Consider the following 230686-nt stretch of genomic DNA (forward strand, 5'->3'; position numbering starts at 1 on the left):
AATTCTTTTATATCTGAAATTCCAGCATAATTATCATTTCCTATAACTTCAGCTTCTACATACCATATTCCAGCTTCTGTTGGAGTTGTACTAGAAAACTCACCATCTTTAGAATTACTATAAGTAAACTCTACATCACCAAACTTTGCTAAAGCTGTTGGGTTATTTGAAGCTTCTCCATAAGTCCAACCTTCTATTGAAAGCTCTTGTGTCCATTTATTTATAGCTTTTTCTATTTTAAACTCTACTATTTCATTTAAACCAGTATATTCGTCTGTTGCTAAAACAGTTGCCTTCATATACCAAGTTCCAGCATTGCTTGGAACAGCACTTTCAAACTTACCAGTCGGAGAATTACTATAAGTGAATATTACTTCTCCATGATTAGCACTACCTACTGGAGCATTTTCACTTTCTCCATAAGTCCATCCCTTTATTGAAGGTATTACAGACCATTCATTTTTCCCTTGAGAAACAGAAACAGTAAGAGTTCTTTCTACATAATGTCCTTTTGAATTATAGCCATCAACTTTTGAATAATCATAATTCTTATCATCAACTGTTAATCTTGCCTTATATCCCTCATTATTTACAGTAACTTTTTCATTACTATTAACCCATATCCAACCTTTTGGTAGTTCTATAGTTGAAAGTAAATCATCTTGTACTGCTGATAAATTAGTAGGTAAAATTAGTTCTGGTGCAACAGCCTTTTTAATTTCAAATTCTTTTATTTCTGAAATTCCAGTATAATTATCATTTCCTATAACTTCTGCTTTTACATACCATGTTCCAGCTTCTGTTGGAACTTCTTCTGTATAGTTTCTAGTCTTTTTATTACTATAACTAAACTTTACTTCTCCAAACTGTGCAGAAGCTGTTGGCTTCTTTGGAGCTTCTCCATAAGTCCAACCTTCTATTGAAAGCTCTTGTGTCCAGTTATTTATAGCTTGTGTAACATCAACAGTAACTTCAATATCATTTACAACTTCATAATTATTTGTATCACTTGGCGTATAAGTTGCCATAAACTTATTTGCTCCAACATTCCCTACGGATTGAGTATCATCAACCCATGAAAAACCTTCTGGAAGCTTAATATCCTTTAAAGTTTGTCCATACGTTGCTTTTATATCTTGTGGAATAGAATAAGTTGGCTTAGCCTTTGCAATTTCAAATTCCTTTATATCTGAAATTCCAGTATAATTATCATTTCCTATAACTTCTGCTTTTACATACCATCTTCCAGCTTCTGTTGGAAGAACACTTTCAAAATTACCATTTTCAGAATTACTATAACTAAACTCTACATCTCCAAACTGTGCAGAAGCTCTTGGCTTCTTTGGAGTTTCTCCATAAGTCCAACCTTCTATTGAAGGCTTATCTGTCCATACATTAGTAGCCTGAGAAATTTTAAATTCCTTTTCTCCTACTGCTTCCTTCCAATAGTCAATTTCTTTTAAATTTGCTACTACTTTATATTCTCCTGCTTCCCTTGCTTCTTGAATTTTTTCCCATGCTCCAGCTGAATTCTTTTTATAATAGGTAAATTCAACATCTCCATCACTTAATGTAACTTTATCAATATAATCCTTTGATACCGTAATTGTACAATTATCTTTTGTTACTTTAATAGGATTTCCATCATAATCTTTATCTAAACTATTAATTTCAATTTGTCTATCTCCCTTTTCAAGGTTTAGTGTTACCTCTAAAACCATTGCTCCATTCTTAGAACTACCACAATCATATTCGTAAGTTATTGGAGTATTTATTGACGTAATAGTCATAATATCTCCATTTAATTCTGCTCCACTTAAATTTTTTATTTTGCTTTCCTCTAAACCAAGTTCATTTATATTAAAAGACTCACTTGTTACAGTTAAATTTGTTGTAGTACTTAAATTATTTATTGGATTGTAATCATTATTAAACATCATCAAATTATCATTTTTTCCAATATCAAGTCCTATAAGTGGTGTTTCAACACACACCAAATATTCCAAAGCTATATTTTTACTTAAATCTAAACTTGTTATCCCTGTCCTACTACACTCCAATTCAATCAAAGATGTATTATTACTTACATCTAAACTTGTTAAATTTTCATTATTACTACAACTCAAATATCTCAAAGCTACATTTTGACTTACATCTAAACTTGTTATTTCTGTATCACTACAATCCAAATATTCTAAAGCTGTATTATTGCTTACATCTAAACTTGTTATTCCTGTATCATAACAAACCAAATATTCTAAAACTGTATTATTGCTTACATCTAAACTTGTTATTCCTGTATCATAACAAAGCAAATATTTTAAAGTTGTATTATTGCTTACATCTAAACTTGTTATTCCTGTACCACTACAATACAAATCTGTTAAAGCTGTATTATTGCTTACATCTAAACTTGTTATCCCTGTACTAATACAATACAATTCAATCAAAGATGTATTTTGACTTAAATCTAAACTTGTTATTCCTGTATTATTACAATCCAAATATTCTAAAGCTGTATTATTGCTTAAATCCAAACTTGTTATTTTTATATTTCTACAATCCAAATATTCTAAAGCTGTATTATTGCTTACATCTAAACTTGTTATTCCTGTATTATTACAATCCAAATCAGTTAAAGCTGTATTATTGCTTAAATCTAAACTTGTTATTTTTGTATTTCTACAATCCAAATATTCTAAATTCTCAAAATATTCAATTCCTGTTAGGTCTGAAATTTTATACTTATTCCAAACATTAATACTTGTTACTTCATTTATCTCATCTTCTGAAAGAACTCCATCATTATTATTATCAAAGTTATCTGACACATACTTTTTAAACACTGCATCTGGAAAGTTTGTTTCATCAATTGCAACTTCTCCAGCTCTTTCTTTTTCTCCACTTTCTTTATTTTCCTCTACCCTAGATAAATCCTTATCTTCAACTTCTTCAACCTTTTCTAAGGTTTCTTTTTCTATCTTTTCACTTTCGCTTTTATTTTCAGCATTATCTAAAGCTTCATTTTTTTCATTACTATCTTTAATTTCAGTTTCTTCTTTCTTTTCTTGGTCTTCCACTTTTGTATTTTCATCTGTATTTTCTTTGTTATCTTGATTTTCTACCTTGTTAGTTTCTTCTGCATTATCTTTTTCTTCTTCCTGCACCTTGTCCTGATTGTTTTCTTTATTGCTTGTGCTTTCTTCTGTCTTTTCATTTTCTACATTACTTGTTTCTTTATTGTTTTCAACTGCTCCCTTATTTTCATCTTTTGGAGCTTCCACCTTTGTAATGTCCTTTTCTTTGTTTTCTTCATTAATCCTTGCTTCTATTTGTGCTTTGTCCAATTCTTGTGCATAAACTGTAGCTGTTGGTAATGGTGCCATTGTTGTTACTGCTATTGTGGTTGCCATAGCCATAGCTGTGACTTTATTTTTCTTATCCTTCATTTATGTATGTTCACCCCTTTTTAATCCCTTCGTGCCTTTTTACATATTTTTCATCATACAGAAAATTATATAAGAAAAATACTTTTTTATCTATATTTTACATTTATTATTTGTTATAATTTTATTTATTATTCCAAAGAAATAACTATTATAAATAAACTTTAGATAAAAAATTCCTAATTATATAATAAAAAAAGAGGATTCTATTTTATTTTGAATCCTCTTTTTTCTATATTTTATATGTGTTTAATGGCTTGTACTGTTTATTGTATTATCTATAAAACTCCTGTGTGGCATATACCTTATCTCCTATTTTATATACTCCAATTCCTATACTTGAAAAATTAGTAGATAAAATATTTGCCCTATGACCTGATGAGTTCATCCAGTTATTCATAAATTGCTCTGCAAGAGAATCTACACTTGCATTACCACCAATATAAGCTATATTTTCTCCCCATGCTTTGTATGATACTCCATCATTTTTCATTTGAGTTGTTATAAGATTTCCCTTTAAATCTTCATGACTAAAATAATTATTATCTCCCATATCCTTAGATTTAATTCTAGCATACTTTTGCATTGTATCATTATATGTTAATTCTTTAGCTCCTACCTTTGCTCTTTCTTCATTTACTTTATTATATATAGCCTTTTCTACAGAAGCCATAAAGTTTGTATCTACATTATTTATATCATTATTTATTGAGTTATCTGGAGTTTCATCAACTATAGGTTTATCTTCTGGAATATTTGGCTTATTATCATCTATAATAGGTTTATCCTCTGGAATACTTGGTTTATTATCTGGTGTTTCTTCTGGAACACTTGGAGCTATTGGCTTTTCTATATCTCCTTCTGGTGGAATAATAGTATTATTGTTATCATCATTAGGTTTATTTACTGTTTCTCCAATGATTATTATTCCTCCATTACAATTATTAAACCATATTTTTTTAAAGCTTAAATTTTGAAGTAAACTTCCTGAAACACTACATTTTCCTGCATTATCTAATAAATTATCTTTAGTATCTGCAAATGCAGGTGTAACAGCTCCCCCTCCTATTAAAGATAATGTAAGTATACTGGCAATTAGTTTATTTTTCATTTGTACCACTCCTTTTTATTTTTTCGAACAAATTAACTTTGTTCAATATCTTATTAGTTATAAGTACTTTTTACTTTTACTAGCTCTGCCAATTACAGTTATAACATAACTTTTAAGAATTTATTCTAGTGTATTAAACCCTTAAATAACTTATTTTCTATTGTAAAGGTTTCATTTCCTATTTCACCATCAATACTCTAATTAAATTTTCGCATATTTTCTTACTTTATAGCATCTTAGAAATATAAACCATGTAATATATTACTAATCATTTTTATTATTTTTTTATAAAGTTTTTATTTTTAGTTTTTGCAATTTCTAAACTTTCATATTCCTTAATGCTTTTAATATAAAAATTTCCTTCCTTTTTTGTTAAAACAACTTCTACTGGAACATCATTTCCCTCAGCAGTATCGTATCCCTCTTCTCCACCATCACTTTCTAATGTAGTTGATTTTGCTTCCATATCTATAAGCATACATAAATTATATTTATCCTCTTCTTTTGAAACTCCAATTACTTCACTTTCATATTTATTTAAAACTACATTCCCAATATAATAACTATAAAATATTACATAATTAGATTCATTAAAAGTCGTACTATCTATATAATCACTAACTTCATCATCATAATCTCCATTATAAGATAATACTTTATCAACAACTTTTTTCATTTCCTTTATATCTTTTTTTGATATATCATCATTACTACTACACATAACCAGTGTTAAGTTAAACATAATCATAAACATTACCATTATACTTGAAACAAATCTTTTCATTTTACTTCCACTCCCTAATTTATTAATGTATATTTAATTCTTATGTTAACCTATATCCTTATATGAATTTTATATCTATAAATTTAATTAAGAGCTTTAATCTTATAACAAAAAAAGAAAGAATCATCTTCTTTCTTTTTCTATATTTTAAATAATAATTTTAAATTTATAAAGAAAAAAGGAAGTAACATATCAATTACGATACATTACTACCTTTTTATATATTAAACATTTGGATACTTAATTCCGCTCCAATATACATTGTTCATCATTATAGCTTTGTCTGATAATTTTACTCCATCTAAAGCCCATTTTTTGAATTCTTCAAATCCAGTTCTATCAACAATATATCCAATATGCTCCTTACCGCCCGGTGCATTTCTGTCTATATATTGCTCAACATACTTATAAGTATTAACTATTATTTTAATTATGCTTTCTTCATCTGCCCAAATTAAGAAATCTTCTGCAAGTCTTGGATTCTTTTTACCTGTTCTACCCATTATAGCTAATCTATAATATTTTTCCTTGCTTCTAGTCCATGCTCCTGTAGGACAGTTGATTACACATTCTCCACATCCTATACATTTGCTGTGGTCTCTTACTGGAGTGTAATTTTCTCCATGTAAAGCTGCTGTAGATTTTTTAGTACAAGCTCTAACACAAGCTCCACAAGAGATACATTTGCTTTCATCTAATTGAGGTTCAGTCATTCCTATGATACCAAAGTCGTGCATTCTAACTTTCATACAGTCATTTGGGCATCCAGTTAAAGCTACTTTAAAGTGTAAGTCATTTGGGAAAATTGCCTTTTCTATTTTCTTTGCAAAATTAGTAGTATTATAATTTGCAAATGGACATACATTATTTCCTATACATGCACTTATATTTCTTGTACCAGCAGAAGTATATCCCTTTCCCGGAACAACTTGATTTATTTCTAAGCCTTCAATAATTGGTTGAAGTAATTCATTAACCTTATCCATGTTTTTCATGTCTATTCCTGGAACTTCAAAACCTTGTCTTGTAGTCAAATGAACTGTTCCATTACCATACTTTTCTGCAATTTCTTGAATAAGTCCTAAATATTTGGCATTTAAATGACCACCCGGTACTCTTATTCTTGAAGCTGTTATTCCTCTATGCTTTGTAACTCTAAAAGCATTCTTTTTAAGCTTTTTAGTATTGATATCCATTAATTACTTCCTCCTAATCAATTAAAGATTTTCCTACTGTGTAGTTAAATACTGGACCATCTAAACAAATGTAAGTGTCATCTATTTTACAATGTCCACATTTACCTATTCCACAGCACATTTTTCTTTCTTGAGAAATCCAAATATTTTCTTCTTTGATTCCAAGTTTTAAGAATTCTAAAACTGTAAATTTCATCATCATTGGAGGTCCAACAACAACAACTTGTACATTTTCCATATCTTTAATTTCAAGTTCAGGAATATATTTAGTGACTAAACCTACTTTACCTTCATAACCTTCTTTTGCAGTATCAACTGTTAAGATAAGGTTCATTGTTTTTTCCCATTCTTTCATGTCTTCTTTAAATAAAACATCTTCTGGTGACTTAAACCCTGATATTAAAGTCATACTTTTGCAATCTTGGCTATTTTTTGAGAAATATTCTACTATTCCTCTTACTGGTGAAAGTCCTGTTCCTCCAGCAACTACTATAACTTCTTTGTTTTTGTAGTTTTCTATATCAAAGCCATTTCCATAAGGCCCTCTTAAGAATAATTTATCACCTACATAGTTTTTGAATATTTCATTAGTAACTTTACCAACTCTTCTTATTGTTAAGTCTACATATCCTGCACCAATTCCACTTACTGATATTGGAGCTTCACCATACTTAGGAAGAGATACTTCAAAGAATTGCCCCGGTTTAACCTCTCCGTTAAAAGCCATTCTAAAAGTATATTCTACTGCTGTATGTTCTATTACCTCTAAAATTTCTGATCTAAATGGTATATATTCATTCTTAGTCATTATTCTTCACCTCGTTCATAGCATCTTCTAACTTGTTTATTATATTAGAGAAACTGATGTATTCTGGACAAATATCATCACATCTACCACATCCAACGCACATGTGATATCCCCATTTTTTCTTATAGTCATAAACTTTATGAAGAGTTTTAAATCTCATCTTTTGTCCTTTTTCTTTTCTAAAGCTATGTCCACCAGCCATATCTGTATATCCATCTACATGACAAGAAGCCCAAACTCTTCTTCTTTCACCAGCATTTTTGTTATCTTTATATGTTATATCTTGCATAGTGAAGCATGTACATGTTGGACAAACAAAGTTACATCTACCACAAGTTATACATCTTTCGTTATATTCGTTCCACATTGTAGACTTCATAACTTCTAAGCTTAGATTATCTGGAATGTTAACTTTAACTGGATTTTCTGTAACAAAATCTGGAGTAACTTCCTTTTCTTCTTTTTCTATAGAAGATATTATATTTTCGATTTCTTCATCTTTAATATCTAAGTATACATTTTGTCCATCTACTTTAATGTATGCATTGTAATCTTCTGTTTTGTTTGATTCCATACTTACACAGAAACAATTTTCGAAGCTTTTTTCACAACCAATTAAAATGAACTTTGCATTTTCTCTCATTTTTTTGTAATATACATCTTCAAATCCGTTTCTTAAATAAATATCATCTATTCTTTTTATTGAATGAATTTCACAGCTTCTTAAGAAAATTAAAGCTGGTTTTTCTCTTGTTTCAGCTTCTGTACATTCATTTTCTGTAAAGAAGAATAAAGTTTGTCTTGTAGGTAAAATAGTTTCTTTATATGAAAATTGTGATTTTTTATCAAATTCTATTTCTTCAATTCTTTCTATTTCTCCATATCTAACTCTGTCTGTATCTGAAAAAGTTCCTGCACCTTCAAAAACCTTTGGAGCATAGATTTTATATGTTTTCTTTAACTCGTTTAAAGCTAAATTCATATTTTCTAAGTTAAGTTTATATCCCATGTAAAACACCTCTTAGCTTATTTTTTCACATTCTTGTTAATAACTTCACAAGATCACTATAAAGTATTATATTTTTTTTCATAAAAAAAAGATGTGACATTTATCACATCCTAATAATTTTATTGTTTCATAGCTTTTAGTTTTTCTATATGAGCCATTGTATTTGCTGCAAAAACATTATTAATAAATACAACATCATTAATTTCATTTTCATTTACAAAATTAATTAAATTATTGTTAAAATATCTTAAATCAACCACATATACTTCACTATAATGAGGAATTAAAAATGGTGCAAAAGCATTTCCATAAGATTCTTTTACCACAACAGCTTTTTTACCACTAGTATTTTCTGAATTTTCTATTTTCATAAGCGGATTATCCCCATGTAAAAATACACCATAAGAATTAACGCCTTTTGCATATTCTGCATATACAGTTGTAAATGCTGGTTCTTCTTCTATTGAATTTTTATATAACCACGCTTTACTATCTGCACCCACACTATAATATTCAACATAATCTGGATTTTCTGCTAAAGCTGGGTCTTTTGCACTAGCATAAAATGTTCCTAAAAAGTTTTCTTTTCTTTTTGCTTCATAATCCTTAATATCTATTGCTTCAAATCCTGCCTCTTTTGCAAATTCGCAGTAAGCATAATAGGCACCTAACGCTGTCCAATGGTGATCTGTGTTAAAATATATATATTCATCTTTATGTTTTTTTAAGGCATTATATATATTAACAAACTTAACCTTTTCACTTTCATTATCTTTTATAATTTCAATATTATCTTTTTGAGACTTTGATAAATCCGAATATTTTTTTGGCAAAGCAAATTCAATATGACTTGGAACTATAATATTATATACATCTTTTCCTTCTAATTTTTCTGCATAATCTGATATAGTTTCTGCATAAGTTTTTGCAGCATTTTCATCACCACCAAAAACTTCAACTGCACAGTTTCCAATACTAAGAAGTGAACCCACCTTTTCTTGTGTTACAGTTACTTCTGCCCCCTCATCATTATCCTCTTCTTGAATATCTTCTTCACTCTCTTCATCTATAGTCTTATCTTTTTCTTCTTTATTATTTATCTTTTCACTTGCATTATCTTCTTTATTATCTACTTGTTCACTTACATTGCTTTCTTCTTTGTTTATTGCTTCATTATTTGCACTATCAGCTTTTCCACAAGATACTAATGAACAAATAACAAGCCCTCCTATCATCAAAATTGCCCACCTTTTCATTTTAATTTCCTCCTAAAATTATTTTAATAAATTTTAATTTCATCTTTTCTATTTCCCTTTAATTCATCTATCTTATTAGCTATATTTAAAAATGTATCTCTAAAGGGAAAGTTATCATTATAAAAACTATCAATTTCTTTAAAATATTCTCCACTAAAAAATTTTTCTATTGTTGTATTTGCGATTTTAGGAAATTCTTTTAAATTTCTTTTTTCATATTCTGAATATCCTCCATTGTTCATAAAAAATGAAAATCCAAGAAATATTGCTAATATCAAAAAAAACGCCCCAACATTTATATAACTGCTAAAATTTTTATATTTACTCCTATTATCACTTTTTACCTTATAACCTACTTCTAACTTCAATTATTAATCCTCCTAAAATCTAAAATATAAAAATGGATTATAACTTTCACCAACTAATAAAGCTATTACAGCTATTAATATAATGGCATTTACAAAAGTTTTACCTAAACCTAAATATTCTTTTCCTTCAAAAGCTCTCATATTTTTTACCTTTTCAGAAATTAATTTTAATACAGGTGTGCATGATACTAAGGCTATAATTATCCAAGTAATATTATTACTTAAAACTAACTCTAGCTTTGAAGTATAAAAGCCATTTGCTCCTATACCAAATAAAATACCTATATAAGCTAAGCCTTCTTTTAAATTAGTAAAGTAGAAAAGTACCCATCCTATCATAACTATAAAAAGAGAATAAATAATTGAGATAAATGATGGAATATTTTTAATAACTTTTAACAATACCTTTTTTTCAAAGTAAATTATAAATCCAAAATATAATCCCCATATAATAAAGTTCCAACTAGCTCCATGCCATAATCCAGTTAAAAACCAAACTATAAATATATTTAATAATTGTCTTTTTCTATTTCCACCTAGTGGGATATATACATAATCTCTGAAAAATGAACCTAAAGATATATGCCATCTTCTCCAAAACTCTGTTGCAGACTTAGATATATATGGATAATTGAAATTTTCACTATAATTAAATCCAAACATTTTTCCAAGACCTATAGCCATATCTGAATAACCTGAAAAATCAAAATATATTTGAATAGTAAACATTGCTATTCCAAACCAAGCCTCTAGCACACTTAAATTTTGAATTTGACCACCCATATAACTTACAACAAACTCTCCAGCTACATTAGCTATTAATACCTTTTTTGCAAGTCCAATAATAAACCTATTTATACCTTGGGAAATTTGATTAATATCAAATTTTCTATTTTCAATTTCCTTTTCTATATCTACATATCTTACAATAGGTCCAGCAACTAGCTGTGGATATAAGGATACATACATTAAAAAGTTTAAAAAGCTACGTTGTGCTTTAACATCTTTTCTATAAACATCTACTGTATAAGAAAGTGTTTGGAAAGTATAAAAAGAAATACCTATTGGAAGAGAAAATTTAGGTATATTCATAGAAACATTAAATATATTATTAATATTTTCTATTACAAATCCTGAATATTTAAAAATACCTAACATAAGTAAACTAATAATTATATCTGATAATAGTATATATTTTCGTATCTTTTTATCTTTGCATCTTTCTATTGCTATTGCATGTAAATAATTTATTAAAGTACTAAATAATAAAAGGAATATCCATAATGGTTCTCCCCAAGCATAAAACAAAAGAGAAAATACTACTAATACAATATTTTTTCCTTTAATATTTTTCATAAGGTAATAAAACAATAAATTGATAGGTAAAAATATAAAAATAAATAACAAATTTGAAAAAACCAATAATCTCACCTCAATAAATAAACATAATTATGACTGCAAAATATTACCAATCAATGTTATTATACCAAATAGATGCTTTATGCACAATTAATAATATTTTATTAAAAAGAAAAAATTTTATTTTAATATTTTAATAAATAAAAATGCAAGTTACTTTACTTAATAACTTGTAAAGCAACTTGCATAATATTAATTTTCCTTAAAAAATTTCACTAACTTATCTCTATCAGTAACTATTATTCTTTTATTTTTGCTAATTATTAATCCTTCATTATTTAGAATTTTTAAAGCTCTTGAAATTGTTTCTCTAGGTGCCCCAAACATATCCGCTAAGTATGTAATAGTTATATGTAAATCAATTAATGTGCCTTCTTCTATTTCTATTCCATAATCTCTTGATAATTTCCAAAGCTTTGCTGCTACCCTCTTTTCTACCTTTATAGGAATAGAATTTTTACTTTGCCTATATAATCTTCTAACTTTCATTGCTAATGAATTGATTATTATTTGAGCAAGTTCAAAGTCTTCTTTCATAATTTCTAAAAACTTAATTCTATCAAAACATAAAATTTGTGTCTTTTCAAAGGCTTCGCAATTAATTGAAGCTGGTAAATCCTCAATTATTACTTCATTTATTAGTGTATCTTTTCCTAAAATAAATACTACTTTTTTTTGAGCCGATTCACTTTGTTTATATAAAGCAACTTTTCCTGATTTAACTATATATATACTATTTATAATTTCTTTATCTCTAAATAAATGTTCTCCTTTTTTTAGTTCCTTTAAAAAACAAACTTCATTTAATTTATAAATTGTACTTTTACTTACATGAGAAAATAGTGAGACTTTATCTAATTTTAAACTGTTGTTTTTCAAAATATTATCTCCTAGTATTATTATTGTGACTATTATATCACAACTATTTTAAAATACATCTTTTACTTTTTAATTTTAATTATTGAACTACCTCGACCACAATGGTACGAGGATTCTTTTAACGTAGTTTGATATTTAAGTTTCCACCTAATAGGCAACCCTTATACGTTGTGGGTGAGTCCAATTACCCTTATCCCTCATAGTATTTACTAAGTCGGGAATACATTTCTCTGCTTTTCTTAATATATTTAAGCTACCATTAATGTCTGCATTTAATATTCCATATCCACTTTTGAAAAGTCCTCTCGTTATTCTTCTACTCTTATTGTAATATTTCTTTGTTATTGGTTCTAAGTCTATAGCACTACATCCACTTGTATAAGATTCTTCTTGCAGTTTTATTTCTATTCCTTGCAATTTAGCTTTATACGTTATTAACTCAACTAGTCGTTGTGTCGGTATCTGAACAAAGGATTTATTATAATTCATATCTTGTTTAATATCTTTTAACTTTCCTATAACTATTTTACCTACATTATTTTCAATAGCCTTATCAATTACACTCTTGCTAGTTTTATGTAAATAATCATTGATATAATTACTTCTATATTTTCTAAGTCTATTTATTTCTTTTGTGTTTTTGAATTTATCTGAACCATATTTCTTCATTTCAATACTTTGTAAATAAGCTATTCTCTTATTGACATAAGAGTTAACAGATTTTAATGCTCTACCACAATAGATATATTGATTAACACCATCTTTGAAAGTTATAGTAGCTAAATTATCTAAACCAATATCAATGCTCATGATATTATTAGATATATTTTCAATTTCATCTTTATTATAGATAATAATTAAATACCAGCATTTTTGAACCTTATCATAATTAAACCTTGCTTGTTGTATTCTATTCCAATTTATAAGGCTTTGAAGTTTATTTGAAACTTCAAAATTAAGACTTTCTACCTCAAATAGTTTTTGAATAGATTTTGATAATGATAGCTTTAAAATATTATTTTGAAATCTTATAGCTAAGTTAGTAAATATAATTTCATTTTTATTTCTTTCAGCATTTTTAAATTTGGGAGGCTTAGGAAGTCCTTTATATTTGTTTGGATTAACTCCAAAATCTTTAATACTTGCAAAATAACTTTTCCAATTCTGTTCTAATACTTTAAACATTTGTTGTCTAGTATGACTATGCAGAAAATCACAATGCCAATTATTCTTGTATAACTTTTCAATTTCATAATAATTTTTAAAACCATTCTCTCTCAAGTCGTAGCTGATTATATTATAAAGTTTAGTTGTATGGTAACTTAATTCCTCTATTATATCTAATTGTTTTAAATTAAAATTAGGTTTGAATTTAAAACTTAATTTCATGTTTTTCACCTCCTCGCATTGTTATATATGTATATATTATAATATGAGGTGAATTTAATGGCTAGAAAAAATATTAATACAACGATAGATGAAGATTTATACAAAGAGATAAGAATTTTGGCATTACAAAAAGGTGTTAACGCTAATGATTTAATTGAGGAAGGAATGAAATATATTCTTGAAAGAGAATGTAAGAAAGACCAATCATAGTGTTTACAATATTAATTATCATATAGTATTTTGTCCTAAATATAGACACAATCTTTTCAAAGATGAACTAGAATATGAAATATCGAAAATGTTTAAAAATATAGCTTTCAATTATGGTTTTGAGATATTAGAACAAGAAGTAATGCCCGACCACGTTCACTTGTTTATATCTGCTCCACCTATAATCGCACCTACCGAAATAATTAAAATTTTGAAAAGTGTTAGTGCTAATGAGTTATTTAAAGCATTTCCAAGTTTAAAGAAAAGTAAGTTTTGGGGTCGTGGTCTTGTACCCGAGGCTGTAAGCATTTTAAAGATATAGGTTCGATACCTATATCTTTAATTTATACAAGTTTTTGATTTTGTATATATATTTGAATTATTTCAGAGCTTACGGCTCCAGCAGTTCCAACATAATAGCCTTTGCTCCATAGACCACGAGGTTTTACGCATTATTTCTATAAAATACTTAAGTAGTTTATCAAATAAAAATTTATCATATTCATATCAATTTATCTACTTAAATATAACTTTAAAAATATAATTACTATAAATAAAAAAGGTTCTAGCTTTCGCTAGAACCTTTATCTATAATTATTGATTATTTGTTTTTCTTTTCTTTCTTTTCTTCAACTTCTACAGCAGCTTCTTTAACAGCTTCTTCTTTTTCACCATAGTAGCTAGTGATATACATTTCTTTTAATTCTTTCATTAATGGATATCTTGGGTTAGCTCCTGTACATTGGTCGTCGAATGCTTGCTCAACCATTTCATCTAATGATTCGAAGAACTTAACTTCGCTTACACCAGCATCTTTGATTGTTTTTGGCATATTTACTTTGTTTTGTAATTCGTCTATAGCCTTTAATAATAATTCAACTTTTTCAGCATCAGTGTTTCCACCTAATCCTAGGTGATCTGCTATCTTAGCATATCTCCATGCTGCATTTGGATACTTGTATTGAGCAAATGCTGCTTGTTTAGTTGGAGCATCTGTAGCATTAAACTTAATAACTTCTTTCATAACTAAAGAGTTAGCCATACCGTGTGGTAAGTGGTGGAATGCACCTAGCTTATGAGCCATTGAGTGGTTAATTCCTAAGAATGCATTACTAAATGCCATACCTGCCATACAAGATGCATGAGCCATCTTTTCTCTTGCCTTAATGTTAGTTGTACCTTCATTATAAGCATCTGGTAAATATTTAAATACTAATCTGATTGCTTCTAAAGCTAATCCGTTAGTGTATTCTGAAGCCATTATTGATACGTATGCTTCAATTGAGTGAACTAATACGTCGATACCAGCACAAGCTGTTAATCCCTTAGGAGAAGTCATCATTAACTCTGCGTCAACGATAGCCATATCTGGAGTTAGTTCGTAGTCAGCTAATGGATATTTAACTCCTGTTTGTTCATCAGTTATAACTGCAAATGGAGTAACTTCTGATCCAGTACCAGCTGAAGTTGCTATAGCAACCATCATAGCTTTTTGACCCATTGTTGGGAATTTGTATATTCTCTTTCTTATATCCATGAATGTCATTGCTAAATCGTGGAAGTTTACTTCTGGGTGTTCATACATAACCCACATGATTTTAGCAGCATCCATAGCTGATCCACCACCAAGTGAAATTACAACGTCTGGTTGGAAGTTAGACATTTCAGCTGCACCAGCTCTAGCACATCTTAATGTTGGGTCTGGTTCAACATCTGAGAATATTTTGTATTGGATTCCGTTTGCTTCTAAAACTTCTGTAACCTTATTTGTATATCCCATTTCGAATAATACTTTATCTGTTACGATGAATGCTTTCTTTTTACCCATTTCACCTAATTCAGCTAAAGCAACTGGTAAACATCCATATTTGAAGTAAGTTTTTTCTGGAACTCTAAACCAAAGCATATTTTCTCTCCTCTCAGCGATGCTCTTAACGTTAATTAAATGCTTAGGACCAACGTTTTCTGAAACTGAGTTTCCTCCCCATGATCCACAACCTAATGTTAATGATGGTGCTAACTTGAAGTTGAATAAGTCTCCGATAGCCCCTTGTGCTGCTGGCATGTTAATTAATGTTCTAGCAGTCTTCATTCTTTCTCCGAATGTTAATACTCTATCTCTATTCTTTAATTGATCTGTGTATAAAACTGATGTATGACCCATACCACCTAATTCGATTAATCTATCAGCCTTATCTAAAGCTTCTTCAAATGATTTAGCTTTGTACATAGCTAATACTGGTGATAATTTTTCGTGTGAGAATGGTTCTTCTAATTCAACTGAAGTAACTTCTCCAACTAAAACTTTAGCTGTTTCTGGAACGTCAACTCCTGCCATTTTAGCAATCTTGTAAGCAGATTGACCAACCATGTCAGCATTTAAGCCACCTTTTTCATTTAATATTATATTTCTAACTTTATCTATTTCTTCACCTTGAAGGATATATGCTCCTCTTTCAGCTAATTCTCTCTTAACTTCATCATAAACTTCTTCTAAAACGATAATTGATTGTTCTGATGCACAAATAACACCGTTATCGAATGTCTTAGAAAGTAATATTGAGTTTACAGCCATTTTTATGTGAGCTGATTCATCAATGATTGCTGGAGTGTTACCTGCTCCAACCCCTAAAGCTGGTCTTCCTGATGAGTAAGCAGCCTTAACCATTGCTGGACCACCTGTAGCTAAGATTATATCTGATTCTCTCATAACGTTTTGTGATAATTCAACTGATGGTTGATCTATCCATCCGATTATTCCTTCTGGAGCTCCTGCTTTAACTGCAGCTTCTAAAACTATTCTAGCAGCTTCGATTGTAGCATTCTTAGCTCTTGGGTGTGGAGAGATTATTATAGCATTTCTTGTCTTTAAAGCTATTAAACACTTGAATATTGCTGTTGATGTTGGGTTTGTTGTTGGAACTATTGCAGCTATAACACCAATTGGTTCTGCTACTTTAGTAATACCACTTGTTTTATCTTCTTCTAAAACTCCACAAGTTTTCATGTTTTTATATTGGTTATATATATATTCAGCAGCAAAGTTGTTTTTTACAACTTTATCTTCTACTATTCCCATTCCAGTTTCTTCTACAGCCATTTTAGCTAACTTAATTCTGTTGTGGTTAGCTGCTAAAGCCGCTTGTCTGAAGATTTCATCTACTTGTTCTTGAGTATAAGTAGAGAATTTCTTTTGTGCTTCTCTTAATTGTTTAATTCTAGCTGTTAATTCTTGAGCATTTGTAACTTTCATTATTACATCCTCCTAAATAATCAATATTTATAGTAATTTTCATTGATATCTATTTAATTTATTTAAGTAAACTTTGTTAAGTTTTTCCTCATTGTTAATTACTTAACTTGTCCACACTTTTATTGTATCTGATTGTTTATTTTTTGTCAAACTTTTTTTAAAAGTTTTTTTATTTTATTTTTAATTTGTTTTTCCAACAACTTCTATATCTTTGTATTTTCAATTATGATAACATTTACATAGGTTTTAGATTTTTTCTTAATTTTTTTAAAATTTCCAACATTTATTTTAACTGTTAATACTTTTTTACATTTTTTATTCGACTAAATTGTATATTTTTTAACTTTATTCTTCTATTGTTATATTAATAACAATGTTTAATTTAATATTTATTTTATATAAAAAAATTGAAATTTAGAATTACTCAATAAATTTTTAGGAGTAATTTAAATTTCAATTTTTTTATTGATTATGCTATGCTAATGATGTTAATAAACTCCTATCGCTTACTTCATCAATAACATTAGCGTTGCTAAACATCTCCATTAATTTTTCCGTTGTCAATTCTGATTTTTCTTTTTCTTTAATATCAAAAAGTACTTTTCCTTCATGCATCATAAGCAATCTATTACCATATTCTAATGCTTGCTTCATATTATGAGTTACCATTAAAGTAGTAATATTATTTTCTTTTATTACCTCTTGAGTAATGTCCATTATTTTAGCTGAAGTTTTAGGGTCTAATGCTGCTGTATGTTCATCTAATAATAATAGCTTTGGATCTGACATAACTGCCATCATAAGTGTTAATGCTTGACGCTGTCCTCCTGATAATAGTGTTACTTTATTATAAAGTTTATTTTCAAGACCTAAATCAAGCTTAACAAGTAACTCTTTATAATACTCTATTCTCTTTTTATTAATTCCAAAAGAAAGTCCATAAGACTTCCCTTTATTATCTGCTAAAGATAAATTTTCTAAAATGGTCATATTAGGTGATACACCTATTGATGGATTTTGATAAACTCGTCCAATTTCTTTTGCTCTAGCATATTCTTCTTTAAAAGAAACATCTTTTCCATCTAAAAGTATTTTTCCTGAATCTATAGGTATATTTCCACTAATTAAATTTAACAAAGTTGATTTACCTGCACCATTTGACCCTATTATTGTTATAAACTCATCTTTATTTACTTCTATATTAAAATTATCAAAAACTTTATTTTCACTTATGGTGTTAGGATTAAATACTTTGCATAGCCCTTGAATCTTCAGCATTTTCTTCACCACCCTCACCATTATTACTTGATATTTTTCTTTTATTTTTTATTTTAAATGCATCACTATTAGATGCTAATGCCATAGCAACTAATATAGCTGTTAATATTTTTAAGTCATTAGGATTTAACTTCATCCATAAGGCTACTGCTACAACTAATTTATATATTATTGCACCAAATATTGATAGTGTTGTAACCTTTATAATGCTTAATTTTCCAAATATAGATGTTCCTATTATTACCGCTGCAAGACCCATTACCACAATTCCTGTTCCCATTGTAACATCTGAAAATCCTTGGTTTTGAGCTGTTAAAGCACCTGATAATGCCACTAAAGCATTACTTATTGATAATCCTAAAACTTTAATTATGTTCTTATTAACTCCTAATGATGATACAACTTGTTCATTATCACCAACTGCAACTAATAAAAATCCTGTTTTTGTTTTTAAAAATAAATCTAAAATTATTTTTATCACAACTACTATTGCTAAGATAATAAATATTGAATTAATAAAAGGATTTTTAAAAATATGATTAGTATTAAATAATGGTATATTTGACTTTCCCATGATTCTTAAATTTACTGAGTATAATCCCATCATTACTAATATACCTGACATTAAATTGCTTATTTTTAACTTCACATGTAAAAAGCCAGTTATTGCACCAGCACAAGCTCCACCTAATGTAGCAACTAATATAGTAACCCATGGATTTACTCCTTGAACTAACATAGCAGCTGAAATTGACGCTCCTAGTGGAAATGTTCCATCAACTGAAAGGTCTGGAAAGTCTAATATTTTATATGTTATATAAACTCCCATAGCTACTAATGCAAATAGTAATCCTTGTTCTAAAGCATTAAGTATTACATCCACTATTCAACCCCTCCAGTTACTTTAAGTGCTTTTGCATTAATATCTTCTGGAATTTCTATATTTAACTTTTCTGCTACATCTGTGTTAATAGTAATAGACATATCACTTAAAGTAGTTATTTCAATATCACTTGGTTTTGCTCCATTTAAAATTTCTGCTGCCTTATATCCTGCTTCTTTTCCTAACTTAAAATAATCTATACCAATAGAACAAAGTCCCCCCTTTGGAACTCCTGCTTCTTCTCCACATAACATAGGAATATTTTTACTTACACATATATTTCCCACTAAGTCGTAAGCTGAAGCTACTGTATTATCTGTTGGTGCATATAAAGCATCTATTGAACCTATTGCTGCATTTAAGTTTTGATTTACTTCATTAACAGTTGTAACTGATATTTCCTTAATATTTATTCCTCTTTTACTTGCTTCTTTTTTAAGCTCTTGAACTTGAGCTAAGGAATTGGCTTCTGATGAATTATACACTACACCTAATGTCTTTATATCTTTAACTAAATTTGTTAATAAATCTAATTGTTCTTCCATAGATACCATATCTGAAGTTCCTGTAACATTAGTACCTGAACTTTCAAAGCTTTTAGCTACTCCTGCTTCTATTGGGTCTGTTACTGCTGTAAAAACTATTGGAATATCCTTTGTAGCATTATATGATGCTTGCAGACTTGATGTCGCTATAGAAAATATCATATCTACCTTAGATGTAACAAATTGATCTGAAATAGTTTTAGCAATTGATATATCTCCTTGAGCATTTTGATAATCAACTTTTAAATTTTTTCCCTCTTCAAATCCCTTTTCTTTTAATCCTTCTAAAAACCCTTCTCTAGAGGCATCTAAAGCATCATGTTGAACTAATTGATTTATCCCAATTGTATAAATATTTTTAGCTTCTTCAGTTCCATTAGAATCTTTTGCTTTTCCGCAAGAAACTAATCCTGTAACAACTAAAATCCCGCTTAAAATTAGTGCTAGCTTTTTCTTTCCTACCATATTCAATTCCCCCCAAATTTAAAATAACTCAAAATTTTATATTGCCCCCTTATTTATTATTAAGCTAAAAAAATAATACTTTTCTTTTATTTAAAACTAATATTATTTGATTATATTTTATTACTAAAAATTGAGTTATTTTAGTAAATTGTTATTATTCATATTATCATATTTTGTATATATTGTAAATATTTCATTTTTATACTATTCAAGATATTAAAAAAGATTAGTATAAAAGCTTTATACTAATCTCCTATGTTTTTAATATTTTTTCTTAATAATATTAATTATGCTTTACTTTACATATAAATTAACCTAGTAAATTATATTTTTCTTCAAAAAAGTTAGTCATTTTCTTTAATGCTGTTATAAGTATAACCTCTTCATTTTCCGGAAGCTCTTTTATTATACTTTCTATCATATCTTCATGGAATTTTGCATGACAATCAAATGCTCTTTCTCCTCTGTTTGTTAGTTTTATTAAAACTACTCTTCTATCTTCTTCTATTCTTCTTCTTTCAACGTATTCCTTTTTTATTAACCTGTTTATAGCAGTAGTTAAAGTTCCTACTGTTATTTCTAATTGTTTTGCTACTTCTGTCATAGTCATTTCTCTATCTTTTCCAATAGCTTCAATGATATGATTTTCAGTCACAGATAAATCACTAAATTCACCTTGTTTTATTGCAGCTGCTTCAATCTTTAAAATATCATTAAACAGCTTTACTAACAACATATTTAAAACGTCTTCAGACTCTTTGCGCATCATTGGTTTCACTCTCCCAAAAAAAATTAAAAATATAGTATTATTATAAAATATATCAATACATTTTATCCAGTATTATTTAAAATTATTTATCACTTAAAACTTCTAAATTTTCTCACAAAGCTAATATAAAAAGTCTTATTAAATTAAAAAGGAATGTAAAATTTACACCCCTTTTTAAATAATTAATTTATCCACAACATTTTTTGTATTTCTTTCCACTACCACATATACATGGGTCGTTTCTACCTATTTTAACATCATTAACAACTCTAGAATTTTCTTTTTGTATTTCATCTTCTGTAAATCCTTTTAAAGACCATTTTCTAATGCTCTTTGCAAGAACTTCTAATTCATATACAAAAATGTCTTTTTCTTCACCTGATTGTAATTGATACGCTTGTAAGAAGGTATCTATGGCTTCTGATTTTTCTACTTCATTTTTTATAGCAATCATAAAGCCTTCCATCTCTTCTTTTAATATATTTTTATCAATAACAAATAATTCTCCAAGAACTCTTTCTAATTTAGTTCTTTGTTTATTTTCTTCAACAAAATCAACTTTACCAGCTTTTATTAATGATTTTTTATCAAATTTATAGTAATTATTTTTACATTCTTCTTGAAGCTTTAATATTTTTTCTGCATCTTCAACATCTATATTGCAAAGCATGTCTCCATCAATAACATAATCATAACCAAGCTCTTCCCCGTTTGTTATTAATGCTTTTATGTACTCTTCCTCAAGGCTTGTTCCAAATATGTTTTTTACATTAGATATTATAAAGTCAAATTTACAAACACCATAGTAATAAACCATTCCTGAAATAGATTTTATTACTTCTTCGTTTAATCTAGCCCTATCTTTTAATTCTTTATTTAATTGCTCACTAATTATGCTCTTTAATTCTTTTGGCATAACTACAAATGCTTCATCATTTTTTAATCCTGAAAAAGCTAAACCTCTATTTCTTAAATAATTAATGTACATCATATCAGTACATTCATACTTTTTAAGTCCAGTTATTTTAGTTAATTCTTCTATGTATTTTAAAGAATTTTCTTCCATTAACTCTAAAGCAATTTTAGTATTTTCTAAAATTACAGTAACCATTTTTTCAACTGCATCAGCTTTCTTTAATGTTGTAATACCTCTTACTGAATATTTCTTTGCTATTTTAACTAATTCATCTTTAGTCATTTTTTCTAAGAAAGCTTTTAAAGTGCAATCTTCATCTATGTTTTTCCACATTTTTTCAACTACCTTATTATCAGCCTTCGTTATTTCTTCTTGAAGTTTATTTTTACATTCCATTTAATTTATGTCACCCCGTATTATATTTTACAAAAAAAATCGCTTATTTTAATTATATATGTTTTTTCGATATAGTCAAAATTATTTTTTACCAAAAAAAATCGAAGATGCCTATATTAATTTAAAAAAAATTATGATAAAATTATTTTAAAAACAATTTTGACTTTCAAACTATTTTATTAAAAATATATATAAAGGAGATTAAAAATGAAGATTAAGAAAATTTTAGGAATATTTTTAAGTGTTATTATAATTATTTTTGGAATATCTCTAGGCTTTGTAGGAAATTATTTTTATAACTTAGCTTTAAATCCAAATACACCAAAGGATATAGTTTTTGGTACTCCAGAAGAAGCCGAAGCAACAAGCGGACAAGTTTTAGATTCTGATGTTGCATGGTTATTAAATGATTCAAACTATACTGATGAATACATAACTTCTTCTGATAAATTAAAGCTTCACAGCTATAAAGTTACAAATCAAAATAATTCTAATAAATGGGTAATTGCTGTACATGGTTATACAAGTGAAGGAATAAACATGAGCACATATGCTAAGCATTATTATGATAATGGTTATAATGTACTTATTCCAGATTTAAGAGCTCATGGATTAAGTGAAGGTAATTATATCGGAATGGGCTGGGATGATAGATTAGATATTATTTCATGGATAAATTATATATTAAATGAAAATCCTAATGCTGAAATAATACTTCATGGAGTTTCTATGGGAGCTGCTACAGTATTAATGACTTCTGGTGAAGAAATTCCTTCTAATGTAAAGGCAATAGTTGCAGATTGTGGTTATACATCTGTTTGGGATGAATTTGCATATCAATTAGATGATTTATTTTCTCTGCCTGAGTTCCCAATACTTAATGTTTCGTCTATGGTAGCAAAAATAAGAGCTGGTTATTTCTTAGGGGAAGCTTCCTCTTTAGAGCAAGTTAAAAATTCTAAAACTCCAATTTTATATATTCATGGAGATAAAGATGATTTTGTTCCTTATTATATGATGGAAGAACTTTATAAGGCAACAAGCTCTGAAAAAGAGATGTTAACAATCAAAGGTGCAGAACATGCTAAAGCTTCAGAAGTAGACCCTGAAACTTATTGGAATACTGTAAATAACTTTATAAACAAATATATGAATTAATATTAAAATCTAAAAAAATAGCTATATCATAATTAAATTATGATATAGCTATTTTTATTCTATTATTAATAGATAGTTTTTATTTATATGATATATAAACGATTGTTTAATATATCTAATTATTCATTAGTAAAAAGCCCTGCATCTTTTATAATTTCTTGTTCCTCAAATAATCTTGAAACAGCTTCTTTATAATCTTTTGCCTTTTGAGCCTTTTTAATTTTTTTATAATACTTTTTATTATTTGTAAATATATGAGACATATATCCCCAAAGCTCTTTCATTCTATACATTGCATTTTTATCTTCATTTAAAAGAATTGTATAATTTTCAAAAAGTTCATCATGGAAATCCTTTAAGGTTTCTTTTGTTAAGAATTTATTTTCCTTAATTTCACCAATTAACCCTGGATTAGCTAATATCCCTCTTCCAAGCATAACCTTATCTATTTCTTTAAACTTATCTGCTATATCATTATAATTACTAGCAGTAAAAATATCGCCATTATAACATATAGAATGTTTACTTAAAGTTAATGCCTCTTTAAAGATTTTTAAATTAGGTGTATTTCCATAAAAATCTTCTCTTGTTCTAGGGTGAATTATAAGCTCTTCAATAGGATATTTATTATAAATTTCAATAAGCTTATAAAATTCCTCTGGTGAATCTTTTCCTAATCTAGTTTTTACTGATATTTTTATATCACAGGTCTTATATATTTCATCTAAAAATTTATCTAATTCATCTTTAAAGGCAAGAAATCCTGACCCTCTCTTTTTTGAAACAACAGTTCCTGCTGGACATCCTAAATTTAAATTAATTTCACCATATCCTAATTGCTTTAACTTATTTGCAGTTAATATAAATCCTTCTGCATCATTAGTTAATATTTGTGGAACTATATTTAAACCTAAATTATTTTCTGGTAATAAATCTCTAAGTTCCTTAGTTTTAAGACTTAAACTTTGATTAGGTACAATAAAGGGTGTAAAGTATTTATCTATATTATCAAAATATTTTTTGTAAGCATTTCTATATACATGCCATGTAATTCCTTCCATTGGTGCTAAATAATATTTCATTTAACTTGCTCCTCATTTGTAAATATTCTAAAAGATATTATATCAGCCAAACACCCTTTAATCTACCTTAACAATTAATATAATATATTTTGAAGTTAATATTTATCCTGCTACCCTTTAAAACTTATAATTCTAAACTTTATTTTAAACTAATATCTCTCACTCTTTAATTATAACTGTTTTAAACCATTTCTTAATTTTTATAAGCTTTACTTTGAGCAATATACTGCAATTGCCTTTGACATAAAATTTGCAGTTCCCTCCCCAAACCTTTCTATATTGTTTTTAAATCTTTCATCACCTACATACATTAATCCTAAACCACTTAAAATTTCCTTTGTACAATCATAAAAGTTTAATGTTATATAATCTTTTAATTTTTCAACTAAGCTTTGTACAATATCACTATTTACATCTTTATCTCTATTTTCTGCAAATTCTTTTAATATTTCTTCCATTCCCTTATTAATTGTATTCCATGAATTTTCATCATAATTTTTAGTCTTTTCTTCATAGCTTTTATACGCCTTAGTATTACCCCAACGATTTTTAACTTCCTCTGCATATTTTCTTTTATTTTCTTCAATTTTACTATTATCAAATTCTTTAAAGCTCATTTCTTTATCTCCTTTTATACTTTTATTAATTAACTCAATTAATCCATCTATCCTTTTTCTTTTTTCAATTAACAATTTTTTATGATTATTTAATGCCTCAAGCTTATCATAATTAGGATTCAGAATTATTTCCTTTATTTCATTTAATGGAAAATCCAGCTCTCTAAAAAATAATATTTGTTGCAACTTTTCTAAGTCCTCAATAGAATACAATCTATATCCAGCTTCCGTAACATTGCTTGGCTTTAAAAGTCCAATTTCATCATAATAATGAAGCGTTCTTATCGTAACTCCACTTAATTTTGCAAGTTTACTTATCTTCATCTTTAAGCCCCTTTTTGTAAATCTTAGTAGATACTTTAATTTTTTATAGCTATAAATAAATTTTTCCTACTACATATATAACTATAATCTATAACGTAACGTTAAGGTCAACAATATTTTAATAAATTATTTCATTATTGCAGAGGCACTTATAGACCCTTATACTTATATTATTAATATATTTTGTTATATAAAATATATAAAATTTACATTGAAAGGATTATATATGAGAAAAAAAGATATATTAGAATTAAAAAAGCGTTTTAAAAAAGACCATTGTACTTTTACAAAAATGTGTGGTTGTTATGTTAATGGTGAAAAAAATATTTTATTAAAATTTAGAGAAACATTTTTAAATTTAGAAGAAGATGATTATTTTAAATATTTAGAAATTGCAAAGAAAGTTTTATCTGGAACTATTGGAAACAATATTTTAGAGCTTAATTTTGAACTTAACGAAGAACATATAAATGAAAAGCAACTTTCATTTATGAAATTAAAAAATAGTGGATTAAAAGATGATGCCTTAGTTGATGAATTTTTTAATTCAATCATAGAAAACTATGATTATACTGGAAACTTTTTAATACTTATATTCCATGATGCTTATGATGTTATTACTAAAACTAAAGATAATATAAAATTAGATGAATCTGAAGAAGTTTATGAATATATTCTTTGTGCTATATGTCCAGTTGAACTATCTAAAGCAGGACTTAGATATTTTGAACAAGAAAATGAAATTAAATCTCGTGTAAGAGATTGGGTTGTTGAAGCACCAAGCAATGGATTTGTATTCCCAGCCTTTATAAATCGTAGTTCTGATGTTAATTCTGTTATGTATTATACTAAAAATGCTAAAGATACACATCCTGAATTAATGGAAGATGTTTTGGGTTGTCCAGCAAAACAAACTAATACAGAGCAAAAAGAAGTATTTAATGATATTATCCGTGATGCTCTTGGCCCAGATGAAAAAAAATCTGACCATTTCTTTATGGAGATTCAAGAAAGCTTAAATAATAAAATTGAGGAACATAATAGTATTTATGAAGAATCTGAGGTTCCAATAGTTTTAACTAATGATGTTGTTCAAGAAATATTATCTGTAAGTGGTGTTCCTGAAGATGTTACTACTAAAATAGAAAAATCTTATACAGAAAGCTTTGGAGATACCCCTCCTGTTGCAGATATATTAATAGATAATAAAGCTCTTGCAAAAAAAGCCCAGAAGAAAAAAGAAGAAATGCTAGAAAAGCAAGTAAAAATACTTGAAAATAAACTTGAAAGAGTAAGCAAAGCTTCTTTATCAGATTTAGAAGCTAATGAAAATTCCTTAGAATTAGAAAATGAAGCTGCTATAGAAATTGATTCTAATAATATTGATTTAGAAGAAAATACAAATGAAAATTATGATATTGTATTAAAAGTAAAACCTGAAAAGGTACCTCAAATAAAGTCACAAATAATTGATGGGAAAAAATACTTAGTAATTCCTGTAGATGAAAATGAACAAGCTAATGTAAATGGAATCGATAATATAGTATAGTAAAAGCTACATTTATTAAAACAATATTTTATATAACTTAAAAATAAAAATTATAATAATAAAAGAGAGCTTCCTTCTATTTGATTAAGAAGTTTCAATAGTATATAGCTCTCTTTTATCACGATATTAATTATTCTTAATTTATTATATAAATATATTTTTTTCTATATTTATAAAACCTTGGACATTTGTCCTTATTTTTTCTCTTATCTCTTTTTAAAAAAAATTAATATGATATAATTACTTTACTTAACTAATAAGGAGACTTGAAATGAACAATTTACCTTATTTTTTAGATACTTGTCCTGATTATATAAAAAATAAATTTACATATGTTAACTTTAATACTTTTGATAAAATACTTACACAAAATGAAGAGCCTAACTTTGTATATATAATAAAAAAAGGAAAAGTAAAGGTTTATTCACTAGCCCCTACTGGAATTAAATATCTTGAAAGAACTTATTGCGAAAATGATTTGTTTGGCGAATTAGAAGTATTTTCTAATAAGCCTATATTAAATTATGTAGAAGCTTTAGAGGCCTGTGAAGCAATTAAAATTTCAAAAGAATCTTTTTTAGAATGGATTAAATACGATAGTGAATTTTCCTTATATATTCATAGAGAACTTTCCGAAAAAATGTATTATACATCTATTAATAGCAAAGCAAATATTGCTTATAATTTAAAAGACAGAGTGCTTTTCTTTTTATGGAAATTTTTAAATGAACATAATCTAAATTCTGTACATAAAGATATATTAGTGGAAGGTTTAGGATCTAACATTAGAAGTATTAATCGAATTATTAAAGAATTAGAAAATGAAAATATTATTGAATATAATAAAGGATTTGTAAAAGTAAAAGATATAAATAAACTTGTTGATATAAATTTCTCCTCTAATAGTAATACTAAACTTACATAAACATTTTTAAATATAATTTAGGAGGCTTTCTAATGATTGATAAAAAATTATTAATAGAAAAAGCATTTGATGCTCAAAAACATTGTTATACACCTTATTCAAACTTTAATGTAGGAGCTGCATTGCTTTGTGAAAATGGTGAAATTTATCAAGGTTGTAATATAGAAAATGCTGCTTATACACCAACAAACTGTGCAGAAAGAACAGCTTTCTTTAAAGCAATTTCTGAAGGTCAAAAAAACTTTACTGCTATTGCAATTGTAGGAAATAAAGCTGGAATAAAAGCTGGAGAAGGAGATTTTTGTGCTCCTTGTGCTGTGTGCAGACAAGTGATGGCTGAATTTTGTGATTTAAAAACTTTTAAAGTAATAATTGCAAAAAGCACAGAAGAATATTTAGAATATACATTAGATGAGCTTTTACCTTTAGCATTTACAGGTAAAAACTTAAAATAAAAAAATAAATCTTAAACAAACTCATCTTTTATAAATACTATATAGTATAGAATCTAAAGATAGGAGATGAGATACATGTCAAGAAACTGTTGTGATAACAACTCAAATTGTTGTGATAACTTTTGCAACTCTTGTAATAATAGCTATAACAATTATGCCTCACCCTTTGGTGGCCCTTGGTTTTACATGCTAGCAATATTTTTATTATTTGCTGGTGGTGGTCTTGGTCCTAGTAGTTTTTGGGGAGATTATAATAAGATATTTAGCTGTAGTGGATTTAATAACGCTTGGTGCAAAAATAACGGAAATAACAATTTCATCAATAGTAATTTTAATGCCACAAACCTTGGAAATAATAGTTTTGCTAATAATAATCTTTTCAATAGTAATATTGCAGGTCTTCTTGGAGGTCTTTCTAATAAAAATCTTGAAAGTCTTTCTAATAATAACTTTGATATTACTAATCTTACAGATATTTAAATCCATAAGTGGCAAAAAGCTATTAGGAAAATTAACTCCTAATAGCTTTATTATTTAAATTATAATTAAATAAAAAAAAGAACCATGCAAGTATTCCTACACGGCTAAGATAATTTAATATTTAATGTTTTTTAGGTATTTTTAATGTAAATTCAGTAATTTCTGTATTACTTTCAACTGCTACGCTTCCCTTATGTTTTTCTATTATTTCTTTAACAATAGCTAGTCCAAATCCATGATCCTTACAAATATCTTTTTTAGTTGTAAATCCAGCATTAAATATTTTTCCTATTATTTCATCTTCTATTTTAGGTCCATTATTTTGTATTTTAATAACAACATTATCCATATTATAATAAGTTCTAATTGTAATAACTCCCTTTTCATCCATAGCTGTAACAGAGTTTTTAAATATATTCGAAATTACTCTTTGCATTTCCATTTCAGGTATAGATATATCTTCTAAGGAAGCTTGTTCATCAATTATAACATTAATACCCTTATGTTTAGTACTATTTACTATCATTGAAATAAGTGAATCATTATTTGTTATTTCAACTTCTGATACAATACTTTCATGACCATTTATTATAGCTTTTAAAGATTCACCTAACTTTTCATACTTCCCCATAAGGTGCATTCCATAAAGATAGGAAATTTGAGCTCCATAATCATGCTTTACCTTCTTTAATTCATTTATCTTTTCTTCTAATTCTTTATTTAATAAAAGAATTTCTTTTGATTTATTTTCAATATTAGAATAATATAATATTATTCCTATTATAAATAAACTTAATAATAAAAAACTAATACTTTTATACTTAGAATTGCCTAAATCATTAATTATCATTTGATAAGATGATGCAAATTCAATTACTAATGTAATATTTATCATTGAAATTATAGATATTTTTTTACTTCTAATAGTTAAGTAAATTTTATACATAAATTCTTTATTTAATAAAATAAAAGCTTCCATCACAAACTGCGCTATATACATTAATGTAAACCAAACATAATAATATTCCTTTGGAATTATATTATGAAAAATTAATATATATAAAATATTCATAATCAACACATTTAAAACTATAGCTAACATTATTATTGATATTGAAATTATTGCTCCTATAGCATCTTTTTTAAATACAATAATTACGATTAAAATTAAACTTAAATGAGTTAAAATTGATCCTAAACATGAATTTCCAAATAAATGTGTTATTATAATAACTATTAAACTTAAAATTCCAGTTAAAAGCATTTGCTTAAACTTACTAATTTTATTTTTATCATCTAAACAGTAATTAATTATAACTACCATAGTTAAAACTTGGATTATAGTATTAATTACATCTAATACATTGTTTAAACTGACTCCCATAATAAGCCTATCTTGACTTTGTCATAGATTCTGGCATTTCTTCTATTCCAATACCAATCGCCGAGCTTGGATTTACATTAACAAATACTCCAACTAATAATAATAAAAAACTTCCTATAACTTTTTTTAATTTCATTTTATCTTCCTCCATGTACTTTTTTATATTTATTAAATAATAACATTGTTTGTACAACACTTGTCCAAACAATGATTTGTGAAAACCATCTAATATTAAACAGTATAATAGATAATATTAAAAATATTGAACTATTAATAACTCCAATAATTTTATTTTTTATTATTAGTTCTTCTTTTGTTAAAGGCATTTTTTCATTAATAACCGGTGCTTGGTTATATATACAAAAGATACTTATAAAATTTAAAATTATAGAATTTATAATGTTTAAGCTTGTAGTTTTAGATAATATAATTATTAATGTAATAATTATATTCGTTGCTAAAAAGCATCTTACTTGACTATCCTCATGATAACCACCTGTAAAAGGCTTTGTAGTCATCATAAAAATCATTATTAGTATAGATTCTTTAAAATATCCAAAGCATGAAAATAGTATTAAAATAATTATTAGTTTGATTAACTCATACATTAATATTTTTAATATATATACCATTTGCTCTTGTTGGACTTCGCTATAATTGTTGCACTTTGCTAAATCCTTTACAAACAATTTTGCAAACTTATTTATCATATGTACTTTCCTCTAACTAATTTATTTTTTACAAATTTTATTATATCATACTTTTCTAAGATTTAATATATTTTTCGACATAATATTTATTTTTTCAATATAAATTTCAATAATCGATTTTTTGTTATCTTTTTTATTTGGATGATTTATCAATAATATGAAATTCATATTAAAATTATTATTATATATTTTTTACTAAAATAAAAAACACATAATTTAAAATTTTAATATACATCTCCTCTGGACTATACCTGTTAATTTATCTCATTAGGTTATCACACTTATACGTAATATAACATATATTACACTATAAACAATATATTTAATAAATTTAAACCAATAGCAAAGCAAAAACTATAAGAAGAAAATAGGAGGTAAATAAATTTGTATTTCAATCAAGTTAATATCTCTAGTGGTCACAGCATTAACTGTCAAGGTGCTAGTGGCTATGTAAATGAAGTAACGGAAGCAAGAAAAGTTGTTGACAGGGTAGCTGAAATGCTAAAAGCTTGTAATAAGGATGTTTATAAGTATCATGATATTTCATATAATTCAAATCAAAATCTAGCAAATATAGTTAACTTTCATAATAGCTTTAAAGATGGTATTGATGTAAGTGTGCATTTTAATGCAAATAAAACAACAAATGCTCCTATGGGAGTAGAAGTTTGTTACTATGATAGAGCTGATGTAGCTTCTCACGTATCAGCTGCTATTGCACAAGCAGGTGGATTTAAAAATAGAGGTCCTAAAAAAAGAACAGGATTATACTTTTTGAGAAACACAATTAAACCTGCAATCCTTATTGAAGTATGTTTCTATGATAGTAAGGCTGATGTAGACTTATATCATAAAAACTTTGAAGCTATATGTGCTTCTATTGTCAAAGCATTAACTGGTGCTGATTATAAAGCAAACAAACCACAAGTTAAGAATACTGTTAAAGTTAAGAAATCACAAACTACACAAATAAAATACAGAGTAGTTGCTGGTAGTTATGTAAATAGAGAAAATGCAGAAGCAGAAGTTAAAAAATTGAAAGATGCAGGATTTGATTCCTTCATAATTGAAGATGATTAGTTAATTTAATTAAATTTTATAAAGACAACTTTAATTAATAAATTAAAGTTATCATTATAAAATTTTAATATTGCACTATAGTTTAAGTGCCCCCTATTAAACTATAGTACAATATTTATTTTTTCTTTATAGGAATCCAAACTTCAGCATAATAATTTTCATCTAAATTTCCTTTTTCATATTTGCTTGGATCATTATACATTTCTATATTATAACCTGCAGCAATTTCATAATCCTCACAGTTTGGTAACCACTCAGAAAATATTTTTTCACTTACCTTTTGAATAGATTGTGGCATTGCTCCACGACAAGGGAAAATAGCCCATGTAAACTTAGGAATTGTCTTAACAACATATTCATTCATGTATTCTTTTTCTTTAGAATAATCTTCTGCAATAAGATATTCAAATTCACTTCCTGTCATTTTCTCGTCAATATTAATTCCATACATTCCACATATATCTTTTAACTTACCTTGTGAAATATGCTCATTCCAAAACTTAGGTACATCAGTAAAAGCTGAATCATATTTAAACTTTTTATAAGCTCCTATTACCTTAAATTCATCCTTTTCAACAATCTTATAATCCATAATATATCCACCCTCCAACGAAAATTTTATTCTTAAAGGAAGAAATGATTTTATCACTTTTCCTTCTTTACGAACTGCAGATGGTGTAACTCCATGAAATCTAGTAAAAGCCTTAGTAAAGCTATCTGGAGAATCATATCCATATTTTATTGCAATGTCTATTATTTTTTTATTAGTAACTAAAACTTCACTGCCGGCAAGTGTAAGTTTTCTTCTTCTAATATATTCACCTAAGGAATATCCACATAACATTGCAAATCCTTTTTGAAAATAAAAATGTGAAATATTTACTTTATCTGCAATGTCCTTTACAGATAAATCTTCTGTAATATTTTCTTCAATATAATCAATAGCTCTTCTAATACTTTCAATCCACTCCATATTTTTTTATCCTCCCTGTCAATTCGTTAATACAATCTTATCATTCCTTTAAATTAACATCCCGACTTTTTGAGTTTTCTTTTGTCCTATAAACATATATTTCCTATAGAGTTAATCAAATAAAGCTTCCCATTTTTCTGTATAATTTGAAGCAAAACACATTTTTATTTGATCTACTGTATTCTTTTCCAAAGCTAAATTAGGAAGATTATCTATAGAAAAATATTTACAATCTATAGTTTCTATATTCTCCTTAAAATTCCCACCTTTACTTTCACAAAGTACAAATACTTTGCATACTCCATAAGCATAAACTGGATAATTATGCTTATTTCTGTCCTGCACTGCAATAATTTTTATAGGAATAACATTTAATCCCGCTTCTTCTTTAACTTCTTTTATAGTGTTACTATATACAGATTCATTTACATCTACCCAGCCACCTGGTAATGACCATCTTCCATCTACTTCTTTTACTAATAAAATTTTATCATCACTAAAAATAGCTGCTCTTGTATCCATTTTAGGAGTTTGAAATCCTGTTTCATTACAAAAAATATCATTTATTTTTTCAATACTATAATCTGTATAATTGCTTAATATTTCAGCCGACAATTCTCTTATTCTTTGAAATCTTTCTCTATCAAAGCTGTCCTTAGAATATTCTAAACCAACTTGCCCTATAAATTGAAGCTCCATAGCCCAGCTTAACCACTTAGGAAAATCTACTTTGTTATTATTTGAAAATAAAACAGCTAACAAATCAGTAGGTTTATTTAAGTAATAATTAGCTTTTATAGATTTATCATTTGCCCCCCAAACAGCTAATGCAAAGTCAACTTGAGAAGAATAAGCACAATTCATATCATATTGAGTGTCACCTATATAAATAACTTCATGTTTTTCAACCTTTGCTAATTCCATATATTTAATAAGTGGATCTGGAAATGGTTTACGTCTTTTAGTATCATCAGCACAAACTACAATATCGAAATAAGTATTGATTTCAAAACAACTAAAATCATTAATAAACTCTTCTTTTGTTTTAGAGGTAACAATTCCCAATTTATAACCTGCTGATTTAAGTGCCTTTAATACTAAATCTATATCTTTAAAAACATTTATTTTATCTTTAAACTCTTTCATATTTGCATTCCAAAGCTTTAATGTTAAGGAAATATTATCAACACCTAATTTCTCTAATGTACTTTCTCCCGGAATACCTAAAGCAAATCTTAAATTATAAATATCTATTCTTTTATTTAGCGTTTTTTCTAATGTCTTTTGTAATGAATGTAAAATGGCATACTCTGTATCTATTAAAGTTCCATCTATATCAAAAACAATATGCTTATATTTCATAAAATCACCTATCCTATAATCACAATACTAACTATAATTATAACTTAGTAATTTTTACTAATATACACTATTTCTGTTTAATAATATAATTATCCTGCCAAGTTTTCCTGTACTCTAAAGGATTACACCCTATCTGTTCATTGAATACCTTTCCAAAATAACTAGCACTTCCAAATCCACATTCATAACTTATATTAGTAATAGTTTCTTTAGTATTTATTAACATAAAACACGCCTTTTCTATGCGATATTTTTTTAAATATTGTATTGGGGATATATTTAAATACTTATTAAACATTCTAAAACACTCTCTTTCACTTAAATATGCAGAATTAGCAATTTTCTTAATAGAAATTTTTTGTGAATATTGTTCATGAATATAAATCATCATCATTTTTAACTTATCTGTTATATCATTGTTATAAAATTCTTTATTTGATAAGTTGTTTAAAAGTTTTAATACTTCATACCATATATCGCAAATAGCTGAACGTAAGTTTAATTCATATCCAAATTCATTACTAGATATTTTAAAAGAATTATAAATTTTATTTAAAATTGGTACATGTTCTTTTACATCAGGAAACAATGGTATTATTTCAATATTAGTTGCATTAATAAATGGAGCAAAATATTTTTTATCTATTCTACTACCTTCATGTCCACTTAAGAATCCCACATCAAAAATATGCAAAAATTGAATATTATTTTCTATTATGCTTTTGGGTTTTGTCATATGAAGAACATTAGAATTTACAATACCTCCTGAACCTTTAGTAAAAACTACTTTTCCTTGTGGAGTATAATACTCCAATATTCCACTTTCTATATAAAACATTTCTATTTCTTTATGCCAGTGCCAAGGAACAAATCTTCCTACATATTTATCTAACTCTGCACAAGATGCTGTATATGGAAAATCATGATTTATATTAGAAAAAAGTTCTTCCCTGCTTCCATTACGAAATTCTATACAATTTACCTTTTTTATAATTATCACCTCATAATTTATCTATCTTATATCGTAAACTATTCATCACTTACAAAAGTGCAAGTTTCTTGGCCAATGTTCCTAATAAAACAAGTTTACCAAAGTTCATAAGGTATCCCCTACCTTAAATTATATAACTTTTTTTATTCATAATATCTAATTTTTATCTATACAATATCTTACATATTATAATTTAGATATACTTTTATATTCTATAAATATATAAAATTATTATTTTATATAAGCTAAAAACACCACCAGCAAATTTGCCAATGGTGTTTTTGTTTTATTTAAATTTTTAAATATCTTTTCTAAAATATTTTCCTTCAAAATTAACCATTTCAGTTAACTTATAAGCTTCTTCTCTAGCTTCTTCAACAGTTTTACCTCTTCCAACAACAGATAAAACTCTTCCTCCATTAGTTCTTAAAACTCCATCTTGAAGCTTAGCCCCAGCTAAAAATACTTTATCTTTTATACTTTCATCAATGGTAATTTCAAAGCCTTTTTCAAAACTTCCAGGGTATCCCTTAGAAGCTAAAACTACATTTACACAAGCTCCATCATACCACTTAACCGAAACTCCATCTAATCTACTTTCTAAAGCTGCTTCAACTAAATCAACTAAATCATTTTCCATTAAAGTTAATACAGATTGAGTTTCTGGGTCTCCCATTCTTACATTATACTCTAATAAATAAGTTCCCTTCTTAGTTATCATAAGACCAAAGAATATAATTCCCTTAAAGTCAAATCCTTCTTCTTGAATTCCCCTTAAAGTATTGGCAACTATATTTTCATTAAAATCTTTCATTACATCTTCAGTAACAAATGGATTTGGTGCCAAAACTCCCATACCACCAGTATTTGGGCCCTTATCTCCATCAAAAATTTGCTTATGGTCTTTTCCTGAAATAAAAGGTATTAAAGTAGTTCCATCAGTAATTGAAAGAATTGAAGCTTCTACTCCTTCAAGGAATTCTTCAATAACAACTCTTTGTCCTGCACCTTTAAATACATCTGAAACCATAAAATCATCAATTGTTTTAATAGCTTCTTCTTTATTTTCTGCAATTACAACACCTTTACCAGCTGCTAATCCATCTGCTTTAATAACTATTGGATACTCACAATTTTCTAAATAAGCCTTTGCTTCATCATATTTAGTAAAAATGCCATATTCAGCAGTTTTTACTCCATACTTTTTCATAAAATCCTTAGAAAAAGCCTTACTTCCCTCTAGTTTAGCTCCCCTTAAATCTGGTCCAAAGCATTTAAGTCCTGCATTTTTAAATTTATCTGTTATTCCCTTTGTTAATGGATCTTCTGGCCCAACAAAAGTTAAATCTATATTGTTTTCTCTTGCAAATACAACCAATTCATCTATATCAGTAATATTAATATTTTCACATTTATTTTCTAATGCTGTTCCACCATTACCGGGTGCTACAAATATTTTACTAACCCTTTCGCTTTTTGCAAGTTTCCAAGCAATTGCATGTTCTCTTCCCCCAGAACCAACTAATAATATTTTCATTTTATTAACCTCTTTTCTTTTAATTTAAATTACTTGTAACTATAAGCCCTATAAACTCAAACGGCAAATTAAGGATAAAACTACTTAGTAGTTTATAAAAATTATAATTTTTATAAAGTAAGCCTAAGTTGAATTTATTCCTTAACTTGCCACTTAACCATTTTATTAGTGTTTAAAATGTCTTATTCCTGTAAACACCATAGTTATTCCATGTTCATTACAAGCATCAATTGATTCTTGGTCTCTCATTGAACCACCTGGTTGAATTATTGCTTTAATTCCATATTTAGAACATTCATCAACTATATCTCTAAATGGGAAGAAAGCATCTGAAGCTAATATAGTTGCTCCTTCTCCTCTTCTTAAAGCATCCATTGTTGGCCAAATTCTATTAACTTGACCTCCACCAATTCCTACAGCAACACCATCTTTAACTGTAACTATAGCATTTGATTTTACATATTTAACAACTTTCATACCAAATACTAAATCCTTCATTTCAGCTTCTGTTGGCACTTTTTCTGTAACAACTTTTAATTCATTTAAAAGTTTACTATCTTCTTCTTGAACTAAAATTCCACCATCAACAGTTACCATAAACCTTTTATCACATGGTTTAACATTACACTTAATAACTCTTAAATTTTTCTTAGATTTTAAAACTTCTAAAGCATCTTCATCAAACTCTGGAGCTGCAACTACTTCTAAGAATATTTTTACCATCTCCTCTGCTGTAGCTTTATCAATCTTTTTATTAATAGCAACTATTCCACCAAAGATTGAAGTTGGGTCTACATCATGTGCTTTAGTGTAAGCTTCTAAAGAAGTTTCACCTATAGCAACACCACATGGAGTATTATGTTTTAATGCACAACAAGCTGTTTCTTCAAATTCATTTGCAACTTTCCATGCAATATCTAAATCCTTAATATTATTATAAGAAAGCTCTTTACCGTTTAAAATTTCAAAGTCATTCATGCCACCATCAAATTCATTTGAAACATAATAAGCAGCACTTTGATGTGGATTTTCTCCATATCTTAAACTTTGCTTTTTCTTATATGAAATTGAAAGATATTCTGGATATTCCTCTTCATCTGAAAGCATAAAATTAGAAATTGCTGCATCATATGCACTCATTAAGTTAAATACCTTACCTGCTAATTTCTTTCTTAACTTATAACTAACGTCTCCTGTTTCTTTAATTTCATTCATTACAGCTTCATAATCAGATGTATCACTTATAACAACGACATCTTGAAAATTCTTAGCTGCTGCTCTAAGCATTGTTGGTCCACCAATATCTATAAATTCAACCTTTTCTTCAAAGCTTAAATTTTCTCTTACCTTTTCAAAGAAAGGATATAAATTAACTATAACCATGTCTATAGTTTCAATATTTCTTTCTTTTATAGTATTCATATGTTCATCATTATCTCTTATAGCAAGTATTCCTGCATGAATTATTGGGTGAAGAGTTTTAACTCTTCCATCTAGCATTTCTGGAAAATTAGTAACTTCATTAACTTCTGTTACAGAAACTCCATTTTCCTTTAAGTGCTTATAAGTACCTCCAGTTGATATAATTTCAACTCCATTTTCTGCCAAAAATTTTGAAAAATCTAAAACTCCAGTCTTATCAAATACACTAACTAATGCTCTTTTAATCATGTAAAAATCCTCCCTATTTTAAAATATTTACTCTTCCATCTATAATATCAACTTTACCTCTGCTTAATAAGTCAATAGCTTTTGGTAATAACTTATGTTCTTCTACTAATACTCTCTTTTGAATATCTTCTGCTGTGTCACTAAAATATACTGGAACTACTTCTTGAAGTATTATTGCTCCTCCATCTACTTCTTCATTAACAAAATGAACTGTGCAACCAGTAAACCTAACCCCTGAAGCTCTTACTGCATTATGCACATGCATTCCATACATTTTATCTCCACAAAAACTGGGTATAAGTGAAGGATGAATATTTATTATTTTATCTTTAAATTCTTTTAATATTTCTCCATCTAATATTGAAAGATATCCAGCTAAAACTATTAAATCAACCTTCCCCTTAGTTAATTCTAATATCTTATTAGAAGTTTCTTTTCCATACTCTTTTTTTGAAACAACATAAGTAGGAATATTAGCATTTTTAGCTCTTTCTAAAGCATAAATGCCTTCTTTGCTTCCAATAACCATTTCAACCTTAAAATTTTCATTTTTATAACCTAAAATCGATTGAAGGTTTGAGCCTCCACCAGATACAAGTACTGCTACTTTAAGCAAACTCCTTCACCTCCAGCTGTTACAATTCCAATTTCATAAGCTTTTTCACCTAATTCAATAAGCTCTTTTATAACAGCATCAACATCTTTTTCATCAACACATAAAACAAAACCAATTCCCATATTAAATGTATTGTACATATGATTTCTATTTACGCCTTTATTTATCATATCTTCAAAAATTGCTGGTAATGGATAACTTTCCTTATTTATTTGTGCAGTTAATTCTAAGCCATTAAACATTCTTGGAACATTTTCAATAAATCCACCACCTGTTATATGTGCCATACCTTTAATATTAAATTTTTCAAGTAAGCTTAATATTGGTTTAACATATATCTTTGTTGGAGTGATTAAAGTTTTCCAAACCTCTTCTCCATTAAACTCTTCATTTAAATCTTCATATAATTTTCTAACTAAGGAAAATCCATTTGAATGTATTCCTGAAGAAGCTATACCTATTAATTTATCTCCTGGCTTAATATCTTTTCCATTTATTATTTTATCTTTATCAACAATACCTACTGCAAAACCTGCAATATCATATTCTCCTTCTTTATAAAATCCTGGCATTTCAGCAGTTTCTCCACCAACTAAAGCACAATCTGACTTAACGCATCCTTCAGAAACACCTTTAACTAAATCTGCTGCTACTTCTGCTTCAAGCTTTCCACAAGCTATATAATCTAAGAAAAATAATGGCTTTGCCCCATGACATAAAATATCATTTACACACATAGCTACACAGTCAATTCCAACTGTATCATATTTTTTAGTTTTAAATGCTATTTCAAGCTTAGTTCCAACACCATCTGTACCAGAAACTAAAACTGGCTTTTTATATCCTTCTGGTAATTCAACCATTCCAGCAAAACTTCCAAGACCATTTAAAACATATTCACTCATTGTCTTTTTAGCATATTCTTTTATAAGCTTTACTGATTTATAACCTTCTTCTATATTAACTCCAGCTTCTTTATAAGTTATCATTTAAATTACCTACCTTTCAGTTTCTATAAATTATCATTTAAATTACCTACCTTTCAGTTTCTATTGGTGTTGCAACTGGATATATTCCATTAAAGCAACCTACACAATATCCTTGGTTTGCATTAAAGCATTTATACATTCCTTCCATAGTTAAATATCCTAAAGAATCGCAACCAATTATATCTCTTATTTCTTCTAAAGAATGATTAGCTCCTATAAGCTCTTTTCTATAAGGAGTATCAATTCCAAAATAACATGGATATTGAACTACTGGTGATGCAACTAAAAAGTGAACTTCTTTTGCACCAGCTCTTCTTAATGATTCAACTAAATGTTTTGATGTAGTTCCTCTTACTATCGAATCATCAATAAGAATAACTCTCTTTCCATTAATATTTACCTTTAAGGGATTTAACTTAACAGCAACAGCTCTTTCTCTAACTTCTTGAGAAGGTGTTATAAATGTTCTTCCAACATATCTGTTCTTTACAAATCCAGTATCATAGGGAATTCCTGATGCTTTAGCATATCCTATAGCTGCTGGTATTCCTGAATCTGGAACAGCAACAACTACATCTGCTTCAATTGGATTTTCTTTATATAATTGCGCTCCTGCTCTAACTCTTGATTCATGAACATCTAATCCATCTATTATTGAATCTGGTCTAGCAAAATATATATATTCAAAAGCACAAGTTTGGCATTGAGTATTTTCAGAGTATCTATAAGATTTTATTCCATTTTCATCAATTACTACAATTTCACCTGGATCAATATCTCTAACAAGCTCTGCACCAATTGCATCTAAAGCACAACTTTCAGAAGTTAAAATATATCCTTCATCAATTTTACCTAAAGAAAGTGGTCTTATTCCATGAGGGTCTCTTACACCAATAAGTTTATTTTCTGTTAATATAACCATTGCAAATGACCCTCTAACTGCTTGAATAGCATCTAATACAGCTTTTTCAACTCCCTTTTTAGCTCCTCTTGCAATTAAATTTGCAATTACCTCAGAATCAATTGATGTATGGAATATATGTCCACCATCTTCAAGTAATTCTCTAATAACATCTGCATTAACTAAAGTTCCATTATGCGCCATAGCTATTGGCCCTAGCTTCGTTTGGCTTAATAATGGTTGGGCATTTTCTATTCTAGTATCGCCACTTGTTGAATATCTAACATGTCCTATAGCTGCAAATCCCTTTAAACTATTTATATCTTCTTGAGAAAAGGCTTCTGTAATAAGTCCCATTCCCTTTTTAATATTTATATCTTCACCATTTGCAACAGCTATACCCGCACTTTCTTGACCCCTATGTTGAAGTGCATATAAACCATAATAAGTCATTGATGCAACATCTAATGGAGATTTTGAATAAACACCAAATACTCCACATTCATCTTTAAATTTATCTATGCTTGGATCCATTATTATATTATCTAACTTTGGATTCATTATTTATAACCTCCTACTTATTAAGAAGTAAGAGTTGAAATGTAATAAATTACCTTTGCATTTCACTCTTAATTATCAACTCTTCCTACTCCTGAATTCTCTTTAATATTTCAATATAAGCATCTTTAACATTACCAAGGTCTCTTCTAAATCTATCCTTGTCTAATTTTTCTCCAGTTGTTGCATCCCAAAATCTACATGTATCTGGTGAAATTTCATCTGCTAAAACTATATCACCATTATATCTACCAAATTCTAATTTAAAATCTATTAATCTTATATTAGATTTTAAGAACATATTCTTTAAAATATCATTTATCTTAGCTGTTAAAGAATAAATCTTTTCTAATTCTTCAAAAGTTGTTGCTCCAATACCTACTGCATGATAATCATTTATTAATGGATCTCCTAAAGAATCATCTTTATATGATAATTCAAATACTGTTGTTTTAAGCTCTGTTCCTTCTTCAAGCCCTAGTCTTTTTGCCATAGAGCCAGCTGCGACATTTCTTACTATTACTTCTAATGGTACTATTTCAACCTTTTTACATAATTGTTCTCTGTCATTTAATTTTTCTATAAAGTGAGTTGGAATACCCTTATTGTTTAACATTTCAAATAACATTGAAGTAATTGCATTGTTTAATACGCCCTTATCTTCTATTTGCCCCTTCTTTTCTCCGTTAAAAGCAGTTGCATCATCTTTGTAATAAACTATTACTTCATCAGCTTTATCTGTAGCATATATTTTCTTTGCCTTACCTTCGTACATCATTTCTAACTTTTCCATTATAAATCCACTCCTTCACCATTTTCTAAAATAAATTTTTCTTTCATTTCTTTTCTATATTGAACTAACTTTTCTTTTAAAGCTTTATCTCCAACAGCTAACATTTGTACTGCAAGCATTCCCGCATTATAAGAATTATTTATTCCAACTGTTGCAACTGGAATAGATTTTGGCATTTGAACTATTGAAAATAATGCATCTAATCCTTCAATTGCTCCCTTACAAGGAACTCCTATAACTGGCATTGTAGTTTGAGAAGCTATTACTCCTGGAAGATGAGCTGCAAGTCCTGCCCCTGCAATTACAACTTCACATCCTTTAGCTTCACAGTCTTTTAAAGTTTCTTCTAACTTTTCTGGAACTCTATGAGCCGATAAAACAAATGCCTTATACTCAACTCCAAACTCTTTTAAGCAATTTGCTGCACCTCTCATTATTTCCGTATCAGATTTAGATCCAAAAAATATTGCTACCTTCATTTTAATTCTCCCTACACTTTAAATTCTAATTCATTATTTATTTAAGAAACTCCCGAAGGAGTTTCCACCTTAACTTGCTACTTATCAATTAAAACTTGAAATTATTTAAAGTATCTAACTCCTGACTCAAAAATCTTTTGATCAAAATTTCCTGGTACATTTTTATAAAGATTATCTCCAATTCTTTCAGAATGCCCCATCTTACCAAGAACTCTACCATCTGGACTTGTTATACCTTCTATTCCAAGCATTGATCCATTTGGATTAAATGGCATATCTAATGCTATATTTCCTTTATTATCAACATATTGCGTTGCTACTTGTCCGTTTTCTATTAATTGTTTTAATAACTTTTCATTCGCAACAAATCTACCTTCACCATGAGAAATTGCTACATTGTGAATGTCTCCTAAATTTACTCCACTAAACCATGGTGATTTATTTGAAACAATTTTAGTTTTGATTATTGAGCTCATATGTCTATTAATTTCGTTATAAGTTAATGTAGCCATATCTTCTTCAATATCAACTATTTCACCATAAGGAACTAATCCTAGTTTAATTAAAGCTTGGAAGCCATTACAAATACCTAACATTAATCCATCTCTATTTTTTAATAAATCCATAACTGCATCTTTAATTCTTTCATTTCTAAACACTGTTGAAATAAATTTTCCAGATCCATCTGGTTCATCTCCTGCTGAAAATCCACCAGGTAACATTATTATTTGACTTTCTCTAATTTGCTTTTCTAAAGTTTCAATTGATTCTGTAAAAGCACTATTAGAATAATTTTTAAATACAAATGTTTCTGTTTTAGCTCCTGCATTTTTAAATGCCCTTTCACAATCATATTCACAATTTGTTCCTGGGAATACTGGAATTATAACCTTTGGTTGTGCAAGCTTTATAATAGGTGATTTAACATTTGACTTATTATATAAAACTTCTTTTACAGTTTCGTTTTTACTATTAGTTTTAATTTTAAATACATTAGATAATTTTTCTTCATAAGTTTTTTCTAAAATATCTAATTTAAAATCTAAATCATATTCTTCTGAAATTATTTTTTCTTCTTTAATTGTTAAGCCTATTGCCTTGTAAGCGCATCCTTTAAATTCTTCATCTAAATTTACAAAAGACTTAACTTCTAAAACTAAACTTCCATAGTTTAATCCAAAAAGTTCTTCTTTATTTAAATTACAGAATTCAACCCCAATTTTATTACCGAAAGCCATCTTTGAAAGTGTTTCCGCTACCCCACCAAATTTAACTGATGATGCAGAAATTACTTTACCTTCTAAAATAAGCTCATGTAATTTTTCTAAATTCTTTTTATATTCTTCAACCTTTAATGTATAATCTTCATTTCTTTCAGCCATTAAAAATACTAATTGCGAACCAACTTCTTTAAACTCTGCCGAAATTATATTCTTTGCCTTTTCAATTCCAACTGCAAAAGCAACTAATGTTGGAGGAACATCTATACTTCCAAAGCTTCCAGACATTGAATCCTTACCACCAATTGCAGGTATTCCTAAATCCATCTGTGCTTGATATGCCCCTAATAATGCTGCAAATGGTTTTCCCCACTTTTGTGGATTTTTTCCTAGCTTTTCAAAATACTCTTGAAGAGTTAATCTTGCTTTTCTAAAATCTCCACCAACTGCTGCTAATTTTGTTACAGCTTCAATTATTGAGTAATATGCCATATGATATGGACTCCATACCCCTAAATCTGGATTAAATCCATAACTCATTATACTTGCATCTTTACTTTCTCCATCTAATACTGGAATCTTAGCTACCATAGCTTCTTGCTTTGTTGTTGCATCTTTTCCTCCATAAGGCATAAGAACTGTTCCTGTACCTATAGTAGAGTCAAATCTTTCAACTAAGCCCTTTTGAGAAGCAACATTTAATTTCTTTAAATTATTTATCCACTCTTCTTTGACATTTACATCACCAACTGATAAAGGATATTCAGATGGCAAACTAACTTCTATATTTGTTACTTGTCTTGCCCCATTTGTATCTAAGAAACTTCTTTTTAAATTAACAATTTCTTTGCCTCTCCAATACATTCTTAATCTATCTGTATCAGTAACCTCTGCAACAACAACTGCTTCTAAATTTTCTTCCTTAGATAATTCTATAAATCTATCTACATTTTCCTTATCAACAACTACTGCCATTCTTTCTTGTGATTCAGAAATTGCAATTTCAGTTCCATCTAAACCTTCATACTTCTTAGGAACCTTGTCTAAATTAATATCTAGCCCCCTAGTAAGTTCTCCAATTGCAACTGAAACTCCACCTGCTCCAAAGTCATTACATCTTTTTATCATCTTAGCCACTTCAGAATTTCTAAACAATCTTTGAATTTTTCTTTCTGTTGGGGCATTACCCTTTTGAACTTCTGCTCCACATTCATTTATTGAATCTTCAGTATGTTCTTTTGATGAGCCTGTAGCTCCACCAACTCCATCTCTTCCTGTTCTTCCCCCAAGTAAAATTACTATGTCACTAGGCTTTGGCTCTTCTCTTACTACATTTTCTTTTGGTGCTGCTGCTATAACTGCACCAACTTCCATTCTTTTAGCAACATAATTTGGATGATAAACTTCCGAAACTTGTCCAGTAGCTAAACCTATTTGATTACCATAAGAACTATAACCATGTGCCGCTCCTAATGTAATAGTTCTTTGTGGTAATTTACCTTTTATAGTATCTTCTACTTTAACTGTTGGATCTGCTGCTCCAGTAACTCTCATTGCTTGATATACATATGTTCTACCTGAAAGTGGGTCTCTTATAGCTCCTCCTAAACAAGTTGCTGCCCCACCAAAAGGTTCTATCTCAGTTGGGTGATTGTGTGTTTCATTTTTAAACATCACTAAGTATTCTTCATTACCCTTATCTGTTTCTATGTTAGCTTTTATTGAACAAGCATTTATTTCTTCTGAAATGTCTAGGTCTTCTAACATTCCTCTTTTTCTCATTTCTTTCATAGTAATAACTGCTATGTCCATCAACGTTTCATCTCTATCTGTTTCTCCATAAACAAAATCTCTTGATTTTAAATATGCTTCGTAAGATTTTTGAACTTGATTATTTAATTTACCTATTTCAAAGGTTACATTTTCAATTGCTGTGCTAAATGTTGTATGTCTGCAATGATCTGACCAATAAGTATCAATAACTTTTATTTCAGTAATTGTAGGTGTCTTTTCTTCTTCCTTAAAATAATCTCTTATCATTAATAAGTCTTCTACACTCATTGCTAATCCTAAATTTTTGTGAAATTCTTCTATTTGATTTCTATCTTTATTAACAAAATCATAAAGGACTTCTACATCACTAGGCTCTGATAATTCTGAATAAAGCTCAATGCTATCTATTTCTACTTCTCTTGAATCTACTGGATTTATATAATATTTTTTTATTTTATTTACTTCTTCTTCAGTCAAATCACCTTTTAAAACTATTACCTTTGATGATTTTACTTCTACTTTATCTTGAGCCCCTAATAATCCAATGCATTCAGATGCAGAGTCAGCTCTTTGGTCATATTGTCCTGGTAAAAACTCAACTGCAAATGCAATTTCATTTTTATCAATTGGAAGGCTTCCTTCATATAAATTATCTACTGTTTTTTCAGCAAATATTGTATATAAAGCTTTCTCATAATAATCTTCTTTCATTTTACCTAATATATATTTATTAACTACTCTAACGTCTTTAAGATTATCTATTCTTAAATTGCTTTTGAAATCTTCCATAAGGCTTTTAGCTTCAACATTAAAACCATTTTTCTTTTCTACAAAAATGCATTTAAATCCTAACATTATATACCTCCATATCCCCTTTAAAAAATACGAACATTTTTACATTTTTTATTTATATTCTTCGTGTTAATTAGATATTACCAATTTATTTTCATTTTGTCAACTTTATTAAAATTTTATATTTTAATTTTCGTCATATATCCGAAACTTATTTCATTTTTTCTAATTTTAATTCGCACATATAACTATTAATTCTTTTATTGTATAGCCGTACAATAATTATAGATACTATATAAATAAAAAAATATTCTTTTAAATTTAATTAAAATAAAAAAAGCCGCAAGATAAACTTGCGACAAAATCCTACGTAACCTAAAAGGTTATTAATATTTTAACCAATTAAAAATCTTTTATTCTTCTATACTTGACACATTGGTTTATAAACATTAAAATTTAAAGACTGTATTTATAAGGAGATAGATAAAATGCTAATTGGAAAAGACTTATATGATGAAAAAATTTATTTAAAAAATACTATAGAAAAAATAAATGATCTTTTAAAAAGTTATGGTATATCTAGCGATAAACAAGATAAAGAAATAATAAAACATAGAAAATTTCTTTGGGATAATAGAAATGAGCTTGATGAAATTGAAATTAATGAAAACTGTGGACAAGTAGCTTTAAATGAGCAACTTCATTCAAAGAAAATTTCAAGAATTAGAACATTAGAAAAACAACTTTCTAATCCTTACTTTGCAAGATTAGACTTTAAAGAAGATGGAGAAGATGCCGAAAGCTTTTATATAGGATTATCAACAGTTGAAGACGAAGATAATTTTGATATTTTTGTATTTGATTGGCGTTCACCTGTTGCCAATATGTTTTATGACTTTGAGGCCGGTCCTGCATACTATGATGCTCCAGTTAGAAGAATTCACGGAGAAATTGAATTTACAAGACAATACAATATAAAAAATGGTGAAATAGTATTTATACATAATTCTAACGAAAGTTTATGCGACGAAGCTTTAACTTCTATGTTAAGTGGAAATGCTACAGATAAAATGAAAAATATAGTTGCTTCTATTCAAAAAGAACAAAATGATATTATTAGAAGTGATGATAGCAAAGTATTATTTATACAAGGAGCTGCTGGCTCTGGTAAAACTTCAATTGCATTACATAGATCAGCTTATCTTTTATATAAACATAGAAAAAATTTAACTGCAGAAAATATTCTAATTTTTAGTCCAAATGAAGTTTTTGCAGAATATATATCTGATGTATTGCCTGAACTTGGCGAAAGCAATATTCGTCAAACAACTTTTGAAATTTATTCAAAGAGATTTTTACCTACAAATTATTTATACGAAACAAAAAATGACCATTTAAATTATATTTATTCTAATATACTAAATTTAAATGAATTTAAAAAAAGAACTAAAGCCATGGAGTATAAAAATACTTTAGATTTTATGAATATATTAAATAGCTTTACTTTAGATATTCCAAAGCTTATAACTACTATTAATCCAATAATAATTGAAGGTAATAAAATAGTTAGTAAAAGTTTAGTTGAAAATATATTCTTTGAAAGATTTAAAGATATACCATTTTTAAATAGAATTGATGTTATTAAGCAAAGCTTATTTTCACAAGTTGAAAATAAATATTTATCTTCAAAAGATAATTCCCATTTTGATTATGTAGAAGATAAAAAAACCTTCTATGATTATTGTAAAAATCAAGTTGATATTCAAGTTGATTCTATGATAAATACATTAGATAGTGTTGCTATATATAAATTACTTTGGAACAACATAGAAAAATATACTAATTTAAATTTAACTGATATAAAAGAAATAACATTAAATTCTTTAAACAATAATGAAGTTAAATATGAAGATATTACTCCAATAATTTATATTAGATCTGCCCTAGAAGGCTTTAGAAGCTATGGAAATATGAAGCATGTTCTTGTAGATGAATGTCAAGATTATAGTCCTTTATTTTATGAAATAATTAAAAAATCATTCCCTAATGCTTCTTTAACTATTATGGGTGATTTAAATCAAAGAATTGATAAACATTCAAATGTAAAAAGTAGAGATGGAATTACTAATATATTTAAAGATATTAAAACTGTAATATTAACTAAAAGTTATCGTTCAACTGCAAATATAACAAACTTTACAAAAGATATATTAGATACTCATGAACCTATCGAAGCTGTTGAAAGAATTGGAGAAAATCCTACTATTTATTTAACTTCTAATAATTTAAGTGAAAAAATTTCTGAAAAAATTATAGAAATGAAAAATAAGAATTATAAATCAATAGCTATTATTTGCAAAAATAAAGAAAACTGTGAAAATCTTTATTCTTCATTAAAAGAAAGTGTTCCTGATATAAACTTAATAATAAGTGATAAATGTGAATTTAAAGTTGGGGTTAATATAATATCATCTTATATAGCAAAAGGCTTAGAGTTTGATAGTGTAATCTTAGCTGATGGTGAAAATTATTTATCTAATGAAGATAAACATTTATTCTATACAGCTTGCACAAGAGCATTGCATGAATTGCATATATTCACTAATACTTCACTTAAAGAAATTTTACCTAAGGATTCATCTCTTTATTCTATTGTAAACAACTAAGATAAAAAAGTATCGTATATTTGAACTATCTATTACCTATTTTAAAAAGGATAGTTCATATTTAATACGATACTTTATTTATAACAGAACACACTTGACTAATATATTATAAATTTATTCTATTTTACTCAAACCACATTAAATATTATTATTTTTAATTCTTTCTGCTAAATCTTTAATCCTTTCCTCTATTATCTTAGCAGTTTTAATAAACTCTTCCTCCGATTTCCCTGTTGGATCTTCAAGCCCCCAATCTTCAATATGATTAGCCGGTAAATAGGGGCATATAACATTACATCCCATTTTTATAACTATATCTACATTAGGTATATCTGATAAAAGCTTTGACTTTTGAGTTTCATTCATGTCAACATTATATATTCTCTTTATTACCTTTACTGCATCTTGATTAATTTTAGGTTTAGTTTCTGTTCCTGCTGAATAACTCTCAAATATATCTCCACCATATATCTTCCCTAATGCCTCTGCCATTTGTGACCTACATGAGTTATGAACACAAATAAATGCTACTTTCTTTTTCATCTTAAAATTTTCCCTTCATCTTACAAAAGTTTAATATAAGCCTTACTGCATAACTTTTTTTAATAACTTTATAGCTTCATCAATTGTTAGAATCTTTCCATAACTAACAACTTTTCCATCTACAACAATTGCTGGTGTAGTCATAACACCATAACTAGCTATAATAGAGAAGTCCGTTATATGATCAACCTCTGTACTATAACCTAATTGTTTTAATGCTTCAACAACATTTTTTTCAAGTTCATTACATTTGGCACATCCAGAGCCTAATATCTTAACTCTCGCCCCTTGAGATTGTTTTTCTTTAGCTTTCCTCATACTTTCTTCGCTGCAATTACCACCACAACTACATACCTTAGATTTTTCACTCTTAGCTTTTCCAAATTTAAATAATGTCATAATTTAAATCCCCTTTCAAAATATTAATATATAAATTAAATTTTACGCAAAAATAAATGAATAAAAATTAAATAAGTAACCTATGATAATAATTCCTACGGTTACAATTCCTATGAATAATGCTAATAATTTTGGTTTTACAGCTTTTCTAAGCATTATCATTGAAGGTAATGAAAGAGCTGTTACAGCCATCATAAATGATAATATAGTTCCAAGACCTGCCCCTTTAGCAAATAAACTTTCAGCTACAGGGATTGTACCAAATATATCTGCATACATAGGAACACCAACTAATGTAGCTAAAATTACTGAAAATGGATTATTTCCTCCAAGAACATTTTGAATCCAATCTTCTGGTATTACATTGTGTATAATAGCTCCAATAGCCACACCTACAAAAATATAAGGTGCAACCTTTTTGACAGTTTCCCAAACTTGCTCCTTTGCATAACTTAATCTATCTTTAAATGATAAATCTGGAGCTTCAATATCTACTGTACCTGCTGATTTGATAAACTCTTCAACATACTGTTCCATGTTCATCTTCTCTATTAACGTTCCACCTAACACAGCCAAAATAAGCCCTACAACTACATATGCAATAGCAACTTTAGCACCGAATATACTCATCAATAAAACTAATGATCCTATATCAACTAACGGTGATGAAATCAAGAATGAAAAAGTTACTCCTAAAGGTAATCCAGCACTCGTAAATCCAATAAATAATGGAATAGATGAACAAGAACAAAACGGAGTTACTGTTCCAAGTAAAGCTGAGATAGTATTAGCAACTATTCCATCGAACCTTCCTAATATTTTCTTTGTTCTTTCTGGTGGGAAGAAACTTTGAATATATGATATTATAAATATCAATGCTGAAAGTAATATAAAAATCTTTACAACATCATAAACAAAAAACTGAATACTACTACCAAGTTTTTGTGTTATATCTACTCCCATCAACTTCAAAACTTTTCCTATAAAACTATTAAGCCAGTGCATACCTAATAATTGATCTTGAATAAATAACCAAATTCCTTCTATAATCTTCATATCAAATCCTCCTAGATATTTATATTTATTCATTTGGATATATAGATGTGTATTTGTTTTTACCTCCTTTTAAATATATTCACATATCTAAATTTATAGATATATTCTTTTAAAAAAATACCATCTAAATAAGATGGCTTAGTTATCATGCTTACCCACGTTAGTCGAATCTACTATTGTAAACTCTTCTAATAACATTTTAGCTCTTTTTACTCCTTGCTCATTAATTGAATAATAAGACCATTTACCTTCTTTTCTTGCAACAACTATACCTGAATCACATAATATTCTCATATGATGCGATAATGTGGATTGTCCAATATATAGTTCATCTAATAAACTACATGCACACTTTTCACCACTTTGTAATAATTTAAGTATTTGCAACCTTTTTTCATCACAAAATGCCTTAAATACCCTTGTACTACTTTCAAAACTAATCACCAATTAATCACCTCATATCTATTTTTATCGATATGTATTATCTTATACCTTCCTTTACTAAATGTCAATTAATTTTTATATAAGAATTAATCCACATTATTCTAATTTTTTATAAACTGTAATAATTTAAAAATATATTTATCTATATTTTTACTATATATAAATTATATATGAATTAAGCTATAAAAAGTTTCAAATTTTTATATGTTTTTATTACTGTATTAATTTTCCTTTATAATATTAATCAAACATCCATGTTTTCTATATAATTAATTTTAAATACGAAAACTACCTAAATATAAATGTATAGGTAGTTTTCTATAAATTATCATTCTCTATTCATTTTAATAATTTGGGTTATAAAATAACTTATTTTCTACTCTTTTAACCTTTTCTAAATCTTCATAATATCTTTTTATTGAATAATCTATACATAATTTTCTATTCTTTTCATCTCTTTGCTCCATTCCATGCTTATTATAGAATAATGTGAAATTATGTATTGTTCCAAATAATTCTTTACAAACTTTATCCCATTCATAAATTTCCTTAGGTGGAAAATTCAAACTTGTTGATAATAAATAATATTCATCTATTCTTTTTCTTAAACTTTTTGTTTTATAAACTAATTCCTCCTCATTATACTCTCCATTTCTATACTCATTATATATACTGATAAATTCTTCAGCATCAGTAACTAACCCCCCTAATATTTCCTTTATTTTTATTATACTAATCTCATTTTCGTTCGTATTTTCTTTTTCGAATTTCTTTAAAAACTCATAATATGTAAAAATTTCATAATGAATATTATTTATGATAAAGGTATTTTTATTATTTACTTTGTACCACCATTCTTTATCTTGATTATCATCTACCCATGTAGTTTTACAAATAAACGTATTACTAAGCATATCATATTCATCACGTCCAAAAAATATCCATATAATACTTGCATATACACCTTTAAAATACTCTTCACTTTTTAAGCTATTATAAACATCTATTCCCTTTATTTTATCTTTAATTTCTAATGATATTCTCCCAATCTCCTCAATAGAAAATGGTTCTTTCAATATTACATTAACAGAATATCTTTTTACTATACTATGAACTGGATTGACACTATAAATAATATATTCATCAGTTTCTTCATATATTTTTTTTATACAATATGGAGTATACTCCTTTACTTTGAAATATACTGTACCACCCATATTAGCTCTAAAGATTGGTTCTTGTCTTTTTTCATTATTTTTTAGATTCCATATTTCCAAATATAATTTTACAAGTTTTTGGATATCATATAGTGATTTTTTCCCTTGCTTCACTATTCCTTTATCACAAAATGCATTACATAAAAAATAAGTGAAAACACTCATATCTTCTGTTGGATGACCATATGAGTATTGTTGTGCATTGCTTGATGCCAATACTGCATAACCCTTACTGACAAATTCAGTTATTGTTTGCTGTATATTAAACTTTGAACTACCACTAACCGAAAAATTACCAGATAAACATGCATCTAATAATATTATCTTACTCTTGCATTTCATCTTTTCAAAATAGTCAATAATTTCATTAGTTAAAAATATTTTATCACTAAAAACAAGATAATGCTTATCTTCGATTGTTATTCCATGTCCTGAAAAATAAAAAATTATAGTATCTTCTTCTTGCAAACCCTGGGATAATTTTAATAGACTAGTTACAAAATCATCGCATGTTACAATACCAGATTTACCAACTGTATATATATTTTCACTTTCTATATTCAGCCCAAAAGATAATGCTTCTTCGATAGCTATAATATCATTTTTGCAAAAATATAAATTATCAATCTCTTCTTCAAAATATATGCTTACACCTACTACTAAAGCTTTAACCGCCATAAATTCCTCCTATTTTTTAATTTTTTATTCAAGAAAGGATATCGCCAATAAAAAGTAGGCAATATCCCCTTCTTATTATTTATCTTTTTTAAGCATTTCAGCAATAGCTGCTATGCTACCAAGTGAAGATAAAGTTTCATTTGGTAATATAAGCTTATTAGCTGGATTATTTGCCATTTCTTTTAATGCTTCAATTTGCTTTAATGCAATTACTGTTTCATTTGTTCCTGATTCTATAATAGCCTCATTTACTTTTCTTATAGCTTCTGATTCTGCTATTGCTATTTGCTCAATAGCCTTTGCCTTACCTTCTGCTTCAAGTAATTGAGATTCTTTTAAACCTTCTGCCCTTCTAATATTAGCTTCTTTTTCTGCCTCTGCTGCAAGGATTTTAGATTGCTTTTCCCCTTCTGCTTTTTCAATTTGAGATTGTCTTAAACCTTCTGCTTGAAGAATCATAGCTCTCTTATCTCTTTCAGCTTTCATTTGCTTTTCCATAGCTTGTTGAATTTCAGCTGGTGGAATTATGTTTTTAATTTCAACTGATAATACCTTAATTCCATAAGCATCTGTAACTTCATCAATAATGCCTAATAGTTGTTGGTTTATGCTATCTCTTCCTGCTAATACTTCATCTAATGTCATGTTACCTAAGATATTTCTTATATTAGTTGTTGCTGAATAAACTATACCTGATTTATAATCTTCAATATTATATACTGCGTCTTTAGCATTTAACATCTTATAAAATATAACATTATCAACACTTATTTTAACATTATCCTTTGTAATAACTGATTGTGGTGGTACATCTAAAATTTGTTGCTTAGTTGATACCTTTTTTCTTACAAAATCTACACCTGGAATTACAAAATGCCAACCTGGTTCTAAAATCTTATGAAATTGACCTAATCTTTCTACTACATATAAATATCCCGTATTTACTACCTTAATTGAAGATAGCAATATTATAAATAAAATAACTAATACTGCTACTAAAAAAATCATACCTGTCATATTAATCCTCCTTTAATTTAACAATTAACTTATTTCCTTCTATACCTGTTATGGTATATCTTTCACCTTTTTTAATTATTTTACCTTTGTTATAAGCAGTCCAATAAATCCCGCTCACTTTTATCTTTGACTTTTCTTCCATATCTTCATTTGCAATCATTTCTTTACCAATATAAGTTTGCTCCATAGTTGGTACATGATTTACATCTGCTTTAAACTTTTTCTTTGCCCAAGGGTATCCAATAGAAACAGTGGCTACGCCCATCACTAAAAACGCAACAATTTGCCACGCTACTGATATTCCAATTAAAGAAAGTATTATAGCAACAAAAGCACCTAATGAAAACCACATAAAGACAAAAGTACTAGTAACAATATCAATAGCAATTACTGCAATAGCAACAAGTATCCAAACAATAACCTCAACCATTAATCTTCCCCCTTTCTGTTATTACATATTTCTTAGTAAATACTTATAAAAAATATACTAAGAATATGTGTTATTTTTATTATATCCTATATTTTCCAATTTTTACAGTAAAGTTTAGTACGCTTCTCTTCTTAAGTATAATTAAATTATATTTTATACCTTAACTTATTTCAAGTTATAAAACATCTTAAAAAGCGTTATTTTTTATCATTTAAACAGTTTTAACATACTTTTCTTTTAAATCCATTGATTTTCTAAAGCTTTCCTTTTATTATTGATTTATATGTATTTTATTAACCTTGGAATACAATACTAAATTTATATAATGTAACGGAATGGAGATGAATCTATGGACTTTATTAAAGTAGGTGCTGCTTGTCCAAAGACAAAGGTATCAGATATAAAATATAATGTTGAAAATATATGTTTTTGTATAGATGAAGCATATGATAAAGGTGTAAAATTTCTTGTTTTTCCTGAACTTTGTATTACTTCTTATACATGCGGAGACTTATTTTTAACTTCTGTACTTTTAAATAAAACTTTAGATGGATTAAAAGAAATTTGTGAGTATTCAATAAATAAAGATATGCTAATTGCTGTTGGTGCTCCATTAATTCATAATAACGTTTTATACAACTGCGGTTTTATGATTTTTAATGGTAAAATTCTAGGCGTTGTACCAAAATCCTATATTCCAAACTATAGTGAATTTTATGAAAAGAGATGGTTTACTGAAGGTATTAACTTAATTGATGAAATTATAGACTTACCTTTCCAAGAAAATATACCTTTTGGTACTAATTTAATTTTTACAAGTTGTGATTATAAATTCGCCTTAGAAATTTGTGAAGATTTATGGGTAACTATACCTCCAAGCTCTTATCTTTCTCTTTTAGGAGCTAATATAATAGGAAACCTTTCAGCTTCTAATGAACTTGTAAGTAAAAAAGATTATAGAGTATCTTTAGTTTCTAATCAAAGTGCTAGATGCATGACTTCTTATATTTACTCTTCTGCTGGAGTTCATGAATCTACAACTGATTTATTATTTAGTGGACATTTATTAATAAGTGAAAATGGAGCTATATTAAAAGAAAATCATAGATTCCAAAGAAAAAATGAAGTCATTACTTCATGTATAGATATATTTAAGCTTAACTCCGAAAGACTTAAAAACTTAAGTTATAGAGCTTCATCAAATATAGTTCCTTTTAAAGCTAAAAATATATTATTTAAATTTAATAATATAGAAATTAAAACTTTTGATAGATATGTTGATAAACACCCTTTTGTTCCTTCAAATGAACATGAAAGAGAAGAAAGATGTAGAGAAATATTTAATATTCAAGCTTCTGCTTTAGCTAAGCGTTTAGAACATACTAATCTTAAAAAAGCTGTTATAGGTATTTCTGGAGGACTTGATTCTACATTAGCACTTTTAGTAGTAGTTAAAACTTTTGAACTTTTAGGTCTAGACAATAAAGATATTATAACAATTACTATGCCAGGCTTTGGTACAACTGATAGAACTTATAATAATGCATTATGCTTATGCAATGAATTAGGAACAGATTTAAGAGAAATAAATATAGTTGATGCTGCTATACAACACTTTAAAGATATAGGACATGATAAAGATATACATGATGTAACTTATGAAAATGTTCAAGCTAGAGAAAGAACTCAAATTCTTATGGATTTAGCAAATAAAGAAGGCGGATTATTAATAGGTACAGGTGATTTATCTGAACTAGCACTTGGCTGGTGTACTTATAATGGAGACCATATGAGCATGTACTCTGTTAATCCTTCAATCCCAAAAACACTTGTTAGATATTTAGTTAAATATGTTGCTGAAAAAGAATCTAATCAAGAAGTAGCTCATACTTTATTAGATATATTAGATACTCCTGTTAGCCCTGAATTACTTCCAAAGAGTGATGAAGGTGATATAGTTCAAAAAACAGAAGACATTGTAGGTCCTTATGAACTTCATGATTTCTTCTTATATCATTTTATAAAACATGGTTCATCTAAAGAAAGAATTTTACTTTTAGCAAAAGAAGCTTTTAAAGAGGATTATTCTACAGAAGAAATTGAAAAGTGGCTTGATAAATTTATTTATAGATTCTTTACTCAACAATTTAAAAGAAGTGCTTTACCTGATGGTCCTAAGGTTGGTTCAATATCTCTTAGCCCACGTGGAGATTGGAGAATGCCTTCAGATGCTTCATTTAACTCTTTTAAATAAAATTAAAATATTTAATTATTAAAAAATAAAAGGACTGTTTCACTAAATAATTAGTTAAGCAGTCCTTTTTATTATATAATTATCCTCTAACTTCTTTTAACTTATCTTCTACCATCTTAATTAATTTATTTTTATCATCTTCGCTATTAACTACATCCATAACATCCATATCTATAATTAAAACTTCAGATGCGTTATAATAATTGTTAACCCAATTATCATATCCTTCCCATAGGAAATGGTAATACTCCTTTAAACTATCATCAATTTCAAATTCTCTTCCTCTAAGATTAATTCTATTAATTACAGTTTCAAAAGAACCCTTAAGATATATCATAATATCTGGTGACTTTTTAGGAAGGGACTTTAATTCTTCCATCATATTATTTAATAAGTTTTCATATATGTCCATTTCTAAATCAGATATTCTACCAAGCTCCATGTTCTTTTTAGCAAAATACCAGTCTTCATATATTGATCTATCTAAAACATTATTATCATTAACTAGTGCTTCTTTAATACTTTTAAACCTTGTATTTAAAAAATATAATTGTAATAAGAAAGGATATCTCTTTCTTTGTATTTCTTCTTCAGACTCACTATAAAATAACGGTAAAAGCGGATTATCATCTACAGATTCATAAAATACATCTGAACCAAAGTATTCTCCTAAAATTTTTGCTACTGAACTTTTACCTAAGCCTATCATACCACCTACAACTAACAACATACTTCACCTATCCTTTATTATTCATCCTTAGCGCTAATTTATGATACATTGTATTTATACTTAAATCAAGTCTTGACATAAAAAAATAAGACATGCATTTTATATAACATGTCTTATTTTTATCAAAACTATTTGTTTTTCATGATATCTATATATCTTACAGCACTTAATGCTGCTATATTCCCTTCACCTGCTGATTTTATATATTGATATGGCTTTCCTACGCAATCTCCAGCTGCAAAACATCCTGGAATATTACATTTCATTTCCCTATCAACATTAATATGTCCATCAACAATTTCAAGACCTGGAACTAATTGCCCTGGTGAAATACTATCCTTAAGAACAAATACCCCATCTGTTTCTAGTTCTAAACCTTCAAGTTTTAATGATGAAACCTTAGTATCTCCTACTATTTGTAATGGTTTTTTATCAATAACTTCTATATTATCTCTAAGGTCATATTCACCTTTATACATAGGTATATAATAAACTTTTCCTGCAAGCTCACTTACATAGTTTGCTTCTTCTTCAGCTTCTTTATTATATCCTATAATTGAAACTATTTTTCCCTTATAAAGAGGTGCATCACAAGTTGCACAATAGCCTACACCTTTACCTAATAATTCAATTTCACCATTAATAGGCTTAGTATATTCCATTCCAGTAGCTAAAATTACAGCTGTAGCTTCATACATTTTATCGTTTACCATTAAGCCAAAGTAATCACCCATGGCATAGATATTATTTACTCTCTCCTCTGTAATTTGTATCCCCATATTATCTATATGCTCTGCAAATTTCTCTTTTATTTCTGCTCCGTTCATTCCATAAAAACCTAAATAATTATTTATTTTAGGAGCTTTAATTATTTTATTGCTTAAATCTTTGTTTCCAAAAATAATGAATTTTTTATTTCTTATTTTTGCATTAAGAGCAGCTGATAACCCTGCTGGACCGCTACCTACTATGGCTAAATCATATCTTTCCATAGTACTTTCTCCTCTTATAAGTGTTTTTCAACAGCAGCTTTTAATGTTGGCTTTGGCATAAATCCAACTAATGTATCAATAGGTTCTCCATTTTTAAATACCATTATTGTTGGAATACTTGCAACTCTATATTTTCCTGCTAAATTAGGACATTCGTCTACATTAACCTTTGTAAATTTAGCATTTGTTAATTCTCCTGCAACTTCCTCATATATAGGACCTATCATTTTACAAGGACCACACCAATCAGCCCAGAAATCTACTATACTAACACCATCAAAATTAACAACTTCTGAATTAAATTCATTTTCTTTTAAATGTTGAACCATTATAATTCCTCCTACTCCCCCTTAGGGGGCTATTAATATTATTTGTTTTATTGTACAGCGATAATCATTATTAGTCAATAATTTTATGCTTATATTATGCTTATATTTAGTTTACCCTTTTTTCTTCTAAAAATTCTGTAATAAAGTTACCTAAATATAATATTCACTTTTATATCTATATAAAAAAGAACAAGGATTTATTTATTCCTTGTTTCTTTTTTTACTATTTATTAATAATTTTTTTATTTGAATTATAAATATCTAAAACTCCAGCCTCTTCATCAGAAATCGGAATTAAAACTGTTCCTAATAATCTTTCTTCTTTTTTAGCATAAAAGTATGAATCACTACCTACTTTAAGTTTTTTAACATATTCATTCTTTTCAATTTTATATTTTTTATTATCATAAGACTTCCCAATAAAATACTTCGACGTTTCTTTTTTAATAATTACCCTATAAAGCATTACATATCCCCTTTAAATCATCATTAGTTTCAAAATAATCTTCTAATATCATCTTATCTTCATCATTAAAGATATAGTCATTAATATTTCTTTTTCCAATCCATTTTAAACCATTTATGCTCTTATGACAAGTAATACATTCCTTTACACTACCTGTAAAAACTTTTAAAACGTCTTCGCCTTCTAAATTATATTCCTTAAAAGGTTTTAAATCAAATACAGTACATTTTATATCTTTATCAACTGCTTTAAAGATGCATTTTTCTTCTGTCTCTTTCCCCTTCATTTCCTTTCCAAATATGCCCCATTTTCTTTCATTTCTTTTTCCTCTTTCTGCAATTAATACATTTCCAAAGTCATCATAAATAATAATTGAACATCTTTTGATCATCCCCACTTTAACCTCCACCTTAGCATTTGATTTATAATTACTTATATACATTTAATAATTATAATATTTTTTTGCTTAATTTAAAACATCAAATTCTCTTTTATTACAATTTTATTTATTTTTTCAATAAAATTTATTGATTATATAGTGTATATGAGGTTAAAAATTGGTTAACAATTAAAACGAGGTGATTTTTATGAATTTTATGAAATACTTACCACTAATCATATTGCTATTTTTTCTATTAAAATTTTTAATTTCATATATAGAAAAAGCCACTCTTTCATTAGAGCAAAAAATGGTTGAAAAACAAATTGAATTTGGAATAATTTCTATAAAAGATATTCAAAAAAATAATTATAAAACCTTTATTAAAATTATTAATTTATATTTTAATATATTAGGATTTAAAGATACTGTAGAAGTTGCTAACGAATATAATAACCTTACTAATTTTAAAACTACATTAAATAAAGAAAATGTTTTTATTAGTTGCATTCAAAATGATTTAATAGAAAATAAATCTAGTGATAATGAAACATGGGAATTAATAAATCTTGCAGATGTTCAAAGCTTTCTTGCTAGAATGGTTATTAACGATTGCAACAAAGGAATGATTATAACTAATAGTAGTTTTTCAAAGGATGCCTTAAAATTCATTAATGATTTTAATAATAAAAATCAAGAAAAAGAAATTAAACTTATTAATGGATATGAGCTTACAAAAACAATACGAAATCATAAATCTTATATTATGAAAGAAGGGTTAATTAATGAAGTTAAATACAATATATAGTTATTTTATAATAATTCTGTTTTCTCCCTTAATAGGTAAATTAATTAATAAAATTATAATATATTATAAAACCTATAAAAGTTTTCAAAAAGATACTCCTTTATATAACATAGTTGATAAATTAACTGAAAATGAATTTGAAATTTGGTGTAGTGAATATTTATATAAATTAGGATTTAATAATATAATTATGTTTCCTATTGCCTCAAGTACTGGAAAAGATATTATTTGTGAAAAAGATTCTGAAAAATATTATGTAGAATGTAAAAAGTTTACTGATGATAAGTCTATAGCACCTTTTCATATAGAAAAATTATTAGGTACTATGATCTCAGATAATATAAATAATGGAATAATTATAACTACTAGTAATATTTCTAAAGAATCTCAATCTATTTTAGATAAAATAAATAAGTCTTACAATATTAAAGTAATAACTGCTAATGAGTTAGATATTCCCTATAATGAATATATACTTAAAGCTACTATTTAATTTAGTTGTTCATTTTTCTCTCAATACTAGAGATGTGTGATTTTATAATTCGCATCTCTTTTTAATTTATAATTTTTTGTGAAAAAATATAATTTATTTTTATTTAGTATATTAGTATAATGGTATAATAAGTAAAATTTATATTTGTTTAGGAGAATTTATGTATACTAATTATATCTTTGATTTATATGGAACACTAATTGATATTAATACTGATGAAAACAGCAACGAATTTTGGTACAAGCTATCATTATTTTACTCATTTAAAGGTGCAATTTATACTGCTGAAGAATTAAAAACCTCTTATAAAGCTTTAGTTAATGCTAATTTAAATAATATAACTGATACAAAGTATCCAGATTTTCCATTAGAAGAGGTCTTTTCTAAGCTTTATAAAAATAAAAATGTAATCCCTTCTAAGGAACTAATAATAGATACGGCTCACTTTTTTAGAACATCATCTATAAAATATATAAAATTATATGATAACGTAATTGACTTACTAAAATTATTAAAGAAAAAAGGTAAAAAAATATATCTTTTATCAAATGCACAAAGAGTATTTACACTTTATGAAATGAAATTGCTTGGAATTGAAGAATATTTTGATGATATTTTATTTTCTGCTGACTATAAAGTATGTAAGCCAGATAAGAAATTTTATAATATATTAATTAATAAACATAATTTAGATATGAAAAATACTATTATGATTGGAAATGACTATATATGTGACATAGAAGGAGCTTCAAATGCTAGATTAGATTCTTTATATATTCATTCTAATCTTTCACCAGATATAAATGGAAAATTAAAAAGTAAATATTCTATTATGAAAATGGATATACCTAAGGTTATGGAACTTATTGTATAAATTGTTTATTATAATATAGAAATTAAATTTTACTTTAAATAATATTTTCTATAAAAATAATAAATTATATAAAAAACTTATATAAAATTTATCAAAAAAAGCTAATAACAACATTTTTGATTTAAAGACATCTGTATCTCTACAATTTTATAAAATAAAAGGAGTTGTTATAATATTAAATTAACAATTTTAATATTATACAACTCCTATTATTATTTTAAAATATTATTCTATAATAATTATATAAGTCTACTTCCCTCTTTATCTTGAACAAGTTTTCCTGCTTTCATAAGACCACCTAAAGCCATCTTAAAGTAATTTTTACTTGTTCCAAAAGTAGCTTTTATATCTTCTGGATTAGATTTATCATTAAATTCCATAAATCCACCGTTTTTTCTCATATAAGTTACAATTTTTTCTTGAAGCTCATCTCTTTCATTTAATCTGGTTTTTCTTGGAGTTAATCCTATTACCCCATCTTCATAGATTCTCTTAACTCTTAATTGCATTTCATATCCTGGATGAACTTCATTATAATACTCATTAGGTAATACTAATCCCCTATATTTAGCATCAATTGCAACATTTAAAGTTCCTGAAGGAGTTTTTGAAAATACCATTGCAGTAACTTCATCTCCAACTTTAAATCTTCCTTCTTCAGCAACATCTATATATGCTTCAACTTCTGTTGTAGCTGCAAGTCTGCCAGTTTTATCTACGTATATGTAAAATAAATATTTTTTCCCTGTATGTAATTTATATCTTTGTTCTTTTAATGGTACAAATATATCTCTATCTAATCCAAAATCAACAAATGCACCAAATTCTCCTTGTTGCACAACCTTTAAATATGCAACATCTCCAACTACAGCTAAAGGCTTTTTAAAAGTAGCTATTGGTCTATCTTTTGAATCTCTATATATAAATACTTCAATTTCTTTTCCAACTTCTACTCCCATACCCTCTGCTAAAGATTTAGGAAGTAAAACATCCTCTTTACTTTGTTTATCAACTAGATAAAATCCAAAATCCTTTTCTCTATCTACTGTTAAAATATTATATTCTCCTATTCTTAACATATATCCTCCTATTTTTTATATCTTTTACTTAAGTTTACGTAATTATCTGCTGAACTTTTAATACCTTTTATTTCATCATCAGTTAATTCTCTAACTATCTTAGCAGGATTTCCTAAAATTAGTACTCCATCTTTGAAACTTTTTCCTTGAGTTACTAAACTTCCTGCTCCTATAATTGTATTTTTACCTATTTGGGCATTATTTAATATTATTGAACCCATTCCAACTAAAACATTATCTGAAATAGTACATCCATGGATTATAGCTCCATGACCTATAGTTACATCTTTTCCAATTATACATGGAGAATTAACATCAACATGTACTACAGAGTTTTCTTGAATATTAGTGTTAGCACCAATGACTATTTTGTTCATATCACCTCTAAGTCTAGTACCAAACCATATATTTGCATTTTCATCAATTTCAACGTTTCCTATTATATCAACACTTTCTGAAATGTATGTATTTTTATTTATTTTAGGATTAATTCCTTCAAAATCCATAATCATATTTTAAGCTCTCCTACAGTTCTATTTCTAACTAAAGTTCACTTTATTTTATCACCCTTTATAATTATTGTCATTATTTTAATATCTTTAATACTATATATTAATAATTAATAATTTTAAGAGGCGAATTTGTGAGTAAGAGTAAGCATAAAACTAAGGTAATCTTTGATCAAAGCAAATTAAGATATTATTATGGTATTCCCCATTGTCACTCTAGTTATTCAACTGGTAAGGGAACTCCCTTAGACTTATATGAATTTGCTATAAAATGCGGATTAGATTTTTTATTTGTAACTGATCACAACGATTTTCTTCCTAATAAAACTATAGCTAAAGATAGAACTTTAACAAAATGGGATGCAACAAATTATTTTGCAAGCAAAATAAAGAGAAACGAAGATGATTTTTTACCTATAGTTGGTTTTGAATGTAGAACAGCTCCCTTTGGTGATTTTAACATAATAAACCCTAATAACTTTTTTACTGGTGTTATAAGAGATTTAAGATTATTGACTTTATGGATGCTTAATAACAATCAAGCCTTTGTAATAATTAATCATCCTCATAAAGAAATTGAAAAAATTCAATATAATGAAATATTTAATAAATTTATTACTTCTATCGAAGTTTACAATGGTAATCCTGCAAGTAAATATACTAAACATGAAAAATACTATTATCAATTATTAGATAGAGGTTGGAAACTCGGAGCTGTTAATGGACAGGATAATCATAGAATTAATTTTGACCAATCTGATAACTTAACTGCTTATATTGCAAGTGATTTTTCTAAAAACTCTTTAATTGATGCTTTTAGAAGCCATAGAACTTATTCAACTGAATCAAGATTTTTAAAATTACATTTTACAATTGATGAAACATTTATGGGTGATACACTATCTATTTATTCTCCTAAAATAAAATTTTCAATTTTTACTGAAGACATTAGATATAAAATAAAAGAAATCCAAATAATATCAAATGGTGGTGTTATAGTAAAAAAAATTGAAGATATTAATTTAAATAGCATTAAGTATATATATGAACATCAAAGTCTAGAATCAGAAACTTGGTACGTTATTAGAGTGCTTCAAGATGAAAATAAAATAGCAGTAAGTTCTCCAATATTTATTATTCATTTAAATAATGAATATAGTTAAAAATTCTTCACTTTAAAGTTACATAGCAAAAACTTTAAGTGAAAAAATTTGTGTTACTAAAAAGAAAAATCCCCTAATTTTAAAGTTCCCTTTATAGAAAATTATTTCTATAAAGGGAAAACTTAAAATTAAAGATTTTATTTTTTATTATTTTTTGCATTGTTTAAATGCTTTACTCTATTTGGCTTAGCCTTAGGTCTAATTTCAATTTTCTTTTCTTTCTTTTTAGGGCCACCCGTTGTTTGAATGTTCATAAACCATATAAAGAATGTTAAAGTTATTATTGTTAGTAAAAACGATACCCAAAAAATATTTTTTCCTAAAATAACTGGCATAAACATTTGTAAAATAAGTGTTGCTATAGATATACCAAGTGGTATGTACTTGTTTATTCTAACTTTTGAAAATATAAACTTATTTCCTAAAAACATTATTCCAAATATAATTACTAATAAAACAACAAAATAAAGTAATGTTGATAAAATAGCCATTAATCTCTCTCCCTTCCTACATATTTCTACTATATATATTACTGTCTATTTTACATATTTTCAACCTAATTTACCTTCCATATATTTATAATTTATTAATTATTTGATTATTTTTTGCTATAGTTTTTATTTTATACTTCATTTTTTATATAAAATTTGATAAAATGTATAAAAGATATTATAAGTTTATTAAAGGGGTGTTATTATGGGTTTAAACCAAGCCTATCAACTTGATGAATTAGATCTTCAAATTTTAGATATATTAATTAAAGACTGTAGAACTCCATATTTAGAAATTGCAAGACTTTGCCATGTTAGTGGTGGTACAATCCATGTTCGTATGAAAAAAATGGAGGAACTTGGAATGATTAAAGGAACAAAAATTCTTTTAAACCTTCCAAAGCTAGGATATGATGTTTGCTGTTTTGTAGGTATCTATGTTGATAAGACATCATCATTTTCAGTAGTTTTTGATGAAATGGCAAAAATCAAAGAAGTTGTTGAACTGCATTTAACTACTGGTGATTATTCTGTACTTGCTAAAGTAATTTGCAAAAATATAAGTGATCTTCAAGATATATTATTAAACAAAATAAATGTTATATCTGGAATTCAAAGAACTGATACTATTATATCTTTAAATCAACCTATAGATAGAAATATTTCTATTTAATAAAATCTAATGATACGAATATAAATTTCTCCTTTGGAAAAAATAACTATGTTATTAAAAATAAAGGAGTTATTTTTATGAAAATAATTGATACAATAGTGCTTATTCTCGTTATAATAGGATCTATAAATTGGGGATTATTAGGATTTTTTCAATTTGACCTTGTAGCTGCAATTTTTGGTGATATGAGTACTTTTAGTAGAATAATTTATTCAGTCATTGGCATTGCAGGGCTATATTCCATATCATTTTTTACAAAAGATACATTCAAAAAATAATAAAAAGGAGTTGTATCATATTAAAATTTAAATATGTATACACTCCTTTATTATATATAATTTTTATTTATAAACTATCTAAAAACTATTTTATACTTTATTGTTTATCTTTTTGAACTACCTCGACCACAAGGGTACGAGGATTCTTTTAACGTAGTTTGATATTTAAGTTTCCACCTAATAGGCAACCCTTATACGTTGTGGGTGAGTCCAATTACCCTTATCCCTCATAGTATTTACTAAGTCGGGAATACATTTCTCTGCTTTTCTTAATATATTTAAGCTACCATTAATGTCTGCATTTAATATTCCATATCCACTTTTGAAAAGTCCTCTCGTTATTCTTCTACTCTTATTGTAATATTTCTTTGTTATTGGTTCTAAGTCTATAGCACTACATCCACTTGTATAAGATTCTTCTTGCAGTTTTATTTCTATTCCTTGCAATTTAGCTTTATACGTTATTAACTCAACTAGTCGTTGTGTCGGTATCTGAACAAAGGATTTATTATAATTCATATCTTGTTTAATATCTTTTAACTTTCCTATAACTATTTTACCTACATTATTTTCAATAGCCTTATCAATTACACTCTTGCTAGTTTTATGTAAATAATCATTGATATAATTACTTCTATATTTTCTAAGTCTATTTATTTCTTTTGTGTTTTTGAATTTATCTGAACCATATTTCTTCATTTCAATACTTTGTAAATAAGCTATTCTCTTATTGACATAAGAGTTAACAGATTTTAATGCTCTACCACAATAGATATATTGATTAACACCATCTTTGAAAGTTATAGTAGCTAAATTATCTAAACCAATATCAATGCTCATGATATTATTAGATATATTTTCAATTTCATCTTTATTATAGATAATAATTAAATACCAGCATTTTTGAACCTTATCATAATTAAACCTTGCTTGTTGTATTCTATTCCAATTTATAAGGCTTTGAAGTTTATTTGAAACTTCAAAATTAAGACTTTCTACCTCAAATAGTTTTTGAATAGATTTTGATAATGATAGCTTTAAAATATTATTTTGAAATCTTATAGCTAAGTTAGTAAATATAATTTCATTTTTATTTCTTTCAGCATTTTTAAATTTGGGAGGCTTAGGAAGTCCTTTATATTTGTTTGGATTAACTCCAAAATCTTTAATACTTGCAAAATAACTTTTCCAATTCTGTTCTAATACTTTAAACATTTGTTGTCTAGTATGACTATGCAGAAAATCACAATGCCAATTATTCTTGTATAACTTTTCAATTTCATAATAATTTTTAAAACCATTCTCTCTCAAGTCGTAGCTGATTATATTATAAAGTTTAGTTGTATGGTAACTTAATTCCTCTATTATATCTAATTGTTTTAAATTAAAATTAGGTTTGAATTTAAAACTTAATTTCATGTTTTTCACCTCCTCGCATTGTTATATATGTATATATTATAATATGAGGTGAATTTAATGGCTAGAAAAAATATTAATACAACGATAGATGAAGATTTATACAAAGAGATAAGAATTTTGGCATTACAAAAAGGTGTTAACGCTAATGATTTAATTGAGGAGGGGATGAAATATATTCTTGAAAGAGAAGGTAAGAAAGACCAATCATAGTGTTTACAATATTAATTATCATATAGTGCTTTGTCCTAAATATAGACACAATATTTTCAAAGATCAACTAGAATATGAAATATCGAAAATGTTTAAAAATATAGCTTTCAATTATTGTTTTGAGATATTAGAACAAGAAATAATGCCCGACCACGTTTACTTGTTTATATCTACTTCACCTATAATCGCACCTACCGAAATAATTAAAATTTTGAAAAGCGTTAGTGCTAATGAGTTATTTAAAGCATTTCCAAGTTTAAAGAAAAGTAAGTTTTGGGGAAGTGGTCTATGGAGCAAAGGCTATTATGTTGGAACTGCTGGAGCCGTAAGCTCTGAAATAATTCAAATATATATACAAAATCAAAAACTTGTATAAATTAAAGATATAGGTATCGAACCTATATCTTTAAAATGCTTACAGCCTCGGGTACAAGACCACGAGGTTTTACGCATTATTTCTATAAATCTCTTATAATTTTTAATAATTCCTTTGCAGCATCTTTTGGTCCATCTTGTTCTTTTCCACTAATTCCAAGACAAGTTTTTATTTGACCAACTTTTATATTTGTATCAAACATTAATTTAAAATATTTATCTATTAATATATTAGTTTCTGCTTGCTTTTGAGCTGGTCCAAATGGATTTGCAAAATAACTATTTACAAGTCCCTCTTCAGTTGTAGTTCCCTTAGCCATTCTTGGTCCTGATTTAAAAAGCTTTATTGCATCTTCAGGATTATTAAAATATTCAACAGCTTTATCATTTTCGTTTATTTCTGTAAAATTATTTGCATATAAAAATAAATCTATTTTATAACCCCTTATTATTTGACTATATGGTGCTACTGGCATTACCAGTCTTGCATTTATTTTATCTGGATTCATAAATATACTTCTATCTATTTCCCTAAAGGCATAACCTTGTGCTAAATCATCTAATCTAACAAAAGCACCTATTTCTGTACCATATCCATATATTTCACCATTAATTTCTTTAAATGTGCCCATATCATCAAAAATAATATTCATATTACTTATATATTCTTCACTTAACGTTCTAAAGGCTTCTAAGCTTTCTGACTTTCCGGCTCCACTATCTCCCATTATAACAACATTAGCTTCTTTTCCATTCTTCATTTGAATATTTACCATTGCACCATGTATAGGTAAATAACCTCTTTTTATCATTATTAAATTATGCAATGTTAAAATCATCTTTTTCATATATCCAAAATAATCTATTTCCTCAGAATAATTTATATACCCAAGCATTATATTATTTTCTTCATCATCATAAAAAACTGTTTTTAATTCCTCTCCATCATTTATTCCAAATACGTAAATAATATCAGGACGCCTTCCCCTACATTCACTTCTTTTAGCCATTTCAAATAAATTGCATAAAGTTATTCCATGATTCATAAAATCCCTATGAAAAAAAATATATGCTATTAATTCTCCAACTTTTGCAGGATAACAGAACCAATGATCTTTATTTATATGTGCATATTTTAAAGGATTATTATAAACCTCTGAAAACATTCCGTTTCTTGTATTCTTTTTAGGATATGTTATAAATGGTGGTTCTAGCAAAATACAATCTATAAAATTAATATCTTCTAATGCTTCATATCCATTTGGAATTGGCCACAATAATTTATTTATCATTATGCTACAATTTCCACCTGCTGTCACTTGTCTAAATACCTTAGGACTTCCTCCTAATACATTTTGTTCAATTTTTCTATAAAACTTTAAAATTAGCTTTTCAAAAGATGAATTAGCCTCTGTAAAATTCATAGCTGCTAATCCTTGACTAACCTTATCATTTTGTATAACAGTATATCTCTCTAATCTTCTCCAAAATAAATAAAAGTCTTCTATTACATTAATAAATTCTTCCTTGTTACTTAAAAGACTTTGGTATTTAGGATTTAATTCAATAATTTCTTTTACATCTATTATAGTTAACCACTTGAAAACCTTAGTAATATCTTCCCTTAATGTAGATATATCAGTAGTATTTAAAGATTTAACTAAATACCTATATGATAAAGTTCTCTTCTTTTCAGATTTTTTTAAATAAACACTTAAAACTCTTCTAAACCCCTCACTTTCTAATAAGCTCTCAAAATTATTACAATACCTAGTTGAAAAATTCATCAATACTTTATCATTACTTATTGAAAACTCCTTTTTCATCAGACTCCTCCTAATATTTTTATTTGCTCTCGTCTTACTATGATACCTTATAACATTATACCATATTTTAACATTTTATCACTTTTGTAATTCATTAAATATTTATAAACTTAAGTTTTACTAATTTAATTTTTGTCAATAATTCAAAATATAATTTTCAATTTAGGAGCATTTAACCATGAATAACTTTAAATTTAATAATAAATTTTTTAAAATACTGTCTTCTATTTTTATAGTTATTATTTTTATTTTATTTTTTAATCTAAATAATAATGCTAACTTTAAAAATAAAATGATTATTCACTATATAGATGTTGGCCAAGGAGATTGCATATTAATTCAAGTTAACAATAAAAATTTGCTTATAGATTCAGGTCCCTCCACTAATAGGAAATATTTATTAAATTATCTTAAAAAAATAAATATAAAAAAGTTTGACTACATAATTGCAACCCACCCCCATGATGACCATATTGGAAATATGGATACTATTATAAAAAGATATAACGTTGAAAAGTTTTATTCTCCTAAAGTAACAACCTCGTCAGATACTTTTGATTCTCTACTTAGTGCTTTAGTAGATAAAAATCTAAAAATTAATGTTTTAAAAAAAGGCACAAATCAAATCAATCTTGGGAAAAATGCTAATCTTAAAGTTTTATCACCTAAAAAAGATTTTACTAGTGATAACTTAAATAATTATTCTCCAATTATAAAAATCAACTTTTTAAATAATTCTTTTTTATTTACAGGAGATGCAGAAACCTCTGATGAAAATTTAGTCCTTTTTGAAAATAATGACTTAAAGGCAGATGTTTTAAAAGTTGGTCATCATGGTTCTTCAACTTCTACCTCTTTAGATTTTCTTAATTCAGTTGACCCATCTGTTGCAATAATATCTGTAGGAAAAAATAATTCCTATGGACATCCAAGTCAAAAAGTTTTATCTCTTCTTGATGAATCTAATATTAAAACACTTAGAACTGATATTAGTGGTAATATTATTGTAATTTCTGATGGAAAAAATATTTCAATAACTAATATTAAATAAAATTCAATATACTAGATAATAGCTAAGCTATCTGATAATAGCTAACAACCCATAATCCTAAATAAATTAAAAAATTATTTTTCAAAAAATTCTTCTATAAATGATAGATGCTCCTAAATAACTTAGGAGCATCTATCATTTAAGAAAAAATTTCTTAAATTAATATAACTTTAATCTATAATACAATCATCAGTATTTTTATCTTCATTTATTTCTGACTTCACTTCATTTTCTTGTTCTTTTAAAAGTTCAGTATTATTATTTAAATCTTCTTTAATATCTTCTACAAATTCTTTATTATCTTCAATCTTTATGATATCTTCTTTATCTTCATTAACCTTTATAACATCATCTTTACTTTTTATATAATCCTTCCATGTAACAAAAATTTTATATAAGTTTACTACATCTTGCTCATTATATAATAAAATTGTTTCTATTTTTTCTTTTGGCATTCTTTCAATATATTCCTTATCTTTTAATACCTTATGAAAAGTTTTTGCTAAATTAGAACCACTAATAACATCCCCTTCTCTATATATTGAAAAGAACTTTTCTAAATTTTTAAGTCCAATAGAAGTATTCATATTTCTTTCATATTCTTTTTGTATATCTAAAGACTTAAACTCTTTGTCAAAATCAAAATAAATAAAATATTTATTAAATAAATACTTTATTACAGTAAAATCATTATTCCCAGAAAAAGTTACTATAACCTTTTTTCCTAATCTCTTCATCTTTATAAAATATTTTTTTGCAAGAATAAGTATTTCAACTAATTCTCCCTTATTTTCTATCATATATTGAGTTACATGAATTTTTTTATCTTTATTATCATATATACAAGCTCCAAATACACCAATGCACTTAGGCTTTTTATATACATAATGCTCTAAATCAAAAAATATGATTTCCTCTGGTTTACACTTAACCTCCTTACCTTCTAATATTTTTTCAATATTATATTCTTCTACATCAACAATATTTTCTCGAATAATCACACTACCACTCTTTCTTACATTATTTATCTCCTGTATTTTTATTATTTGTATATTTTTTAATTATATCATGTTATTAATATAGTGAATACTAATTATCTTACCTACTTTTCAAAATATGTGACAAATTAATTTTAAATAAATTGATTATATTGACCAAACTGTTTTTTGTTGATAATATATAAATATAAGAAATATTTGATAATGATTTTCAAATTCGAGGTGATCTAGATGTGTATTTGTGATTTAAGACTTGGCGAAAAAGCTAAGATACATGAGATAAATGGAAATGATAAACTTACTAAAAGACTTTATGCTTTAGGACTTATTCAAGGAACTGAGATAGAATTAAAAAGAGTTGCTCCTTTAGGAGATCCTTTAGTTGTAAATTTAAGAGGCTTTGATTTAGCTATTCGTAAAAAAGATGCTAAAAATATTATTTTAACAGCTTAATTATAAAAATAAGGGGATGACAAAATGAAAAATGTAGCTTTGCTTGGTAATCCCAATGTTGGAAAAACTACACTTTTTAATAGCTTAACTGGTTCTAATCAAAGAGTTGGTAATTGGGCTGGAGTAACTGTAGATAAAAAAGAAGGTTTTTTCGATGATTTTAAAATAGTGGACTTGCCTGGTATATATGCCATGGATACTTTTTCTAATGAGGAAAAAATATCAAAAGAATTTTTAGAAAATGGACAAGTAGATTTAATATTAAATATTATTGATGCTTCAAATATTGATAGAAATTTATACTTAACAATGCAACTTAAACAATTTAAAAAACCTATTATTTTAGCTGTTAATATGATTGATGTAGCTGAAAAAAAAGGTATAAATATTGATTATAAAAAGTTAGAAAAACTTTTAAACGTAACTGTAGTTCCAATACAAGCATCTAAGGAACAAGGTATAGATGATGTTAAAAAAGCTTTAAAAGATGCTAACTTAAATAAAATAGATAATACTGATTATAATTTTTCAAACGAAAAAGAAGCTTATACTTACATAGAAAATTTATTAAGTGAATGTACTAAAAGGAATAATAAAACTATAAAAACTGTAAAAGAAAAATTAGATAATATAATGCTAAATTCATGGCTTGCTTATCCTATTTTCTTTATAATTATGGCTTTAACTTTCCAAATTACATTTTCTTGGATAGGACAACCTCTTTCGGACTTATTAGATTCATTATTAAATGACTCTCTTCTTCCAATAATAGAAAACCTACTTCAAGGAAGCTCACCTTGGTTCCAATCATTAATTATTGATGGTATCATTGGTGGTGTTGGTGGAATTTTAGTATTATTACCTATAATATTATCACTTTTCACTTGTATAACAATTTTAGAAGATAGCGGATACATGGCAAGAGTTGCTTTTATAATGGATAAAATTATGAGAAAAATGGGCTTATCAGGTAAAGCATTTATTCCTATGATTGTTGGTTTTGGATGTTCTGTTCCTGCAATTATGACAGCAAGAACTTTAGAAAGCGAAAAAGATAGAAAATTAACAGCTTTATTAATTCCTTTAATGAGCTGTAATGCTAGATTACCTGTTTATAGTATATTTGCAGCTGTATTTTTCCCAAATAGTATTGGATTAGTTGTAGCTTCACTTTATTTCTTAGGAATATTATTAGCATTTATACTTGGTATCATTTTTAAACATACAATATTCAAAAATGAAGAAGAACCTTTACTTATAGAATTACCAGAATATAAACTACCATCATTAAAAAATCTTTTAAATCAGTTATACGAAAAAACTAAAAGCTTTTTAATGAAAGCTGGTACACTAATTTTTGCAATGAGCATAATATTATGGTTCTTATCAAACTTTAATTTTTCTGGAATGACAGATGTTAATGATAGTATACTTGCTTCTGTAGGTGGATTTATTGCTCCAATATTTAAACCTCTAGGTTTTGGTAATTGGCAATCATCAGTATCTTTATTAACTGGACTTATTGCTAAAGAAACTGTTGTTTCTTCAATGAGTGTAATATTTGCAGGTGACCTTCAAGTAATGTTACCTCTTCACTTTACAAGCTTATCAGCATTATCATTCTTAGTTTTTGTTTTACTTTATACACCTTGTATTACCGTTGTTGGTACTATGAAAAAAGAATTTGGTACTAAATTAACTCTTTTTTCTGTAACTTATCAATTAGTTTTGGCTTGGATAGTTGCATTTTTAGTATTTAATATAGGTTCGTTATTTATTTAAAAGAAGGTGAATTTATTTGGAAATTTTTATTACAGCTTTATTAATTATGGCTGCTGGATATATCGTATTTAAAAATATAAAAAAATCTTCAAAAGGTAATTGTAACTGCACGAGTTGCTCTTCTCACTGTTCGAAGTATAAAAAATAAATATATGAAGATTTATCTTATAATTAAATAATGTAAATAAAAATAAGGAGCTATGTGTTCTATTGAATGTTTTTAATTCAATATGGATATATAGCTCCCTTTAATTATATAAAATCTTTATTAATATACATTATAAAATATTATTTTTGTAAATAGATTTCTCAAAAAATTAAATTTTTCATTGCTTTAATTCCAATTAAATTCAATGAATTTTTAATTACTTGACAAGTAGCTTTAATTAAAATTAATTTTACTTTTAGTAAATCCCTATCCCCTAAATTTAATGAATAATAAGAATCACAAACTCCTTTTAAGTACTTAGTAATATTTATTGTATAATTTGCTATTATACATGGCTCTAATGCCTCCACAGCCTTATTAATTACACTATTAAAGTCTTTAAGTAATTTAACCAAATGAAGCTCATTATTACTTAAATTACTAAAGCTTAATCTTTCATTTATATTTTTAGCCTCCTCTAATATGCAATTAGCCATTGAATAGACATATTGTACATATAAGATAGTGCCTTCATTAAATGATACAACTTTCTCTAAATCAAATAATACTCCCTTTTCTCTAGGATTTTTTAGACATGTAAATATCAATGATTCATTTGCTAACCTTTTAGCTACTGTTTCTTTATTTTCTATTTTTATTTTCTTTTCATTCATATTTTTTAAAATATTTTTTGTTAATTGATTTATAATATTTTCTAATAAATTTTCACTATTTTTATTTATAAAACAACTTTTATTTTGAAATTTAAATAATCCATATCTAGCATGAACACAATTATTTACCCCATTAAATCCTAATAACTCTAAAACCTTAAATACTTTTTTAAAATAAGAAGTTTTTGAAGACTCAAAAACACATATATATTTATCAAAATTATAAAGCTCTTTTATGGAAATAATATCAGATAAATCTTTTGCTTCATAACTTACCTTATTATTTTCATCTAAGATTATACAGGGAGCCATATTATATTCATTAAGCATTACAATTTGTAAATCATCTATATTACACAAAATATTTTTTTCTTTTAACTTATTAATCAAATCATAATTTAAAACATCAGCTTCAATATCTTTGTCTAAAAATTTATTACTTCTTAAGCCTTCTCGTGAAAATATTAATTCACAATCATTAATATTAAAATTCAATAATTTATTTGCAACTTCAACCTTATATCCCTCTATACTAAATAAATTATAAAGAGAATTTCCAATTATAATACTAAATAAATCCTTCATTTGAAAACTATTATTTATATTAGACTGTGAATATTTTAAATAAATCTTTTTTCCCTTCCCAATGTTAGATTTTCCATAATCATTTCCTTCTAAAAGTACCTTTTCTAAAGTACTTTTTACAAGCTCACTTTTATCAAAAAAAAAATTTACATATGCCCCTAAATTTTGAACCTCTTTAAAATCACTTTTTCTTATATTTTTACTTAGCTCTTTAGCTATAATTTCTGGTGATTTTCTAAAATCCTTAGCCAATTGAAAACAAGGGAAAGCATAGTCCCCCATGTCTTCTCTTGGTGGAATTTCTATTAACCCCTCTATAATACTTAAATTTATATCAAGTTGTTCTCTAATTACTTCAGCAACCTTTCTTTTGTTATTCATATTTTCCTATCCTTATAATTATTTTTATTAAAATAATTTTATTTTTCTATATTAATTAATCACTATAAAAATCTTAAACCCTTAATTATTATATTTCAACTATAAAAATAATTAACGTCTTAATACATCTTTAATTTAATAATTCCTTATAATATAAAAAATATTTTTTTCTTAACAAACCTTTATTTTTACTTAAGTTTTATATATCATAATAATTATATAAAGTATTAATGATAGGAATGGTGTTATATGATTAGAGTTGGTATAATTCATATATGTTCTAGTAAAATAAGATTAATGTTAGCTGAAGTAGAAGATGTAGGCTACTTCAAAATTATAGATGAATTAAAAACTCCTTTTAAAGTTTGTTATGAACTATCTAAGGAATGTATTTTATGTAGTGAAAAACTTCATTATGTTTTATCTACACTAAAAACATATAAGTCACTTTGTGAAGCTTCAGGAACAAAAGAAATATTTACAATTACCACTAGCTTCTTTAATGATTTAAAGGATAGTGAATTTATCATAGATACAATAAAACTAAAGCTTAATTTAAATTTAAAGGTTTTATCTCCTGAAGAAGAAATTAAATTTACAGCATTAAGCGTAAATAGGAGTTTAAATGTAAATAATTCTCTTATAGTTGAAATAACAGGAACATCAACTAATTTGATATCTATAAAAAATAAAGAAATTAAAGATTGGAAGGTAATACCTTGTGGTGGTGTAAATTTAACTTATACATTTAATTTAGCTGATAGAATATTAAATTCAAATTTAGATGAGGCTATATCTTTTGTAAAAGATAAACTAGATAATATTCCTATGCTAATGGATGAATTTGAATCTATAATACTTATAGGTGACTTTGCTAAAACAATAGTTAAAATGGATAAATTTAAAACTCATTATCCTTTAGAGCTTATTAATAATTATGAGTTATCTGAAATTGGAGTTCATGAGCTTTATAATATGATAAAATGCAAGGATTTAAAACTTCGTCGTAAAGTTGAAGGAATTGATTTAGATATGGTAGATATCATATTTGGTTGTTTACTTATATTTAATGAAATAACAAAAACTGTGTCTATAGATAAAATACAAATAGCTAATAATTCACTTAGAGAAGGTCTTATTTATGATTATCTTTATAAAAATTATAATGTAATTGAAAATATTTTAGATTATAGTATTTATGGTATATTAAATTCATTAAATGCTAATATTCAACATGCAAAGCAAGTATACTTTTTATCATCAGTTTTATTTGATGAGCTAAAACCACTTCATAGATTAGAAGATAAATATTTAAATATTTTAAAAACTGGAGCAATGCTTCATGATTGTGGAATTAGTGTTAATTACCATAACCATCATAAGCACTCATTTTATATTATCTTAAATTCATTTATTAATGAGCTTACACATAAAGAACATTTAATGAGTGCCGCCATTGCTGCTTCTCATAGATTTAATAATTATCACTTACCATTAGCTCAATTTTCTTATTTAATAAATAAATTAGATATTGATATAATTAATAAAATTGGTGCATTAGTCAAAATTGCAGAAGGATTAGATAGAAGCCTTGTAGGTGTCGTAAAAAAATTAAAGGTTTATTTTGATGATGAAAAAGTTGTAATTACAGTTTCCTCTCCCGCCAATTTAGATGTTGAAATTCATCAAGCCATGCGTGGTAAGGAGTTCTTTAAAGAAATATATCATAGAGACTTATTTATAGAAAAGGAAAGGTGGCAAAATTAATTGCCACCTTTAAAAAACTCCAAATATTAATTTTGCAAAAGCCATAAATCCATTTAATATAAATCCAACTGGAATTGATAAAATAGTTCCTCCAATAAATATAATTGCAATAAGTATTAAAAATTGATATTGATATATTTTATCTGAAACCTTATAAAATGTTTTTGGCCATAAGTCTCTAAATATTTCAAATCCAGCTAATCCTGGTATAGGTAATAAATTAAATACAAATAAACTTACATTTATACTTGCAATTAGCATTATCATAGTACTTAATATAAAATATGTTGTATCTGATAAAATATTAGATAAAAATCTAAATGTAGCTACATATAATATTGTTGCTATGAAGCCTACTAATAAATTAGCTAATGGTGCTGCAATAGAAACCTTTATTGCATCTTTATATCCCCTTTTATAAGCACTAGGATTAGTATTTAATGGCTTAGTCCATCCAAAGCTTGCTATTAAAATAAGTATAAATCCCATTAAATCTATATGTGCAGCTGGATTTAATGTTAATCTTCCTTGAAACCTTGGAGTTTTGTCTCCTAATTTATCTGCAACTAAAGCCTTTGCATATCCTTGTGCAGTAAAAGCTATTAGTATTGCTGGTATTTTTAAAATTATCATCAATAATTGCATTCTAAATGGGCTCATTATATCTCCCCTCCCTGTTATTCTTTTTAATTATTATACCATATATTATAGTATAAATTATTTTATTAATAATAATTTAATAAAAAAGGTAAAATGCTTAAAACATTTTACCTTTTTTATTTTAAATCTCTGATTCTATTTGAATGCCTTCTACACCCTCTTGACTATCACCTTGTTCTAAATCTCCTACTGGTGCATTTGTATCTGTGTCTGGCTCTTGATTTGGCGGAACAATTGGCTCCTCTGGAGTTTGTTCTGGTTTTGAATCTGGAGTCTCTTCTGGTTTTTGTTCTGGTTCTTTGTCTGGAATCTTATCTGGAATCTTATCTGGCTCTTTATCAGGTTCCTTATCTGGAGTTTGTTCTGGTTTATTATCTGGAACTTTATCTGGTTCTATTGTTGGTTTTTGTATTGTACTTCCCGAATTATTATTTCCATTACTTGTTCCGTTATTATTTCCGTTACTACTGTTTTCAGTGCCACTTCCATTATTACTTCCACTAGAACTATTTCCGTTGCCCTTATTAGTACTTGGTGTTGGTGTAACAAAATCGTCTCCATCTTCTAAATAATCTTCAGGATTAATATTATGTTTATTATTATATTCATCTGAATCTGTTTTATAATTGGACATTGCTTCATTAAATGAATCATAATCATAATCTTTAGGATTTGGAACCTTTCCTTCAAATATAAATTCATCTAAGAATTTAGCATTTTGCTCTCTATCCATTAAAAATACCCATCCTAAATTTTTATATAATCCTCCATCTGCTAAATCTGGAATTGGGATTTGAAGTTGCTTAATCTCTAAACTTGGGAATTTATATATTGTATATGCCATATTTAAAGCTTGTATTGGCTCAATATTTGTTTTTATGTACTCTAACATATTGTTCATTATTCCTAAATATTTAGTAGGTTTAGTTTGCTTTAATTTTTCAGCGACTTTTATTAAAACCTCTCTTTGTCTATCTGTTCTTGCATATTCATCTCCAACACCTTTTCTTATCCTTGCATAAGATAAAGCTTGTTTTCCATTTAAAACTTGTATTCCAGCTTCAGTTACAGGACAATCATTTCCACCTGTAGATTCACCAATATACTTATTTAATTCTTCTAACATATAATCTTCTACATTTAACTCTAATCCACCCATTTGATCAATAATAGCTTCAAATCCCCAGAAATTAATAATTACGTACTTATCTAAAGCAATTCCATAAGTTTCTTTTATAGTTTTTATTAAAAGTTCTGGACCTCCATATGCTAAAGCAGCATTTAATTTTCCTTCTCCATGACCTGGAATATTAACCAAGGTATCTCTAAATAATGAGGTTAATCTTATTTCTTTTTTATTATTATCTAATGTAGCAATTATAATAGAATCTGCTCTTGATGCTTCATCTAAAGTTCTTGCATCTGTTCCTATTAATAAAACATTTGTTATTCCTTCAACTTCTTTATAATTAGTATCTGATATAGATTCTGAAGGATCTAATCCTGAGTATATTTTATTTCTTACATACATATATCCCGTTGCAAGAGTACAGATTAGTAAAGCAAAAATAATTAATGTAGATATTATAACCTTCTTTTTAACTGACCACCTTTTCTTTTTAGAACGTTTTTTTCTTTTTCTAGTTGAATTACTCATGACTGTGCCATCCCTTCAAAAATATTAATTTTTAATATTAAAAGTTAAATATATGCATTATTATTTTAAATATAGTTTATGTATTTTTAAATTTATAATTATAAATTTAATACTATAATAATACCACATTTTACATCAAATTTTACATTTAAAATGTTATTTTTGTATTTTTTTAAATTTTAATATTATTATTTTAAAATTATTGTATTTATATATATGTTTTATTAAACAAATAATTTCATTTTTATACATTTTACCCTATAAATTAAAACATTATTTTTAGTACCTTGGTTATAATATAAATAAGATATTTATTCTTGTAAAAAATATTTTAGAAAATAAAAAATAATTTAATATTTACTTATATTATTTTAAGTATTATTATAAATATTGTGTAAAATTTAGATAATCGATGGAGGTCTTTTTATGAATATAAGTATTATTGGAATGCCTCTTTTTTATGGTTGTGATAAACCTGGCGTAGAAAAGGGACCTGAAGAATTAAGAAAAAACAACCTTATAGATATTTTTAAAGAAAATCATGATGTTTATGATTTAGGAGATGTTGATGTTGAAAAAGCAAATGCTGAAGATAAATTCTTAAGTAACTCCAAATTAAAATATTTAGATCAAGTTGTTTCGGCAAATAATGGACTAGCTACTAAAGTTTTAACTGCATTAGAAAACGATACTTTGCCTTTTATTGTTGGTGGAGATCATTCCTTAGCATTAGGATCAATTGCTGGAGCTAGTAAATTTTTAGGAAATGATTTAGCTGTAATTTGGATAGATGCTCATGGAGATATAAATACTGAGGAGACCTCACCTACTGGAAATATTCATGGAATGCCGTTAGCTGCATCAATGGGTATTGGCTATAAAAAACTAACTTCAATTTTCTTTGATGATTATAAAATAAAACCTGAAAATGTTTTTATTCTAGCTTGCCGTGACTTAGATCAAGGAGAAATAGAATTAATAAATGAACTTAATATGCATGTTTGGACAAACAATGATATAGATATTAAAGGAGCTAACGCAGTTTCTCAAGAATTATTATCTATAATAAGAGAAAAAGAAATAAAAAATATCCATCTTTCTTATGATATAGATTGCTTAGATCCTGAATATGTTCCAGGTACTGGAACTCCAGTACATAATGGTTTATCTTTTACTGAAAGTAAAATATTAATTGAATCCATTTTAGGTACAAGCTTGGTAAGATCTATCGATTTTGTTGAATATAACCCTGATTTAGATGAAAATAATAGAACTATAGAAACTTGTATAGAATTATTAAAACTTATATCTAAAACTCTAAAATAAAATTTGAAAGTTGCATTTTTATTGAATGTTTTAACTCAATAAAAATGCAATTTCTTTTATTTATATAATATTTTTTATAAAAAATTATTTTTATACTAGTCTTTTTATTATTAATTTGTTTATTAATATAAGGTATGATATTATAAAATGAATAAACTAAAATTTTGGAGGTAAAGATGAAATTATTATTTTTCGATACTGAAACAACTAGTGTGCGTCCTGGACATATATGCCAGTTAAGTTATATAACTGTAGATACTTCTACAAAACCACAAAAAACAGTAGGTAAAAACTTTTTCTTTACAGTAGATGAAATGGACCCAGCAGCACAAGAAGTTCATGGATTTTCCCTTGAAAAACTTTATGAATTATCTAATGGCTTAGAGTTTTTAGAGCAAATTCAAGATTTTATGAATGATTTTTTTGATGCTGATTTTGTTATTGGTCATAATGTTCAATTTGATGTTAAGTTTTTAAAACATGAAGTTAATTCTTTATATGAAGCTGGAATGATAGATTCAACTTGGGAACCTAAAAAAACATTTTGTACTATGGCATACTATAAAGATATATGTAAAATACCTTCTCCGAATGGTAATGGAATAAAAAATCCTAAACTTTCTGAAACAATTGAATATTTAGGAATTACTGATGAAGCTATAGAAAAAAAAGCCAATGAATTATTCCAAGGTAGCGGAAATTATCATGATGCTAGATTTGATACTGCAGCTGTTTATCTTTTAGTTATTGAAGGAATGAAAAAGAAATTAATAAAACCAGGCTTCTTTTCAAGTCAACTTTAACTTAAAAATAAAAATAGCAGTAAACTTTTAAAAAAAGTACTGCTATTTTTATTTTATAAATTAAGTAATTTATATAATTCTTTACATTTATCCTTGTCCATTGCAGGAACACCATCTAATCTATATTTTATTCCCATATTTTCATATTTATTTATACCAAGTAAGTGATATGGAAGTAATTCTACTTTTTCAACATTATTTAAAGTTTTTATAAATTCTCCTAATGATTTTATATATTCTTCACTATCAGTCATTCCTGGAACAACAACTTGTCTTATCCACATTTTTGTATTACACTTCTTGCAAGCTTCTAAAAATCTTAAGCTTTCATCTATGTTTATTGCTGTCATTTCCTTATATCCTTCTTTTGTAAGATGCTTAACATCAAAAAGAACTAAATCAGTATATTTTAATATCTCTTCGTAATTTCCAAATCCTACACCTGCTGTATCTAGTGTTGTATGGATTCCCTTTTCCTTGCAAAGTCTTAAACATTCCTTTAAAAACTCTGGCTGTCTTAATGGGTCACCACCTGAAAAGGTAACTCCCCCTCCAGATCTTTCAAAATAGCTTCTAAACCTAGCAATTTTATTTACTAACTCTTCTGGTGTAAGTTCTAACGCCTCTTCTCCTTTATCACTCCATGTATCTGGATTGTGACAATACTGACATCTTAATGCACATCCTTGCATGAATACTACAACTCTAATCCCTGGACCATCTACTAATCCCATTGTTTCTATTGAATGTATAGTTCCTTTTAACATTTCTCCTCCGTTGCTAAAAACTATAATTTCATTTGCATTAATAGTTTTATAAAACTAGCAACTTCTCCTTTCTAATTATAATATATTCTATATTCTTAAAGCCTTATATATTTATTTTAACTGTTATAAGCCTGTGATTATTATACACCTTAATTGAAAATTTGTTAATAGCTGTATATAACGATTATTTATTTATAATAATTATTATTTAACTAAACTTTAACTTTAATAGTTATTAATAATTCAAACATATTAAATATAAAATTTATATAATTTTACAAGTATATATAATCATATTAAATATAAATTTACATAATTTTATATTTATCTGTATTTTTTTCTGTTGTTTACCAATTATAAATTTATAAAAAATTTCTATTTTAAGTAAATTAGAAAATTTATATCTATAATTTGCTATTACCCTTTAAATTAGGTATTTTTTATTTTTTTAATATAATTTTCTATTCTTAGTTATACTAAACTTTTAATGTATAAATGTTAAACTTTTTTTTATTAATTTTACTTAAACCCTTTATTTATAAGCTTATATAAAGGATTTTTATTAAAATATTTTCTTTGAAAATATTGATTTTTTTCTTGCAAATCTATATAATAACATGTGTTTGTTTAGTAATTTTAAACCATTAGTTTAGTAATAGTTATTATTAAGCTACTGAAAGGCAAGGTGAAATTGTGCAAATTGGTGATAAAATAAAACGAATGAGAATTGAAAAAGGATTAACACAAGAGGAACTTGCTAACAGATGTGAATTATCAAAAGGATTTATATCTCAAGTTGAAAATGATTTAACTTCTCCTTCTATTGCTACATTAATTGATATTCTTGAGATACTAGGGACAAACTTAAAAGAATTTTTTAGCGATGATAAGGATGAAAAAATAACTTATAAATATGAAGATATGTTTGAAACAGAAAATCATGATTTAAAATATAAACTAATGTGGCTAGTTCCAAATGCACAAAAAAATGAAATGGAACCTATAATGATAACATTAGAACCTGGTGGAAAATATACAGAAGAAGAACCTCATGAAGGTGAGGAATTTGGATATGTTTTATCGGGAACAATAACATTACATCTTGGTGATAAGTCGTATAAGGTTAAAAAAAATGAAAGCTTTTATTTTAAACCAAGATCAAATCATTATATAAGTAATAGTGGAAAGACACCAGCTAAAGTAATTTGGATTTCTACTCCACCATCATTTTAAATTATATTTTAATTTTCAATTTAGTTTTATAGAACTTATTTAAATTAGATAACTATAAAAAGTGTACTATTAAAGAAAGAGGTGTTTTTTTTGAGTCAAAATATTATAGAAATACAAAATGTTTCTAAAGTCTATGGTGAGAATACCGTTTTAGATAATCTTTCGTTAAATATACGTAAAAATGAATTTTTAACTTTACTGGGACCTAGTGGTTGTGGTAAGACAACAACTCTTAAAATTATAGCAGGATTTGAAACTGCAGATAGTGGAAAGGTTATTTTTGATGGAAATAATATTTCTAATTTACCGCCTTATAAAAGACAATTAAATACTGTATTTCAAAAATATGCTTTATTCCCTCATATGAATATATATGAAAATATTGCTTTTGGATTAAAAATTAAAAAACTTCCTAAAGAAGAAATAGATAAAAAGGTTCGTGAAATGCTAAAAATGGTTGCTCTTGAAGGTTTTGAAAAAAGGTCAGTAGAATCTTTAAGCGGTGGACAACAACAAAGAGTTGCAATTGCTAGAGCTTTAGTAAATGAACCTCAAGTTTTATTACTTGATGAGCCACTTGGTGCACTTGATTTAAAACTTAGAAAAGAAATGCAATTAGAACTTAAAAAAATTCAAAAAAGACTTGGAATAACATTTATATTTGTAACTCATGACCAAGAAGAAGCCTTAACAATGTCTGATACTATTGTTGTAATGAATAAAGGAAAGATTCAGCAAATGGGTTCACCAGAAGATATATATAATGAACCTGCTAATGCTTTTGTTGCAGATTTTATTGGTGAAAGTAATATTTTAGATGGAGTTATGTTAGAAGATTTCAAAGTTAAGTTTGCTGATAATACTTTTACTTGTGTAGATAGTGGATTTAATAAAAATGAACCTATAGATGTTGTAATAAGACCTGAAGATATTGAAATTACAACTATTGATAAGGGAATGTTAACTGGAAAAGTTAATTCTGTAACATTTAAAGGTGTTCATTATGAAATAGAAGTAGAAACTAAAAGTAATAAGTGGATAATACATAACATCAAGAGCTCAACTGTAGGTGCTAATGTAGGATTAACTATAGACCCTGAAGCAATTCATATAATGAGAAAGGTTGAAAGTTATGAAAAATAAAAATAATCACAGCTTACTTCCAGCATCCCCTTATATTATTTGGAGTGCTCTTTTTATTGTTATTCCACTTTTAATAGTAGTTTTCTTTAGCTTCACAACAAAATCTGGAGATAATTATAGCTTTTCTCTTGAAAACTTTAAAAGATTACTCGATCCAAACTACCTAAAGGTATTTTGGAGAAGCTTACTTTTAGCTGCTGAAGCCACATTAGGATGTCTTATACTTGGATATCCAGTTGCATATTTAATTTCTAAAATGAGAGAAGGAAAAAGAAACGTATTAATTATGCTTTTCATAGTTCCAATGTGGATGAACTTCTTACTTAGGACATATGCTTGGCTTCCTATTTTAGGCAGAAACGGACTTATTAATAATCTTTTAGTTAGCTTAGGACTTTCTCGTATTGATATTCTTTATAACGACTTTGCTGTACTTTTAGGTATGGTATATAACTTTTTACCATTTATGATATTACCTATATATACTGTGCTTACAAAAATAGATAAAGATTTAATTAATGCTGCTGCTGACTTAGGTGCTGATAGAAAAAAAATATTTACTAAAATAATTATTCCTTTAAGTATGCCTGGCGTTATTTCAGGAATTACAATGGTATTTATGCCTGCTGTTTCTACATTTGTTATATCTAGAATACTAGGTGGTGGTCAATATATGCTACTTGGTAACTTAATTGAAACACAATATACAACAATGGGCGATTGGAACTTTGGTTCTGCTATTGCAATATTTATGATGATAATAATATTAATTTCAATGGCCTTCATGAATAGATTTGAAGGTACAGATGATAAATAAGGAGGAGATATACTATGATAAGAAAACTTGAATCTTTTATTAAAAGATTTTATTTAATACTAATTTTTATATTTCTTTATACACCAATAGTTACTTTAATGGTATTCTCCTTTAACGATTCAAAATCAATGGGAAAATGGAGTGGCTTTACTTTAAGATGGTATACTAACCTTTTCCAAAATGCTAGAATAATGGAAGCATTAAAGTATACAATAATAATAGCTGTCATTTCATCTATAGTTGCTACAATAATAGGTACATTAGCTGCCATAGGAATTCATAGAATGAAAGGACTTCCTAAAAAAACATTATTAAATATAAATAACTTACCTGTATTAAATCCTGATATTGTTACTGGTATTTCAATAATGAGTTTATTTATATTTATATTTCCGTTACTAAGTAAAATAGGAATAAATGCTCAGTTTGGGTTTGGAACTATGCTTCTTGCCCATATTACATTTAATATTCCCTATGTTGTATTATCAGTACTACCTAAATTAAAGCAATTACCTTCTAACATAACGGAAGCTGCTTTAGATTTAGGTGCAACACCAGGATATGCTATGAGAAAAATAATTTTACCTCAAATAAAACCTGGTATAGTTGCTGGTTTATTAATGGCTTTTACAATGTCTATTGATGACTTTGTAATTAGTTTCTTCACTACAGGACCTGGAGTAACTAATCTTTCTATAGAAATTTACTCTATGGCTAGAAAAGGAATTAACCCTTCTATTAATGCCTTATCTACTTTAATGTTTATAACCGTATTAATTTTACTATTAATTGTAAATAGAAAAGAATTTACTTCAAGGGGTGAATAAATTGAAAAAATTTAAAAAATTAGCAGCATTAGTTGCAACAACTTTATTAACAACTTCTCTTTTTGCTGGATGCGGAAATAGTAATGTTGGTGAAAATGGAACAATAAACTTCTTCAATGTTGGTGATTATATCGATGAAGCACTTATTAGAAAATTTGAAAAAGAAACTGGAATAAAGGTTAATTATTCTACTTATGATACAAATGAAATAATGTATCAAAAAGTTAAAACTAATCCTGGTACTTATGATTTAGTTGTACCATCAGATTACATGATTGAAAAAATGATTAAGGAAGATTTATTAGAAAAGATAGACTTTAATAATATTCCTAATTATAAATATATAGGAGAAAATTATAAAAACTTATCTTACGATCCTAACAACGAATATTCTGTACCATATATGTGGGGAACTATCGGTATAATTTATGATAGTTCAAGAATTACAGAACCTGTAACTAGCTGGGATATACTTTGGGATTCTAAATATAAAGATGAAGTTTATATGTTTAACTCCCTTAGAGATTCTTTAGCTATTGCTTTAATAAAAGCTGGATACTCTATAAATTCTACAAATCCTGCTGAAATAGAATCTGCTAAAGAAGAATTATTAAAGCAAAGAAATTTAACTAATCCAGTTTATGTTGTTGATGAAGTTAAAGATAATATGATTTCTGGAGAAAAAATGCTTGCAACAGTTTGGTCTGGTGATGCAATTTATATAATGAACGAAAATCCAGATATGCAATACGTTATACCAGAAGAAGGCTCTAATAAATGGGTAGATGCTTTATGTATTCCAAAAGATGCACCTAATAAAGCTGGTGCTGAAGCCTTCATAAACTTCTTATGCGACCCTGAAAACGCAAAAGAAAATGTAGATTACATTGGATATTCTACACCAAACACAGCGGCTTATGATTTACTTGATGAAGATACTAAAAATAATCCTGCTGCATATCCATCAGACGAAACATTATCTAAATGTGTCTTATTTACAGACTTAGATCCTGAAACATTAAAGTTATACGAAGCTGCTTTTACAGAAGTGCTTTCTCAATAAAAAAATAATGCAGAAACTATTTATTAAGTTTCTGCATTATTTTTTTATATTTAATTAATAATATTTTATATATGATATAATTTAAATAAAACTTGTTATAAAAGGAGGTAAATTAATTTGATTAGATATTATATAATTGTTGATGGTCGTGTTCAAGGGGTTGGTTTTAGATTTTTTTGCACAATGAATGCTCGAACACTAGACTTAACTGGTTGGGTTAGAAATATGGATAATGGTATGGTGGAAATGGAGGTTCAAGGTGAAGAATCTTCTATTGAAAAGTTTATTAGAAATATAAAAAAAGGAAATAAATTTATTAGAGTTGATGAACTTAGTCAAAAGAAGATTAAATTACTTTCAGAAGAGCGTACCTTCACCGAACGCTATTAAATTTTAATCATATTTCATTAATTCGTATTTTTCTATAAGTGCAATTAATTTATCTGCATATATTGGTTCTCCATTTTCATTTTTAACAGTACTATATCCAGCATCTTCTAAAGATTGTGCCTGAGCTTTATAATCTTTACCATCAAATAACCCACAATCGCTATATCTTGAATTTTTATATAGAAATAATCCATGATCTTCAATTGATTCATTAATATTTTCATATTTTCTAAACTGAGCTACAGTAGAATCATTATAGTTTTCACTAGTTGTTATGGTGGCAACAGCACCATCCCATCTCGAGTCTGCCTTTATACCAAATAAATTATTATGTGCAACTGCAAGTTCAGAGCTTCCCCATCCTGATTCTAGTATTGCTTGTGCCATCGTTATTGATGGTAGTATTCCATACTTATTGTAACTACTTTTAGCTCCATCTAATATACTCTTTATAAATTCTAAATTATCACTATTCATATATGTATTAGAATAAACTTCTTGAGTAACAGCTTCATAATCTTTTTCTTCTACTGCTTTCTTTCCTTCATTTGACTTTACCTCATCTTTAATTTCCTCATTAATATTATTATTTTCTACAATGGCTACCTCCTGAAACCCTGCCATATCTTCTACAAGCTTATTTCTCAAATTTAAAAACATTATATATAACATAAAAATTGTAACTATAAAAGCTATAGATATTTTTCCAAGCTTTATATTTTTACTTCTTTTAGTATAAGTACCTAACCCACTATACTTAATATTACTTCTCATAAGAACCTCCTATAAACTACTATTTTATTTTTAATAAAACTTTAATTACTCCTTTTATAATTTATTTTTTACTTAATTTATATATATTTTTTTCTACATTTAATAATATGAATATATTAAATCTTTATTACTTAATTTAAACTTTGCATATAAAAAAAGAGCTGTATAAGATTGAACAATAAATTCAATCTTATACAGCTTTCTTTAATTATATAAAATTTTTATAATATACCTTATAAAAAATTATTTTAATAAAGTCTCATTATATTTATTTAATAAACTTCCAAATTATTATTTTCATTCATTTCACTTTCACTCTTAAGCTTTTCAAAAAATTCATTAGTTTCATTTATAACTACATGTCTTAATGCTATTAAACCAACCAAATTAGGTAAAGCCATTAATCCATTTACTATATCAGCCATTATAAATACTAAATCTAATGATAAAAAAGGTCCTACTCCAACAAATAATATAAATACTATTTTGTATAATTTTATTCCTTTAACACCAGTTAAATATTCAATACATCTTTCACCATAATAATTCCAACCTATAATAGTTGTAAATGCAAAAAAGATTAATCCTATATTAACTATATATTTTCCTATTAGTGCAAAAGGTAATCCTTGTTCAAAAGCAAATGTTGTCATAGCAGCACCCTCAAGAGAAGTGTTAAAGCTTCCAGTTAATATTATAGCTAAACCTGTCATTGTACAAATTATTATTGTATCTATAAATGTTCCTGTCATTGAAATTAATCCCTGCTTAACTGGAGATTTAGTTTTAGCTGCTGCTGCAGCTATTGGAGCACTTCCTAAACCAGCTTCATTTGAAAATACTCCTCTTCCTATTCCTCTTTGAATTGCCATTGCTATAGTTATACCTGCTGCTCCACCTAACGCAGCTTTAGGATTTATTGCACTACTAAATATTAATGCTAAGGCATCTGGTATAGCTTTAAAGTTAAATAATAATACCATTAATGCTCCTAAAATATACATAATTGCCATAGATGGAACTATCTTTTCAGCTACCTTTGATATTCTCTTTATTCCCCCTAATGTAACTAATGCTACTAAAATAGTAATAACTATTGCACTAATCCATAATGGTACATTAAAAGTTAGCTTAGCTGCTGATGCTATAGAATTTACTTGTCCAAATGTACCTATTCCTAAAAGAGCCACCCCAATTCCAAAAATTGCAAAAATTTTAGCTAATAACTTGCTTCCTACTCCTTTTTCTATATAATACATAGGACCACCAGACATTTGTCCATTTTCATCTACTTCTCTATACTTAATTGCTAATACTCCTTCAGCATACTTAGTAGCCATTCCAAAAAAGGCTGCTATCCACATCCATAAAAGAGCACCTGGTCCTCCAGCTGCTATTGCTGTTGCAACCCCAACTATGTTTCCAGTACCTATAGTTGCTGATAAAGCTGTACAAAGTGCCGCAAAGCTTGATACATCTCCTTTTGCATCTTCGTCATACTCTTCCTCATCTTTTGAAAATAAATATTTAATAGCTAGTGGCAATTTAAATACTTGTAATAATTTTAACTTAAAAGTAAAATAAACTCCTGTTCCAACTAACAATATAAGTAAAGGTGGCCCCCAAACTATATCATTAATTCCATTTAATAGTTTCTCCATTGTTTTAAAAATCTCCATAAAAAAATCCCCCTTAAAATTAATTTATAGGAGGAGACTAAAAATAATTATAAGCTTTAAAATTAAGATAAATATATAAAATTATTCATCTTAATTTTTACTATAAATTATTTTTATCCCCTGTCCTTTTACCTGAGAGTTTCAGTTTAACTAAAAATATTAAACCTTGCTCCTTCGGTGCTCTAATATGAGTCTCTCCAGAGGCTCGTCCAGTAACGGTCCTAATACCTGAAAGATTTACTTCTTCGGTGGATTTAAATCACTCTCCCATTACCTTCATCCGAACATATTAAATTATAAAATCATTATATACATTAAATAAAATTAAATCAAATTTTTTTAGTTTATTTTATATTATATAATCTATTTATTGCACTTATTACAGATTTTATAGAAGCACGTGTTATATTCCCATCAACACCAACTCCAAAAGTCTTTTTATCTATGTCATTTCTCTTCATATATACATAAGCCGCTGCTTCTGCTTCTGCTCCTTTACTTAGTGCATGTTCTTTATAGTCCATAATAGATATATTTATTAAATTGCTGTTATATAAAGCTCTTCCTAAAGAATCTATAGGTCCATTACCACTTCCCTCTATATCTACTTCTAAATCATTATATTTAATTCTTGCTTTAATATTCGTAGTTTCATTACTTCCATGATCTACATCAGATATAGACATATTAATTAGTTTAAAAGGCTCTTCTAAATCTAAATATTCACTTTTAAATGCTTCTAATATTTCATTTGGTTGAACTTCGCCCTTAGCTTCTGAAATTTTTTGCACTACCTCTGCAAATTCTTGCTGCATTGCCTTTGGTAACTTATATCCAAAACAATGATCCATTACAAAAGCTACTCCACCTTTTCCTGATTGACTATTTATTCTTACTAAAGGTTCATATTCCCTTCCTAAATCATTTGGATCAACAGGTAAATAAGGTACTTCCCATAACTTTGAGCCTCTTTCTTCATACTTCTTCATACCCTTATTTATAGCATCTTGATGTGAACCTGAAAATGCTGTAAACACTAAATTTCCTGCATATGGATGCCTTACATGAACAGGTATTTTAACACACCTTTCATATATTTCAATTATTTCATTTATATTTTCAAGATTAAGCATTGGATTAACTCCATGTGAAAACATATTATATGCAACAGTAAGCACGTCCACATTTCCTGTTCTTTCTCCATTACCAAATAATGTACCTTCTACTCTATCAGCACCAGCTAAAAGTGCTAATTCTGCATCTGCCACACCTGTTCCCCTATCATTATGCGGATGAACACTTACTATCATTCTATCTCTGTCTTTAAAGTTTTTACACATATACTCTATTTGGTCTGCAAAAACATTTGGTGTATCCATTTGGACTGTTGATGGAAGATTTATTATTATTTTATTATCTTGTGATGCTCCCCAAGCATCTGCAACTGCATCACAAACTTCACGTGCATATTCTACTTCTGTACCTGTAAAGCTTTCCGGTGAATATTCTAAAAATATTTTTCCTTCAAAATCTGAAGCATATTTCTTTACAAGTTTTGTTCCATCTATAGCAATTTGCTTTATTTCTTCTTTACTCATGTTAAAAACAACATCTCTTTGTAATACAGATGTTGAATTATATATATGAACTATAGCTTGTTTTGCACCCTTTAATGATTCAAAAGTCTTTTCTATTAAATGTGGTCTAGCTTGTGTTAATACCTGAACTATAACATCATCTGGAATATAATTTTCATCAATTAATCGTCTTAAAAAATCATACTCTATCTTTGATGCAGATGGAAAACCAACTTCAATTTCCTTAAACCCCAACTTAACTAATAAATTGAAAAACTCTATTTTTTCATCTATATTCATTGGATTTATAAGTGCTTGATTTCCATCTCTTAAATCTACACTACACCATATTGGTGCTTTTTCAATACTCTTATTCGGCCAAGTTCTTTCCTTAAAATTTATAGTTTCAAACCTCTTATACTTATCATAATTTAACATTTACAAAAAGCCCCCCATATTAAATTTAGATAATATTACCATAAAAGTAATTTCAAGTCAATTTATTCCTTTAATGATTTTAATATTCTAGCTATATTATCAATATCTTCAATAGTTAACTCATCATAGTTATCTAGCATACTTTTTACATCCTCCACAACTTTATCCTTATAAGTCTTATTAAATACATTTTTTCCTCCTATTAGTGATAAAGTTAAAGTAGTAGTTATAACCCCAATAATTCCTATTCCTATTATCATTAATAATACTGCAATAGTTCTCCCTAATTGAGTCTTTAATAAAACATCACCATATCCCACAGTTGTAAAAGTTACAAAACTCCACCAAAGAGCATCACCTAATGGCATTCCTTCTACAAGTGAAATTAAAACTGCACCTATTACAATAAATATAGTTGAAATAACCAATAAAAAGTTCAATCTGCTTTTTCTTATTTCATCTTTAACTCTAATTTTAAATTTTATAGAACATATCATAAGCATTATAAATTTAATTGCTTTTATCAAATATGCTGGATTAATTTTGTTTGGTAATACTGTAAATCCTAATAATCTTATATAAAATTTTATTGGGAAAATTGATAACAAATCTATCCAGTTTTTTCTTATAAATTCTCTTTTTCCTTTACTTATTACTAATCTAGTAAAATAATCACCTATAAAAATTAATCTAACTATATTATCTATATAGTAAAAAGTCCACCTAACTTCATTAGGTATATTAATAAATATCTCAATTACTAATATTAATGAAAGCATTAATGCTAATAATCCAATAAAAAAATCATATATACTTTTCTTGCTCATAAAATTATATTCCTTTATAAATATTGTTTAATATATTCATATTTATGTAAGATAATTTTAATATATGAAACACACTAAATGCTTACGCAAAAAAGCTGTTGCTTTTTAGCAACAGCTTTTTTTATTTTATTTACATCTTCCATACATTTTTGTATATTTATAAATCTTATCAGCTAATTCATCTGTATAGCTACCTTCTTTAGCTCTCCATTTCCAGTTAGTACCTAATGTTGATGGAACATTTACCCTAGTTTCATTTCCTAAATTTAAGAAATCTTGCATTAAAGCTACTGATACATCTGATACACTGCTCCATGCTCCTCTAATAAAGCCCCAGTTATATCCTTCTTCTTCAGTTAGAGCTAAATACTCTTTGCAGTAATCTATATCTGACTTGTTTCCAGTTACCTCAAACCATCCTCTAAAAGTATCATTATCATGAGTTCCTGTATATGCGATACAATTATTTATATAAGTATGAGGTAAGTAATTACTTTCTTCTCTAGCGTCAAAAGCAAATTGTAATACCTTCATTCCTGGGAAACCAGTTTCATTTAAGAATTGCATAACTTCATCAGTTAAGAATCCTAAATCTTCAGCTATAACGTTAATTTCACCTAATTCTTCTTTAATAGCATTAAATAATTTAATTCCAGGTCCTTTTACCCATCTACCATTTATAGCAGTTTCTTCACCGTAAGGTATTTCCCAATAGCTTTCAAATCCTCTAAAGTGGTCTATTCTTAAAACATCATAAAGCTTTAAGCTTTCTTTAACTCTCTTTATCCACCACTTATAATGATTCTTTTCCATATAGTTCCAGTCATATAAAGGATTTCCCCATAATTGTCCTGTAGCTGAGAAAGCATCTGGTGGACATCCTGCTACTGAAATTGGTTTTAATGTTTCACTATAAATTAAATAAGCATCTGGATTGCTCCAAACATCAGCACTATCTTCTGCTACATAAATAGGCATATCCCCTATGATTTGTATACCTTTTTCATTTGCAAAAGTTTTTAATGCATTCCATTGTTTAAAGAACATAAATTGAATGAATGACCAAAACTCAATTTCATCAGATAATTCTCTCTTATATCTTTCCATTGCTTCTGGTTTTCTTTTCTTTATGTCTTCATCCCATTCTTGCCAGCTTACAAGATTGAATTTACCTTTAACTGCCATGTATAAAGAATAATCATCTAACCAATCTTTATTTTCTTCATTAAATTTTTCAAATTCTTCTCTTAACTCTAAATTATCTAAATTCTTAAAATTATTATAAGCTCTTCTTAATACATTATATTTAACATCGAATAAAAGCCCGTAATCTATATATTCAACATTATCTCCATAATTTTCATTAAGGTACTCTTCTTCATGTAAAAGACCTTCTTTATTTAAAATATCAAAATCTATAAAATATGGATTTCCAGCAAATGCTGAAAATGATTGATAAGGTGAATCACCATATCCTGTTTGACCAAGCGGTAATATTTGCCAATATTTTAATCCTGATTTTAATAAAAATTCTACATAATCATATGCCTCTTTACCAAAAGTTCCAATTCCAAATTTTCCTGGTAATGATGCAATATGCATTATAACCCCTGCATTTCTTTCCATATCCCTCTGCTCCTTTTATAACAATAAATTTTATTATATATATTAATTAATATTTAACTAAATATTTTTAATTAAATTTAAATCTGCACATGATTCTCGTTCTATTAATTCTGTGTTTAATAAAACATGTTTATTTTCACATTTCTCTTTTAAAAGATCAAATAAAATATTTACGCTCTTTATAGCCATTTCTTCTATTGGCTGTTTTACAGTAGTAATACCAGGATTATAATAACAACTTATGTTCATACCATCAAATCCAACTATTGATATATCTTTTCCAACAGTTAATCCACTATCTGTTACAGCCTTAGCAACACCAATTGCCATAAAGTCAGAAATTGCAAATATAGCTGTAATATCCTTTCGTCTTTTTAAAAAATCTAATGTTACTTCGTAAGCAATTTTACTGTCATAATCTCCTATGATAAGATTATCATTGTTTGGTTCAATATTATTATCCCTTAGTGCTTTAACGTATCCTTTATATCTCCACCAGCTAATACAAAAATCATTTTCTTCACCAATCATTAATGCTATATTTTTATGACCTTTTTTTATTAAATAATTTGTAGCATCATATGCCGATTGTAAATTATTTATCCCAACTGTAGAATATTTATCCTTACCAGTAGGTGATACTGCATTAACAGATGTTAATACAATTGGTACATCAATATTTTTAAAACTATCATCATCTAAATCTATAAAATTGCCTCCTAGGCATATTATTCCTTGCAATCTCTTTTCTTTTACAAATGAAATAATATTTTCAACTTCTTGCTCTAATGCATAATCATTTTGTTGAAGTATCATTGTATACTTATTTTCATTTATTTTACTTCCTATAACATTTATAAGTTCAGAAAAGAATGGATTAAAAACCCCTTTAACTAGCACTCCTATATTTTTAGTATTATGTTGTTTTAATATTCTTGCACTATTATTAGGAACGTAATTACTTTCTTTTATTACATGTAAAACTTTTTCTCTTGTACTTTCTTTAACATCAGGATGATTATTTAATACTCTAGATACAGTACTAACACCTACTCCTGATATTCTTGCAATATCCCTTATATTCATTTATAAAACTCCCTTGAAAAATATCTTAAATAATTATCTGCCATCGTTACCTAATTATTAAACTTATTGTTAAAAGAATAATAAATTCTTTAACATAGTTTTATATTTAAGCTTCCACATAATAGGAAATCATAATAAGTTTTAGTTAAGCCTACTTAGCTATCTTTTATAAAGAATACTAAGCTAGGAATTACATTTCAATACAAGTTAATAAAGTTAACTATTAAGCCTACTTAATTAAAAATACTTTATTTAAAAGTATAGTAGTTTTACGTATTAAACTATAAATTAATTATATCTATATTTATGCAAATTAAAATTTATTTTCCAACCCTGCGGTATCGTTTCCAGCTATAATTGTATCTTATTTTTTAGACTTTTTCAACTATTAAATTATTTTTTTCTTCTTATTATATAAAAATATTATTTTAAAAATCATTGCATTATTAAATTCTCTTATATCATAAGAGGTAATTTTTTGTATTTTATCTAATCTATATATCAAAGTATTTCTGTGAATATACAATTCCTTTGCAGCTTCACTTAAATTTAATCCACATTTAAAAAATACTTCAATAGTTCTAATCATTTCATTATCTAATTTTGATAATGCAAAGTTAAAATCATTAACTCTTTCATCTTTTCTTTTTTCTGCAATAGAATCTATTAATTCTTCTACAGAAAGCCTACTATTTTCAAATATTAGCTCTCTTTTTTCATCTAATAAATTTATAATTGAACTATTCTTTTTAAATATTATATTATCAAGCCTACTTTCTAATAAACATGTTAATAAATTAATATATTCTTCATCCGTTATTAGAGTGTATGTAATCCCTTTATACTCTGTGGTTTTTTTTGTATAATTTTTTTGGATACTAAGTTTTGGAGAAGTATATATACCTATCCTATCTATAATTAATTGAAACTCTATTTTAGATTCGTAATATATATCATTTACAACATGTTCTATAAGACTCACAATATTTCCCCCCAAAAGAATATATTTAAAATAAAAACCTATTGGTATCGTTACCGATTGTTTTTAATTTATTTCTATCAAGATTAACAATGAATCTTGATAGAAATAAAATTCTTAATGTAACTTTTGCTCAAGTGTGTGTATATCATTTCAAAATTTATTATACCTCTATTTGAAAACATTTTCAAGTGTTTTTTCACTTTTTTTCTTTCCAAATAAATAAAATTATTTTTAATAATACAGCTTCGTTAAAATTTCTTATATCATAATTAGTATATTTTTGAATCTTATCTAATCTATATATTAAAGTATTTCGATGAATATACAATTCCTTTGCAGCTTCACTTAAATTTAATCCATATTTAAAAAATACTTCTATAGTTCTAATCATTTCATTATCCAATTTTGATATTCCCTTTTTAAATCTTTCATATATGTCATTTTTCATTTCATCAGATACAGAATCTATTATTCCTTCTAATATAAGTTTATTGCTATCAAATATATTTTCAATAATATTATATTTAATTCCTAAATCAATTTTATAACAAGTATTTTCATAGCTTTTCTTTAAATCTAAATAATTATCAACTTTACAATAACTTATGTAGCATTTTCCTGATATTATACTCTCTATTGTAGCTTTTATACTTTGAACATGCTCTAATGTATCTTCAAATTTACCGATCATAATTATATTTCCATTGTAAAACAATATTTCAATATCAGTATTTAAATAAGGTTGTTTTATAAATAATAATAATTCCTCACTATAATTCTCCATATATATATTAATTAGATTAAAATCTTTTTCTATAATTGGCCACGTTAATCTTATTATCTTGTTGTCTACTTTCTCTCCACTTAATAATAATGAAACTATGCTATTTTTATTTAAATATACATCACTCAACTTTTCTTCTATACAAAATTTTAATAAATCAATTGTAACACCAAGTGTTGTATTTGCTCTAATACAACACTTAGTGTTATTATAACTAAAATATTTTTCTAAGTTATTCTGTACTAATTTAAATTGAGGTGTGGAAAATTCTCCTACATCATTAATTATTAATTGGAATGGTATTTTACAATTGTTGTATATTTCATTTACAAGCTTCTCAATACACTCCATACTCTATCCCCCAATAAATAAATTAGAATTATACAATTCTTATTTGTGTTTCCTTATCAAATACATGTAATTTTTCTGATCTTAAGTAAAGTTTTGCAACTTCACCAATTTTTAATTCAGTTGTTCCTTCAACTCTTACATTCAATGAATCCCTTCCACACTTAGTATAAATATAACTTTCTGCTCCCATAAGCTCTATAACTTCTACATTTCCTTTAACTATGCTATTTGGATTTGCTGCTATAAGTTCTGCATCATCATCTAAATGTTCTGGTCTTATACCTAGTGTAACAGTTTTTCCAATGTATCCTTCTTTAATTAAAGTATTAGCTTTTTCCTTAGGTAACACTATTGCATTATCTCCAAATACTGCAAAAATTTCATTGCCTTCTCTTTCAATTCTACCTTCTAAGAAGTTCATTTGTGGGCTTCCAATAAACCCAGCAACGAAAACATTAGCAGGATAATTGTATATATTTTGTGGTGAATCTACTTGTTGAATAACACCATCTTTCATAACTACAATTCTAGTACCCATAGTCATAGCTTCTACTTGGTCATGTGTTACATATATAAATGTAGTCTGTAATTTTCTATATAACTTTATAATTTCCGTTCTCATTTGTACTCTTAATTTAGCATCTAAATTTGATAAAGGCTCGTCCATCAAGAATACTTTTGGATGTCTAACAATTGCTCTTCCTAAAGCAACCCTTTGTCTTTGTCCTCCTGATAAAGCCTTTGGCTTTCTTTTTAATAAATGTTCAATATCTAATATTTTTGCTGCTTCTCTAACTTTTTCTTCAATTTCAGCCTTTGGAACCTTTCTTAATTTTAATGCAAATGCCATGTTATCAAAAACAGTCATATGAGGATATAAGGCATAGTTTTGGAAAACCATTGCTATATCTCTTTCTTTAGGTTCTACATCATTCACTAGCTTGTCCCCTATATATAGCTCTCCCTTTGAAATATCTTCAAGACCAGCAATCATTCTTAATGTAGTTGACTTACCACATCCTGATGGTCCAACAAATACTATAAATTCTTTATCTTCAATTTCTAAATTAAAATCCTTAACCGCTGTTACGTCACCTTGATATATTTTATAAATATGTTTTAATGATAAATTTGCCATTTTTATTCCTCCCATAAATCGACTTTACTTGATATATTCATTATAACTCTTGTAACTGTTTTCATCCATATATAATACTTACAAATATACCTTTTACTTTTTGTAACATTATCTAACTTGACAATTTATTTCCTTATATTTTTATTATATATTATAAAATTTCTTATGTATTTTATTATTTTCAATTTATTCTATGTATAACTTTAACATATTTTATTACATTTCTTTTTCCATTTGCTTCTTTAACTCTTTTGCAAACTCTTTTTGTTCTTTTCTATCTTCTTTTTCTAATTCTCTTATATCTTTATCTATTTCTTTTGCCATTTTTTTTGCGTCTTTTTCTTCTTGTTTATAATCTTTCTTTTCTTCTTTTAATTGATGTTTTGCTTCACGATTTAATTCTCTATTTTCCTTCTTTAACTCATGATGCTCATGTCTCTCTTCTTTTCTCTCAGCTCTAGCCTCTTTTTTAAACTCATGTTTAGCTTCTCTTTCTTCTCTCTTATGTTCTTTATATTCTTCTTTTAATTCACTAGCTGCAGCTTTGTCCCCATCTTCTTTTAGTTGATGATACAATTCGTGATAAGCTTCTTTTTCAGCTCTCTCTTCTTCTTTTAATTCTTCCTTCATTTGATGTTTTAGTTGATGAGCAAATTTCTTTTCCTCATGTCTTTCATGTCTTTCTTCTTTTCTTTCTTCATGGTGTATTTTCATTTCTTCTATTCTTTCTTTTATACTCATATTAACACCTCTTAAAATAAAATTTATCTTATTGCATTCAAAGCACTTTCATAATCTGGTTCACTAGAAATTTCCTTACAATATTCCACATACTTAATCTTATTATTTTCATCAATAATAAAAATAGCACGTGCTAATAAACAAAGTTCTTCTATTAAAACACCGTATTTCTTACCAAAACTTTTTTGTTTATAATCTGAAACTGTTTTAACTTTATCTATTCCCGCATTTCCACACCATCTTGTTTGAGCAAATGGTAAATCCATTGATATAACATATACTGTAACATCTTTAAGATTAGTAGCTTCTTTATTAAATTTTCTAACTTCAGTATCACATACTGGGGTATCTATGGATGGTACAGTTAAAAATATTCTTAGACCTGATGTTTCCTTTAAAGTGATATCATTTAAATCATTATCAACTACTAAAAAGTCTGGTGCATCATCTCCAACTTTAAGAGTTTCACCGACAAGTGTAACAGGATTACCTTTAAAAGTTATTTTCATTATACTCCCTCCTTTGCATTTTTTTAATTTAAATATCTGAGTTTGCTTAGATGCTACATTAATATATTTCCCCACATTATTAATTTTTAATTATCTAAATTATTTGCTGATATATCATTTTTTATTATGATTATTAAATATATTTACTTTTCTAGTTATTATAAAAAAGCTATACTATTAATTGAGGTGATAGCAAAATGAAAAACTTTGATGTAATTACTGATACAGAACAAAATAACTTAAAATTAGTTTTAAAAAGTTTATTAGTTGGTATAATAACATCATTTATAGTTATAATATATCGCTTTGCATTATCATACGCCGAAGATTTTGCTTTTTTTATTTATAACTATATTAAACGTAATATTTATCTTATTCCTATTTGGTTTATTATTTTAATTATTTTTGCCTTTATAATTGGAAAACTTATAGATAAAGAACCTTATATAAGTGGTAGTGGTATACCTCAAGTTAAAGGAATAATGGGTGGATATTTAAAAAATAGACCTTTTTCTATACTAATTAATAAATTTATAGGCGGAACTTTATCAATTATTTCAGGATTATCTTTAGGTCGAGAAGGTCCATCTGTTCAACTTGGAGCTTGCATGGGTGATATAATGAGTAAAAAACTTAAAAGCACAAGATTGGAAAGAAGATTGTTAATTAGTAGTGGTGCTACTGCTGGATTAGCAGCTGCATTTAATGCGCCATTATCTGGAGTATTATTTTCATTAGAAGAAATATACAAATATTTTTCTCCTTTAGTTTTATTATCAACAATAACTTCTGCTATAGTTTCTGACTTTGTTTCTAAACATTTTTTTGGACTTGAACCAGTATTCCATTTTGCCGATACAATTCCAATTCCTTTAGAAAATTATTGGCTTTTATTAATTTTGGGTATTTTATTAGGTGTATTTGGTGCTTTTTATAATTGGTTTACATTAAAAACACAAAATTTATATAATAAATTAAAATGTTCAACCTCCGTTAAATTAATGATTCCATTTTTATTGGCTGGAATAATAGGATTATTATTTCCCGTTGTTTTATGTGGGGGGCATGCAGTTTTAGAAGAGCTTAACCTTAACACAACTCTAACTCTTTTATTAGTAATATTAATAGCTAAGTTTTTATTTTCAATAATAAGCTTTGGTTCTGGTGCTCCCGGTGGAATATTTTTTCCTCTTCTTATAATAGGAGGAACATTTGGTGCTGTATTTGGATATATTTCAATAAATTATCTTGGAATTAATGCTGAACTTTTTAATAATTTTATAATATTATCTATGGCTGGGTACTTTACTGCAATAGTTCGTGCACCAATAACAGGAATAATATTAATAACTGAAATGACAGGCTCATTTACACATTTATTATCTCTTACAATAGTTTCCATAATAGCATATATAGTTGCTGATTTCCTAAAAAGTGCTCCTATATATGATTCATTACTTGAAAATCTTTTACTTAAAAATAACATTAATGATTACCATAGTCATAGTAATAAAAAGCTTATTATAACTAATGTAGTTCATTTTGGATCTAAAATAGAAAATACTCCTTTAAGTTCTATTAAACTACCTGAAAATACTCTTATTGTATCAATTAAACGTGGGGAGGATACTATAGTTCCAAAAGGTAATACAGTAATTAAAGCTGGAGATACAATACTTACTATGACAGATTTAAAAGATGAATGGAAAGTTAGAGAACTTATAGATTCATTAACCACAATAGAGTAATCTTTTATAAAAATGGTTTATTCTATATGTTATTTCTAAAAATTTTATATAATTAAAATTAGTTGTATTATATTGAACTAAAAATTTTCAATATAATACAACTGCTTCTTTAATTTTATATTCCAAATATAGGTCCAGTAATATTTCTCTCGTAACGTTCCATAAAACTTACTAATATATAAATACCACCTACTATCCCAAAAATGTTGCCTACATTTATTGATACACTAGGTTGTAATAAATTCTTAAATTGTGTTTTACCATATTTTTTATATAATTCATCATATCTAGTAAAAGCTAAATTAGCAAGTATTACTCTTGATAATAAATAAAAAATAGATGATTGAATTGCAGGAATATCTGGATTTAATTTTCTTTTTTTATTAGCTTTATATTTTTCAGAAACTAGCTGTATACTTTCTAAAATTGCTATATATGCAAGATAATCTGCATAAAACTTTATATTTATAGCATATAACTGCGAAATCATTAATGATAACTCTTTATTAGAATCTATGGAAATATCCTTAATATTATTTAAATTATAATTTCCTAAAAAACCAATATAAATAAAGAAGTATGTTAATACTTGAAATTCATCTCCTATAGTTATATCTAATTCTGGTTTTAATAAACGTTCTTTTTTTCCATCTATATTTTTTTTGCACAGATAATTATATCTTGATATATCAACATTTACCAATATTAATTTTGATATTAATTCTAAATAACCAGCTTCAACTGCTTTAATTTCTCCAATCTTCTTTTCATAATAATCTTTACTTAGTATATATTTAATTGCATTAATAGTTGACTCATAAAATATTATATCTGATATTGTAAATAGATAAGTTGATATTAGTGAACTATTAAGTAATGATAATTCTTTTATATCTTCTTCACTTAACTTAAATTTTTCTTCTTTTTCATATTCAAATCTATTATTTTTTTTAAATGATTTATTATGTCCCACATACCCTCTCCTTATCTTATGTTTATACTTCATTATATACTTATTCAATTATTCGTGAAACTTAATTAGTTTAATATTTTACTTTTTCTAAATTGTACTTACTTTTTTTCTTTTTAAGTTATTCCATAATTTTATAGATAATATTCCACTAATAATTAGTGTAATTATTATAAATATAGTGTTCATATTTGAATCTTGAAAGCTTTCTCCTAAATTACTATATAAAAATAATGCAGGTATATTAGCTATAATAAAAACTACTAAAAATCTACTGAATTTCATTCCAACATATGAAGATAAAAACACAATTGCATCAGTAGGTGCAACTGGACATAAAACTCCTATTCCTAATATTTTATAATTATATTTTTCTATTAAATCTATAATATCTTTATACTTGTTTTCTAATTTATTTCTAAAACCACTTAATAATTTACTTTTAGCAAGTAAAAACACTAAAATATCACTTAAAACTATTCCTATCATAGATAATAAAAATGCTTTGCTTGGATCAAAGATTAAGCCACCTAATATCATTAATGTAACTCCTGGTATAAATAAAATTAATCTTAAATACCACAAGCTTATAAATATTAATTCTGAAAATTTTTTACTCTCAATAATTCTTTGCATTTTTTCTATACTAAAATCTAATGCTACTTTATCTTTAAATAAAAATATAGTAGCTACCATAAAAGTTAATATAAAAATTATTGCAACACCATAAAATATCTTCTTGTTTTTCACTTTTATATTCAACTCCTAATAAACTTTATAAATTTAATTGTAATCTAAAAAAATGCACTTTTTATGGAATTTATATTAACTTTTTATTAATATTATAAATCAATAAAGCTCAACATATATGAAACTTTTATTTCTTTATTATAATAATTAGGCATATATTATAATAATAACAATCGCTGGAGTTGAAATAATGTCTAAGAAAACTGACTGGGGAAAGGTAATTAAGGAAACTGTAGATCAAATAATCTGTGCAATTAAAACACCTTCTGCTAAACCTAAACAACCAAATTGCCCAAACCCTAAAGCTAGAATTTGTATTTTAATACTTATGGGAATAACATTATTATTTTCAGGTATAGGTATATATAGTTGGATAATAATTGTAATGTTATTTTTAATCTTAACTTTTGTATAAAATTTATTTGTAATATTTAATAATATATGTTATCATAAGTCGTGCGAGTGATACATGCAATCGCTGCTAGCTTTAAAGCTAGGAGAGGAAAGTCGGAGCTCCATAGGGCAGGGTGCTGGTTAACGGCCAGTCAAGGCGACTTGAAGGATAGTGCAACAGAGATATACCGCCAGAAGTTTTTTAAACTGAATTCACTTTTGTGACTGGTAAGGGTGGAAAGGCGAGGTAAGAGCTCACCAGCATGGTGGTGACATCATGGCTATGTAAACCCCACCTGGAGCAAGACCGAGTAATGGCATTATGGGATTGCCCGTCCCGCCATGTGGTGTGTCGCTTGAGCTTATTGGCAACAATAAGCCTAGATAGATGATTGCTTAATACAGAACTCCGCTTACGGATCATCTCGCATTATGAAAAACACTAGGTTAATGCCTAGTGTTTTTCTTTTTTATTCTATAATTGGTAGCTTAATTTCAAATATAGTTTTTTCAGTATCACTATAAGCAAATATACTTCCACTATGTAACTCTATAATGTTTTTAGTAATAGCTAACCCTAATCCTGAGCCACCTATATTACTATTTCTTGATTTTTCAACTCTATAAAATCTATCAAAAATATGAGGTAAATCAATTGATGGTATTGGGTCTCCATAATTAATTATTTGAACAACAGCCCTGTCTTCTTCCCTCTTTGTAATTATATCTACAAAATATCCATCACTTCCATACTTAATTGCATTGCTTAATAAATTTTCAAAAGCTCTAACTAACTTTTCACCATCTGCATTTATAATTAACTTTTCTTGTGAAAATTTTATTCTAGATTTCATTTTAGAAGTTTTAAATTGATACTCAAAATATGCAATTATCTGCCCTAATAAATCAACTAAATTTATTTTACTTTTATTTATGCTTATACTATCATTTTGTAATTTTGTAAGCTCAAATAAATCATTTATAAGTAAGTTTAAGCTTTTAGATTTTTCATATGCAATATTTACATAATACCTTAATTCTAATTCATCCTTATATTTATCAGAATCAATAAATTCTAAATATCCTAATATAGAAGTTAAAGGAGTTCTTAAATCATGTGAAACATTAGTTATTAAGTCATTCTTTGTTTTTTGAGCTCTTCTCTCTTCTATAGTTAAATTTTTAAGTGCAGTAGATAACTTATTAATATTTTCACTTAGTTCCTTAATTTCACCATCAGCCTTAGGTTTAATAACTCTATCTAAATCACCATTTGCCATAATTTCTGTTTCTTTAATAATTTCAACTAATCCATTTTTATCTCTATAAGATAAAATAACATACCAAATAAAAAATAAAGAAAATCCAATTGCTATAAAAATAATATCACCAAACAATGTTCCCTTTATTTGTCTCCAATAATACCACATCAAATTTATTATCTTTATACTATAATATCTATAGCAATAATCTAATGCAACTTTTATTATAAATAGGCTTATGCCCATTAAAACTAAAGCTATTATCATTTTTAACATTTCCTTTAAATAATATATAATTAATCTATTATTTTTCAATTTTATATCCTACTCCCCATACTGTATGAATTATTTTTTCTCCACTTGTATGAGCCTCTAATTTGTCCCGTATTCTACTCATATGAACCATAACAGTATTATTTGATTGAAAATATATTTCTCTCCAAACCTTTTTAAATATTTCTTCAGCACTAAAAACTTTACCTCTATTAGTGGCTAAAAGATATAATATATCAAATTCCCTTGCAGTTAAATTAATCTCTTCATTATTAACCTTAACTATATGCTTATTTTTATCAATTATAATAGAACCTACATGTATAACATCATCATCTATTTTTTTAAATTGAGAATTTAAAAAATAAGTTCTTCTAAGTAAGGCTCTTATTCTAACAATAAGTTCTAATGAATTAAATGGCTTACATAAGTAATCATCTGCACCAGTCATAATTCCTTGTATTCTATCTATATCTTCAACCTTTGCACTTAACATAAGAATTGGAATATTATATTTTTCTCTAACTCTTCTACATACCTCAAGTCCATATATATCTGGCATCATCACATCAAGAACCATTAAATTAATTTCCTCATTATCTATAATTTCTAAGGCCTCCTTACCACATCCAGCCTTAAATACATTAAATCCTTCATTTATAAGGTTTATATTTAATAACTCTCTTATTTCTTTTTCATCATCTACTACTAAAATATTATTATTCATATTTCCTCCGTAAATTTTCACTTTAATTTAAATTTCATTTTAAATTCTTCCATATTATTTACCTAAATATTCTTCTAATGTGATATTATTCTCATAAATATACCTTGAAACTTCTTCTCCAACATATCTTATATGCCATGGTTCATAAGCTACCCCTGTTATACTTTCTTTTCCCTCTGGGTACCTAATAATAAACCCATATTTGTAACAATTATTTTCTAGCCATTCTGCTTCATTTGTTCCCTTTACAAAATATCTATATTCATTTGTAAGATCAATAGCTAAACCTGTTTGATGCTCACTAAATCCTGCCTTAGCAACATATTTATCTGCCATTTGTTTACCGTCAGATAAAACTCTCATATTATAAAGTTCCTTTTGTGTATCATAAGATCTATATCCCGAATTACCTAACAATATTATCCCATCATTTTTTGCTGCCCTCACTAAATTTTCTAATGGTTCTTTAATAATTCCATCTACCAGTCTTTCTTCATCTGTAGATTCATCTGCAAAAATTATATTTGGCTTTTGTAAATTACTAGGTTTATAATCTTCTCCTAATTCATAATTTTTACTCACTATAACTCTTGAAAAATCACTATTAATATTTTTTATACTTACTGCTTCACTCTTGTTATAATTTTTTAAATACCATATTACAGCAATTAATATCATGCTAATTAATAAATTTCTTTTAAATCTACTCTTTCTTTTCATTTTTGCATCTCCTATAATAAAAACTTTAATTTTATTATAGGATTTATATTTTAAATACCATTTAAGAAAATCTTACAAAATCTTAAGTTTAAATAAATTATAATTTTAATAATAAAAAAAGTATAAGCATTACCGTTAAGTAATCCTTATACTTTATACTTAATAAAAAATAAATGGATCTTCTTCAACATTTGAAGTTATAAATTCAACATCTATAAATTTTTCTTTTAATTTTTTCATTACATTAAAGAAAATCAGTTGTTCTGATCCAAAATGTCCAACATCTAAAATATTTATTCCCATTTCTTTATAATCAGAAGCAAAATGATAAGTTGTATCTCCAGTAATTACAGTATCAACACCTAGTCTCACTGCCTTACCTATAAAATCTTGACCACTTCCATTTATTATTGCAATTTTAGAAACACTGTCATTTCCTTTAACAACCCTTAAATTATTAATTTTTAAATCATTTTTAACTTTTTTAATTAACTCTTCTAAATTAATTGTATTTTGTAACTCTACTATTCTTCCAAGTCCAGCACTTTCTTCTCTCTTATTTTTTTCCAATATCTTAGAGTTTTCAAATCCTAATATAGATACTATAGTGTGATTTAATCCCTCTTCTACTGAATCTAAATTAGTATGACTTGAATAAAGAGAAATATCATTTTTTATAAGTTCTATAATTTTCTTACCTTGTAATGTATCTGTAGTAATATTATTAGGTTTTCTAAATATAAGAGGATGATGCGTTATTATTAAATCAATATTTTTTTCTTTAGCTTCCTCAATAACCTTAAGTGTACAATCTAAAGCCAATAACACCCTTTTAACACACTTATCTCTGTCTCCAACCATTAAACCTACATTATCAAAGTCTTCCTTTAAATAAGGTGGAGCTATTTTTTCCATTACCTTAATTATATCATTTACCTTTTTCATAAATTCACCTTATATATAATTTAACATAGAAGTAATAATATTTATTTTTTCTTTTATTTCTTCTCTTCTTTTATTTGCAGCAACAGTAGCTTCTGTTATAAATCCTAATATTCTATTATATTCATCTAATTTAAATTGTAAATAATCCTTCATTAATGGATTTTTACTTTTTAATAATACAGGACTTATTTCATAATATATACTATCTAATTCAGTTACATTTCCTTCTGCACTTCTTACCTTAAATAATTCATAATATATACCTTCATCAAAACATAAATCTTCTTTTATAATCTCATAATTATGTGTATATAAATATTCCCTTAATACTTCTGGATTTTGAGCTGGAACTAAAATTAAATAATCTACTGATTTTATCTTGTCTATATCAGCTTCTAATATATCTCTTATTAAGTTTCCTCCCATACCAGCTATTACAACTTCATTTGCTTCATTTATATTAAGTGGTTCAAAGCCTCCACCTAATCTAAATTCAAGTTCATCTCCAAGTCCTTCTAAGATAGCATTTAATCTTGCTTTATCTAATGGGTCTTTATTAATATCACAGGCAATTGCCTTTGTACAAAGTTCTCTTTCTAATGCTATTAAAGGCACATAGCCATGATCAGTACCTATGTCTGCAAGGGTATTTACCTTTTCTAAATTTTCGATTATAAATTCAATTCTTTTACTAACATCCATTTTTAATACCTCTAATATTATAATTATTTAATCTTTGGTTATTATTTTAAAACAACAATATATAAATATTATTTTAAAGTATTTATATATCTATTTTTAAATTATGTTAAATCTCTAAAATTTATTTAATTAATAATATAATATGAAAATTAGCACCAACTTATGGTGCTAATTTTACTAATCTAAGTAATCTTTTAGTTTCTTACTTCTAGATGGGTGTCTAAGTTTTCTTAATGCCTTAGCTTCAATTTGTCTTATTCTCTCTCTTGTTACATTAAATTCTTTTCCAACTTCTTCAAGAGTTCTAGCTCTTCCATCATCTAAACCAAATCTTAATCTTAATACCTTTTCTTCTCTTGGAGTAAGAGTATCCAATACATTTATTAATTGTTCTTTTAACATTGTAAATGCAGCTGCTTCAGCTGGTGCAGGGGCATCATCATCTGGAATAAAATCTCCTAAATGAGAATCTTCCTCTTCACCTATAGGTGTTTCTAATGAAACAGGCTCTTGTGCTATTTTTTGAATTTCTCTAACCTTTTCCACTGGTAAATCCATAACCTTAGAAATTTCTTCTGGGAATGGATCTCTTCCTAGTTCTTGTAATAATTGTCTTTGAACTCTTATTAATTTATTAATTGTTTCTACCATGTGAACTGGTATTCTAATAGTTCTAGCCTGATCAGCTATGGCTCTTGTAATCGCTTGTCTTATCCACCATGTAGCATAAGTTGAAAATTTAAATCCTTTTCTAAAATCAAATTTTTCAACTGCTTTTATTAATCCAAGATTTCCTTCTTGAATTAAATCTAAGAATAACATTCCTCTACCAACATATCTTTTTGCTATACTTACAACAAGTCTAAGATTGGCTTCAGCAAGTTTCTTTTTAGCATATTGACTTCCTTCTTCAATCTTTTTAGCAAGTTCCATTTCTTCTTCTGAAGATAATAGAGGGACCTTTCCTATTTCTTTTAAGTACATTCTTACAGGGTCATCAATTGCAATTCCTTCTGGTACTGATAAATCTATTTCCTCTTCAACAATATCAATCTCATTAGCTGCACCTTGAACTTCTATACCCATTGATTCTAAAACTTCATATATTTTTTCAATTTGTTCTGGACTTAGTTCTATATTTTCAACCTCATCCAAAATTTCTTGATATGTTAATACCCCATTTTTCTTACCCTTATCAAGTAAGTTTTTAACAATATTCATTTTATTATTTCTATCTTGGCTATCCTTAGACTTATTCTTATTTACTTTAGTTTTTTCTTCCACTAGCTGACTACCTCCTTTCGTTATATGACCAACTACAATACTCTCTTAATTTCTTTCAACTTTTTAGTAAGACTTGAAAGTTCTATTGCAAGATTTATTGATTCTTCAATTTTACCTTGATTTTCAAGTATTTTTACTTCTTTTTTGAGTTGATTTATTCTTTGCTTTAATTTATAGGAATGTATTTCATTAATAAAATCATTAATTTGAAATTTAATGTCCTCTGCAAAGAATATATTCTCTTCTCTAATTTTTACTAATTCCCCAATAGATTTTGTATTATTTAGCTTAGATTCAATAAAGGAATCTATATTATTTATATTTTTCCCTTTAGCTAACATAATAATAGTGAAAATTTCTTTATGTTCTAGCAAAATAAAGTCGTTTTCTAATATTCTTTCCTCTATATACTGTAGATACTCTTTATTTTCTAACATAATTTTCAAAATTGCCCTTTCAGCCTTTAAAAATCCAGGTTCTACATATAATTTTGACCCATATTCTTCCTTATTATTCCTAAAATTATTTTCTCCACTAACTTTAATCTTACTTTTGAGAATATCATATAAAGTTTGTTCCTTTATACCAGTATTTTCTGATGCCTTTTTAATATAAACATCCTTTTCCACAGGATCTAAATCTGAAATTATATCCATAATTCTTTTTGCATATAATATTAAAGATTGGCTATTTTTAAAATCAATTCCCTCTTCAGCTTTTTTCATTCTATAATCAATTAAAGGTTCTGCCGAATTAATTAACTTTAAAAAAGCTTCTCTTCCATTACTACGCACATATTCATCTGGATCCTTTCCTTGTGGAATATTTAACACTCTAACATCAAATCCAGCAGTTCTTAATATCTCTAGCCCTCTTAAGGTTGCCATTTGTCCTGCCATATCTGCATCATAAGAAATTATAACCTTATCTGCATATCTTTTTAAAAGCCTAGCTTGATTAATAGTAAGTGCAGTTCCTAATGAAGCAACTACATTAGTAATGCCATATTGATGTAAAGATATTAAATCCATATATCCTTCAACAATTATAAAATACCTTTCATTTAAATTATGTTTTAAAGCAAAATTTAAGCCATATAAATTGGTTCCCTTTTGGAAAACTAAAGTTTCTGGAGAATTTAAATACTTAGGCTTTGAATCGTCAAGTACTCTTCCACCAAATCCAATTACTCTTCCTTGATAATCAAAAACAGGAAACATGACTCTATTTCTAAACCTATCATATTTTGTTCCCTTTTCCTTATTTACAGAAATAAGTCCAGCCTCTTCTAATAAAATATCATTAACACCTTTTCTCCTTAAATAAAACATCAGGCTATTCCAACTATCATTTGCAAATCCTAATCCAAACTTTTTAATTGTTTGCTCTTTAATTCCTCTATTTAAAAAATACTCTTTTGCACTTTGATTATTTATAAGATTAGAAAAGAAAAACTTTGCTGCTTCTACGTTTACTCTATACAACAAGTCTTTCTTTTTTGCTGTTTTACTTTTTTCTCCATTATTACTTTCCAAAGGAATATTTGCCCTATTGGCTAAATATTTTACTGCTTCAACAAAAGGTAAATTTTTTTCTTTCATCACAAATGAAATAACATTTCCAGCTTCTCCACATCCAAAACATTTATATATTTGTTTTTCTTGTGATACTGAAAAAGATGGTGTTTTTTCATTATGAAAAGGACATAGCCCTGTAAAGTTTCGCCCTGACTTTTTTAGTCTAACCCTTTCTGAAATTACATCCACAATATCATTTTGTGATTTTATTTTTTCTAAAATCTCTTCAGAAATCTGCAAGGAGACCCCTCCTTACTATAATAATATTTATCCACTCCATATAATTCGACATATTATTATAAATTCCTTCTTTCTTTTTTAATTAAATTTATTTAACATGTCATTATTATTAGATTTCTATTTTAATTCTACCCTAATATTACTTATTCTATTTTAAATATTAAATTCCTTTTTATTCTACAAAATTTATTGTTCCCAATTTTTTTGTATTATACATCTTTTTTACTAATAAATTACAAACTTTGGTATATATATTTTGTTAAAAATTGAAATACAATAATCATCTGTCATACCAGCAATATAATCTGCAACTCCTCTTTTTATTCCCTCTTCCTTTGCTATATTTTTATACAAGCTCGGTAATTCCTCATAATTTTTATAATAATAATCTATTACATTAGTTAAAATAAATTTTGCTTTATCCCGTTCCTCTTTTAAAACATTTCCTAAATATATATTAGAAAACATATATTTTCTTAGTTCTATCATAGCTTCCCTAACTTCATCACTTTGTTTTATATCATATATTCCATTTTTTAAATTTTTTTGCGTTTCATTTACCATATCCGTCACTAAAGTTTGGATTCTTTCAGAATGGCTATTTCCTAAAACATTAATAGCCTCTTTAGGTAAACAGTCTTCCCTTAAAAGACCTGCTCTAATCGAATCATCAATATCATGATTTAAATATGCTATTTTATCACTATACTTAACTGTCCTACCTTCTAATGTTTTTGAAGTATTTTCCTTGCCTCCAAGTCCACTATGATTTAATATTCCATCAATAACTTCCCTTGTTAAATTTAACCCCTCCCCATTTTTTTCTAACTTTTCAACAACTCTTACACTTTGCTCATTATGCCTAAAGCCATTATCTAAAAAGCTATTAAGCACCTCTTCTCCATTATGTGCAAATGCAACATGACCTAAATCATGTCCTAAAGCTATTGCTTCTATTAATGTTTCATTCAAGCCTATTCCAGCTCCGATAGTTCTTGCTATTTGCGATACTTCTAAGGTATGAGTGAGTCTAGTTCTATAATGATCTCTAAATGTTCGTATGTATACTTGAGTTTTATGTTTTAGTCTTCTAAAAGACTTACAATGAATTATTCTATCCCTATCTACCATAAAACAAGTTCTAATATTATCCTCTTCTTCAAATTTCAATCTACCATCACTTTTATTACTATGAATAGCTTCTTTAATTAATGTCAAGCCCTCATTTTTTTCTATTCTTTCCCTTATATTCACTTAACTCACCTCCTAATAACATATTCTATATTTTTCTCAAAAACTCTCTATTTTATATCATAATAATAAATTATTATATAGTAATTCATTTCTATGATATGTATATTTATAAATTTTTCATAATATTATTATAATAAGAAATTTATACAAGGAGTTTTGCAATGAGTAACGATAATAATGTTATAGATATTGATAATATAAAAAAATATATCTTACCTAAATTTTTTTTAAAAGATGCCTCTATTACTATGGTTAAATTTAAAGACACTGATAAGCAAAGAGCTGTTTTTAAAGTAACTTCTAAAAATAAAAATTACTGTTTAAAAAAAGTTTATTATGATGAAGGAAATTTACTCTTTGTTTACTCCGCAATGGAATGGCTATACAGGAACAATGTGATGGTTCCTAAACTATTGCCTTCTACAGATAATAATAGATTTATATATTATGAAGATATGCTTTTTATTTTAACTCCATGGGTAGAGGGTGAAAAATGTAATTTTGATAGCCTTAATGATATAAGACTTTCAATTAAAACTCTAGCTAAATTACATAAATGCTCTAAAAACTTTAAACCAATTCTAGGGAGTGCCAATAGAGTTGGATTAGAAGATTATTATTTATCTACAAGCAAACATTTTAATGATATTATTCAAACTGCCAACTTGGCTTTAACATACAAAGATAAATTTTCAAAACTTTATCTAAATAATTTAGATAATAATTTATCATTAGCAAAACTTTCGCTTGAAATATCTACTTCAATAGATACTTCTAATTTAAATGTATCATTATGCCATGGTGACTATGTAAATAAAAATATATTAATAAATAATAAAGATGTATGGATAATAGATTTTGATAAATGTAAAATAGATTATTGTGCCCACGACTTAGCTTATTTTTTAAGAAGGCTTTTAAAAAGAGAAACAACAAATTGGAATCCTGCTTTAACTGTAGATATAATTAATACTTATTTAAAAATTAATACTTTAAGCGATTCCGATTTGAAATATATTTTAGCTTATTTAGCTTTTCCTCAAAAGTTTTGGAAAATATCTAGGGATTATTATAAAAATGTAAATAAATGCAATAAAAATTCATTCATTACAATATTCACTAAAGGTTTAGATAGATCTAAAAATCAACTCGATTATATCAATACTATGATCGATATATTTAAAAGTTATTATAACGTTAAATTTTAAAGGAAATTATTTATATTATTCTTATAAAAGTTTATATATTTTAAATAAAAAAGGAACGCTTTCGCGCTCCCTTTTTTATTATCTTGGATTTTTTACTTGTGCTTGAGCAGCTGCAAGTCTTGCAACTGGTACTCTAAATGGTGAACAAGATACATAGTTTAATCCAACATTATGGCAGAATTCAACTGATGATGGATCACCACCATGTTCTCCACAAATACCTAATTTAATATTTGGTCTTGTAGCTCTACCTTTTTCTGCTGCAATTTTAACTAATTGTCCTACACCCTTTTGATCAAGCTTAGCAAATGGGTCTTGTTCATATATCTTTCTTTCATAATAATCAGATAAGAACTTAGCTGCATCATCTCTTGAGAATCCAAATGTCATTTGTGTTAAGTCATTTGTTCCAAATGAGAAGAACTCAGCTTCCTTTGCTATTTCGTCAGCTGTTATAGCAGCCCTAGGAATTTCAATCATTGTACCAACATGATACTCTAATTTAACTCCCTTTTCATTCATAACTGCTTCTGCTGTATTAACAACTATATCTTTAACAAATTTTAATTCCTTAATTTCACCAACTAATGGAATCATAATTTCAGGTACTATATCATATCCCTTAAAAGTTTTTACTTCTATAGCAGCTTCTATTACTGCTCTTGTTTGCATTTCTGCAATTTCTGGGTAAGAAACCGCTAATCTACATCCTCTATGACCCATCATTGGATTAAATTCATGTAAACTTTCAACTGTAGATTTTAACTCTTCAAAAGTTAATCCCATAGTATTTGCAAGTTCTGAGATTTCCTCGTCTGTATGAGGTAAGAACTCATGTAATGGTGGATCTAAGAATCTTATTGTAGCTGGCATTCCTTTAAGTGCCTCATACATTTCAACAAAGTCCTTCTTTTGCATTGGAAGTATCTTTTCAAGTGCTGCTCTTCTTTCTTCTTCATTCTTAGCTACAATCATTTCTCTTACAGCCATAATTCTATCTTCTTCAAAGAACATATGCTCTGTTCTACAAAGACCGATACCTTCTGCTCCAAATTCAATAGCTTGTTTAGTATCTCTTGGATTATCTGCGTTTGTTCTAACATTAAGTTTTCTTATTTCATCTGCCCATCCCATGAATGTTGCAAAATGACCAGAAATTTCAGGAGTAACCGTCTTAATAGCTTCTCCATATACGCTTCCTGTAGAACCATCTATTGAAATATAATCATTAGCTGTATAAACTTTACCATTGGCTTCTAAAGTTTTTTCTTCTTCATTAACCTTTAAGTCTCCACATCCTGCTACGCAACAAGTACCCATACCTCTTGCTACAACAGCTGCATGAGAAGTCATTCCCCCTCTTACAGTTAAGATACCTTCAGCTGCTATCATACCTTCAATATCTTCTGGAGAAGTTTCAAGTCTTACTAAAACAACCTTCTCACCTTTTTCAGCTCTTTCCTTTGCCTCTTCTGCTGTAAATGCAACTTTACCACAAGCAGCTCCTGGAGATGCAGGAAGTCCCTTTGCTATTGCAGTAGCCTTTTTCATTTCAGCTGCATCAAATGTTGGATGTAGTAAAGAATCTAATTGCTTAGGTTCAACTTTAAGAATTGCTTCTTCCTTTGTAAGCATTCCTTCTTCAACTAAATCAACTGCAATTTTTAAAGCAGCTTGTGCTGTTCTCTTACCATTTCTTGTTTGCAAGAAATATAATTTACCTTCTTCAATGGTAAATTCCATATCTTGCATATCTCTATAATGATTTTCAAGTGTATTAACTATATCTATAAATTGCTTATATATAGCTGGATTTTGCTCTTCTAATTTAGCTATTGGAAGTGGTGTTCTAATACCTGCAACAACGTCTTCGCCTTGTGCATTCATTAAATATTCACCATAGATTTCTTTTTCTCCTGTTGCAGCATTTCTTGAAAATGCAACACCTGTTCCAGAAGTAGTTCCTTTATTACCAAATACCATTTGTTGAACATTAACAGCTGTTCCCCAAGCTCCTGGAATATCATTTAATCTTCTATAAACTATAGCTCTTGGATTATCCCATGATCTAAATACAGCTGTAATAGCTTCTGTTAATTGTACTGTTGGGTCTTGAGGAAACTCTTCACCCTTTTCCTTTTTATATAATTCTTTATATTTTACAACTAATTCCTTTAAGTCATTTTCATCTAAATCAGTGTCATATTTAACACCTTTTGCTTCTTTAGCTTCATCTATTAAATTTTCAAATAATCTCTTTTCTATTCCCATAACAACATCAGAGAACATTTGAATAAATCTTCTATAAGAATCATAAGCAAATCGTGGATTTTTTGTTGCATTTGCAACTGCTTCTACTGCAACATCATTTAATCCAAGATTTAATATTGTATCCATCATACCTGGCATTGAAACCCTTGCTCCAGATCTTACAGAAACTAATAATGGATTTGTGTTACTTCCAAATTCTTTTCCTGTTATTCTTTCTAATTCTTTGATATTTGCATGGATTTCTTCTATAATTGAATCTGCTATTTGTTTTCCATCCTCATAATACTTATTACAAGCTTCAGTTGTAACTATAAATCCTTGAGGAACTGGAATCCCTATTCTAGTCATTTCTGCTAAATTTGCCCCTTTACCTCCAAGAAGGTTTCTCATTGAACCGTCGCCTTCACTGAAAAGGTAAACATACTTTTTATTCTCCATCTCAATACTCCTCCGTTCATACAATAAATATATACTAACAAGACTTATGTCTTGTAGTTACCATAGTCACTCTTTAAATTACCCTTAATTTGCTTCTCCAAGATTAACAAATAATTTGGTTATGTTAGTCTTAGAAATTTTTCCAACTATTTTTAAATTAATTTTTCCATTGTCTGATTCGCAGGACTTTTCTACTATTGGTATACTATCAATTTCATGCTCTATTATTTTTTTAGCTAATGAATAAGCACTATCCTCAGGATATCCATAAATTATATTAGGCATTCTCGTCATTATAACTCCTACAGGAACTTTATGTATATCTGTTCCTCCAATTGCTATCTTTAGAAAATCCTTTCTTGAGGCTGCCCCAACTAGATTCCCATTGTTTTCAACAAATAATGTTCCTACATCATGTAAAAATAAATGAACAATTGCATCATATACAGTAGTAGCATCATTAACGGTTATGGGCTTTGACATAATATCTCCAACCTTTATCTTAGATAAATTTTCTAATATTTCACCGTCAATTTTTTTTCCTAAATATACATAACCTACTTTAGGTCTAGCATCTAAAGTACCAGTCATTGTAAGTATTGCTAGATCTGCTCTTAAAGCAGCTCTTGTGACCCCTAGCTTTTCTGCTATTGATTCACTTGTAATTGGCTGCCCATCTTTAACTATCTTAATTATTTCCTCTTGTCTTTTTGTAAACTTCAATGCTATCCCTCATTTCGACTGTTTAAGGAATATTCAGACAATTAAGAATGTTTTATATTTACAGTATAATTATAACATTTTCTAACTTTTTGACTATGCCTAATTTTCTGAAAAATAACCCATTTTAGCTGAATATTCCTATTCTCCCTAATTATTCTAGACTATATCATTGTTTTTCTCTTATTTCCTAATTTTTTCCATCTTCATCATTGAAATTTACAGTATAAGTAAATGTATTTTTTTCATTATTCTCTTTTTCTGTAGACTTAATTGGCATTTTTATACCACTTAAATTTGTATCTTGAACTTTTTCCTTAACCTTATCTGCAAAATCAGTTGCTTTATCTTTTGCTTCATTAACTGCAGCTGATATATATTTATTTACAACTTCTACTGTACCATCAGCCTTAGTTATTTCAATTGTAACTTGCGTTACTACAGCAGCCACTACAACAAATGCTAATATAGGTGGAATTATAACTGCTATAACACCTGCAGCTATTCCAGCATTAACTGGAACATCAACTAACTTCTTACCATCTTTAGTAATTTTAATTCTAGTTATATTTCCTTTGTTTATTAAATCTTTTAACCAAGCTTTAAACTCATCTATGCTTTCAGACTTATTACTTTCAGTGGAATTATCATACTTTGACTTTTCTTCTATTAGTATAATAGCATTTAAAACATCTCCATTAGATATTTCTAAAGCATTTTTTGCTTCTGAGTAACTTGCCCCAGTTCTTTCCCTTACTTGATCAACTTTTTCCAATGTAATATCCATATATCTCACTACTCCTTTATATAATTTAGCATTTCTAAGCTTTTTGGCTTTCTTGAATAATTTGAATTTATTATAAATGTTGTAACATTTTCTATTTGCTTTTTTATATCCTTATTTAAATTTAATCGGTAAATTTTATCCATAGGTGTATTGTTTAAAAATCTTAAAGCATTGTATCCAGCTCTAGATATATAAATTCCATGCTCTTTCTTACATTCCATACATATGCCTCCAAAATGGGATAATGAAATATAATCACTAGTTTTTATTGCTTTTTTACAAATACTACACTTATCAAATTGCAATCCATATCCTGTTGCCCTTAAAAGTCTTAGCTCAAATCCCCTTATTAAAAGTTCATAGTCCATAGCATCAGTGCTTAATAAATATAAACAAGTGATAAATTCTCTAAATAAATCTTTATTTACCTCCCCTTCCTCAATACATATATCTATTAATTCACATATATAAGAGGAATAAGTAAGTTTATCTAAATTATCTAATAACCCTTGAAAAGAATTTATAATTTTTCCTTCTTGAAGATTATATAAGCTTCTCCCTTTAAAAAATATATAATCTCCAAAGCATAGGGGTAGAGTTAAACTTAAGTTTCTACTTTTGCTTTTCTTTGAACCCCTAGCTATAAATGTTATTTTTCCTAATTCTTCAGAATATGCCCATATAAGCTTATCATTTTCTTTATAGTCTATAGCTTTTATTATTACAGCTTTGGTTTTCTCAATAGACAGAATACTCAACTCCTATCTACTTTGTCTTTTTGTATCCTAACTCCTTAAGTAAAAGTCCATTGTCTCTCCATTCTTTTCTAACTTTTACCCAAATTTTTAAATTAACTTTAGCTTTTAAAAATCTTTCTATTTCATATCTTGCAGTTTCTCCAATTTTCTTTAATGATGCTCCATTTTTTCCAATGATTATTCCCTTATGAGAATCTTTTTCACATATTAAATCTACTTCTATATGATATGTTCCATTTTCCTTTTGTTTCATTTGAATAATATCAATAGCTATTCCATGTGGAATTTCATCTCTTAAATTCTTTAGTGTTTTTTCTCTAACTATCTCGGCAACAATGAACCTTTCATTAACATCTGTGATCATATCTTCTGGATAATATTGTGGACCTTCTGGCATTTTTTCTACCATTAATTTTACAAGAGTATCTACATTTTTACCCTTTAATGCTGATATTGGAATTATTTCTGCAAAATCATATTCTTTTGAATACATATCAAGTGTTTTTGCTACTTTTTCATGACTATTTTCATCAACTTTATTAACAACTAAAAATACTGGTGCTTTTTGTTGTTTTAATGCTTCTATTATAAATTTATCTCCTCTTCCAATTTCATCACAAGGATTAATAATAAATACCACTAAATCTACTTCTTTTATAGAACTAGTTGCAGCATTAACCATGTAGTCTCCTAATTTAGTCTTTGGTTTATGTATTCCTGGAGTATCAACAAACACTAATTGATAGTTATCTCCAGTTAAAATTGTTTGTATGTTATTTCTTGTAGTTTGAGGTTTATTTGAAACTATGGATAATTTTTCTCCCATTATTTGATTAGTTAATGTTGATTTACCTACATTAGGTCTTCCTACTATTGTTACAAATCCTGATTTATACATATTAGCCTCCTAGCCTTTTAAGTCTTTTTTTGAAAAAACACCTGGTAATATTTCTTCAAAAGTTTTTATTATATAGTCATTTTCATTTTTTATTATTATTACTGGAATTTTTTCATCGATTACAAACTCTGCAATTACCTGTCTACATATTCCACATGGATAAGTATATGCATTTGTATCACCAACTACAGCGACAGCTTTTATCTCTCTATTGCCTTCATGAACACCTTTAAAAATAGCTGTTCTCTCTGCACAATTAGTTGCTCCAAAAGATGCATTTTCTATGTTAGATCCTGTATATATTTTTCCATCTTCAAATAATATTGCTGCTCCAACCTTAAAATTAGAATATGGACAATACGCTTTCTCTCTTGCTTCTAAAGCACTATGTATTAATTCTTTATATTTCATTCTTAATTCCTCCATTTAAATAGTATATCATATATAATAAAAATTCCAATTACTGATTTAATTACGATTATAAGTTTAAATATATTTACTATATTTAAATTTATAATTTAAATATAGTAAATATTAATAATGTTAATAATATACCTAATATACCACCAACTATAACTTCAAAAACAGTATGAACCTCCGAATCTACCCTACTTTGTGCTGTAATGAAAGCCATTAAATAAGATAGTATTATACAAACTGGCTTTTCTGTTATTAATGCTATTGCTGTAGAAATTGAAAATGCTAATGCACTATGTCCACTAGGCATTCCACCTTTTAAAGGTGTTCCTTCACCAAAAATAGCTTTTATTATAACAACAGCTAAAACAACTATCCCTAGTGCTATAAATATCATGTATGGCTCTGAATGTTTAATCTTATAAACTACCTCAAAAGAAAAGTTAGAAAGTTTATCCCAAAATACAATATAGCCTACTAATAATGCATTTACAGCTGTTACAAATACTGCACCTGCGGCTGTATTTTTAGCTACCTTTGCTAATGGATGATAATAATTTGTATTTAAATCTACTGCAGCTTCAACTGCCGTATTAACTAACTCTGCACTAATAACCATTGTAATTGTTATCGCTAAAGCTAAAAATTCTGCCTTTGATATATTAAAGAAAAAACAAGCAATTAAAACACCAATTGATGATATAATATGAATTTTCATATTTCTTTGAGTTCTTACTGCATCTACTACACCATTAATTGCATGATTAAAACTTTCTAATAATTTTTTCATCTCCATAAATTACTCACCTTACCCTACCCAAACTTACCTAGTTATATTTAAACTTCCTAAAATTTCTTCTTCTCTTTTTCTCATTATTTTCTTTTCTTCATCTTCCATATGGTCATATCCTAATAAATGAAGAATTGAATGTACTACTAAATAACACACTTCTCTATTAAATGAATGATTATATTCTAAACTTTGCTCTTTTGCTCTCTCTAAAGATAAAACCATATCTCCTAAAACTAACTCATCCCCATCTAAATATATTTCATTAAATTTAGTATTTTTATAAACATCTTTAAAAACCTTATCTTTAGGGTAATCTAACATTGGAAACGATAATACATCAGTAGCTTTGTCAATTCCTCTTGTTTCTTTATTTATACTTCTTATTTCTTCATTATCTACAAATAAAAGTGATATTTGATAAGGAACATTCATTTCTTCAGCCCTTAAAGATTTCTCGCATACTTCATTTATAAGATTTATTAAATCTTCATTTACTTCTATTTTATTTTGTCTATTGTCTGTATATAACATAATTTTTCCTTTCATATTCATAATTTAGATTATGTATAATATTTTCATTTTCTTAAATTTATATAAAAAAGGAGGTTAAACCCCTCCTTTTTTATTCTTTCCCTTTTTCTTCTGGATACTCTATTCTATGATGATAAATACCCTTTAAAACTTTTAAGAAGCAAGTTTTTATAGTTTCTAAATCCTTAAATGTTAAATCACATTCAGTCAACTGATCTGAATTTAGCTTATCTTTAACTATATTATTTACCATATTTTCAATCTTATCAAAAGTAGGTTCTTGAATTGATCTTACAGCAGCTTCAACACTATCTGCCATCATAATTATTGCAGCTTCTTTAGTTTGAGGTTTAGGACCTGGATAAGTAAAATCTTCTTCTTTTATACTATCTGGATCATCACTATTATTCTTTAATGTATAATAGAAATATTTAACTAATGTTGTACCATGATGTTGTATCATCATATCACTTATTACACTTGGAATATCGTATTCTTTTGCTAATTCTAACCCATCCTTAACATGGGATATAATTATAGATGCACTTAACCCTGGTGAAATTTTATTATGTGGATTCGCTCTTCCAATTTGATTTTCTCCAAAGAAAAATGGTCTTTTTATCTTACCTACATCATGATAATAAGCACCTACTCTAACTAAAATTGGATTAGCTCCTATCTCTTCTGCTGCTACTTCTGCTAAGTTTGCAACCATAATACTATGATGATATGTTCCGGGCGCTTCCATTAGTAATCTTTTTAAAAGTGGACTATTTGCATTTGAAAGTTCTAAAAGCTTCATATTTGTAACTAAATTAAAACTAGATTCTATAAATGGTAATAATCCTATAGCTAGTATTCCTGAAATAAAAGACCCAAGTGCAACTAACATCATATCAAATAATATTTTCTTTATATTATTTGATAAAAGAATCCCACTTGATAGCACAACAACTGAAACTGAAATTGCAACATAAAAAGTTGAATATAATATATCATTTCTTTGACTAACCTTTCTTAATGAAGTTGATGCTACAATAGTTCCAACTATTCCAACTAAAATAATTTGAGGATCAAAACCAGTTATAATTGCAATAAACATTAAATTTAATAAGTTTATTATAACTGAAACTTTATAATCTAAAAATACAGTAAGAAGCATTGGTGAACATGCTATTGGAATTAAAAATAATGATACAAATGTAAAGATTCTAGTAGTTACTAAAGATAATAAATTTAATAGTAATATTAAAAACACAAGCTTAGTATTCTTAAGAACCTTAGGCCTTTCTTTTTTTAGATATACATATTGTAATATTAATATGAATAATACATAAAATGCTATTATTATATAAGTATATATATAATCTTTACTTATTCCTTCTCCTAATAATCCTAACTCTGTAAGGATAGATATTTGCCTTTGTGTTATTGGCTCTCCTTCTTTTACTATAGTTTGGTTTTTCTTTATCATTACCTTTGAAACACTTTTTAAAGCTTCTTTAACAGCTTCATCTGTTTTTGCTTGATCAAAAAAGTAATTTGGATGTACTTGACTATCACATATTTCTTTTAAAATATTTTCTAGATCATCATTTAAATTTTGACTTTTTAAATAATTATCAATTATTATTTTAGCTTCATCTATTTCTTCGTTGCTTCCATCTTCTATTTGATTCTCATAAGCCCTATCAATAGCTACTAACGCTACCCATTGTAATTCTGTAGCTTTATCCACTGTTAAATCTAATAATATTTTATATTGATTATCTGAAAGCTTAAAGGCTTCTATCTTTTTTAATTCATTAATTTTATCTTTTTCTTGTATTTCACTACTCTTTAAATTTATTAACTTATCAAAAAATGATTTTATATTTTGACTTGCTTCAATTTTTACTTCGCTTTTAAGAGTAAACTTCTTCTCTACTTTTTCTTTTACCTCTTGTTCTCTTACAGTTGTAGCTTCTTCATCAATAATATCTCTAGGTGCCTTTATATCAACACTAGCAATATCACCTTCGTTAAAGTTATATCTCTTTGGTGTTACAACTGTCATAATTATAAAATAAACTAAAATTGCTGTAACAGTAAATAAAAATATCCTCTTCCATTTATCCTTGTTAATATTTTTATTCATAATATTTTTATCCTTCACTTTGTTCACCTTCTCATCCTACCCTACTTGTCTAATAGCTCACAGTATTTTCACTTGCTATATTTTGCTCTACAACAAATACAACATTGACTAATAAATTTTCATCATCTTTCTTCTTTTTCTCTACTACCTTATCTACTATTTTAGCATCTCTTCGTAATTCGTTTAATAATGACTTTTCTAACTTCCCTACTGCATTTTCTATAGCCTCTTCTTCAGATAAGCTTATATCTTTTTCTATTCTTTCATAATATAACACCTTATTAAATAATTTACCACTCACTTCTATTTTATCATAATGTTTAAAGTCTTTTATAGCCTTTTTTAGATAAATTTTTTTCCCAAAAATACTTATAAATATATCACTATCTTTTTTCCCACTTCTTTCAAGATTACTTCCACTAACCTTTACATTCATTGCTTTTTCATAAAATGTATTTGCCATAGCCATTCCCCTTGGTGGCAAAATATATTCTCCACCTTCACCTCCATCTATACCTTCTATTACAACATCTCCACTCTTAACCAATTGTCCACTTTTAACTTTTGCCCTACCCGCAAAAGTATAAATTCTCTTAATCTCTCCATCCATGGTAGCAACTAAATTTCCATATTCATAACTTTTTTGTTGTGGTGGATTTATTTTTTCCTCGACTACAACCTTTAAAGTAGAACCTTCAATTCTCACTCTAAGCCATAATATTTCAGAACTAATATTTTCTAACTTTTTTTCTATTTCCTTTACATCAATAGACTTTTTAGCAATCCCTGGGCTTATACCTATACTATTTAATTGCTTTCTTATTTCAAATGGCGGTATATTTTGTTTAACATCTACTTCTATAGCCCATATGTAAGTAGATAAATAGTATATTATAGCTAAAAATATAAATCCACCAATAACTAAAGATAACTTCTTTTTTATATTTCCTAAAAAGAATACAAATCCTTCGCTTTTTATAATATTTATTCTGCCACCTAAATTTTCTACGTATTCTCTTACCTCATCATAACTCAAATAATCAATTTCTAATATTAACGTAGCAAAATCTTTTCTCTTAACTTTATAAACTTTAATATTCTTTCTCCAAAATAAATTCAATATCCTTTCAGCATTTAATATCTTTATCTCAACTAATATCTTTCCCTTTTTTATCTTATCAAAAGCCATTTTCTATTCACCTCACATACTCAATTGAATCAAAATAGCCCTTAATAGTTATAGTTGATGCGGCTATATATAATATTTCAAAATCATGCCCCTTTATTTCTATCGGCGACATGTTTGTATTTATTTTTATTTTTTCTCTTTCAAATAACATTATGCCTTTATGATTTTCTATAGTAACTTCATTTCTTCCTATAACAATAATCTTGGGTACATTTAATAATACATCTTTAGGGAGATCAAGCTTTTCAACTAAAACTTCTTTACCTCTATTAATTTTACTTTCCATAAGTTTCTCTCCTTTAAATAATACTCTCTCAATGTACTTTATGATTTTATGTTAAAGAAAATCACAAAAATAAAAAAAAGAACTCAATATAAATTGAGTTCTTTTAACTATTTATTATTTAAATACTCTTTAAAAATCTGACTAACAAGTTTTTATCTGCTTTATCTATAACCTTTGGTCTAACTGCTGACATAAGCTTACCCATGTCTTTCATGTTATTGATACCATCTTCTGTAGCTGTTTCTTTTACAATTTGTAAAATTATTCTTCACTTAAATTGCTGAGGAAGGTAACCTAGCAAGATTTTATTTTCAAATTTACTTTGATAAATTAAATCCTAACTATTTCCCTTTTCAAATTCAAGTATCGTATCATACGCTACTTGACTTCTTTTGCTAATATTTCTATAACCTTATCGTCCTCAAGCGTAACACCATCGGTTTTTCACTAGCAATACAACAGACTTAATAAACTTAAAAAATTAAATGAAAATTAATTTTCATTTATTATTCTTTTAGTCTTTCTTTTATTAATGGCATACTTAAATACCTAGTTTGAAAAATTTAAAACTACTTGAATTTTCTCTTTCTTGCAGCTTCTGATTTTTTCTTTCTCTTAACACTTGGTTTTTCATAGTGTTCTCTCTTTCTAACTTCTGAAAGAACCCCAGCTCTTGCGCATTTTCTCTTAAATCTTCTTAATGCACTTTCTAGTGTTTCGTTTTCTCCAACTTTGATTTCTGACATCTATTATCCCTCCCTCCGCTAGCTCAAATTAGTATCTTTAACTCAGCTACGGGCTTAATAACACATATTGTATTATACAATAATGGTCACAAAAATGTCAATATTATTTATACTATTTTTCTATTAACCTGGTGGCCATTTTAATCCTCTAGAACCTAATATATGAAAATGTATATGATTTACTGTTTGCCCACCATCAGCTCCGCAGTTGTTAACAATTCTGTAACCTGAATCAGCAATACCTAGTTCTCTTACTATTTTATTTATTACCATGAATATATGTGAAACTATTCCACAATTTTCTTCTGTTAGTTCATTAGCACTACTAATATGCTCCTTTGGTATTACTAAAAAATGAACTGGCGCTTCTGGACTTATATCATAAAATGCAAGAACTTTATCATCTTCATATATTTTATTAGATGGAATTTCTCCAGCTATTATTTTGCAAAAAATACACTCTCCCATAAACTCACCTCCTTTAACTAAAATTTTAAATTTAGTTAGCTTAAATTACACCTCCAATATTTAGAGAAGGTGTTTATTTTTCAAAACTTTTAAACCATACTTGCTACTACATGATCACAAGTAGCTTCTTCTATCTTAACATCTACTATTTTACCCGTAATATCAGCTGACATACAATTTACTATTACCTTTATGTAATTTCTTGTATATCCTTCATAAAAATCTGGCTTATCCTTAATTTCCTTTTCTATTAAAACATCCATTACTCTTCCAATAAACTTTTTATTAAAATCATACTCATTTTTATCACTTAGCTCTATCAATGCTTTACTTCTTATGTCTTTTATGTTTCCATCTACTTGATTTGGCATATCTGCAGCTTTTGTTCCCTTTCTTGGACTATATTTAAACACATGAGTTTTAGTTAAATGAATTTTCTTTAGATATTCATAAGTTTCATTAAACTCCTCTTCTGTTTCTCCCGGGAATCCAACAATTACATCCGTTGAAATTGATACATCAAGTAATGTTTTTCTCAACATATTGACAGATTCTTCATACTCTTTTGCTGTGTATCTTCTATTCATTCTCTTTAATGTTGCATCACAACCACTTTGAAGTGATAAATGAAAATGAGGACAAAGTTTTTTAAAGCCTTTAATCTTTTCAATAACCTCTTCCGTAAAGAATGCTGGTTCAATAGATCCTATTCTAATTCTTTCTATTCCCTCTATCTTTTCTATTTCTTCTATTATATTTATTAAGTTTATATTACCTTCTAAATCTAATCCATAGGAAGCTGTATGTATTCCTGAAAGTATAACTTCCTTAAATCCATGGGCTGCTAATTCTTTAACCTCTTCTAAAACTTTATTTGGATCTTTTGAGCAAACTGATCCTCTTGCATATGGTATTGTGCAATATGTACAAAATCTATTACATCCATCTTGAATCTTTAAAAAAGCTCTAGTTTTATCTTGATAATCCTCTATTTTTAAATCTTCAAATTTCTTATTTTGTAGTACTGGTTGAACATGTACTTGTGGCTGTCCTTCATCTTTAGCCTTATTAACATAATAAACTACATCACCTTTATTTCTTGTACCTAAAACCACATCAACTCCTGGTATTTCTGAAACCTCCTTAGGTGCCATTTGAGAATAACATCCAACTGCTGCAATTATAGCATCAGGATTAGTTCTTCTTGCTCTGCTTATTATTTGTCTTGATTTTTTATCTCCCATATTAGTAACTGTACAAGTATTTATTACATATACATCAGAAAACTCATTAAAATCTACAACCTCGTATCCTTCTCTAATAAATTTCTCTGCCATAGCTTCTGACTCATACACATTAACTCTACACCCTAATGTAGCAAATGCAACCTTCATTAATCATTTCCTCCTAAATCGCTAAGCTCATATTGTATTAAAGACGCTGCAACAAAGCCTGCTGTTTCAGTCCTTAATATTCTTTTTCCAAGAGTAACTATACGAGCTCCTTTATCTTTAAGTCTTTCAACTTCACTTTCTTCAATCCCACCTTCAGGACCAACAAATATTCCTACATTTTTTATATCATCTACCATATTTTCTATTCTTAACTCATTCATCAAAGTTTTTATTCCAAAATTATTTGCATTTTCATATGGAACTATTAGTAAATCTAAAGATTTTATTTTATCTAAAACTTCTTCAAATTCAATTGGCTCTAAGACACTTGGAATTATACTTCTCTTACTTTGCTTTGCTGCTTCTAAAGCTATTTTCTTTAATCTATCTATCTTTTTAAATTCACCTTTTAATTTTACATCTACTCTATGAGTTATAACTGGAATAAATTCAGTAATTCCAAGCTCTGTTCCTTTTTGAACTATTAAATCCATCTTTTGAGATTTTGGAAGTCCCTGAAATAAATATATCTTAATATCACTTTCATTATTCACTTCTAATTTTTCTAATATTTCTACTAAAACTTCTTGCTTTGAGACAGACATAACTTTCCCTAAATATTCAACGCCTTCACAATTATTTAATGTTACCTTTTCACCCTCAGAAATTCTAAGAACCTTATATATATGCTTAACATCATCACCAATTATTTTAGCTACATCTCCATTAATTAATTCTTTTGGAGTAAAAAATTTATGCATTATCTTATTCTCTCCTAAAAATTATTTTAATTTTGCAACTATACAGTTCCATTCACCATCTCTATTTTTTTCTATTACTTCAAAACCAGTAGCTTCAAGCTTTTCACAAACCATATCAACTCTATCATGAATTATTCCTGATGTTATAAAAATTCCACCATCTTTTAAAACTCTTTTAACATCATCTGTTAATATGCAGATTATTTCTGCTAAAATGTTTGCTACAACTATGTCAGCTTTTCCATCAATAACTTCAACAAGATTTCCATGAAGTATTTCAATATTACTTAAATTATTATAACCTACATTTTCTATCGAAGACTCTACTGCAACTGGATCTAAATCTACTCCAACAGCTAATTTAGCTCCAAGTTTTGCTGCTGCTATAGCTAATATACCTGATCCACATCCAACATCAAATACTGTACTTTCCTCTTTTACATATCTTTCTAATGCTTGAATACACATTCTTGTAGTTTCATGTGTTCCAGTTCCAAAAGCCATACCTGGATCTAAATCCACAACTAATTCATTTTCTTTTGCTTCATATTCTTCCCATATAGGCTTTACAACTATTTTTTCTCCAACCTTTGATGGTTTATAGTATTGTTTCCATGTGTTAGCCCAGTCTTCTTCATGCATTTTTTCATGCTCAACTTTAGCTTCTCCTAAATCAAGTCCCATTTCTTTTAATTCTTCTAATCTTTCATTAACATATGCTAATACATCTTGAATATTATCCTCTTCTGCAAAATATGCTTTTACAACAGCAACTTTTCCTTTATGCTCTAAAACATTTATATCAGCAAAATCCCATGTTAACGGTCCTTGTTCTCTTCCTAAAATATCTTCTGGGTCTTCTATTGCAACCCCCTTACAATCTAAGCTATAGAAAATACCTGATATTGGTTCTAAAGCTTCACTTTTAGTTATTACTCTAACTTCTATCCATGTTCCATCCATTAATGAATCATCCTTTCACTTCTTTTCTGTTTAACTAATACTATATTTTACACATATGTTTATATAAAGTCTAGAATAATTTATACACAAAAGGGATAACTATATTCATATATAGTTATCCCTAAATATTTAATTAAATTACCATATCCTTTTTATCACAATTCTTTTTATCATCTTTAGTAAATCTAACTTTTTTTATCATCTTATCATTTGCCATATTATAAGTAATTGCTCCCATACACACAAAGGTTGCACCTAATTGCGGAGCATATAAGGTGCAATCTACCATTCCCTGAACAACGACCATTGTATTCATAGCTGCAATTAATGGCAACATTTTATTATGTTTTTTATATAAATTTATCATATCTTTATATAAATTAAATTTTATATATAAATATATTGCAAGTCCAACAATTCCCAATGTTACTAAAAATGTTAACCATAAATTATGAGGGTGGACTAAAAAAGTGATTATTTTATTATATAATTCAGGCTGATCACTATAAACAAAATTTGATCCATGTTGCAACATTCCCAACATTCCCCAACCAGTAATAGGCTTTTCAAAAACCATATTTACTGCTCCAAACCAAGTACGACATCGCGAATTAAAAGATGTTACTATTTCACCAAGAGGTGTTGTATTAGCAACTTTATTTTGAATCATAAAAAATATAATAGAAATTAATCCTACAGTAATAAAGATTGCTATTAATCCTCTTACATCTTTCTTTTCTTTTAATATATAATATATTAATATTGATACTACTAAAGCTATAAATGCTCCACTTGACTCTGTAAGTAATAAAGCTACAACTACTATAGCTATTGAAATATTATAAATAATGCTATCTCTTTTATCCTTATTAATATATTTTAAATAAAAAATCATTAATATTATATTTCCAAACCAAGCACCTGTCATATTAGGATTTCCAAAAAAACTAAAAATTCTGTGTTGTGGCATACCCATTAAAATAAATATTATCTTTTCTATTATTCCTCCAATTGCTGCAATTACACTTAAATATACTATATAGTTAATTGCTTTATTTATTCTACTCATTTTAGTAAAATAATTTTGAGAAAATACATTTAATCCAAAATATAAAAATAATCCACAAGAAGCTAATAAAGATAATAAATCTTTATTTAAAATACCAGTAAATACAGAATATAAAAATAATAAAAATAATCCTATATTCCAATAATTCATTTCTACTTTTAATTTTTTCCTAAATAATAAATTAGTCGCATATACAGCTGGAATCACAGCTGTAAAAGGGGAAAACACAATCATAATAATAAAATATATCATAATTTACCACCATTTTTTTATTTACACAAGTTTGTATAACCTCATCAGTATACACACCACAAAAATTTTATTCAAAAAATCTTATTGTTTTTTTATTAAATTTATCTCAAATATTTTAACACATACTTAGTATTCCCCATAAATATTTTTATTTCTACAATAATAACACGTTTACATGTATCTATATAATAATAATAGTGCTATAAATTATATATATTTCTAATTTTTCTTTTTATTAATATTATTTAATTCTTTATTGAATGATATTTTAAAAAGATTGCAATATGCAACCTTTTTAAAACTAATTATATTTAGCAATTAAAAATTTAGTCTTTATTCCTTGAGCTGTAAACATGTCTTCATGTTCAGTAGTAACATTTCCCTCAAATCCACTATTATGTAAATCGTATGTAATATATTTAATATCCAAATTGCTTTCTTTAAAATATTCAATAGATTCTTCAAATAATTCATCATCATCAGTTTTAAACCAAATTTCTGAGCCTTTTTTTAAGAACCTTTTGTATTTTTCAAGCTGTCTTGTGTGAGTTAACCTTCTTTTTTTATGACGCTCTTTTGGCCAAGGATTACAAAAGTTAATATATATTCTTTCTATAATATCATCTTCACTTAGCATATCATCTATAAGCAATATTTCTTGAGACATTAGGGCAACATTATTTATTTCACTACCTACTTTTTTGTATGCTTCTTCAATATTTCTTTTAGCTAAAACTAAAACTTCATCTTTAATATCTACAGTTATATAATTTATATTAGGGTTTTCAGAGGCATGAACTGCCATAAATGTCCCTTTCCCACACCCAAGCTCCATATATATAGGATTATTATTATTAAAAAACTCTTCCCACTTTCCTTTATACTCACTTGGTTTTTGTATAAAAAATTTACAACTTTCCAATTCAGGTCTTGCCCAAGGCTTTCTTCTCATTCTCATAAGTTTTTTCACTCCAAATCATTTCTTTAAGTTTATAGATTAATTATACCGATTATTTCTTTTATTTCAACCACATATAAATAGTAATATGTTTAATTCATATAATAAAAAATCCACAATATATACTTTTAAAATTAAAGACAATATATTGTGGATAACATTTATTTATATTTATAATAATTAACAGTTATATTTTTCAACTAAAGCTTTAAATTCTGCTTCATTACCCTTTATATAATCACTAAAGTTTTTATTAGCTAAATTTAAAGTATTTGCTAATTCACAAACAAACATTGGGATATCTTTTCTTGCAATATCTCCATAACATTTTCCTAGTCTTGCTTCACCTTCAACAAAGCTTCCATCAACATGAACTTCATATGCTTCTTCTATAACATCATTGATTCTTTTTTTCTTACCTGTAAATCCTATTTCAGCTACTTCATGGATTCCGCAAGAATTACCACATCCTGAGAAATATAATCTAGGTAATAAGTTACAATTTGATACATTTTCTTTAACGTAACTTAAAGTTTCTCTTAAAACTTCTTGACTTTCACATATTCCCATTTGGCATGTTGGTACCCCTATGCATGATACACTATAATCAAATGGAGTTGTTCCACCCATATTGTTTGTAATTTCTAAAATTTCTTCTGCTTCTTTACCATTTAAGTTTCTAAAATATACTCCCTCAGTCATTGATAATCTTATTTCAGGATTATCAAACTTTTCTAATGTTGAAGCAATAGATTTTAAATCATTTAATTTTATTTGACCTCCTACTGGATGTAAATAAACGCTATATAAACCATCTTGCTTTTGTGATATTAATCTAGGATTAGAAATGTTTGTTACTATTCCAGCCTTATCATATTTTTTTGCTTCTACTGATAATTTATAATTTTCTTCATTCTTAACTATTTCAACATACTTTTTATATTCATTTATAAAGCCTTCTTCTCCTAATTTATCAACCATGTATCTTACACGAGCTTTAGCTTTATTTTCATAGTTTCCTTCTGCTTTAAACAATCTAACCATAGCTTCAACATAGTTTAATACTTCACTAGGTTCAATAAGTTCAGGATATACTAATGCAAGCTTAGGATTTCTTCCTAATCCACCACCTAAGTATACTCTAAAATACTCTTTTCCATCTTTGTTTACTGCTAAAAATCCTAAATCTTGAATTGTACAATGAGCTGTATCACTTGAACCATTAGAGAAGGATACCTTTAGCTTTCTTGGTAATTTATAAGTAGTAATTCTTTCCATAAAATAGTTCCCAGTAGCTAAGGCATATGGTGTTGGATCAAAAGCTTCTTCTTTATCAACACCTGATAATGGTGATAAAGCAACATTTCTTGGGAAGTTTCCTCCTGCACCTCTTGTATATATATCATTATCTAAAGCTTCTTTCATTAAATCGCATACTTCATCTATTGATAATCCATGATATTGAATAGCTTGACGAGTAGTAAAATGTAATCCATCTAAATTATATTTTTCTGCCCAATCACATATCATTTTTAATTGTGGCATAGTTATTATTCCTGACGGAGTTCTAAGTCTTAACATGAATTCCTTTCCACCACGATGAGCGTAAGCTCCCATCCCACCTGATGCATGTTTAAACTCCATAACAGACATTTCTTTATTTACGAACTTATGTCCAACTTTTCTAAACTCTTCTATTTCTGGTAAAAGTACTTCTTTTAAATCTTTCATCTTATCACCTCATATTATTACTACTCTTTTTAATATTCCTACTTATCATAGCAAATATTCACCTTCTATTATATCTATAATCAGCTCTATTTTCTATTATTTATATATTTAAATATTCAATCGCCACCATTAATATTTTAAATGTTTACTAAATGTCTAATTTATAATTAAAATATTTTTTATGTAAACTTAAATAAAAAAGAACCTAATAAATAGACTTTTATATCTATTTTATAGGTTCAATTTATTTATTTTTTATTAAATAAATCTTTTAATCCCTTTTTATGTGAAACTCCACCATCAACACTTTCTCCACAAGCTTCCATGAATGCTTCTAAAGCTTCCTTTTGCTTAGTGTTTAAGTTCTTAGGAATATCAACTATAACTTTTACATATTGATCTCCTCTAGCACTTGAATGAACTTTAGGAACACCCTTACCTTTTAATCTAAACATAGTTCCAGATTGAGTTCCTGCTGGAATAGTATACTTAACATCTCCATCTACAGTTGGAACTGTTATTTCAACACCTAACGCAGCCCTACCCATTGATATATGAGTTTCTATATAAATATCATTTCCTCTTCTATCAAATTGTTTAGATTTAGCCACATTAATTCTAATATATAAATCCCCCGGAGGTCCATCATTTGAACCATGTTCTCCTTGTCCTCTAAGCGGCATCACATTTCCTGTATCAACACCAGCTGGTACATTTACTTTAATACTTCTAGTTTTTCTTACCTTACCTCTACCACTACAGCTTGAACATGGAGTTTCAACTATGCTTCCTTTTCCTCCACATCTATCACAAGTAGAAGTGCTCACAAAACTTCCTAGTGGAGTTTGTCTTTGAACTCTAACTTGACCACTTCCATTACATGTTGGACATGTCTTTGGTGAAGTTCCTGGTTCTGCCCCACTTCCCTTACATTTTTCACAATTTTCATTTCTATTTATAGTAATTTCTTTTTCTACACCAAATATGGCTTCTTCAAAAGTTAAATTTAAAGTATATTCTATATCTGCACCTTTTACTGGGCCATTTCTTCTTCTTGAAGAACCACCACCGCCTCCAAAAAAGCTTTCAAATATATCACCAAAACCACCCATATCAGAGAAGTCAAAGCCACCAAATCCACCTGCTCCAAATCCACTTCCATCAAAGTCAGCAGTACCAAATTGATCATATCTAGCTTTCTTTTCTGGGTCAGAAAGTACTTGATATGCTTCATTTATATCTTTAAATTTTTCTTCTGCTTCCTTATTACCTTGATTTTTATCAGGATGGTATTTAATAGCTAGCTTTCTAAAGGCTCTTTTTATTTCATCATCACTTGCACCTTTTTCAAGACCAAGAACAGCGTAATAGTCTTTATTTGCCATCTATATATTCACCACCTATTTATATTTAACTTAGTCTATATTAACACTTATAAAAATATTCGTAAATACCTAAACTTTTAAAAAGGGAAGACGACCTTTGTCTTCCCTATTATATCACTAATATTATTTATCTTCTTTTACTTCAAAATCAGCATCTACAACATTATCATCATGAGCTGCTCCTTGATGAGCATTTCCACCCATATTGTTTGGATCAAATCCTGCACCTTGAGCTCCTGCTGCGCCTTGTGCATCAGCATAAATCTTTGAAGATATAGCATAGAATTCTTGAGTTAATTCTTCTGTAGCTTTCTTAATAGCTTCTAAATCTTCACCATCTTTAACAGCTTTTAAAGCATCTAATTTAGCAGTTATTTTAGCTTTATCATCAGCAGAAATCTTATCTCCAAGCTCTTCTAATTGCTTTTCTGTTTGATAAGTTAATTGATCTGCATTATTCTTAGTTTCTATTGATTCTTTTCTCTTTTTATCTTCTTCTGCAAATCTTTCAGCTTCTTTTACAGCTCTATCTACTTCTTCATCACTTAAGTTTGTTGAAGCAGTAATTGTAATATTTGCTTCTTTACCTGTTCCCTTATCCATAGCAGATACTTTAACAATACCGTTAGCATCTATATCAAAAGTAACTTCGATTTGTGGAATTCCTCTTGGTGCTGGAGCAATACCTGATAGAGTAAATCTACCTAAAGTCTTGTTGTCAGCAGCCATTTGTCTTTCACCTTGAACAACGTGTATTTCAACTGATGTTTGACCATCTGCTGCAGTTGAGAATACTTGACTCTTCTTAGCTGGTATAGTTGTATTTCTTTCGATTAATGGAGTAGCAACTCCTCCTAAAGTTTCGATACCTAATGTTAATGGTGTAACGTCTAATAATAATACGTCTTTAACTTCTCCTGTTAAAACACCTGCTTGAATTGCAGCACCCATAGCTACGCATTCATCTGGGTTAACTCCCTTTGAAGGTTCTTTTCCTGTAAAGTTCTTAACAGCTTCTTGAACTGCTGGAATTCTTGTTGATCCACCAACTAATATAACTTTATCAATTTGGCTAATTGATAATCCTGCATCAGATAACGCTTTTTTCATTGGTTCAATTGATCTTTGAACTAAATCGTGAGTTAATTCATTAAATTTTGCTCTAGTTAAGTTCATATCAATATGCTTTGGTCCTGTGCTATCTGCTGTAATAAATGGTAAGTTAATGTTAGTTTGCATTGATGAAGATAATTCAATCTTAGCTTTTTCAGCAGCTTCTTTTAATCTTTGAACTGCACTCTTATCATTTCTTAAATCAATTCCATATTGAGCTTTAAAATCATTTGCTATATAATCAATAATTTTTTGGTCAAAGTCATCTCCACCTAAGTGAGTATCTCCATTAGTTGATAATACTTCAAATACTCCATCACCTAATTCAAGAATAGATACGTCGAATGTACCTCCACCTAAGTCATAAACAAATATTTTTTCGCTATGGTCAGTTTTATCTAATCCATACGCTAATGAAGCTGCTGTTGGTTCGTTTATTATTCTTAAAACTTCTAATCCTGCTATTTTACCAGCATCTTTTGTTGCTTGTCTTTCAGCATCATTAAAATAAGCTGGAACTGTAATAACAGCTTGAGTTACAGGTTCACCTAAGTAAGCTTCTGCATCAGCTTTAATCTTTTGAAGAATCATAGCTGATATTTCTTGTGGTGAATAAGTTTTATCATCTATTTTAGTCTTATGATCAGTTCCCATTTCTCTCTTAATTGAAATTATAGTGTGTTCTGGATTTGTAATTGCTTGTCTTTTAGCTATTTGACCTACTAATCTTTCTCCGTTAGCTTGGAATGAAACTACTGATGGAGTAGTTCTAGCACCTTCTGAGTTAGTGATAACTACTGGTTCTCCACCTTCCATAACAGCTACACATGAATTTGTTGTACCTAAATCAATACCTATAATTTTTCCCATAATTTTTTTCCTCCTCGAATTTAAATATCTATTAAAATATTTTCCTTAATTACTATTTTGCTACTGTAACCATTGAATATCTGATTACTTTTTCACCTTTTTTATATCCCTTTTGATATACTTGAGCAACATCATTGCTATTTAAATTTGCATCTTCTACAACAGATATTGCTTGATGTAAATTTGGATCAAACCCATTAGTTGTATCAATTTCTTCAACACCTAATTTTTCTAAAGAGTTTAAGAATCCTTTTATTGTCATCTCAACACCCTTTTTAAGGTCTTCTACATTTCCATCTACCGCCAAAGCTCTTTCTAAATTGTCTGCAACTGGAAGCAATTCTTTTAATACATCAGTACATGCATCAGTATAAATACCTTCTTTTTCCTTAGCTGTTCTTTTTCTATAATTATCGTACTCTGCAGTTAATCTAAGTAATCTATCCTTTAAAGTATCTAATTCATTAGAAAGTTTTTTATTTTCATCTTTTAACTTTCTTATCATTGATAAATCATCAGTTTCAGTATAATTTTCAATTATTTCTTCTACTTCCTCATTTTCTGTAGCTTCTTTATTATCTTCTACCGAATTAGTTTCTTCTAATATTTCTTCATCTTTTAACTCTTTGTTTTCTTCCATCTTTACACCTCATCTTTCTTTATTCAATACTCTTGATCCTTAAGACTTTTATTTAATTCTTTCATAACTTGTGCCATTATAGAAACAACTTTTGAATAATTAATTCTTTGTGGACCAATAAGCCCAATACTTCCAATAGGTCTTCCTCCAAGTGAATATTCAGCGGTTATTACTGAACAATCTTTAGCTTCAGGAATATAATTTTCATCACCAATTTTAATTGATATATCACCACTATTTTCAAGTAGTTCTATTACACAATCCTTATTGCTTATAAGCTGAAGTACTTCTTTCGCTTTTTCAATATCGTTATATTCAGGATAATTGAAAAGATTAGTTGTTCCTTCAACAACAAAGTCTGATTTTGAACTATTATTTAAACTTTCATATAAAGCTGGAAGCATGGCATTAAATAAATCATCAAACCCTACCAAATCATTTCTAAGCTCATTAATAACTTCTAAATTAATAGCTTCAATTGTTAAATTTTTAAGTTTAGAATTTAATACTTCATTAATTCTAATAAGTTCCTCATTGCTTGGTACAATATTAACCTTAATTCTATGATTTTTAATAACACCACTATCTGTGACTATTACAGAAATTAAATTTGATTCATCAACTTTTATTAATTGTAATGACCTTATATAACTTCTTTTCATAGAAGGAGTTTGCACTATACAAGTTAAATTTGTTAATTCAGATAATAAAACACAAGCTTCTTTTAAAATAGTATCTACTTCATGCATAGCTGAATTAATTAAATATTCTTTAATTCTTAGCTCTTCATCTTTACTTAACTTTGGTGTTTCCATTAACTTATCAACATATAATCTGTATCCCTTACTAGATGGGACTCTACCTGCTGATGTGTGAGGTTGTTCTAAATATCCCATTTCCTCCAAATCTGCCATTTCATTTCTTATTGTTGCAGATCCCACACCTAAATCATACTTCTTAGCTATTGTTCTTGAACCAACAGGTTCTCCTGTTACTATATAGTCATTAATAATGGCTTGAAGTATTTTTATTTTTCTTTCATCAATAGCCATTTTATCACCCCTATTGTTAGCACTCAATAACGTCGAGTGCTAATGACTACATTATCAATATATTATTATTTAGTTTTTTTGTCAATTTCAAATTTCTTTAAATTTTCAACTATTTTTTTATATAATTTAACTTTTTCTTTGTTTTCTCTTTCCATCTTTAAATTTCTCCTCGTTGCTTAATTTTTCATTTTTATTATTTATCTAATATAAAATCTGACATAACACTATTAGATAATTCCATTCCCTTATCAGTTAAAAACATGTTGTCTTCATAAATAACAAGTAACCCATCTTTTATATTTTTCTCAATGATTTTCTTATATATACTATATATATCTACTCCAAATTTTTGGTGAAATTTTAGTAGACTTATTCCAGAAACCATTCTCAATCCCATAAAAACAAACTCCTCCATTTCGTCTTTTATAGAATTTTTATACTTCTCAGAAATTATACTTTCACCAATTTTTATATTGTGTATATAATTACTTATATTGCTTATATTTACCACTCTATGTCCATTAATATAAGAACTACTTGCTAAACCAACTCCAATATAATCCTCTAAGGACCAATATACTTTATTGTGTTTGCACTCTTTTCCCTTTAAAGCAAAATTAGATATTTCATATTGATGATATCCATTAGCTTTTAATATATCTTTTGTTAATTTATCCATAATTCTTTCATCATCTTCAGTTGGTAATTCAAGTTTATCTTTTTCATATAATTTATAAAAAGCTGTACCTTCTTCAATTATTAAACTATAGGCCGAAATATGTTCTGGTTTTAAATAACATATCTTTTCTAATGTATCTTTCCAATTTTCTATAGTTAAATTAGGTAGACCATACATTAAATCTATGTTTATATTATTAAACCCTATTTTTCTTGCTAAATTATAATTTTCTAAAAACTCTTCAAATGTATGTATACGCCCTATTTTTTTTAATAATTTATTATCACAAGACTGCAATCCAAAACTGATTCTATTTACTCCATAATTTTTCATTATCTTTAATTTTTCTTCATTTAAAGTACCTGGATTACATTCCATAGAATATTCTAAACCTTCTAGTAAATTTAATTTAGAAACAGTACCAAGAAGTTTTTTAAGTTCATTTTCTTCAAGATATGAAGGTGTTCCACCTCCAATAAATATGCTTTTTATTAAATAATTAGAACATCTTTCTTCTATTTCTTTCACCAAAGCATCAATATAATCTTTTCTAAACCTTTCCTTTCCTGCAAAAGTTGGAAAATCGCAGTAAAAGCATCTTTGCTTACAAAATGGTATATGTATATATAAACTAATTTCCTTCATTATTTTCCCTCCAATTTTTCATATAACTTAAAAAAGACATTGCAAAAGCAATGTCTTTTTATTAATCTACTTTAAGAACAGCCATAAACGCTTCTTGTGGTACTTCTACTGAACCCACTTGTCTCATTCTCTTCTTACCTTCTTTTTGCTTTTCAAGAAGCTTCTTCTTTCTTGAAATGTCTCCACCATAACATTTAGCAAGTACGTCTTTTCTCATAGCCTTAACCGTTTCTCTAGCTATAACTTTAGAACCTACTGCGGCTTGAATTGGAACTTCAAACATTTGTCTTGGAATAATTTCCTTTAGCTTTTCAGCAATTCCTCTTCCCTTATGATAAGCTCTTTCCTTAGGAACTATCATTGATAAAGCATCAACTACATCTCCATTTAATAAAATATCAAGCTTAACAAGTTCTGTTTTTGTATATCCTTTAAATTCATAATCAAAAGAAGCATATCCTCTTGTTCTTGATTTTAAAGTATCAAAGAAGTCATATACAATTTCATTTAATGGCATATCATAATTAATACAAACTCTCGTAGTTTCTAGATATTCCATATCTATGAATGTTCCTCTTCTTTCTTGACAAAGGTCCATTATAGCTCCAACATAGTCTGTTGGTGAAATAATAGAAGCCTTAACAACTGGCTCTTCCATATAATCTATTTCAGTTGCTTCTGGTAAATTTGTTGGATTTGTTAAATCTAAAACATCTCCATTAGTTTTTGTTACCTTATATACAACCGAAGGAGCTGTTGTTATGATATCTAAATTAAATTCTCTTTCTATTCTTTCTTGAATTATTTCCATATGAAGTAATCCTAAGAATCCACATCTAAAACCAAATCCTAAAGCTATAGATGTTTCAGGTTCAAAATCTAAAGCCGCATCATTTATTTGTAATTTTTCTAATGCTTCTTTTAATTCGTCATATTTAGCTCCATCTACTGGGTAAATACCTGAATAAACCATAGGAACTGCCTTTTTATATCCTGGAAGTGCTTCTTTAGTTGGTCTATCCGATTCTGTTATAGTATCACCAACTCTAGCATCAGCGACATTTTTTATAGATGCAGTTATATATCCAACATCTCCTGCTCTTAATTCACTTATAGGCATTAATTTTGGTGTAAAAACTCCAACTTCAGTTACATCATATACTTTATTTGTTGCCATAAGCTTAATTTTAGTTCCTGGTTTAACTATACCATCTTTAAGTCTTACATAACAAACAACACCCTTGTAGCTATCATAGTAAGAGTCAAATATTAAAGCTTTTAGCGGAGCTTCTTCATCTCCAGTTGGTGCTGGAACCTTTTCAACAATTGTTTCTAAAACTTGTTCCACATTTAATCCAGTTTTTGCTGATATCATTGGAGCATCTTCTGCTTCTATTCCTATAACATCTTCAATTTCTTGTTTTACTTCATCTGGTCTTGCAGATGCTAAGTCTACTTTATTTATTACTGGCGCAATTTCTAAATCATTATCTAATGCTAAATAACAATTTGCTAAAGTTTGTGCTTGAATACCTTGTGTAGCGTCAACTACTAATAATGCACCTTCACAAGCTGCTAAACTTCTTGATACTTCGTATGTAAAGTCTACGTGTCCTGGTGTATCAATTAAGTTTAATATGTATTCTTCTCCATCATGACGTCTATATATTAATCTAGCCGCTTGAGACTTAATTGTTATACCTCTTTCTTTTTCGATTTCCATATTATCAAGAACTTGCTCTTCCATTTCTCTTTGTGTAAGAGTTCCTGTAATTTCTAATAATCTATCTGCTAGGGTTGACTTCCCATGGTCTATATGTGCTACGATTGAAAAGTTTCTAATCTTTGATTGTCTATTACTTTGCATATATCTTAACTGCTATTAACTTAAGCAGCTTCTTCACCCCCATATTGTTAAATCAAGCTAAATTATAACATAGAATATAGAGTAAATGTCAAGGATATTAACACTTCAACTACTTCTACACTTATAAAATTTATATATTACTAGAGATGATAGATACGACTATAAATTTATATAATGTAATAAGATAATTACTACTTTAAGACAAAATATCAATTTAAATAATCTATCCCCTTATAAAAGCCATAATTATTACTTTGAATTTTTGATATACTATTTTCATTATTAGTTTTTGTACTTTTATATATTTTATTCTTTATATTAAAAAAAGCATCGCTTATTTGTTTTCCTACCTTTTTTATACTATTCATAAAAAAATTATTACTAGTTAATTTAATTTCCTTATTATATAATTTAAGAGTTGCTAAACCATCATTCTTTTCACCAAGATAAATTTTTACAGCACTATTATCCTTTATAAACTCCTTAAAATCATCTCCAAACTCTTCACTAACTACCTTAAAATTATCATCAGTATTTCCTAAAGGTGCTAAAGATTCTGTATTTATTATATTTATTTTTACAAATCCTATAATAAGTACAAGTAAGGCAAATATAGGTATAAATAATCTTTTAATAATTTTCAACTTAAAGCCTCCTTAATTAATTTATAAAAATAAAAAATGAGCTCCTATATACTAGCTATAAGGATGCTCACTTTTTAATATTTTATTCAACTATTGCTTACTATTTAAATACTCTGCAATTAATCTTGCTAAATATTTTGCACTTAATTTTGCTTCCTGTGCCGTATTTAAATCCGTTCCGAACTCTGTTAATATACATGCTGGGCTTAAATCTTGGTTAAAATTATTTGAACCACGGTTATATTCATAAAGTCCTAAACCATTATTTCCATCAGCAAGTAAGCCTGGGAAAAGCTTCTCTGAAGTAGCAAGCATATAATTTACTGCCTCCATCATTTCTGAATAATATGGTGAAGCCTTTGATGTAACAAACATAATTCTTGCTAAACTTTGTCCATTAATTTCAACAGTAGTCCTATCCTTACTAGGACCACTATTTCTATGCAGGTCTATTACAAACTTTAAATTAGGAAACTGATTTAAATAACTTTGTACAGTAGGTCCTGATCTATAATATGATTGGTCATAAGGACTAGTATCATGAACAGTTTTGTCATGTACTACTGATATTCCATACCCTTCTTGTAACTCCTGTGCAAGCACATCCCCTACCCCAACTACACTAAAATCTTCTTGTTCTGTATCTGAGCCTGCTTCTGCAAACCCTTCATGAGTATGAGTGTGATAAATTAAAACTTCTACATTTGAGGCATCTAATGTTTTCTTAAGCGAAGGATTATAAGCTGCACTAGTCTTATTAAGTTCTGCTAACTCTTCCTCTGTAACTCTAGCAATGCTTTCTTCTTTAACAACATAAGGTTCAAATAAATTAAAAGCTGATTTAGATTTTTTATTTACCTTACCAGTAATACTAGTATCATTTATATTACTAAAAAAAGATACTTCATTTCCTACTATTCCATAAGTAGTTATTTTATTTAATCCTAAAGCTTCAATAATTACTCTTTTAATAGTAACTTTATTTTCTCTATATGCTGTACTATCATATATTTGTGTTTCAACTACTGGCATTGAATAATTAAGTAATTGTACATATGCTAATCCACCACGTTCTCTATAACTATTTAGAATACTTCCAGCTCTTATAAAAAAAATAATCATAAGAGCCAATAAAACTATATATCCCATGCTAATACCATGTTTTCTTTTCTTAACATTATCACTTCTATTAACCCACTGCATATTATATACCTCCTCACTCTTTTATAAATATATGGGAGGTTTTACATAATTATTAATAAATAATTATTAATAATTAATTTTAATTCATGAATTTATTTATTTCTTCCATGTCCATGTTAGGTTGAATTGCAATATTAATTCCATTTGCTATTATTTTTGATAAAGATTCAATTACCGTATCAACATCTTTTGGAGTAACCATCAAATCTCCAAAAGAAGGATTTAAAATTTCTCTAATAAGCATATTTTTTTCATTTCTATCTACGCTCTTTAACATGTTATAAAATTCTTTTCCTTGAGTTGCTTTACTGCTTAAATCATCTAATAATAAATCCATAGTATCATTTGCTATTGTTGCTGCATCAACAACAGTTGGAACTCCTACTGCTAATACTTTAACTCCTAAACTCTTTTCATTTATTTGCATTCTATGATTTCCAACTCCAGCCCCTGGTGAAATTCCAGTATCTCCAATTTGAATAGTTCTATTTACTCTTTCTAGCTTTCTAGAACCTAATGCATCCACACATATTACTAAATCTGGTTTAACTTTATCAACAAGTGATTTTATAACTTCTCCTGTTTCTATACCTGTAATTCCTAAAACTCCTGGTGAAATTGCACATACAGGTCTTACAGAATCGTCTATCGCATCTGGCATTACTTGTTTTAAATGTCTTGTTACCATGATTTTTTCAGTTACCTTTGGACCAAGAGCATCCGGTGTAACTTTCCAGTTCCCAAGACCTACAACTAATACAAGTTTATCTTCAGAAATATCTACAAGTTTTTTCATAACTCTTCCTACAACTAATGATAATTCATCCATTAATTCTCCATCATAAGCAGTAAATTCAGGAAAATCTATAGTTATATAATGACCTTTAGGCTTACCAAGTTCTTTTCCAGCTTCGTCACTTTCAATAGTTACTGTAGTAATTTTAACCTCGCCTTCCATTTCTTCATCAACTTTAACCCCATCAAGTTCTCTCTTATTTTCCTCTGTATATGCCTGTTTTGCTTCAATTGCAAGATCCGTTCTAACACTTATCATAATATTCCTCCTAAAAATTTATTAATATCAAATTTATTTTCCCAAATAAGTTTTAATTTCATACTTGAACTTAAAAACTTTAGGTGTTATAATATGATTTGTTGAAAATGAACTCGTACGCAGATTTCCCCAAAAACTGCAGAGGCCCTATAAAATATCAAGGGGGTGAATTGAATGGCAAATATTAAATCAGCACAAAAAAGAATTAAAGTTACTGAAAAGAAAACTTTACAAAACAAAATGGTTAAATCAGCTTTAAAAACTGCTATAAAGAAGTTTGAAGCTGCTGTAGCTGCTAAAAACGCTGAAGAAGCTAAAGCTTTATTCGTTAAAGCTACTAAGTCTTTAGACATGGCTGCTCAAAAAGGAGTAGTTCACAAAAACATGGCTGCTAGAAAGAAATCAAGATTAGCTGCAAAATTAAACGCTATGGCGTAATAAATAAGAAGCCGGTGATTTTTCACCGGCTATTATTTAACTCTTTTTTAATTATGTAATAAATATGCTTTTAAAAAACTTTTATTAGATTAAAATTTTATAAAAATTTTTTACTTAACCATAAATGTTTTAAATAACATAAGCTCCATTTCCATTTGTTTTTCTGAAGCTGAAGATTTTAACTTTAATTCAGTATCCACGCAAATTTTAATAAGCTCATTTAATTGTTTTATGCTAAACTTAGATGCTTGATTAGCTAACTTTTCACAAACAAATTGAGGTAATTTATATTTAGACATAAAGAAATCAAGTTTTTTTCCTTGCGATAAGTATACTCTAAACTCGTATAATCTTCTAAAATGATTTCCTATAGAAGATACTATTAACATATGTTGATCTGCTTTAAATAATAATTCATCTAATAAATCTAATGCCTGTTCAATCTTTCTAATAGAAATATACTCCACAAGGTCAAATATATCATCTTCACTTTTGTTTTGAATTAATTTATCAATATCTTCTTTAGTTATTTCTCTTCCAAATGCATAACAATCCAATTTATCTACTTCTCTTTTTATAATATCAAAATTATTTTGTACCTTATCTGCAAAGTATCTTAATTGTATTTTTCCTATAGGTCTACCCTTATCTTTAAATAAGTCCTCAACTTTTTTATAATATTTATCTTTCTTTAATTTATCGCAATGAACTACTTTTACATACTTATCTAAAACGCCAAGCTTTTTATTTTTCTTTGGAGTATCTCTTTTATCATTAAATAAATAATACATAATTAAAATTGTATGAGGTGGTAAGTCTTTAATATATTTTAAAATTTCAGTATAAGTTTTGACTCCATCTTTATCAGGCTTTTCTTTTAAAAAGTTAGCTCTATATACTACAACAACTTTCTTATCCCCAAAAAAAGGCAATGTCTCACAAGCATTTTCTATCTCTTCAAATGAAGTTTCTAATCCATCTAACCTTATAAGATTCAAATCTAAAAAATCTTTTTCAATAACATTATCTATTATAGAATTAATACTTATTTTAATAAGTTCTTCATCTAATCCACAAAATATATATCCATTTGATATATTATTTTTCTTTATTTCCGATTCTAGTATATCTATGTTAATCAATTTCTGTTGCACCCCTAACTAAATTAGTTTATTATATTATCCTTAAATACAGTAATTTCTTTTATATCACCTTTTCTGAAGTCTATTATATCATATCCTCCATCAACTTCTTCATAATTTACAAATAACAAATACTCCTTATTATTAGTTTTTAATATATAATTTTTTCCTTCTTTTTTTAATTTTATTTCTCCTCCAATATTAATTTCGTAAAGTTCATCTATTAATTTATTAGAAAGTGTAATATTTTTGATTTTTTCTTTATCAACAATATTCTTAGTTTGAATAGCAAGTCTATCCCCTCTATAACTTATAAAAATAGCTCCTTCATAATAATATCTTATTTTAGGAAATGGTGAATAAATTAAAATCATTATATACCCTGCAACAATTAATGGATAATATATAAATCTTTTAAATCCCCTTTTATAAAAATAATATGTTGTTAGTAAAGCTATATAAAAATACGCTACAGTATAATGAAAATATACTAAATCAAAACACATATTATCTATCTTATACATAATAATATCAATATATTTAATTATATAATGACATATATACATTATATAATTAAATAAGTTTTGTGTTTCTACTATAAATATTAATATGTTTCCTAATACAACTAAAATATTTATAAATGGAATTATAACTATATTTCCAATAATAAAGTTTAATGAAACCTCATTAAAATATAAAATTATTACAGGTAACGTTAATATTTGTGCACTTAATGAAATTGCAATTGTACTTCTAATAAAATTAGGCAATTTATATAATTTTTTATTCAAACTCTTATTAAATAATATTATTCCTAAAGTAGCTAAAAACGAAAGTAAATATCCAAGATTAAAAATATAATAAGGTTTCATAACTAATAATATTATTCCTGCTAAAGATAATGATGCTAAAGGATTATAATTGCGTTTAACAATACTTCCAAAGGTTAATATAACTATCATTATATATGCCCTTACAGAAGAGGCTGAAGCACCTGAAAATAATACGTATACAAAAGCTACTAATAAGCTAAGCTTTTTCCCTAAAAGCTTTCTAAGTACACTATATACTAAAACTAAATGTAAACCAGAAATTGAAATAACATGAGATATCCCTAGATTTTTCATAAGTTCTTTATAATCCTCATTTAATTCACTCTTATATCCAAAAGATACAGATGTTATTAATGACGCTTTCCTCTTTCCTAACTTATTTTCAATGCTTTTAAATACCTTCATTCTTCGTTTATAAAGTTTATCAATTAAATCTGGCTTTAAAACCTTATAATTTTCTATTTTATAATCTCCAATTATTCCAGCACCTATATTTTTATTTTCAGTAAATTCTCCCTTAACTAATAGTGTATTTCCTATCTCTATATCTTTATCAATATTAGATAAATTAACTATTCTTCCATCAATTTTTCCTTTTCCATAAAAATTTTTAACTTCAATTATTCGTATTTTTTCAACTTTACTGGGAGTATAACTATAAAAACAAGTAATATTATTTAAAGCTACAATAAAAAATAATATTAATATAGAAGTTATATATGCTCCTTTAAAGTAAAATAAAAAAACAAAAAAACTACAGGTATAAAAAATTGCCAGTAGTTTATTTTTGCTATATAGTTCATATATAAAAGAAGATAATATAAATACAATAAAAATGTATACTAATGGATTATTAAACCCCTTATAATTTTTAACATTCACTTAAACAACACCTCATTAAATGAGTTTTGCCAATTTCACGTTATATAAATCATAATATATTATTCTACTTTTAAATTTCTTTTATTTTTTCTTTTATTTATTATTAAATAAATTATTCCTTGAATGCTTGTTGCCATTATAGATGTTATAAGAGCAGTTATAACAATAACCTTTAAATTACTTCCCTCTTTTTTGTTATTCATTAATGTAGCAAGTGCAATATCTTCCTTTTCCGCAGAATTTGAAACTGTTCCTTCTTCAACTAATGTTTTAGTTTCTTCTAATAAATCAACGCCAAAATCAACATCCATATTTACAACCTTAATATTCATATAAATTCTTATTTCATCATTAATATTATTTATAGAAAATCTAAATGCCTTCATTTCATTTGCTTCGTCGTGTGCAACAATAGAATATTTTACCTCTTCACCATTAACTGTAACTTTAATATTCCTCATAGAATTAGTACCAGAAAACTTTAATGTTAAATATAATTTCCTATCAATTTCTTCTAAAATACATAACTTATCTAAATATTTTCTAGTCATAGCCTTTCCTATAGCACTATCACTTATAATATCATTTTCAATTGTATATTTCTTAAAATATTCTCCTACTTCTATGTCTTCTGCTAACTCCCCTGAGCTTTCTTCTGATATTTCCTTATCTTCTGAGGTTTTTAGAATAGTTGATGTAGTTTTTGTTGCAAGTGGAAGATTAGCTTCGCTTTTACTTATAACCTCCATTGTACTTTCTAATAAATCTAATCCAAAAGAAATGTCCATTCCTGTTACATTGATAAATGCAGTAAATTTAATATTAGCTCCTATTGTAGGAATCTTAAATTTAATCTCCATAGTATTACCACTTCTACGAACTACCTCATAATTTATATTAGCTCCATTAACTGATACTCTAATATTGCTCATTACATCAAGCTGAGATAGCCCCACAGTAACATACTTTTCTCCATTTATATCTTCAACATAGGATGTACTATTAACTGCACTTCTAGCTGTAGTATATCCAATTGCACTATCTGTTATAATTTCATTTTTAATTTTATATAAAGAAGAGTTTTTATTTTCTGAAATAGTTGGTATTTGTGTTTCTCCCTTATCTTGATTAACTCCAGTATTAACATTATTACTATTGTTATTATTGTCAGGTTTTTGAACCTCATCTTCTTTATTATATATTTTTAAAGTGTCGCTTTTTAGTTTAACTCTAAATTCAACATTCATTGTTCCTAAAACTTTAGTGCTTACTGTTATATTATCACTTAAAGAACTTATTTCAAATTTAACATAAAAATTATCATTAGTTTCATCAACTACCTCAAAATTCACTTTATCTCCATTAACTTCAATAACATGATTTGCCATCATTGATTTACCAGTAAACTTTAATATTAAATAAATCTTATTATTTTTATATTCAACATCACTTATAGTTTCTAAATATTTTCTTGCCATAGACTCTTCGTCCTTACTAATATGTAAAGCATCATTTTCTATAGTATATTTGCCATCAGCAACTGCTTCTTCATCCTCCTTATTATCACCTTCTGGTTTTTGCTCTGGAACTATTGGTTTAACTTCTTCTGGCTTTTCTTCAGGATAGCTTGAATTATTATCACCAGAACCTTCATCTGATATAACTGGAATATCAGTAATATCGAATTTAACTCTAAATGATACACTCATTTTAGTAAACCCTAAATTTATAGTTGTTGAAACTTCTATTTTATCTTCTAAACTATTTAATTCAAACTTTAGGTTTGAATTAGTATCACTAACATCAGTTAATACATATTCTACTTCTTCTCCATTTACTTTGATCTTAGTATTTTCCATTATTTTTTTATTTGTAAATTCTAAATTTGCTGTAATTTTCTCTTCTGTTATTTCAATTAAACTTTCTTTAGATATATAATTTCTAGCTGCAGACTCTTTATCTACGTCTTCCTTTAATATTTCATTTTTAACAATATAATTTCCAGTTTTATATTTTATATTTAAATTTTCTTCTTTTAAAATATTAATACTATTTACAGTTTCTGCATTAGCAGTTGTTGGCATAACACCTGTAATAATAGTTGTTGCTATAATTAATGATACTATATTTCTTTTCATTTATATCTTCTCCCTATATTCATTTGTATAACTTTAAAAAATAACTATAGTTGTAAACAAGTATCCAAAAAATGTTATAATAAAAACTATATGCATCTTTCTATACAATTTTGAATTTTTATTAATAAAATATCCGCTTAGTCCTATTAAAATCATAATAATAGTAAAACCTATATATTTAATGAAATCTGCTTGTCCTATTCTTTTAATAAAAGCAAAAATCATAGCCATTATGGATATTAAACCTGTTATAATATGAGCTTTTAAATATATTTTTTTCTTCATTTTAAAATTCTTTGGAACATAATATAAAATTAATGCTACCATAAAAAATGTTGACGATAATCTTTCCATAATACATCCTTCTCTTAATTGTAAAAATTGCTTATATATTTTATGCTAAATTTATTTTAGACTTTGCTCTTTTTGCATTTAATTCATCTTTTTCTTCTTTGGATATTGTTTTTATCTTAAAAAAGAAATAATAAAATTTAAATATTATTAAAGCTATAATTACTAACTTAACAGCTAATGAATCTAATATTATTAATGGAAAAGCTAACATAGTATCTGCAAAAGCTAATAAACATATCTTTTGTTTTAATGTCATTGCTCTTTCTTGAATAAAATTCTCTAAATGATTTTTATATATCTTAGTATTAGTAAACCAATTATTAAATCTATCTGATCCTTTAGCAAAGCAAAATGATGCCAATAATAAAAATGGAGTCGTTGGTAATATAGGCAATACCACACCTATAGCACCTAATGAAAATGCTATTAAGCCTACTGTTATATAAAGACATTTCTTTAATTTATTCATATTTATATCTCTCCCCTAATTAAAATGTATTCATTTAAAAGTTTAAAACTATTTTATTTATTTAATGCATGTCTAACTAATTCAATTGGATTGTGTACTATTAATCTTGGACCAGAAAATTTCATTACATCCTTAACTTTTTCTTTCATATCCTTTTTATAACAATGTATTGGACACCTTGAACAAGTAGATTTATTTTCACCAAATTTGCAAAAGCTTAATCTTTTATGTGCATACTCTAATAGTTCTTTGCATTCATCACACAATTCTCCTTTTTTATTTCCATGTTTCTTTTGGCAATAAATATCTATCATTAATGCAATAGTCTTTTTTTCTCTTTCAATTCTTCCCATATTTAAATAACTCCACTCCTTCTATCAATGATAATCATTATCATCTCATCTTATTAATTAAGAGGATTTATTAATCCTCTTAATTTTTATATTATACTTGTACTATTTTACTTTTTTCTAACTTATATGTTTTATTACAAACAGCTGTAGTTGATTTTCTATGTGATATTAAAACTATTGTTTTATCGTCACAATTTTCTTTAATCGACTTTAATATTTCACCTTCATTTAAAGTATCTAAATTACTTGTTGGTTCATCTAATATTAAAATATCACCATTACTTAAAAATGCTCTAGCAAGACCTATTCTTTGCTTTTCACCAGAAGAAAGATTTCCTCCAAGCTCTCCAACCTTTGTATCATATCCTTTAGGTAAAGTTTTTATAAAGTCGTGTATAGATGCCATTTTAGCAGCTTTTATTACCTCTTCTTTAGTTGCATTTATATTACCTATCTTTATATTATCTAATATAGTTTCATTAAATAAATAGGTTTCTTGACTAACTAAAGTTTGGCTATTTCTAAGTGATGTAGTATTAACTTCTTTAATATTTTTATTATCTAAATTGATTTTACCCTCATTAACATCCCAAAATCTCATCATAAGTTTAACAAATGTACTTTTACCAATTCCACTCTCACCTATAAGAGCTATTTTATCCCCTCTTTTTATGTGAACTGATGTGCTATCAAAGATTTTCTCTTTTCTATTTGGATAAGAAAAAGTTACATTATCATAAGCAATTGATTCACCACTAACTAAATCACCTTTTTCAACTTCTTCTACATGTGGCTTTTCATCTATTAAATCAAATAATCTTTCTGCACAAGCAAAAGTTTGAAGTAAAGTATTTGAAAGATTACTTAAAGCAACTACTGGTCCAAATGATGAAGCAATTATTACTATAGCTACAAGCATCCATGTAAATGAAATATTTCCAATAGAATATTGTATAAATCCAACACCAACAAAAGTTAATATTGCAATCATTATAGTTAAATCTGTAATAGCCCTTATTATTCCTTCATGCTCTTTAATTTTATCAAGACTTTCATTTATTCTATGTGATTTTGAATTAATTTCATTTAATCTTTCATCACCAGATTTAAATAATAATACTTCCTTTAGTCCTCTTAAAGAATCAAGTATATAATTGTTACATTCACCAAACATATTTCTATAAGTAACCCCTGCTTCCTTACCTAGGCTAGAAGAAGCATACGGAATTACAAATCCAACTATTAAGAAAAATATTACAGATAAAACTCCAAACCATGGGTTTATCATAAATAAAATTACTGCTATTATAGAATTTGTTATTATTGCTATTGATATTGGTGCTATTGTATGAGCATAAAATACTTCTAAAAGCTCAATATCAGAAGTTATTAAAGAAATAAGATTTCCTTTTTCTTGACCCTCTAATTTAGCTGGTGCTAATTTTCTTAATTTACTAAATATCTTATCTCTTAATATATAAAGAATTTTAAATGCAATATAATGCCCTGATAATTGCTCTGCATATCTTAAAAACCCTCTTAAGAATGCACTAACTGCCATAACTATCATAGCTCCAGTAAAACTAATAAATGTAATATCACCTATTGCTGAACCAATTGCTATTGCACCAAAACTTGCTATTGCTATGGCTGCTAAAAACCCAACAACTCCCATACTTATAGTTATTGCCATAATTGGTGCTAATGGTTTTAATTCAACTATTAATCTCTTCATTATTTGGAAGCCTGATCTTCTTTTCATAACTAACAAACCTCCCTAATCATTTCTAATTCATTTTGTTTATTAACCATATTGTAATAATAACTTTCTTTGCTCATTAACTCTTCATGACTTCCGTTTTCAACTAAAAGGCCCTTATTCATAACATAAATATTTTTAGCATCCTTTACGTTAGCTAATCTATGAGAAATTACTAATATAGTCTTATCTTTTGAAAGCTCATAAATAGCTTCCCAAATGCTTTCTTCACTTTCTACATCTATATTAGAAGTAGCTTCATCAAAAATTATCATTGGTCTATAAGCTAAAATAACTCTTGCTAATGCCAATCTTTGTTTTTGTCCACCTGATAATGCACTACCAGCTTGACCAACATCAGTTAATAATCCATCCCTTAATCCCTTAACAAAATCATATAATCTTGCTATCTTTAATGCATTATTTATTTCTTCTTCACTAGCATCCTTTTTAGCCATTAATAAATTATCTAAAATTGTTCCATTAAATATATAACTATTTGTAGAAACTAAAGCTATATTCCCATATATATTATCTAATGATATATTTTCTATATTTATATCATTTACAAGTACTTCTCCATTAGTCACCTTATGATTATTTAATATAAGTGATGCAATTGTACTCTTTCCTGAACCACTTTCCCCTACTATTGCAACTAGCCCACCTTTTTTAATATCCATATTTATATTATTTAATACTTTTCTTTCACCATCATAACTAAAATCAACATTTCTTAATGATACACTTACATCATTGAATTTCATCTCTTCTTTAGTTATTACATCTTTTTCTTTTTCCTCAGTATCTAAAATACCAAACATTCTATCACTTGCTGCCATACCATTCATTGCAATATGGAAATAAGAACCTAAAAGTCTAAGTGGTATAAAGAATTCTGAAGAAAGTAATATAATAATAAGTAAGCTTCCTACTGGGATTTCTCCATTTTTAAATTGAATTAATGCAACTATTGTTCCTGCTGCTGCACCACCAAAAGCTACTAAATCCATTATTGTTATAGAATTAAGTTGCATACTTAAAACTTTCATTGTTATTTTTCTAAAGTTTTCAGCTTCAACATTCATTTTTTCATGTCTTTTTTCATCTATATTAAATACTTTTAATGTAGTTAATCCTTGCAGATTTTCTAAGAATGTTCCACCTAAATCTGAATATGACTTCCAGTAATCTTTTAATATTCTCTTTGCAATTTTCATTATTGCAATTATTGATACTGGTATAAGTGGCACACATAATATAAATACAAGTGCTGCCTTAAATGAAATGAAACTCATAAAAGCAAATAATGTTATTGGAACTAAAAGTGCATAGAAGAATTGAGATAAATATTTACCAAAATAAATTTCTAATTGTTCTATTCCCTCAACTGATACTTGAACTACTGCAGATGTGCTTTCAACAGATGTGTATCCTGTACCTAACTTTAATAACTTTTTATAAATAAGCTCCCTTAATGTTACTCTTGCATTTGCAGATGCTGCATTTGAAAATTTAGCATATAAAATATTACATAAATATCTTACAAAAAGTAAAATTGCTATAATTATAATTCCTGATAATAATGAAATATTTCCCCAAACCTTAAAGTTAATCATAGCTTCTACCAAATTATTTCCATTAAGATTTAATTTTTCACCATTATAAACTCTATTAATAAATTGACCGATTATTAGTATAGTTACTATATTGCATAAAACTGCAACCCAATTAACCAATATAGTTAACGCTATATACTTTTTAGAATCTTTACATAGGTTTATTAACCTTTTATTTATCATCATAATATAATTCCTCCTTTGAATATTTAAGTTATTTGAAATACCGTTTCAACTGAAACTGATTATCACTTAATATAATATAACCTAATTGATAAACATTTTCAATACTTTATTTAATAAAATTTCTATTTTTTATTATATTTAATTTATATAGCTATATAAAATTAACTTTTTATACAGCTTATCAATGAAAAATTCATATAATAAAAAAAGAATTGTATCTATATTGAATTAAAAATTTTCAATATGATACAATCCCTTTTTTAACTTCATTTTTTTCATATATTCACGCTTTTAGTTTAAAACTATTTCCTTAATAACCGATTCAACTGCATTTAATGTACTTTTATGATTTCGTATAACCCTTATATTCTTCTTGTCTGCTTCTCTTTTAGCTGTTAATACAAGTTTATGAGATACTACATCTGTTAATAATATAACTGCATCAGGCATTCCAATTTTATCTTTTAATCCAGTTTCCATTTGAGTAAAAACCTTTGCCTTACAATTATATTTTTTACATACTCTAATATAATCTTTAGTCATTTTATCATGACCACCAACTATAACTACACTCATTTATTTTCTCCTTTTAATCACTTGTTTTTAATAACTACTATTAATATCTATTATCTTATGCACTAAATTCATTATATTTTTGAAATAAATTTCTTATAGAACATGCTACATTATGGGATGACCTTCCACTTAAAATGTAATTTACAGTATGTTCTTTAACTTTATCATATCTATTAAAAGTTTCCTTTGCTTCTTGTAAATTATTATATACAAGCCAGTATCCACAACTTAAGCATTTTTTATCTTTGCAATTCATAAAATCCATAACGTCATTTAAAGGAAATCCTAAAAATACTCCTAATTCATGTGGACAATTAAATTGAGTATATCTATTTTTTAACATACATAAATAATTATTTACATTACTTTCATTTGAATATCCTAATTTAATTAAGAAATCTTTATTTTCTTCTTTAAATATATAATTTGATAATTGATTTTCATTATATATTAATATAATTAATGCATTGCTAGATTCTCTTAAATCTATATATTTAATATTAATTGTTTCTAAAAAATCAATCCCATACCTTATCCATTTATCATATAAATTTTCTTTGTCTTTTTTAATTGTGATGGTTGCCGATGGCTTTGCTCCAGAAATAACTAAAGAAGCATTATAAATTAGAAATTTTTCAATACATTCTTTTTCTTCCATTTTAGAAAGACTTTTATAAAATTCAACTTGTTTCATCGTTGCTTATTCCTTCACTACTATATTATAATAATTAAAATTGATATTCATTCTCATTTAATTATTATAATATAATAATATTAATTTGATGTCAATATTTTGCTTTAAGCTTTTTTAATTATTCCATAAAAAATAAGTAACTTAGTAAAGAAAAACTCTATACTAAGTTACTCCATGGCTAGAAAATTAGGTTATTTTAATACAAATGATTGGCAATCTGTACATTCAACAACCTTTGGATTTGCTTCATGAGTTCCAACTTGTATTGCATCTAAAGTACAATAATTTTCAGAACAAGCATGATGTTTACATTGTTGTACACTACATTTAATACTTGAATTCTTTTCCATAACATTTACCTCCGTATATTTGATACATTAATAATTTACCCTATCAAAACATTATTATTCTGTTAATATTTTGTTTTTGGGTTAAAAATTAAAGCCATTAAATATCCAAAAAATATTGCTGCAGTAATTCCTCCGGCTGCTCCTTTAATTCCACCTGTAAAGGCTCCTATTAGCCCATCTTCTTTTACAGCTTTTATAGCTGCATCTGCTAATCCATTTCCAAAGCTAGGTAGTGGTATAGTAGCTCCTGCTCCACCAATTTCAATTAACTTATCATATATTCCAAAACCTCCAAGAACAGCTCCAAGAGTAACAAATATAACTAATATTCTAGCAGGAGTCAATTTGGTTGTATCCATTAATATTTGAGCAATCACACAAATTAATCCACCAACAATAAATGCACTTATATAATCCATGATAAACTTTCACCAACCTTTATTTATACTCAATAGCAACAGCATGAGCTATTCCTGGTATAGATTCACCTTGAAGGGAAGAAGTAGTACTCATTAATGCACCTGTAGAAACAAGTAATAAACTTTTTATTTCTTTTTTCATTAACTTTTTATAAAAATATCCACAAGTAACAACAGCTGAACAACCACATCCACTTCCCCCAGAGTCTGTCTTTTGTTTTTCATCATCAAATATTAAATCACCACAATCCACATAATTATCTTTTACATCATAACCATAATCTAATAATAATTTCGTTGTTATTTCTTTTCCTACTTTCCCCAAATCCCCAGTTGCAATTACATCATAATCTTTCGGTGTTCTTCCTGTATCCTTAAAATGATTATAAATTGTATCTACCGCTGCAGGAGCCATTGCTGCTCCCATATTATTAGCATCTTTTACACCATAATCCTTTACCAAACCAGTAGTTACATATGTAACCTCTGGGAAATCCCCATTTTTCCCTAATACTACTGCTCCTGATCCTGTAACTGTCCATTGACAAGTAGGACATCTTTGGCATCCATATTCTAGCGGAAATCTAAATTGTCTTTCTGCTGAACTAAAATGAGATGATGTAGATGCTATAACATAATTTCCAAATCCACCATCTAAAAATAATGACGCCACACTTAATGATTCTGACATTGTAGAACAAGCCCCATATAATCCTATAAAAGGTATATTTAACTCTCTTGCTGCAAAGCTTGATGATGTTATTTGATTTAATAAATCTCCTGCAAATAAATAATCTATATCTTCTTCTTTTAAATTTGCATTACTTATAGCACTTTTTATTGCTGTATACATCATTTCTGATTCAGCCTTTTCAAAGCTATCCTGTCCTAAAGTATCATCATCTAAAATTTTATGAAAATATCCGCCTAAAGGTCCCTCTCCTTCTTTTGGCCCAACTATAGAGTAAGTTGAAATTATTTTAGGTGGATTTTCAAGTTTAATGGTTTGCTTCCCTATCTTTTTATTTTTTACACTCATCTTTTGCTCACTCTCCAATTTAAACAATTCCCATAAGTCCTAAAAAATAATATACTAGGCCTATTATTACTGATGTTCCTATACCATAAACTAATACAGGACCTGCAATAGTAAACATCTTAGCAGCTACTCCAAAAACAAAACCTTCTTTTTTAAATTCTATTGCAGGAGATACTACTGCGTTAGAAAAGCCCGTAATAGGAACTACAGTACCAGCACCAGCAAATCTTGCTATCTTATCATAAACTCCTAGTCCTGTTAATAATGCTCCAATAAATATCATTATTATTGGTAACCATAATTTTGCAGTTTCTTCCTCTATGCCAAATTTTATTAGCATATTTAATATAAACTGCCCTAAGGTACATATAGCTCCTCCAACTAAAAACGCCATTAATATATTTTTAAAATATTTAGGTTTAGGTTCCATTTGCTTTGAAATTTTTTGAAAATCTTTAATTATTACCTTTTCTTCTTTAGCCATTTTTCCCATATATTTCGTCTCCTTTCTTCCATAAATTTATTATTCCTCTTAATTTAAATTAAATGTGAAAAAAATAAGTCCACATTAAATAATTTCTATTATTTAATGTGGACTTATTTAAAAACTTTATATTTTATTAATTTATACATTTTCTTAGGTTCATCCTTCATCTAATTGTTTTCTCATTTCACCAAGTACCTTCTTTTCTATTCTTGATACTTGAACTTGGCTTATTCCTAACATCTTTGCTACTTGTATTTGTGTTTTATCTTTAAAATATCTTAATATAATAATTTGTCTAGATTTTGTATCCAAATTATTTAAAGCTTCCTTTAAAGCTATTTTTTCAGTTAAATTTTTATCCTCTGCAGCATTTTCACTTAGTTTATCAATTAATAAAACTGGTGCTCCATCATCTTGATGAATTACCTCATAAAGATATTGCATACTTGCAGATGATTCTAATGCAAATAATATTTCTTCTTTATTTATTCCAGAAAATTCAGCTAGTTCTTCTATGCTTGGATCTCTATTTAATTTTTTAGTTAAAGCTTCCTTATCAAAATGAAGTTTTTTAGCTAAGCTCTTAACATTTCTACTTACCTTTATAATTCCATCATCTCTAAGGAATCTCTTTATTTCTCCAATTATCATTGGAACAGCATAAGTTGAGAACTTAACATTATAATTATCATCAAAATTGTTAATTGCCTTAACAAGACCCATGCATCCTATTTGATAAATATCCTCATAATCATACCCTCTATTTATAAACTTTTTACTTATAGAAGTTACTAAAGGTAAATTTGCTTCTATGAGCATGTTCATAGCCTCTGCATCTCCTGCTTTGGCTAAGGGTAATAATTGTGAGTTATCCTCATAGCTTAACTTTTCTTTTTTTACTTTACCCTTTTCCATAAATCTCCCCTAACACGCTAATTAAATTTTTTTGTCATAACAATTCTAGTACCTTTACCTTCTTGACTTTCTACCTCTAAACTATCCATAAAGCTTTCCATAACTGTAAATCCCATTCCTGATCTTTCAAGGTCTGGTCTTGAAGTATAAAGAGGTTCTCTAGCTTGATTAACATCATCTATTCCCTTACCATAGTCAGTAATAATAATAGATACTTCTCTTCCATAGATTGCAGATTCTATTTTAATTATACCTTTTTCATAATTTTCATAACCATGAATTATAGAATTTGTTACAGCCTCAGAAACAGCAGTTTTAACATCTGCAATTTCTTCAATAGTTGGATCTAATTGAGAAACAAAAGCTGAAACTGCAACTCTAGCAAATCCTTCATTTTGAGACCTACTTTCAAATTCTATACATACTCTATTTTCTTCCATGTTATTAATCCCTCCATTAAATGCTTGCAAGTGCTTCATTAACATTATTATAAACAGTAATTATTTTATAAAGTCCTGATAATGTAAATACTTTATCCACTCTTTTATTAATATTTGTAATACAAACCTTTCCGTCTCTGTTTTTAACCTTTTTTAATCTTCCTATAACAACACCAATTCCTGAGCTGTCCATAAATGTTACTTCCTTAAAATCCATAACAACCTTTTTTATGTTATCTCTTTCAATTCTATCGTCTATCTTAACTCTAACTTCTTCTGCACTATGATGATCTAATTCTCCAACAAGTGTAACAACTAATTTATCATCAAACTTATTAAACTTTAAAAACATAATAATAAACTCTAAAACTAATAATTAGAGTACCCTCCCATCTTCCTTCTTTTTCCATAATTTTAACATAATATTTATTTTGTCGTCAATCTATTTTTCCCTTTTATGGTTATTATTTAAATATTATTATTTTTTTACATATACTTCATAATAATATATAAAAAATAAAGATGCTGTATTATAAATAAAAAAATACAACATCTTTACAAAATTATTTCTTTAATTTTAACTTTATATTTTTTAATACTAAGCTTTAACAACTCTTGGCTTTTCTTTATACTTATCAAGTTCATTTTGTAAATTTTCATAAAAACTATCTATATCATCTTCCTCTTCTAATAAAAGAGTTTCAATTGCATCATTTAACGTACTCATTGTGTAAATGTGGAATCTGCCTTCTTCAACTGCCTTTTCTACTTCTGCTTTTAATATTATTTCGTCTTTATTGCCTTCAGGTATTAATACTCCCTTTCCATCTATAGTATCTAACATACTACATACCTTAAAGAATCCCTCAATTTTTTCATTCACTCCACCAATAGGTTGAACATCTCCAAATTGATTTATAGAACCTGTCACTGCAATATTTTGACTTATTCCTTTTTTGCTTAAAGCTGAAAGAATACATATAATTTCTGCAACTGAAGCACTATCCCCTTCTACCATTCCATAAGTCTGTTCAAAACTTAAATGAAAATCCACTGGTATTGTTTCATAAGGATTTAATAAATTAGTTAATAATCCTTTAAGTATACTTATTGATTTTTCATGAATCTTTCCACTTAAATTGCTTTCTTTTTGAATATCAACTATTCTACCTGATCCCTTACACGCAACACAACTAATTCTCATAGGCTTTCCAAAAGTACAATATCCACTATCAAGTACAGCAAGTGCATTTATTGCTCCAATTTTTCTATCCTTAACACTAATTAATATCTTATTGTCTTCATACATACTCATTATTTCACTTTCTATTAGTTCTTCTTCATAGGCAACATTTAGAATATCTTCTTCTGTTATAATTATACTTTTTCTTTCCTTAGCTGAATTGTTAGCTAACACTAATAATTTATCTATAGTGTCTTCATCTGCAAGTATCCTATTTCTGCTACTACTTTTTCTGCATAAATATTTTAGCATTTCATCTATAGCTTCATTACTAACATTAAATAATTCATTTATTCTAATTTTATTTTCAATTCTATTTTTTAATTCTATTATTGAATCATTATTTACCTTTACTACAGAAGAAAACTCTGCTCTTAAAGGAAATAACTTTTTAAAATCTTCATCAGAATTATATAAAAGATCATAAGTTTCATAATCACCTATTAATATTACCTTAAACTTTACTGGAATAGGCTTTGGCTTTAATCCATTTATATTTATAAATTCTAAATAACTCTTATTAGTATCAAAAGAAACCATATTTGAAAGTAAAATTTTCTTTAAATAATAATAACTTAATGGATTTGCCGCTAATGAGCTTAATCTTAAAATAAGACATCCTTCATTTGCCTTTAAAATTGAACCTGCATTTATAAGTGAAATATTGGTTGTATACATTCCATTATGATTTTCATATTCTATTAATCCTATTAAGTTATTTAAATTAGGATCTTCTTCAAAAATTACAGGTGGTGAAGAATTATTTGTATTATCTACAATTACTCTAACATCATATTTATTTAAAACTTCATATATTTCGTTTTCATCATCTTCTATGCTCATGGTATAACATTCTATTAAGTCTTCTTCTATACAAGTAAATAAACGCTCTAAATATTCATATGAATCATCATCAGTTATAAACTCTAAAAGAGCACTATCTTTTTCTTCTTCCATTTGAGTTGCTAAAAATTTTGAATAAATCTTCTTTAATTTTTTTATAGACTTAACTTCAATATCCTTTAATTCTTCTAAAATAGCTTCAGCTTTCTTTTTTAATGTTCCTGCCTTTGCAACAATAACATTTTTGTTTTCATCTTCTAATTCATCATACTCTTTTTCTGTCATTGCTTCATCACCACTTAAAGGTATAAATGCAAATCCCTTATTAGTTGCTTTAACTTCAAAACCTTCTTCTTTTGCCATTTTAGTTAATTCACTAATATAACTATTTCTTTTATTTTGAATATCTTCTACTAAATAATCTTTTTCATCATTATTAGAATCACCATAAAAATCATCTACTGCTTCTAAATAAGCATTTTTTATATCCTCTACTGTTTCTTTTAATTTTTTACCCTTCCCATTTGTAACAAAAATTGCTTCTGGTCTATTGACATCTTCTAAAGTTACATAACATATATCCTTTGGCGCTTCTAAATCCTTATATTTTTTTTCTATAAATGTAGTTAACTCCTTTAATTTATCCTTTGAAAAGGTATCTATTAAATAAAGATTATAACCCTCTTTATCTATATTGATTGCCCTCTCAATTCTTTTATAAGCATCATTAAATTCCTTAATACCATTTGTGCACTTTTCATTATTAATCCCCGCTTCATCTAGTTTAAATATTATTTCTGATGGAGTTAATTCTCTTTTCATACCCCTTCACCTCCCCCAATCTAAGGTTAGAAACTATTAATTCAATTCGTCTCCCCTTTTTTATAAACATATATATACAATATTTATTTAGGCAATATTAAAAAGTATGCTATATTCTTAAATATAATAAAAAGGAAGCGTATATATGCTTCCTTTTTGTATATTTATTTTAATAATTTGAATTTGATGTAGTTCCTTCACAAATAGCAATTGAAGCTGATGCTCCTATTCTATTTGCTCCATTTTCAATCATTGTTAAAGCATCTTCTCTGCTTCTAACTCCACCAGATGCTTTTACTCCCATATCTTGCCCAACAGTTTCTCTCATTAATTTAATGTCTGCTGCTGTTGCACCACCTGTTGAGAATCCAGTTGATGTCTTAACAAAATCAGCTCCAGCTTCTTTTGATAACTTACAAGCTATAACTTTTTCTTCATCTGTTAAAAGACAAGTTTCTATTATTACTTTTGTTAAAGCTTTACCTTTAGCTGCTTCAACAACTGCTTTTATATCATTTTTAACATATTCTAAATCTCTTTCCTTTAACTTACCTACATTGATAACCATATCAACTTCTGTAGCACCTTTTTCAATAACATCCTTTGTTTCAAAGGCTTTAACCTCTGTAGTAGTTGCTCCTAAAGGAAATCCTATTACAGTACAAACATCAATATCAGTTCCTTCTAATGCAGTAGCTGCAACAGAAACCATTGATGGATTTATACAAACTGAAGCAAAGTTATATTCTACTGCTTCCTTGCAAAGTTTTAAAATTTCCTTTTCAGTTGCTTCTGGCTTTAATATTGTGTGGTCAATCATTTTAGCTATTTGTGCTTTATCCATTATAGTACCTCCATTTATAAAAAATTTTTCTTAAGTAGTTCTTATTTATTATAATTGATGCATATCATATTGGAAAGATTTTTATAATTATTTTTAAATTATTTAAACTACTATAATACTTCTTCAAAAATTCCTTTATTTTTACTATTAATAAAAGATAATATTCCATGAGCTAATAGTTCATCAATATATCTTTTCTTATCAGTCATAGTACAAAAAGATATAATTACTATTGCAATTATAGTTCTAAAACCCTTATCTATATAATATTCATATTCTCCCTCTTCATCACATAAATATTCAATAACACCCTCAACAATATCTACATTCCTTCTTGGATTATAATTACTCACTACTCCAAGTAAAGGTAAAAACTGATTTGCTAATTTTATATTTCTTTTTTTAAGTTGTATCATAAATTCCATAGTTCTATACATTTCACCAGATGAACCATTTAATATTATTGCATTAGCTAAACCTTGTATTCCATTTTTTGATCTTATATTAGAATCCGCAATATGATTAAATATATTCTCTATAAAATCATCTATAGTCTCTGCTTGAATATTATTAATAACCCATAACGTACAAAGTAAATAATCATCATCACTAGTTATATTACTATACTTTTCTTTAAGTATTATATACAATTCCTTTATTTTCTCTATTATTTCTCTCTTATCTTTATATTTACAATATTTACTAATTGTAAATGCTGTTAAAGCTAAATATGAATCAGATAAAAATCCCTCTTCTTCCAAAATTTCCATTGTTTCATAAATATCTTCAATAAGTTCATCTTCATTATCAACTGTTGCTATTAGTAATGAAATTATATTTAAGGTATCCCCCCTGAAAGGTGACATGATTGTTGTTGCTGATTTAATATTTCTTCTAATTTCTTTAATTCTTTCAACTGGTATTGTCTTTTCGTAGTGCGAAAATACTAATGATGCAAAATGATTTATAACATCACCATCATTTCTTAATTCTTCTTTTGCTAACCTATAGTTGTCAATTGTCACTTGTATTCTGTCTACCAGAAACTTGTCCATTTATTTACATCTCCCCATAAATTTTAAATATAGTTAAAGTTTTCTATTAAAACTTAATATATAATACTACACCCTTATTATACTATGAATTTATGTCATTTTAATAACATTTTAACTGGTATATTACCACAAATTTTCCTTATATCATTTGTATATAATTGAGTTTTTTATAAATTATTGTTAATATAATTATTAAGGTTATTTTTAACTTTTAAATTAGGGGGGCAAAAACATGGAAACTATTGTAACAAAGTTTGGTGGCAGTTCATTAGCAGACTCAGCACATTTTAAAAAAGTAAAAAAAATTATAGAAAATAATTCTAACAGAAAATTTGTTATTCCATCAGCACCTGGAAAAAGATTTTCTAAGGACTTTAAAATAACGGATTTACTATACTTATGTCATGCACATGTAAATTCAAGTATTCCTTTAGATGATGTGTTTCAATTAATATCTGATAGATATCATTCTATAGTTTCTGAACTTAATTTAAACTTAAACTTAGATTACTATTTAAACATAATTAAAACTGATATAGAAAATGGTGCATCTGAAGACTACACTGCAAGTAGAGGTGAATACCTTAATGGAATAATTCTTGCTAACTATTTAGATATTGATTTTATTGATGCAAAAGACGTAATTAAATTTAATAAATTTGGTAGCTTAAATATTAATGAAACCTATAGCTTACTTAAAGACAAGCTATCTCAACATAAATGCGCTGTTATTCCTGGCTTTTACGGCTCTGATGAAAATGGAGAAATAGTGACTTTCTCTAGAGGTGGTTCTGATATAACAGGTGCTTTAGTTGCAGCAAGCATAAATGCAAAACTTTATGAAAATTGGACTGATGTTTCAGGATTTTTAATGGCAGATCCTAGAATTGTTAATAACCCAAAAAAAATTAAAACTATAACTTATGGTGAACTTAGAGAATTATCATACATGGGAGCTTCTGTTTTACATGAAGAAGCCGTTTTCCCTGTAAAAAATTCTGGAATTCCAATTAATATTAGAAATACAAATGAACCAGAAAACGAAGGAACACTTATAGTAAAAAATGAAACTAAACATGAAAATACCATTACTGGTATTGCTGGAAAGCAAAACTTTACTGTTTTATCAATAGAAAAATCTATGATGAACTCTGAACTTGGCTTTTGCAGAAAAGTCCTTACTGTCTTAGAACAGCATGGTGTTTCATTTGAAAATATGCCATCTGGCATTGATTCTGTAAGTGTTGTCATTTCTGATTCTAATTTAAAAAATAAAACTGAAATTATTGTTGAAGAAATTAAAAGATGTTGTAATCCTGATTCTGTAGTTGTTTATCCTAATATGGCTTTAATTGCAACTGTAGGAAATGGTATGGCCTATAGCAAAGGGGTTGCCGCTAAAATATTTACAGCTCTTGCTGAAGCTAATATAAATATACGAATGATTGACCAAGGTTCTAGCGAAATAAATGTATTAGTTGGAATTGAAAATGATGATTTTGAAAAAGGTATTAATGCAATTTATAATGCATTTAATTAAAAGGTTGGGAGTTTTTACTCCCAGCTTTTCCATACCTCTGGATTATTTCCAACTGTAGCTTCTTTTCCATTTCTAACTATTGGTGTCATATAAAGCGATGGATTTTTTAAAAGCATATCTTCTCTAGTTTCTGCACCTCTTATTTTGTCCATATTTAATTTTTTATAGTCTTTTGAATTTTTATTTATTAAATTCTCCAATCCAACTGATTTTTTTACACTTTGAAGCTCACCTTTACTTAATGACTTTTCCTTTAAGTCTATGAAGTGATATTTTATTCTTCTTTCCTTAAAAAATCTTTCTGCCTTTTTAGTATCATTACACTTCTTTGTTCCAAATATTTGTATATTCATTTTTATTTCCTTCCAAACTTAAATAATAATTATTATACTAAATCTAAATAATTAATAATATCTATTATATTATCTATCTGATTGTCAGTAAATACATTCATGATAACCTCCTATTATTTACTTCCCTAACATTGGAATATATAATATTTATATAAAATTAATTTAACTTAAATATTTAATAATAACTTTCACTATATAATAATTATAAATTTATATATAATAAAAATTTCAATACGATAAATATTATATATTATATTGAAAATAAACTATAAAAAAAAGTCCACTATATTTAAAAAATTAAATTTTCTCTATTTCAATATAATACACTTCATTATTCATTAATCTATTAATAATTAAATTCAGAAAAATATTAATATCATAAAAACTTAAAGGAGAACTTCATGGACAAAACTATAAATATACAAAAAGTAAAAATTGATGATGCTAATACATTAGCATTAATTCAAACTGAATCATGGAAAAGTGCATTTAAAGAAATTTTATCTAAAGAGGACTTAGAAAAATATACTGATATAAATAGCGCAATAAACTTATACAATAAATTATTAAAAGAAAATATAGCAAATGGATTTATATTAACAATCAATGAAATTCCCCATTGTATGGCATATTGGGATAAATCTAGAGATGAAGAAATGAAAGGATACGCAGAAATTATATGTATTCATAGTCTATGTAATAACTGGAGAAAGGGTTATGGAACAGAAATGATGAATTATATATTAAAAGACATTAAGAATTCTGGATTTAATAAAGTAATGTTATGGGTATTTAAAGAAAATCATAGGGCACGTAAATTTTACGAAAAGCATGGATTTATATTAACAGAAAAAACTCAAAAATTTAGTGATTATATTGAAGTTATGTATTATAAAATTTTATAAATTATAAGAATAAAAAAATACCAATGTAAATTAACTTACATTGGTATTTTATTTTATATACTTTAAAGCATATTATTTTGCATGCTCTTCTACAGCAACAGCAACAGCAACAGTCATACCAACCATTGGGTTGTTACCAGCACCGATAAGACCCATCATTTCAACGTGAGCAGGAACTGATGAAGAACCAGCGAATTGAGCATCTGAGTGCATTCTTCCCATAGTATCTGTCATACCGTAAGAAGCTGGACCTGCAGCCATGTTATCTGGGTGAAGAGTTCTTCCAGTACCACCACCTGATGCAACTGAGAAGTATTTCTTACCTAATTCGATACATTCTTTCTTGTATGTTCCAGCAACTGGGTGTTGGAATCTTGTTGGGTTAGTTGAGTTACCAGTAATTGATACGTCAACACCTTCGTGATGCATTATAGCAACACCTTCTCTAACGTCGTTTGAACCGTAGCAGTTAACCTTAGCTCTTGGTCCGTTAGAATAAGCTTTTGAATTAACAACTTCTAATTTACCAGTGAAGAAATCAAATTTAGTTTCAACATAAGTAAATCCGTTAATTCTTGAAATTATCTTAGCAGCATCTTTTCCAAGACCATTTAAGATAACTCTTAATGGCTCTTTTCTTACTTTGTTAGCTTTTTCAGCTATTTTAATAGCACCTTCAGCAGCAGCGAAAGATTCGTGACCTGCTAAGAATGCGAAACACTTAGTTTCTTCTCTTAAAAGCATAGCTCCTAAGTTACCGTGTCCTAAACCAACTTTTCTGTCATCAGCAACAGAACCTGGGATACAGAAAGCTTGTAACCCTTCTCCGATAGCTTCAGCAGCATCAGCAGCCTTAGTGCAACCCTTCTTTATAGCGATTGCAGCACCTAAAACGTAAGCCCAAGCAGCATTTTCGAATGCGATTGGTTGAGTTTCTTTAACTATTGTATATGGATCTATTCCGTATGCATCACATACAGCTTTAGCATCTTCTAATGTCTTCATTCCGTATTTTTCTAATACTGGAGTGATTTGTCCTATTCTTCTTTCATAACTTTCAAATAATGCCATGATTAAATTCCTCCTTACAAATTATTCGTGTCTTGGATCGATTAATTTAACAGCGTCAGCAACTCTTCCGTATTGACCTGCAGCTTTTTCTAATGCTTCGTTAGCATCCATTCCTTTACCGATCATTTCCATCATTTTTCCTAGGTGAACGAACTTATAACCGATGATTTCATTATCTTCATCTAAAGCGATTTTAGTAATGTATCCTTCTGCCATTTCTAAGTATCTAGGACCTTTATCAAGAGTTCCGTAAGTAGTACCAACTTGAGATCTTAATCCCTTACCTAAATCTTCTAAACCAGCTCCGATTGGTAATCCACCTTCAGAGAAAGCAGTTTGAGATCTTCCGTATACGATTTGTAAGAATAATTCTCTCATTGCTGTATTTATAGCATCACAAACTAAGTCTGTGTTTAAAGCTTCTAATATAGTTCTTCCTGGTAATATTTCTGAAGCCATAGCAGCAGAGTGAGTCATTCCTGAACATCCAACTGTTTCAACTAATGCTTCTTGGATAACTCCACCTTTAACGTTTAAAGTTAATTTACAAGCTCCTTGTTGAGGTGCACACCAACCGATTCCGTGAGTTAACCCTGAAATATCTGATATTTGTGTAGCTTGTACCCATTTTCCTTCAACTGGAATTGGAGCACATGCATGATTAGCGCCTTTAGCAACAACGCACATTTCTTCAACTTCTTTTGAATACATCATTATATTTATTCCTCCCTAATTAATATTAGTTATAGTTTATCCTAAATACTATGTATAAATAGGCTGTACTTAACTGGGTCAAGATTTACCCCACTGGGGATAAATCTATCCTACCCTTATATAATAACAGATGAATCAATCTGTAACAATACGAAAATAATAAATTTTTAACAAATTTCTAAAATTTCTTATAATTTTTTCAAAATATACCTAAAGCAAAATTACCACAATTCATCACCAAAAGTTAATATTATTCCTTTAGCAATATATTTTTTAACATGGCCTCAAGATAATATAAAAAAATAACGTCTCCCCTACAATAACTTTTTGCTATTTCTAATAAGGACGACGCTATCTTATAATAATGCCTAAAGGCTAAATCTTTTTGCTTAACTTTTTTGTAATTTATATGATATACATCTAATTGTTACTATATCTCTTAACTCATTATTATCCTAATGCTACATCTAAAATCATCATAATTATAAAGCCAAGTATTAAACCTATCGTTGTTAAAGCCTTATTTTCAATTGATGCTTCTGGTAATAATTCTGATCCTACAACTGAAACCATAGCCCCTGCTGAAAAAGCTAAGAAAAATGGAAGCATACTTCTAATTGTTATAGCTGCTATTGCACCTAAAACTCCAGCTATTGGCTCTACTATTCCTGATGCTTGTCCGTAAAAAAAACTTTTTCCTCTTGATAAGCCTTCTCTTCTTAGTGGCAAGGAAACTGCTGCTCCTTCTGGAAAGTTTTGAAGCCCTATTCCTAAAGCTAAACTTATAGCTGCTCCTATTGATGCAGATGGTATTCCAGCTGCTACACCTCCAAAGGCTACACCTACTGCTAATCCTTCTGGTATGTTATGAAGGGTAACTGCAACTACTAACAGTATACTTTTCTTATACTTTTGTACTACAGAATCTTTCTTTATTTCATCATTTTCAGTTATTACACCATATGAATATTTATCCATCATTTTATCAGCTAATATTATAAATATTCCTCCTGATAAAAAGCCTATAGCAGGTAAAACAATTTGGCTATATCCCAATTCTGAACATAACTCTATTGCTGGATTTAATAATGACCAGAAACTTGCTGCAACCATTACCCCTGCACCAAACCCCAGCATACAATTTAAAACTTTTTTATCAACAGTCTTAAAGAAGAATACTAAACATGCGCCTAGTGCTGTTATAAACCATGTAAATACTGTAGCCAATAAGCCTTGTACTACAGTATTTAAACTTGTAAACCATCCCATAACCTTGTGTTCCTTTCTTAAAATTATAGTTTTATCATCATATAAGCAATATATGATATTTTTCTACAATTTGTTCTATATTACTTTTATTCCAAAATTTGTCCTAATGAATAGTTATTTTTATTGACAAAACAATTGGTATATGTTAACATTATAAATATATTAATTAGGTCGGCATGGCGGAACTGGCAGACGCACATGACTCAAAATCATGCGGGCAACCGTGTGGGTTCGATTCCCACTGCCGGCACCAATATATCTAACAAATAAAAACCTTGAAATTATTGAGTTCAATAATTTCAAGGTTTTTATTTGTTAATTTATTTCTTGCATAAATATAACTTCATTTTTATTCTTAATTTCCTCTATAAAATCATTATGACAGATATCTGTTGGTATTCTAAGTCCAAGTAAAACTCCAATTAAATCATTAGATGATACATTATTATTACTTATTTCTATGTCACTAATTCTGACATTTGTATTTTGTATCTCTCCTAACAATTTAGATACTGCCATAGTTGAATTAACCAAAAAGTATATAGTAATATTTCTAGAATTTCTATTAATTTTTTTATCAAGCTTAGAAAGTACAGCAGTAACAGATGCTATAAATAAACATCCAATTATTGCACCAGCATAAAATCCTGCACCAATAGCAAGTCCCATACATGAGCATGCCCAAAGTCCAGCAGCAGTTGTTAATCCTCTTACTTTATTTTTACCTGTTACTATAATAGTTCCAACTCCTAAAAATCCAACCCCACTTATAACTTGAGCTCCAAGCCTTGTTGGATCACTTGATAAATTATATGCATCATACATATAAATATTAGTTATCATCGCAAGTGTTGAACCTATAGATACAAGTATATGAGTTCTAAGCCCAGCTGGTCTTCTCTCTCTTTCTCTTCCATATCCAATTATTCCACCAAATATTATAGCCATAAAAATTCTTAAAAATATTGAAACTAAATTAAGTTCTTCTAAATATGTTACTATATCATTTATCCCATAAAAACACCCCCTATTTTATAATACTATAATCAATCAATATATATTTGTATATATAGTTTATTAATTTTTATATTAATAGTAAAATTATAAAAAACATTTATTTGGAGGTAATTTTCTATATGAATATTTTAAAAAATGGTGATAGTATTGGTATTATAGCTTGTTCTAATGGTCAACCATTAACTAATAAAAATAAAATTGAAAGTCTTTTATTGCAATTAAAATCTTTAAATTTAAATCCTATTTGTAGTAAATATATTTATGAAATTAATTCACCTTTTAATGGCTTGGCTAAAGATAAAGCAGAAGCATTTATGGATTTATATAAAAATGATAAGGTAAAAGCAATTTTTGATATTTCAGGTGGAGACTTAGCTAATGAAGTATTAGAATATTTAGACTATGATTATATGTCTAAATATCCCAAAGCTGTCTTTGGTTATAGTGATTTAACTACAGTATTAAATGCTATTTATTCTCAAACTAATAATCAAGTTTATCTTTATCAAGTAAGAAATCTTATTTACTCTGATAGTAAAAACCAAAAAAGTAACTTTATAAATAGCTTATTTAATTCTAAAGACGATTTATTTAACTTTTCTTATAAATTTATACAAGGAAAAAGTTTAGAAGGAATAGTAGTTGGAGGAAATATTCGCTGTCTTTTAAAATTAGCTGGCACTAAATATATGCCTGATTTTACAAATAAAATTTTATTTTTAGAAAGCATGGGAGGCGAAGCTGGAGTTATGTCTGCTTTTTTAAATCAACTTAAACAAATTGGTGTATTTAATAAAATTAGTGGTTTATTATTAGGCACATTTAGCAAAATGCAGGAAAATAATATATCTCCTACAATAGAAGAATTAGCAGTTAAAATAATAAATAATTCCAATTTACCCATTGCTAAAACTGAAGAAATCGGTCATGGAGCTAATTCTAAATGTATTATCATTGGAAAAAATATTTCTCTTAAATAATTTAGAGCTATAATTATAGCTCTTTTTTTGTTATTTTTTTGAAATTATTATTGACTATTAATCATCAAAGCGATATTATATGTATATATAATATATATACACTTATATACGGAGGTAAGCACTTGGATATATTAATTAGCAATTCCTCACCAGTGGCACTTTATGAACAAATAGAAAATCAAATTAAAAATCAAATATTAAATGGAAATTTAAAGCATGGAGATCCACTCCCTTCAATAAGATCTTTAGCAAAAGAACTTAAAGTAAGTATTATAACTTCTAAAAGAGCTTATGAAGAGCTAGAAAAAGAGGGCTTTATTGAAACTGTTGTTGGAAAGGGAACTTTTGTTTCTTCTTCTAACTCTGAAAGATTAAGAGAGGCTGCCATGGCTGAAATGGAAGATAAACTTGAAGCTGTAATAATCTCTGCTAAATCTCTAGGATTAACACTAGATGAATGCATTGAAATTTTTAAAAGTATTTATGAGGAGGTATAAACATGAACTCTATTGAAATCTCAAACTTACAAAAGAACTATAAAAACTTTTCCTTAACTATAGATGAACTTAATATAAAAACAGGATTTATCACAGGATTTATTGGACCGAATGGTTCTGGAAAGACAACTACTATTAAATCTTTGTTTGGAATGATTAAGCCTGACTTTGGAAAAATCAAAATATTTAATACTGATATTACTAAAGATACTAAAACAAAAGAAGATATTGCTTATGTAGGTGATGAATCTGGATTTTTAGAAGAAAGTAAGCTATCTAGCATTCATAAAATAATTTCTAAATTTTATCCTAATTGGGATGAAGAATTATATAAAAAGTATATAAAAAAGTTTAAGATAAACGAATTTAAAAATTATAAAGATTTATCTAAAGGTCAAAAAAAGCAATTTGAACTTATAATGGCCTTATCTCATCATCCAAAGTTATTAATAATGGATGAGCCAACTTCTAGCTTAGACCCTATAATAAGAAATGAATTTTTAGAACTTATACAAGAGCATATGGAAATTGATAATATGACTGTTTTTTATTCTACTCATATAACTACAGATTTAGATAAATGTGCTGATTATATAGTAATGATATACAACGGCAAAATACTACTTAAAGGTGAAAAAGACAATATTTTAAACAATCACGTAATTGTTAAAAGCAAAAAGGATTTAATTGATAATAGTATAAAAAAACATTTTATTTCATTAAAGGAAAATGCTTTTGGATTTGAAGGTCTAGTATCTAATAGAAAAAAAGCTTATGAGCTTTTTGGTGAAGAAGCAATTTATGAAAAATGTAGTCTTGAAGATATTTTATTATATTATACTAGGAGGGATTAATTTATGAATAATATAGGTAACTTATTAAAACTTCAATTTAATTCATTACTCGCTATAAAGAAAAATTTACTTATTATATTAGCACTTGAAATCTTTTTTACAATTGTACAGCCAACTATGATTGTTTTTACAGGGGCTATGTATTTAATGTTAGCTACCTACTCTATTACCTATTATGAAGAAAGAAGCAAAATGAATTATTTAATATATTCATTACCAGTTAAAACAAATGAATATATTTTATCTAAATATATATATTGTTTATTAAATACTGCTATTGCCATGATAATTACTACAATATTATCTACATTCGTAAAAATATTAGGAGTAAATGATTTAATTTCCTCTATGCCAATATCTTCTATGCCCTTAGTTACTTTAGGAATTGGCTTATTTTTCACTTCAATATTAATGCCTGCAACTCTTTTAATAGGTTTTGAAAATGGACGATATGTTCTTATGTTTATTGCAATTTTTCCAGTAGTATTTTCTACTACATTAATGGAAATATTATCTGAAATAAATATAATATTAAATCCTTTAATATTAACTATTTTATTAGTATTAATTTCTATTACATTATTGCTTTCATCTTATTTTATTACATGTAATAAATTTGCAAAGAAAGAAGTTAGATAAAATATATAAAAGGTTGAAGATTATAAAATATAATCCTCAACCCCTTAATATTACTTATTATTTAAATATAAATAAAAATTTGCTTCTGTTAATTGTCTATATGGAGCTACCCAAAGTCCTGCAATTCCAAATGTAATTCCTACAAGCAACCACCAACCTATAAATGTTAATTCTAAATAAAATAATTCCCACTTATGTCCTTTCATTAAATTAACACTTTCATTTATACATTGTGTAATTGACTTACTTGGATCTTCTGATAATATATAAAAAACTTGTGAAAACATAAGAGATACTATTATTCCAGGTACTATAAATAATAAAAGTCCTACAAGAACTGCTAATGTTACTAATAAGCTCAAACCTAATGTTTTTAAATATATATTAAAACTTGAAAATAAGGTATTAAATTTAGGCTCACTTCTCTTAGTTGCTAAGTCTAATAAAAATCTACATAAACCAACTGATATAACTCCACTTAATAGTAATACCACTAAATCTAAAGAATAGGTCAAACCATCAGAATCTAAATTTGAAATAACCTTGAAGACTGTATTAGCTTGCATTATTATATTTGCAACTAATACCGTTCCTATTGCAATTGCCCAATTACCTTTTAATTGCTCCTTTGCTCTACTTTTCAATTCTGCTGTATACACAGCAACACCTCCAATAAATTTATATAATCTTTATATAATTATATACCTATTTAAATATTAGTATTACTTTATTTTAAACTATTATAATTAGCATTAATATTTTTTTCTCCATTACTTGTATCAACCTTTAATTTATCTATAATAAAAGCTTTATCTTTTAAATTTTCTAATGTAACATCTCCATTTGAGGTGTCTAATATTATTTCTCTTGCATAACATTCAACAGCTTTAATTTGAGCATTTGATGTATCTAATTCTATTTTATCTCCTATACATTCATTTACACTTATTCTAGCATTTGATGTATCTATATTAATATCATTGCCCTTAACGTTTTCTAATACTATTTCACTATTACTAGAGTCAAATTCAATATCATTTGCAACTAAATTTTTTGCATTTATTTTACCGTTTGAAGAATCAATTTGAATATCATTTTTTACATTTAAGTTTTCAATATTTACATTTCCATTACTTGTTTCTACATCTATATCTTGAATATTAATATTAGATATCTTTACTGAACCATTGCTCATTTCAGCATCATAAGTTGATAATACTTCTTCTGGAACTAATATTTTAACTTTTCCCTTATCTTTATTAAATATAGAAAATCTTTTTTTCTTTTTAACAACTACGTTATCTCCATTTTGATTTATATAATATTTATTTTTTCCATAAGAAATACATTCTACTTTAACACTTTTTTCTTGTGTACTCATTATTTCTAAAGATGTATTTGGTAAATCTAAATTAAAATTTACTATTCCATCACTTGGAATAAATTCTTTAATAGATTCATCATCATTATAATTTTCTTTGTTATTCCAATTAAATATATTACTATGTTCTTTTAACACTCCTCTTTTTCCTGCAAAAATTAAAGCTCCTATAATTACTATTACTACTAAAATACTTGTTATAATTTCATACTTTCTATTCATATTTCCCTCCTTGAAAATTATTTTTTCAAATTATACAAATATATTTTTATAGTAACATATGCTTTTTATTTTGTTAATATTTTCCATAAATTAATAAAAATAAATGGTATAAAGAAATTAATTTAAATTTCTTTATACCATTTTATTTTTTACTATTTCATTTTCTTTAATGAAGATTTCATATTTTCTAATGCATCTTTAAATTTCTCTTTAGCTTCTTCTCCAATATCCTCAATGTCGTTAATTACATTACTAATTTCATCACCTATTTCTTGTGAAAGCCTTCCTTGTTTAATCTTTTTACTAATTTGATTTACCTTTTTTTCAAGTTTCTCAAAAGCCATATTTAAAGCCTCCAAATTTTTAAAATAATTTTGTATATTTATTTTATCCATTTTCTATTTTTAAATACGCCTATAGCTTTAGATAACCTTTACATAATTATTTAATTAAGTTAACTCCCTAAACAAATCCATTCTAACTTCATATAATTCCAAAGAATCCTCTTTTAAATATTCCCAATAATCATTATTATTTTTTAAGTCTTTTAATAATTTATTTATTTTCTTATTAGTAACTTGATTTTCCTTAGCTAGTAAAGCTACAGTTAATATAAAAGTTCCACTTGCTTCACTTTCCTCAATTAAGTCATCATTATTTGAAATAACTTCATTTATTGCCTCTTCCTCATCCATTCCTTCATCTAAATATCCTTGAAATTCATCTTTTATATCTGCAGCTAAATCATCATCATAAATATCTAATCCCCATACACCCATAAAAATAAACCCCTCCATAAATTTTATACTTTTTTTATTCTTTTACCCAAGTTGCTATATATTTATAGTTATTTGGCATACCATTAATATTAGGTTCATTTATCTTAAAGCTTCCTTTTATTCCATGTTCCTTGCAAGTTAACTCAAAATGACACATTGCAATTCCCATATCAATTCTTTTAATATCATAAACAGAATTTTTCTTTTCTTCCTTATCTTCATTTACATAAAAATAAAATTCATCACCTGATTTAACAATTCTCCAAGGTTGTTTATTAACTGCTGATGGCGCTAACCTTACATTTTCAAACATATCCTCAAATCCATCTAATGTGTAGTGCTTAGTTAGTGGACATGAAAAATCCCTAAAATAAAATATTTCATTCCACTGTTTTCTTTTATCACATTTTGATATAAACCTCATGGTCTTATCAATTAAACTTTTCTTTTCTTTTGCATATCCTATAGGTAATACTATTGGTAATACCTCGCCTTCTTCAACTTCCATTGCTTTTGCAAATTGTCCCTTCTTAAAAGTACCCCCTAGCCAGCATGTACCTAATCCTATGGATGTTGCATATAAAACTAAAGATTCCATTTCATAGCCTAATTCTTCTAAAGAATGCTGTCCTTCTTTTACCTTTGCTACTATAAACTTTCTTGCACCTTTAATCATTCCATAAGTTCCAAGTCTTGCACCATTTATATGTTCTTTAGAATCTAATATTTTAAATGTTATACTTTCTTTAAAAGGTCCTTTTACTTCATTTATATAATCATTAAGCTTTCCAACTATTTCACTTGATATTTCTTCTGTATTGTAAGTTCTTATAGATTTTCTTTTTTTAACTATATCATTTATAGATTCATTAAATATAAATTTATTGCTCATAAAACCCTCCTCTCTTTTTTAATTTTTAGAATTTATAAAAAAACTTCCATTTATTAATATTTATTATTATTTATGTTTTTATTCATTTATATTTTTATTTATAAGAAAAAATACCATCAGACATAATGTTGATGATATTTTTCAATAAAATTTATATATTAAGATCCTTTTTATTATATATACTGTAAGTTAAAATTATTGAAATTACTATTATAATTAATCCTATCACAATAAATTTTGTTTCAAATCCATTTTTAATTACTTCTGCTGGAGATGCATAATCAAAAGGAGATAAATAAATAAGATTTTTAAGTCTATCTTGCAACTTAGAAAAAACTCCTATTACGTAGCTTGAAAAAAATACACCTAAAGCTATAGATATAGCTTTCTTTGAAGACTTTATAAAAGTAGACATTAAAAATCCAATTGACATAAATATATATCCTATTAATATCATGCCAATATATAGATTTTTAATTTTCATAATTAATTCCATTGCTTTAATATCTTCTGGCTTTACCATTACAGATATAATCATAGTTATAATCCCAACTATAACTATAAACATAAAAAATATAACTACATTTGCTAAAATTTTTGATGTAACTATATTCTTTCTGCTTACTGGCTTAGAATATAAAAATTCAATAGTTCCTTCACTTTCTTCCTTTGATAAAGCAGATACTCCAAGTATCGCTGCATATATTCCTCCTGCCATTACTATATATTGAAGAACATAAGCAGAAAAATCATAAATATTACTAAAATCCATTGAACCATTTATATTAAAAGCCTCTAAAAATTCCTGTGGAAGCATTTTTATTTTTGCTCCTACCAAATCTTGAAAACCCATTTCCTTCATGCTTGGAAAAAACAACATAAACATTATAACTAAAATACTGCATATTAAAGACCAAATAATAGCACCTTTTAACAACCTATTAAATTCAAACTTAAAAATATTCATATTATTTTTCTCCCTTTATTTCATAATAATTCATAAACATATCCTCAAATGTTTTCTCGCTAATCAATAACTTTTCTATTTTATATCTTGAAAGTTCCTTTATTAAACTATCAATACTATTGCTATAACTAAAAATAAATTCATCTTTATCTCTAAAAGTTATATCTCCTCCCATTTCTTTTATTTTCTCTTCATTTATTTCATTTGATTTTATAACTACTTTTAATCCTAAATTATTATATAACTTGTCCATAACAATAGTATCAATTATTTTTCCATCTTTAATAACAGCAACTCTATCACAAAACTTTTCTATCTCAACTAAGTTGTGAGAGGATAAAAATACTGTAGTTCCGTTTTTCTTAGCTTCTTCTAATAATTCAAATAATCTTTTTTGAATTAATGGATCTAACCCATTAGTAGGCTCATCTAATATCAATAACTTTGGCTTATGAATCAAAGCCTGTACTATAGCAACCTTTTTCTTATTTCCTAGTGAAAGCTCTGACATCTTTTTATCAACATCAACGTCTAATATTTTATAAAGTCTTTCTACCTCTTCCTTATTTACTCCATTATAAAAACTTGATGAATATTTTATTATATTGTTTACCTTAACTTCATCATAAAACTTAACTTCACTTGGAACATACCCAACATACTTTTTAATTTCATTACTTTCTTTAACTATATCTTTCCCTAATATTTTAGCTGTTCCTGAAGTTGGAAAAATAAAATTTAAAAGAGCTCTAATAGTAGTTGATTTTCCTGCTCCATTTGGTCCTACAAACCCAAATATTTCTCCCTCTTTTACTTTTAAATTTACATTTATTATCCCCCTACTTTTCCCATAGGATTTGCACAAATTATTAGTTTCTATGATATACATTTTAATACCCCCAATAACTTTATATTTTAAAATAGAGACGTAAAAATACGTCCCTATTTTATTAACTACTTCTTAAAATATATAATTTTATAATAATTATATTAAACTTAAAACCACTAAACAAATATTTACTGCTTAAATATATAGGCTTTTATAACTGCAAAAAATTCTCTAGTATAAAATACTAACTCTAAAAGTTTATTTGATGGTGCTGAATAACTATATGTGTTAAAACCAACTTCCTTTGCTAAAATCTTAGCTCTATACATGTGAAAATTATTAGATATTATAGTTATTTTAAAATCCTTCTTTCCAGTCTCCTTTTCTAAAACATTTTTAGTGTATAAAAAATTCTCATAAGTATTTGTTGATTTGTTTTCCATTATAATTAAATTTGGATCGACACCATTATCAACTAAAAAATTTCTCATTGCTAATGCTTCAGACATGCTCTCCCCTTCTCCTTGACCTCCAGATACAACTATTTTAACATCTGGATACATCTCATGAAAATCTAACGCTGTTTCTAATCTATATAACAATGAAGCACTTATTGTATTTCCCCTTAGTCCAGCCCCTAAAACAACTACATAATCTGGCCTTTCAACATCATGATGATATCCATTATAAATTATTAAACTTTCTATACCTATAAATATAACTAATCCAATAGCAAATAAAGTTGTTATTATTATTTTTAATACTTTAGGAATGTGTCCCCAGATATCTATTTTAAACTTTAATTCAACAAATCCATAAATAAGTAAAATAACTCCTAACATAAAAAATACACTAGAAAAAGCCACAAACCCAAACATTAATTTTAATAATAAATAGTATAAAATTAATAATATTCCTATAATTTCAGAAAAAATATATAAATACTTTTTTCTATTCGATGCATAATTATCCATAAATATTTCCCCTTTTATTTATTTTAATTATATTATAAAATATAAAATTACTAATATAAATTAGTATTTCACTTTTTATATATTAAAATAATTAATTATTAATAGTTTTAATTTTTATTAATAAAGTACTATAATTAAAATATACAAATAGATGCAAGGAGATAAAAAAATGAATCTTAATAGAAATGATCATTGTTGGTGTGGCAGTAATAAAAAATATAAAAATTGCCACTTAAAATTTGATGAAAAAATAAACTCATATAAACTTAAAGGACACATAGTACCACCTAGAAGTATAATCAAAACACCTGAGCAAATTGAAAAGATAAAAGAAAGTGCTGCTATTAATACTGCTGTTTTAGATTTAGTAAGTAAAAATATTAAAGCTGGAATGTCAACTGAAGAAATAAATACTATAGTTCATGATTTTACAATATCACAAGGTGCAATTCCAGCTCCACTTAACTTTCAAGGATACCCAAAAAGCGTTTGTACTTCTGTAAATGATGAAGTTTGTCATGGTATTCCTAGTAAAAATGTAATACTAGAAGAAGGAGATATTGTTAATGTAGATGTTTCTACTATATACAATGGATATTTTTCAGATGCTTCTAGAATGTTTAAAATCGGAAATGTACATCCTGATTTAGAAAAACTAGTAAAAGTGTCAAAGGAATGTTTAGATAAAGGTTTAGAGGCTGCAAAGCCTTGGGGATACTTAGGTGATATAGCAGAAGCAGTACAAAAACATGCTGAAGCAAATGGATATTCAGTTGTTAGAGAATTTGGTGGTCATGGAATAGGACTTGAGTTCCATGAAACTCCTTTTGTTTCTCATGTAGGTAAAAAAGGTACTGGAATGTTATTAGTTCCTGGTATGGTATTTACTATTGAACCTATGATAAATATGGGTAGCTATGATATATTCATTGATGAATCTGATGGTTGGACTGTTTTAACAGAAGACGGATATCCTTCTGCACAATGGGAATATACCGTTTTAGTAACTGAAACTGGTGTTGAAATTTTAACACATTAAAAAAGTGGTGAAGGCTTTTCCCTTCACCACTTTAATTATTTAACATAAATATCTATAAATGCTTCATATCCTTCACTAACTAAGATTTCAACCATGTTTTCTGCATTACTTTCTTCTATAAAACTTCCAACTATAACTCTGTAAAATATCTTTTCTTCTATAATTTCAGAATTAATATAACAATCATAACCTTTCTTTTTTAATTCTGATATTCTAATTTCAGCATTTTCCCTTTTAGAAAAGCTTCCTGTTATAACAACATAATATATTGAATCTTTACTTATATTGCTTTGGCTTTTTTCAAAGGTACAAATAAATGTATCATATCCTAAATTATTTAACTCTTTTGCTCTAATATTTGCATTATCTTTTTCTTTAAAGCTTCCCACCACTACTCTATTAAACTTTTCTCCATTCACCATTTCTGTAACTATAAATGAATCATATCCTAATTTTTCCATTTCATTTATCATATTTTCTGCATTAATTCTATTTTTAAAGCTTCCTACTATTACTCTATAATAAGTTTCCTTTTGTAATCTAGCAGCTAAATAAATATTTTGTACCTTTAACTCTTTTTCACTTATTATATCTTTAGGTTTTTCTGTATATATAGTATTTATAAACAAAATAAATAGTATGCTAAAAATAATTCCTATTAACTTATAATTTTTTTTCATATTATTTACCCTTTACTAATATAAATCCTCTGTTCATTATATGAATAAAATAAATAATGTTACCTAAAATTAAAGTATATTTACTAAATTCTTTTATTTAAATTAATTATGATATAATAAATAAAAATTTAAAGGAGAATATTTTAATGGAAAATAAAATAGAACAACTAACAAAAATACTTAAAGAAAGCAATAATATAGTTTTCTTTGGAGGTGCTGGAGTTTCTACTGAATCTGGAATTCCTGATTTTAGAAGCTCTAATGGACTATTTAATAAAAAACTTAATATAACCTTTACTCCTGAACAATTAGTTTCTCATAGCTTTTATATTAAATATCCAGAAGAATTTTTTAATTTTTATAAATCCAACTTAATCTACCCTAAAGCTAATCCAAATAAGGCTCACATAGCATTAGCTAAACTTGAAGAAATGGGAAAGCTAAAAGCTGTTATAACACAAAACATAGATGGACTCCATCAAGCTGCTGGTTCTAAAAATGTATTTGAACTTCATGGCTCTGTATTAAGAAATTACTGTGTAAAATGTCATGCCTTTTATGATGAAAATTTTATTTTAGAATCTACTGGAGTTCCAATCTGTAATAAATGTAATGGAAGCGTTAAACCAGATGTAGTTCTTTATGAAGAAGGACTAGATGATAATACTATTAGAGGTGCTATTAATGTAATTACAAATGCTGATACCTTAATAATTGGAGGTACTTCTTTAGTTGTATACCCAGCTGCTGGACTTATTGATTATTTCAGAGGTAAAAATCTTATTCTTATAAATAAAAGTTCAACTTCTGCTGATAACAAAGCTGATTTAGTTATTAATGATTCAATTGGTAAAGTATTAGATGAAGCTATTAGTAATTTATAAAGTTATATTTTATAACTAATGAAAAACTTAAATAATATAAATAAAAAAATCCTAGTTTAAAATTATGAATTTTAAGCTAGGATATTTTAAAATATATTATTCAGCAGCTTTTTCTGAAGATTTTTCTATTTTATTAGCTTTTTCTTCATCTCTGCATTTAGTCTTAGTTTCTTCTTTCTTAGTATCTTTACACTTAGTTTCTTCTTTCTTTACTTCATCTTTGCATTTATCTTTACATTTTTCCTTGCACTTTTCTTCTTTTTTCTTTTCTTCTTTTTCTTTCTTTTTGCAAGGATTACTTGAAGTTTCTTCTACATCATAATTTGATGATTCCTTAGAAGTTTTTTTACAATTTTCTTCTGTACTCTTTTCTTCTGGAGCCTTTGAAGTTTCTTTTTCCTTCTTTTGCTCTTTATTTTCGGCAGGTGCTTCTATTGTAGCTTTATTACTGTCTGCTGGACTAGTACTTAAAGTTTGTGCATAAGTAGTAACACCTTCAACCATCATTAATGCAGAACATATTAATAATGATACAACTTTTTTCTTCATAAATTTTTCCTCCAATGTTTTCTTTAGTTTTATTACTCCTAAGTATTTCAAATTTAGTATTACCCTTTTTAAGCCAAATTATAATTATTAAACACTTTAGTAAAGTATTAAAATTATGATGTAAATAAATCTTTTTCAACCACTAATTTCTTTGATTTGTATAATATAGAAAATATATTTTCATCATAAACTAATATACCTAAATTTGTTCCAGAAAGCATTTTAGGAATCTTAACTCTAAATTTTCCATCCTCATTTGCTTGAGCTACTCCCAAAGTTCCCTCTTCAGACATAATAATTATATTACTATTTGGCAAAGTTCTCCCCTTGATATTATCATTACTAGATGTAACTTTATCTACCTTCAAACTAACATAATCTTCAAAATCAGAAATTACTTGAGTTGCTATCATTGCATGTTCAACTTTATTTAATTGAAGTTTAATTTCATTTTCTTCTATTTTAAAATTTAAAACATTATCATTACTTACTTCTTGATAAGAACCTAAAATTTTATAATTATTATTATGTTTAAGTATAATTTCATTAATTAAATTTATTTTATTTTCAAAAAAATTATAAGTATCAACATTTTTATTAATTGGATTGTACACTTTATTTACATATATTCTTGCTTTAGGTGCTAAACTTTTTATTTCTTCTATAATAGTTAAAAAATCTTTTGAAAAATTATTTATTTCATTTAAAATTTCATTTTTAATATTTTCACTATTTAAATGTTTACTTATTATAGAATCAAATTCTTCTTCATTATAATTTTTAATTAATTCTTTATCTATATTTAAGTTTTTCAATACAGAATTTAAAATATTATTTCCCCCAATTGATATTGTAATTAAATCTGCATCTTTTATTTTTTTCTTATTATTTTCTATTATATTTAATAAGTCAGAAGAATTTATTCCCTTTTCACTTAAATTATAATACTCTAAATTTTCATTTAAAGAATATAAAAACTCCTTAATTAAAGAAACATATTTAACATCATAACTTTCTCTAGAATCTAAAGAAATCTCATCTCCTATTGCAATATATTTATCTATTTTACACTCATTAATCTTACCATTAACTTGTGCAGCTAAAGGTATAGCTAACACAATAATTGCTATAATTATTATAAATACCAGTTTTAATCTACAATTTATTCTCACAATTTCTCCTCCACATTTTACAACCCCTATAATTATTATAGGTGCTTTTTCTCTAAATTTATAGATTTTTTATGGTATTTTTTTCAAAATTTATCTACATAATAGTTGTATATTTTTTAAAATATTTTAAATTTCTACATATTATTTTTTATAATCAATAACTATATTAATAAAAAATAAGCTACTATAAGTAATTATATTTATTACCTATAGTAGCTTAAAATTTTTACATATATTTTTCTAAAGTTTCAGCTCTATTATAAGATTTTTTTATTATTTCTTTTGGATAACCTATATGTTCTAAAAGCTTAATGGCGTTACGTGTCTTAGATATTCCTCTTTTTAATTTATAATCAAAACTTAATCCCTTATTATCTACTTTTTCACTAAAATAGAAAAAGTCATAATTTTCTTTAAGAATATCTGTAAGTTCCCTATCATGGGTTGCAACAATTGATATACTATCTTTGCTATTAATATATCTTAATATTTCAGCAGAAGATGCTATTCTCTCAATTGGATTCGTTCCTCTAAATATTTCATCTATTGGACAAAATACAGGCAGCTCTAAATCTAATGCTTTAATTATTCTAAGTAATGCTTCAGCTTCAGCCATATAATAACTTTTTCCTAAAGTAACATCATCACTTGGACTTATTGATGAAACTATGTTAAAAAAACAAGCTTCATATTTTTTAGTTAATGTAAAATTAAATGTTTGTGCAAATATAATATTAAGACCTATCATTCTTAAAAATGTGGATTTTCCAGCCATGTTTGTTCCTGTTAAAACAATTCCCCTTTTTTCAAAGCTTATTGAGTTTGGAACTGCATTCTTTATTAAAGGATGTACACCATCTACTATATTAATTCCTACTTTATCTACAAAGTTAGGCCTAGTATATTTGTCCTTTAACTCTTCTTTATATGATGCTATAGATATATAACTTTCTATTTCACCTATTAAATAATATAAATCTAAAATATACTCTCTTTTCTCATCTAATAAATTAGCAACTCTATAAAAAGCAGTTTCTTCTAATAAAAATGGAATAGTTAAAACTTCAAAAACCCCTCCACCTGTATTAGCTAATTGAATTGCTCTAGTGGCTCTATCAATTACCTTTAATTCCTTTAATAAATCTTTAATTTTATTATTATATTCTTCAATAACAGGATCATTTATAGCTTGAATCTTTTTTGCAGAAACTATAATATTTCTTAAATAAATTAAACCTTGAGATTTAACATTTTTTCTTTCCTTATCATTAATAAATACATTAACCCATAATAGTATAAATGTACCTAAAAGCAACATCGGTTCCTTTAATAATATTGATAATATTATTGTTCCAAACATTAAAATTTTACCAAATAACATATATAAATAGTATTTAACTTTATTTTCTTCTAAAGAATCCATTATCATATCTAAGAATGTATTTTTTTTATCATATCCTAGTTTAAAATAAACCATTTGAAGCTTTGTTCTTAAATCTGTAGAGCTTCTTAATGTCTCAACTAGTTTATCTCTTTCTTCTAGCTTTTTCTTATCATGAAGTGGATTTCTAAGCATTTTATATAAAATTGACTCTCCTGCACTACTATAAGTCCTATCAAGCCTTGCAAAGACTTCATCCATATTAAAGTCATCCCAAGTTTGGTCATCTATTGTATAACCATCATGCTCTTCCATATCGAAATAAGTTCTTATATATTTAAAATTTCTTTTCTTTTTTCTTTCTTCACCAAAGTCCTTTTCCATCATCTCATAAAGACCTAAAAGTGAATCCATTATATTTTTCATTTTGCTAATCCTTCTTTTTTATATGTAAATCCATTTGTGGATAAGGTATGCTTATTTCTTCTTCATCAAATTTAACCTTAACTGATTCAAGTAAGTCAAAATTTACCTTCCAATAATCACCATTATTAACCCAAACTCTTACTACAAAGTTAACAGCACTATCTCCATGAGCAGAAAGAGCTATAAATGGTTCTGGAGTTTTTAAAATTAAGTCATGTGCATCTATAATATTAGATAATACTCTCTTAACCTTTAAAACATCTTGTTCATATCCAACACCAAAAGTTAAATCTACCCTTCTTAATTCTTTTGCTGAATAGTTTACAATACTTCCATTTGCTAAATTACCATTTGGAATAAGTATAAGTTTATTATCTACAGTTGTCATATGAGTATAAAACATTCCTATTTTTTCAATAGTACCAGAATGCCCTGACCCCTCAATATAATCTCCAACATTAAAAGGTCTTATTAATAATATTATTACTCCACCAGCAAAATTAGATAAACTTCCTTGAAGTGCAAGTCCTATTGCAACCCCAGCAGATGCTAAAAGTGCAGCTATCCCTGTTGTTTTAATTCCTACTTGCTCTAAAAATATGTAAACTACTATCCCTTTTAAGACTACTTCAACAAAAGTATCTAAAAAAGTTCTAATTGTTATGTCTACATTTTTCTTTTCTAATGTCTTGCTCATTATATTTACTATCTTTTTAGCAATTTTCCAACCTGCCCATAGTAAAAATAATCCTATAACTAACTTTATTCCCTCTGTAGTTAGCCATTCAATAAGTCTGTTTATAAATTGTTCTAAATTCATAACTACAAAATTACCTCCTCCATTTTATTTACTATATTATTATATACGTATTTAATCTTTTGTAAACTTGTAATTTATTAGCTTTAAACCTTCTATTTCATTAAAATGTAACTAAAATTATTTTTAAATATTAATATTAATCATAAATCTATTAAATTTCCCTTAATATTATCTTAAGCTAATTTCAAAAAAATCATTTTAAGTATATAATATATTTAATTCTTATGACTTCTTAAGCTATCTTTATAAAAAGGGGGTTATTATAAAATAATGAAGTTCAGCTTAAAAAACTTACCTAAATATTTATTAATTATATTATATCCTTTATTTTTATCAATTTTATTAGAATATAATATCTGTCAAAATCTTAATACTACACTAAAATTTTTAATAAAAAAACCTAATATATTATTATTTAATATAATTATTTGCACTATATTATTTACTTTAGTTTTTCTAGTATTAAAAAAATCTTATATATCTATGATTCTTCACGGAAGTATACTTTATATTCTTTCTTGCATTGAATATTTTAAATATAAAACTAGTGGTAGTCATTTGGTAATAAGTGATTTATTGATGACAAAAAACTTAAGTGATGTTGGAAAATTTGCCTCTTTAAAAGTTACTTATCCATTAGTAATTAATTTTATATTATTAACATTATATATTTTTTTAACTTACAAAAATAATTTAACCTTAAATTTTTCACTAAAAAAACGTGTTTCTAGTTGTGTTTTTATAAGTTTATTAATAATAGTTACTCTTACAACTTCTATTTCTTCAAATATATTTTCAATTTTCGAAATAGAAACTAAAGCTGCTACTAATATATTAGAAAGTAATGAACAATTTAATGATATAGGTTTTTTACCTTATTTAACTAAAACTACATCAGAAAATTTAATGGACATAGTAAATCCTCCTGAAAATTATAGTTACGATTCTATAAAAAAACTATTATCTATCTCAGGTACAACTACAACTTCAGAATCTATATCTAAAAGTTTCCCTAATGTAGTTTTCATAATGTCTGAATCATTTAGTGATTTTAGAGTGTTTAATTCTTTAAATATTGATGACTCTATTTATTCTAACTTTGATGCAGTAGGTGCTGAAGGGTATATTGGAAATTGTATAGTTCCAACCTTTGGTGGTTATACTACAAGAACTGAATTTGAATTATTAACAGGACTTCCAACCTATGCCATTAATACTCCATCAGTTCCACAAAATTTATTAAAAAAGCAAGAAATTATAGATACATTTCCTAGCTATTTTAAATCACTTGGATACAATACAGCCTATATTCATCCCTTTAGTAAAACCTTTTACGATAGGGATACACTATATACAGAATATGGATTTGATAATTTATATTTTGATGACAATATGACAGTTGAAACTGAAAATTTTAGAAGATATGTTTCTGATAAAAGCGTCTTTAATCAAATAAAAGATGTTTTACAAAAAAATGAAAATCCAAGTTATATATTTGCTACTACTATGCAAAATCATCAACCTTATTACGGTGAAACGGCTGAAGGTGAAGATCAATTATCATACTATTTAGAAGGAGTTAAAAGGACTAGCTACGAATTACGAGAATTTACAAACTGGTTAAAAGAATTTAATGAGGATGTATTACTTGTCTTTGTTGGTGATCACTTTCCTTTCTTTACACCTGATGATAATGTTTATAACAGGTTAGGTATCTCTGATGATAATGCTAATTTAATTTATAATCAAAAATATATATTATGGAATAACTACGATTCTAGTATTTTAAATAGAGATATAAATACTATTTCTGCCTTCTATATTCCTTATATAGTTACTGATTTAATTAATTCTAAAAATACAGACTTTATAAAAACTATGAAAAATATAATGAATGAATATCCATTATATTCACCAAGTATTCAAAGTTCTGATTCTAGAAATGAAATTTTAGATTTAATTACTTATGATAAGGTTATTGGTGAAAACTATAGCTCTGATAGATATATCTTAAAATAATAATAAACAAATATAAAAAGGAGTTATATAATATTAAAAATTCTCAACTTAATATGATATAACTCCATTTAATTTATATTAAAATTTATTAACATACTATATAAAAAAATTATTTTTATATAGTAATCTTTATTTATATTTTAAATTAATTCTTTAATACTATAAGACTAGCTTTTTCTTTGATTTTTCTATTATTCTTTCAACTATAGGATCAAATAATTCTGCTACTTCTTCCTCTTCCTCAATTAATTCAATAGAACCATAATTAGTAATAGCTCTATGCATAGGTAATTCTCCTAAAAGCTCTACATTCATATCATTTAAGAATTTTTGTGTATTTTCCCCATTAAATAATTTAATAGTCTTATCACAATCTGGACACTTAATGTAACTCATATTTTCTATTACACCAAATATGTCTATATTCATTTTTCTAGCCATATTTATAGATTTAGAAACAATCATAGAAATCATATCTTGAGGAATAGAAACCATTACTACACCTTTTATAGGTATAGTTTGCATTACTGTTAGTGGAACATCACCAGTTCCTGGTGGCATATCTATTATTAAATAATCTAGCTCCCCCCAATATACTCCAGTCCAAAATTGCTTTACAACACTAACTATAGCTGGTCCTCTCCATATAACAGCTTCATCTTCCTTTTCCACAACAAGATTTAAAGACATAACTTTAATTCCTTCGCTACTCTCTACTGGAAAAATAAGACTTTCTGTTCCTCTTGCTCTTTCTTCTTCTATATGAAGCAGTCTTGGAATACTAGGTCCTGTTATATCAGCATCTAAAATTCCTACTCTATACCCCCTTTGAGCTAATTGTCTAGCTATCATTACAGACATTGTAGATTTTCCTACTCCACCTTTACCACTCATTACAGCTATTATATTTTTTATTTTATTTTCAGGATTATTTTCTATCCCACATTGTGTTTCATCTTTACCACAAGAACCATGACTCGGACATGTACTACAGTTTCCCATTTTACTTCACCTCATTTTATTTATTACTTTAAAATTTATTTATCCTAAGTTTATTCCTAATATTTTTCTTTGTCAAATCTAAAAAGGCCCTTAAGACAAATCTATTATATGAATTTATCTTAAGAGCACATAAATCTATTTAAGTGATTGTTTTAACATAAATTTTTTCCAATCACCTTTATTTATATAAATACTATTTTTCTCAAAGTCTTCTTTGTCATTCATAGCATAATAATAAACATAGCAACTTTCCTTACTTCCATCTGAAAGCTCAACATCCATTACTATTCTATTATACTCATTTCTCTTATCATTTACCCCATAGTAATTTTCCATTTTATCCATTGGAATCATTACATCTTCAAAGTCATTTAAAGTCATTATTTCACCAGTTACCACATCTTCTCCCTCTATTAATGCTGGATATCCCTTATGTGGCATATGATATAACTTTCCCTTTACTTTTCCAACTTGAGCATTTGATACTTTTCCTGATAAATATTTATTGTAATTAAAGAATCCTGTTCTTAAACTACCATAAACAAAAATCTTCTTTTGTTCTCTCGGTTCTAACATTTTAACAAATAGCTCCACCAACAGCTTTTATATCTTCTTGATTTTCTACTGCTGCTTTTATTGCTAATTCTAATCCCTTTGATATATCAATTGTGCTCATAGATGGTTTTTCTGGTTTATCTATTACTTGTGCTGGAATATATGGAACATGTATAAAACCTGCTCTAATATTTGGATACTTCTTGTCTACTAAATATAATACACCATACATTACATGATTACATACAAATGTTCCTGCTGTATTAGATATGGATGCAGGAATACCATTTATTTTCATTTCATTAACCATAGCTTTTATTGGTAAATTTGAAAAATATGCTGGCTCTCCATCTTCATATATAGAAATATCTAATGGTTGATTTCCTTCATTATCTTTAATTCTAGCATCATCTATATTTATTGCAACTCTTTCTGGAGTTATACCAAATCTACCCCCAGCTTGACCAATTGATATAACTATATCAGGCTTATGTAAATTTATTGCGTCTTCAATTTTTTCTAAGGACTTTCTAAATACTGTTGGAATCTCAAGCTTAATTATCTCAGCCCCTGAAATAGTATCAGGTAATAGCTTAACTGCCTCTAAAGCAGGGTTTATTGGTTCTCCACCAAATGGATCAAATCCAGTTATTAAAACTTTCATATCATATTCTCCTTTGTTTATTTTTAGTTTATATGAATTATGAGATATTTTCTAAATAAATAAAATCTTTAGAAAATATCTCATATATATTATATCATATTAAATTAATATTTAAATTAAAATGCTAAGAAGTACATTAATACAATGTGAATAGCTAATAATATTAATGCTACTGGTGCTTGGTGCTTGATTATTGAATTTTTATCTTCAATTTCAAGTAAAGCAGCTGGCATAATATTAAAATTAGCTGCCATTGGGGTTAATAATGTACCGCAGTAACCTGCTGTTAATGCTAAAGCTCCTGCAATTGCAACATTAGCGCCTTGCGCAAATACAAATGGTATACCTATACCAACTGTTATTACTGAAAATGCTGCAAAAGCATTTCCCATTATCATTGTAAATAGTGCCATTCCTATGCAATAAGCAGTAACTCCTATAAATAGATTTCCTTGTGGTAATACACTTGATATTCCTGATGAAATTACATCACCAACTCCTGCTGCTGTAAATAATGCACCAAGTGCCGCTAGTAATTGAGGTAATATACTTACTGCTCCAACTGATTGAAGCATTCTATCTGATTCTTCAACTAAAGCCATTGGTTTTGCTTTAGTAATAATAAATGCAACTATTAAAGCAATTATTGCTGCAACTCCTATAGCTGCTGTTCCTGAAATTGGTGTAAATTGTGCAATCCCTAAAGCAACTAAAGCTATAACTAATGATGGTATAAATACCTTAAGCCCTAATTTGTTTGCTTGTTCTTCTCCAAACTTTGAATCTAAAGCTTTAGTTGTTCCTGGTTTAACTTGCTTAGTTAAAGTAAGTATTGCTATAACAACTAGTATTCCTCCAACTATCGCTGATGGTATATAAGGTCCAAATATAAATATTATCCCAAGTAATGACCAAAAAGTGGCTGTTCCAATTTTAGCCTTATGGCTTTTATCCTTTAATGTTAACACAGCAGTATTTAACATCATAATTCCAATTATTATGTAGAATATTTCTAATAACATATTAGAAATTGCTGCAAAATCCATGTATATCTTCTCCTTTATAACTATTTATTCTTATTTCCAAACTTTCTTTCTAATTGCTTGTCTAACATCATGTTTTGAATTAAAACTAACACAAAAGTAATTACTGCTATAGGAACTGATGCCTTTGCAATATCTAATCCACTTGTTACATATCCTAATTCACTTAAAGTATTAGCAATTAATAAAACCCCTGAACTTGCTAAGAAAAGATTTTGTCCATAGAAGTTTCCATAGTTATCCATAGAAGCCGCTGCTGCTTTTATTTTTGCTTCTGTTTTTTCATCTAGCTTTCCATACTTACTTATTGCAGCACCCTGAGCCATTGGATTTATTAAAGGTCTAACAAATTGAGGATGTCCACTTATTCTTAGTGACATAGCCCCAGCTATTTGTCTTATTAAGCAATAAAGTGTTAATAATTTTCCTGTTGAAAGATTTTTTACTTTTTTAATAAGTAAAACTGCTTTTTCTTTTAATCCATATCTTTCTGAGATACCTATTACAGGTAATGTCAATATAAAAATTGTTATTAGTCTTTGATTAACGAATGTCTTTCCAAGTATTGAAAGTATTTCAGTAATATCCATATTAGCTGCAAAACCTGTAGCAAGAGCTGATATTATTATTACAGCTATACTATCTAATTTTAATGCAAATCCGATTATTACCATTAGTATTCCTATTAGTACCATTTCTGTTCCCCCTATTCCTCTTATATTATATATATACCTCTTTTTTGCAATTTTGTCCATAAAAAAAATATACCATTTGTGTTTTTTAGTTATTATTTCTTAATTTAGAAGCGTTTTCACCAATTATTTTATCAATAATATTGTGTTTTTTTACTATTTTATCATATACAACTTAATTTTAAATTTTTATTAATTTAAATAAAATAAGAGTTTTTTGCATAATTATTCATATCCTTCATAATAATTATGATCATAATAGTCATCCTTCTTGTCATAATATTTAAAATCCTTGTAATTATCATAATAATCATAATCATCAAAGTAATAATGAAAATCTTCGATTTTATTAATATTATTATCTTCACTATTTAAGTCTTTGCTAGGTACTGATTCATATTCTTTTGGAGTAGTTTTATTAAAATAATCACTATAATATGATTTAGGATTTAACATACAAAAATCAAAGTTATTTTTTATTACATTAAAAATTAAAATAAAAATCAAATATTTAACTATTCTTTCTTTATCCTTCATAATTAATTCCCCTACTTTCCTTTAGTTGATATATTTATTTTTAGCTATCTTATAAGTTTTTATTAAAAATAAAAAAAGACTATATCAAAATATTTTCCTATTTTTGATATAATCTTTTTTAAACTTAATTCTTTTTATAAATATCTATAAAAGTGTGCTTATACCCATTAGATACTAATTCCTTTTTTCTTATTTCAGCATTTAATATTTCCTTAAAACTACTAGCTACAAATCTATAATATATTTCTTTTTTATCTAAATTACTATTACTTATATTTTTTTCTATATAAAATTAATTATTCAATATAAACATATATACACAAGCATAGTTATTTACAATTTATGTTTAAATTCATTCAATAAGTATTTGAATTTTTCCTAATGACTTTTCACTTCCATCAGTTCCAACTCTGGTTATTATATATATTTCATAAAAATCACCTAATACTTTAATATTATTTTTATCTATAAAATCCATCATAATATTATAGTATTTTTTTGTATCATTATAATCATCATCAAAGTTTAAAGTTAAATATCTCCCAGCTGGTAAAATAATTTTATCATACTCTTCTATATCCATACTTTGAGTAAATTTTATCATTGCATTTTTATAAACTACTTCTTTAGATTTTTTAAGTTCATCACAAGAAATAACAAACCCTAACTCCTTATTAAAATATGTATATTTTCTTTCTATCTCAGCTAAAATCTTACTTAAATTTACCTCAAACTCTTCTGTGAATCTATTAGAATTATTATACTTAATAAAATCTCTTTTATCATAAAACTTAATGAATATTTTATTTAACCCTTCATCTAATGATACACTTATGTTTTCTTCAAGAAATGTAATGTTTTCTTTTATATTGTTTAATTCTTTTATTTTCTCATTAACAATTTCTTTTTGTTTTCTTATAATATGCAAAACTGATTCTGGCGAAGTATAATTTTCTATAATATTTTTTATTTCCTCTAAAGATAAGCCCATCGCCTTACATTGTTTTATTAAATCTAAAATTATGAAATCTTTAGCATTATAATATCTATATCCAGTATTACTATTTATATATGAAGGCTTTAATAAGCCTACTCTATCATAATGCCTTAAAGTTTCCACAGTAATATTGTGTATTTTTGCTACTTCTCCAATAGAAAATTTAGATTTCATAATTATGCTTCCTCTAAAACTTTAGCTGTATATAATTTTATATTTCCTACTAATTTTATCGTTATAAATGTTAATGTTTCTGATATGATTGCACTTGCCCAAATACCATTAATACCAAAAAATTTACCTAATAAGAATAAACATATTGGTAAATATACTATCGATCTTAAAATACAACTTAAATTAGAGTACTTTGGTATTTCAATTGCTTGATAATAAACTAAACTATTTAAATTTAAACCTACAGCAAAATAACTTAAACATGCTATTTTTAATGCTACATAAGCCATATTTGCTATTTGTACATCATTTGTAAATATAGATATTAACACAGGCCCAAATACAAAACTTATAATTACAAAAAATCCTGTTATTATTATATTAGAAGCTGATGTTATTCTAAAAAATCCTAACATTTTATTTACATCTTTTTTCCCGTAATTATAACTAACAAGTGGTTGAACACCTAATGTAATTCCATATAAAACCATATATATATTAGTAGTTAAATAATTTAATATACTATATGCTGAAACTCCAATTTCTCCTGCATACTTTACTAAGGCTATATTGGTAAGTAAAACTATTATAGAGTAGCTTCCTTGGGCAAAAAATGAAGGAAATCCTATAATACAAACTTCTTTTGCTGTTTTTAATGACACTTTTACTTTTCCAAAAGATAAATATCCCTTCTTCATAATAAAGTGTGGTAATAATATACTTACTGTTACTATTTGTCCAAGACCTGTAGCAATTGCAGCACCCTTTATTCCCATTCCTAATTTAAAAATAAATATATAATCTAAAATTATATTAGTAATTGCACCACTTATTGTAGATACCATTGCTAATTTGGGTCTACCATCATTTCTAATAAAACTATTTAAAACAATTCCAATTATATTTGGTATACAAAATAATGCATAAAACCTTAAATATTCAACCCCTAATGGTTTTAATATATCAGTAGCACCTAATATACTAACTATCTGATTTGTGAATATCACACATATAATGCTTATTATTAAACTAACTATTAATAAAGACTTAAATACTTGTCTAAAAATATTAACTGCTTTATCTACATTATTAGCACCTATATTTTTAGAAACTAATGCTCCTCCTCCAATAGCAAACATTGAAGCTAATCCAAATAACATAACTGTAAACGGAAGAACTATATTTACAGCTGCTAAGGCAGAATCTCCAACGCCTTGTCCAACGAATATACCATCTATTACTGTATATAATGAAGAAATAAACATTGCTAAGGCTGATGGAATAGCATATTTAAAAAATTCCTTTTTCATATATATATCTCCTTTAAATTTTAATCCTTTCAAATTATAAACTCTAACCTTACACAAGAGTCAATAGATTTTATCTATTTTATATAAAAATTATTAGATTAAAAATATATAAATTAATATCTTTATTAATTATTTATTCTAAAGTTAAGCCCTTTTTTCAAAGGAAAAGTCCATGATAATATTCTTACTATTATCATGGACTTTTCTTTAATATTTTATTTATTAATATATTTTCCTCTTCTACTATTATTTATATAATTCACTGCTCTCATTTTAAACCTTTCATATTCTTTTAAGTTATAAAAATGAATTAAATCTGATACTAAAAATAATGCACTCATTATTAAATAATTTAAATCATTTAAATTATTTTTGTCACAAGCTTCAACTTTAATTTCATCAGCTTCAAATTTAAGTTTTTCATAATTTTTTAGAGCTATATTTAAATTCATTTTTATTTGCTCATCTGTAAAAGACTCAAAATTTTCTATAACAAGCTTATCTATAAATGCTATAAACTCTTCATTTATATGTTTAAATTTTTCATAAGTATTTATTAAATTCATATTTGTCCTCTTTCTAATTAAACTAATAATATATTCATTAATTATATCTTATATAAAAAAACTTTCCAATAAAAAAGATACTTAAAAATATTTAAGTATCTTTTTTATTAAATATTTATTTTCTATTTTTAATTAATTTACTTTTCTCCTCTATAATTTCCTTATTTTTAATTTTCCCTTTTATTTTATAAGGCAAAACCAATATTTTTTCAATTATAGAATCATCTATTCTTCTAACTAAAAAAATTATTCCTTCACATAAAACTATTGCGCTTATAACATCTAATACAAAGTGTTGTTTTATAAATAAAGTAGATAATATTATTAATACTCCAACTATTTGAGTGTAATAAAACTTAATTTTAGAATCTCCGTATTTTATATATCTCATTATAAAATAAGTGGTTAAAACATGTAATGATGGAAAGCAATTAACTGGCTTATCTAAAGAATATATAATATTTACTAAATAATTTAATATATCTTTATTTTCAATTATTGGTCTAGTAATTTCTGTTGGATATAAATAATATACAACATAGCAAAAACTCATACCTATAAAAAATGATATAAAAGCTCTAATGTACTCTTGTCTTGAATTTAATAATATAAATATAAAGCCTAATACAATATAAACATACCAATATATATATGGAATAATAAATATAGATTTAAATGGAATTATATTATCAATTCCAATTGTAAGGTCACTTCCCCTCTTTGCTAAACTACTTGCTAAAACATAATTTATATTAATTATTGGAATCATAATAAACCAAATTAAATCTGGTATTTTTATTTCACTATTATTATTTAATTTTATCTTATTATCTTTTATCTCCATATTACCACCTCGCATCTTTTCTAAATGTTACCTTATTTTTATTAAATTTACTTATTCTATAATTTATTCTATGATAATATTTACTATAGATAATCATGTTAACAAAAAAATAACCAATTTTTAATTGGTTATTTTAATATTTAGATATTGTATTAACCTAGTAGCTTAAACATTTCTGCAACTGATTGTTTTATATTTTCAGGTAAATTATTTAAAGCTCTTTGTCTTGTAGCTTCATCCTTAATTTGTGCTATTCTCATAATTTGTTGTTGTAATCCTGGAGTTCTATTTAATTCAGCTACTAATCTATTAAACTTATTTGCAAAAGCTGGATCTTCTCTCATCTTTCTATCAATTTTCATTATAAGTTCATATGGATTCATTTACTTCTAATCTCCTTGATTTCTTTATAATTTCATAATATTCTTTATTACTATAAATGTTCATAATTAACGTGATTATAGATGTCTAAATAAATTTTATTTAAATTGTATAAACTAAAATTGATTTTACAAAAATATTTTATTTCTATACAAGGATGGATTAATAATGAAATTTAAAAAGAAATACATTAATTTTTTCAAAAAAACACTACTAATTTTAATTTTAAGTTTATTATCAAATAGCTTTTTAGCTTACGCTTACCTTTTTTCTCCTACGGATATAATTGATAATGATATAAAACCTACAGAAAAAAAGATTGCTTATTTAACCTTTGATGATGGCCCTAGTAAAAATACAGAATTAATCCTTAACATATTAAAGGAAAATGATGTACATGCAACATTTTTTATAATTTCACCTTATGTAGAGCCTCATATTAAGTTTATTAAAAGAGCTTATGAGGAGGGAAATGCTATTGGTAATCATACTGCTGATCATGAATTTAAATATGTTTATACTTCCGAAGAAGCATTTTTTAAAAGCTTTAATAAACAACAAGATTTTATAAAAGAAGTTACAGGAAATGATTGTACAATATTTAGATTTCCAGGTGGCTCTCGTAATACTGTAGTTAGAAATTCTAGGGGAAAGGATTTTACTAAAAATATAACTTCTAAATTAAATGAAATGGGAGTTAATGTCTATGATTGGAATGTTGATTCTGGTGACGCTAAAGGAAATAATATTCCAGTCTCTACATTAATTCAAAATGTGTCAAAAGAAATTAAAGATAAAGATGGAAATTATAAAAGTACTGCAATAATATTAATGCATGATTGCATGACTAAAAATACTACTGTAGAAGCCCTACCTGGCATAATAAAATTATTAAAAGATGCTGGTTATGAATTTGAAATATTAAAATAACTAAATTGCAAAAGCAATTTAGTTATTTTTAAATTAATAATCTATACCAGCAGCAGCTACATTTTCCTTATCTCTTGATGAACAAGGAGTAACTCCATATGTCATACCACAATGTGGACACTTATCTACTAAAGTTTTCATTGTAAAACTTTTTCCACAGCTACATTCAATTTCATGTTGTATTGATATAGGAAAATCTGCTTTTCCTTTACTTCTTACTAAATCAACAACTGCTTTTCCATCTTTTTTGTTCATATTTCCACAACCACAACTCATATTATTTTTTCCTCCTACTTTTGTGTAATATTTTTTCTAATTATAACTTATTTTAAAAACTATTTCAGTAACAAAAGTTACAAAAAAGCATTAAATATATTATTCCGCAGATTTAATATAGTATGTAAAAATTATTTTTAAATTAAATACTTTACATAAACAAAATTTATAAATTAGAACACATTGAGTTTATATTGGAATATATTATAGTATATTACAATTCACTTAGGAGGATAAAATTATGAGCTGTAGATTAGGAAATTGTGTTTTTAAAACTGGTTGCAATGAACAAATAGATGCTACTGTAAAACTACCAAGGGAAACTAGAAGTTGTATATTTGGTACAGTTCTTGACTGCGCTGGTTTACCAGTTGCTGATGCAGTTGTTAAATTACTTCAAATAGTTGATAAATGTGAATATCCTGTTCCATTAACTCACACATTCACAGACGATAATGGACAATTTTTATTAGGCCCTTTATGCCCAAATACAACTTATATGTTAAAAATATTTAGTGACAACACTCAAATAGTTCACAAATGTTTAAAAGTAAGCTGTTATAAAGGTGGATGCATAAACGTTAATACTGTATCAAATGAATGTAATCAAGGTTGTGGATGTTAGTTTTACACCGAAGTATTTTTATACAAAAGATAAACTAAAAGGAGCTTCAAAAAGCTCCTTTTAATTTTTTTATTAAATTATTTTATAAATTATTATCTAAAGCTATTTTATCTACTATAGCCTTTCTTTCTTCTCCTATAGCAGCAATTAATTTTGTAGGCATAAATCCATTTTTATAAATTCTATCATCATTTGCTTTTATCATAGCTATAACCGTAGCTTCTAACTTTTCATATGATAATAAATCTTCTAAATATAAATCAATTACATCCTTTAATTTTGTTGCTAATTCTCTCGGATTTCTATATACAGCTCTCATATGTTACTCCTTTAATAATCATCTATTTAATAGTTTTTATTTTTTACTTTATGTATTATATATTAATCTAATAATTTTTACTATATATTTTACATTTCTATTCCTATTCTAGATGGTATTCCTTCTTCAAAAGGATGCTTTATACATTTCATTTCTGTTACATAATTTGCAAGTTCTATAAGTTCAGGTTTTGGATCTCTTCCAGTCATAACAACTTCTAATCCTTCAGGTTTATTTTTTAAAAATTCTATAACATCGTTTAATTCAATAAATCCATTATTTATAGTTGCTATCATTTCATCTAATATTAAAAGGTCATATTCCTTAGTATTTATAATTTTAATTATTTCTTTAAATCTTTTAGTATGTTCTAGTTTTGCTTCATTTTTTTCAGCCTCATTCATGTTCCATACAAATTTATTTACAGGTTTTCCTAATAAAAAATTAATATTTTCTTTTAATTTTTCTAATGATACTAGCTCTCCACTTTTTCCACTTTTTAAAAATTGAGTTATAAAAACTTTTTTATCTCTACCTGCTGCTCTAATTGCAAGTCCCATAGCCGCGGTAGTTTTTCCTTTTCCATCTCCACAATATATATGTATAAGTCCTTTTTCCATAAAATCTACTCCTAAAATATTTTCTTAATTTATTTTTTACTATAATACTTTTTATATAATATTATTGTCAACTATAAGATTAAAATTTATTTCTCCCAATAAGCTTTATATAATAAAAATGAGTCATATTACATTGAAATTTTTTAATTCAATATAATATAACTCATTCTTTTTTTAATTTATTATCTTATTAATATAAATATTAGTATTAAAGCTGCAACTATTTGTAATGATCCTACACCTAAAGCATATAAAGAAACTGCTTTTCCTTGTTTAAGTAATTCTCTTACATTAACTCTTAATCCTATAGCTGCTAATGCTATAATCTCAAGATTGTTACTTATACTTTTACATACATGAGATACATTTAAAGGTATAATCTTTAAAGAAAATAAAGCACAAGTTACAAAGAATCCTATAACATACCAAGGAATTTTAACTTTTTTCTTTTCAATTTCTGTTACTTCTTCTTTAACTATTTCACCATTACTTTTTTGTTTTAAATGTCCAAATACAAATACTACTACAACTAAAAGTACAACTCTTAATATTTTAAATATCATAGCCATATCTTTTACTTCTTCACCAACCATAGCTCCACTAGCTGCAACTTGACCTACTGATTGTAAAGTACCCCCAATTAAAGCTCCCGTTTGCATAGTTTCTGCATGGAATAATGCTTTAGCTATTAGAGGTAAAATAAACATTAAAACTATACCTGTAATATTTACTATAGTTATTGCTATACCCTTTTCCTTATCATCAGCTTCAATTACTGGTGCTGTTGCTGCTATTGCAGAAGAACCACAAACAGCATTTCCACTAGCCATTAAAAATCTGAAGTTTTCACTAAATCCCAACTTCTTTCCTATATATATTGAACCAATTACTGTTATTGCCATTTGTAATATTATAAAGACAAATCCACCTATTCCTAATTCTAATAATGTTCCAATACTTAAAGTTGCTCCTAATAAAACAATAGAATATGATAAAATATCAGTTTCTGAAAACTTATATCCTTTTTGAAAAACTTCTTGATTTAAAAATAAGTTTCCCACAAACATTCCCAGAAAAATTGATATTGTTCCAGCTCCTAATTTCGGTACAAATTTAGCAAGTAATATTCCTACAAATGCTACTGCTATTGAAACAAGTAATCCAGGTAATATACCTTTTACATAATCAAGAAATTTATTATCGTTCATATATATTATTCCTCCTAAAAAAATTTTATCTGTTTTTAGCACTTAGCTTAGTATACATATAAACTTATCATTAGTAAAATAAATATTAAATATAATAATGATTACTTTCTTTAATAATTATTGTATAATGTATTTATTAAATATAGTTTACCCATTTAATTTATATATTAATACTAGGAGGTTATTGCATTGATTGAAGAATTTAAAACTTTTATTGCGGTTGTAGATTTTAAAAACTTTACTAAAGCTGCTGAGTATCTAAACCTTTCACAACCAAGTGTTAGTACACATATAAAAAATTTAGAAATTATTTTTGGAGTTACTTTAATAAATAGATCTGTTAAACAAAAAACTATATCTATTACAGAAAGCGGTTATACTTTATATAAAAGGGCTAAAGAGATAATAAACCTTTTAGATGTTACATTTATGGATGTAAAAACACTTTCAACTTCAATTAAAGGCACCATAAAAATAGGAGCTAGCTTAACTATTGGTGAATATATATTACCAAAATTTTTAGCCCACTTTTCTAATAAATATCCTGATGTAGATATTGAAGTTAAAATAGAAAATACATCCTTTATATCTTCAGAACTAAAAAAAATGAAATTGGATATAGGTCTTATAGAAGGTTCAGTATCATCTGCTTTATTTAAACAAGAATATTTTTTAGAAGACGAAATGGTTCTTGTTGCGCCATTTCATAGCGACTTAAAAGACAAAGAAATTAAATTAGATAGTATTCAAAACAGAAGATGGATTGCTCGAGAAGAAGGTTCGGGAACAAGAGAATATCTTGATTTATTCTTTGCTCAAAATAAAATTATTCCAAAAAGTATTATGGTATTAGGTAGTAATTTAGCTATAAAAGAAGCCGTTAGAAATAATTTAGGTTTAACTATAACCTCTAAACATATAATTTTAGAAGCTGAATCTAGAAATGAATTAACTTCTCTAAAACTTAATAATGATTTTAGACGTTCATTTTCTTACATATATCCAAAGGAGTTAACATTATCAAAAGCCGCACATATATTTTTAGAAGAACTTAAAGAATATACTAAAACAAATTCTATTAATAATAAATAGTATTATGCACTAACATATGAGTAAAAAATTTTTTCTTCAATGTTAGTGCTAATTTTAATTATAATACATCTGAAAATAATCTTGAGATTGATTCTTTAATCCTAACTACTCTACCTCTATTTTTATATTTCTCTAAAGTTAACTCCTCACATTTAAGCATATCTTTTTCAAATTCAGCTTTTTGCTTCTTTGATATACCTTTAGAATAAATAAAAGCATTAACCTCAAAATTCAATTCATAACTTCTAGTATCCATATTTGCTGTTCCTATTGAACAAATTTCATCATCAATAACAACAGTTTTAGCATGAAGGAAAGCAGTTTTATCATAATGATATATTTTTATTCCATATTCTAATAACTCTCCTGCATTAACCAAATTAGCCCAATATACAAAAGGATGATCTCCTTTTCCAGGTATCATTATTTTTACATCAACTCCAGATGCTGAAGCTAATTTTAAACTATCTGATATAGTTTTATCAATTATTAAGTAAGGAGATTGAATATATAAATATCTTTTGGCCTTTTGAATCATTTTTAAATATGCTAATTTAATTTCATATCTCTCGCTTAAATTAGGCCCACTAGATACTATTTGCATTCCCGTATTAGGTTCTCCAATACTTTCATCACTAACTTCTAATACTTGAGTTAAATCTACATCCTCTTTAGTTGCGTATCTCCAATCAGCTAAAAACCTTAAATTTAAATCTTTTACTGCACTACCTTTAAATTTAATATGAGTATCTCTCCAATATCCAAATTTTTTATCTTTACCTAGATACTCATCTCCAACATTAAATCCTCCTACAAATCCAATTTTATCATCTATAACTACTATTTTTCTATGATTTCTAAAATTCATATTAATATTAATAAACTTTAACCATGATGGAAAAAATTCTCCTGTTTTTCCTCCTACATCTCTCAAGCTTTTTAATACATCTTTATTTAATAATCTACTCCCTACAGAATCATATAATAATCTAACTTCAACTCCAGCTTTAGCTTTTTCTTCTAATATATTTAATATTTTTGTTCCTATATCATCATTTTTAAATATGTAAAATTGTATATTTATACTTTTTTTAGCCTTACTAAGACTTTTAAGTAATGCATCAAAAAACTCTTTACCATCTGAGTACATACAAACTTCATTATCATCTCTATAAGGTGAATAATCTATATTTTCTAATGCCATTACCATATCACTATTTTTAAAATTACTATTTTCTAATTGTAATTTTGTTCTTTCTTTTATTATTTTATTATATTCTTCAAGAACTTTTATTTTTGAATTTTTAATTCCAAACATATTTGTCTTATTCATCTTTCTGCCAACAAGCAAAAATATTATAAATCCAATAAATGGTGCGATGTATAAAATTAACATCCAAGCTATTATATTATTAGGTGAACGCTTCTCTTTAAAAACCATATAAATTATTGTTAATAAATTTATAATATGAATTAAAATAGTTAAAAATTTAAACATCAAACTTTTCTCCTTTGCACAGTCTTTTTTGCTAAATATGTTTATTTATTATATTTTAACATTATTATAGTATACATTAATTTAAAAACCATTATCAAATTTATATTTTCCATAATATAAAAAAATAAAACCTCTATTATCTAGTATACTAAATTTTAATAAGTATACTTTTTAATTAGAGGTTCTATTTTAAATTATCTACTTTATTGCACCCTTAGTCACTCCATTTATAATCCACTTTTGTGCAAATAAATAGAATATTAATAATGGTAATAATGCCAACAGATATGATGCGAATGCTACATTATAGTTTGTTCCAAATTTAGATTGGAATATATATTGAGCTAATGGTAATGTTGCTTGACTTTGTTCACTTAATATTACAAGAGGCATCATTACATCATTCCAAGCCCAAAGTGCTGTCATAATCCCAACTGTTGCATGCATTGGTTTTAATAAAGGGAATATAACCTTCCAAAATACAGTCCATTGCTTTGCGCCATCAACATATGCCGCTTCTTCAAGTTCAAGCGGGATATTTTTTAAATATCCAACATAAAGTAAGGTATTCATAGATATACCAAATACCATATAAAGAATTGTCATACCAATTTTATTATCTAAGTTAAAGAAACTTACTTGTTTTACAAGCGGTAACATTAGCATTGAAAAAGGCACAAACATTGCACTTACAAAATAAAAATATACAAACTTATAAAATTTTTTATGCATATTTCTTGCAATAGCATATGCAACTAATGAATTTGTAACTATAGTTACTATTACAGCCCCTGCTGTTATAATTAAACTATTTAATATAGTATGAAAGAAATTAGTCATTTTAATAGCTTGTATAAAGTTATTAAAGTTCCATGTCTTAGGTAATGATAAAACATTCCCCATCATGTCAGATGGTTGTTTAAATGCTATAACAATAGTTATATAAAGAGGAAATAATATTGTTAGTGAACAAATAATAAGTAATATTGTAACCGACCAATTAATTTTACCATCTTGCTTTTTTATAAGTGATCCTTTTTTTATTTTAGATTTATTACTAGCTTTCAAACTTACTTCCGCCATTATAGTTGAACCTCCCTTTTTTCTAGTATCTTAATTTGGAATAATGATATAGCTACAATAACTATAAAATATATTACTGAGTTTGCTGATTGATATCCAAATTGACTTCCACCAAATCCTGCTTTATATATAAGCATAGAAATTGATTCTGTTGATTGTGCAGGTCCTCCAGCTGTTAATGACATAATTTGATCAAATACCATTAAGAAGTTTTTCATACACAAAACCATGTTTATAGTAAAAAATGGTGCTATTAAAGGGAATGTAATTTTTCTAAATTGAAGCCATTTTCCAGCTCCATCAATTCCACTTGCTTCATAAACATCATCAGGAATAGTTTGAAGCCCTGAAATATAAATTATAGTATTAAAAGCTATTGATTGCCATGCTACTACAATTACTACACCTATCCATGCTAGGCTTGTACTTCCAAGTATACTTTTACTTAGAACTTCACTTCCCATAACTTCACCTAACTTAGGAATTATAAATGTAAAAATATAATTAAATATATATCCTACGATTAACCCCCCTAAAATATTAGGTAAGAAATATAATCCTCTTAAAGTCGTTTTAAACTTTATTTTTGAATTTAAAGCTACTGCCAATGCTAAGCTTATTATATTTACTATTATTGTTGTAACTATAGCAAATTTAAAGGTAAACATATATGAATTTAATACTCTCGAATCAGTAAATAGATCCTTAAAATTCATTAACCCAACAAAATCAAAATCTCCAAATCCTCTAAAATTTGTAAAGCTATACATCACACCTTTTAATAATGGGAATGTATGGAACAAGAAAAATACAACTATCATTGGTATTACTGTACATAGGAAAAACATATTTCGTTTCTTCATTTCTAATTACCCCTCCATATTATTCTTTAATATATTGCCTATTTGCCTTCATCCATTCCTTTTGGAAGTTATTTAAAAACTTTTCTTTGTCTCCATCTAAAAGATATGTTTGCACCATATCAGAAGCTGGTAATTCCGCAGGATAGAAATGATCTTGGAAATCTACTACTCTTGAACCTTCAAAAAACTCATCAAAAGCTTCAAACTTAGAATCTTCTTGCTTTACACCTTTAATTGCAGAAAATGCACTTTGCTCTTCTATATAAACCTTCGCATTTTCTTCCTCTAATAAAAAGTTTATAAATCTTATACTTTCTTCTTTGTTTTTAGAATCCTTTGGAATAGCAAAATATACGTCAACTCCAGAAACTAATTTATTTTCTTCTTCATTATTTGATGCAGGTAATGGGAACATTCCTAAATTCAAATTAGGATTTACAGTTAATATAGCTGGAATTGCATAGCTTCCTTGTAAATACATTGCCGATTCTCCATTTGCAAAAGCTGTATTACCATCATTGTAACCTACTCCAAAATTATCAGAATGACCATATTTCATTAATTTCATAATCTTATCTGTTGTTTCAGAATATAATTCATTAAATGTAGTTTCCTTATTATTTACCCTTTTAAAAGAATCACTGCTAACTAATGTGCTTGATATAGTATTCCATGGAGGTAAAGCCGTCCATGATTCTTTTAAAGTAAAATAAAATGGTGTTATTTCTTTATCTTGAAGTGTTTGTGCTAGATTTAAAAATTCATTCCAAGTTTTAGGTATTGATAATCCTAAACTTTCAAAAATATCTTTATTATATATAACTCCACTTGCATTTAGTGCATAAGGAACTCCATAAACTCCATTTACACTTTCAATTTCTAAATCTTTTAACATCTTATTATAAACTGGATCAATAACACTAAAATCTATTTTGTCACTTAAATCTTCTAATATGTTTGCATCTACAAAGTCAGCAAAACTTCTATCTGCTGATAAAGATATGATATCTGGAACATCTCCTTTTACTAATCTAGTTTTTAATACTGTTGTTGCATCTGGAGGTGCACTAACAACTACATCAATATCTGGATTTTCATTTTCAAACTTCTCCACTAGCTTATTATAAGTATCTACAGCTTCTATTTTATTACTAAAAAATACTATTTGTTTTTTAGTCCCATTAACAAAAGCATCACTAGAACATCCAGTAAGTACTGTTGTAAACATTGAAGTTACAACCAAAATTGTTGCTATCAACTTTTTCTTTCTCATTATTCCATCCCCTCTTTTTTATATCGTTTACATATTTATTTTAAAGCTTTTCATAATCCCTCTAAATAGATTAATGTGATAAAAACATGTCTAAATGTTAGGTTTATTATTTTAAATTTACCCTTTTCGCAAAATTTATCACTTTTATTCGATATATGTTGCATTATATAATTTTATTAATTAAAATTTAAATGTATAATAAATATCAACATGTTTAAATGTTGTATTTAGGAGGATTTATGTTAGATATATACTTTTTAGAAAACACAAACCGAAATTTCAATGATTTATATCTTTGTTATTGTGGATTAGAAAAATGTGCTCCTTTATATTCATTTGGTCCAGCCGTTAGACCAACCTATTTAATACATTATGTTTTAGACGGTAAAGGTTATTATTATGTAAATGATAATAAATATACTGTAGAAAAAAATCAGGGATTTTTAATAGAACCAAATGTCGTTACCTTTTATCAAGCAGATAAAGAAAATCCTTGGACATATCTTTGGATTGGAATTGATGGTGATAAAGTTAAACTCTATTTAAATGCTGCTGGATTAAATGAAAACAATTTAATTTTTAATTATGAAAAAGATGACTCATTAAAAGAATATGTGTTAGAAATGTTAAAGCATCATACAATGTCTGATTCTGATGCCTTTAAAATAGAAGGATTATTATATTTATTTTTTTCAAAATTATGTGAAGATCGTAAAGAAGTAGTATCACTAAGCACAGAAGAAAACACTAATAATTACATAAATAAAGCAATTGAATTTATTCAAAATAATTATCATAATTCTATTAAAGTAACAGACATAGCTGATTATATTTGTTTAAATAGAAGTTATTTAACATCAATTTTTCAAAGTAACTTAAATATGTCTCCTCAAAAATTTTTAATTAAGTTTAGAATTACTAAAGCCGCTGAATTGCTTTATAATACAGACCTTCCAATAACTAATATAGCTTATTCTTGTGGATATAGTGATCCACTTGCATTTTCTAAGGCTTTCAAAAAAATTAAAGGAGTTAGCCCTAAAGAATACCGAAATACTAAAAAAGAAACTACAGAAAAATTTCTACTATCTGAATAAAATTAAAATGGTTTGTAGATTTTATTATCTACAAACCATTTTTTATTAGGAAAAATAATTATAAATTAAAAGGCTATTTTATAAATTAAGCAGTTTCTACAGATTCACCACTTCTTAAATCTTCAAGTATTGCTTCATACTCTTTTTCAGTTAAATTATATCTTCTTAATGATACAGCACTAACTATTGCAATTATTCCTGGAACTATTGAATACATTAAGTGTATTCCATTTAATGTAGTTAATGTTTGTGCTGTATTAGCTTGGTATCCAACAAAAGCTAGTACATATCCACATAATGCTCCACCTAATGCACTTGCAAGCTTAGTTTTAAAAATATTTGAAGAGAATATCATACCTTCTGATCTCTTTCCAGTTTTCCATTCACCATACTCAACACAATCTGCAACCATTGATGCTAAAGATATATTAGCAGCTCCCTCTGCAAGTCCCATAACAGTATTTATTATTAATAACATTGTTAAATTAGAATATCTTAATAAGAATATTGACACAAATCCAAGTGCATTAATTAATATTCCAAACAATGCAGTTTTTCTTTTTCCTAGTTTCTTAGTTATAATTGGAGTACAAATTCCTCCAAGCATTCCTGATACTATACTAATACCAGTAACTACTGGTATATAAGCTTCTGCATTAAAGTTATATTTTATATAATATATTGAAAATCCATTTCTTAAAGCATATGTTATTTCTAACATTAACATAGATATTAATACTATTCTTAAAGGCTTATTAGTTTTAAATAATTCCTTTAATTGCTTTAATCCTTGTTTTTGAGGTTTTCTATCAGTTTTTATTTCTCTAACTCCTAATACAGTTATCCAAGTACAAATTGCAGCTGTTATTGAGTAAACTATAGCAACAGTTGTCCAATTTCCAAACTTAGCAACTAAAGGAAGAGTAAATACAGAAACAACTAGGCTTCCTCCAAATGCAATAGTTCTTGCAGAAGTTATTATCTTTGTTCTACCTTGAGGTGATTGAGTAATATTTGCAGATAATGACCAATAAGGTGTATCCATAGCTGTAAAGCAAATTCCCCATAATATGTAAGATACATATACCCAAACTAATTTTCCTGAATAACTTAAATTTGGAGAAGAGAAACACATTATAGTTGCTATTCCCATAAATATTGGAACAAATAAAAGATATGGTCTACTTTTACCCATCTTAGATTTTGTGTTATCAACTATCATTCCCATAATTGGATCCGTTATTGCATCAATTATTCTAGCTACTAAAAACAGCGTTCCGACTGCAGCAGCACCTATTCCAAAACTATCTGTTAAGTAAATTGTTAAATATGTTCCTATCATTGCACATATTATATTATTCCCTAAACTTCCCATCCCAAATGAGATTAACGTTTTCATAGAAACGTCATTTTCACTACATCCTACATTTTTTGCTACTTTCATTTTCTTACCCCTTTACTACACTTCATACTAATATTGTTATTAATATATAATTAATTTACATAAATAATTATATACTTAGCCCTTTAATTTGAAAACGTATTAATGTATTTAAAACATGTCTAAATGTTAGATTTTTAAACTCACTATAATTTACATATCTTTGTAAAAAAATAAATGCTAGAAAGAAATTACTTTACTTATAATTTCTTAATATTAGCATTTATTTTTTAATTATTTATAAAATTAGTCTTGAATTCTTTTTAAAGTCCAAGATTTAGCTTGATAGTCACCATTAAGTTCACCAATTTCAAGCCCTATATACATAAGCTCATCTCCACCAAAAATCTCATCTGTTTCGTTAACTTTATATAACGAATTTTCATCTAAAGCCTTTAACTTTAATCTCTTTGGCAATACATTAGCTTCTCCATACTTTTTAACGTAACTTACTACAACATCATTTTTATCCTTAGACATATTCATCCAAGCAGATTCATTGCTATCAAAAGCAGTTTTTAATCTATATAAATCTCCAAACTGAATAGTTCTTCTTATATTTTTATATAATTCTACTTGTGACTTTACTTCTTCTTTTTCTTCATCTGTCATCTTAGTTATATCTAATTCATATCCAAAACTTCCTGCCATAGCTACAACCCCTCTTGTATGAAGCGGTGTCATTCTATGAACTTGATGATTAGGAACTGCTGAAACATGGCTTCCCATAGTGCTAGATGGATATACTAATGATGTTCCCTCTTGAATTTTTAATCTTTCTATAGCATCAGTATCATCACTTGTCCAAGTTTGAGGCATATAATATAGCATACCACCATCAAATCTACCGCCTCCGCCAGAACAGCTTTCAAATAAAATATTAGGGAAATTAGTAGTTATATTTTCTAATATCTTATATAAACCTAACATATATCTATGAGCAACCTCTTTTTGCTTTTTAGCTGGCCATGCTGGTGAACCTATTTCTGTCATATTTCTATTCATATCCCATTTAACATATGATATAGGTGCTGACTTTAATACATTTGTAAGCATTTCAATTACAGCATCACAAACTTCATCTCTTGATAAATCTAATATAAGTTGCTTTCTTGCTTCAGATCTTTCTCTTCCTTCAATATGAATACACCAATCTGGATGTTTTTCATATAATTTACTCTTTGGAGAAATCATTTCTGGTTCAAACCATAATCCAAATTGCATTCCCATTTCATTTATATCTGTAGCTAATAAATTTAATCCGCCATTAAGCTTTTCTTCATTTACAAACCAATCACCAAGTGAACAATCATCATTATTTCTTTCACCGAACCAACCATCGTCTAAAACAAATAGCTCTATTCCAAGCTTACTAGACTCTTTAGCAATATCTTTTATTTTTTCACTATTAAAATCAAAATATGTTGCTTCCCAGTTATTTATAAGAATTGGTCTTTCCTTATCTCTAAAAGTTCCTCTACATAATCTTTCCCTATAAAGATCATGGTAAATATGAGACATTCCTGTTAATCCGTTAGGTGAATATACCATAACAGCTTCTGGTGATTGAAACTCATCTCCTGATTCTAAGTTCCAAATAAAATCAAATGGATTTATTCCAATTTGAGCTCTCGCATTGCTATGCATATCAACTTCAACATTTGCTAAGAAGTTACCACTATATATTAAATTAAATCCATAAACTTCTCCCTTATCTTCTGTTGTATCCTTGCTTACTAATGCCATAAACGGATTTTGAGCATGGCTACTTGCTCCTCTTCTACTTTCTATAGATTGTGAACCACTTCTTAATCCAGTTCTAACTATATGTCTTTCCCTTGCCCATGAACCAGATAATTGAATTAAATCAAAGTCACTATGTCTAAAGTCAACATTTGCACTTAAAACTCTTAATATATCTACTTCTTCATTACTATCATTTATAATTCTACAGCTTCTTGTTATAGCATCATAATTTTCAAAAACAGTATATGATAATACTACTCTTAATCCTACTAACTCATCCTTTAAGGTTATTTCTAAAGTTGTTGCTTCATTTTCATCTTCAACATAAGTTGCTGGTAAACCTTGAAGCTTTTTCTTTCCATTATATATTTCATGACTACAGTATCTAAAGTCTGTTACTGTTGTCCCATTTGCTAATTTTATTTGAACGGCTGGTGAACGTAAATCTGTATTTCCATAGCTTGGATACTCTTGTGGTATTACTTCTAAATGAAGTGAATCTATATTATCTAAGTCAGCTAAAAAGCTTCCACAACATCTCTTTTTAACTACATAATCTATTTTATTTGAATTAATTTTTCTTCCCCAATATAAATTAATTAAATGTCCTGTTTCTAAAACTCTCATTACATAACTTGTGTTTTTTGACTTGATATGAAATAATCTATTTTCTTCATTAAATATAATTCCCATGTGTTCCTCCAAATTTAAATAACGTTTTCATAATATAATAATATTATAACTTCATATAGATATAATAAATATGCTTATTTGTTATTAATACATGTCTAAATGTTACATATATATATGTTCTATGTAAAAATAACCTCTTAATATATTTATTAATAAAAACTTTAAATACTAAAAAAGCTATATTATATTGAAATCTTTTAATTCAATATGATACAGCTCTTTATTAAATATTAATTTCTATAAATATTAACTATCTTATCTGCCTTTTTAAAATATGATAAATTAGTGTTAGTTTCTATATCAATACTCTTAATTTTTGTATTTGAACAATCAAGAATTCTTAAGTAAGTATTTGGACTTATATCTAATTTCGTAATTCCTGTAGAATAGCACCATAATCTTTCTAAAAATTTATTGTTACTAATATCTAAATGTTCAATTTTTGTATCTGAACAATCTAATTCCCATAAATCTAAATTTTTACTTACATCTAAATCTGTAATTTTTGTATAAGAACAAAATAAAGATTCTAAACAAACATTTTTACTAACATCTAAACTACTAATTTTTACATCTGAACAATATAATTTTTTTAAATCTTTATTTTCTCTAATGTCTAGTTCAGTAATTCCTGTAGATGAACAATATAGCTTCTTTAAAGCTTTATTTTCACTAACATTTAAGTCAGTAATTCCAGTATAGCAACAATCTAAAGTTATTAAATTTTTAAAATATTCGATTCCTGTTAAATTAATAATATTTTTCTCAAAACTAACATCAATATCAGTTACTTCATTTATTTCTTCATTTGATAAGTAGCCGTCTTTATCTTTATCAAATTTTCTTACATATTCTTCTCTAAATATTACATCTGGAAAGTTCAATTCATTTATTTCAATTCTCTCTACAATTTCTATACCCCTATTTTCCATATATTATATTCCCCCTTAAATTATTTTCTTTTTCAAACCTTTCCATACCCTATCTGAAATTTAAACTATAAACTCACTAAATACTATAATAAATGAATTTCATAATATAATTTAACTCTATCCCTTGTAAACATAATTATTGGTCATCAAAACCAACATTATATAGTCTTACATATTTTACATTATATAGAAAATTATAATTAAAAGTTATATGTTTGTCTATGCTTTTTCAATTATCATAAAATATATTTTACTCATAGGAAAATATCTATTTAATCTCTACATACAATAATTAATTTTTTTAATTTAAAATATAAAAAAGGAGTTATATTTATATTGAAAATTTTTAATTCACTACAAATATAACTCCTTATTAATATATAAAAATTTTATTAATATGCTGTGTAAAAAGTTATTTTTAAATATTTTATTTAATTGTTTTTAATATTATTTTTGAACAAAATATATATTTTCTCCATCACTTTTAATAGCTATATCACCACTACTTGTATAGAAGGTTTTTATTTTATATTTTTTTAATAATGAAATAAGCTTTCTATGATGATACATAAATTTTGAACAAGTTACAGCTGCATAGTCAGGAGAAACTGAATCTAAAAAGTTTCCTACCTCTTCATTATAAATTCCATGATGAGCCATCTTTAAAAAGGTATAAGTTCCCGTATCCTCTTTTATAAATTCTTTCATTCTCTCATCTTCAGCATCTGCCGCAAAAAGAAATCTATAATCTCCATAATCAACTCCTACTATAATGCAATAATCATTAGATTTTTCATAGCTTTCTTTAACTGCAGGATACATTGTTATTTTTGCACCATTTATATTAGTTACTATATTATTGTGAAGTAAAATAGGTTCAATATTATTTCTTTCAATTGCTTTAATATAATTTTTATATTGAACTGTACCTTTTTTATAATCAGCTTGAATTAAGTTATCAACTTTAAAATTATCTAAAATAGTGGGAGCTCCTCCAATGTGATCTTTATCATTATGAGTTAAAACTAGATATTCTATTTCTTCTACTCCTTTAAAATTTAAAAATTCCTTTATTTTTTCACTATTTTCATAAAATCCAGTATCTATAATAACAAATTTTCCTTCACATTCTATTAAAATGAAGTCAGATTTGCCTGTGCTTAATATATTAATTTCAAAAGGCAATGGTACTGTAACATCTGCATCAACCCATCTTTTACTTTCAAACTTTATAAGCAAAAAGTTTAAAATACTACATGCAATTACCAAAATCACTATAAATAATCTAATTTTACTCCTTTTTATTAAATTATTTTTCATAGATATCACTTCTTAATTTCTAAAATTTTCTTTATATTTATATATTATACTCTTTAACTAAATTTCTTATACTTTTGTAAAAATCATAATATAAATCACTTATATACTTAAATAAATTTTCGTTGTATCTTTTTTTATAAACCATCAAAATTTTATATCCAATTCTAACTACAAACTCATTATTCTTATCAATAAATTCATTTAAATTATCATCTCTATATTGTAAATTTCTAAGATATAATTTTTGAGTTAAAAGAGTTATATGAATTATTAAATCTCTAATATAATTATCTCCTTTACTTTTATTTAAATATTCTCTACTTGTATCAATTAAATATTCATCATATTTTAATATTTTTTTTATTAATTGCTCTATTCCATCTTTTAATCTATATGGAAAAATAAACTTATTAGCAAATAAAACTACTACTACTCCTACTATCACATAAAAAATTCTATATGCTAATAATTTATTTAAACTTACTGTTAAAGAAGACATACAAATAGAAGCCATTCCAGCAAATAATGAAATTTTATAATATTCTTTAAAACCATAAAGTAAATATAGTGATATAATTAATATTAAAATTGTTATCAACTTAGAGTTAAATAAATGAATTACTATCCCAGTAAATAAAATCGCTATAATATTTCCTTTTATTCTTTCTCTAGTTTTTGAAATTGTATCTTCATAGTAAGGTTGCATAATAGACATTATGGTTATAATAGCCCAAATAGTTTTGTAATACCCTAAAAACTCTGCTACAAATATAGAAAAAGTTAATGTTATTGCCATCCTAATTGCAAACTTAAATCTTATTGATGAAATATCAAAATACTCTTTAAATAATTCTTTTGGCTTATCTAAATAAGTTCTTTCCCATTCTTTATAAATTTTATCTGCTTCTTTATTATTTAATAAGTTCGCTTCTTTAAGTTCATCTACTATAGAGGTTACTATAAATAATATTTCATTAAATAATTCCGAATCTTTTTTATATTTTTCATTTATAAACTTACTTTTATAAATTACATCATCTAATTTACACTTATTTTTTGAATAGCTTATTATCAAATCAATTAATGATAATAAATCTAGAATTTGCTCCCTTGAAATTTTGTTTTTTTCATAATGATCAAATATTTTACTTAAATAAATATTTAAATATTCTATGTTTAAATATAATTTAAATTGTATTGTACCTAAATTAGTAGTTAAATATTTTTTATAACGCGTTATATATACCTTATAAACTAAATCCATCATTATTTTAGAGCAATTTTTAGTTAACTTTTCATCAAATTTTCCCTCTATAATATTTTGAATTTGTTTTTGTATAGAAAGAAAGGCAGAGTTAACACTGTTTCCCATTACCCTTTTTCCATTGCTCCTCTTTATATATGTACCTAATATAATAACTAAAGCTCCAAAAACTATAGATAATAATCTATTAGGTAACTCAGTAATTGAAATATTCATATATTGCGAAAATACATAAAGCATTATAAAAGGTTTATAAAAGGTTGAATCATAAGGAGAAGTTACTATATAAACAATTAAAAATATCGCAAAAAAATCTACTATTATTCCTGTCCATATATTTAAAGAGGATATAAATGCAATTAAAACTATAATTAAATCTAAAGTTAATATTCTAACTATTCTATTAAATGGTTTTACATAAAAATTTTGTCTTCCTATTACAGTTGAGGTTAATGCTATAGGAAATGCAAGCATTGCATTTTTACTTCCAAATAAAAGTCCAACTCCTAACATAGTTATTACTGCAACCGTTCCATTTCTAATCATTGATGTAACATTTAAATTATACTTTTTAATGAAATAATCAAACATAAAACTTTTAATCCCTTCTAAATTTATAAATTTATTTTTTGTTTTAAATAAATTTATATACTTAGCTAATTTATTTAATTTCAATATCTAAATTTCATTTATAAATCATAAAAAACTTAGTAATAAACTACTTAATTTATTACTAAGTTTTCTTTTTTAATTCACTTATTTCCTTTTTTAATACTTCTATTTCATTACATAAATTATTTATACAAGTTTTAAGTTCATTTATTTCCTTTAAGTTTTGTGGTTTATTTTTTGATTTACTACTTTGATTTTGACTACTACTGCTACTACTATCCTCTTCATTTTTATCTACAACAATACTTTTTTGTTCTTCATCTGGTTGACTAGTACAAAAAGGATTTGCTACATTTCTATAAATATAGTTATAATATCTTCCTGGTCCACCTTGATAATATTGTTGTTGAGCATTAAATACTTCAATTGCTTGACCTACTAATTGTAACCAGTTCCCAACTACATTTTGCACATTAAATGGCAAGCTTCCTGCCATAACATTTCCTAATAATTCTCCAATTACTAATAAAAGTTGAGGTGGAATATCTTGAAAACCACCTGGAATATCACTATCTGCACGTCTTGCAGACTCATCTGCTTCTCCTTGACCATTCCCTGGCTTACAATTATTGCATCCTGAAGAATTTCCATTATTCCCTTCCTTATTTCCTGAACAAAATTTAAATATATCCTCCCAACTATTAAAGCCATTTTGATTCATTTCTTTTCCTCAAAAAAACTGTTTACTTCCATTTTACTCTTAAAAAAAGTATTTGATACAAATTAAAAGTAATAACCACCATAAATCAATTATTAATTTAGGTAACATAACATAACTTCTATTCATATTATATTATGTAAAAAAACTATGAAAGGATGAAGACTTGTGAATAATATCGAAAAAAATGATTATGCAAAAGCTATAATTATATTACAAAAGTACGAAAATCTTATAAATCCAGCAACTTCCTTAAAGTTAGGTACTATATTTAAAGATTTATATAGACCTTATACTAAACATGATAAAAAATATTAGGAGGTATTATTGTGTCTAAAAATGACTTACTAAACGAAATAAAAAAATATCAATTTTATGCAGTAGAGTTAAACTTATATTTAGATAATTTTCCAAACAATCCAAAAGCAATAAATGACTATAAAATAATTTCTAAAAAACTTGATAGTTTAATTATGGAGTATGAAAAAAACTTTGGTCCATTAACAAACTTTGGTTCTGCTTATTTTGAAAATCCTAATGCTTGGGTATCATCTCCTTGGCCTTGGGAAAATTATTAAGGAGGTATATTTATTTTATGTGGTATTATGTTAAAACTTTAGAATATCCTATAAATTTAAAATGTAATGATTTAAAAATGGCTAAGTTTCTTATTTCTCAATATGGTGGCCCTGATGGTGAATTAAGTGCAGCATTAAGATATTTAAATCAAAGATACACTATGCCAACAGAAAAATCAAAAGCTTTATTAACAGATATAGGAACTGAGGAACTAGCTCACGTTGAAATGATAGCTACTATGATTTATCAATTAACATCAAATGCTTCTTTAGAAGATTTAAAAAAGGCTGATTTAGCTGCTCATTATACAGATCATGGTAGAGGATTATATTATGCAGATGCACAAGGCAATCCTTGGACAGCAACTTATATCCAAACTAAAGGTGATGTTATTGCTGACCTTCATGAAGATATGGCTGCTGAACAAAAAGCTAGGGCAACTTATGAATGGCTTATTAATTTAACCGATGATCATGATATTAGAGAAATCTTAAAATTTCTAAGACAAAGAGAAATTGTTCATTTCCAAAGATTTGGTGAAGCTTTAATGGATGTTCAAAATAATATTAAATGCTAATTAACTTTCAAAATCTTTTATTATAAAAATTAAAGGGTTATATTTTATAGAAAATTTATTAATTCACTCTAAAATATAACCCCTTTTTATTTTCTAAAAATCTAATCCTGCTAAATATCCTGTTGAAAATGCCATTTGCAAATTATATCCTCCAGTTTCAGCATCAATATCTATAACTTCTCCTGCAAAATATAAATTTTTAATTAATCTAGATTCCATTGTTGAAGCATTAATTTCCTTTACCTTAACTCCACCTGATGTAACTTGTGCTGCTTTTATAGATAAAGTTTCTCTTGCTGTAAGCTTCATTTCTTTCATATATTCTATTATTTTATTTTCATCTTCCTTCTTTAAATCACTAGACTTAATTTCTGTTAATCCTAAAATTTCAAATACTACCTTTAAAAAATTTTGTGGTAAAACTCCCTTTAAGTTATTTAAAACAGTTTTATTAGGATTGCTTCTTATTATTTTAGAAATTTCTTCTTTAGATTTATCTTTTAAGAAATCTAAAGTTATTTCTACCTCACTATCATCTAAAGCTTTACTAACATATGAAGAAAGTTTTAAAACTGCAGGACCAGATATTCCAAAATGAGTAAATAACATATCACCAAATTTTTCAATTCTTTTCTTCTTAACTTTTGCAGAAATCACTACATCCTTCATTGACACTCCCTGAAGCCTTTTAACAAATTCTTCTTTTATAACAAGTGGGATTAAAGCTGCATGAATTTGTGTTATTGTGTGCCCATGTCTTTGTAATACTTCATACATAGAACCATCTGAACCTGTATGAGGAAAACTTTTGCCACCAGTAGTTATTATGACTTTATCAGCAAATATTTTTTCATCATAAGATGTTATAACACCTTTAATAACTCCCTCTTCAATTATTAAATCACTTACCATAGTGTTATATCTAATTTTTACTTTATTCTTTTCCAAATCATTTCTTAATAACTCTATAACTTCATCTGCTTTATCACTTTTTGTATATACTTTTTCATCAAGTTCAACCTTATATTCAAGACCATTATTACTAAAGTATTCTAAAAGTGAATAGTTTGAAAATGTATATAAAGCACTATATAAAAACTTTTTATTGTTTACTATCTTATCAAAAAACTCTTCTATATCCCTATTATTAGTTATGTTACAACGTCCACCACCAGTAAGCCTTAGCTTCATACCAATTTCTTTATTTCTCTCTATTAATGTAACTTCGTTACTTTTTGCAGAGCTAAGAGCTGCCATAATACCAGCAGGTCCTCCCCCAACAACTATAACTTTAGCCAAATCTGTCACCTCACTAAATTTCATTTGTTTATTCGCCTATTATATCATACTTAATATTTTAACTCCTTATAAATTTTTTAAGAAATTGTTCGTTTGATTTTAATAAGTTAATCATATATAATTTATTAAACAGGTAAGAGATACTGTTTTAACTATCTAATTCCATTAATTATATTAGTTATTTTAAAATAAGTTATTTAAAAAGGAGACAACTATGGGATTAAAGAAAAGAATTTCAGCATTACTTATATGTGGTGCAATTATTTTAGGAAACGTAAGTACAGTTTATGCTGATGGTGCTAATGTAGTAACTTTAGGGACAAACCTATCAGCTGAACAAAAACAAATAGTTTTAGATTACTTTGGAGTAAAGAAAAATGAAGTAGTTATATTAGAAGTAAATAATCAAGAAGAAAGAAAATATCTAGAGGGAGTTGCTACAGAAGCACAACTTGGTACAAGAACTTATTCTTGTGCATATGTACAACCAACATCTAAAGGTAATGGACTTAATGTTAAAACTGTAAATTTAACTTATGTTACATCTTCTATGATAGCAAGTACACTTACAACTTGTGGAATTACTGATGCTAATGTAATTGCAATGACACCTCTTTCTGGTGGAGTAAGTGGAACTGGCGCTTTAACTGGAATAATGAAAGCATTTGAAGATGCAACTGGTGAACCACTTGATGAAACAAAAAAAGAAATTGCATCTGAAGAATTAGTTATAACTGGAGATTTAGGTGAAAATATTGGACAAGATAAAGCTACTGGTGTAATAAATGATATAAAGACAGAAATAATAAAAAATAATACTCAAGATACTATACAAATAGCTGATACAATAAACAATGTTACTAATAATTACAACATTACTTTAACTCCAGAACAAAAGGATCAATTAGAAAACTTAATGACTAAGGTTTCAGAACAAGATTATGATTATAAAGAAATGAAATCTGCTTTAAATAGCGTTAAAGATGTTGTTAATGAAAAACTTGAGGAAATGGGTGAGAAAGTACCGACAGGATTTTTTGAATCAATAAAAAATTGGTTTGCAGGAATTGGAGATTGGTTTAAAGATTTATTTAATAATAATGATAAAGATTTAGGTATATTAGAAACAACAAATGATAATCTTTTAGGTGATAATGTTGTAGTTGATGCAACTGATAAAGATGCTATAAAATTACCAACAGCTGAAGAAACTAAGGGATTCTTCGAAAAAATTTGGAATTGGTTTACTGATTTATTTAATAACGATTCTGAATCAAATCAAGACAATACTAATGAAAATTCTAATGACGAAAATACGGTTCCTATTATAGGTGGAGATTCCTCTTCTTCAAATGAAGATAATTTAAATACAGAAGATATTAATGATGAAAACTTAAATAATTCTGAAAATACATCAACAAATACATCAACTGACGAAAATTTAAATAAGGAAAATAAGGAAAATAATGATAACACTTTAGATAATTCTGAGAACAATAAAACATCTACAGAAGAAAGTAATACTGAATTAAATATCGAAAATGCCAATACTGACACTAATAAAGTGAGTACAAATAACTAAAAATATATAAAAATTTTTATATATCTTATAAATAAAAATTCAATTTAATAAAAAGAGCTATATCATATTAAATTTAAAAATTTCAATATGATATAGCTTATTTTAATCTTAATCATAAATTGCTTTGGTAGTTTTAATTTTTCTAATTATAGCATCATCATTCATTTCTTTAACAACTTGTGTGTATATTAAATCTATAATAAAAATTTGAGCCAACTTAGAAGATACTCCACCACTTTCAAATAATGTTTCTGAAGAAATGTAACTTAAACTTATATCAGCTAATTTAGCTAATGTTGAATTTTCATTTTCAGTTATTGCAATTACATTAGTACCATTTTCTTTTGCAATATTAACGGCCTTAATTATTTCCTCTGTTTCCCCAGAATGTGAAATAGCAAATATAACTTCATTTTCACCAGAAAGTGCAGACATCATTATCATAGTATGAGTATCTTGATAACATACACTATTTATTCCAATTCGCATAAACTTGTAATTAGAATCCTGTGCTATTATTCCAGAATAACCAACTCCTATAAAATATGCCTTTTTACAATTTCTCATTAAATCAGCACATTTATATATACTATTGGTATTTAACTTGTCTACCGTTCTTTCTAATACATTTATATTACTCTTTAAAAGTTTATTTGCTGTTTCTAGCACATCTTCATTATTAGCTATTTCGTTATTTATAATTACATTATTATTTCTTAATGATATTTCTTGAGCAAGAGTTACTTTAAAATCTTGAAATCCTGAAAAACCTATTTTTTTTGCAAATCTAGTTACTGTTGCTTCTCCTATTTTAGTTTCCTTAGCTATTTCTGATATAGTCATGTAAATTATTTTATCTGTGTTAGTTTTTATATATTCAATTATTTGCTTATCAGATTTACTTGTTTTAAATTTAGGAGTATCTAATTGTTTTAATATCTCCATATCCTGCTCCCTTTCTTATTTTATATATTTACTTTATTTTTTACTTTTAAAATTATATAAAGCTCCAAGCATTCCTGCATTGTTTTGATTTTGTGCAAATTCTATTCTAACACTTTTATAAACTTTATCAATTAATTTATCTTTTAAAGCAACATTAATTTTTTCTTCTAAATATTCTCTTTGTGCCATTATTCCGCCACCTAAGACTACAACCTCAGGATTAATTAAATATACAATATAAGAAATTCCTAATGCTAATGTATCAACTAAATTATCAATTTCTTCAATACAATCAATATCTCCTTCCTTAGCTAAATTAAATATTATTTTCCCATTTAACTCTTCTTTATTAATTTTCTTTCTCTTAGCAACTTTTTCAACAAGTTTGCTAGTTGCTGCTAATTCTTGAAAAGTAGATCCATTAATTTTCATGTATCCAACTTCACCTGCACTATTACTAAAGCCATGAATTACTTTTCCGCCAATTATAATACATCCACCTATTCCAGTTCCAATAGTAAGACATGCACAAGAATGTGAATTTTTCGCTGCTCCAAGCCAGTATTCACCAAGTGCTGCACAATTTACATCATTCTCCACTTCACAAGGTATATTAAATTCCTTTTCTATTTCCTTTTTAATTTCAACTCCAGTATAATTTGGTATTAAGCTAGACGCATATATTATTTTTCCTTCTTTTGGATCAACCATTCCAGCTGTAGATACACATACTCCATCAATTTTATAATCACTTACATAACTTCTTATTATATCTTTAGCTTTATCTAAAATTACTCTTCCACCTTTTTTAGCTTCAGTATCAATTTGATTTGTATAAATTATTTTTCCATCTTCCTCAATTACTGAATGTTTTATAGCTGTTCCACCAATATCTATAGAAATATATTTTTTCATATTATCATCCTTATCCTTTTAAAATTTAAAACTATTTATATTCTTATTTCTTCTATTTTCAATAAGTAATTCCTTACCTTATCTAAATCTACTTTATCCTCTATTTTAGGTTTTATATTATTTTTATAGAAATAATATATATTATCAGCAATATCTCTACCTAATTCATTTAAGCCTTCTTGTGAATAATGCACTTCATCTATAGTTAATTTCCTTTTGCTAAATGTAAGTGCTAATTTACTAACTAAGCACAAATTTTTATATTTATCACAACAAATATCCTGCATTGCTGCTATTAATTCACATCTTCTTAAATTTTCCTCTGAACCATGCCAATACCCAATTTGACTTACAAACATCATTTCTATTTCACATCTTTTTTCTAGCTGATAAGCTATTTCTTTCAGCTTATCTTTATAATAAAATGGGTCACTTCCATATTTAGCATCACTTTCTCCTTGTATCCATATGGCATACTTTTTATTTATTTTCATAGTGCTAGATATTTTTTTCAATCCATCATTAAATTTTTTTATTGCTTCATTTAAAAATAAATTTTTATCGTGATTCCAATTTTTTATTCTTGAACCATCTACTGCATAATGTATAAAACAAACTTCATTATTAGTTAATTTAGTCCATTTATTTGAAAATGCTGGTGCTATTGTTCCACATCCATCTGATAATTGTAATGTTCTCCCCATAGGTATTAATGCATCTCCACTAATACTTTTTACGTACTCAAAACATTTATTATTAGGAATTTCACTCTTCTCTGGATTTCCACACCCTTTTGCATTACTTTGCCCTATTAATAAAATAACATCAACCAATATAATCACCTCATAAAACTACTTAAAAGGGAGTATAAAATATACCCCCTTAAAAATTTAATCAATCTTTACTTTAAATATAGCTTTTTTAATATGCTTACTTTCTAAATTTTTTATAGCTGTCATATGAGCATCTTCTGGATAACATATTAAAAAATCACCTTTTTCTAATGTCACAATTGCAGATTCTTGTCCACTTAAAGGTAAGAAGTCTCCTTCTTCTTCATATTCCTTCTGTTCTAAATTATCAATATTATTAAGGGCTATTTTTTCACTTCCATCTAACATTAAATGAACATCTATATACTTTTTATGAGCTTCCCAAAATCTTTCTTCCTTATTTACAGTTTCATAAGCTACAATATTAACAAAAATATCATCGCCATTAATTTCATGTGTACCTGTACTATATACATTTAAATTATTTTCTATAGCATATTTAAAGCACTCTATAATCTTTTCATCTAAAAAATTATATCTTTCTTTATCTTTAATATTTCCAAAAATCATAATTTAAGCTCCTTCTATATTACCTCTTAAAACCTCATCAGTTTTTCTATCACAGAAAACTGTTGCTGATTCTAAAGTCTTTATCTTTTTACCTGTTATAGCAAGTTCTATAGAACTTGTTATATAACCAACCACTAATGAAGTTGATATAGAGATAATTGCATATGCCCATGAAGTTACACTTGGAACATTATACTTTAAGAATACTACAAGTATAGCTGATGCTATAAATGCTACATAAGCACCTAAACTTGTTGCCTTCTTTGTAAAAGCTCCTAAAACAAATATTCCAGCTAATACTCCAAGAACTAATCCCATGAAACTATTAAACCATTCATAAGCTGACTTAATTTCTCCATTAGCTAATACTATAGCAACTAATATTGATACTATTCCAACTCCTAAAGATATATATTGAGCTATTTTTGTTTGCTTTTCAAAGCTCAATTCTTTAGATGATATTTTAGATTGAATATCTAAAGTCCAACTTGTTGCAACAGAGTTTAAACCTGTTGATAAAGTAGATTGTGATGCTGCATATATAGCTGCTAATAATATTCCTGTTATTCCAACAGGTAATTCAAATGCTATATATGATGCAAATATTTGGTCTTGTTGTGCAGTTTGTAATAAACTTGGATTTTGATTATAGAAAACAAATAATGCTGTTCCTATAAGATAAAATACAGTTGCTAAAAATATTGATAATACACCATTTCCATAAGTCATTTTCTTTAATTGTTTAATATCAGTTGTAGTAGTAAACCTTTGCACAATATCTTGACTTGAAATATATGATGAAAAAGTATTAAAACCTGCACCTATTAATATTATAAATGCACTACTTTTTAATATATTAATATCAAAAACAACATCTGTTTTTCCTAAGAACTTTCCATTAGCTAATTCACTAAATACAGAACCTATTCCACCATTAATATTAAATAATAAGAATCCTAAAGCAAAAGTAACTCCAACTATTAATACAACACCTTGGATAAAGTCAGTCCATAAAACTGATTTTAATCCACCAGTATATGAGTAAATTATTGCAATAACTCCCATAACTACTATTAATATATTAACATTTATACCTGTAAGCTGAGCTAATACAATAGATGGTAAATACATAATAATAGACATACGACCAATTTGGTAAATTATAAACATTAAAGCACCTAAAATTCTAAGTCCCTTATTTTTATATCTTATTTCTAAATACTCATAAGCTGTATCTATTTTTAATCTGCTATATAAAGGTAAGAAGAATCTTATCGTTAATGGAATTGCAATAAGCATACCTAATTGTGCAAACCATAAAATCCAACTTCCACCATAAGAATTACCAGCTAATGATAAAAAGGATATCGGACTTAATAATGTAGCAAATATAGAAACAGATGTAACCCACCAAGGAATAGTTCCATCACCTTTAAAGAATTCTTTACCCTTCATTTCTTTCTTTGAAAATGCTAGTCCAGCGAGTAGAACTGCCCCTAAATATACTACCAGCACAACCATATCAATCCATGTAAACCCACTCACGTTAATCACTCCTTTATACCTTTATTTTCAAATTAGAAGTATTTGTTATAAATAACTTTAGCTCTTTCTCTCATTTCTTCTGTAGATTCCTTCATAGGTTTTCTACAATATCCAGCTTCTACTCCTTCTTCTTCTAATAACAGTTTTAGAGTTCCATATAATCCATTTGCTAATATATCAGATATTAAGTCATTTGTTACATGTTGAACTTCTAAAGCTTCAGCTATTCTACCTTCCCTAGCTAATTCAAATATTTCCCTAGCTCTCTTACCATTTACATTAAATGTTGAACCAATTGCTCCATCAACTCCTAAAACAGTTGCTGGTAACATCATTTCATCAAATCCAGCATAAATTAATTTATCTGGAAATCTCTTACGCATTCTTTCTAATAAATAGAAATCTGCAGCTGTAAATTTAACACCTATTATTTTTTCATTTTCAAATAACTCAGCAAATTGATCTAAACTCATGTTTACTCCAGTTAAAAATGGAATTGAATAAATAATCATTTTATTGTCAACAGAATTAATTATTGTATTATAGTAATCTTTAATTTCATTAAAATCAAATTTATAATAAAATGGTGTTACTGCTGATAAAGAATCATATCCAAGTTCTGTTGCATATTTAGCAAGTTCTACTGATTCTTTAACGTTGATTGAACCTACTTGAGCAATTAATTTTACTGAATCCTTTGCTTCATCCTTTGCAATTCTAAATATCTCCTTCTTTTCTTCAGTAGATAGCATAAAGTTTTCTCCAGTACTACCCCCTACATATAAACCATCAACCTTGTTTTTATCAATATTATGTCTTATAATTTGTCTTAATCCCTTTTCGTTAATATTTCCTTCCTTATCAAAAGATACTAATAATGCTGAATAAATTCCCTTCATTGTTAAACCCTCCATTTTGTAAACGTTTATTTTAATATTAAATTTTTTACTTATTTATTACATCAACAAATTTCTTTGTTATCAACTGTGGTCTTGTAATAGCTCCTCCAACTACACATGAAAATGCTCCGCATAAAAAAGCTTGTCTTAATTCTTCAGGCGTATTTATTTTCCCTTCTCCTATTACTGGTATTTTTAAATCATTAGATAACCTTTTAATAAGTTCTAAATCAGGTCCATCTCCTTGTGTAGAATAATCAGTATATCCAGATAATGTTGTAGATACACAATCTGCACCTAATTTTTCTGCGTTAATAGCTTCTGCATAAGTGGATATATCAGCCATAACTAATATTCCGTTACTTTTAATATAATCTATTAACTCTTTTAAAGATTCTCCATTTGGTCTAATTCTATCAGTAGCATCTAATGCTATCATTTCACATTTAGTTTTCAATAGCTTATCTACTTCTTCTTTAGTAGGAGTTATATATATTGGTGAATCATCGTAACACTTTTTAATGATTCCTATAACTGGTAAGTTTGTTACTTCTTTTATTTCTATTATATCTTCTACTCCTTGTGCTCTTATTGCAACTGCTCCACCTTCTTTAGCTGCTCTTGCCATTCTTCCCATTATGAAAGAACTGTGAAGAGGCTCGTCCTTTAAAGCTTGACAAGAAACTACAAGTCCTCCCTTTATCTTATTAAACATCTAAATTCACCCCTTTATTCTTAAAGAAAATAATTTTCATCTGATGAATTTATCATATCATGTAATCATTTACTTGACAATAAGTTTTAGAAATATTTTTTCATTTTTTTATAAAAAATATTTTTAAAGGGTATAAAAAGAAAATAATTTTCATTTTTATATATTTTAATTTATTTAGCATTAAATAAAAACTCTTTAATAATCTCTTAAACTAATATTAAACTTCAAAATTTTGTATATTTACCTATCATATATTTACTTTTTTAATTATAAAAAATAATTAATATTACTATTAACTAAATCTGACTTACTCAAAATTAAAATAATATAAAAAATACCGTATATTTATTTTAAATAATACGATATTTGTGCATAAATAAATTACTCTATCTAAAAAGCTTATAAAAAAATTCTATCTTCTAGGATTTTCAAATGAAGGTGGTGTTGGATTAGGAGCTTCATGCTTAGGACCGGGAGTTGATAAGTCAAAATATAACTTAGAATCTTCAGTAATTCCAAAATCTTTGTTTGAACCGCTCTTTTGTACTTTATTTAAAGCTTCTCTAAATAATGCATTGTGTGCTTCTTCTCTATTAAGTAAAAAATCTATTGTTGCTCGTACTTCTTTATCTTCTATTTGTCTATAAAGATATTCATATACAACCTTTGCTCTTTGTTCAGATGCTATATTTGATAATAAGTCTGCCACCAAATCTCCTGTAACAGTAACGTAATCTGCAGTCCAAGGTGCAC

The 230686-nt window shown here is 26.9% G+C and carries 228 protein-coding genes, 1 tRNA gene, 1 other RNA gene, 2 pseudogenes and 1 riboswitch (1 of these 233 cut by a window edge); of the genes and pseudogenes, 54 read left to right on the plus strand and 178 right to left on the minus strand.

Going from position 1 to position 230686, the window contains the following annotated elements:
* From QZ321_RS04665 to QZ321_RS04715, 11 genes are all read right to left on the minus strand, one after another.
* A partial coding sequence (locus tag QZ321_RS04665; RefSeq protein ID WP_294196323.1) for a hypothetical protein occupies positions 1 to 3449 on the minus strand: 3449 nt, incomplete at its 3' end.
* Between the two features lie 271 nt (positions 3450 to 3720).
* On the minus strand, positions 3721 to 4557 hold the full coding sequence (locus QZ321_RS04670; RefSeq protein ID WP_291750305.1) for a CAP domain-containing protein: 837 nt from the start codon (positions 4555 to 4557) through the stop codon (positions 3721 to 3723).
* Positions 4558 to 4834: 277 nt separating this feature from the next.
* Positions 4835 to 5341, minus strand: coding sequence for a hypothetical protein (locus tag QZ321_RS04675; RefSeq protein ID WP_291750303.1), 507 nt, complete (start codon positions 5339 to 5341; stop codon positions 4835 to 4837).
* Positions 5342 to 5565: 224 nt separating this feature from the next.
* On the minus strand, positions 5566 to 6537 hold the full coding sequence (asrC, locus tag QZ321_RS04680) for a sulfite reductase subunit C (RefSeq protein ID WP_291742578.1): 972 nt from the start codon (positions 6535 to 6537) through the stop codon (positions 5566 to 5568).
* Between the two features lie 13 nt (positions 6538 to 6550).
* Positions 6551 to 7345 (minus strand): anaerobic sulfite reductase subunit AsrB, encoded by a 795-nt coding sequence (gene asrB / locus QZ321_RS04685; RefSeq protein WP_291742577.1) that lies wholly within the window; start codon positions 7343 to 7345, stop codon positions 6551 to 6553.
* Complete coding sequence (asrA, locus tag QZ321_RS04690) at positions 7338 to 8354, minus strand: anaerobic sulfite reductase subunit AsrA (protein ID WP_291750300.1); 1017 nt, start codon at positions 8352 to 8354, stop codon at positions 7338 to 7340. Before asrA ends, asrB begins: the two co-directional genes overlap by 8 nt.
* A gap of 119 nt (positions 8355 to 8473) precedes the next feature.
* A complete protein-coding gene (locus QZ321_RS04695) occupies positions 8474 to 9610 on the minus strand; it encodes a DHHW family protein (RefSeq protein ID WP_291750297.1) in 1137 nt (378 codons plus the stop codon).
* Between the two features lie 23 nt (positions 9611 to 9633).
* Complete coding sequence (locus QZ321_RS04700; protein ID WP_291750294.1) at positions 9634 to 9978, minus strand: DHHW family protein; 345 nt, start codon at positions 9976 to 9978, stop codon at positions 9634 to 9636.
* A gap of 12 nt (positions 9979 to 9990) precedes the next feature.
* A complete protein-coding gene (locus tag QZ321_RS04705; RefSeq protein WP_347282925.1) occupies positions 9991 to 11334 on the minus strand; it encodes an MBOAT family O-acyltransferase in 1344 nt (447 codons plus the stop codon).
* A 255-nt stretch (positions 11335 to 11589) separates the two neighbouring features.
* Positions 11590 to 12279: a Crp/Fnr family transcriptional regulator gene (locus tag QZ321_RS04710; protein WP_291750307.1), complete on the minus strand. Its 690-nt coding sequence runs from the start codon at positions 12277 to 12279 to the stop codon at positions 11590 to 11592.
* Between the two features lie 144 nt (positions 12280 to 12423).
* The gene (locus QZ321_RS04715; protein WP_294196324.1) at positions 12424 to 13665 is read right to left on the minus strand and encodes a transposase; all 1242 of its coding nucleotides are present in this window, start codon (positions 13663 to 13665) and stop codon (positions 12424 to 12426) included.
* 57 nt (positions 13666 to 13722) lie between these two features.
* Here QZ321_RS04715 and QZ321_RS04720 point away from each other — a divergent pair, with 57 nt between their 5' ends.
* Together QZ321_RS04720 and tnpA (QZ321_RS04725) are read left to right on the plus strand one after the other, a co-directional pair.
* On the plus strand, positions 13723 to 13875 hold the full coding sequence (locus QZ321_RS04720; RefSeq protein WP_294196325.1) for a hypothetical protein: 153 nt from the start codon (positions 13723 to 13725) through the stop codon (positions 13873 to 13875).
* Positions 13844 to 14197 (plus strand): IS200/IS605 family transposase, encoded by a 354-nt coding sequence (tnpA, locus tag QZ321_RS04725; protein WP_294196326.1) that lies wholly within the window; start codon positions 13844 to 13846, stop codon positions 14195 to 14197. Before QZ321_RS04720 ends, tnpA (QZ321_RS04725) begins: the two co-directional genes overlap by 32 nt.
* 22 nt (positions 14198 to 14219) lie before the next feature.
* Here tnpA (QZ321_RS04725) and QZ321_RS04730 read toward each other — a convergent pair.
* The 7 genes and pseudogenes from QZ321_RS04730 to QZ321_RS04760 all read right to left on the minus strand — a co-directional run.
* Positions 14220 to 14300, minus strand: a pseudogene (locus QZ321_RS04730) (IS200/IS605 family transposase); the annotation flags it as partial.
* A 176-nt stretch (positions 14301 to 14476) separates the two neighbouring features.
* Complete coding sequence (gene adhE / locus QZ321_RS04735) at positions 14477 to 17128, minus strand: bifunctional acetaldehyde-CoA/alcohol dehydrogenase (protein WP_291742567.1); 2652 nt, start codon at positions 17126 to 17128, stop codon at positions 14477 to 14479.
* Positions 17129 to 17602: 474 nt separating this feature from the next.
* Complete coding sequence (locus QZ321_RS04740; RefSeq protein WP_291745955.1) at positions 17603 to 18406, minus strand: ATP-binding cassette domain-containing protein; 804 nt, start codon at positions 18404 to 18406, stop codon at positions 17603 to 17605.
* A complete protein-coding gene (locus QZ321_RS04745; RefSeq protein ID WP_291745952.1) occupies positions 18372 to 19289 on the minus strand; it encodes an ABC transporter permease in 918 nt (305 codons plus the stop codon). The genes QZ321_RS04740 and QZ321_RS04745 overlap by 35 nt, the downstream gene beginning before the upstream one ends.
* Complete coding sequence (locus QZ321_RS04750; protein ID WP_291745950.1) at positions 19289 to 20299, minus strand: ABC transporter substrate-binding protein; 1011 nt, start codon at positions 20297 to 20299, stop codon at positions 19289 to 19291. Before QZ321_RS04750 ends, QZ321_RS04745 begins: the two co-directional genes overlap by 1 nt.
* Before the next feature lie 310 nt (positions 20300 to 20609).
* Complete coding sequence (locus tag QZ321_RS04755; RefSeq protein ID WP_291745947.1) at positions 20610 to 21068, minus strand: MarR family winged helix-turn-helix transcriptional regulator; 459 nt, start codon at positions 21066 to 21068, stop codon at positions 20610 to 20612.
* A 187-nt stretch (positions 21069 to 21255) separates the two neighbouring features.
* On the minus strand, positions 21256 to 22380 hold the full coding sequence (locus tag QZ321_RS04760) for an SEC-C metal-binding domain-containing protein (protein WP_291745943.1): 1125 nt from the start codon (positions 22378 to 22380) through the stop codon (positions 21256 to 21258).
* Positions 22381 to 22587: 207 nt separating this feature from the next.
* Here QZ321_RS04760 and QZ321_RS04765 point away from each other — a divergent pair, with 207 nt between their 5' ends.
* Positions 22588 to 23538: an alpha/beta hydrolase gene (locus tag QZ321_RS04765; RefSeq protein WP_291745941.1), complete on the plus strand. Its 951-nt coding sequence runs from the start codon at positions 22588 to 22590 to the stop codon at positions 23536 to 23538.
* A 119-nt stretch (positions 23539 to 23657) separates the two neighbouring features.
* Here the strand turns inward: QZ321_RS04765 and QZ321_RS04770 are convergent, their stop codons facing one another.
* Positions 23658 to 24620 (minus strand): tRNA-dihydrouridine synthase family protein, encoded by a 963-nt coding sequence (locus tag QZ321_RS04770; RefSeq protein WP_291745939.1) that lies wholly within the window; start codon positions 24618 to 24620, stop codon positions 23658 to 23660.
* 209 nt (positions 24621 to 24829) lie between these two features.
* Entirely contained in the window at positions 24830 to 25561 is a 732-nt protein-coding gene (locus QZ321_RS04775; RefSeq protein WP_291745936.1) for a MerR family transcriptional regulator, read from the minus strand.
* 226 nt (positions 25562 to 25787) lie between these two features.
* On the opposite strand from QZ321_RS04775, the gene QZ321_RS04780 reads away from it, so the two are divergent.
* The 4 genes from QZ321_RS04780 to QZ321_RS04795 all read left to right on the plus strand — a co-directional run bounded on the left by QZ321_RS04780 (position 25788) and on the right by QZ321_RS04795 (position 28970).
* Positions 25788 to 27110 carry a DUF4317 domain-containing protein gene (locus QZ321_RS04780; protein WP_291745934.1) on the plus strand — a complete coding sequence of 441 codons (1323 nt, stop codon included), beginning with the start codon at positions 25788 to 25790 and terminating at the stop codon, positions 27108 to 27110.
* Between the two features lie 271 nt (positions 27111 to 27381).
* Positions 27382 to 28035, plus strand: coding sequence for a Crp/Fnr family transcriptional regulator (locus QZ321_RS04785; RefSeq protein WP_291745932.1), 654 nt, complete (start codon positions 27382 to 27384; stop codon positions 28033 to 28035).
* A gap of 32 nt (positions 28036 to 28067) precedes the next feature.
* Positions 28068 to 28490 carry a cytidine deaminase gene (locus QZ321_RS04790; protein WP_291739997.1) on the plus strand — a complete coding sequence of 141 codons (423 nt, stop codon included), beginning with the start codon at positions 28068 to 28070 and terminating at the stop codon, positions 28488 to 28490.
* Between the two features lie 75 nt (positions 28491 to 28565).
* Positions 28566 to 28970, plus strand: a complete 405-nt coding sequence (locus tag QZ321_RS04795; protein ID WP_291745929.1) for a hypothetical protein — start codon at positions 28566 to 28568, stop codon at positions 28968 to 28970.
* 121 nt (positions 28971 to 29091) lie between these two features.
* On the opposite strand, the gene QZ321_RS04800 is transcribed toward QZ321_RS04795, so the two are convergent.
* Genes QZ321_RS04800 through QZ321_RS04810 form a run of 3 tightly spaced genes read right to left on the minus strand, consistent with a single transcriptional unit; the run spans position 29092 to position 31064 of the window.
* Positions 29092 to 30354 (minus strand): ATP-binding protein, encoded by a 1263-nt coding sequence (locus QZ321_RS04800; protein ID WP_291745926.1) that lies wholly within the window; start codon positions 30352 to 30354, stop codon positions 29092 to 29094.
* Positions 30355 to 30361: 7 nt separating this feature from the next.
* Positions 30362 to 30490, minus strand: coding sequence for a hypothetical protein (locus QZ321_RS04805; RefSeq protein ID WP_291745922.1), 129 nt, complete (start codon positions 30488 to 30490; stop codon positions 30362 to 30364).
* 1 nt (position 30491) lies between these two features.
* Complete coding sequence (locus tag QZ321_RS04810) at positions 30492 to 31064, minus strand: accessory gene regulator B family protein (protein ID WP_291745918.1); 573 nt, start codon at positions 31062 to 31064, stop codon at positions 30492 to 30494.
* 384 nt (positions 31065 to 31448) lie between these two features.
* Here QZ321_RS04810 and QZ321_RS04815 point away from each other — a divergent pair, with 384 nt between their 5' ends.
* Positions 31449 to 32144 carry an N-acetylmuramoyl-L-alanine amidase gene (locus tag QZ321_RS04815; protein WP_291745915.1) on the plus strand — a complete coding sequence of 232 codons (696 nt, stop codon included), beginning with the start codon at positions 31449 to 31451 and terminating at the stop codon, positions 32142 to 32144.
* A 115-nt stretch (positions 32145 to 32259) separates the two neighbouring features.
* Here QZ321_RS04815 and QZ321_RS04820 read toward each other — a convergent pair whose 3' ends face one another.
* From QZ321_RS04820 to QZ321_RS04870, 11 genes are all read right to left on the minus strand, one after another.
* A complete protein-coding gene (locus tag QZ321_RS04820; RefSeq protein ID WP_291745912.1) occupies positions 32260 to 33117 on the minus strand; it encodes an AraC family transcriptional regulator in 858 nt (285 codons plus the stop codon).
* Positions 33118 to 33228: 111 nt separating this feature from the next.
* Positions 33229 to 34479 carry an NUDIX hydrolase N-terminal domain-containing protein gene (locus QZ321_RS04825; RefSeq protein WP_291745909.1) on the minus strand — a complete coding sequence of 417 codons (1251 nt, stop codon included), beginning with the start codon at positions 34477 to 34479 and terminating at the stop codon, positions 33229 to 33231.
* Positions 34480 to 34546: 67 nt separating this feature from the next.
* Positions 34547 to 35479: a helix-turn-helix domain-containing protein gene (locus QZ321_RS04830; protein WP_366512896.1), complete on the minus strand. Its 933-nt coding sequence runs from the start codon at positions 35477 to 35479 to the stop codon at positions 34547 to 34549.
* 289 nt (positions 35480 to 35768) lie between these two features.
* Positions 35769 to 37007 (minus strand): phosphoribosylamine--glycine ligase, encoded by a 1239-nt coding sequence (gene purD, locus QZ321_RS04835; RefSeq protein WP_291745905.1) that lies wholly within the window; start codon positions 37005 to 37007, stop codon positions 35769 to 35771.
* Between the two features lie 165 nt (positions 37008 to 37172).
* Positions 37173 to 38678, minus strand: a complete 1506-nt coding sequence (gene purH, locus QZ321_RS04840; protein ID WP_291745902.1) for a bifunctional phosphoribosylaminoimidazolecarboxamide formyltransferase/IMP cyclohydrolase — start codon at positions 38676 to 38678, stop codon at positions 37173 to 37175.
* 13 nt (positions 38679 to 38691) lie between these two features.
* A complete protein-coding gene (gene purN / locus QZ321_RS04845; RefSeq protein ID WP_291745900.1) occupies positions 38692 to 39294 on the minus strand; it encodes a phosphoribosylglycinamide formyltransferase in 603 nt (200 codons plus the stop codon).
* Positions 39282 to 40283 (minus strand): phosphoribosylformylglycinamidine cyclo-ligase, encoded by a 1002-nt coding sequence (purM, locus tag QZ321_RS04850; RefSeq protein WP_291740013.1) that lies wholly within the window; start codon positions 40281 to 40283, stop codon positions 39282 to 39284. Before purM ends, purN begins: the two co-directional genes overlap by 13 nt.
* Positions 40284 to 40329: 46 nt before the next feature.
* Complete coding sequence (gene purF, locus QZ321_RS04855; RefSeq protein WP_291745898.1) at positions 40330 to 41745, minus strand: amidophosphoribosyltransferase; 1416 nt, start codon at positions 41743 to 41745, stop codon at positions 40330 to 40332.
* 85 nt (positions 41746 to 41830) lie between these two features.
* The gene (purC, locus tag QZ321_RS04860; RefSeq protein WP_291745894.1) at positions 41831 to 42535 is read right to left on the minus strand and encodes a phosphoribosylaminoimidazolesuccinocarboxamide synthase; all 705 of its coding nucleotides are present in this window, start codon (positions 42533 to 42535) and stop codon (positions 41831 to 41833) included.
* Entirely contained in the window at positions 42535 to 43014 is a 480-nt protein-coding gene (purE, locus tag QZ321_RS04865) for a 5-(carboxyamino)imidazole ribonucleotide mutase (RefSeq protein ID WP_291745890.1), read from the minus strand. Before purE ends, purC begins: the two co-directional genes overlap by 1 nt.
* Positions 43015 to 43115: 101 nt before the next feature.
* Positions 43116 to 46862, minus strand: a complete 3747-nt coding sequence (locus tag QZ321_RS04870) for a phosphoribosylformylglycinamidine synthase (RefSeq protein ID WP_291745887.1) — start codon at positions 46860 to 46862, stop codon at positions 43116 to 43118.
* A gap of 425 nt (positions 46863 to 47287) precedes the next feature.
* On the opposite strand from QZ321_RS04870, the gene QZ321_RS04875 reads away from it, so the two are divergent.
* Positions 47288 to 49465, plus strand: a complete 2178-nt coding sequence (locus tag QZ321_RS04875; RefSeq protein WP_291745884.1) for a UvrD-helicase domain-containing protein — start codon at positions 47288 to 47290, stop codon at positions 49463 to 49465.
* A 138-nt stretch (positions 49466 to 49603) separates the two neighbouring features.
* Here QZ321_RS04875 and QZ321_RS04880 read toward each other — a convergent pair whose 3' ends face one another.
* The 7 genes from QZ321_RS04880 to QZ321_RS04910 all read right to left on the minus strand — a co-directional run bounded on the left by QZ321_RS04880 (position 49604) and on the right by QZ321_RS04910 (position 55249).
* Entirely contained in the window at positions 49604 to 50008 is a 405-nt protein-coding gene (locus QZ321_RS04880; protein ID WP_291745881.1) for an arsenate reductase ArsC, read from the minus strand.
* Between the two features lie 42 nt (positions 50009 to 50050).
* Positions 50051 to 50407 (minus strand): thioredoxin family protein, encoded by a 357-nt coding sequence (locus QZ321_RS04885; RefSeq protein ID WP_291745879.1) that lies wholly within the window; start codon positions 50405 to 50407, stop codon positions 50051 to 50053.
* Positions 50408 to 50449: 42 nt separating this feature from the next.
* A complete protein-coding gene (locus QZ321_RS04890) occupies positions 50450 to 51463 on the minus strand; it encodes a permease (RefSeq protein ID WP_291745876.1) in 1014 nt (337 codons plus the stop codon).
* Positions 51464 to 51601: 138 nt separating this feature from the next.
* Positions 51602 to 51910 (minus strand): metalloregulator ArsR/SmtB family transcription factor, encoded by a 309-nt coding sequence (locus tag QZ321_RS04895; protein ID WP_291745873.1) that lies wholly within the window; start codon positions 51908 to 51910, stop codon positions 51602 to 51604.
* 341 nt (positions 51911 to 52251) lie between these two features.
* A complete protein-coding gene (locus tag QZ321_RS04900; protein ID WP_291745869.1) occupies positions 52252 to 53802 on the minus strand; it encodes a caspase family protein in 1551 nt (516 codons plus the stop codon).
* Positions 53803 to 53877: 75 nt separating this feature from the next.
* Positions 53878 to 54819 carry an SPFH domain-containing protein gene (locus QZ321_RS04905; protein ID WP_291745866.1) on the minus strand — a complete coding sequence of 314 codons (942 nt, stop codon included), beginning with the start codon at positions 54817 to 54819 and terminating at the stop codon, positions 53878 to 53880.
* 1 nt (position 54820) lies between these two features.
* Entirely contained in the window at positions 54821 to 55249 is a 429-nt protein-coding gene (locus QZ321_RS04910) for an NfeD family protein (RefSeq protein ID WP_291740033.1), read from the minus strand.
* A 349-nt stretch (positions 55250 to 55598) separates the two neighbouring features.
* Here QZ321_RS04910 and QZ321_RS04915 point away from each other — a divergent pair, with 349 nt between their 5' ends.
* Positions 55599 to 57503 carry an NAD(+) synthase gene (locus tag QZ321_RS04915; RefSeq protein ID WP_291745863.1) on the plus strand — a complete coding sequence of 635 codons (1905 nt, stop codon included), beginning with the start codon at positions 55599 to 55601 and terminating at the stop codon, positions 57501 to 57503.
* Between the two features lie 79 nt (positions 57504 to 57582).
* Here QZ321_RS04915 and QZ321_RS04920 read toward each other — a convergent pair whose 3' ends face one another.
* The 5 genes from QZ321_RS04920 to QZ321_RS04940 all read right to left on the minus strand — a co-directional run bounded on the left by QZ321_RS04920 (position 57583) and on the right by QZ321_RS04940 (position 60417).
* Positions 57583 to 58233, minus strand: coding sequence for a deoxynucleoside kinase (locus QZ321_RS04920; RefSeq protein WP_291745860.1), 651 nt, complete (start codon positions 58231 to 58233; stop codon positions 57583 to 57585).
* A gap of 128 nt (positions 58234 to 58361) precedes the next feature.
* Positions 58362 to 59225, minus strand: a complete 864-nt coding sequence (locus tag QZ321_RS04925; RefSeq protein ID WP_291745858.1) for an NAD(P)/FAD-dependent oxidoreductase — start codon at positions 59223 to 59225, stop codon at positions 58362 to 58364.
* 14 nt (positions 59226 to 59239) lie between these two features.
* Positions 59240 to 59554, minus strand: a complete 315-nt coding sequence (gene trxA / locus QZ321_RS04930; protein WP_291740042.1) for a thioredoxin — start codon at positions 59552 to 59554, stop codon at positions 59240 to 59242.
* A gap of 223 nt (positions 59555 to 59777) precedes the next feature.
* On the minus strand, positions 59778 to 60020 hold the full coding sequence (locus QZ321_RS04935) for a hypothetical protein (RefSeq protein ID WP_291740044.1): 243 nt from the start codon (positions 60018 to 60020) through the stop codon (positions 59778 to 59780).
* Entirely contained in the window at positions 60010 to 60417 is a 408-nt protein-coding gene (locus QZ321_RS04940) for a DNA mismatch repair protein MutT (RefSeq protein ID WP_291740047.1), read from the minus strand. Before QZ321_RS04940 ends, QZ321_RS04935 begins: the two co-directional genes overlap by 11 nt.
* Before the next feature lie 190 nt (positions 60418 to 60607).
* Between QZ321_RS04940 and QZ321_RS04945 the strand changes: the two genes are divergently transcribed.
* The 3 genes from QZ321_RS04945 (at position 60608) to QZ321_RS04955 (ending at position 62574) form a co-directional block, all read left to right on the plus strand.
* The gene (locus QZ321_RS04945) at positions 60608 to 61207 is read left to right on the plus strand and encodes a restriction endonuclease (RefSeq protein WP_291745853.1); all 600 of its coding nucleotides are present in this window, start codon (positions 60608 to 60610) and stop codon (positions 61205 to 61207) included.
* Positions 61185 to 61700, plus strand: coding sequence for a restriction endonuclease (locus QZ321_RS04950; RefSeq protein ID WP_291745850.1), 516 nt, complete (start codon positions 61185 to 61187; stop codon positions 61698 to 61700). Before QZ321_RS04945 ends, QZ321_RS04950 begins: the two co-directional genes overlap by 23 nt.
* A gap of 160 nt (positions 61701 to 61860) precedes the next feature.
* The gene (locus QZ321_RS04955; protein WP_291740053.1) at positions 61861 to 62574 is read left to right on the plus strand and encodes an HAD family hydrolase; all 714 of its coding nucleotides are present in this window, start codon (positions 61861 to 61863) and stop codon (positions 62572 to 62574) included.
* 239 nt (positions 62575 to 62813) lie between these two features.
* Here the strand turns inward: QZ321_RS04955 and QZ321_RS04960 are convergent, their stop codons facing one another.
* Both QZ321_RS04960 and QZ321_RS04965 read right to left on the minus strand, forming a co-directional pair.
* Positions 62814 to 63653, minus strand: coding sequence for a S1-like domain-containing RNA-binding protein (locus tag QZ321_RS04960; RefSeq protein ID WP_291744066.1), 840 nt, complete (start codon positions 63651 to 63653; stop codon positions 62814 to 62816).
* Positions 63654 to 63661: 8 nt separating this feature from the next.
* A complete protein-coding gene (locus QZ321_RS04965; protein WP_291745848.1) occupies positions 63662 to 64165 on the minus strand; it encodes a gamma carbonic anhydrase family protein in 504 nt (167 codons plus the stop codon).
* Between the two features lie 131 nt (positions 64166 to 64296).
* Between QZ321_RS04965 and QZ321_RS04970 the strand changes: the two genes are divergently transcribed.
* Complete coding sequence (locus QZ321_RS04970; RefSeq protein ID WP_291744071.1) at positions 64297 to 65325, plus strand: CehA/McbA family metallohydrolase; 1029 nt, start codon at positions 64297 to 64299, stop codon at positions 65323 to 65325.
* A gap of 137 nt (positions 65326 to 65462) precedes the next feature.
* Here QZ321_RS04970 and QZ321_RS04975 read toward each other — a convergent pair whose 3' ends face one another.
* On the minus strand, positions 65463 to 65816 hold the full coding sequence (locus QZ321_RS04975) for a hypothetical protein (protein ID WP_291745845.1): 354 nt from the start codon (positions 65814 to 65816) through the stop codon (positions 65463 to 65465).
* Positions 65817 to 66021: 205 nt separating this feature from the next.
* Between QZ321_RS04975 and QZ321_RS04980 the strand changes: the two genes are divergently transcribed.
* Positions 66022 to 66489, plus strand: coding sequence for an Lrp/AsnC ligand binding domain-containing protein (locus QZ321_RS04980; RefSeq protein WP_291744076.1), 468 nt, complete (start codon positions 66022 to 66024; stop codon positions 66487 to 66489).
* Between the two features lie 77 nt (positions 66490 to 66566).
* Positions 66567 to 66767, plus strand: coding sequence for a DUF378 domain-containing protein (locus QZ321_RS04985; RefSeq protein WP_291745842.1), 201 nt, complete (start codon positions 66567 to 66569; stop codon positions 66765 to 66767).
* Between the two features lie 177 nt (positions 66768 to 66944).
* On the opposite strand, the gene QZ321_RS04990 is transcribed toward QZ321_RS04985, so the two are convergent.
* Complete coding sequence (locus QZ321_RS04990; RefSeq protein ID WP_294196324.1) at positions 66945 to 68186, minus strand: transposase; 1242 nt, start codon at positions 68184 to 68186, stop codon at positions 66945 to 66947.
* A gap of 57 nt (positions 68187 to 68243) precedes the next feature.
* Between QZ321_RS04990 and QZ321_RS04995 the strand changes: the two genes are divergently transcribed.
* Both QZ321_RS04995 and tnpA (QZ321_RS05000) read left to right on the plus strand, forming a co-directional pair.
* Positions 68244 to 68396: a hypothetical protein gene (locus tag QZ321_RS04995; protein ID WP_294196334.1), complete on the plus strand. Its 153-nt coding sequence runs from the start codon at positions 68244 to 68246 to the stop codon at positions 68394 to 68396.
* Positions 68365 to 68772 carry an IS200/IS605 family transposase gene (tnpA, locus tag QZ321_RS05000; protein WP_294196337.1) on the plus strand — a complete coding sequence of 136 codons (408 nt, stop codon included), beginning with the start codon at positions 68365 to 68367 and terminating at the stop codon, positions 68770 to 68772. Before QZ321_RS04995 ends, tnpA (QZ321_RS05000) begins: the two co-directional genes overlap by 32 nt.
* 82 nt (positions 68773 to 68854) lie before the next feature.
* Here tnpA (QZ321_RS05000) and QZ321_RS05005 read toward each other — a convergent pair whose 3' ends face one another.
* Positions 68855 to 70597 (minus strand): phosphoenolpyruvate carboxykinase, encoded by a 1743-nt coding sequence (locus tag QZ321_RS05005; RefSeq protein ID WP_291745959.1) that lies wholly within the window; start codon positions 70595 to 70597, stop codon positions 68855 to 68857.
* A gap of 178 nt (positions 70598 to 70775) precedes the next feature.
* Between QZ321_RS05005 and QZ321_RS05010 the strand changes: the two genes are divergently transcribed.
* Positions 70776 to 71648, plus strand: a complete 873-nt coding sequence (locus QZ321_RS05010) for a ComEC/Rec2 family competence protein (protein ID WP_291745960.1) — start codon at positions 70776 to 70778, stop codon at positions 71646 to 71648.
* A 170-nt stretch (positions 71649 to 71818) separates the two neighbouring features.
* Here QZ321_RS05010 and QZ321_RS05015 read toward each other — a convergent pair whose 3' ends face one another.
* Positions 71819 to 72649 carry a ribonuclease H-like domain-containing protein gene (locus QZ321_RS05015; RefSeq protein WP_291745962.1) on the minus strand — a complete coding sequence of 277 codons (831 nt, stop codon included), beginning with the start codon at positions 72647 to 72649 and terminating at the stop codon, positions 71819 to 71821.
* 228 nt (positions 72650 to 72877) lie between these two features.
* Here QZ321_RS05015 and QZ321_RS05020 point away from each other — a divergent pair, with 228 nt between their 5' ends.
* From QZ321_RS05020 to QZ321_RS05030, 3 genes are read left to right on the plus strand one after another with little or no spacing between them, the layout of a single operon-like run.
* A complete protein-coding gene (locus QZ321_RS05020; protein WP_291743623.1) occupies positions 72878 to 73099 on the plus strand; it encodes a ferrous iron transport protein A in 222 nt (73 codons plus the stop codon).
* Between the two features lie 24 nt (positions 73100 to 73123).
* Positions 73124 to 74881 carry a ferrous iron transport protein B gene (gene feoB, locus QZ321_RS05025; RefSeq protein WP_291745964.1) on the plus strand — a complete coding sequence of 586 codons (1758 nt, stop codon included), beginning with the start codon at positions 73124 to 73126 and terminating at the stop codon, positions 74879 to 74881.
* 16 nt (positions 74882 to 74897) lie between these two features.
* On the plus strand, positions 74898 to 75029 hold the full coding sequence (locus QZ321_RS05030) for a FeoB-associated Cys-rich membrane protein (RefSeq protein WP_291745984.1): 132 nt from the start codon (positions 74898 to 74900) through the stop codon (positions 75027 to 75029).
* Between the two features lie 161 nt (positions 75030 to 75190).
* Here QZ321_RS05030 and argS read toward each other — a convergent pair whose 3' ends face one another.
* A complete protein-coding gene (gene argS / locus QZ321_RS05035; RefSeq protein ID WP_291745986.1) occupies positions 75191 to 76669 on the minus strand; it encodes an arginine--tRNA ligase in 1479 nt (492 codons plus the stop codon).
* Between the two features lie 249 nt (positions 76670 to 76918).
* Between argS and QZ321_RS05040 the strand changes: the two genes are divergently transcribed.
* The gene (locus QZ321_RS05040) at positions 76919 to 78436 is read left to right on the plus strand and encodes a Ppx/GppA family phosphatase (RefSeq protein ID WP_291745987.1); all 1518 of its coding nucleotides are present in this window, start codon (positions 76919 to 76921) and stop codon (positions 78434 to 78436) included.
* Between the two features lie 9 nt (positions 78437 to 78445).
* Here the strand turns inward: QZ321_RS05040 and QZ321_RS05045 are convergent, their stop codons facing one another.
* Together QZ321_RS05045 and QZ321_RS05050 are read right to left on the minus strand one after the other, a co-directional pair.
* A complete protein-coding gene (locus QZ321_RS05045) occupies positions 78446 to 79096 on the minus strand; it encodes a site-2 protease family protein (protein ID WP_291745990.1) in 651 nt (216 codons plus the stop codon).
* 121 nt (positions 79097 to 79217) lie between these two features.
* Positions 79218 to 80753, minus strand: a complete 1536-nt coding sequence (locus tag QZ321_RS05050) for an LCP family protein (RefSeq protein ID WP_291745992.1) — start codon at positions 80751 to 80753, stop codon at positions 79218 to 79220.
* A gap of 426 nt (positions 80754 to 81179) precedes the next feature.
* Here QZ321_RS05050 and rocF point away from each other — a divergent pair, with 426 nt between their 5' ends.
* Positions 81180 to 82079, plus strand: a complete 900-nt coding sequence (rocF, locus tag QZ321_RS05055; RefSeq protein ID WP_291744285.1) for an arginase — start codon at positions 81180 to 81182, stop codon at positions 82077 to 82079.
* Between the two features lie 176 nt (positions 82080 to 82255).
* On the plus strand, positions 82256 to 82882 hold the full coding sequence (locus tag QZ321_RS05060; protein ID WP_291745995.1) for a 3'-5' exonuclease: 627 nt from the start codon (positions 82256 to 82258) through the stop codon (positions 82880 to 82882).
* A gap of 53 nt (positions 82883 to 82935) precedes the next feature.
* Here the strand turns inward: QZ321_RS05060 and pflA are convergent, their stop codons facing one another.
* Positions 82936 to 83649, minus strand: coding sequence for a pyruvate formate-lyase-activating protein (pflA, locus tag QZ321_RS05065; protein WP_291744290.1), 714 nt, complete (start codon positions 83647 to 83649; stop codon positions 82936 to 82938).
* Positions 83650 to 84342: 693 nt separating this feature from the next.
* Between pflA and QZ321_RS05070 the strand changes: the two genes are divergently transcribed.
* From QZ321_RS05070 to QZ321_RS05095, 6 genes are all read left to right on the plus strand, one after another.
* Entirely contained in the window at positions 84343 to 84882 is a 540-nt protein-coding gene (locus QZ321_RS05070) for an XRE family transcriptional regulator (RefSeq protein ID WP_291745998.1), read from the plus strand.
* A gap of 90 nt (positions 84883 to 84972) precedes the next feature.
* The gene (gene potA / locus QZ321_RS05075; RefSeq protein ID WP_291743878.1) at positions 84973 to 86025 is read left to right on the plus strand and encodes a spermidine/putrescine ABC transporter ATP-binding protein; all 1053 of its coding nucleotides are present in this window, start codon (positions 84973 to 84975) and stop codon (positions 86023 to 86025) included.
* Entirely contained in the window at positions 86015 to 86842 is an 828-nt protein-coding gene (locus QZ321_RS05080; protein WP_291743880.1) for an ABC transporter permease, read from the plus strand. The genes potA and QZ321_RS05080 overlap by 11 nt, the downstream gene beginning before the upstream one ends.
* 14 nt (positions 86843 to 86856) lie before the next feature.
* The gene (locus QZ321_RS05085) at positions 86857 to 87669 is read left to right on the plus strand and encodes an ABC transporter permease (RefSeq protein WP_291746001.1); all 813 of its coding nucleotides are present in this window, start codon (positions 86857 to 86859) and stop codon (positions 87667 to 87669) included.
* A gap of 1 nt (position 87670) precedes the next feature.
* A complete protein-coding gene (locus tag QZ321_RS05090; protein ID WP_291746003.1) occupies positions 87671 to 88732 on the plus strand; it encodes a spermidine/putrescine ABC transporter substrate-binding protein in 1062 nt (353 codons plus the stop codon).
* A 117-nt stretch (positions 88733 to 88849) separates the two neighbouring features.
* The gene (locus QZ321_RS05095; protein ID WP_291746006.1) at positions 88850 to 89122 is read left to right on the plus strand and encodes an acylphosphatase; all 273 of its coding nucleotides are present in this window, start codon (positions 88850 to 88852) and stop codon (positions 89120 to 89122) included.
* Between the two features lie 3 nt (positions 89123 to 89125).
* On the opposite strand, the gene QZ321_RS05100 is transcribed toward QZ321_RS05095, so the two are convergent.
* The 11 genes from QZ321_RS05100 to tpx all read right to left on the minus strand — a co-directional run bounded on the left by QZ321_RS05100 (position 89126) and on the right by tpx (position 101634).
* Complete coding sequence (locus QZ321_RS05100) at positions 89126 to 89896, minus strand: glucosaminidase domain-containing protein (RefSeq protein WP_291743888.1); 771 nt, start codon at positions 89894 to 89896, stop codon at positions 89126 to 89128.
* Positions 89897 to 90168: 272 nt separating this feature from the next.
* The gene (locus tag QZ321_RS05105; RefSeq protein WP_291746128.1) at positions 90169 to 91557 is read right to left on the minus strand and encodes a sodium:alanine symporter family protein; all 1389 of its coding nucleotides are present in this window, start codon (positions 91555 to 91557) and stop codon (positions 90169 to 90171) included.
* A gap of 128 nt (positions 91558 to 91685) precedes the next feature.
* Positions 91686 to 91786, minus strand: a riboswitch (glycine riboswitch).
* Positions 91787 to 91919: 133 nt separating this feature from the next.
* Positions 91920 to 93590: a 2-isopropylmalate synthase gene (gene leuA, locus QZ321_RS05110; RefSeq protein ID WP_291743322.1), complete on the minus strand. Its 1671-nt coding sequence runs from the start codon at positions 93588 to 93590 to the stop codon at positions 91920 to 91922.
* A 62-nt stretch (positions 93591 to 93652) separates the two neighbouring features.
* Entirely contained in the window at positions 93653 to 94417 is a 765-nt protein-coding gene (locus QZ321_RS05115) for a potassium channel family protein (protein WP_291743318.1), read from the minus strand.
* A gap of 126 nt (positions 94418 to 94543) precedes the next feature.
* A complete protein-coding gene (malQ, locus tag QZ321_RS05120) occupies positions 94544 to 96043 on the minus strand; it encodes a 4-alpha-glucanotransferase (protein WP_291746009.1) in 1500 nt (499 codons plus the stop codon).
* Positions 96044 to 96100: 57 nt separating this feature from the next.
* Complete coding sequence (locus tag QZ321_RS05125) at positions 96101 to 97129, minus strand: LacI family DNA-binding transcriptional regulator (protein WP_291746012.1); 1029 nt, start codon at positions 97127 to 97129, stop codon at positions 96101 to 96103.
* A gap of 388 nt (positions 97130 to 97517) precedes the next feature.
* A complete protein-coding gene (locus tag QZ321_RS05130) occupies positions 97518 to 98111 on the minus strand; it encodes a CdaR family transcriptional regulator (RefSeq protein ID WP_291746015.1) in 594 nt (197 codons plus the stop codon).
* Positions 98112 to 98307: 196 nt separating this feature from the next.
* On the minus strand, positions 98308 to 99246 hold the full coding sequence (locus QZ321_RS05135) for a helix-turn-helix domain-containing protein (RefSeq protein ID WP_291744439.1): 939 nt from the start codon (positions 99244 to 99246) through the stop codon (positions 98308 to 98310).
* A 28-nt stretch (positions 99247 to 99274) separates the two neighbouring features.
* Positions 99275 to 100384: a sn-glycerol-3-phosphate ABC transporter ATP-binding protein UgpC gene (gene ugpC / locus QZ321_RS05140; protein WP_291746018.1), complete on the minus strand. Its 1110-nt coding sequence runs from the start codon at positions 100382 to 100384 to the stop codon at positions 99275 to 99277.
* A 216-nt stretch (positions 100385 to 100600) separates the two neighbouring features.
* Complete coding sequence (locus tag QZ321_RS05145; protein ID WP_291746020.1) at positions 100601 to 101125, minus strand: hypothetical protein; 525 nt, start codon at positions 101123 to 101125, stop codon at positions 100601 to 100603.
* 23 nt (positions 101126 to 101148) lie between these two features.
* A complete protein-coding gene (gene tpx, locus QZ321_RS05150) occupies positions 101149 to 101634 on the minus strand; it encodes a thiol peroxidase (protein ID WP_291746023.1) in 486 nt (161 codons plus the stop codon).
* A 197-nt stretch (positions 101635 to 101831) separates the two neighbouring features.
* Here tpx and QZ321_RS05155 point away from each other — a divergent pair, with 197 nt between their 5' ends.
* The gene (locus tag QZ321_RS05155; RefSeq protein ID WP_291746025.1) at positions 101832 to 103382 is read left to right on the plus strand and encodes a ClC family H(+)/Cl(-) exchange transporter; all 1551 of its coding nucleotides are present in this window, start codon (positions 101832 to 101834) and stop codon (positions 103380 to 103382) included.
* Positions 103383 to 103497: 115 nt separating this feature from the next.
* Here QZ321_RS05155 and QZ321_RS05160 read toward each other — a convergent pair whose 3' ends face one another.
* Both QZ321_RS05160 and QZ321_RS05165 read right to left on the minus strand, forming a co-directional pair.
* Positions 103498 to 104355, minus strand: a complete 858-nt coding sequence (locus QZ321_RS05160) for a hypothetical protein (protein ID WP_291746028.1) — start codon at positions 104353 to 104355, stop codon at positions 103498 to 103500.
* A gap of 87 nt (positions 104356 to 104442) precedes the next feature.
* Positions 104443 to 105102: a VTT domain-containing protein gene (locus tag QZ321_RS05165; protein ID WP_291746030.1), complete on the minus strand. Its 660-nt coding sequence runs from the start codon at positions 105100 to 105102 to the stop codon at positions 104443 to 104445.
* Positions 105103 to 105292: 190 nt separating this feature from the next.
* On the opposite strand from QZ321_RS05165, the gene QZ321_RS05170 reads away from it, so the two are divergent.
* The gene (locus tag QZ321_RS05170; RefSeq protein ID WP_291744032.1) at positions 105293 to 105517 is read left to right on the plus strand and encodes a hypothetical protein; all 225 of its coding nucleotides are present in this window, start codon (positions 105293 to 105295) and stop codon (positions 105515 to 105517) included.
* 44 nt (positions 105518 to 105561) lie between these two features.
* Positions 105562 to 105927, plus strand: an RNA gene (rnpB, locus tag QZ321_RS05175) — RNase P RNA component class A.
* A 38-nt stretch (positions 105928 to 105965) separates the two neighbouring features.
* Here the strand turns inward: rnpB and QZ321_RS05180 are convergent.
* From QZ321_RS05180 to QZ321_RS05215, 8 genes are all read right to left on the minus strand, one after another.
* Positions 105966 to 107072: an ATP-binding protein gene (locus tag QZ321_RS05180; RefSeq protein WP_291746032.1), complete on the minus strand. Its 1107-nt coding sequence runs from the start codon at positions 107070 to 107072 to the stop codon at positions 105966 to 105968.
* A complete protein-coding gene (locus tag QZ321_RS05185; protein WP_291746035.1) occupies positions 107062 to 107757 on the minus strand; it encodes a response regulator transcription factor in 696 nt (231 codons plus the stop codon). Before QZ321_RS05185 ends, QZ321_RS05180 begins: the two co-directional genes overlap by 11 nt.
* A 54-nt stretch (positions 107758 to 107811) precedes the next feature.
* Positions 107812 to 108477 (minus strand): M15 family metallopeptidase, encoded by a 666-nt coding sequence (locus QZ321_RS05190; RefSeq protein ID WP_291746037.1) that lies wholly within the window; start codon positions 108475 to 108477, stop codon positions 107812 to 107814.
* Positions 108478 to 108636: 159 nt separating this feature from the next.
* Positions 108637 to 109422: a Nif3-like dinuclear metal center hexameric protein gene (locus QZ321_RS05195; RefSeq protein ID WP_291746040.1), complete on the minus strand. Its 786-nt coding sequence runs from the start codon at positions 109420 to 109422 to the stop codon at positions 108637 to 108639.
* A 9-nt stretch (positions 109423 to 109431) separates the two neighbouring features.
* The gene (locus tag QZ321_RS05200) at positions 109432 to 110124 is read right to left on the minus strand and encodes a class I SAM-dependent methyltransferase (RefSeq protein WP_291746045.1); all 693 of its coding nucleotides are present in this window, start codon (positions 110122 to 110124) and stop codon (positions 109432 to 109434) included.
* A 177-nt stretch (positions 110125 to 110301) separates the two neighbouring features.
* The gene (rpoD, locus tag QZ321_RS05205) at positions 110302 to 111408 is read right to left on the minus strand and encodes an RNA polymerase sigma factor RpoD (RefSeq protein ID WP_291746048.1); all 1107 of its coding nucleotides are present in this window, start codon (positions 111406 to 111408) and stop codon (positions 110302 to 110304) included.
* A 32-nt stretch (positions 111409 to 111440) separates the two neighbouring features.
* Positions 111441 to 113225, minus strand: a complete 1785-nt coding sequence (dnaG, locus tag QZ321_RS05210; RefSeq protein ID WP_291746050.1) for a DNA primase — start codon at positions 113223 to 113225, stop codon at positions 111441 to 111443.
* A 225-nt stretch (positions 113226 to 113450) separates the two neighbouring features.
* Entirely contained in the window at positions 113451 to 114479 is a 1029-nt protein-coding gene (locus QZ321_RS05215) for a deoxyguanosinetriphosphate triphosphohydrolase (protein WP_291746053.1), read from the minus strand.
* A 161-nt stretch (positions 114480 to 114640) separates the two neighbouring features.
* On the opposite strand from QZ321_RS05215, the gene QZ321_RS05220 reads away from it, so the two are divergent.
* Positions 114641 to 115687, plus strand: coding sequence for a CotS family spore coat protein (locus tag QZ321_RS05220; protein WP_291742673.1), 1047 nt, complete (start codon positions 114641 to 114643; stop codon positions 115685 to 115687).
* A 78-nt stretch (positions 115688 to 115765) separates the two neighbouring features.
* Here QZ321_RS05220 and ppdK read toward each other — a convergent pair whose 3' ends face one another.
* The 29 genes and pseudogenes from ppdK to gpr all read right to left on the minus strand — a co-directional run bounded on the left by ppdK (position 115766) and on the right by gpr (position 146406).
* Complete coding sequence (ppdK, locus tag QZ321_RS05225) at positions 115766 to 118396, minus strand: pyruvate, phosphate dikinase (RefSeq protein ID WP_291746054.1); 2631 nt, start codon at positions 118394 to 118396, stop codon at positions 115766 to 115768.
* 84 nt (positions 118397 to 118480) lie between these two features.
* Complete coding sequence (locus tag QZ321_RS05230; RefSeq protein ID WP_291746057.1) at positions 118481 to 119119, minus strand: helix-turn-helix transcriptional regulator; 639 nt, start codon at positions 119117 to 119119, stop codon at positions 118481 to 118483.
* Between the two features lie 187 nt (positions 119120 to 119306).
* Complete coding sequence (locus QZ321_RS05235; RefSeq protein WP_291742678.1) at positions 119307 to 119903, minus strand: DUF4342 domain-containing protein; 597 nt, start codon at positions 119901 to 119903, stop codon at positions 119307 to 119309.
* An 8-nt stretch (positions 119904 to 119911) separates the two neighbouring features.
* A complete protein-coding gene (gene recO / locus QZ321_RS05240) occupies positions 119912 to 120661 on the minus strand; it encodes a DNA repair protein RecO (protein WP_291742680.1) in 750 nt (249 codons plus the stop codon).
* 7 nt (positions 120662 to 120668) lie between these two features.
* Positions 120669 to 121559, minus strand: a complete 891-nt coding sequence (gene era / locus QZ321_RS05245) for a GTPase Era (RefSeq protein WP_291746060.1) — start codon at positions 121557 to 121559, stop codon at positions 120669 to 120671.
* A gap of 9 nt (positions 121560 to 121568) precedes the next feature.
* Positions 121569 to 121970 carry a cytidine deaminase gene (locus QZ321_RS05250; RefSeq protein ID WP_291742685.1) on the minus strand — a complete coding sequence of 134 codons (402 nt, stop codon included), beginning with the start codon at positions 121968 to 121970 and terminating at the stop codon, positions 121569 to 121571.
* Between the two features lie 100 nt (positions 121971 to 122070).
* Complete coding sequence (locus QZ321_RS05255; RefSeq protein WP_291742688.1) at positions 122071 to 122772, minus strand: diacylglycerol kinase; 702 nt, start codon at positions 122770 to 122772, stop codon at positions 122071 to 122073.
* 27 nt (positions 122773 to 122799) lie between these two features.
* Positions 122800 to 123300 carry an rRNA maturation RNase YbeY gene (ybeY, locus tag QZ321_RS05260; protein ID WP_291742690.1) on the minus strand — a complete coding sequence of 167 codons (501 nt, stop codon included), beginning with the start codon at positions 123298 to 123300 and terminating at the stop codon, positions 122800 to 122802.
* Positions 123301 to 123391: 91 nt separating this feature from the next.
* A complete protein-coding gene (locus QZ321_RS05265; RefSeq protein WP_366141830.1) occupies positions 123392 to 125464 on the minus strand; it encodes an HDIG domain-containing metalloprotein in 2073 nt (690 codons plus the stop codon).
* 22 nt (positions 125465 to 125486) lie between these two features.
* Positions 125487 to 126626 carry a sporulation protein YqfD gene (gene yqfD / locus QZ321_RS05270; RefSeq protein ID WP_291746064.1) on the minus strand — a complete coding sequence of 380 codons (1140 nt, stop codon included), beginning with the start codon at positions 126624 to 126626 and terminating at the stop codon, positions 125487 to 125489.
* A gap of 7 nt (positions 126627 to 126633) precedes the next feature.
* Positions 126634 to 126912: a sporulation protein YqfC gene (gene yqfC / locus QZ321_RS05275; RefSeq protein WP_291744171.1), complete on the minus strand. Its 279-nt coding sequence runs from the start codon at positions 126910 to 126912 to the stop codon at positions 126634 to 126636.
* A gap of 107 nt (positions 126913 to 127019) precedes the next feature.
* Positions 127020 to 127356 (minus strand): annotated as a pseudogene (locus tag QZ321_RS05280) (GatB/YqeY domain-containing protein); the annotation flags it as partial.
* A 125-nt stretch (positions 127357 to 127481) separates the two neighbouring features.
* The gene (gene rpsU, locus QZ321_RS05285; protein ID WP_003441547.1) at positions 127482 to 127658 is read right to left on the minus strand and encodes a 30S ribosomal protein S21; all 177 of its coding nucleotides are present in this window, start codon (positions 127656 to 127658) and stop codon (positions 127482 to 127484) included.
* A 123-nt stretch (positions 127659 to 127781) separates the two neighbouring features.
* Complete coding sequence (locus QZ321_RS05290; RefSeq protein WP_291746067.1) at positions 127782 to 128126, minus strand: histidine triad nucleotide-binding protein; 345 nt, start codon at positions 128124 to 128126, stop codon at positions 127782 to 127784.
* Between the two features lie 89 nt (positions 128127 to 128215).
* The gene (mtaB, locus tag QZ321_RS05295; protein ID WP_291740874.1) at positions 128216 to 129520 is read right to left on the minus strand and encodes a tRNA (N(6)-L-threonylcarbamoyladenosine(37)-C(2))-methylthiotransferase MtaB; all 1305 of its coding nucleotides are present in this window, start codon (positions 129518 to 129520) and stop codon (positions 128216 to 128218) included.
* The gene (locus QZ321_RS05300) at positions 129520 to 130281 is read right to left on the minus strand and encodes an RsmE family RNA methyltransferase (RefSeq protein ID WP_291746070.1); all 762 of its coding nucleotides are present in this window, start codon (positions 130279 to 130281) and stop codon (positions 129520 to 129522) included. Before QZ321_RS05300 ends, mtaB begins: the two co-directional genes overlap by 1 nt.
* A gap of 21 nt (positions 130282 to 130302) precedes the next feature.
* Positions 130303 to 131244, minus strand: a complete 942-nt coding sequence (gene prmA, locus QZ321_RS05305; protein ID WP_291740877.1) for a 50S ribosomal protein L11 methyltransferase — start codon at positions 131242 to 131244, stop codon at positions 130303 to 130305.
* 133 nt (positions 131245 to 131377) lie between these two features.
* Positions 131378 to 132565, minus strand: a complete 1188-nt coding sequence (locus tag QZ321_RS05310; RefSeq protein ID WP_291746072.1) for an O-antigen ligase family protein — start codon at positions 132563 to 132565, stop codon at positions 131378 to 131380.
* A gap of 301 nt (positions 132566 to 132866) precedes the next feature.
* Entirely contained in the window at positions 132867 to 133523 is a 657-nt protein-coding gene (gene trmB / locus QZ321_RS05315; protein ID WP_291746075.1) for a tRNA (guanosine(46)-N7)-methyltransferase TrmB, read from the minus strand.
* Between the two features lie 180 nt (positions 133524 to 133703).
* The gene (locus tag QZ321_RS05320) at positions 133704 to 135254 is read right to left on the minus strand and encodes a nitrite/sulfite reductase (RefSeq protein WP_291746077.1); all 1551 of its coding nucleotides are present in this window, start codon (positions 135252 to 135254) and stop codon (positions 133704 to 133706) included.
* Between the two features lie 248 nt (positions 135255 to 135502).
* Positions 135503 to 136639 carry a molecular chaperone DnaJ gene (gene dnaJ, locus QZ321_RS05325; protein WP_291746080.1) on the minus strand — a complete coding sequence of 379 codons (1137 nt, stop codon included), beginning with the start codon at positions 136637 to 136639 and terminating at the stop codon, positions 135503 to 135505.
* A 123-nt stretch (positions 136640 to 136762) separates the two neighbouring features.
* Positions 136763 to 138622 (minus strand): molecular chaperone DnaK, encoded by a 1860-nt coding sequence (gene dnaK, locus QZ321_RS05330; protein ID WP_291746083.1) that lies wholly within the window; start codon positions 138620 to 138622, stop codon positions 136763 to 136765.
* A 52-nt stretch (positions 138623 to 138674) separates the two neighbouring features.
* Positions 138675 to 139262 (minus strand): nucleotide exchange factor GrpE, encoded by a 588-nt coding sequence (grpE, locus tag QZ321_RS05335; protein ID WP_291740891.1) that lies wholly within the window; start codon positions 139260 to 139262, stop codon positions 138675 to 138677.
* Positions 139263 to 139285: 23 nt separating this feature from the next.
* A complete protein-coding gene (gene hrcA, locus QZ321_RS05340; protein WP_291740893.1) occupies positions 139286 to 140314 on the minus strand; it encodes a heat-inducible transcriptional repressor HrcA in 1029 nt (342 codons plus the stop codon).
* Positions 140315 to 140507: 193 nt separating this feature from the next.
* Positions 140508 to 141638, minus strand: coding sequence for a radical SAM family heme chaperone HemW (gene hemW, locus QZ321_RS05345; protein ID WP_291740895.1), 1131 nt, complete (start codon positions 141636 to 141638; stop codon positions 140508 to 140510).
* Between the two features lie 61 nt (positions 141639 to 141699).
* The gene (gene lepA / locus QZ321_RS05350) at positions 141700 to 143505 is read right to left on the minus strand and encodes a translation elongation factor 4 (RefSeq protein ID WP_291740897.1); all 1806 of its coding nucleotides are present in this window, start codon (positions 143503 to 143505) and stop codon (positions 141700 to 141702) included.
* A 209-nt stretch (positions 143506 to 143714) separates the two neighbouring features.
* Positions 143715 to 144149: a hypothetical protein gene (locus QZ321_RS05355; RefSeq protein WP_291740899.1), complete on the minus strand. Its 435-nt coding sequence runs from the start codon at positions 144147 to 144149 to the stop codon at positions 143715 to 143717.
* A gap of 90 nt (positions 144150 to 144239) precedes the next feature.
* On the minus strand, positions 144240 to 145352 hold the full coding sequence (locus QZ321_RS05360) for a stage II sporulation protein P (RefSeq protein ID WP_291746085.1): 1113 nt from the start codon (positions 145350 to 145352) through the stop codon (positions 144240 to 144242).
* Positions 145353 to 145431: 79 nt separating this feature from the next.
* The gene (gene gpr / locus QZ321_RS05365; RefSeq protein WP_291746088.1) at positions 145432 to 146406 is read right to left on the minus strand and encodes a GPR endopeptidase; all 975 of its coding nucleotides are present in this window, start codon (positions 146404 to 146406) and stop codon (positions 145432 to 145434) included.
* Between the two features lie 174 nt (positions 146407 to 146580).
* On the opposite strand from gpr, the gene rpsT reads away from it, so the two are divergent.
* The gene (rpsT, locus tag QZ321_RS05370) at positions 146581 to 146844 is read left to right on the plus strand and encodes a 30S ribosomal protein S20 (RefSeq protein ID WP_291744421.1); all 264 of its coding nucleotides are present in this window, start codon (positions 146581 to 146583) and stop codon (positions 146842 to 146844) included.
* A 110-nt stretch (positions 146845 to 146954) separates the two neighbouring features.
* On the opposite strand, the gene holA is transcribed toward rpsT, so the two are convergent.
* The 20 genes from holA to QZ321_RS05470 form a co-directional block, all read right to left on the minus strand.
* Positions 146955 to 147986: a DNA polymerase III subunit delta gene (holA, locus tag QZ321_RS05375; RefSeq protein ID WP_291744419.1), complete on the minus strand. Its 1032-nt coding sequence runs from the start codon at positions 147984 to 147986 to the stop codon at positions 146955 to 146957.
* Positions 147987 to 148009: 23 nt separating this feature from the next.
* A complete protein-coding gene (locus tag QZ321_RS05380; protein ID WP_291746092.1) occupies positions 148010 to 149701 on the minus strand; it encodes a ComEC/Rec2 family competence protein in 1692 nt (563 codons plus the stop codon).
* 59 nt (positions 149702 to 149760) lie between these two features.
* Positions 149761 to 151839: an NEAT domain-containing protein gene (locus tag QZ321_RS05385; protein ID WP_291746095.1), complete on the minus strand. Its 2079-nt coding sequence runs from the start codon at positions 151837 to 151839 to the stop codon at positions 149761 to 149763.
* 33 nt (positions 151840 to 151872) lie between these two features.
* Positions 151873 to 152193, minus strand: coding sequence for a hypothetical protein (locus QZ321_RS05390; protein ID WP_291746097.1), 321 nt, complete (start codon positions 152191 to 152193; stop codon positions 151873 to 151875).
* A gap of 40 nt (positions 152194 to 152233) precedes the next feature.
* Entirely contained in the window at positions 152234 to 152662 is a 429-nt protein-coding gene (locus QZ321_RS05395) for a YbaN family protein (RefSeq protein ID WP_291746100.1), read from the minus strand.
* A gap of 53 nt (positions 152663 to 152715) precedes the next feature.
* Entirely contained in the window at positions 152716 to 153015 is a 300-nt protein-coding gene (locus QZ321_RS05400; RefSeq protein ID WP_291740734.1) for a nitrous oxide-stimulated promoter family protein, read from the minus strand.
* Between the two features lie 91 nt (positions 153016 to 153106).
* A complete protein-coding gene (locus QZ321_RS05405; RefSeq protein ID WP_291746102.1) occupies positions 153107 to 154777 on the minus strand; it encodes an ABC transporter ATP-binding protein in 1671 nt (556 codons plus the stop codon).
* 2 nt (positions 154778 to 154779) lie between these two features.
* Positions 154780 to 156579 (minus strand): ABC transporter ATP-binding protein/permease, encoded by a 1800-nt coding sequence (locus QZ321_RS05410; RefSeq protein WP_291746104.1) that lies wholly within the window; start codon positions 156577 to 156579, stop codon positions 154780 to 154782.
* A 291-nt stretch (positions 156580 to 156870) separates the two neighbouring features.
* The gene (locus QZ321_RS05415; protein WP_291740731.1) at positions 156871 to 157155 is read right to left on the minus strand and encodes a DUF2325 domain-containing protein; all 285 of its coding nucleotides are present in this window, start codon (positions 157153 to 157155) and stop codon (positions 156871 to 156873) included.
* Positions 157156 to 157210: 55 nt separating this feature from the next.
* Positions 157211 to 157849 carry a DUF3793 family protein gene (locus tag QZ321_RS05420; protein ID WP_291746106.1) on the minus strand — a complete coding sequence of 213 codons (639 nt, stop codon included), beginning with the start codon at positions 157847 to 157849 and terminating at the stop codon, positions 157211 to 157213.
* A gap of 191 nt (positions 157850 to 158040) precedes the next feature.
* Positions 158041 to 158199, minus strand: a complete 159-nt coding sequence (locus QZ321_RS05425; RefSeq protein WP_291740720.1) for a DUF1540 domain-containing protein — start codon at positions 158197 to 158199, stop codon at positions 158041 to 158043.
* Positions 158200 to 158261: 62 nt separating this feature from the next.
* On the minus strand, positions 158262 to 158618 hold the full coding sequence (spoVAE, locus tag QZ321_RS05430) for a stage V sporulation protein AE (RefSeq protein ID WP_291740719.1): 357 nt from the start codon (positions 158616 to 158618) through the stop codon (positions 158262 to 158264).
* Positions 158619 to 158637: 19 nt separating this feature from the next.
* Positions 158638 to 159657 carry a stage V sporulation protein AD gene (gene spoVAD, locus QZ321_RS05435; protein WP_291740718.1) on the minus strand — a complete coding sequence of 340 codons (1020 nt, stop codon included), beginning with the start codon at positions 159655 to 159657 and terminating at the stop codon, positions 158638 to 158640.
* Between the two features lie 19 nt (positions 159658 to 159676).
* Positions 159677 to 160141 carry a stage V sporulation protein AC gene (gene spoVAC / locus QZ321_RS05440; protein WP_291740742.1) on the minus strand — a complete coding sequence of 155 codons (465 nt, stop codon included), beginning with the start codon at positions 160139 to 160141 and terminating at the stop codon, positions 159677 to 159679.
* A 159-nt stretch (positions 160142 to 160300) separates the two neighbouring features.
* Positions 160301 to 161059, minus strand: a complete 759-nt coding sequence (sigF, locus tag QZ321_RS05445) for an RNA polymerase sporulation sigma factor SigF (RefSeq protein ID WP_291740717.1) — start codon at positions 161057 to 161059, stop codon at positions 160301 to 160303.
* 17 nt (positions 161060 to 161076) lie between these two features.
* Positions 161077 to 161499: an anti-sigma F factor gene (gene spoIIAB / locus QZ321_RS05450; RefSeq protein WP_291740715.1), complete on the minus strand. Its 423-nt coding sequence runs from the start codon at positions 161497 to 161499 to the stop codon at positions 161077 to 161079.
* Between the two features lie 16 nt (positions 161500 to 161515).
* Positions 161516 to 161851: an anti-sigma F factor antagonist gene (spoIIAA, locus tag QZ321_RS05455; protein WP_291740713.1), complete on the minus strand. Its 336-nt coding sequence runs from the start codon at positions 161849 to 161851 to the stop codon at positions 161516 to 161518.
* A 246-nt stretch (positions 161852 to 162097) separates the two neighbouring features.
* Positions 162098 to 164407, minus strand: a complete 2310-nt coding sequence (locus QZ321_RS05460) for an AAA family ATPase (RefSeq protein ID WP_291746107.1) — start codon at positions 164405 to 164407, stop codon at positions 162098 to 162100.
* Positions 164408 to 164576: 169 nt separating this feature from the next.
* Entirely contained in the window at positions 164577 to 165251 is a 675-nt protein-coding gene (deoC, locus tag QZ321_RS05465) for a deoxyribose-phosphate aldolase (protein ID WP_291740711.1), read from the minus strand.
* Positions 165252 to 165361: 110 nt separating this feature from the next.
* Positions 165362 to 166306, minus strand: coding sequence for a DUF4003 family protein (locus QZ321_RS05470; protein ID WP_291746110.1), 945 nt, complete (start codon positions 166304 to 166306; stop codon positions 165362 to 165364).
* 232 nt (positions 166307 to 166538) lie between these two features.
* Here QZ321_RS05470 and QZ321_RS05475 point away from each other — a divergent pair, with 232 nt between their 5' ends.
* Complete coding sequence (locus QZ321_RS05475) at positions 166539 to 167846, plus strand: aspartate kinase (protein ID WP_291746113.1); 1308 nt, start codon at positions 166539 to 166541, stop codon at positions 167844 to 167846.
* A gap of 14 nt (positions 167847 to 167860) precedes the next feature.
* Here QZ321_RS05475 and QZ321_RS05480 read toward each other — a convergent pair whose 3' ends face one another.
* Positions 167861 to 168199 carry an arsenate reductase family protein gene (locus QZ321_RS05480; protein WP_291746116.1) on the minus strand — a complete coding sequence of 113 codons (339 nt, stop codon included), beginning with the start codon at positions 168197 to 168199 and terminating at the stop codon, positions 167861 to 167863.
* Between the two features lie 401 nt (positions 168200 to 168600).
* Here QZ321_RS05480 and QZ321_RS05485 point away from each other — a divergent pair, with 401 nt between their 5' ends.
* Positions 168601 to 169104 (plus strand): GNAT family N-acetyltransferase, encoded by a 504-nt coding sequence (locus tag QZ321_RS05485; RefSeq protein WP_291746118.1) that lies wholly within the window; start codon positions 168601 to 168603, stop codon positions 169102 to 169104.
* A 72-nt stretch (positions 169105 to 169176) separates the two neighbouring features.
* On the opposite strand, the gene QZ321_RS05490 is transcribed toward QZ321_RS05485, so the two are convergent.
* The 3 genes from QZ321_RS05490 to QZ321_RS05500 form a co-directional block, all read right to left on the minus strand.
* Complete coding sequence (locus QZ321_RS05490) at positions 169177 to 170175, minus strand: GGGtGRT protein (RefSeq protein ID WP_196001429.1); 999 nt, start codon at positions 170173 to 170175, stop codon at positions 169177 to 169179.
* A gap of 21 nt (positions 170176 to 170196) precedes the next feature.
* On the minus strand, positions 170197 to 170889 hold the full coding sequence (locus QZ321_RS05495) for a hypothetical protein (RefSeq protein WP_221700721.1): 693 nt from the start codon (positions 170887 to 170889) through the stop codon (positions 170197 to 170199).
* 450 nt (positions 170890 to 171339) lie between these two features.
* Positions 171340 to 172158, minus strand: coding sequence for a ZIP family metal transporter (locus tag QZ321_RS05500; protein WP_291746121.1), 819 nt, complete (start codon positions 172156 to 172158; stop codon positions 171340 to 171342).
* A 170-nt stretch (positions 172159 to 172328) separates the two neighbouring features.
* Here QZ321_RS05500 and QZ321_RS05505 point away from each other — a divergent pair.
* Positions 172329 to 172411, plus strand: a tRNA-Leu gene (locus QZ321_RS05505).
* Positions 172412 to 172473: 62 nt separating this feature from the next.
* Here the strand turns inward: QZ321_RS05505 and QZ321_RS05510 are convergent.
* The gene (locus QZ321_RS05510; RefSeq protein ID WP_347282910.1) at positions 172474 to 173169 is read right to left on the minus strand and encodes an MgtC/SapB family protein; all 696 of its coding nucleotides are present in this window, start codon (positions 173167 to 173169) and stop codon (positions 172474 to 172476) included.
* A 125-nt stretch (positions 173170 to 173294) separates the two neighbouring features.
* Here QZ321_RS05510 and QZ321_RS05515 point away from each other — a divergent pair, with 125 nt between their 5' ends.
* The 4 genes from QZ321_RS05515 to QZ321_RS05530 all read left to right on the plus strand — a co-directional run bounded on the left by QZ321_RS05515 (position 173295) and on the right by QZ321_RS05530 (position 176145).
* Entirely contained in the window at positions 173295 to 174155 is an 861-nt protein-coding gene (locus tag QZ321_RS05515; RefSeq protein ID WP_291742906.1) for an LD-carboxypeptidase, read from the plus strand.
* Positions 174156 to 174277: 122 nt separating this feature from the next.
* Positions 174278 to 174652 (plus strand): GntR family transcriptional regulator, encoded by a 375-nt coding sequence (locus QZ321_RS05520; RefSeq protein ID WP_291746124.1) that lies wholly within the window; start codon positions 174278 to 174280, stop codon positions 174650 to 174652.
* Positions 174653 to 174654: 2 nt separating this feature from the next.
* The gene (locus QZ321_RS05525; protein WP_291742334.1) at positions 174655 to 175506 is read left to right on the plus strand and encodes an ABC transporter ATP-binding protein; all 852 of its coding nucleotides are present in this window, start codon (positions 174655 to 174657) and stop codon (positions 175504 to 175506) included.
* A 3-nt stretch (positions 175507 to 175509) separates the two neighbouring features.
* Complete coding sequence (locus QZ321_RS05530) at positions 175510 to 176145, plus strand: ABC-2 transporter permease (protein ID WP_291742331.1); 636 nt, start codon at positions 175510 to 175512, stop codon at positions 176143 to 176145.
* Between the two features lie 50 nt (positions 176146 to 176195).
* Here QZ321_RS05530 and QZ321_RS05535 read toward each other — a convergent pair whose 3' ends face one another.
* The 8 genes from QZ321_RS05535 to QZ321_RS05570 all read right to left on the minus strand — a co-directional run bounded on the left by QZ321_RS05535 (position 176196) and on the right by QZ321_RS05570 (position 182189).
* Positions 176196 to 176804: a DUF975 family protein gene (locus QZ321_RS05535; protein ID WP_291742328.1), complete on the minus strand. Its 609-nt coding sequence runs from the start codon at positions 176802 to 176804 to the stop codon at positions 176196 to 176198.
* 68 nt (positions 176805 to 176872) lie between these two features.
* Entirely contained in the window at positions 176873 to 177748 is an 876-nt protein-coding gene (locus tag QZ321_RS05540) for a DUF4097 family beta strand repeat-containing protein (RefSeq protein WP_291746945.1), read from the minus strand.
* A gap of 152 nt (positions 177749 to 177900) precedes the next feature.
* Positions 177901 to 178092 carry a hypothetical protein gene (locus QZ321_RS05545; RefSeq protein ID WP_291742323.1) on the minus strand — a complete coding sequence of 64 codons (192 nt, stop codon included), beginning with the start codon at positions 178090 to 178092 and terminating at the stop codon, positions 177901 to 177903.
* Between the two features lie 105 nt (positions 178093 to 178197).
* Positions 178198 to 178527, minus strand: a complete 330-nt coding sequence (locus tag QZ321_RS05550) for a DUF4259 domain-containing protein (protein ID WP_291746943.1) — start codon at positions 178525 to 178527, stop codon at positions 178198 to 178200.
* A 34-nt stretch (positions 178528 to 178561) separates the two neighbouring features.
* On the minus strand, positions 178562 to 179419 hold the full coding sequence (locus QZ321_RS05555; RefSeq protein WP_291742318.1) for a nitroreductase family protein: 858 nt from the start codon (positions 179417 to 179419) through the stop codon (positions 178562 to 178564).
* A gap of 151 nt (positions 179420 to 179570) precedes the next feature.
* A complete protein-coding gene (locus QZ321_RS05560) occupies positions 179571 to 180386 on the minus strand; it encodes an ABC transporter permease subunit (protein ID WP_291746941.1) in 816 nt (271 codons plus the stop codon).
* 1 nt (position 180387) lies between these two features.
* Positions 180388 to 181275, minus strand: a complete 888-nt coding sequence (locus tag QZ321_RS05565) for an ABC transporter ATP-binding protein (protein WP_291746939.1) — start codon at positions 181273 to 181275, stop codon at positions 180388 to 180390.
* Between the two features lie 128 nt (positions 181276 to 181403).
* Complete coding sequence (locus tag QZ321_RS05570; RefSeq protein WP_291746936.1) at positions 181404 to 182189, minus strand: YdcF family protein; 786 nt, start codon at positions 182187 to 182189, stop codon at positions 181404 to 181406.
* A gap of 169 nt (positions 182190 to 182358) precedes the next feature.
* Between QZ321_RS05570 and QZ321_RS05575 the strand changes: the two genes are divergently transcribed.
* Positions 182359 to 183228: a methionyl aminopeptidase gene (locus QZ321_RS05575; protein WP_291742305.1), complete on the plus strand. Its 870-nt coding sequence runs from the start codon at positions 182359 to 182361 to the stop codon at positions 183226 to 183228.
* A 35-nt stretch (positions 183229 to 183263) separates the two neighbouring features.
* On the opposite strand, the gene QZ321_RS05580 is transcribed toward QZ321_RS05575, so the two are convergent.
* On the minus strand, positions 183264 to 183908 hold the full coding sequence (locus tag QZ321_RS05580; RefSeq protein WP_291746934.1) for an SPOR domain-containing protein: 645 nt from the start codon (positions 183906 to 183908) through the stop codon (positions 183264 to 183266).
* 146 nt (positions 183909 to 184054) lie between these two features.
* On the opposite strand from QZ321_RS05580, the gene QZ321_RS05585 reads away from it, so the two are divergent.
* Complete coding sequence (locus QZ321_RS05585; protein WP_291746931.1) at positions 184055 to 184792, plus strand: NAD-dependent protein deacylase; 738 nt, start codon at positions 184055 to 184057, stop codon at positions 184790 to 184792.
* 96 nt (positions 184793 to 184888) lie between these two features.
* Here QZ321_RS05585 and QZ321_RS05590 read toward each other — a convergent pair whose 3' ends face one another.
* The 4 genes from QZ321_RS05590 to QZ321_RS05605 form a co-directional block, all read right to left on the minus strand.
* Complete coding sequence (locus QZ321_RS05590; RefSeq protein ID WP_291746929.1) at positions 184889 to 185341, minus strand: hypothetical protein; 453 nt, start codon at positions 185339 to 185341, stop codon at positions 184889 to 184891.
* A 113-nt stretch (positions 185342 to 185454) separates the two neighbouring features.
* Complete coding sequence (locus QZ321_RS05595; protein ID WP_291746927.1) at positions 185455 to 186513, minus strand: hypothetical protein; 1059 nt, start codon at positions 186511 to 186513, stop codon at positions 185455 to 185457.
* 226 nt (positions 186514 to 186739) lie between these two features.
* Positions 186740 to 188308 (minus strand): DNA mismatch repair protein MutS, encoded by a 1569-nt coding sequence (locus tag QZ321_RS05600; RefSeq protein ID WP_291746948.1) that lies wholly within the window; start codon positions 188306 to 188308, stop codon positions 186740 to 186742.
* Between the two features lie 16 nt (positions 188309 to 188324).
* Positions 188325 to 189140 carry a mechanosensitive ion channel domain-containing protein gene (locus tag QZ321_RS05605; protein ID WP_291746925.1) on the minus strand — a complete coding sequence of 272 codons (816 nt, stop codon included), beginning with the start codon at positions 189138 to 189140 and terminating at the stop codon, positions 188325 to 188327.
* 270 nt (positions 189141 to 189410) lie between these two features.
* Between QZ321_RS05605 and QZ321_RS05610 the strand changes: the two genes are divergently transcribed.
* Positions 189411 to 191159: an LTA synthase family protein gene (locus tag QZ321_RS05610; RefSeq protein ID WP_291746922.1), complete on the plus strand. Its 1749-nt coding sequence runs from the start codon at positions 189411 to 189413 to the stop codon at positions 191157 to 191159.
* 159 nt (positions 191160 to 191318) lie between these two features.
* On the opposite strand, the gene QZ321_RS05615 is transcribed toward QZ321_RS05610, so the two are convergent.
* The 11 genes from QZ321_RS05615 to QZ321_RS05665 form a co-directional block, all read right to left on the minus strand.
* On the minus strand, positions 191319 to 192161 hold the full coding sequence (locus QZ321_RS05615) for an Mrp/NBP35 family ATP-binding protein (protein ID WP_291740381.1): 843 nt from the start codon (positions 192159 to 192161) through the stop codon (positions 191319 to 191321).
* 135 nt (positions 192162 to 192296) lie between these two features.
* The gene (locus tag QZ321_RS05620) at positions 192297 to 192737 is read right to left on the minus strand and encodes a gamma-glutamylcyclotransferase family protein (RefSeq protein ID WP_291746921.1); all 441 of its coding nucleotides are present in this window, start codon (positions 192735 to 192737) and stop codon (positions 192297 to 192299) included.
* 1 nt (position 192738) lies between these two features.
* Positions 192739 to 193380 carry a pyroglutamyl-peptidase I gene (gene pcp / locus QZ321_RS05625; protein ID WP_291746919.1) on the minus strand — a complete coding sequence of 214 codons (642 nt, stop codon included), beginning with the start codon at positions 193378 to 193380 and terminating at the stop codon, positions 192739 to 192741.
* A 116-nt stretch (positions 193381 to 193496) separates the two neighbouring features.
* Positions 193497 to 194426 (minus strand): DUF979 domain-containing protein, encoded by a 930-nt coding sequence (locus QZ321_RS05630; RefSeq protein ID WP_291746915.1) that lies wholly within the window; start codon positions 194424 to 194426, stop codon positions 193497 to 193499.
* A gap of 20 nt (positions 194427 to 194446) precedes the next feature.
* Positions 194447 to 195118 carry a DUF969 domain-containing protein gene (locus tag QZ321_RS05635; protein WP_291746912.1) on the minus strand — a complete coding sequence of 224 codons (672 nt, stop codon included), beginning with the start codon at positions 195116 to 195118 and terminating at the stop codon, positions 194447 to 194449.
* Between the two features lie 222 nt (positions 195119 to 195340).
* Entirely contained in the window at positions 195341 to 195652 is a 312-nt protein-coding gene (locus tag QZ321_RS05640) for a hypothetical protein (RefSeq protein WP_291746909.1), read from the minus strand.
* Between the two features lie 352 nt (positions 195653 to 196004).
* Positions 196005 to 196823, minus strand: coding sequence for a MerR family transcriptional regulator (locus tag QZ321_RS05645; RefSeq protein ID WP_291746907.1), 819 nt, complete (start codon positions 196821 to 196823; stop codon positions 196005 to 196007).
* Positions 196824 to 196825: 2 nt separating this feature from the next.
* Positions 196826 to 198133 carry an MATE family efflux transporter gene (locus tag QZ321_RS05650; protein ID WP_291746905.1) on the minus strand — a complete coding sequence of 436 codons (1308 nt, stop codon included), beginning with the start codon at positions 198131 to 198133 and terminating at the stop codon, positions 196826 to 196828.
* A gap of 215 nt (positions 198134 to 198348) precedes the next feature.
* Positions 198349 to 198699 (minus strand): hypothetical protein, encoded by a 351-nt coding sequence (locus tag QZ321_RS05655; RefSeq protein WP_291746902.1) that lies wholly within the window; start codon positions 198697 to 198699, stop codon positions 198349 to 198351.
* A gap of 115 nt (positions 198700 to 198814) precedes the next feature.
* Positions 198815 to 199543 carry a phosphatase PAP2 family protein gene (locus QZ321_RS05660; protein WP_291746900.1) on the minus strand — a complete coding sequence of 243 codons (729 nt, stop codon included), beginning with the start codon at positions 199541 to 199543 and terminating at the stop codon, positions 198815 to 198817.
* Between the two features lie 152 nt (positions 199544 to 199695).
* A complete protein-coding gene (locus QZ321_RS05665; protein ID WP_291746898.1) occupies positions 199696 to 199926 on the minus strand; it encodes a hypothetical protein in 231 nt (76 codons plus the stop codon).
* Positions 199927 to 200092: 166 nt separating this feature from the next.
* Here QZ321_RS05665 and QZ321_RS05670 point away from each other — a divergent pair, with 166 nt between their 5' ends.
* Positions 200093 to 200854, plus strand: a complete 762-nt coding sequence (locus QZ321_RS05670) for a polysaccharide deacetylase family protein (RefSeq protein WP_291746896.1) — start codon at positions 200093 to 200095, stop codon at positions 200852 to 200854.
* A 33-nt stretch (positions 200855 to 200887) separates the two neighbouring features.
* Here QZ321_RS05670 and QZ321_RS05675 read toward each other — a convergent pair whose 3' ends face one another.
* Positions 200888 to 201130 (minus strand): hypothetical protein, encoded by a 243-nt coding sequence (locus QZ321_RS05675; RefSeq protein WP_291740399.1) that lies wholly within the window; start codon positions 201128 to 201130, stop codon positions 200888 to 200890.
* A 241-nt stretch (positions 201131 to 201371) separates the two neighbouring features.
* Here QZ321_RS05675 and QZ321_RS05680 point away from each other — a divergent pair, with 241 nt between their 5' ends.
* Complete coding sequence (locus tag QZ321_RS05680; RefSeq protein WP_291740400.1) at positions 201372 to 201755, plus strand: carboxypeptidase-like regulatory domain-containing protein; 384 nt, start codon at positions 201372 to 201374, stop codon at positions 201753 to 201755.
* 82 nt (positions 201756 to 201837) lie between these two features.
* Here the strand turns inward: QZ321_RS05680 and QZ321_RS05685 are convergent, their stop codons facing one another.
* The 3 genes from QZ321_RS05685 to QZ321_RS05695 form a co-directional block, all read right to left on the minus strand.
* The gene (locus tag QZ321_RS05685; protein ID WP_291740402.1) at positions 201838 to 202074 is read right to left on the minus strand and encodes a TIGR04540 family protein; all 237 of its coding nucleotides are present in this window, start codon (positions 202072 to 202074) and stop codon (positions 201838 to 201840) included.
* Positions 202075 to 202163: 89 nt separating this feature from the next.
* Complete coding sequence (locus QZ321_RS05690; protein WP_291746893.1) at positions 202164 to 202694, minus strand: cob(I)yrinic acid a,c-diamide adenosyltransferase; 531 nt, start codon at positions 202692 to 202694, stop codon at positions 202164 to 202166.
* 182 nt (positions 202695 to 202876) lie between these two features.
* A complete protein-coding gene (locus tag QZ321_RS05695) occupies positions 202877 to 203902 on the minus strand; it encodes a putative sulfate exporter family transporter (RefSeq protein WP_291746890.1) in 1026 nt (341 codons plus the stop codon).
* A 189-nt stretch (positions 203903 to 204091) separates the two neighbouring features.
* On the opposite strand from QZ321_RS05695, the gene QZ321_RS05700 reads away from it, so the two are divergent.
* Positions 204092 to 204994: a LysR family transcriptional regulator gene (locus tag QZ321_RS05700; RefSeq protein WP_291746887.1), complete on the plus strand. Its 903-nt coding sequence runs from the start codon at positions 204092 to 204094 to the stop codon at positions 204992 to 204994.
* Positions 204995 to 205052: 58 nt separating this feature from the next.
* Here the strand turns inward: QZ321_RS05700 and cls are convergent, their stop codons facing one another.
* The 4 genes from cls to QZ321_RS05720 form a co-directional block, all read right to left on the minus strand.
* The gene (gene cls, locus QZ321_RS05705; protein WP_291746885.1) at positions 205053 to 206492 is read right to left on the minus strand and encodes a cardiolipin synthase; all 1440 of its coding nucleotides are present in this window, start codon (positions 206490 to 206492) and stop codon (positions 205053 to 205055) included.
* Between the two features lie 198 nt (positions 206493 to 206690).
* Positions 206691 to 207575 (minus strand): carbohydrate ABC transporter permease, encoded by an 885-nt coding sequence (locus tag QZ321_RS05710; RefSeq protein ID WP_291746882.1) that lies wholly within the window; start codon positions 207573 to 207575, stop codon positions 206691 to 206693.
* Complete coding sequence (locus QZ321_RS05715) at positions 207575 to 208438, minus strand: sugar ABC transporter permease (protein ID WP_291740417.1); 864 nt, start codon at positions 208436 to 208438, stop codon at positions 207575 to 207577. Before QZ321_RS05715 ends, QZ321_RS05710 begins: the two co-directional genes overlap by 1 nt.
* Before the next feature lie 19 nt (positions 208439 to 208457).
* Positions 208458 to 209711: an extracellular solute-binding protein gene (locus QZ321_RS05720; RefSeq protein WP_291746880.1), complete on the minus strand. Its 1254-nt coding sequence runs from the start codon at positions 209709 to 209711 to the stop codon at positions 208458 to 208460.
* 239 nt (positions 209712 to 209950) lie between these two features.
* Here QZ321_RS05720 and QZ321_RS05725 point away from each other — a divergent pair, with 239 nt between their 5' ends.
* The gene (locus QZ321_RS05725; protein WP_291746878.1) at positions 209951 to 210808 is read left to right on the plus strand and encodes an AraC family transcriptional regulator; all 858 of its coding nucleotides are present in this window, start codon (positions 209951 to 209953) and stop codon (positions 210806 to 210808) included.
* 85 nt (positions 210809 to 210893) lie between these two features.
* Here the strand turns inward: QZ321_RS05725 and QZ321_RS05730 are convergent, their stop codons facing one another.
* The 6 genes from QZ321_RS05730 to QZ321_RS05755 form a co-directional block, all read right to left on the minus strand.
* On the minus strand, positions 210894 to 212252 hold the full coding sequence (locus QZ321_RS05730; protein ID WP_291740425.1) for an MFS transporter: 1359 nt from the start codon (positions 212250 to 212252) through the stop codon (positions 210894 to 210896).
* 243 nt (positions 212253 to 212495) lie between these two features.
* A complete protein-coding gene (locus tag QZ321_RS05735) occupies positions 212496 to 214688 on the minus strand; it encodes an alpha-galactosidase (protein WP_291740427.1) in 2193 nt (730 codons plus the stop codon).
* A 230-nt stretch (positions 214689 to 214918) separates the two neighbouring features.
* A complete protein-coding gene (locus QZ321_RS05740) occupies positions 214919 to 215620 on the minus strand; it encodes a hypothetical protein (protein ID WP_291746877.1) in 702 nt (233 codons plus the stop codon).
* 447 nt (positions 215621 to 216067) lie between these two features.
* Positions 216068 to 216940 (minus strand): MBL fold metallo-hydrolase, encoded by an 873-nt coding sequence (locus tag QZ321_RS05745; protein WP_294196373.1) that lies wholly within the window; start codon positions 216938 to 216940, stop codon positions 216068 to 216070.
* Between the two features lie 37 nt (positions 216941 to 216977).
* Positions 216978 to 218795 (minus strand): FUSC family protein, encoded by a 1818-nt coding sequence (locus tag QZ321_RS05750; RefSeq protein WP_291746873.1) that lies wholly within the window; start codon positions 218793 to 218795, stop codon positions 216978 to 216980.
* Between the two features lie 142 nt (positions 218796 to 218937).
* The gene (locus QZ321_RS05755) at positions 218938 to 219537 is read right to left on the minus strand and encodes a hypothetical protein (RefSeq protein WP_291746870.1); all 600 of its coding nucleotides are present in this window, start codon (positions 219535 to 219537) and stop codon (positions 218938 to 218940) included.
* A 165-nt stretch (positions 219538 to 219702) separates the two neighbouring features.
* Between QZ321_RS05755 and QZ321_RS05760 the strand changes: the two genes are divergently transcribed.
* From QZ321_RS05760 to QZ321_RS05770, 3 genes are read left to right on the plus strand one after another with little or no spacing between them, the layout of a single operon-like run.
* Positions 219703 to 219852: a spore coat associated protein CotJA gene (locus tag QZ321_RS05760; protein WP_291746869.1), complete on the plus strand. Its 150-nt coding sequence runs from the start codon at positions 219703 to 219705 to the stop codon at positions 219850 to 219852.
* A gap of 11 nt (positions 219853 to 219863) precedes the next feature.
* Positions 219864 to 220112: a spore coat protein CotJB gene (locus QZ321_RS05765; protein ID WP_291746866.1), complete on the plus strand. Its 249-nt coding sequence runs from the start codon at positions 219864 to 219866 to the stop codon at positions 220110 to 220112.
* Between the two features lie 17 nt (positions 220113 to 220129).
* Positions 220130 to 220690 (plus strand): manganese catalase family protein, encoded by a 561-nt coding sequence (locus QZ321_RS05770; protein WP_291746864.1) that lies wholly within the window; start codon positions 220130 to 220132, stop codon positions 220688 to 220690.
* 93 nt (positions 220691 to 220783) lie between these two features.
* Here QZ321_RS05770 and QZ321_RS05775 read toward each other — a convergent pair whose 3' ends face one another.
* Positions 220784 to 222013 carry an NAD(P)/FAD-dependent oxidoreductase gene (locus tag QZ321_RS05775; RefSeq protein WP_291746861.1) on the minus strand — a complete coding sequence of 410 codons (1230 nt, stop codon included), beginning with the start codon at positions 222011 to 222013 and terminating at the stop codon, positions 220784 to 220786.
* A gap of 190 nt (positions 222014 to 222203) precedes the next feature.
* Between QZ321_RS05775 and QZ321_RS05780 the strand changes: the two genes are divergently transcribed.
* Complete coding sequence (locus QZ321_RS05780) at positions 222204 to 223571, plus strand: DUF1002 domain-containing protein (RefSeq protein WP_291746858.1); 1368 nt, start codon at positions 222204 to 222206, stop codon at positions 223569 to 223571.
* A gap of 108 nt (positions 223572 to 223679) precedes the next feature.
* Here the strand turns inward: QZ321_RS05780 and QZ321_RS05785 are convergent, their stop codons facing one another.
* The 8 genes from QZ321_RS05785 to QZ321_RS05820 form a co-directional block, all read right to left on the minus strand.
* Positions 223680 to 224516 carry a MurR/RpiR family transcriptional regulator gene (locus QZ321_RS05785; RefSeq protein ID WP_291746855.1) on the minus strand — a complete coding sequence of 279 codons (837 nt, stop codon included), beginning with the start codon at positions 224514 to 224516 and terminating at the stop codon, positions 223680 to 223682.
* Positions 224517 to 224549: 33 nt separating this feature from the next.
* Complete coding sequence (locus QZ321_RS05790; protein WP_291746852.1) at positions 224550 to 225431, minus strand: ROK family protein; 882 nt, start codon at positions 225429 to 225431, stop codon at positions 224550 to 224552.
* A 35-nt stretch (positions 225432 to 225466) separates the two neighbouring features.
* Positions 225467 to 226264, minus strand: a complete 798-nt coding sequence (locus QZ321_RS05795; RefSeq protein WP_347282908.1) for a sialate O-acetylesterase — start codon at positions 226262 to 226264, stop codon at positions 225467 to 225469.
* Between the two features lie 57 nt (positions 226265 to 226321).
* Positions 226322 to 226774 (minus strand): YhcH/YjgK/YiaL family protein, encoded by a 453-nt coding sequence (locus QZ321_RS05800; RefSeq protein ID WP_291746849.1) that lies wholly within the window; start codon positions 226772 to 226774, stop codon positions 226322 to 226324.
* A 3-nt stretch (positions 226775 to 226777) separates the two neighbouring features.
* Positions 226778 to 228319 (minus strand): sodium:solute symporter, encoded by a 1542-nt coding sequence (locus QZ321_RS05805; protein ID WP_291746846.1) that lies wholly within the window; start codon positions 228317 to 228319, stop codon positions 226778 to 226780.
* A gap of 32 nt (positions 228320 to 228351) precedes the next feature.
* The gene (locus tag QZ321_RS05810; protein ID WP_291743687.1) at positions 228352 to 229218 is read right to left on the minus strand and encodes an N-acetylneuraminate lyase; all 867 of its coding nucleotides are present in this window, start codon (positions 229216 to 229218) and stop codon (positions 228352 to 228354) included.
* A gap of 46 nt (positions 229219 to 229264) precedes the next feature.
* Positions 229265 to 229933, minus strand: coding sequence for an N-acetylmannosamine-6-phosphate 2-epimerase (locus QZ321_RS05815; RefSeq protein ID WP_291746844.1), 669 nt, complete (start codon positions 229931 to 229933; stop codon positions 229265 to 229267).
* 412 nt (positions 229934 to 230345) lie between these two features.
* Positions 230346 to 230686: the 3' portion of a manganese catalase family protein gene (locus tag QZ321_RS05820; protein ID WP_291746841.1), read on the minus strand. It continues 331 nt past the right edge of the window; only the last 341 of its 672 coding nucleotides appear in the window; its start codon lies off the right edge, out of view — the gene reads right to left on this strand; the stop codon is at positions 230346 to 230348.

The sequence above is a fragment of the uncultured Clostridium sp. genome (genome assembly GCF_910588715.1).
Classification (GTDB): Bacteria; Bacillota; Clostridia; order Clostridiales; family Clostridiaceae; genus Clostridium.

What these genes read in the sequence shown, in the direction of transcription:
- QZ321_RS04670 (WP_291750305.1), bottom strand. Translation starts at nt 4,557, where the DNA reads ATGAAAAATAAACTAATTGCCAGTATACTTACATTATCTTTAATAGGA.
- QZ321_RS04675 (WP_291750303.1), bottom strand. Translation starts at nt 5,341, where the DNA reads ATGAAAAGATTTGTTTCAAGTATAATGGTAATGTTTATGATTATGTTT.
- asrC (WP_291742578.1), bottom strand. Translation starts at nt 6,537, where the DNA reads ATGGATATCAATACTAAAAAGCTTAAAAAGAATGCTTTTAGAGTTACA.
- asrB (WP_291742577.1), bottom strand. Translation starts at nt 7,345, where the DNA reads ATGACTAAGAATGAATATATACCATTTAGATCAGAAATTTTAGAGGTA.
- asrA (WP_291750300.1), bottom strand. Translation starts at nt 8,354, where the DNA reads ATGGGATATAAACTTAACTTAGAAAATATGAATTTAGCTTTAAACGAG.
- QZ321_RS04695 (WP_291750297.1), bottom strand. Translation starts at nt 9,610, where the DNA reads ATGAAAAGGTGGGCAATTTTGATGATAGGAGGGCTTGTTATTTGTTCA.
- QZ321_RS04705 (WP_347282925.1), bottom strand. Translation starts at nt 11,334, where the DNA reads ATGAAAAATATTAAAGGAAAAAATATTGTATTAGTAGTATTTTCTCTT.
- QZ321_RS04715 (WP_294196324.1), bottom strand. Translation starts at nt 13,665, where the DNA reads ATGAAATTAAGTTTTAAATTCAAACCTAATTTTAATTTAAAACAATTA.
- QZ321_RS04720 (WP_294196325.1), top strand. Translation starts at nt 13,723, where the DNA reads ATGGCTAGAAAAAATATTAATACAACGATAGATGAAGATTTATACAAA.
- adhE (WP_291742567.1), bottom strand. Translation starts at nt 17,128, where the DNA reads ATGAAAGTTACAAATGCTCAAGAATTAACAGCTAGAATTAAACAATTA.
- QZ321_RS04740 (WP_291745955.1), bottom strand. Translation starts at nt 18,406, where the DNA reads ATGCTGAAGATTCAAGGGCTATGCAAAGTATTTAATCCTAACACCATA.
- QZ321_RS04750 (WP_291745950.1), bottom strand. Translation starts at nt 20,299, where the DNA reads ATGGTAGGAAAGAAAAAGCTAGCACTAATTTTAAGCGGGATTTTAGTT.
- QZ321_RS04755 (WP_291745947.1), bottom strand. Translation starts at nt 21,068, where the DNA reads ATGATGCGCAAAGAGTCTGAAGACGTTTTAAATATGTTGTTAGTAAAG.
- QZ321_RS04760 (WP_291745943.1), bottom strand. Translation starts at nt 22,380, where the DNA reads ATGGAATGTAAAAATAAACTTCAAGAAGAAATAACGAAGGCTGATAAT.
- QZ321_RS04765 (WP_291745941.1), top strand. Translation starts at nt 22,588, where the DNA reads ATGAAGATTAAGAAAATTTTAGGAATATTTTTAAGTGTTATTATAATT.
- QZ321_RS04770 (WP_291745939.1), bottom strand. Translation starts at nt 24,620, where the DNA reads ATGAAATATTATTTAGCACCAATGGAAGGAATTACATGGCATGTATAT.
- QZ321_RS04775 (WP_291745936.1), bottom strand. Translation starts at nt 25,561, where the DNA reads ATGAAGATAAGTAAACTTGCAAAATTAAGTGGAGTTACGATAAGAACG.
- QZ321_RS04780 (WP_291745934.1), top strand. Translation starts at nt 25,788, where the DNA reads ATGAGAAAAAAAGATATATTAGAATTAAAAAAGCGTTTTAAAAAAGAC.
- QZ321_RS04785 (WP_291745932.1), top strand. Translation starts at nt 27,382, where the DNA reads ATGAACAATTTACCTTATTTTTTAGATACTTGTCCTGATTATATAAAA.
- QZ321_RS04790 (WP_291739997.1), top strand. Translation starts at nt 28,068, where the DNA reads ATGATTGATAAAAAATTATTAATAGAAAAAGCATTTGATGCTCAAAAA.
- QZ321_RS04795 (WP_291745929.1), top strand. Translation starts at nt 28,566, where the DNA reads ATGTCAAGAAACTGTTGTGATAACAACTCAAATTGTTGTGATAACTTT.
- QZ321_RS04800 (WP_291745926.1), bottom strand. Translation starts at nt 30,354, where the DNA reads ATGGGAGTCAGTTTAAACAATGTATTAGATGTAATTAATACTATAATC.
- QZ321_RS04805 (WP_291745922.1), bottom strand. Translation starts at nt 30,490, where the DNA reads ATGAAATTAAAAAAAGTTATAGGAAGTTTTTTATTATTATTAGTTGGA.
- QZ321_RS04810 (WP_291745918.1), bottom strand. Translation starts at nt 31,064, where the DNA reads ATGATAAATAAGTTTGCAAAATTGTTTGTAAAGGATTTAGCAAAGTGC.
- QZ321_RS04820 (WP_291745912.1), bottom strand. Translation starts at nt 33,117, where the DNA reads ATGGAGTGGATTGAAAGTATTAGAAGAGCTATTGATTATATTGAAGAA.
- QZ321_RS04825 (WP_291745909.1), bottom strand. Translation starts at nt 34,479, where the DNA reads ATGAAATATAAGCATATTGTTTTTGATATAGATGGAACTTTAATAGAT.
- purD (WP_291745905.1), bottom strand. Translation starts at nt 37,007, where the DNA reads ATGAAAATATTATTAGTTGGTTCTGGGGGAAGAGAACATGCAATTGCT.
- purH (WP_291745902.1), bottom strand. Translation starts at nt 38,678, where the DNA reads ATGATTAAAAGAGCATTAGTTAGTGTATTTGATAAGACTGGAGTTTTA.
- purM (WP_291740013.1), bottom strand. Translation starts at nt 40,283, where the DNA reads ATGATAACTTATAAAGAAGCTGGAGTTAATATAGAAGAAGGTTATAAA.
- purF (WP_291745898.1), bottom strand. Translation starts at nt 41,745, where the DNA reads ATGAATCCAAAGTTAGATAATATAATAATGGATCCAAGCATAGATAAA.
- purC (WP_291745894.1), bottom strand. Translation starts at nt 42,535, where the DNA reads ATGGAAAAGTTAGAAATGATGTACGAAGGTAAGGCAAAGAAAATATAT.
- purE (WP_291745890.1), bottom strand. Translation starts at nt 43,014, where the DNA reads ATGAAGGTAGCAATATTTTTTGGATCTAAATCTGATACGGAAATAATG.
- QZ321_RS04870 (WP_291745887.1), bottom strand. Translation starts at nt 46,862, where the DNA reads ATGTTAGGATTTAAATGCATTTTTGTAGAAAAGAAAAATGGTTTTAAT.
- QZ321_RS04875 (WP_291745884.1), top strand. Translation starts at nt 47,288, where the DNA reads ATGCTAATTGGAAAAGACTTATATGATGAAAAAATTTATTTAAAAAAT.
- QZ321_RS04880 (WP_291745881.1), bottom strand. Translation starts at nt 50,008, where the DNA reads ATGAAAAAGAAAGTAGCATTTATTTGTGTTCATAACTCATGTAGGTCA.
- QZ321_RS04885 (WP_291745879.1), bottom strand. Translation starts at nt 50,407, where the DNA reads ATGACATTATTTAAATTTGGAAAAGCTAAGAGTGAAAAATCTAAGGTA.
- QZ321_RS04890 (WP_291745876.1), bottom strand. Translation starts at nt 51,463, where the DNA reads ATGAAGATTATAGAAGGAATTTGGTTATTTATTCAAGATCAATTATTA.
- QZ321_RS04900 (WP_291745869.1), bottom strand. Translation starts at nt 53,802, where the DNA reads ATGGCGGTTAAAGCTTTAGTAGTAGGTGTAAGCATATATTTTGAAGAA.
- QZ321_RS04905 (WP_291745866.1), bottom strand. Translation starts at nt 54,819, where the DNA reads ATGACAGGTATGATTTTTTTAGTAGCAGTATTAGTTATTTTATTTATA.
- QZ321_RS04910 (WP_291740033.1), bottom strand. Translation starts at nt 55,249, where the DNA reads ATGGTTGAGGTTATTGTTTGGATACTTGTTGCTATTGCAGTAATTGCT.
- QZ321_RS04915 (WP_291745863.1), top strand. Translation starts at nt 55,599, where the DNA reads ATGGACTTTATTAAAGTAGGTGCTGCTTGTCCAAAGACAAAGGTATCA.
- QZ321_RS04920 (WP_291745860.1), bottom strand. Translation starts at nt 58,233, where the DNA reads ATGTTGTTAGTTGTAGGTGGTATGATAGGCTTAGGTAAAAGTTCAGTA.
- QZ321_RS04925 (WP_291745858.1), bottom strand. Translation starts at nt 59,225, where the DNA reads ATGGAAAGATATGATTTAGCCATAGTAGGTAGCGGTCCAGCAGGGTTA.
- trxA (WP_291740042.1), bottom strand. Translation starts at nt 59,554, where the DNA reads ATGGTTCAACATTTAAAAGAAAATGAATTTAATTCAGAAGTTGTTAAT.
- QZ321_RS04935 (WP_291740044.1), bottom strand. Translation starts at nt 60,020, where the DNA reads ATGCTTTATAGGGTAATTATTAAAAAAGAAACGTCGAAGTATTTTATT.
- QZ321_RS04945 (WP_291745853.1), top strand. Translation starts at nt 60,608, where the DNA reads ATGAATTTTATGAAATACTTACCACTAATCATATTGCTATTTTTTCTA.
- QZ321_RS04950 (WP_291745850.1), top strand. Translation starts at nt 61,185, where the DNA reads ATGAAGTTAAATACAATATATAGTTATTTTATAATAATTCTGTTTTCT.
- QZ321_RS04955 (WP_291740053.1), top strand. Translation starts at nt 61,861, where the DNA reads ATGTATACTAATTATATCTTTGATTTATATGGAACACTAATTGATATT.
- QZ321_RS04960 (WP_291744066.1), bottom strand. Translation starts at nt 63,653, where the DNA reads ATGTTAAGAATAGGAGAATATAATATTTTAACAGTAGATAGAGAAAAG.
- QZ321_RS04965 (WP_291745848.1), bottom strand. Translation starts at nt 64,165, where the DNA reads ATGATTATGGATTTTGAAGGAATTAATCCTAAAATAAATAAAAATACA.
- QZ321_RS04975 (WP_291745845.1), bottom strand. Translation starts at nt 65,816, where the DNA reads ATGGCTATTTTATCAACATTACTTTATTTTGTTGTTTTATTAGTAATT.
- QZ321_RS04980 (WP_291744076.1), top strand. Translation starts at nt 66,022, where the DNA reads ATGGGTTTAAACCAAGCCTATCAACTTGATGAATTAGATCTTCAAATT.
- QZ321_RS04985 (WP_291745842.1), top strand. Translation starts at nt 66,567, where the DNA reads ATGAAAATAATTGATACAATAGTGCTTATTCTCGTTATAATAGGATCT.
- QZ321_RS04990 (WP_294196324.1), bottom strand. Translation starts at nt 68,186, where the DNA reads ATGAAATTAAGTTTTAAATTCAAACCTAATTTTAATTTAAAACAATTA.
- QZ321_RS04995 (WP_294196334.1), top strand. Translation starts at nt 68,244, where the DNA reads ATGGCTAGAAAAAATATTAATACAACGATAGATGAAGATTTATACAAA.
- QZ321_RS05005 (WP_291745959.1), bottom strand. Translation starts at nt 70,597, where the DNA reads ATGAAAAAGGAGTTTTCAATAAGTAATGATAAAGTATTGATGAATTTT.
- QZ321_RS05010 (WP_291745960.1), top strand. Translation starts at nt 70,776, where the DNA reads ATGAATAACTTTAAATTTAATAATAAATTTTTTAAAATACTGTCTTCT.
- QZ321_RS05020 (WP_291743623.1), top strand. Translation starts at nt 72,878, where the DNA reads ATGTGTATTTGTGATTTAAGACTTGGCGAAAAAGCTAAGATACATGAG.
- feoB (WP_291745964.1), top strand. Translation starts at nt 73,124, where the DNA reads ATGAAAAATGTAGCTTTGCTTGGTAATCCCAATGTTGGAAAAACTACA.
- argS (WP_291745986.1), bottom strand. Translation starts at nt 76,669, where the DNA reads ATGAATAACAAAAGAAAGGTTGCTGAAGTAATTAGAGAACAACTTGAT.
- QZ321_RS05040 (WP_291745987.1), top strand. Translation starts at nt 76,919, where the DNA reads ATGATTAGAGTTGGTATAATTCATATATGTTCTAGTAAAATAAGATTA.
- QZ321_RS05045 (WP_291745990.1), bottom strand. Translation starts at nt 79,096, where the DNA reads ATGAGCCCATTTAGAATGCAATTATTGATGATAATTTTAAAAATACCA.
- QZ321_RS05050 (WP_291745992.1), bottom strand. Translation starts at nt 80,753, where the DNA reads ATGAGTAATTCAACTAGAAAAAGAAAAAAACGTTCTAAAAAGAAAAGG.
- rocF (WP_291744285.1), top strand. Translation starts at nt 81,180, where the DNA reads ATGAATATAAGTATTATTGGAATGCCTCTTTTTTATGGTTGTGATAAA.
- QZ321_RS05060 (WP_291745995.1), top strand. Translation starts at nt 82,256, where the DNA reads ATGAAATTATTATTTTTCGATACTGAAACAACTAGTGTGCGTCCTGGA.
- pflA (WP_291744290.1), bottom strand. Translation starts at nt 83,649, where the DNA reads ATGTTAAAAGGAACTATACATTCAATAGAAACAATGGGATTAGTAGAT.
- QZ321_RS05080 (WP_291743880.1), top strand. Translation starts at nt 86,015, where the DNA reads ATGAAAAATAAAAATAATCACAGCTTACTTCCAGCATCCCCTTATATT.
- QZ321_RS05085 (WP_291746001.1), top strand. Translation starts at nt 86,857, where the DNA reads ATGATAAGAAAACTTGAATCTTTTATTAAAAGATTTTATTTAATACTA.
- QZ321_RS05100 (WP_291743888.1), bottom strand. Translation starts at nt 89,896, where the DNA reads ATGAGAAGTAATATTAAGTATAGTGGGTTAGGTACTTATACTAAAAGA.
- QZ321_RS05105 (WP_291746128.1), bottom strand. Translation starts at nt 91,557, where the DNA reads ATGGAGAAACTATTAAATGGAATTAATGATATAGTTTGGGGGCCACCT.
- leuA (WP_291743322.1), bottom strand. Translation starts at nt 93,590, where the DNA reads ATGTTAAATTATGATAAGTATAAGAGGTTTGAAACTATAAATTTTAAG.
- QZ321_RS05115 (WP_291743318.1), bottom strand. Translation starts at nt 94,417, where the DNA reads ATGAGCAAGAAAAGTATATATGATTTTTTTATTGGATTATTAGCATTA.
- malQ (WP_291746009.1), bottom strand. Translation starts at nt 96,043, where the DNA reads ATGGAAAGAAATGCAGGGGTTATAATGCATATTGCATCATTACCAGGA.
- QZ321_RS05125 (WP_291746012.1), bottom strand. Translation starts at nt 97,129, where the DNA reads ATGAATATAAGGGATATTGCAAGAATATCAGGAGTAGGTGTTAGTACT.
- QZ321_RS05135 (WP_291744439.1), bottom strand. Translation starts at nt 99,246, where the DNA reads ATGGAGTGTATTGAGAAGCTTGTAAATGAAATATACAACAATTGTAAA.
- ugpC (WP_291746018.1), bottom strand. Translation starts at nt 100,384, where the DNA reads ATGGCAAATTTATCATTAAAACATATTTATAAAATATATCAAGGTGAC.
- QZ321_RS05145 (WP_291746020.1), bottom strand. Translation starts at nt 101,125, where the DNA reads ATGAGTATAAAAGAAAGAATAGAAGAAATGAAAATACACCATGAAGAA.
- tpx (WP_291746023.1), bottom strand. Translation starts at nt 101,634, where the DNA reads ATGAAAATAACTTTTAAAGGTAATCCTGTTACACTTGTCGGTGAAACT.
- QZ321_RS05155 (WP_291746025.1), top strand. Translation starts at nt 101,832, where the DNA reads ATGAAAAACTTTGATGTAATTACTGATACAGAACAAAATAACTTAAAA.
- QZ321_RS05170 (WP_291744032.1), top strand. Translation starts at nt 105,293, where the DNA reads ATGTCTAAGAAAACTGACTGGGGAAAGGTAATTAAGGAAACTGTAGAT.
- QZ321_RS05185 (WP_291746035.1), bottom strand. Translation starts at nt 107,757, where the DNA reads ATGAATAATAATATTTTAGTAGTAGATGATGAAAAAGAAATAAGAGAG.
- QZ321_RS05190 (WP_291746037.1), bottom strand. Translation starts at nt 108,477, where the DNA reads ATGAAAAGAAAGAGTAGATTTAAAAGAAATTTATTAATTAGCATGATA.
- QZ321_RS05195 (WP_291746040.1), bottom strand. Translation starts at nt 109,422, where the DNA reads ATGAAAAAGGTAAATGATATAATTAAGGTAATGGAAAAAATAGCTCCA.
- QZ321_RS05200 (WP_291746045.1), bottom strand. Translation starts at nt 110,124, where the DNA reads ATGGATGTTAGTAAAAGAATTGAATTTATAATCGAAAATTTAGAAAAG.
- QZ321_RS05220 (WP_291742673.1), top strand. Translation starts at nt 114,641, where the DNA reads ATGAGTAACGATAATAATGTTATAGATATTGATAATATAAAAAAATAT.
- ppdK (WP_291746054.1), bottom strand. Translation starts at nt 118,396, where the DNA reads ATGGAGAATAAAAAGTATGTTTACCTTTTCAGTGAAGGCGACGGTTCA.
- QZ321_RS05235 (WP_291742678.1), bottom strand. Translation starts at nt 119,903, where the DNA reads ATGGATATTACATTGGAAAAAGTTGATCAAGTAAGGGAAAGAACTGGG.
- era (WP_291746060.1), bottom strand. Translation starts at nt 121,559, where the DNA reads ATGTATAAATCAGGATTTGTAACAATAGTAGGAAGACCTAATGTAGGT.
- QZ321_RS05250 (WP_291742685.1), bottom strand. Translation starts at nt 121,970, where the DNA reads ATGAAATATAAAGAATTAATACATAGTGCTTTAGAAGCAAGAGAGAAA.
- QZ321_RS05255 (WP_291742688.1), bottom strand. Translation starts at nt 122,772, where the DNA reads ATGGAGATGAAAAAATTATTAGAAAGTTTTAATCATGCAATTAATGGT.
- ybeY (WP_291742690.1), bottom strand. Translation starts at nt 123,300, where the DNA reads ATGTTATATACAGACAATAGACAAAATAAAATAGAAGTAAATGAAGAT.
- yqfD (WP_291746064.1), bottom strand. Translation starts at nt 126,626, where the DNA reads ATGGCTTTTGATAAGATAAAAAAGGGAAAGATATTAGTTGAGATAAAG.
- yqfC (WP_291744171.1), bottom strand. Translation starts at nt 126,912, where the DNA reads ATGGAAAGTAAAATTAATAGAGGTAAAGAAGTTTTAGTTGAAAAGCTT.
- rpsU (WP_003441547.1), bottom strand. Translation starts at nt 127,658, where the DNA reads ATGTCAGAAATCAAAGTTGGAGAAAACGAAACACTAGAAAGTGCATTA.
- QZ321_RS05290 (WP_291746067.1), bottom strand. Translation starts at nt 128,126, where the DNA reads ATGGGAGAGTGTATTTTTTGCAAAATAATAGCTGGAGAAATTCCATCT.
- mtaB (WP_291740874.1), bottom strand. Translation starts at nt 129,520, where the DNA reads ATGAAGGTTGCATTTGCTACATTAGGGTGTAGAGTTAATGTGTATGAG.
- QZ321_RS05300 (WP_291746070.1), bottom strand. Translation starts at nt 130,281, where the DNA reads ATGCATAAATTTTTTACTCCAAAAGAATTAATTAATGGAGATGTAGCT.
- prmA (WP_291740877.1), bottom strand. Translation starts at nt 131,244, where the DNA reads ATGGATGGAACATGGATAGAAGTTAGAGTAATAACTAAAAGTGAAGCT.
- QZ321_RS05310 (WP_291746072.1), bottom strand. Translation starts at nt 132,565, where the DNA reads ATGATATATTTTATTATTATGATTGTGTTTTCCCCTTTTACAGCTGTG.
- trmB (WP_291746075.1), bottom strand. Translation starts at nt 133,523, where the DNA reads ATGAGAATGAGAAGAAAGCCTTGGGCAAGACCTGAATTGGAAAGTTGT.
- QZ321_RS05320 (WP_291746077.1), bottom strand. Translation starts at nt 135,254, where the DNA reads ATGAAAGATTTAAAAGAAGTACTTTTACCAGAAATAGAAGAGTTTAGA.
- dnaJ (WP_291746080.1), bottom strand. Translation starts at nt 136,639, where the DNA reads ATGGCAAATAAAGACTATTACGCTGTTCTTGGTCTTGAAAAAGGTGCA.
- dnaK (WP_291746083.1), bottom strand. Translation starts at nt 138,622, where the DNA reads ATGGGAAAAATTATAGGTATTGATTTAGGTACAACAAATTCATGTGTA.
- grpE (WP_291740891.1), bottom strand. Translation starts at nt 139,262, where the DNA reads ATGGAAGAAAACAAAGAGTTAAAAGATGAAGAAATATTAGAAGAAACT.
- hrcA (WP_291740893.1), bottom strand. Translation starts at nt 140,314, where the DNA reads ATGGCTATTGATGAAAGAAAAATAAAAATACTTCAAGCCATTATTAAT.
- hemW (WP_291740895.1), bottom strand. Translation starts at nt 141,638, where the DNA reads ATGAAGGAAATTAGTTTATATATACATATACCATTTTGTAAGCAAAGA.
- lepA (WP_291740897.1), bottom strand. Translation starts at nt 143,505, where the DNA reads ATGCAAAGTAATAGACAATCAAAGATTAGAAACTTTTCAATCGTAGCA.
- QZ321_RS05360 (WP_291746085.1), bottom strand. Translation starts at nt 145,352, where the DNA reads ATGCAGTGGGTTAATAGAAGTGATAATGTTAAGAAAAGAAAACATGGT.
- gpr (WP_291746088.1), bottom strand. Translation starts at nt 146,406, where the DNA reads ATGATAAGTGTTAGAACGGATCTTGCAATTGAAGCAAAACAGGCATAT.
- rpsT (WP_291744421.1), top strand. Translation starts at nt 146,581, where the DNA reads ATGGCAAATATTAAATCAGCACAAAAAAGAATTAAAGTTACTGAAAAG.
- QZ321_RS05385 (WP_291746095.1), bottom strand. Translation starts at nt 151,839, where the DNA reads ATGAAAAGAAATATAGTATCATTAATTATAGCAACAACTATTATTACA.
- QZ321_RS05390 (WP_291746097.1), bottom strand. Translation starts at nt 152,193, where the DNA reads ATGGAAAGATTATCGTCAACATTTTTTATGGTAGCATTAATTTTATAT.
- QZ321_RS05395 (WP_291746100.1), bottom strand. Translation starts at nt 152,662, where the DNA reads ATGAATAAATTAAAGAAATGTCTTTATATAACAGTAGGCTTAATAGCA.
- QZ321_RS05400 (WP_291740734.1), bottom strand. Translation starts at nt 153,015, where the DNA reads ATGGGAAGAATTGAAAGAGAAAAAAAGACTATTGCATTAATGATAGAT.
- QZ321_RS05405 (WP_291746102.1), bottom strand. Translation starts at nt 154,777, where the DNA reads ATGAAAAGAAGATCAGGCTTCCAAATAATGAAGAGATTAATAGTTGAA.
- QZ321_RS05410 (WP_291746104.1), bottom strand. Translation starts at nt 156,579, where the DNA reads ATGATGATAAATAAAAGGTTAATAAACCTATGTAAAGATTCTAAAAAG.
- QZ321_RS05415 (WP_291740731.1), bottom strand. Translation starts at nt 157,155, where the DNA reads ATGAGTGTAGTTATAGTTGGTGGTCATGATAAAATGACTAAAGATTAT.
- QZ321_RS05420 (WP_291746106.1), bottom strand. Translation starts at nt 157,849, where the DNA reads ATGAAACAAGTTGAATTTTATAAAAGTCTTTCTAAAATGGAAGAAAAA.
- QZ321_RS05425 (WP_291740720.1), bottom strand. Translation starts at nt 158,199, where the DNA reads ATGGAAAAGAATTCAAGTATTAAATGTAGTGTACAACAATGTAAACAT.
- spoVAE (WP_291740719.1), bottom strand. Translation starts at nt 158,618, where the DNA reads ATGGATTATATAAGTGCATTTATTGTTGGTGGATTAATTTGTGTGATT.
- spoVAD (WP_291740718.1), bottom strand. Translation starts at nt 159,657, where the DNA reads ATGAGTGTAAAAAATAAAAAGATAGGGAAGCAAACCATTAAACTTGAA.
- spoVAC (WP_291740742.1), bottom strand. Translation starts at nt 160,141, where the DNA reads ATGGCTAAAGAAGAAAAGGTAATAATTAAAGATTTTCAAAAAATTTCA.
- sigF (WP_291740717.1), bottom strand. Translation starts at nt 161,059, where the DNA reads ATGGAAAAGGGTAAAGTAAAAAAAGAAAAGTTAAGCTATGAGGATAAC.
- spoIIAB (WP_291740715.1), bottom strand. Translation starts at nt 161,499, where the DNA reads ATGGAAGAAAATAGAGTATGTATAGAATTTGAAAGTAGGTCTCAAAAT.
- spoIIAA (WP_291740713.1), bottom strand. Translation starts at nt 161,851, where the DNA reads ATGTTTTTAAAGTTTAATAAGTTTGATGATAAATTAGTTGTTACACTT.
- QZ321_RS05460 (WP_291746107.1), bottom strand. Translation starts at nt 164,407, where the DNA reads ATGAAAAGAGAATTAACTCCATCAGAAATAATATTTAAACTAGATGAA.
- deoC (WP_291740711.1), bottom strand. Translation starts at nt 165,251, where the DNA reads ATGGATAAAGCACAAATAGCTAAAATGATTGACCACACAATATTAAAG.
- QZ321_RS05470 (WP_291746110.1), bottom strand. Translation starts at nt 166,306, where the DNA reads ATGGACAAGTTTCTGGTAGACAGAATACAAGTGACAATTGACAACTAT.
- QZ321_RS05475 (WP_291746113.1), top strand. Translation starts at nt 166,539, where the DNA reads ATGGAAACTATTGTAACAAAGTTTGGTGGCAGTTCATTAGCAGACTCA.
- QZ321_RS05480 (WP_291746116.1), bottom strand. Translation starts at nt 168,199, where the DNA reads ATGAATATACAAATATTTGGAACAAAGAAGTGTAATGATACTAAAAAG.
- QZ321_RS05485 (WP_291746118.1), top strand. Translation starts at nt 168,601, where the DNA reads ATGGACAAAACTATAAATATACAAAAAGTAAAAATTGATGATGCTAAT.
- QZ321_RS05490 (WP_196001429.1), bottom strand. Translation starts at nt 170,175, where the DNA reads ATGGCATTATTTGAAAGTTATGAAAGAAGAATAGGACAAATCACTCCA.
- QZ321_RS05495 (WP_221700721.1), bottom strand. Translation starts at nt 170,889, where the DNA reads ATGATGTATTCAAAAGAAGTTGAAGAAATGTGCGTTGTTGCTAAAGGC.
- QZ321_RS05500 (WP_291746121.1), bottom strand. Translation starts at nt 172,158, where the DNA reads ATGGGATGGTTTACAAGTTTAAATACTGTAGTACAAGGCTTATTGGCT.
- QZ321_RS05515 (WP_291742906.1), top strand. Translation starts at nt 173,295, where the DNA reads ATGAATATTTTAAAAAATGGTGATAGTATTGGTATTATAGCTTGTTCT.
- QZ321_RS05525 (WP_291742334.1), top strand. Translation starts at nt 174,655, where the DNA reads ATGAACTCTATTGAAATCTCAAACTTACAAAAGAACTATAAAAACTTT.
- QZ321_RS05530 (WP_291742331.1), top strand. Translation starts at nt 175,510, where the DNA reads ATGAATAATATAGGTAACTTATTAAAACTTCAATTTAATTCATTACTC.
- QZ321_RS05540 (WP_291746945.1), bottom strand. Translation starts at nt 177,748, where the DNA reads ATGAATAGAAAGTATGAAATTATAACAAGTATTTTAGTAGTAATAGTA.
- QZ321_RS05545 (WP_291742323.1), bottom strand. Translation starts at nt 178,092, where the DNA reads ATGGCTTTTGAGAAACTTGAAAAAAAGGTAAATCAAATTAGTAAAAAG.
- QZ321_RS05550 (WP_291746943.1), bottom strand. Translation starts at nt 178,527, where the DNA reads ATGGGTGTATGGGGATTAGATATTTATGATGATGATTTAGCTGCAGAT.
- QZ321_RS05555 (WP_291742318.1), bottom strand. Translation starts at nt 179,419, where the DNA reads ATGAGCAATAAATTTATATTTAATGAATCTATAAATGATATAGTTAAA.
- QZ321_RS05560 (WP_291746941.1), bottom strand. Translation starts at nt 180,386, where the DNA reads ATGAATATTTTTAAGTTTGAATTTAATAGGTTGTTAAAAGGTGCTATT.
- QZ321_RS05565 (WP_291746939.1), bottom strand. Translation starts at nt 181,275, where the DNA reads ATGTATATCATAGAAACTAATAATTTGTGCAAATCCTATGGGAAAAGT.
- QZ321_RS05570 (WP_291746936.1), bottom strand. Translation starts at nt 182,189, where the DNA reads ATGGATAATTATGCATCGAATAGAAAAAAGTATTTATATATTTTTTCT.
- QZ321_RS05575 (WP_291742305.1), top strand. Translation starts at nt 182,359, where the DNA reads ATGAATCTTAATAGAAATGATCATTGTTGGTGTGGCAGTAATAAAAAA.
- QZ321_RS05580 (WP_291746934.1), bottom strand. Translation starts at nt 183,908, where the DNA reads ATGAAAAAAAATTATAAGTTAATAGGAATTATTTTTAGCATACTATTT.
- QZ321_RS05585 (WP_291746931.1), top strand. Translation starts at nt 184,055, where the DNA reads ATGGAAAATAAAATAGAACAACTAACAAAAATACTTAAAGAAAGCAAT.
- QZ321_RS05590 (WP_291746929.1), bottom strand. Translation starts at nt 185,341, where the DNA reads ATGAAGAAAAAAGTTGTATCATTATTAATATGTTCTGCATTAATGATG.
- QZ321_RS05600 (WP_291746948.1), bottom strand. Translation starts at nt 188,308, where the DNA reads ATGGATTCACTTTTAGGTCTTTATGAGATGATGGAAAAGGACTTTGGT.
- QZ321_RS05605 (WP_291746925.1), bottom strand. Translation starts at nt 189,140, where the DNA reads ATGAATTTAGAACAATTTATAAACAGACTTATTGAATGGCTAACTACA.
- QZ321_RS05610 (WP_291746922.1), top strand. Translation starts at nt 189,411, where the DNA reads ATGAAGTTCAGCTTAAAAAACTTACCTAAATATTTATTAATTATATTA.
- QZ321_RS05615 (WP_291740381.1), bottom strand. Translation starts at nt 192,161, where the DNA reads ATGGGAAACTGTAGTACATGTCCGAGTCATGGTTCTTGTGGTAAAGAT.
- QZ321_RS05620 (WP_291746921.1), bottom strand. Translation starts at nt 192,737, where the DNA reads ATGTTAGAACCGAGAGAACAAAAGAAGATTTTTGTTTATGGTAGTTTA.
- pcp (WP_291746919.1), bottom strand. Translation starts at nt 193,380, where the DNA reads ATGAAAGTTTTAATAACTGGATTTGATCCATTTGGTGGAGAACCAATA.
- QZ321_RS05630 (WP_291746915.1), bottom strand. Translation starts at nt 194,426, where the DNA reads ATGGATTTTGCAGCAATTTCTAATATGTTATTAGAAATATTCTACATA.
- QZ321_RS05635 (WP_291746912.1), bottom strand. Translation starts at nt 195,118, where the DNA reads ATGGTACTAATAGGAATACTAATGGTAATAATCGGATTTGCATTAAAA.
- QZ321_RS05640 (WP_291746909.1), bottom strand. Translation starts at nt 195,652, where the DNA reads ATGAAGGATAAAGAAAGAATAGTTAAATATTTGATTTTTATTTTAATT.
- QZ321_RS05645 (WP_291746907.1), bottom strand. Translation starts at nt 196,823, where the DNA reads ATGAAATCTAAATTTTCTATTGGAGAAGTAGCAAAAATACACAATATT.
- QZ321_RS05650 (WP_291746905.1), bottom strand. Translation starts at nt 198,133, where the DNA reads ATGAAAAAGGAATTTTTTAAATATGCTATTCCATCAGCCTTAGCAATG.
- QZ321_RS05655 (WP_291746902.1), bottom strand. Translation starts at nt 198,699, where the DNA reads ATGAATTTAATAAATACTTATGAAAAATTTAAACATATAAATGAAGAG.
- QZ321_RS05660 (WP_291746900.1), bottom strand. Translation starts at nt 199,543, where the DNA reads ATGGAGATAAAAGATAATAAGATAAAATTAAATAATAATAGTGAAATA.
- QZ321_RS05665 (WP_291746898.1), bottom strand. Translation starts at nt 199,926, where the DNA reads ATGAATCCATATGAACTTATAATGAAAATTGATAGAAAGATGAGAGAA.
- QZ321_RS05670 (WP_291746896.1), top strand. Translation starts at nt 200,093, where the DNA reads ATGAAATTTAAAAAGAAATACATTAATTTTTTCAAAAAAACACTACTA.
- QZ321_RS05675 (WP_291740399.1), bottom strand. Translation starts at nt 201,130, where the DNA reads ATGAGTTGTGGTTGTGGAAATATGAACAAAAAAGATGGAAAAGCAGTT.
- QZ321_RS05680 (WP_291740400.1), top strand. Translation starts at nt 201,372, where the DNA reads ATGAGCTGTAGATTAGGAAATTGTGTTTTTAAAACTGGTTGCAATGAA.
- QZ321_RS05685 (WP_291740402.1), bottom strand. Translation starts at nt 202,074, where the DNA reads ATGAGAGCTGTATATAGAAATCCGAGAGAATTAGCAACAAAATTAAAG.
- QZ321_RS05690 (WP_291746893.1), bottom strand. Translation starts at nt 202,694, where the DNA reads ATGGAAAAAGGACTTATACATATATATTGTGGAGATGGAAAAGGAAAA.
- QZ321_RS05695 (WP_291746890.1), bottom strand. Translation starts at nt 203,902, where the DNA reads ATGAACGATAATAAATTTCTTGATTATGTAAAAGGTATATTACCTGGA.
- cls (WP_291746885.1), bottom strand. Translation starts at nt 206,492, where the DNA reads ATGTTTAAATTTTTAACTATTTTAATTCATATTATAAATTTATTAACA.
- QZ321_RS05710 (WP_291746882.1), bottom strand. Translation starts at nt 207,575, where the DNA reads ATGGCGGAAGTAAGTTTGAAAGCTAGTAATAAATCTAAAATAAAAAAA.
- QZ321_RS05715 (WP_291740417.1), bottom strand. Translation starts at nt 208,438, where the DNA reads ATGAAGAAACGAAATATGTTTTTCCTATGTACAGTAATACCAATGATA.
- QZ321_RS05720 (WP_291746880.1), bottom strand. Translation starts at nt 209,711, where the DNA reads ATGAGAAAGAAAAAGTTGATAGCAACAATTTTGGTTGTAACTTCAATG.
- QZ321_RS05725 (WP_291746878.1), top strand. Translation starts at nt 209,951, where the DNA reads ATGTTAGATATATACTTTTTAGAAAACACAAACCGAAATTTCAATGAT.
- QZ321_RS05730 (WP_291740425.1), bottom strand. Translation starts at nt 212,252, where the DNA reads ATGAAAGTAGCAAAAAATGTAGGATGTAGTGAAAATGACGTTTCTATG.
- QZ321_RS05735 (WP_291740427.1), bottom strand. Translation starts at nt 214,688, where the DNA reads ATGGGAATTATATTTAATGAAGAAAATAGATTATTTCATATCAAGTCA.
- QZ321_RS05740 (WP_291746877.1), bottom strand. Translation starts at nt 215,620, where the DNA reads ATGGAAAATAGGGGTATAGAAATTGTAGAGAGAATTGAAATAAATGAA.
- QZ321_RS05745 (WP_294196373.1), bottom strand. Translation starts at nt 216,940, where the DNA reads ATGAAAAATAATTTAATAAAAAGGAGTAAAATTAGATTATTTATAGTG.
- QZ321_RS05750 (WP_291746873.1), bottom strand. Translation starts at nt 218,795, where the DNA reads ATGTTTGATTATTTCATTAAAAAGTATAATTTAAATGTTACATCAATG.
- QZ321_RS05755 (WP_291746870.1), bottom strand. Translation starts at nt 219,537, where the DNA reads ATGAATCAAAATGGCTTTAATAGTTGGGAGGATATATTTAAATTTTGT.
- QZ321_RS05770 (WP_291746864.1), top strand. Translation starts at nt 220,130, where the DNA reads ATGTGGTATTATGTTAAAACTTTAGAATATCCTATAAATTTAAAATGT.
- QZ321_RS05775 (WP_291746861.1), bottom strand. Translation starts at nt 222,013, where the DNA reads ATGAAATTTAGTGAGGTGACAGATTTGGCTAAAGTTATAGTTGTTGGG.
- QZ321_RS05780 (WP_291746858.1), top strand. Translation starts at nt 222,204, where the DNA reads ATGGGATTAAAGAAAAGAATTTCAGCATTACTTATATGTGGTGCAATT.
- QZ321_RS05785 (WP_291746855.1), bottom strand. Translation starts at nt 224,516, where the DNA reads ATGGAGATATTAAAACAATTAGATACTCCTAAATTTAAAACAAGTAAA.
- QZ321_RS05790 (WP_291746852.1), bottom strand. Translation starts at nt 225,431, where the DNA reads ATGAAAAAATATATTTCTATAGATATTGGTGGAACAGCTATAAAACAT.
- QZ321_RS05800 (WP_291746849.1), bottom strand. Translation starts at nt 226,774, where the DNA reads ATGATTTTTGGAAATATTAAAGATAAAGAAAGATATAATTTTTTAGAT.
- QZ321_RS05810 (WP_291743687.1), bottom strand. Translation starts at nt 229,218, where the DNA reads ATGAAGGGAATTTATTCAGCATTATTAGTATCTTTTGATAAGGAAGGA.
- QZ321_RS05815 (WP_291746844.1), bottom strand. Translation starts at nt 229,933, where the DNA reads ATGTTTAATAAGATAAAGGGAGGACTTGTAGTTTCTTGTCAAGCTTTA.